Here is a 230,686-nt window from a genome sequence, read left to right on the forward strand (position 1 = left end):
ACCCAGACAGTATAACCACTGACAGCATTAGCAAAAAAATAAGAAAAATCGGTTATAGAAACACTATTATAAACAAAGACTAGAATGGCGACTACAATAATACTCGATTCAACTATTACCTGCCCAAAATGTGGCTTTGCAAAGAATGAAGAAATGCCTACCGAATCCTGTCAGTATTTTTACGAATGTGAAAGCTGCAAAACAGTGCTAAAACCACTCGAAGGAGACTGTTGTGTGTTCTGTAGTTATGGAACGGCCAAATGTCCACCGATACAGGCAGGGAATTCCTGCTGTGGCTAGCTTACTACTTCGTAAAAGGTAATAAGGTTTCCATAAAGGTCTAAGGTTGCTAGATCGCGGTGTCCCCAATGTTGTTCTTCTACAATAGAATGCTCACTATGAAGCACTCTCTGTGCCTTATATTCTGTGTAAAGCTCATCAATGCCCTCTACTTCGACCCTACAGCTTGCAGTGCCTGCAATGAAGGTTTCTGCCCCCGACCAGATCGGTCTAAGGAAAAGAGCCAAGCTCCTATATTTCCAGCTCTTGTCGCATGCCTGCCAAAGATGGATCTCGACACTTCCACGCACCAATATGGCAAAGCTTTCTTCCTGGTGGCGGGCAACAAAGCCCATTTTTGACTGGTAGAAGTCCACAGCCTTTTTAACGCTGACAGCAGGGAGCGCTGGAATACTGTTCTTGAAATTAACCATTGTTTTTTATCCTATAACTTAAAGTTAGTGAATTTAGTAGAACTTTTTCCTGAACCAGAAAGCCAGGTTGACAAGTGCAATGAGTGCGGGCACCTCTACCAAAGGCCCGATTACCCCTGCAAACGCCTGTCCAGAATTGATCCCGAATACACCGATAGCAACGGCAATCGCCAGCTCAAAGTTATTCCCAGTCGCCGTAAAGGCAATCGAAGTGCTCCTTGAATAATCCGCACCAAAGTATTTGCCCGCAAAAAAGCTGGCTACGAACATGATCGAAAAGTAGATCACCAGGGGTATGGCAATTCGAACCACATCCATTGGAATCTGAACGATCAGGTTACCCTTTAGACTGAACATGATCACGATGGTAAAAAGCAAGGCAATCAAGGTAATGGGCGATATCATCGGTACGAACTTATCCTGGAACCATTCTTCACCTTTCATTTTGATCAAAACGAACCTTGAGATAATGCCCAATGCAAAAGGCAGTCCCAGATATATGGCGACACTTTTGGCTATCTCACCAATCGTAATATTCACTTCCAGACATTTCAATCCAAAGTAAGGAGGCAATACGGTAATGAAAACATAGGCAAAAACACTGTAGAGCAATACCTGAAAGATGCTGTTCAATGCAATCAGCCCTGCCGCATACTCGCGGTTCCCTTCCGCCAGTTCATTCCACACGACGACCATGGCAATACAACGGGCAAGTCCAATTAAGATAAGACCAACCATGTATTCGGGATCATCCCTTAAAAAAGTTATGGCCAAAACGAACATCAGAAGTGGGCCGATGACCCAGTTGAGCACCAATGAAACGGTCAGCACTTTTGTGTCCTTGAACACTTCGCCCATCTTTTCATATCTTACCTTTGCAAGGGGTGGATACATCATCAGAATCAGTCCAATGGCCATTGGTATGTTCGTTGTTCCACTGGAGAATGAATTGATCAAGCTCGATGAAGAAGGAATAAAATAGCCTATTCCTACTCCAATGGCCATCGCCATGAATATCCAAAGGGTAAGGTAGCGATCAAGAAAACCCAGTTTTTCCCGTTCTACAACAGGTGCACAATTGTTTGCAGACATCTTAGCGCTTTAGGTTTTCGTTAACAAAGTTCTGTGCGTATTTGCGGATCATCTCCCTCACCTCACGGAACTGTTCCATCACTTCTTCTTCGGTGCCAGTTGCTTTTGCGGGATCTGGAAAGTTATAATGGAACTTTACTGCATTGGTCGGGAAATAAGGGCAGCTCTCTTTTGCGTTATCGCAAACGGTGATCACGTAGTCGAAATCGATACCCGTGTATTCATCAATGTTGTTTGAGGTATGTCCGGAAATGTCTGTTCCATCCCTTTTCATGATCTCAATGGCCTTTGGGTTTACGCCATGGGTTTCTATTCCCGCACTGTATATTTCTGCCTTATCTCCTGCAAAATGTCTTAAATAGCCTTCTGCAATCTGGCTCCTGCAACTGTTTCCCGTGCACAGTACTAATATCTTCTTCATAAATTTTAGTATCAAATGATTGTTTTACTTCTTCTTTCCAGCAGTACCGTATCCCGCCAGACACCGTTCTGCTTTCCAATTTTCTCTCTAGTTCCAAGTGTCCTGAAGCCCGCCTTTTCATGGATACGAAGGCTACCGATGTTCTCTGGAAATATACCTGCCTGTAATGTCCATATTCCTTCTATCTCACTCAAGGCAACAAGTTCTTCTAAAAGTGCAAGCCCAGTTCCCTTTCCAGATTGTTCGGGGTAAACATATACGCTGACTTCAGCTACCCCGGCATATACGCAACGTGAAGAAACAGGAGTCAATGCTGCCCATCCGACCAAACTTCCATTTTCTTCGGCAACAATCCTGCAAGTGCCAAGATGCGAACTGTCCCATTCTTCCCAAGCAGGTGCGCTGGTTTGAAAAGTGGCGTTGCCCGTGGCAATGCCTTTCTCATAAATTGATTTTACAGCCTCCCAGTCCGAGGGCAATAGGTTCCTGATTTCCATAACAAAATGATTAACAGCAACCGCCCCCAGGGGTACAACTGTTCGCCGCACCTGCCAGATTAACCAATCCATTTTTTGGAGCGTCTTCAACCCCGCAAGCCTCCCTTGCAAGACAGGCAGTCTGTTTGGCAAGCAGCAAAAAGTTTGTTCCATCAAAGCCAAGGTCATATTTTCCAATGGTTCCAGATTGGTATTCCACTTCGATTTCCAGGTCTTCCATGCCCAATACCTTTTCTGATAGGGAAATGATGTTCAGCAATTTTCCAGCTTTCAAGCGATGCTCGTAGTCATCGGCATCCCATAACTGGAAGTTTGCCACTTTCTCATGGCGCACCTTCCCTCCACAGTCGATGAAGTCCCTTGTGATGACACCTACTTCTGTTACGTGGAAATGTTCTGGTACGGTTTCTCCGTTTTCTACTTGGAAATTAACTGCTTCAGCTGTTGCCAAGATCGTTTTGATTTCTGATAGTTTCATATATTCTCTATTTATGTATCGTAATTTTGCGATGGATTTACTCAAAAAAAGGGTTAGCAACAATCCTTGGGATCTGAATAGGAGCCCATAAAGTCTCCAAACAGCTTTTGTAAAAGGGCCCATGTTTTCGGTTCTATGCAATAGCACACCTTCACCCCGTCGATCGTTCCCTGTATGATACCCGCATTTTTCAGCTCTTTTAAATGCTGTGAGATCGTTGCCTGCGCAAGTCCAAGTTCTTCCACAAGGTCGCCACAGATACAGGCATTGGCTGAAATGATCTGCTGCAATATCGCAATGCGTGCAGGATGTGCAATCGCCTTCAAAAGTGTCGAAAGTTCGTTCTGCTCCTGGGTGAATATTTCTGTCTTTGTAAGTCCCATAATTTTTATATCGCAATATTACGATGTATAGATTTAAAAAGCAAATCAAATGAGAAATAATTGAAAGGCTGAATGCCTCGCTTCTAGTATTGAAGGGTATGAAGTCATTTTTTGACGATACATGAGCTTCGCTATAAAACAACGGTGCATGCCAAAAAGAAAGCGGGAACCGCCAAAGGCTATTCCCGCTTATCTAAATTAACGCTCTCGATGTAAATAAACGTAAAAAAAATGAAATAGTATTCGCCTGTCAAAATATTTAACTGATATAAACAAAATAGTCCGTTACTTTTTTTCTAGTTCTTTCAACTTTGCCTTCATTATTTTTATCTCTTGTTTTTGGCTTGAAATAATTTCTTCCTGTAATTTTTTTATCTCAGGGTCTTGGGAATTCGATTGCTCGCTCATTAGGATTGCAGCTGCATGGTGAGGTATCATGCCCTTTAAAAACTGTTTGTCTGAAACGGCCGTTTGATATTGAATTAATAAGAAGAATGCGATTAGACCAATTGAACATAATGAAATTAAGCTAATATTAAGTTTCTTATTACCATACATTTTGCCCATTAACGTTAGTTCAATGATAACCATAGGCATAGTCATCAAGGCTGCCATATAGAATTGGTTAATGTTTGGATAAACGTTACTTATACTGTTAACCATTGAATACATCAAAATGTACATCGCAATAAAAGAAAGCACTACCATAGCCAATAGTTTTTTGTAGGAATTTTTATGCGATGTTTCCATTTGCATATCTTTATGTTCCATCTTTTTCATGATCAATCAAGTTAAATTTCTTTTCAGTTTGCTGTTACCCACATTGTTTAATCGATTTTTGCACTTCTCAGTCGTAAAGAATTCAGAATTACAGATACTGAGCTGAAACTCATAGCTAGTGCCGCGATCATTGGAGATAATAGAATTCCAAAAACTGGATATAAAAGACCTGCTGCAACCGGTATCCCCAATACATTATACCCAAGAGCGAAAAACAGATTACCCTTTATATTGCCCATTACTTTATGGCTCAACAACCTTGCTTTTGCAATTCCGTTCAAATCACCTTTTACTAAAGTAATTGCTGCACTTTCAATAGCGACATCGGTTCCTGTCCCCATGGCGATACCAATATCTGCCTGCGATAATGCAGGGGCATCATTAATACCATCGCCTGCCATAGCTACCTTTTTACCTTCGGACTGAAGTTTTTTGATCTCATTCAACTTATCCTCTGGGAGCATCCCGGCTTTGAAGCCATCTAAATTCAAGGTTCCGCTAACTGCTCTTGCTGTGTCCTCATTGTCGCCAGTAAACATAATTACCTTTAAACCTTCCTGTTGAAGTTTATGAATAGCTGCTGCACTGGAAGCTTTTATTTTATCAGAAATAACTACAAAGCCAACGGCCTTATTTCCGACAGCTAAATAAGAAACCGTTTTCCCTTGCTTTTGGGCAGCCTTAACTTGTTCTTCTAATTTGGTGTCAATTTTGGCTTTGACGTGTTCCATTAATTTTTGATTTCCCAAAGCAAGTTCCTCTTTGCCAAGCTCACCTATAACTCCTTTGCCGGTTACCGCTTCAAAATTTGAAATAGGGTGGACGCTTATCTTCTTTTCTTCCCCATAATTTAACGTTGCCTGAGCCAAAGGATGTTCGCTACTACTATTTAGTGCAACTATCCTTTCTAGAACATCTTTTTCAGTGTATTCTGAATTTACACTAATTACTTTTTCAACCGAAGGTTTCCCTTCTGTAACCGTTCCAGTTTTGTCAATAATAACTACATCAATTGCATTCATTTTTTCTAATGATTCCGCATTCTTGATGAGTATACCAGACTGTGCGCCTTTTCCTACACCTACCATTACCGACATAGGTGTAGCCAAACCAAGCGCACATGGGCAGGCAATGATTAATACTGCAATGGCATTTACAAATGCATAAACATAAGATGGCTCAGGCCCATAGATTGCCCATACAATAAAGGTAACAATGGCAATCAATACCACTACAGGCACAAAATATCCTGAAATCTTATCGGCCATTTTTTGAATAGGTGCTTTGGAACGACTGGCAGAATTTACCATTTCAATGATCTGGGAAAGTAGCGTTTCTGAGCCCACTTTTTCTGCAAGCATTACGAAAGTTTTATTTCCGTTGATCGTACCTGAGCTTACCTTGTCTCCCGTCTTTTTCTCCACCGGGACAGGTTCACCCGAGATCATAGATTCATCAATAATTGCTTCCCCTGTTTTAATGCTTCCATCTACGGGTATTTTTTCGCCCGGCTTCACTCTTAACAAATCTCCCTTTTGAATGTCATCAATAGAAACTGTCGATTCTTTATTTCCCACAACCTTTGTAGCCGTATTAGGCGCTAATTTCAATAGTTCTTTAATGGCACTATTGGTTTTACCATGCGCCCTAGCTTCTAAAAGCTGACCAAGCAAGACTAAAGTCAAGATCACGGTTGCCGCTTCAAAATAAACATAGACCGTACCATGGTGGGTTTTAAACTGGTCTGGAAAAATATCGGGAAAAAGCAGGGCGACAAGACTAAAAAGCCAAGCCACCCCCGCACCAATACCAATTAGGGTAAACATATTCAGTTTCCATGTAATTATAGATTGCCAGGCACGTTGAAAGAACATCCATGTTGCATAAAAAACCACCGGGATAGAAAATGCAAACTGAACCCAGTTCCAATATTTTAGCTCCATTAACTTAAAGATCGGATTATCGGGTATCATTTCTGACATGGCAATCAAAAAGATAGGCACAGTAAAAATGGTAGCAATCTTAAACTTGTGCAACAGGGTTTCATAGGTTTTATCTTCCTCTTCCAAATTAACCCCCAACGGCACCAAGTCCATCCCACAAATTGGACAGGAACCGGGCTGATCGCTAATGATTTCGGGATGCATGGGACAGGTAAATTGTGTTGCTTGCTTTAAGGTAGGCTGTTTTAGCAAATCCATTCCACAAACTGGGCAATGACCTGGTTTATCATACGTTTTATCTCCTTCACAATGCATCGGACAATAGTACAGCCCTCCAGTTTCTTCCTTATTCACTTTAATAGGAGTTGTGCCATGATGGTGATGAACTTTCTCTTTTGGATCCTTCTCATGGGCTTTCTTTTCAATACTGTAATTTCCCACCGCTGATAATGCTTCCTGCAACTTTTCAGTCTGGATATGTTTATCCATAGTAATTACTGCTTCGGCAGGTTCCAGCGTAACCTTAGCGGAAATGCCATCAATTCCACTCAATGCTTTTTCAACCTTGGTTCGGCAGCCCTGGCAGCTCATTCCGGTTATTTTATAGGTATGCGTCATGATTAATAAGTTAATAATTTAATGTAAGTCCGGCACCATAGCCCATGTCACTATCATAGTGGGTAGATAGGCCAAAGTACTTAGTGACGATGTATCTAAATCCTGCCATATACTCCTTGTCTGTATTTACCATAAATTGAAAACGTAGTCTTTTAGAAATAGGAACATCTTCCCGCATCAACTGAAACCTGACATTTCCTTTGTGATCGACAGAAGCATCAGCGATAATCAGCATCGGCAGGGTATACTGTACCCCTAAATGAAATACCTGCCTAAAGTTTTTGGTATTGCTCTGTCCAAAAACGTTGTTTCCAGGGGCTAAAGATTGTCCAAAAATATTTTTGTCCAATGGATCAATAGTCCTTTTTCTAAAGTCCCAGCCCACGTAAGGTAATAGCCATTGGTTTCGTCCGATATACCTTCCAAAGTGACTTTCGCTTTCATAGCCCATTTCTTTATCAAAACCAATTCTCCATTCTGTTGTGAAACGATAGCGAGTATTGGCCAGCATAATTTCACCGTCACTACCATTGGTTTCTATTCCAACTCTTGCCATTGGATGAAATTCCCTATCATCACTAAACAATTTGCGCTGTGCCAATTTAGGATCAGGAATTTCAGGATTAAGTGGAGAGTTTTCATAGCTGAAGACACGTCCCATACCGCTCATCATGTGGTAGAGGATATGGCAATGGAAAAACCAATCACCTCCTGGTTCTGTAGCAGCAAATTCAATAGTATCCCTCTCCATTGGCATGATGTCAATGATATTTTTCATTGGTGCATTTTCGCCCTGCTCGTTAACTACCCTAAAATCATGTCCATGCAGGTGCATAGGATGGCGCATCATGCTGTTGTTGAACAGGATGATCCTTACATTTTCTCCTTTTTTGATGAGTATTTTATCGCTTTCAGAAACGGTTTTATTATCCAAAGTCCATACATAGCGGTTCATGTTCCCGGTAAGGTCAAACTTCAACTCCTTCCATGGCCCTTTCGGTAAGGTTGTTTTCTTAGGATCACGGAGCATTCCATAGTTTAACGTAACGATATCCGGCTTATCAGCAGCCATATTCATTCCTGCCATGCTTTTATCATTTGGCATCTGCATACCTGGCATTCCTGCTTTTTTGTTTTCTTTTTTTGGATTTTCTTCACCTGTTACTTCCGGGTACATCACTGTGTTCATATCCATGGCCTGGTTCTGCATTTTCATACCTTCCATTTCGATCATGTTACCACTCATATCCATCATATCATTCATCATCTTCATCCCGGCAAAATATTTCAGTTTTGGCAGTTTCTGGGCAGGGACTTTTTCTCCCTTACCAAGCCATAAAGAGGCTGATTTTGTACGATCTTCGGGTGTTACCAAAAATTCGTAGCTCTTATTTTCTGGGATAGTTACTACCACATCATACGTTTCGGACACGGCAATGATTAACCTGTCCACCTCTACGGGCTCTACATCATTTCCATCGGTAGCTACAACAGTTATTTTCCCTCCGGAATAAGTCAACCAAAAATAATCAGATGCCCCGCCATTGGCAATGCGTAGCCTTACCTTATCGCCAGCTTTAAACTGCGACTGAACATTCTGGTTCTTGCCATTGATCAGAAAGGCATCATAATATACATCGCTCACATCCATAGCATTCATGCGCTTCCACTCGTTGTTGATCTTGGTTTTGAAATGCCCTGTTCTGATTGCCTCGGCATAACTTTGGGTCGTTCCTTTTTTAATGGCAAACCAATCGTTGGCATTTTTCAGGCTTCGATGTACCTCTTCAGGTTTCATGTCCGTCCATTCACTCAGTACTACCGGAATGGTTGGAATGTCCCATTCTTTCTTTTTGTTCATAATGAATGCACCGTACATACCGATTTGCTCCTGAAGCCCACTATGGCTATGGTACCAATGTGTACCATGCTGGACGATTGGAAATTTATATATATAAGTAGAGTGGGGTTTAATGGGCATTTGCGTCAGGAAAGGAACCCCATCCATCTTGTTTGGTAAAAACAGCCCATGCCAGTGCAGGGCCGTTTCCTCATCGAGATTATTATGTACATATATCAATGCTGTATCACCTTCGGTAAAAGTTAAGGTGGGCATAGGAATTTGACCGTTTACTGCAATTGCTCTTTTTGTTTTCTTTCCGAATGTTACTACTGTATCGGCAATGTAAAGATCATAGCGAACGGTGCGAGGGGCTTGGTTATTTGTAATGGTTTTAATCGGTCCCAAATTTGCCTTTGCTTTTTTGATGTTTTTCATTGTGGTACTGTTATCTCCCATATCCATCCCGCCCATGCCTTCCATTCCATCATTCTTTTTAGGCATCTCCTTCATAGGCATTTTCATATCTCCCATATCTGAATTCTTTGTAGGCTGCGGTTTTTTATTGGGAGCGGAAGCTTTCGGTTTAACCGCTTTTGCTTTTTGAACAACGAGCTTCATACCACATTTCGGGCAATTACCAGGTTTGCTAGATTGTATTTCCGGGTGCATGGGACAGGTATAGATAACCTCGGTCGGCTTTTCACTTTCCTTTTTTGGCATTTTCATTCCCTTCATATCCTGAGCAGAAGCTACAACATAAAAGATCAGTAAAAACGCTGTTAATATATTTTTCATTTCATTGGTGATTAATGTTGTTTAAAAATTCTTTTTGTTTAAGCTATCCTTTGATTTTTGAACCCAATTTGTAATTAGCGATTTTTCCGCTTCGCTCAAAATGGCATTTCTGTGAATCAATGTATAGGAGGATAAAGGCATAGTACCATCTTTTAATCTATTCTCAATAGAGCGTAATTTGCTCTGTTGTCTTCTGGAGGTATAAGTGCCAAATTCGTTAAAATTCAGTTCTGCTTTACCAGATTGTACATGATTGTCCAAGAACCAGTTCAAAGGCTGCACATTAGCATACCATGGGTACTGGGTGTTGTTGCTATGGCAATCGTAACAGGCTTTTTGTAAAATGCCTTGTACATCAGCTGGTATGGCAACTATTTTAGAAATATCATTTGGCATAGCCTGCCCACTTTTGTTGCGGGCAGGTTGTACAAACTGGATAATTACAAGGATTACCAATAATCCAAGAAGTATTTTTTTTATGCCTTTCATGGCTACTATTTTAATTCCTCTTGAACCGTACCGCAAGTTGGCATCGCTTTTCCAAGATAAGGATTTTTAATTTCCTTCACTTCGCTCAACCAGATTGCTCCCTTATTTTTATTGTACATTGGGCAGTGGTCAACATATAAAGATTGATTGGTTCCAAGCAATTTAACAAGGTCGTACATATCCTTGCTCAACATATCAAAATGTTCACGTTGATGGGCTATATTTCCAACATTGGCTCCAATATGTTCGGCATGTTCTTTGCCATCATCATATATGTCGGTATAAGCCTTATCCTGCTCAGGTGTTAAAGATTTTTTATCAAAAGAAGCGAAACCAGCGACCATTTCATTTCCGGCGGCTGCTGCATCTTTATCATTGTCAGCTGTAAGGGCATTCTTTAATTTGATATATGAACTTAACAATGCAGCAGTGGAAGCACCTTTTTCTGAAGACCCTGTTACAACAGTATTAGTTCCTGTAGAGTCTGAGGTAGCTGCTGTTTGAGTTTTATTACCGCCGTTGGAACAGGCTGTTATAAATAGTAGAGAAATAGCTGAGCTATAAATTAATGTTTTCATCGTATTTTAATTAAAATATTTTTAAATGGTTGATTACCCACCTAAGGGAGCAATTGTATTTATATTATCCTAGGCAGAATTATTTGATAAAATCAGAAGTTAATTGTACAGCTACTTACACCAAAATAAGGCGAAACCGTACAATTAACAAACAGAATTACTTTAAAGTTTCTTTTACCGCTCCGCAGGTTAACATTTTTTTACCGAAATAGGGATTTTTAATCGCTACATTATCAGAAAGCCAATAGCTTTTTTTCATTGGGCAATAGTCATAATAGACTGGCTCTTTGGTCAACTTTACAGCTTTAGCCAATTTGAAAAGGTTGGCAGAGAAGTTGGCGAAATGCTCTCTTTGATGTACGATTTCCTTTGTCTCTGAGATATGTTTAGCATCAAATTCAAGTTTATCCTGAAGCCCCATAAAAGATGTCATTTCTTCCTTTGGCATTGATTTCATATCCATACTGCCGAGTACTTTAGAAAATTCGCTTGCTTTTGATGCTGCTAAGGTTGCGTCGGAATTTACCAACGCATTTTTGATGTCGTAGTAAGCCGTTAATAAAGATTGTGTTTGGCTGTTTTGGGCAAAAACAGGTTTGATCCATACAGTTGCAACTAAGACAACTACTAAAAATGTATTTTTCATGATAATAATTTAATGTTTATACTAATTTTTGGACATAGCAATAGCTATGTGAAATGTATTTGTCTGCTAACAGTAGTAAATTAGCTGGTTAGCAAACCCATTAAATCTTATATCTGAAAACTTTGAATGCTTATTCGAATATCTTCGTTTGGGGGTCGATACCTATGGTCTACGTAACCACTTTGATCTGGCTCGATACTTACTGGAACTAGTAAAGTATAAGCGTAATTAGTAAGCCATACTACTGGTAAAACGACTATTGATTTAGCAGTTCCTGGTATTATTTTGCTTTGTATAGTCAGCTCATTTACTACCTTCTTACAGCAAGGATCTTCTTTCGAAAAATTAAGACCCGATAGAGGAGGAGATTTGTGTTCATCTCCATGTTCATGAGAATGATCTTTATCTACGTGAGCCGCAGATTCTGCATGGGAATGGTTTTCATCATCATGATTGCTCTCCATGGCTAAAGCACAGCCAAAACCTACTACGGTATTGAGCAAAAATATCACCAACAAAAAGACAGCTTTACCTTTCATGATTATGCAAATCTATATAAAGATGCAAAAATAAACTTATATAGTTCTATATATTTGTTATATAATTACTGCTACTCATTAGAGCAGCAGTAATTATATAATCTATTCTTATTTCAATGTTTCTTTTACTTCACCACAAGTCATCATACTTTCTCCAAAATAAGGGTTTCTAATTTCTTTTTGGTTACTTAACCATGCTGCTCCTTTATCATTTAACGCCATTGGGCAATATTCAACATAGATCTCGCCAGCGCTTAAGCCGGAGCCTTTTACTCTTTCAATAAAATCATTACTCAAATCAGCATACAAAGTTCTTTGGGCATCAATATCTTTAGCTGCACCTATTTTAGCTGCTAATGTAGCTAATGTACCGCCATTGCTTAGCTCTTTTGAGCCTAGTTCAATAGTATTAACAGCTACTTTTGCCTCGGTCATATCGCCACTAACAAGTGCATTGGTTAGATGTACATAGTGTTGGTAAACGGCATTTAATTTATCGTCTTTTAAACTAACCCCTACAGCTGTTTTTTCTGTGGGAGCAGCATCATGGCCTTCGCCTGCGGCATGGTTATGACCTGCATGTGTATCTTCAGCTGCTGACTTATCACTGTTTCCACAAGCTGCAAATAGCGTTACCGCAACTAAACTCATTACAAAATTGGTTATTGTTTTCATTTTTTTGTTTTTATAATTAATATTTATGATTTACTTATTTTATTCCTTCAACAGGATTTTTTCCTTTTTTAAGGATATACTCACTATACAACAGATATGCCCCGGTTACCACTACCTGATCACCTTTTTTCAGGCCTTTAACAATCTCAACCTGATTGTCGTTTTCCTGCCCAACGTTTACAAGCTTGGCTTCAAAATTGTCTTTTCCACTTTTAACCCAAACGTGCATTCCTTTTCCATCTCTTATTACTGCATCTACTGGCAAACTCAATACATTAGTTTGGGGTGCAGAAGGTAAAAAGACATTGGCTTGTAAACCTGGCTGCCATTGATTTGCTGGATTGGGAATACTTCCTCTAATTTGTGTAAGCTGTGTACCTGATTGTAAAGCGGGTGTAATAAAACTAATGGTCATTTCTAGTGGCTGATCTTCCCAACCGGCTACCACCACTTTAACCTTTTGACCTTGTTTTATACTTTTAGCCTCATTTGGATAAACATCCGCTTCGACCCATAACTGACCATAACCTTCTAGTCTTAATATCGAGCCTCCTTCTGGTACATACTGCCCCTGCGTTACAGATAGCTCTGCCACAACACCACTTTGCGGTGCATAAAATACAATAAATGGATCTTTTTTCTGTGTTTTTAACAATTGCTGAACCTGACTTTCAGATTGACCATATAGTAGCAGTTTCTGTTTAGCCGCAGCAACTAGCTGACTCTCTATTTTATCGCCCTGAAATTGTTTCTGTTGTGCTACAGCCATTAAATACTCTTGTTGTAGCGTAGCCAATTGCTCAGAATACAATTGATACAAAGGCTGCCCTTTACTTACCTTAACTCCAGTTTCTCTTACATATAATCGCTCTATTCTACCTGCAATCCTACTAGAGATATAGCTACTTTGTTCAGGATCAACAGTTAACCTTCCATTTAGCTGTTTACCACCAGAAAAGCTATTTTCACCTATGATTAGGGTAGTTATATTGGCTAATGCCTGGCGTTTCTCATCTACTTTCAGTGCTTTATCATTACTGTTTTTTTCAAAAGGCACTAAATCCATCCCACAAATGGGACAGGCACCCATCTCATTTTTAATTACCTGTGGGTGCATAGGACAAGTAAAAGTCTGCACCTTTTCTTTTGCAGCCCCCTCTACAGGTTTTTTCTCATTGCTACAAGCTGCAACAAATACCGATGGAAGCACCGCAATTAAGGCAATTTTCTTTATAAATAATTTACGTTCCATAATTCTATTTTTTAATGAAGCTTTCACTATCAACTAGGTATGCTGCATTTTTACTGATCTCCCAATTGCTAATATCTTCTGTAATTTGTACCATCCCAGCTATGGTAACACCTGTTTTTACCGTTTTTGGAACAACTACATTACCTTCTTTTTTAAAGATTACCTTTTGGCCTCCTAATGATACCACCGCAGATTCTGGTAGCCACCATGAAGCAGTTAGCAATACAGGGATTTTAGCCGTAAGGAGCTCGCCAATTCTAAAGTTTGATTTATTGAGATAAACTCTGGCTATAGTAAAATTCTCCCCATTTTTAAAAACTGGCTGTATCATTCCAATACTTGCTTGCTGAGCAGTGCTTTTATCAGCAGTCTTATAGAACATCAACTTATCTCCTTTTTTAATAAACGATGCTAAAGCTGGTTTAAATGAAAATTCTGCAAGCATACTACTGGCATTATAAATAGTAAAAAGCGATTGTCCGGCACTTACATACTGTCCTTCTCGTAACATCACCGGAGAATTTACTGGAGTACTTGCCACTGGTGCAGCAGGTGTCGTAGATCCACCAGCCATGTTACTCATTCCATCTCCACCAGAAGATGGGGCAGCAGCAGATGGGGTCACAACCTGGGCCGTAGCAGATTTTTCAAGAATATATCCATCTGCATTGCTATAAACAGGAATACGATAATTAACTTTTCTTGTTTTTAACAACTGATTAACTGTCGAATTATTCATCCCCAATAATATCAACCGTTGTTTAGCTCGTTCTAGCATAGACTGATCTGTTTCAGAACGTTGCAAAAAAAGCAATTCCTGCTGTGCAGCAGCCAAATCTGGAGAATAAACTTCCATAATCAACTGCCCTTTGCGAACGGGTTGGTAATTGTATTTAATCAATAAACGCTCTATTCGTCCACTTACCGTGCTTGCTACACTATTCTCATTGCGTGTATCGTAATTAATTATGCCTTGTGCTTCTTCCGTAAATATTTTGGTACCATACTCAGCTTTAATTACTGGCAGTGTTGATACAACCTGTGCATTTGTAGGCTTAAGCAGGTGAGAAAGATTACTATCTATTTTTACTGCACCAAGATCATCATGGACGTCGTTTTTAACAGCTTTATTCTTATTACAAGAACTGATCACCATCATGCCAGCCATCATCAACAAAGCAAAGCTAAAGGGGTTAACGATATATTTCTTTCTCATAATCTACAATCATTAAGTAAAGTTTCAGTTTTTCATCTAGCACATTCGTCTGCATCATGGTTAATGCTTCCCACGAATCGATTACTTCTGGTAATTCCATTTTGTTCTCACGGTAGCTTAAAAAGTTAACATCCAGCGTTTTTTGTAAGCTTGGAACAATTTTATCCTCCATTACTTTAATCCGCTTTTGCATAGACTGGATTTCGAATTGCATACCGTATAACATCCCTTGCGTTTCTTGAAGCATTGCCGCTTTCTCTTTTGCCATAGCCTGCACTTCATATTGCATTCCTTTTACTTCAGATTTATACATTTTTGATGACCATGGCGCAATTGGGATACTTACCATTCCCATAATGCTAAAAGCTTTAGGCATTGCTTTTGTTAAAGGAGACATATGATCAAATCTTAGCTTAAAATCAGGTCTGCTTTGTTTTTTCATCACTTCGATATTCAATTGCATAGATTGTATGCTATAATCCATTTTCTTAATATCGTTTCTAGCTAAGGCCAGACTACCCGTATCAATTGCTTTTGCAGGCACAAAAACTGGTTGATAAGTGGTATCAATAGCAAAGTCAGCATTTCCCTGTTGGTTCATTAAACTATTTAACCAAGCCCGGCTTTTAGCAATATCACCTTCTTGCATGATGATCATGTTTCGGTTCTCTTCCAGTTTGGCAGTAGTTTTATATATACTACCTAATTTTGACTGGTTAAAAGGATACCTGATCTCTTCAATCTTTTTCATGGTCTGCATAATCTTTTCATTCTGCGCCAGCACCTTAATCTTTTGTTGAGCAACCAACCAACCAAAATACAGTCGCTTGGCTTGCGCTTTGTATTCATTTAAGGTAACTCCCCGAGTTTCATTTTCTACTTTACCTTTCGATTCGATATATCGCTTATTAGCATTTTGCTTCACTGGATTGGGAATATCCTGCTCTAACTGCAACATTAAAGAACCTTTATCGCCCTCATCCATAATCATTTGACCGGGATAGGGAGTCATAAAAGTACCTACACCAACCATTGGAGCCATCCAAGCTGTTGACGCTTTAGCCGTATGTTTATAGCTTTCTGCTTTTAAGCCATAAGATTGCAACAAAAGGTTATTCTTATCTATTCTTTGTAAAACCGTATCTAATGAGAGTACCGGTCTTTGCTGTGCGAATGCATGAAATGGCAATAGCAGCAGTATCAACGTTATTTTTTTAATGTTGTACATCGTGAACCTCCAATTTTCCGTATTTCCTCAATTCGTATTCTTTAGACATTAAAAAGATGAGTGGAGTAACCAGTAAAATATGGGTAGATGAGGTCAATACTCCACCTATCATGGGTAACACAATGGGTTGCATTACATCTACTCCAACTCCCGTAGCCCATAATACTGGCACTAAGCCAAACAGCGACACACACACCGTCATTAGTTTCGGCCTTAGCCTTTTGGCAGCACCATGAATTACATATTCTCTCAAGTCTTCTTTTGTGATGGTCTCACTTGAGTTTCCTTTTAATTTAATCAGTTGCTGCATGGCATCGTTCAGGTAAATAACCATTACAATCCCCGTTTCTACGGCAATTCCAAACAAAGCAATAAAACCTACGGCAACGCCAACCGATAGGTTTACATCCCAAAAATAGATAATATAGGCACCCCCAATTAGTGCAAATGGAACGGTAATCAGACTTAAAAAAGCTTCTCTTATCGAATGAAAGGCGAAATACAAGGAGAAGAAAATAATGACCAAAACGATCGGAGCAATCCACATTAAGGTTTGCTTACCGCGGATAAGGTTTTCATATTGCCCACTCCATTCCAAGAAATAACCTTCTGGAAGTACCCCTTTTTCTTTGTTTAGCTTTTCCATTGCCTCCTTAACTGTGCTACCTAAATCTCGATCACGCACGTTAAACATTACGGCACCACGCAAAATGGCATTATCAGAATTGATCATCGGTGGGCCATCTTCAAATTTCACATCAGCAACGGCTGATAAGGGAACTTCGCCAAAGGTTGCCGACTGAATGGGAATACGCTGAATTCGCTCTACACTGTTTCTAAATTCCTGTGCTAAACGTACGCTAATAGAAAAACGTTGTCTACCTTCAATGGTATTGCCAATAGTTGCACCACCCAACGCACTTTCCACCACTTGGTTTACATCATCAACAGTTAATCCGTAACGTGCCAGTTCTTCTCTTTTAATATCGATAGACATGTATTTCCCGCCCGTAATTGGCTCTACGAACAAATCGCTAACCCCAGGCGTGCCTTCTAATGCGGCTTTTACCTTTTCTGATACAGCAGCAATGGTGTCTAAATTTTGTCCAAAAACCTTAATCCCCACATCAGTACGAATACCCGTTGCCAGCATGTTTATCCTGTTAATAATAGGCTGGGTCCAACCATTTACCACACCCGGAATTTGCAGTTTAGCGTCTAGCTCTGTTACGATATCCTTTTTAGTAATGCCTTTACGCCATTCACTTTTAGGTTTTAAAGTAATAATAGTTTCAATCATGCTAATTGGCGAATTATCTGTAGCCGTATTAGCCCTACCTGCCTTTCCTAAAACCTTATCAACCTCTGGTACCGATTTAATAATCTTGTCTTGTATCTGCAATATTCGCTTTGCTTCCGCATTAGATACATCAGGCAACGTAATCGGCATAAAAAGAATGCTTTGCTCATCCAATGGGGGAATAAACTCTGTTCCCAGATTTTTAAGCAATGGAATGGTAATCAACAAGGCAATAATGTTAATTGCAATTGTTGTTTTTCTCCATTTTAAAACTGTTCTGATAATTGGCTCATAAACCTTTTCCAGTATTCTGTTTACAGGATTTGTACGGTCTGGTTTAAATTTTCCCTTCATAAAAAAGGAAATCAGCACAGGTGCCAGCGTAATTACCAATAAAGCATCTACAATCATGATAAATGTTTTGGTATACGCTAACGGATGAAACAGTTTACCTTCCTGTCCGGTTAACATAAATACTGGCAAAAAAGAGGTAATGATAATGACTGTTGCAAAGAACACCCCTCTTGAAACCTGCTTACTGGATTTGGTAATCACCGCAAGGCGATCTTCTTCACTGATCCAATCAGGAGATTTTTTAAATATATTTTTAAACCACTTGATCATGATGTTGTTGTTTTATTTTGGTCCTTTTCCCATAGCTCGTAGCGTTCTGCCAAATGCTTATAGGCATTCTCGCTCATAATAATACCATTGTCTACAATTACACCTATGGCCAGTGCAATACCGGTAAGCGACATAATGTTGGATGAAATATTAAAAGCATTGAGTAGGATAAAGCTTGCCGCAATGGTAATTGGAATTTGTATAATAATACTTAGTGCACTGCGCCAATGGAATAGAAATACAAACACGATGAGCGATACCACAATCATCTCTTCTATTAATGTATTTTTAATCGAATCGATAGATTCTTTAATGAGTTCGCCCCGATCATATACAATATCAAATTTGACGCCCTTAGGCAATCCTTTTGATACTTCTTTCATCTTTGCTTTTACTTTATCTATTACCTCTGCCGCATTTTCGCCATAACGCATCACCACAATCCCGCCAGCCCGTTCTCCCTCGCCATTTTGATCAAATATGCCCAGTCTGGTTTCTCCAGTCATTTGCACAGTGGCCAAATCTGAGACCTTTATAGGTGTGCCATTTTGGTTCTTTATAGGAATATTTGATATTTCTTCGAGTGATTTGAGGTAGCCCGAAGTTTTAATAATATAGCCCATATCGCTCATTTCGAACTTTCGACCCCCAGATTCATTATTATTGCTTCTTACAGCTGCAATTACCTGTGGTACACTGAGCTTGTAGTACAGCAATTTATTAGGGTCTATTGAAATTTGATATTGTTTCTGAAAACCACCGAATGAAGCAATTTCGCTTACACCTTGAACATTTTGCAGTGCAAATTTCACGTACCAATCTTGTATGGCCCGTTGTTCACCTAAATCCATATCTGGCGCATCTAAGGTGTACCACAACACATGCCCCACACCTGTTCCATCAGGCCCTAGCTGCGGAGCAACACCTTCTGGTAAGGTTTTAGTTATTGTACTGATTCGCTCCATCACACGCTCTCTGGCCCAGTAAACGTCTACATCATCCTCAAAGATTACGTAAATGAAACTCATTCCGAACATAGAAGAACCTCTTACATATTTGATTTTTGGAATACCTTGCAAATTGGTAACCAAGGGATAGGTAACCTGATCTTCTATCAATTGTGGCGATCTGCCCATCCATTCGGTAAATACAATTACCTGATTTTCTGAAAGGTCGGGAATAGCATCTATTGGATTTTTTTGTATAGAGAATACTCCCCATATAAACAATCCCGCAGAAAGTACCAGCACAATAAACCGATTACGCATAGACCATTCTATAATTTTATGTACCATCTTTAATTTATTCAAATCGGTGCCCAATTGCTCAGGCACCAAATGTTAATGTTTGTGATTTGATTCTGGTTGTTTTGCAGGCTGACTTGCTCTATCATATTTACAGCAGCCCGGAAGTTTATCATAAACCGCCTCAGTAGCTTTAAACTTTGGTGTATCATGTCCAACATCAGCAATTTTGCGTTGTACATCATCTAACTTGATTTTACCAGAATCGTAACTTAAGGTTAGCATTTTAGTTTTTGCACTCCACTCTGCAGTAGTTACTCCCTCAACTTTTACAGCTTCTTCTATGCGTTTTTTACACATACCACAATTGCCAGATACTTTAACACTGTCTGTTTTAGACTGTGCAAAAGCTGCACTGCCAAGGAAAGCCAACATGGCCACCAAAGAGAATCTTAATGATTTCATAATGAATTGATTTGAAATAAAAATTTGGATATAAAGATTTTGGGCATAGCAAAACTAGGCCCGGTACACGAATGTGCAGGAAATGGGTAAGGAAAAAGGCTTATATTCTATAGGTGCAATTTCTGATAAAGACGGGAACACTCAGCCTTTCTGGTGGCGCATTACTGAATACAGTATTTGTTTTTAGAGCTGATAAAGCAATCTGATATGCGTCACTTTTAAAGGTGTGCTGGAAAACTGCTGGAAACTGTTTGAACTCATAAACAAGCTGAGTTGCCTTTTTAGATTGGTCTACTTTGGCCTGCTTGTAATCGTCTTTGCAACATGAATTTTTCTTGGTTGCATTTTTAGTCATTCCGCAAAACTCACAACTAGCCTCATCTGGTGCAGTCAAGCCCCATTTAACTAGCTTTCCCATGCAATAATGAAAATGCACAGTTGCCCCACTGGAAGTTCCCAGATAGAAAAAAGCAACAATAGTCAGCAGTATTCTTTTCATTAGCGAGACAAATATAAGTTACTTTAGTAATTTTTTGTTATACAATTCCACTAATTTATTACATCATTTGTACATAGCTCTGTATTTTATCATGCTATGAGTTAGTCGTTGCGACTGAAGAAGAGTTGTCGGATGCCCTTCACTGAAAATCATATCTGTTATATACTATCAAGTGGCTTTCGGTTATTTACTTCTAGTGATCTGAACTCCCTTGGGGATATACCAGCTACAGACTTGAACTGGTTGGACAGGTGTGCGCTACTGCTATAACCCATTTGCCAGGCAATCTCATTTAAGTTCAGCTCCCCATATTGAAGGAGTTCCTTAACTTTTTCAATTTTCTGCTGGATAATGAATTTTTCGATCGTGATATCTTCAATTTCCGAAAACAACCTACTTAAGTAAACATAATCCCTGTGCAATCGGTCGCTGAGCACCTCACTGAATAAGACGTGAAATTCAGTTTGCGTAGAGTGGTGTATTAGTTCAACAATGGTGTTTTTGATCCGTTCAACCAGCTTATCCTTGTCCCTATTGATAAGTTCAAATCCCAAAATTTTAAGGGAAGCGGAAATTTTACTCAACATTTCCTCCGAAGGTTCGGGAGACACAATGGCCTGTCCAAGTGAAATATTCTCAACCTGAAGATCGTGGTGCTGAAGCTGTTGTGTTACTACCGAAATACAACGGTCACACACCATGTTTTTTATTGATAACAACATACTAATAGGTTAGATTAAATGCTAATATACGCTTTGTTTCAACGGCATAATTATCAACGGCAAGACCATCAAATTGATAGCCAATTGATGTTCTTGCCAAAATGAAAACTGGATTAAATTTTTTCTGCCTTGTAACCAGCCTCTTCAAGCGTGTCGATGATCTGATCGGTATCGATTCCCTGCTTTCCCTCCACCGTTAATATCTTGTCGGGGTTCTGCGTGTCAACTTCCCATTTTTTAATAGCTGAAAGATTGTTCAGGTGGGGAGTAACAGCAGCTATACAGCCACCACATTTGATATTTGTTTTGAATTTTAATGTTTCCATGATTGTGATTGTTTATATAAGTTTAGAAAATTTTAACCGAAGGCTGTTGCTTACCACCGATACCGAGCTTAATGCCATTGCAGCACCTGCAATCATAGGATTTAAAAGGAAGCCGTTAAGCGGATACAAAATCCCTGCAGCAATCGGGATACCGATAAGGTTGTAGATAAATGCCCAAAATAGATTTTGGCGAACAGTCCGAACAGTAAGTTTAGATAACCTAAGTGCCTTTGGTACCTGTAAAAGGTCCGATGAAACCAAGGTAATCTTGGCAACATCGATTGCAATATCTGATCCTTTGCCCATTGCGATCGAGACATCTGCCTGTGCCAGGGCGTGGCTATCGTTGATGCCGTCACCGATCATGGCAACTATTTTCCCCTGTGATTGAAGTTCCTTAACGAAATCGGCCTTATCAGATGGCAATACTTCAGCCCTAAAATCTTTAATTCCAACTTGTTTCGCAACGGCAGCGGCAGTTTCCTCGTTATCTCCAGTAAGCATGTAGACCGCAATATTCCGCTTTAAAAGTTCAGACACAGCACGGGCAGAACCCTCTTTGATCTGATCGGCAATGGCAATAGTAGCTAGTACGTTATTTTCATCAGTGAAATAGATTACCGTCTTCGCTTGTTCTTGAAGCCTGGTCACGGATTTCTGTAAATTTTCTTCAATTTCGATACCAGCGTCTTTTAAAATTTTATGGCTGCCTGCCCAGTATTTTTGCCTTTCAAAAGTGGCTTGTACGCCTTTTCCAGTAAGGCTTTCAAAGTCCTTAACTCTTATCGGTTTAACATCCCCTGTTTGCAGATGGCGAACTATAGCTTCCGCAAGCGGATGTTCAGATTGTTGTTCAAGTGCAAATAGGATACCGATAAGTTTTTGCTTGTCGATATCTGTTTCGTTTCGCCAATTAAGTTCTGTTACTTCAGGCTTGCCTTTTGTAAGGGTTCCGGTCTTATCCAGAACAACTGCGTTGACCTTATGTCCAAGTTCCAGCGCTTCGGCATCCTTGATCAATATTCCATTTTCAGCTCCCTTGCCAACGCCAACCATAATCGCTGTAGGAGTTGCAAGGCCAAGGGCACATGGACAGGCAATTACCAAAACGGTGACCATAGCCAGCATTCCTTGGGTGAGGGCATTTTCACCACCCACAAATATCCATATTGAAAGTGTAAGAAGTGCGATGCCAATCACTATTGGAACAAATATCCCAGCAATTTTATCTACGAGCTTTTGCACTGGAGCTTTTGAGCCTTGGGCATCCTGCACCATTTTTATGATCTGTGCAAGCATGGTTTCACCACCCACCTTTCGGGCTACAAACCGAAAACTTCCCTTTTGATTTATGGTTCCTGCAAAGACCTGATCTCCCATATTCTTAGAAACAGCAACAGGTTCTCCAGAGATCATGCTTTCATCTACATAGGACGTGCCCTCATATATTTCACCATCAACAGGAATCTTTTCCCCTGAACGCACCAGTATTTTATCGTCGATTGCAATATCAGAGAGCGGGATTTCCTTCTCTCCATTTTCTGTAATAACTAGTACCGTTTTTGGCTGTAACCCGACCAGTTTTTTGATGGTGGACGAAGTGTTGGATTTAGCACGTTCCTCAAGCAGTTTCCCCAGCATGATAAATACAATAACCACGGCGGCTGCTTCATAATAAACGTGTGGATGAAGCCCCCTTTGGTGCCAAAATTCTGGATATAGTGTATTGAAGAGACTGAAAAGGTATGCAATGCCAGTACTTAAGGCAACAAGGGTATCCATGTTTGCTCTACCATGACTTGCCTGTTTAAAGGCGTTAACGAAGAAGCTTTTCCCAAAAATAAAAAGTATAGGAGTCGTCAGTGCCAGCATATAGTAATTTGCATACGGTATATCCATAAAGAACATACCGATCAAAACCACTGGAAGTGCTAGTATTCCAGAGGCAATCATTCGCCTCTTCAGAGAACTATAGTTTTTTTGCTGTACCTCTTCCTGTTTTTCTTTTCCATTTTCGGAATCCATAATCAGATCGTAACCTATTGACTGCACTGCTTTTTGGAATGCCGGCGGCTGCACCTGATCTGGGTGATAGGAGACCTTAACGGTTTGGGTGGCATAATTGACCTCTGCTTTCTCAACTCCCTGCTGGGAGCCGATCATGCTTTCTACGCTGTTTGCGCAGGCGGCACAGGTCATTCCAAGAACTGGGAGCAAAAGGGTTTGTATATCGTCTTGAGTTTTCATTACCTTATTATTGATAAACAAAGTTAAGGCGACTTAGGGCTTCCAATTTTACAGGATTTTGTGAAAAAGTTGTATAATTCCACAACAAATGGTGGATTCAAACAACAGGAAAAATATCCAGTTACAGGTTTAAATTGACCGCATGCTCCATAGAACCTTCAGTACATCATTATCACATGTTTTTGTCATAATTCACTTCCAGCCAAAGTATTTTAACTGAAATGACATCTTATTGGACTACAATTACGTTATTTGTTTTGTGAAGCCGATCGCCTTACTTCTGGTTGCCTGCATTTTGATGCTTTCATCTCTTCAGGGGAATGGCGCAAATATGCGTTCAAGTTCGGTCTCGGATTGCTGTAAGCTGGGATCTTGCAAGCACGGAAAACAAACCAATCAGAACAATGGATGTGATAGTAAGGCGTGCAGCAGAATGGTTTCTTGCAGCCAATGTGGTTTCATCATTTCTGAACAGCTACTGTTTCAAGATATTTTTACCTTGAGCAACGGTAAGTCTGTACCACTTGCAACAATTGGTGTTGTTACTGGATACACACAGATTGGCTGGCACCCTCCAAAAGTTTAATAATAATTCCGTACATCTATCTAGTACCGTAAGTATTATTATTCATTTAAATCAAAAATCATGAAAAAGTTTCTTTTCGCCACAATGGTGATGTCATTATCTATATTCTCAATTTCTTATGCCAACACTCCGTGCTGTAACAGCAAGATGAAGAGTTGCACGAAATGTTCGAAAACCTGTGGCAAGCCAAATTGCATGGATACCTGTAGCAAGGCCTGTAAGGCATCAGGCGAATGTAAAAAGACCTGTAAATAGGAACGGAAAGCTGGGAGTTAAAACTCCCGGTTTTTCTTAATTTCCTCTTTAACTTCATACTTAAGGATTGGGAAAAGATATTTTCTGTTCTTTATCCACTAATATCAATTTGATAATTGGTTGACAATTGCAACAGATCAGTATAAATAGTGCCCAACTATGGGAACTCGCCTGCCTACTCCAAATGCCTTTCTGCTCACCCTTATAATAGGACAGAACTGATTGCGTTTGTATTCAGCGGTATTAACCAATTTTAATATTCTTGTAATGAGTTCTGGATCAAACCCCTGTTCTATAATTTCCCTGGGTCCTTTTCTCATCTCTATGTATTGATACAGCACCTGGTCCAAAACCGAATAATCCGGAAGGCTGTCAATATCTTTTTGGTCAGGCCTTAGTTCGGCGGATGGTGCTTTATTTAGAATATTTACTGGAATAATCTCTTCATTCCTATTTATGAACCTTGCTAGTGCGTAAATCTGTACCTTATATAAATCGCCAAGGACCGACAGCCCTCCTACCATATCTCCATACAAGGTGCCATAACCAACAGCTAATTCACTTTTATTGGAGGTGTTGAGCAAAATATATCCAAATTTATTAGCTAAACCCATTAATAAGTTTCCTCTGATCCTACTTTGGATATTTTCTTCGGCAATACCAAAGGGCAAGCCTATGAATACCGGATTTAATGATGCTAGGTAGGTTTGGTATATGTTTTTTATGGGGATAAGATCGAAGCTGTTTCCCAATTTTTTTGACAATTGCTCAGCATCTGTAAGGGAATGGGAAGTTGAAAATTCTGAAGGCATCAATAATACGTGCACATTTTCTTTGCCTAGCGCCTTAACTGCCAATGCCTGCACTATAGCACTGTCTATTCCACCGCTGGCACCCAAAATAGCTTTTTTAAAGCCCATTTTTCCAAAATAGTCCTGAATGCCCAATATCAGAGCGTGATAAATCTGAGCTATATTATTCTCGCTTGTTAGGTATTCAACTAATTTCTCCCGGCTCTTCGCCTTTGAAACTCGTGTGTCTACAAACTGATAGTCAGCTAGGGTTTGATCATCGGACAATAGATCCTTTGAATCGAAAAGATAGAAATCCTCTTCAAAATATTTTAATTCTTTATGCAGACTACCGTTATTTTTTAATATCAGGCTTCCACCATCAAATACCAGTTCAGTTTGGGCGCCAACAGTATTGCAATAGATTACCGGAAGATGATAACGCTTAATATTTTCCAGTATAATCTCTTTTCTGTCATCATCATGGTCATAATCAAAAGGAGAAGCTGTAACATTAATCAACATAGTTGGATGTTGCTGAACCAATAAATCCATAGGAGAGGTTGGATATAAGGGATTTTCAGTAAGATTCCAGATATCCTCACAAATGGTAAGGGCAATTCGTTCGCCTTTAAAATCTATTACGCTCCATGTATCGGCCGGCTCAAAGTATCTGTACTCGTCAAAAATATCATAGGTAGGCAACAATGATTTATGAGCAGTTCCTATGATCTTACCATCAAAAAGTAACAGAGCGGAATTGTATAGATCTTTCCCCTCTATCTTGGGATTTCGCTGTGGCGCACCAATAATTACACCGATTCCAAACGTATGTTGTGATATCAGTTCTACGCTCTGATAACATTTATCAATAAAATCAGAAAACTCTAAAAAATCCCTTGGTGGATAACCGCAAACCGAAAGTTCAGAAAATACAACAAGATCAACATTTTGCTCCTTTGCCTGTTCAATTGCAGCTATGATTTTTTTCCTGTTCGATTCAAAATTTCCAATATGGTAATTTTGTTGTGCTACTGCTACTTTCATATCTTAAATCCTTTACTGAATAATAAAATCCTATCATTTCTTTTTTGCCCCACTTAAAATTTCTATACCCATTTTTACACTAGTTCCAACAACTATAGGTCCTTTTATAAGATCCGGTAAAGGGCTCGATACTACCGATCTCGGAACACCGTCGTAAATCATTTGAGAAGGTGGTAAACGCCAAAACTCAGCAGATATGCCAATCCCGTCATGTATAAAAATTGAATTATCGGCCATTTTAAAGCATTGGTTTCCTTGTAGACAACTACCATTGTACTCATGCACTGCATGGCAAATGCGTAAAATATCAACAATGAAAAACCAACTGCTGTAGTAAAAACAGGTAGACCGGTATTCGGGTTTTTGGCTTCTTTAATTTTTTGCAAGATCGCCTGCTGATGATCGGAATCACCGTCAGCACTGTAAATCGTTGCCATCGTACCGACAAAAACCTCCCTAGCTGCGAAAGAGGTAATCAGCGCAATACCGATTTTCCAGTCATAGCCCAAGGGCCTGATGGCCGGTTCAATGGCCTTACCGAGTATACCTGCGTAGGAAGCTTCCAATTTAGCGGAAGCGACAAGGCGATCAATGTCATCCACTGGAATTTTTTTTGCGTTCCGCTGATTTTGATAATAGTTTTCTATTGCTGCAAACCGGCCGGGCGGAGCATAATTGGCCAGCACCCAGAGTATAATGGAAACTGCAACGATCACCTTTCCCGCCTGGAAGGCAAAGGCCTTTACTTTCTGTAGCATCGTGAGTCCGACATTTTTCCATCTTGGCCACTGGTAGACGGGCAGTTCCATGATAAAATAGCTCCGCTGGCCAGATCTGATGATTTTTTTCATCACCCAGGCAACTATAAATGCCGAAAAGAAGCCCAGTAGGTACATCATCATCAGTGCAATGCCCTGTAAACTGATAAAGCCCCAGATCATACGCTGGGGCACGATCAATGAAATCAATAAAGTATACACCGGTAGCCTCGCCGAGCAGGTGATCAATGGTGTTACCAGTATGGTAATGATACGATCCTTCCAATTCTCAATGCTACGGGTACTCATGATCGATGGAATAGCACAGGCAAGGCCACCGATGATCGGAATAACAGATTTACCGTTCAGTCCCGCCTTGCGCATGATCTTGTCCATCATAAAAGTTACCCTGGCCATGTAACCAGTATCTTCCAAGATCGAAATGAAAACGAAAAGGATGGCAATCTGGGGGATGAACACCAGAACACCGCTCAACCCTGGCAATACGCCGTTCGTAACCAGCTTCGTTAATGGCCCAGGGGGTAAATGATGATCTAAAAGATCCGTCAGATAAATAAAAAAATTTGAGATCAGCTCCATTGGGATCTTGGCCCATGTAAAAATAGCCTGAAAAATCAGAAATAAGATCAATATAAAAATCAAAAAGCCAGCTATTTTATGGGTAAGCACTTTATCGATCCGATTGCTATAGTTTTCGCCCGAAGGGCTGCTGTTCCGTTGAACCGTATCATATAAAACATCATTGATGAATTCATATCTGGCGATCGTTTCCTTCGCCTGTGCCTTCGGGGGATTTATGCCATATTCGTTTTCTAATTGTCCAAGTGCTGATTTTTCTTCAGCCGTCAGGTAGGTGATATAGGGATATTGGTAAACCAGTTGCAGGGCCAGATAAGAGTTGTCTACCTTAAAATCACGTTTGACCCTTGAAATCAGGCCCGGATATAACTCTTCCAGATCGATCGTATCGGCTTGCAAAGGTATATGTGATGCTTCTGCAATTGCCTGCTTTAGCTCGACCAATCCTGTACCATTTCTGGCCGATATGGGCACAACCCTCACACCGAGCTTTTTGGCAAACGAATCCACATCGATCTTGATACCTGCACGATCGGCCATGTCCATCATGTTGAGCGCAATGATCAAGGGTATCTTCAGGTCTGCGATCTGGGTATATAATAACAGGTTCCGTTTTAGATTTGAGGCATCGGCAATAAAAACCAACAGATCGGGATGGCCGTTGCTCTGCTTATCGGCCAATATTTCCAGGACTATCGCCTCGTCCTTGCTCTTAGGGTAAAGGCTATAGGTTCCGGGAAGGTCAATAACCTGCACGGAACGGCCATCGGGCAACCTTACGGTACCTGATTTTTTTTCGACGGTAACGCCCGCAAAATTTCCCACTTTCTGGTTCATGCCGGTCAGGGCATTAAACAGGGAGGATTTACCGGTATTTGGATTGCCTATCAGGGCAACTTTATAATCAATTTTCACTTGTTCTGATGTTTATTGTAATAATATATTGGTTAGGTTCTTGGCAGTCCACCAAGCCTAGATGAACCCAGCGCTCCATCGATTGAATTTTATAAGGGACATATAATCTGGCCCGTTCCCAAGAGCGATAATTATCACCTGCCCGCTGATATTGAGAAAACAACATTCTCGATCAAGGTGGCAATATTCGCGCCACCTATGGCAGGACTGATCAACCAACTGGAGCTCTCACCATCGCATAGCCGGGCGATTGTTGAACTTCCTATGTCCGGTCTTGGTGATAAGGTACGGTGAGGTAAAACCAATGTTGACCAATCGCGTTTCGCAGACGGACATTACTCCCTGGCGTGTTGAATAATGAGCTGTGCAGGCAATTTCAATCGATCCCTGTACACATTCCAGGTACCAGTTATTTCTGAGGAGGTTGCCAGATTGATACGGACATGGCAAAAATAACTTTGGGAAAATAAGAACTATGAATTCTCTGCCTGCAAGTGAACATTATGCTGAAGGAATGTGATAAACTTTGTGCAATCGAAAAACCCAGGCACCCAGAGCAGGTACAGAATGGCGAACAAATATCCGAACTTATAGGCAAATTTTGAACACCAGTGTTTTTGATGGGATATGCCTTTCTTTCATTTCTGCCAGCATGTACTTCCGCTTCCGCACAAGGAATGCAGCTGAGCACAAAAACAACAATAGCCATTATGAAAGTCGAAATTCTCATTTAAGCTACAAATATAGTATAAGATACCTTGAAACAGTGTTCCAATTTCATTTAACCTGCAGATTTCGCCCATGAACTTCCAAATTGATTGCTCGGATACCAGCTTTTGAGCGAGCCTGACAGCAGGTACGTGCTCAGGGAGGCAATAAGTCCTTTTTTACACCACGTAATGAAAATTTACATGGAGATCTTACGAATGGTATGCAAGAAATTTAGGTCGATGCGGACCGGATATCCCGAACCAAAGGTGGACCACCATTGCAGCAGTCAGCTCTGGTCAAGGCATATAGCCGTATTAGAAGTATTTCAAATCTTAAACAAAGATGCCCTTTACGATTGTCCTAGCGGAACAGTTGTCCCTGCAATGTAATACGCTTATTTGGAAATAATCAGCCCTATAGCGCTTCTCAACATCCAGCTTTTGGAAAGGAATAGTGGCCGACAAAAATTCTGATTAAAATTAATTCAAAACAATGCCCCGAATTACAGGGCATTGCCTATATCAGGATTCCTTGGTAGGCTCCGAATTCTCGTGATGTTCCTCTTCCTGATGGTGTTCCGGTTCTTGATGGTGTTCCGGTTCGTTTTCATGGCCCGGTCCCTCATGGTGTTCTGGATGTACATGGTGCTCCAAGTGCTCGCGATGCTCTGGATGCTGGTCTTTTTCTGGCTGTTCTTGATTTCCTGGTATCATAATCTATATTTTTGGTATCATTACAACATCAGTGCGACCAAAAAGTTTCAACTTTAGCCAACAAATGTGAAACCGTCCGGATCATACCAGACGTTTGGATTTAGCAGGGTATTCCTAAGGTAGCTTACCAGTTGTCGTTTTAGTCCGAACCGGCCTAGGCACAATTCGCTATATGCGCCCTCCCTCCATTTCTGGGAAGAGCTACCTGTCCCGCTTGAATGTTCTGATTGACCAAGTGCAGTACCAGCAACCGAAGCTATTGGCAGAGCTTGGACAGATCAAACATGTTTCCTCTGGATCCTGATCGCATTCAAGATGGCAAGGAATGCAACACCCACATCAGCGATCACCGCTTCCCAAAGATTGGCCACTCCAAATGCACCCAAAGATAAAACGGCAACCTTTACTGCCATGGCCAGGGCAATGTTCTGCCAAACAATGTTACGGGTAAGCTTTCCAATCTTAAGTGCAGCAACAATCTTCAAAATCTGGTCATTCTGGATAACGATATCCGCTGTTTCGATAGCTGCGTCACTACCAAGTCCGCCCATTGCAATCCCAGCTTCCGCCAGGGCAATGACTGGCGCATCATTAACCCCATCGCCAACAAAAGCGATATGATGTCCTTCCTTGATTAGTTTTTCTACGTTTTCAACTTTCCCCTCGGGCAAAAGGTCGCCATAAGCATTATCTATGCCCAGTTTTTTGGCTACGTTATCCACTACCGCCTGTTTGTCTCCCGAAAGCATAACCGTTCTAATATTGAGATCATGCATCTGTTTGATAGCTTCAGCAGAATCGTCCTTGATTTCATCTGCAATGGTAATATAGCCTGCATATTTCCCATCAACTGCGATGACCACGATGGTATCCACGATTTCCTCAACATCTTTTGGATAATCTACCTTGTATTTTTTAAGAAGTTTGAGATTTCCTGCCATTATCGCCTTTCCATCTATCTTGCCCCGTAGGCCGTGCCCTGAGATTTCTTCCACGGCAGTTGCTTTTTCTCCATCGGCTGCTTTGTCTGCATATTCAACAATGGCCTGTCCAACAGGATGTGTCGAGTTTTTTTCAAGTACCGCTGCTAGCTTGACCAGTTGCTTTTCAGTCAATCCAACAGGCACTACTTTTTGCACCTTAAATACACCTTTGGTAAGCGTACCTGTTTTGTCCATAACAATGGTATCGATCTTTGTCATCACGTCCAAAAAATTACCGCCCTTGAACAGGATCCCATTTTTTGAAGCAAGACCTATCCCGCCAAAATATCCCAATGGAATTGAGACCATCAGCGCACAAGGGCAGCTTATAACCAGGAAAACCAGGGCACGATAGAGCCATTGGTTGAAAACATAATCAGCTACAAAAAAATAGGGAACCAAAGCCAATGCCAGCGCCAAGAAAAAAACAATAGGCGTGTAAATTTTTGCAAATCTGGAGATAAATAATTGGGTCTGTGATTTGCGCGAGGACGCATCCTGGACCATTTCAAGTATCTTGCTCAGCTTACTGTCTTTGAATAGCGCCGTTACCCTGATCTCTGAAACGGTGTTCAGATTGATCATTCCTGCAAGCACCTTTTCGCCCTTATACTTGCTATCGGGACGACTTTCACCAGTTAAAGCTGCTGTATTGAATGAACCCTTGTCGGAAACCAGTTCTCCATCCAGACCAACTTTTTCTCCAGCTTTGACCTGTAGGATGTCGCCAAGTTTTACATCCGCCGAACCGATCACTTTTGCATCGCCAGCCTTTAAAACGGTTACCTCATCTGGCCGTATATCGAGCAGTGCCTTTATGCTGGCCTTTGCCCTATCCACCGCTGAATCCTGGAACCATTCGCCGATTGAATAGAATACCATAACGGCAACACCTTCGGCATATTCCCCAATGTAGAAAGCCCCCAAAGTAGCGATGCTCATCAGCACAAACTCATTGAATATGTCGCCGCGTATCGCCTTACGAAAGGCTAGTATAAGTACATTCCATCCAGCCAGGAGATAGGCAATCCCATTAACTGCCAAAGAAACCCAGTTTGAAAGTTTGATACCAAAGCCATAATCAAGGACCAATACGCAAACGAGTATGAAAAGACCTAATAGGAGACCCAGATGCGCTCGCCACCCGGACTGCTCCGATCCTACGACATCATGTTCATGGCCATAACCATCTTTGTGCTCTTCTTCGGCATCAATATGCAAAATTGTTTCCTTTTGGGGCTTGGATTTGGCATCTTTTATTGGATGCTTTGCTTTCGTCCTGCCATTCTCGTTGTTATCGCAACATTCTTTCATAATCGTATCTATATAATTCCAACACTGATATACTCCTCGGTTTTAATCTCTAATGCCGACCAAACACTGATGTCTTTGATCTGGTATCTGCCAATGGGCCCCTTTGCTAAGGTCTGTCCGCAATTTAACCAATTTATATCTCCTTCCACAATATCCAAACATAATCTGGTTTTGGCCAGCTTTGCAAAAGACATGCCAACCTCCCAACATCCCTCCGCAAACTGGACTACCAAAAACAGCATAGCGCCGTTGATCTTCCTGCCGCAGACACACGCTGCCCAGGGCCGATAGACTAAAACCCCCTTGATAGTGTGATCCCATAGGAACCGTGGCTGTAGGATGGATACACCATTGACCTGTTATTGCCGGCCAGACCGTTATCGGGGAACAGCCTTCTAATCTTTGGGTATAAAAAATATGCAGCCTCTGTCGAGAGCACGCCAAGCCCGGCCCCGGCGACCACATCGCTCAGCCAATGTTTGTTGTTGTACATCCTGAGATAGCCAACGGCAAATGCGGAGCTGTAGCCTGCAAGACCATAAAACACAGAGCGCCCGCCATATTCGCGCCTCAGAAATTCGGCCGAGGCAAAGGCTTCGGCGGTATGCCCCGAGGGGAACGAATTAGAGGTTCCGTCCGGCCTTGGCACAGCGGTAATGTTCTTTAGCCCCTGGCAGAAAACGTTCAGTAAAAGATTGGAAACAAGATATATCCCAGCCTGGTCTACAATCCTGTTCTTCCCCTTTACCCCAATGCCACTGAGCACCAGAACGGCAGTCCCTGGAGCAAACTGCAGGTAGTCGTCCACGATGAACCTGGGATGGGGATGCTCGATAGAGAACTCATATCTTGCCTTCAGGTCAATATCGGTAAGCCCATGGTTGCCCAGTTTGATAAAGCCATAGGCCATACCGGCAGTGGGCAGGATGATGGTGAAAAATTTTTCATTCCTTCCTCTCGGTTCAGGTCTGGGATGATATTTGGCAGTGTCGCTAACCTTACCTTCCAAATCCAGGTCCTGGGCCGGACTGCTTCCAAAACCGCCGAGTAAAAAAACGATGGCATATAAAATTTTTCGTTCCATGAATTCAATATTTACTCAGTCATCCAAATTATCGGCTCTATGCTTCTGTTGCACCTTCTTTTTCCAATTGACATACCACTGCTGATGGTGCAGCACGAGCAGGAAATAGATGCCCGCTGCCGCCACAACGGCAATGATCAGCATCTTTAATCCGACCGCAACGCCAATGCCGGCAGTGCACCAGATCGTGGCCGCCGTGGTCAGCCCCTGCGAGGAGCCCGTCTTATCGTTCTTGTAGATAATTCCCGCACCAAGGAAACCTATCCCCACAAGGATATTGGCGATGATCCTCGAGGCGGCGGCGGTGTCGCCCATATGCTCACCGATCGCCGTAAACAGCGCTGCGCCCAGACATACCGCGGCATAGGTCCGGATCCCGGCACTGCTGCCATGCTTCTCCCGGTCAAAACCGATCCAGGCACCCAGCAAAAAAGCGATCAACAGCCTCAGCACCACGCTGAACTCACTGTCAAGGTCCATCGAATTGATCAGATCCATTGCTTAACCCTCCATTTCCTGGAACCACTCCATGGCCTGTTTGATGGCCTCGTCCACGATGGACAGCTCCCTTACCTTGCCCTCGTGTTTCAGCTGGTTGGCAATCTCGATCGCCTTTTCCCTGACCCTTGGTTCAAGCCCCTCCATCTCGAGGGGAAAATTTTTTGATGTCCATTTCATGATTATAGGTTTAATTGCTTAAATGATCCAAGGCTAACTTTTCTTGATGCGCCTGGTGATGATATCGATGTTCCTTAGTTTTCCAGCATGCAGGTGTTCCCTGCAGTACGAGGTAAAGAACCGGTGGTTCCTGAGAAACCCCAGCGTGCTCTGGTCCCATCCTTCGCCCGTGGCAAAACCACGTAACGAAAGTTCCTCCCTGAGCTGGTCATCGGTACTGATAAATTCATCCGTTCCCAAGTTATAGGTATCTGCATCGCAGATGATCTCCTGTAAAAGGGTCTCTGGCCTATGCGGGATCCTGGTGGCCAAAATACAACCGGCGACAAGAACTGTCACCTCACTGTTCACGCCTTGGTCGGCCATAAATTCTTCCATGATAGCTACGCTCTTGTGCTCATGCTCCTGGGGAACGGTGAACAGCTGCCCGGTATCGTGGAACCATGCAGCGGCAAAAAGGACAAAGCCGTCCGCGTCCCCCAACTGGTATGCCCCTGCAATTTCCATCGCCCTAAGGACTACCCGCCGGGTATGTTCCAGGTTATGGTAAACAAGGGCAGGGCTGCCATGGCGTTCAAAAAGAAGTGCGACGTACCCGGAAATGGCCTGATATAATATGTGATAGGGTGTGGTCATTGATAAATAGGCTACCAGTGTTTGACAAAATAATGGCGCAGCTTAAAGGCAATGGTCAAAGCCATCAGCGCAGTCAGCAGCACAAAGAAGATGATCCTCAGAATTTTCTTTCCCAACGGCCGGGCAGGCCTGGCTTCTTCCCTGGTAACCGTAAATTCTTTTTTTATGTATTTTTTGTTGCGTTTGACAGGCATCTTATTTTTCATCTCTCAGCAGGTTTTATTTTGAGATCAGCCCCGAAACAACGTTGATCGCGAAGGCCACGATAAAGGTATTAAAGGCGAAGGAAAGCAGTCCGTGCATCCAGACCAGGCGCCTGATCCTCCGAGAAGTGATCTGTACATCGGAAACCTGGAAGGTCATTCCCACCACAAAGGAGAAATAGGCAAAATCAAGATAGTCGGGCTCCTTTTCTGCGGGGAATTCAAGCCCGCCAGGTTTTTGGCTACCACCCTTGACATCATTGTCGATGTCGCAATAATAGAAATGTGCATACCTCAGTGTGAAGACTGTATGCACGAGCCACCAAGACCCGATAACAGCGGCAAGGGGCAGCAGTACAGATATGGCAAGACCATTCTCACCGGCAAATCCCTTCAAAAGCAACAGAATGGCGAAAAGGCTGGCAAATGCAGCAACAACAACAAAAAGAAAGACGAGCGACCGACTGGAATCCTGCGCATGGGCCTCATGCCTGACCTCACTGGGATGGGAGCTAAGTATAGTGATCCAACCAAGGACCAGGCTCGAAAGCAGGTACGCCAGCCAGGTTATCATCAAGTGCGTCTCCAGCTCCATTCTACCGTAGCAAACAGCAAATGCCGTTATCGAGATTCCCAGAGACACATACAGTTTGTGATGGGCATCCATCAGGTTGATCTTATCGGTCAATCTATTTTTTTTTGATTTCATTTCCAGTATTATATAAACATTCCCATTACAATAAACAGCAGAAAGCCCGTGAAGAAGGCAGAAGTATAGACTGGGGTATCTTTCTGGTGGTGCGCCTCAACCAGCAGTTCCTCGGTAACCAGGAATAGCAGCGCAGCAGACCCAAAGGACAACAGTACCTCCAAGGTGCGCTCGCCGGTATACTGCAGTACAAAAAACCCTGTTGCTGCGCCAAAGAGCAACAGCGCTCCAAGCAGGCACATAACTACTACCAGCTTTGGCATTTTGGTGCCAACTCCCACCAGCGTTCCACCGAGCGCAAGGCCAAGGGACAGGCATTCTGTAGAGAGGGCAAGTGCCAGAAGTACCCCTTCCTTTTTGCCAGCGGCGAACCCTGTGCCAAGCAACAGGCCATCCAGTAACAGGTCGATGCCTACGGCCACAAGTATTCCCCAGGGGAGCCCCATTTTCCCTACTTCCTGCTTAAGTCCAGAAGTATATTTTTTGGCCAGGAGCATCGTAGCAATTCCAAGTACAAAGCCTATGATAATCGCATAGGGGTCGTGGATCCGGATCATGTCGGGCAACAGTTCAACTGCGACCACTGAAAAGACCACGCCCGCCGCAAAGTGGAGGATTATGCTCTGCAGACCTGGACCCATTCTTTTCACACGAACGGCAATGCCGCCAAGTATCAAAAGGGCAACCGGCAATAATGCAAAAAGCACCTGTCCAAGTGAGATTGTTGGACTACCCTGCATAGTACCTCCCCAGCTGGAATCTGTAAAGCCTAAAAAAAAGATAAGAGATCCCAAGCGCAATCGCTGCACTGGCAAATACCTCCTCTGGGTAGTTCCATCCATTGTACATACGGTTGTACAGAAGTAGCGCACACCATACCACAAGCACAGCCTTCAGCGGCCGGTAGCTCCTTGGCAGGTACATCATCAAGAATGCCGAAGCACCTACTGCAATGCTAGGCAAAGGCAAACACCCATAGGCACTTCCCCTGCCAGCCCTTCCGACTTCGAGCAACATGGCAATTGGACGCTGGTAAAGCGGACGAAGGTGTTCCAATTGGCTGTTCAGTAATAGGATCACCATGATCTGCAACAGCAGCAGTACGATCAGAAATATTCCTGCACGGGCAAACCTTACCCTGTCACTGGCAAGCACAAAGAGAACCACCGCACAGTAGAACGGTATCCAGAAATAAAAACTGCCCACCTTTTCCATTAGCCCATCTAGCCAGGCGCTGCGATGGGTATTGGCCATTACCAGCAACTGCCTATCAGCTCGTTCAAGGCCTGCTTCCCAGCTGTAGAAGGAAGAAAGGTACAGGACTGCAATCCCGGCGAATACCACCAGCACTACCGAAACCGGCAACGGCACCTTTAAAATCACCCTGTCTCTTTTTTTTGTAGATATTTCCCGCTTATGCATAGCCTTTCGAGATCAACTGGTGAACTGTAGATAGATCAGAAAAACTGCTGATACCGCCATTACAAGAAATGTTGCAGCCCCCAGGATATTGGACATCTTTCCATTGGTATAGTTGCCCATGATCTTTTTGTTATTGGCAATGTGCAGCAATATCGCAATGATCACAGGTGAGGTCAGCCCATAGAGGATCGCCGTATACAGCAATGCATCTACCGGACTGATTCCTATATAGTTCATCAACAGCCCGATGATGACCGAAACGATGATGATACCGTAAAATGGTTTTGCCTGATTAAATTTTTTGTCCAGACTGCCCTTCCAGCCGAATGTTTCCGAAACGATATAGGAAAGGCTACCGCTCAGCACCGGGATCGCTAAGAAGCCCGTACCGATTACCCCCATGGCAAACAGCAGATAGGATGCTTTTCCAGCAACTGGTTCCAGGGCCTTGGCCGCCTGTTCAACCGTGTCGATCTGCCTGATTCCCTGACTGTATAGCGCAGTGCCAGTGGCAAGGATGGTAAAGAACATTATCAGGTTGGAAAGCAGCATGCCAAGGTTAACGTCCAGTCCCATCTTTTTTATCAATAGGCCCATCATCCTGTTTTCGCGCTTCTTCTTTTCCTCACTGCTCTTTTTTTCGCCGTTAAGCATAACCAAACGCTTATTGACCATGATCTGCCGCTTGGCATCCTTGACGTCCTCAGCCTCCATGGCAGTTTGCCAGAAGAAAAGATAAGGGGATATCGTGGTGCCAAGAATGGCCACCAGCATGCCGATAAAGTCCTTGTCCCATTTTATGGTTGGGATGAAGGTCGCCTTCATCACCTCTCCCCAGTCGGGCTTGGTAAAAAAGGGCACAATAATATACAACAACAAGGTCAGGCAGAGGTACTTGAGTACCGACACGAACTTTGAATAGGGCAGATAGATGATAAAAAACAACAGGATCACAGTGAATATGACACTGAAGACCATCGCATGAATTGCGGGGAATATCAGGTGTGCCACCGCGCCCATTCCGGCGATGTCCGCCCCGATATTCAGCGTTATTGCAGGAACACTGAATAGGATCATCAGGTACAGCACTGGCTTTGAATAATGCTGCCTGAGCGTGGTGGTTAGCCCCACTGAGGTGACAAGGCCGATCCTTGCGCAGATCTCCTGGATCGCAGCCATCAATGGAAATGTGATCAGCACCGTCCAGAGTGTGGCAAGGCCATACTTTGCACCCGCCTGGGAGTAGGTCGCTATTCCAGAGGGATCGTCATCACTGGCGCCGGTCACAATTCCGGGACCCAGGGCAGAAAATATCTTTTTGAACCTTTTAAGCATTTTTTTTCTTTTTGGTCTTTATAGCTGATTTTTTGAGTCCTCCATCATAGGCAAGCAGGCGGAGCGCATTGAAAACCACGATCAGGGTCGATCCCTCATGGGCGATTACTGCTGGACCAATGGTCGCAATCCCAAGTATGGTCAACGGGATAAGCGCTGCCACTACCCCAAGGCTGATCCAAAGGTTCTGCTTGATAATCCCCCTTGCCTTACGGCTCAGTCCGATGGCAAAGGGCAGGCTTTCCAGCCTGTCTCCCATCAGGGCAATGTCTGCTGTTTCCAGTGCCACATCGCTTCCAGCTGCGCCCATGGCAATTCCGACCGTACTCTTGGCCATTGCCGGCGCATCGTTCACGCCATCTCCGACCATTGCGACCATCTTTTCCGACCTGTCGAGTTTCTGTACCGCCTTCACCTTGTCCTCTGGCATCAGGTCGCCCCATGCCTCGGTGATCCCGATCTGTTTTGCAACCGCATCGGCCACCTTCTGGTTGTCACCGGTGAGCATGATCATTTTCTTGATTCCAAGGGCGGCAAGCTCCTTCAGTACATTCTTCGCCTCTTTCCTTGGCACGTCCATCAGGGTCAATATCCCGATGAACTCAGCCTCGCGTTTGACAAGCATGGAGGTATGCCCGCCCTTCTCGAATTCCTCGACCTGGGAGATAATTTCTGCCGGCACTTTTTCCTTTTCAAATAGCGCCCTGTTTCCGATCAGCACTTTTTTGCCGCCAACTTCCGCCTGCACGCCACGTCCGGTAATCCCCTTAACGTTTTTGGCATCTGGAACGGATTGTTTCTTCAAGCGCTCTATCGCTCCCTTTACGATCGCCTCTGCAAGCGGATGGTCGCTGAGCTTTTCCACCGCAACGGCCGTTGCCAGAAGATCTTCCTCGGTGGTATCGCCCAGCGGCACAACATTGGTCAGTTCCGGCCTGCCCTCGGTCAGCGTTCCCGTCTTATCAAATGCAATTGCGTTTAACGAACCCAGGTCTTCCAGTGGCCTTCCGCCCTTTATCAGTACGCCCGCACGTGCTGCCCTTGCCACTCCGCTGAGCACCGCACTTGGCGTAGAGATCGCCAGTGCACACGGGCTTGCGGCAACAAGCACCGACATTGCACGGTAAAAGCTTCTGGCGAACGGTTCATCAATGACCAGAAAGGCAAAGCAAAGCACTGTAACGAGCACCAACACCGCCGGTACAAAGTATTTCTCGAACCTGTCGGTAAAGAGCTGTGTCGGTGATTTCTGCTTTTCGGCCTCGTTGACCATCTTGATCAGCCTTGAGATGGTCGAATCCTTCGCCTCGCGGATCACCTTGACCTCTAGGGCCGAAGCGCCGTTGATCGTTCCGGCAAATACGCGGTGCTCTGGCTTGATCGTCTTTTCGCCGGCGTAGTCCTTTGACGCATCGGGTACCGGCGACTTGTCCACCGGAACACTTTCCCCGGTGATCGGTGCCTGGTTAACGCTGCCCTCGCCCTTTACGACGACCCCATCGGCGGGGATCTTGCTGTTTGGCTTGATCACAATGACATCTCCCAGAACGAGTTCCGAAATACCGATCTCCGATTGCTTTCCGTCCCTTACCACCAGTGCAGTGGGTGGTGCAAGGCTGGTCAGCGCCGCTATGGATTTCCTGGCCTTGCCCATCGCATAATGTTCAAGTGCATGGCCCAGGCTGAAAAGGAACAATAACAGCGTACCTTCCATCCACGAGCCCAGGATAGCTGCGCCTATAGCGGCCACGAGCATCAGGAAATCGATCTCAAAACCACCTTTGGCAATGGTCTGTACCGCTTCCTTTGCGGTGAAAAACCCGCCAAAGAAGTAGCCCGCAACATATATCGCAATGCTTACCCAAGATGGAGTGGCGTCAAGGAAAGAAAGTCCGAAGCCGGTGCCGAGCAGCGCCCCGCAGATCAGCGAAAAGATCAGTTCGGTATTGGCACCGAAGATCCCGCCATGCTCATGCTCGTGCCCATCGCCTTCAGCATGTGCATCAACCTTTGGGCCATCATGTTCATGTCCATCATTTTTAGCATGCACCTCCGGTTTGGATTTCTTGCCAGCCGCTAATGTCTTTCCCTCTGTACCTTTAGCGGTAGGTTTTTCGACCACCTTATTTTTGCCGGTATCCGATAGTTTATCGTCCGCTTTTTTCACCGGTTGTTTTTTTTCGTCTTTTTTCATAGCTGATGTATTATGGGTTCGGAATTTCTTTGTTTGATCTGCCCTCTATTGGCTTTGGTTTTTGGGGACTAGATTTCAGACCGCCATTTTTGAAAAGGTAATAGGCCGTCTGATAGTAGGCAATTGCCTCATCTGATAGTGATGTGGAGAGGTTTGCATCCCGCTGACCATTGATAGCTTTGTCATAGATAAAGGTTTCTGTCTTTCTCTTTGGGCTCAGGACTATCAGGCTGTCGTTTTTCAGGTAGCCTAGCTTCTGGTAGGTTGCCAGCAGCGCCCTTGGGACATAGTCCTTGCGGCGGATATCCTGGCCGTAGTTATTGCTTTCATAACCCCAGCCCAAAAGTCCGAACAAAGTAGGGTAAAGGTCTATCTGTGAGCACATCTGGTCGAACTGCGGTGCAGGATTGCCCTGAAGATTAAAGATGATCGCCGGAACGTGGTACCTGGCGACATCAATTTCATTTTTGCCCGCACTGCTCGCGCAGTGGTCGCCGACAAAGACAAAGACCGTATTTTTGAACCATGGTCTTGTGGCCGCACTGGCCAAGAATTCGCCGATGGCATAATCCGAATATTTCACGGCTCCCTCACGTCCGCTGCCAGATGGGATATCGATCTTGCCAGCTGGATAGGTAAAGGGCCGGTGGTTGGAAGTGGTCATCACAAAATCATAGAAACGTTCTCCGTTGCCGGTCTTGCTGTCGGCGTCCCTGATCACACTTCTGAAAAGGTCTTCATCGCTCACTCCCCAGGCATTCTCGAAGCTGACCTCACTGTCCTTCAGCACCGTTCTTTTGCCGGTATAGCTATCGCCAGTTGCAATTCTTCCGCCACGGTCGACGATATCGAATCCATTGCTGCCAAAATATTGGTTCATGTTGTCAAAATAGCCATCGCCTCCATAGAAGAAGGTCGATCGGTAGCCCTTTTGCCGAAAGATATGCCCAATGGTAGTCAATCCATCGTTGTTCTTCCGCCTGACGATACTGTTGCCCGGTGTGGGCGGAACCGCAAGGCTGAGCGCCTCCATGCCCCGGACCGTACGCGTCCCGGTGGCATACATCCTTGAGAACACGATGCCATTGCTGGCCAGCGAATCCAATACCGGGGTAATTCCCTGATTGCTGCCGAACCTTTCCATAAAATCCGCGCTCAAGCTTTCCACGACTACCATTACCACATTGGGCCGTTGCGGGTTTCCCGAATTGGCAACCCTTCTGCTGATCGAAAGGCCATTTCCCGTAAACTCGGTACCTTCCCCGCCAAGTTCGTTCCTGATAATCGAGAAGGCCTCTTGGGCATCGACCATCGGATAGAAGTGGTCATAGGCAAGCTCGTTGTTCCTGAAGGCGGAGAAAAAGGAATAGATTCCTGCCTTGGAAAGTTCGCCCTGGTACCTGTTAGCCGTTTTTTCCGCCCAAGAATTGTCCACAGCAAAGCTATAGAGAAAGATGAGCAGCACCATCGGCACAAAATGCAGCAGGCGATGTTTGAACCGGGTCCTGGAAACAAAGCTCTCATAAAAATATCCCCTTCGCTTAAAAACATAGACGACGATCAGTGTGATGAGCAGTACCCCCGAGACCAGATAGGGCAAGGGATAGGACTGGTTGATATTGTTGACCACCTCAAAGGTATAAACCAAGTAGTCTACGGCAATAAAGTTGAACCTGCTCTCGAATTCCTGCCAAAAGGTAAATTCGGCAAAGAAAGAGAATATGGAAACCATGACCATCACCGACACGATGAAATAGCTGCCGATGTAATTGAAATAGGTCTTCACCAGCCGCTGTGGCAACAGAAAAAGGTAGGCAGAATAGAGAACTACCAGGAACAGCGCAACCCCAAGATCATAGACAAGGCCCTTTGCAAATATACCGGCCAATGCCAGTGGCGAAAGCTCAGGTTGGTGCACCGAAAGGTACAGTACCAGGCGCATGATAAGGGATGCCACCAGAAAAAAGAGCACAAACGCATGCAGCACGGCATACCTGCCCCTTAAATGGAATATGTCCATAAGTGTTCAGTTAATAAAACAATATAAAGGTATGCGCCCCCTAACCGGGCGCATACCAGACATAGATCTACGGTCTATGCCGCCCGCATTCTTCCATCGGTGTTAATGGCCTTCAGATTCTTCGCTGTTCTTCAGTTTGGACAACAGGTCGTAGGTGCCCTTCAGCACTACTTTCCCTTTGATGTCAAGGTTCTTTGGCAGGACCACCTCTATGTAGCCCCCATCGCTGATGCCAGTGGTTACAGCTACCATTTCGAAATGGTGCGACTCGCCAGCTTTTTCCGATTCTGCCTCTGTTTCCTCTTCGCTGTGCTTATGGGCAGGGTCCTTTTTGGTCTCCTTTGCAAGGAAGATATATTTTTTTCCCTCGAAATCAACCACTGCTCCCACCGGGAGCGCCATCACCTGGCTGCTACCGGCCTCGATAAATGCCTTGAGGTAGGTTCCGGGAATAAAGTTCCTGCTGCCCTTGGCAATGGCATGTACGGTAACCGTTTTATCGGCATTGATCTCTCCGCCTACAAGCTGGACTACAGCATTCTGCTCTGTGGTATCATTGGTCAAGGTAAAGCGTACCCGCTGTCCGGGCTTAACCCTGGCGGCATCCTTCTCGAACACGTTCAGTTCCACATGCAGGTTCGAACTGTTGACGATCTCGAACATCACATCATTGGGATTAACGAACTTTCCGGTATTCACGTTCACCTTGGTCACATAGCCACTGATCGGTGCATAGATATTGATCTGGCTGCGTATGTTGGTCGCCGTAAGGCCCGATGGGCTGATATTGATCAGCTGCAGGCGCTGCTTGAGCGCATTCTCCCTTGCAAGGGCGCCCTGGTAGTTCGCCCTTGCCTGTTGCACGGTCTTCTGCGCATTGACGTTCTGGCTTGCAAGGGTCTGTTGGCGCTTATATTCGCTGTCGGTGAGCTCAAGCTGGCTCTTGCTCTCCAGGTAGTCCTGCTGCAGCTGCACGAACTCCTGGTTCTGCAGCACTGCGATCACCTGGCCCTTGCTTACCGTACTTCCCTGCAGCAGCGGGGTGGACTTGATGATACCGCCCATCTGGGTGGTCACGCTCATCAGGTTCTGGGGCGGGACATCGATGTACCCGTTGACCTTCAGCAGGGCGCTCAGCCCCTTAAGCTCGGGGGAGCCCAGCTCCACACCGATCGACTGGTACTGTGCCTGGGTGATCTCCACCGAATTTTCGTTTTCCTCATGAGCGCTTTCCGCTGCTGGGGTTGTCTCTTCGCCAGCGGTTTCCTTGCTCCCGCATGATGCAAGCGAAGCTGCAAGCATGGCGGTAAAAAGAACGCGGCCCGTGTATTTTAATATTGTTCTCATCTCTGTTTTATAAACCCATTAGGTATTGTAGTGTGTAAACTGATTGGTTGTACTGGTTGATCGCCTGCAGGTAACTGAAGCGGATCTCTGAATAGGTGCGCAGTGCCTGGAGGTATTCGACATAGCCTATCTCACCGTTCTGAAAGGCGATCTGCGACTGTTTCAGGATCAGGTTGGCATTGGGCAGCGCACTGCTGTTGTAGTACTGGATGCTTCTTGCATTTTTCAGCATTTCCTGCCTGGCCTGGTTGTACTGGCCCTGCAGGTTTGTCTGGAAAAGCCCGAACTGGCTCTCTGCAACCTGCTTTTCTATATTGGCAGCCTTGATCCTCGAAGAAAAAGGCCTGAAGAAGATGGGGATGGAAATTCCCGCCTGTATTCCCTGGAAACGCTTTCCCGGACCGAAATACTGGTCGGCCCCGTTAACGGCCTGGTTGCCGATGATAGACTGGTTGAAATAGCCGACCGTAAAATCCGGCCCCGACCTCGCTTTTTCCACACCGAGCTTGCGCTGGGCAATCTCGATCTGCTGTTTTTGCAGTGCAAGCGCAGGATTTGCCGCGATCGCACTATCGATCGCCGCATCGTTCCAAACTACCTGGGAAAATGGTGCCTTGACAAGCTGGACTTCGGCAGAGGTATTCAATAGACGCCGTAGCTCCGACCGGTAGGCCAAAATATCCGACTGGTTCTTGCTCAACTGGTTGCGCAGTTCGTTGTACTGGGTCTCGGCAGTGGTCTTTTCCAATAGGTTGGTCTCTCCTGCCTGATAGCGCAGTGAAGCAGCCTTTAGAAAATTGCTGTAAACGCTGTCCTGGCTTAGATAAAGATCATGGAGCGCGGTGAAGTAGGCCAGTTGGGTGTAGGCGTTCTTGACCATATAGCGAAGTTCGCTCTGGGTCACCGCAAGGCCTAGCTCAGCGCCCCTGATCTGCGCATCGTAAAGATTTCGTTGGTTCTTGAAAAGGCCCGGATAGGGAATGCTCTGGGAAATGGCAATGCTGTTGTCCTTTCTTAGGCTGTTGAACTGGCCGTACTGGAAATCGACATTGGTCTTGCCAAGGTCGGTGGAACTTCCCCTGAGCGCCTGTTGCTGGCCGATCTGCAGGGCAGATGAGCGTACGCCCTGGTTTGCACCAAGGGCGGCATCCACGGCCTGTTGCATGGTCATTGGGCCAAAATTGGAAATAGTCTGTGCCTTGGCCTGTGGAGCCAAAAACAACAGGCATACAACGATCCCTGCAACGACCGTTGCGGGAACCTTGGTTACACGTTTTTTCATTCCTTCGAAATAGGTATATAGTACAGGTAGTACGATAAGGGTCAAAATGGTGGAAGTTATCAGTCCACCGATCACCACAGTGGCCAGTGGCTTTTGCACCTCAGCTCCAGCGGCCGATGAGATCGCCATCGGCAAAAAGCCAAGGGATGCCACAGTCGCGGTCATCAGTACAGGCCTAAGCCTGATGGCGGTACCCTTGAGCACGATATCGTTCAGGGTATACTTGCCCAACGCCTTTAGCCTGTTGAATTCGGTGATCAGTACGATGCCGTTCAGCACCGCAACACCGAACAGTGCGATAAAACCAACCCCGGCAGAAATACTGAACGGCATTCCGCGCAGCAATAGTGCAAAGATCCCGCCAATGGCGGCCATCGGAATTGCCGAAAAGATAAGGATAGACTGTTTCACCGAACCAAAAGAGAAGTATAACAGTAAAAGGATGAGCAGCAGCGCTACCGGAACGGCAATGGAAAGACGCTTACTTGCTTCTTTCAGGTTCTCGAACTGACCGCCGTAGGTAATATAATAGCCTGCGGGAAGCTTGATCTGCTGGTTGATCTTGGCCTCGATCTCCGTTACCACGCTCTGGATATCCCTTCCCCTAACGTTAAGCCCAACGATGATACGGCGCTTGGTATCCTCGCGCTGGATCTGGTTGGGGCCTACCCTGAATTCCACATCGGCCAACTGGTCCAGGGGAACCTGGTTGCCATTTGGTGCGGTCACGTAGACATTCTTCACGTCCTCGATGCCCTGGCGGTTCTGCTGGGAAAGTCGTACGACCATGTCATAGCGCTGTTCGCCCTCATAGACCAGTCCTGCCGATTGGCCCGCAAATGCGGTGTTCAACGCCTGGTTTACCGTTCCAATGCTCAGTCCATACTGGGCGATGCGGTCACGGTTGACCTTTACAACGATCTGTGGTAGTCCGGTTGCCTGTTCAAGGTAAAGATCCTTGGCTCCCTCTACTCCAGCAACGATCTTACCGATCTTTTGTGAAATGGAAGTCAAGGAGGCAAGGTCATCGCCGAACACCTTGATACCGATATCCTGCCTAACCCCGGAGATCAGCTCGTTGGAACGCAGCTGGATGGGCTGCGAGAAACCGAAGCTTACCCCTGGGACCGCTTCCAGGGCCTCGCTCATCATTTCGGCGAGTTCTTCACGGTCGTGGGTAGTGGTCCAGTCCTTTTTGTCCTTTAATATAATGGTCAGGTCACAGGCCTCCATGGGCATCGGATCCGTTGGGATCTCTGCTGCACCGACCTTGCCGATCACCTCCTTGACCTCTGGAAATTTGTCGACCAGGATTTTGGAGGCCTGGTTGACCTTATCGACTGTCTGGGAAAGCGAACTCCCTGTCAATAGTCTTGTTTCCACTGCAAAATCACCTTCTTCAAGGGTGGGGATGAACTCACCGCCCATACGGGTGAACAAAAATATGCTGACGGCCAGTAGGACAATCGAAGAAATGAGTACCGCTTTCCTTCTGCGAAGTGCGCCATGGATCATTGGGCTGTACTTGCGCTGGAAAAAATCCATCATACGGTCTGAAAAATTCTTTTTATGCGCCACCTTTTTGCTCAGTACCAAAGAGGATACCATCGGCACATAGGTCAGTGAAAGGATAAATGCGCCCATAATGGCGAAGGACACTGTCTGTGCCATGGGACCGAACATTTTTCCCTCGATGCCTACAAGGGCAAGGATGGGCAGGTAAACGATCAGGATAATGATCTGCCCAAATGCGGCAGCGCTCATCATCCTTACAGAAGATTTTTCTACCTGCTCGTCCATCTCTGGCTGCGTATAGGCCCTGCCCAGCTTGTTGCCACCGAGCACGTGCATGGTGGCCTCGACAATGATCACCGCCCCGTCCACGATCAGCCCGAAGTCGATCGCACCGAGGCTCATCAAGTTGCCCGATACCCCAAAAAGGTTCATCAGTGAGATGGCAAATAGCATTGCCAGTGGAATGACCGAGGCTACCACAAGACCCGCCCTGAAGTTTCCAAGGAACAGTACCAGTACAAAGATCACGATGAGCGCACCCTCGATCAGGTTCTTGGCTACTGTACCCATTGCCCTGTCTACCAAAGCACTGCGGTCAAGGAATGGCTCGATGGTCACCCCCTCTGGCAATGTTTTTCCGATACGGGCGATCTTTTCCTTTACCTGTTTAACGACATTGTTGGCATTGGCGCCCTTGAGCATCATCACGATGCCCCCGACAGCTTCCCCTTGCGCATCCTTGGTTGCGCGTGTCAATGCGCCGTAACGGATGGAACTTCCGATCTGTACGCTGGCAATGTCCCTGATCAAAACGGGAATGCCGTTCTTGTTATTGGTGACCACGATCTTATTGATATCCTCGATATTGCCCACCAAGCCCTCACTTCGGATAAAATAGGCATTTGGCTTTTTATCAATGTAGGCACCGCCTGTATTCTGGTTGTTCTGCTCGAGCGCCTCGAACACATCGCTGATGCTCAGGTTGAAACTGCGCAATTTGTCAGGGTCTAGTGCGATCTCGAACTGCTTGAGCAGGCCGCCAAAGCTGTTCACCTCGGCAATGCCTGGGGTACCCAATAGTTGCCTACGCACGATCCAGTCCTGGATGCTGCGCAGTTCGCGGGCATTGAATTTCTTTTCAAATCCAGGCTTGGCATGGATGACATATTGATAGATCTCACCAAGTCCGGTGGAAATGGGAGAAATCTCTGGATTTCCAAGCCCAGCTGGGATATTGTTCTTGGCCTCGGCCAGTTTTTCGTTAACCTGTTGTCGGGCCCAGTAAATGTCCACGTCGTCATGGAATACAATAGTCACAACAGAAAGGCCAAATCTTGAAATAGAACGGACCTGCTCTATTTCTGGAATTGTAGACATAGTCTGTTCCACTGGATAGGAGATCAGTCGTTCAACTTCTTGTGTAGCCAGCGACGGGCTAAGGGTTATAACCTGTACCTGATTATTGGTGATATCAGGAACGGCATCTATGGGAAGTTGTCTAAGGGAATATACTCCCCAGGCGATCAGTGCCAAGGTGAACAGACCAATTACAAGCTTGTTCGCAATGGAGAACTGAATTATTTTTTTCAGCATTGAATTCTGGAATTAGGTTATGGAATAAAAAAGATCAAAGTGCAGCGAACATATCAATCCATATGGATCAATAGTGGCACTTCAACGAATATTATCTTAACCTAAACGGGGCGGTTGCCAAACGGAAAGCTCGGCGGCAATCGCTTTTCCGAAAGCTTTCTGGGTATATTCGGCAAGCATCAGTTCTGGAACTTCAACCGATAGGGAGGTATTCTGGACAAAGGCTGATAAACTGCAACACGCGCAGGTACAGAAAGGCGAACAGCAATCCTTAACGGAGGCGTAGTCCTGGGCAGGGGTAGAAGCCTGAAAGCTGGCAGATTGCATGGGAATGGCAGAAACCGAATCCGTGCACGGGGCACACATCGCCACTACTATCAATACCGAAACAAACCAGGTCAAAAACTTCACGTCCTATTATTTTCTGTAAATATAAAACAAACTATTTTATATATCCAAATATATTAAGATTGAATAGGTACATAAAAAAATTCATTTTGTGCCATTATGCAACTGTGGTTTTGTGAATGCTTCAAAAATTATCCTCTTCGTTCATAAATTAATTCTGGCAACCTATTTTGAATGTGCAAAGACTTACCTGCTCCATTAGGCCCCGATATAATAAGCAAAATAGACTTCTCTTACTGAACAGGTGATAAATGCTATGCATTTTAGCATAAAATACCCCATCCGTTTAACAGACAGACGCTATCCATTTCTAATAATTTGTTTATCAATTAGTTACGACCTTTCAAAGGAATCCTGTAATGTATTTGTAACGGTTTTTTTTATAAACTCAAATTTAATTTTTTTTTCTAATACATCGTTCTAGCCTTTAATTTTTTTTAAAAACCAACATAAATACTACACAAAATTGGGAGCAAGAAAATAACTTGAATATATATTCAAAGAAAAGAATAACAAAAGTTCAGATTGACTCATGGTGTTAAAATGGAGTCACTAAAGCATTAGAGCAATACTTTGTTGCTTGCACACATATCTAACTAAAGAAACTTAAAAGAAAATCTTATGATCCATTAAAAATCCTTTACCAAACAATTTAGGTGGAGAATATCGGAGTGGATATTACTTCATTCAAATGATATTTTTATGCTCCAAAAAGGGTTTTCACTTGTCATTTAGAGTGATTTGGCTAAATTTTAATCATTTTAAAAGACCAAAGCTATCATATTTAAAATTAAACTGATCTTTTTAAACGTATTTTTATTCTTATTTAGACTGATTACAATTAATATTTGTACTTTTGCCAAAACTTTAAATATCAAGCTTATAAACAGTAAACCCGGTGGCTAGTCGCCAAACCAATACACCGGGTAATATTGTCAACCAATTTTAGATCAATTAACAATCACAAAAGTAATGTACAAACTTCGTACCCTAAAGAAAACACGCTCATTAATTATCATTACTTCCTGCATGTTACTTGGCCACTTTACTGGCTTTGCCCAACAGATAGCTGGAAGCGCTATGATCAAAGGAACCGTAAAGACTAAGGATGGAAAGCCTGCAGAATTTGTAACTGTAGCCATTAAAGGCGGAAAATCGGCCCAGGTAGATGCCAAAGGAAATTACATCATCAAAGATATTAAGGGTGGAAGCTATACCATTATAGCCAGTTATGTTGGCTTAGAAGCTCAGCAGCGCCAAGTAACCATTGATGAGGGGCAAACATCTACTCAAGATTTTATACTTTCAGAAAGCAATCAACAGTTAAATGAAGTTGTTGTAAACGGTGGGAGTACCAATAAATTTTCTGTAAAAAAAACTACAACCTCTGCCAAAATGCCATTGGGCAACCTCGAAAACCCACAGATATATACAACAATTCCAAAAACGCTGCTAACAGAGCAGATGGTAACTGAGTTCAGCCTATCATTAAAGAATTCTCCTGGTGTGTACAAGATCCAGAATAACAGGGGCATCAATAGTGATGGAGCATCTTCTTATACCATGAGGGGGTTTCGCACTGAAGCAGCTTTTGTGGATGGTGTGCCGGCGCAAACCAATGGAGAAATAGAACCTGCCAACATAGAACGGGTTGAGCTTATCAAAGGGCCATCAGGAACACTTTTTGGTGGTGCCGTAGTATCCTTTGGTGGATTGATTAACATTGTAACCAAAAAGCCATTGGACACTTTGGGCGGTGAGGTAAACTACACAACAGGTAGTTATGGTCTCAATCGGTTAAGTGCAGATATCTATGGCCCAGTAAAGGCAGATAAAAAATTACTTTTCCGCTTAAATGCGGCCTATCAGAACCAGGGTAGTTTCCAGGATGCAGGTTTTAAACGCTCTATCTTTGTTGCCCCTACCTTAGAATATCGTGCAAGTGATAGGTTGAACATCAGCTTAACCGCAGGTTTCTATTCGCTAGAGGGTACCAGTCCTTCAACAATTTTCCTAAACAGGGTAAGACCTTATATTGCAAAGACGCCAGAAGAATTAAACTTCGACTGGAAACGCTCTTTTACCAGCAATGATTTGGTGATGAAGAACCCTACGATGAACATCAAAGGACAGATCAACTATAAACTATCCGATAATTGGACATCACAGACTATTTATTCTGCCAATTCACGTCGTTCTGATGGATTTTACATCTATTCATTCTTAAGGGGTGCCACCAGTGATGAGATGCTTGAACGTAACGTTTCACTTCAGAATACAGTAAATACGACTACAGATATCCAACAAAATTTCATAGGTGATTTTAAGGTTGTTGGCTTGCGTAACAGGATGGTTGTTGGACTTGATTACCTGAACCAGACTATCAACAATGACAACTCCCCGTACATCGTATTTGATAATGTGAGCGGCCGCAATCCTGCTGATGTAAATTATATAAAAATTTCTCGCTCCGCAGTAGAAGCAAGATTGGCTGCTAGCACAGCTGCGCCTACAAAAAATGAGACTAAGGCTAATATCTATAGTGCTTATGCTTCTGATGTACTGAGTCTAACGGATAGGTTAACAGCTATGTTAAGTTTGCGTATTGACCGTTTTCAGAACCGTGGCACACTTAACCAGGCCACTAACGAAATTATAGTTAATTCTAAATATCAACAAACAGCGGTATCTCCAAAATTAGGGCTTGTATATCAAATCCTGCCAGATCGCATCTCGGTATTTGGAAATTACATGAACGGTTTTGCCAATGTGCCACCGGTTACCCAACCTGCAGGCTCCAACGTTTCTGGCACCTTGAAGCCACAGCAAGCCAATCAATTGGAAGGAGGTGTTAAAACAGATCTTTTTCAGGGAAGACTTAGTTTTACTGCAAGCTATTACAACATCGAGGTTGATAACATGACGCGTACCGAAGAAGTAAATGTAAGCGGTACCAATTATATTGTTACCGTGCAAAATGGCACGCAGAAGAGCAAGGGAGTAGAGTTTGAGTTAATTGCAAACCCTATAGATGGCCTTAATATTATTGCAGGTTATAGTTATAACGATAGTAAACTCACAAAATCTACCGTTGCCCTTGAAGGAAGACGCCCAGCTTCTGCAGGTCCGGCTACATTGATCAATTCATGGATCAGTTATGCCATCCCATCTGGCAACCTAAAAGGATTAGGCTTAGGAACAGGAATAAACTACATTGGAAAACACCTATCGGGAAATGCTTTGGCAACAGGGGTATTTACCCTACCCAGCTATACATTGGTAACTACTACGCTATTTTATGACAGACCAAAATATCGCATCGGCATAAAAGTAGATAACCTAACCGATGAACTTTATTTTACTGGTCAAGGCACCTTAAGTGCCCAACCACCAAGAACTGTAGCAGCAGGCATTACCTTTAAATTCTAAGGATTGACACTAAAAAAACTCATAGCTCAAATTCACCTCTGGCTCGGACTTATCTCTGGGCTAGTGGTGTTTATATTAGGTATAAGTGGTGCCATCTATGTCTTTTCTGATGAGATTAAGGATATCGTTTACAAAGATAGACGCTACGTTAGCGTTATGCCAAAAAACGAAAAATTATCGCTTGATACACTTCTTTCCATCGCCAGAGCATCGCTCGGGCAATCTCAAAAGATAACAAGGGCCGAATTATCGCAGGATCCTGGGCGAACCTATATGTTTCGTGCCTTCAAAATAAACAAAAGCAGTACTGGATACTGGAATTATTACGACTATTACCTAAAGGTTTATCTTGACCCCTACACAGGAAAAGTTGTTTTTAAAGAAGATGCGAGCAAAGAATTCTTTACCATCGTACTCGCCCTTCACATGAATTTATTGTTGGGAGACGTGTTGGGGCATTTTATTGTCAAATGGTCAACGGTTTGTTTCGGTATATTACTACTATCTGGATTAGTACTCTGGTGGCCAAAAAGATGGAAACAAAAGCAGTTGAAGAAAAACTTTACCATTAAGTGGAATGGAAAATTTAAGAGGCTGAACTACGATCTTCATAATGTACTAGGTTTTTATATGCTTATTCCATTACTTATTATTTCACTTACCGGTCTTGCCTGGTCATTTGAGCTCACAAGTGATAAAAAATCAAAAGTACTATCTGATACAACCCAAACTACCAAGGCATCTGCTAACCAGATCTTAAAGCAGTCGTTAGAAAAATCACCAAATACTGCCTACTTCCTATATAACTTTCCAGCAGCAAAAAGCGGAACCGTAAACATTTCTGCCTATCAGTCTAAAGAACACCTATATGATCGCAAACAATATCGATTTGATCAATATACAGGCAAACTATTAATGGAAGCAGATCCGATGGCTTCTGCTGGTATTAGTTCAAAACTCATAGCACTCAATTACGATCTCCATACAGGAAGCTCATTGGGAATGATCGGAAAAATATTGGCTTTTCTGGCTAGTCTTATTGCTGCAGGCCTGCCCCTAACGGGTTTTATCATCTGGCTGAAAAAGGGGAAGAAAACGGCGAAACAAAATAAAACGATAACTAAAAGCATTACTTCTGACAATTAAAATCAATTCATTAAATTCTCAGGAGCACAGGGTGAAATCAGCTTCAATTGTATTAAGTTTTAATATTAGACTGAAAAATTATCTGCTTTTTAGTCCTAAAACCCCCATCCGATTAACAGACGGACGCTACCCATTTCTAACAATATGTTTATCAATTAGTTACAACCTTTCAAAGAAATCCTGTAATGTATTTGTAACGGTTTTTTTTATCAACTCAAATTTAAAATTTTTTAGTGATTACACAGCTTTTGGATTCAATTTTTTCAAAAACCTGCAAGAATACTACACAAAATCGAAAAGCAATAACAGTATTTGTAATTTACCCTGGAGATAGATTTTACTTTTTTAACTCGGGTGATGAAGAAATTATAATAGCATCAGCACGAACATTTGTGTTCCGGGCATTATCATAGTCGTATATTTGCCAGATAAAAAACATCTTGATTGCAATAACTGGGGGCTACCTTTTCAGAAAGAACAGGGTATAACCAAAAGTAAGTTCCTCGTAAACTTCAAAACCAAACTTTCTGTACCAAGGAAGGTTTTCGATAGTTGAGGTCTCCAAGAAAATCTTTCGATCATCTGACGCAGTTTTAATAATCACTTCTTCAATCAACCTTTTCCCCAAACCAAAATGCTGATATTCCGGCATTACACCTATAAACCAGATGTAGGCCATTCGTTGATCAGGCCGCACAGCATTTATCCTACTTTCTCTTTTAATGGCCTTAAACATATTTCTAAAGCCAATTCCTTTGAAAATCAGTTTCAGATCAAGCCAAACCGACCTGAATGTAGTCCGCTTTAATTCTGGGTATAGTAGCAAAACGCATCCCTTGCGGTCATCACATAGAAACACCTCCCCAAAAAGAAGGCAAATTTCAAATGAATATTGCATCAGTTCATGAATGCGAAACATCTTCAGCCCATCCTGAGGTATCAGGTAGTTCACACTTTTATTATGTAAAAAGGCAGAGGTTAAAATATCAGCTACCAAAGATTTATCATTTTCATTTGCATTTATCATAGGGATATGATTAAGTAAAAGGCCTAAACAAAAAGGGGACTTTCCAATCCTGGCAGTTTCCCCTTCAACTATTAACTATTATTGGCCTAAATTTTAAACTATAAAAAACAATTTAATACAGGTCTTGACATATTAATGCTTCGAAAATCTTGCAATTTCCACCTCCCTGAACCCTTGTGTAGCAATTAATCCCATAGGCTTAAGCTTTTTGTTCAAAAATTCAAGATTCAAATAATCTTCTTCTTTTAGATCAAACTTCAATTTTGATTTTAGTGATTCAGGTAGGTCAATCTCGTCAATGACAGGGATTTGAGAGGGTCTTTTATTTGCTTCGTAGAGAAAATCCTTCAAATTTTTTCCATTATTGAAATTATTTGAAATTCCTTCTTCAGAAACTCCGACAACCCAACAGGCAACTTTTTCGTTTTTTAGTGTCATTTCAAGATCAAGAAACCAGGCGAGTTGTTGCTTTATACGCAGATTTCTTTCAATTTTTGTAATTTTCATAGGAAACGTAAGCTCAAAGCTGACCGTATTGTCTTGCTCCCAGACTGCGCGATTGCCATAACTTTCATCATAAAAAATTTTCTTAATGATACCTTCATCACTAAAAATATGGCTTTTTTGAAAAGAGGTATGATAGTAACGTTGAGAAAGTAGCAAAAAGATTTCTGCAATCTCTAGGTTTAGTGCAAGTACTCTTGTAGTTCCACTTAATGTGTCCTTATCCTCTATAAACTTCCTAGTTAAGCCAGGAATATTTTTAGAAAAAAATGAATAACTGGAAACTTCAGGTTTGTGATTAGCTTTGATATTAGCTGGATTTAATGTTATAAGAGGAATTTTGTAATTATAAGGGAAATCCCATTTAATTGGTAACTCAAGTGGCCTTCCGTCAATAAGCTTTTCGACATTCTCTTCAGTCACACTGTGATGATCTGTAAATCCCTGCACTGTTCCATATTTATCTATCCATACCTCGTGAGGTATAGATAAATAAGGAAAATATTTCCTTAACAATGTATCTTGAATAACCATAGGGATATTAAGGCTTTTGACATCGGGTCGCCTTTTAAAAAAGGCTTCTGCATTTGTCCTTTTTTCCGAACTGATCATGATAACCTCCAATTGGCCGGCAAATTTATTCTTAAGCACTGAAAGCTTTGGAAGGGCCTCTAGGCAAGGAATACACGAGGTATTCCCAAAATCTAATATTACAGCTTTGCCTTTCAACTTTAGAAAATCTAACACTTTATCCTGACTGTTAATAAGGCCAAAAATCTGTAATGGCGGAAGTGATTCACCAATAGATAATTGCTTAACTTGTTGAGCCATTGTAGATAGTGGCCCCACAACAACTAATATTATAATTAATTTGATTATGTTTCTCATATTACTGATTTACCAATTATTATTCTCGTGGGTTTTGTTGCATTCCTGATATCCTAATGACTTCTGATGGGATTAACATTATGTAATTTAAGCCTCTAGGTTTCAATATGTAGGTTGTTTTTTCTTTTCCTGTGTCGATGATTCTAAATAAGTTCTTTTCAAACCGTGGGTCTCTGTTTAACCGCCGCAAATCTGACCAGCGCAATCCACGCATTAGAAGTTCCTTTCTTCTTTCGACAAGAATCTTTGAAAGCGCTTCGTCTGCATTACTCGCTGATAAGTTTTGATAAGGAGTCCCTTTATTACTCCATCTGGTCATCAGTAGATTATTCAGCCAAGCCATAGCCTCTGTGCTTTTTCCTTCCCTGGCTAAACATTCCGCTTTAATTAGGTACTGTTCGTCTGTTGCAAGTCCATTAAAAAATGTGCCGGACAATGAACCTGAATAAGATCCTTTGAAGCCAACATTTCCGCTCGTGGAATTCTGGAAAAAAATTGTTTTTCGAAGGTCATTGTTTACGTAACTTCTATACAATAACGTATCAATGTTTGCGCGAGTAGGATTGAGTATACTTGCACCATTACTGTAGGAAAAAAAAATAGTTTCAGGATGAAATACGGCGAATGGCCTTGCCGCGCTTGGAGTTAATGTATTGTAATCAATTAAAGTGCGATCGATCTGGAGGCATGAATCCGCATAGATGTTTGCTAAAGAATATTCCTCCATTGATAGGTAAGTTCGAGATAAGGCAGCAAAGGCAGCCCATTTACTTGGCCTTGTAGGATAGAGTTGCTTAGCTGGTAATAACCTACATGCCTTTTTAAGATCATCTATAATCTTTGTGTATGTTTCTACCACTGTAGATCTCACCGATGGTACATTGAAATCGGGAGTCGTCCTTAAGGGGAGCCCGGGCAAGTTATTGCTATTGCCTTTTTCATATGCAGGGCAGAATATTTGTGCAAGGTTCCAGAAGCTAAAGGCCCTTAAGAAAAGTGCGCTTCCTTCAACGCGCTCGGAAAATTCCCGATCGCTTTCGTCAATACCTGGAAGTTCGTCCAGTACGGCATTAGATATAAAGACCGGGCGGAAGGAGTTCAACCAGTTTTGATTTGTTGCACTCTGATCATAATTAATTTGTTTAGACCAAATATAAGTTTCCTGTTCGAAAGGTGTCAATGAAGACAATTGCGTATAACTGAGAAAAAAATCGTCTGTTTGCATTTCCAGAAGACCAGGGTACTGACCGAGATTTATCTGTGATGAATTGTCCAAAAGTGCTTGAAGATCTTCTAAGCTTTGTGGTGTCACGAATGCCTGATTGGATTTAGCATCAAGATATTTTTTACAAGACGACAGTGTGACTACAATAGTTATTATCGCTATTAGTGTTGAAAGATGTTTCTTTGTCATTTTTTAAAGTTTAAAATCCATATTTGAAGCCTATTGAATAAGCTGATCCAGCTGGTAAACCATAAACATAATCCGGATCGATGCCGACTTTGTTTGCACGCCATATCAGGCCAATATTGTTTGCATAGAGATATAATTGCGCATTTTTCTTTTCTTTTCTTCTGTCAAACGAAAAGTCATAGTTGAAACGGATGTCCCTTAACCTAATATGGTCGCCCTTAAGTACATTAACCTCTGAGCCCGCATAGAAAGAGTCGCGTGAGGCATTTGCAGGATATGCCATAGAGGGAATATTAGTCAAAAGTTCATCCCCTGGTTTTTGCCAGCGGGCTGCGAAATCTGAATGTCCTGCCCAATTGTTAAACAATGCAGCATAGTTAATTGTCTCTTTTCTAAAGTAATAATCAAACTTGAAAGTTATATTAAAGGAAATCGTAAATTGCTTCCACTTAAATGTATTGAGCAAAAACCCAGAATAAAGTGGTATGGCTGAACCCGAATAGACAAGGTTCTGCAAAGAGTCTGCAAGCATTGAAGAATAGTTCTTGCTTAGTGCACCTTTAAAATAGCCCTGTGGATCTCCATTCTGACCGTCAAGGCCAGCAAAGCGATAACTAAATACTGGGTAAAGTACGTAGTCTTTTATAGGAGAGATAGATGTTACCGTACTCGTCGCATAACTAACTGTACTGGAGATATTCCCAAAATACTTAGCTACAACATCTTTAACATAGGAAAGTGATGCACTGGTTTCCCATCTGAATGCACTTCTTTTTAAGTTCACCGAATTGAGAATCAGGTCAAATCCCTTACTTTTAATCTCCCCTATATTCATCTGGACAGATGCAAAACCTGTGGTAGGATCAATAGGGTTTGCGGAAATCAGGTCGCTTGATTTTTTATCAAACCATTCGATCGAACCGCTTAATGTCCGGTTTTTTGATTGGAAGTCGACACCAAAGTTAGCCATTCTTACATCTTCCCATCGAGCCTCTGGATTTGGTGGAGTCGTAACCTGTGCATAACGCTGATTTGTAAAGGATGCTGGCACAGAAACATAAGTCAGAATCAAACGGTTACCTGCAGCATCACTTATATTTCCGCTATGCCCATATGTCGCCCTAAACTTTAAATAGGGTAGCAGATCGGAGGTGTAGAATTTTTCTCTTGAAATATTCCAACTTATTCCCGAAGACCACAAAGGACGCCATTTATTGTTTGTATTTATACCAAAGACATTTGATGCATCTCTTCTACCACTTGCTGAAAATGTATACTTACCTTTATAAGTATATGCACCATTTGCATAAAGGGAAACCAATCGACTCAATGTTGAGGAAAAATTATTCTGTGCGGGGATAAAGCTATTTCCTGCAAGACCATCATAAATAGCATAGCTATTTGTATAGTCGACATTTGCATAACCTAGTGTCTGTTCATTATATCCATAAGTTCTGTATCCATTGGACGATGCCGGTCGGTGAGTTCCTTCAGCCCCTGCAATAATGTTCACATCGTGTTTTCCATTCCAAGATTCAGAATAATCCATCATAGCCCTTAGGTTATGACTACTAAGTTGATCTTCACTTAAATCCATAATTGCTCCAGTTGGTACAATTCTTTTAATATTTGTACCACTAATCTGTGTAAAGCGATTTATTAGGTTACGTGAAAAATACGAATCTGCTGAATTAATTTTTCTATTTGAGGAATGCTGGTTTTCGTAATTATACAACAATTGCGCAGTCAGTCCTTTTAAAATATTTATTTTTCCGCTAAGTCCAATATTTAAATGTCTAATTTGTACATCAGAGCCTGATAAAAATAGTTCCTGATATGGTCGATACTTCCAATCAAGCAAATTTCCCCTGCCGGCAGTATCAGTATAGTTTGTATTATACCCCTGGGTTATGCTAAGTGCTTCATTATTTTCGCCAACAAGTTGCGCATAAGGGTAGAGTTGCCCTTTACCTCCTCCGCCCGTACTAAAAGGATAACTTGACTGACCATTGTTACCAGCTCTATCTGACTGATCGTATTGAATTTTCCCCTGCAACTCGAGTGATTTTGTAGCCCGAATGGTATTTACCGACCGAAAAGTATAACGATTATTCTGTACACCTTTAGTATCTCCAGATGAGTGATCGTAGCCGGCGGAAATAAAGTAGTTTATGAACTGGTTACCACCATTCAGATTGATTGAGTATTGCTGGCTTAGAGGAATGCTATAAAAATATTTTTTGAGATCTTTGCGATAATCCATTTCTCTATATGAGTTTATCCTTTTCTCTGCTTCATTTTTGGAAATCAATCCACGGGTTACCATATCTAAAAGATTAACAACGGGAGAAATAACAGGTCGATTTTTATTAGTTAATGCGAGATCGTTTTTGTAAAAACCTTTTTCATATAGCATAACTTCAGCATCAATGAAATCGCTCGAAGCAATAGGTTTATAGTAATTAATATCTGGTTTTTCGCCTATTGTCAGATTGGAATTGAATGCAAAATCAGGTTGATGGTTAAACTCCCCCTTTTTTAAATTGATAACAATAACGCCATTTCCAGCACGTGCTCCCCATATCGAAGTTGCAGCAGCATCTTTCAGTACAGTAATGTTCTCTACATCATTAGGATTGATATTATTCAAGTCGCCAGCATAAGGAAAATTGTCAACAATAATCAGTGGTCCTGTCAGAGAAGATGAAAAAGTATTTATACCACGTATATTTATTTTATTACTTCCGGTTCTTTTATCAACCTGTAGCCCATTGGTGATCCCGTCAAGTCGACTTAAAATCCCATTACCTACTTCACGATTTATTATAGTATTATCGAGTTTTATAAAACTTCCAGTTATCCTTTCTTTTGGCAAGGTTTGATAACCGGTAGAAACAACATTAACCTCATCTAATTTCCCTGTGTTGACGATCATTTTTATTAATTTCAAATCAGCTGTTACAGCTACCTCCTTAATCTCATATCCGATAAAAGAAATTACAAGGACTGCATTCTCATCCACATTAGAAAAAAAAAATTCGCCATTTTCATTTGTAACTGTCTTTCGGTCACTGGCTTTAATACTAATGGAAGCTCCAGCCAAAGCATTGCCATTCTCATCTATAATTCGGCCTTTTACATCAATATTCACAAAGTAATCGATCACGCGATCAAGAATTGATTTTTCCTTTTTCCGTTTCACCATAACCGTCCGCTCAGAAATCTCATAAGTAAGTGGTTGACCGGAAAAACAGATTTCTAAAGCCTTTTCAATGGAAACATTATTAAGGTTAATATTAAGTTTCTCGGCATCTTTAAAATCCTGCTTAGAATAGATAAAATCGTAACCACTTTGTTTGCCGATCTTTTCCAGCACCTTCTCTAAAGTGGCCTTGTTCTCCTTCAAGGTAATCTGGGCCTTGGTTAAGGCACTTACCTGTAGAAAACAAATAGTTATTATGAGTGTGGTAAGTTTCATAATACGCATTATTTGTGTAGGGATAGGCCATAAATGGACATACCCATAAATTCCATTAATTTTCATTAATTTTGGTTGTTTGGTTTACGTTGATTGTTTTGTCAAAAGAATTAATAGACAGTGCCAAGCGAATAAGCGGGGGTAGTTCCAAGTACCTTCGCTTTCTTTTTTGCTGTCATTTGTTGTATAGGTTATTTCATAACGGTGATCCTCCTTCCCTCAACTTTAAAGTGAACAGCTTCTATATAAGTTATCTTATCCAGTATTTTTGAAATCTTGTCATAACGACTGATTGAACCAGTAAATGTTCTATCGGCTACATTATCCTGATATACTACTTCCACATTATACCATCTGGAAAGCTTTCGCATCACACTCTCTATATTTTCATCATCAAACACAAACTTTGAGTTTTTCCAAGCCACCGCCTTATCAACGTCAACTTCACCGATGGTAAGCTTTTCATTACTGTTCACAGCTTGTTCACCAGGCTTCAGAACTTTATTGTTCTGATCAGTAGAAATTTTGATACTTCCCTCTAATAGGGTAGTCTTAACAGATGGCTCATCGTTATAAGCATTGACGTTAAAATGGGTTCCAATTACCTCTACCTGTTGTTTTTTATTTCTTACAATGAAGGGATGTGCCTTATCTTTTACAATCTCAAAATAGCCTTCGCCCGAAATTTCCACGCTACGGTCTTTAAGTTTTGCAAAAGAAGTTGGGAATTTTAAAGATGAAGCCGCATTTAAAAACACGAGGGAACCATCAGGCAAACGCACCTGTGTTTGTTCTCCCCGTGTAGTTGTTAATGTATTATATTCTATTTTGCCAGAATTGTTGCTAGTAATCTCATAGATAATTTGCCCATCAGCAGTTTTTGAAATTCGTACGCCAGATTGTAACGCAATATTTCCTGCACTGACCTCATTAATCAAAATCTTTTTTCCATCGGCAAGCGTGAGGGTAGCCCCGTTCTTTCCCGGATCAACATCATTAGCATATACTGATTGTTGTTCAGTTTTTCTACTTGTGTTGTAGAAGTAAAAACCGATACTTGCTACTACTACTATTGAAGCCGCAGCAATCAGACGAGGCCAAAGTCTGTTTGGATATGTTGTAGCTTTTCTTTTTTGTCCATAATTAAAAATGTAGGACAGCACATTTTCCTTCTGCCTTTCATTCAGATCTTGATCTGTTAATTCAATACTTAGCAAGTCCGGTAGTTGGGCTAAAAGTTCTTGTGCATACATAGGATCAAGAATATATTCACTTAGTTCATCCTTTTCAGCTTGCGATATTGATCTTTCAAACTGACGTTTAAGCAACGCCTGAAGTCTTTCTTTTGATCGTGTCATTAATTTTAGCTTAGATTTAAAGTTAACTTAACCTTATAATGCTATTGACACTTGGCGCTAATGACAGGGGCAGTCAGTTTTTTATTTTTAGGGAAATTAAATACAACTAACTGATAATCAGTTATGTTTATTTAAACAACACTGTAATTAATAAAGGATAGGCAACGGCATGCTTTCTAAAATGTTCCCGAATATTTTTAAGCGCCCTTTTCATGTGGGAATGCACTGTCTCTGGAGAAATATTCATCCTTAATGCCGCATCGTCATACTTCAGCCCCTCCAGATGGCAAAGATCATATGCTAGACGTTGCTGTGGGGGCAGATTATCCAAAGCCTCGTTCAGGATTTTAACGGTCTCATTGTAATCAAGCTGGCGTGTGGTTGAATTATCCTCTTCCACAAAATTCCTTTTAATTTCAAGATTGGACTGCGCATCCAAGGCCATCTTACGAAGTACATTGAAAGAGTGGTTCCTGACCAAGCGGTTAAGATAGCCACCGAAATTTTGAACTTCTAGTAGCTTATCCCTATCGAGCCATATCTTAAGAAAGATGTCCTGAACAATTTCCAGAGCAAGCGTTTCGGAATGGGTCAATTTGCTCCCATATTGGTAAACATACCGCTCATAATTCCTGAACAGAATGGTAAAGGCATTTTGTTCCCCCTTTGCTATTCTAGCAAGAATTTCTGCTTCATTAGAAAGTGGTTTAACGGCCATTTTATACTTATCTACTGCTATTAAATATACGAAATTCAACGCCAATGATAGTTATAATTATTCAGAATCGAGATAGAATCATCGTGATATGAAGCCTAAATTTTGTATATTTTTCCTAAATTTACTCGATAGAAGTCAGAGGAAAAGGTGTTAAAAGAAAAAGGCCTGATTGTTCTGAACAAGAACAAGTTGGAACGAAAAACAGTTGATACTTTCACTAAAACACACAAGCTGGAACCTTTCGAACTGATTGGCTATAGAGACCCATTTTAAGTAATTTCTCACAGCTCTGCCTAACAGGTAAATTATCCGACTTTCACTTGGATGGATGCCAACTATATAGTCGTAGATTACTTTAATGATGATGAAAATCCATAAGTTTTCTGTCTAAAACAACCCGTCCGATTAACAGACGGACGCTACCCATTTCTAACAATATGTTTATCAATTATTTACAAGCCTTCAAAGAAATCCCGTAATGTATTTGTAACGGTTTTTTTAATTAACTCAAATTTAATGTATCCTTTTGAAAGTTTGAATTATAATTTTAATTTTTTCGAAAAAAATAAGAATTCCATAAAAAAGCCTGTCTCCTATAAACATTTAGTTCATATACGTACGGCGTTGTCGAATTAAGAGAAAATAAGCTAAACAAAAAAAAGCTCAGCTTAACCCATAATAGACCATTTATAGGTTCTAACTATGGGAGAAGATAGACTTCAAGATAGAGATAATGGTAATAATGTTAAAGAAGTGGATAGAAAAAGGAAATATCTGTAGAACATTATTGGATATTAATATAATACATATAGTTATCGTCATTTCCCCGGGGAAAAGAACCTGGTTGGCCCCATTATCTTAATTGTGGCATTTTTTTACTTCTTATTTTGATACTATCTTTCCCTTTCTTCAAAGTATTCCTTAATCCGTTAATGTCAATAAGGAAACAAATGACAATGATGTAGTTTGGTGTTATGCGCTGCATAATAACTAAAACCTTCTTCTTTATACCAGTTGACTAATTCGCAGCCAGATGATAATTCATAACCGCTGCCTTGTCAAGTTTGTCCACAATGTTCGTAAGGTATTCGAGTTTATCGCAGCTTTCAGCAATACTCATCGAATGATTTTCATTGATGTTATACAACCCAGGATAATATAGCAAGAACTTGTCATCAATGACCCCATTTCGATGTGCATAAAGATGTCGGATCTGTAGGATCCTCTCAATTTCAGAAACCTCGTTCTGCTTGACGATGCCCAGCTGGCTGATTTCTTTGTTATCATTGACGAAGCCCTTTACGCTTCCTTTACCCAGCTTTAACACTTTTTGCCTACTACAGTATTTGACGAACTCCTGCATATCGGCACAGTTCAGCACCTCCTCTACCGTGACTGTCTGTTTAGATTTTAGCAGATTGGAATTTGACAGATAAATCTCATATAGCAAATCCGACATATAGGTTTCAAAATTATCGACGAAGGACGAAAAAAGTATCCTAGCTAAAACCAAACCTTCCGGGTGATCAGTGACCTGATCAGTACCGGCTGGGTAAAGGAACAGGCCCATATCATCAAATATTTTTAAAATGCGCTGGTAGTGCTCTGCGAATTTGATTTTAGCCCCGGTGGCATTTGCTTTCCCAAGTTCCAGCGACTGACTTAGAGTAGATAGTCTACCATAACCGCTGGAATTAAACCGGTGTGCAGGTGGATCAATCTGAATGATATTTACTCCCACCCGCATATAGCCAACGCCTTGAAGCAACATTTTGTCGGCTGACTTGGCCACCTTGATTACGTATAGCCGTTTTCCATGATACGTGAAATATTGGTAGGTGACAACAGGATGTGGTGATAACAAATCAATTGCCTTATGGGTGATTTCATTGGCGTGCAAGTCATCGCTCAATCCGTTAACCTGTAGATCATCCGTGACGCCCAAAACCAAAAAACCACCCTCTGTGTTGGCGAAAGCGCATATGATCTTTGCCACCACTCTTGATGGCGGCAATACGGCCTTGTATTCCAGCGTTTCGTTCTCAGGTCTGCCAATAAGGCTTGTCAGTTCGCTTGTTAAATCCATGTCCTAAACTGGTATTTTTCTAATGCCTGTTGTCTTTAATATTCTTCCGAGCGTAAGATGCCTGGGAACGGATATGCCATTATCAATCCATAATTCTGCATTTTCATAATCAAGGTAGTCGTTTTCAGAGGGATAATAGACAATTACCTGTCCGTTATCGGATGGCCGGATTACCACGGTAATGTCCACCCCGTTCTTCTGGATTCCCCCGATAACAGTCGTTGCCAGTTCATCCAGCTCATCAAACACATACTCATCCAAAGTCTTGAGATGGTCGATTACATTCGACTTAGCCCTGGCAATTAACGTCTGTACATAAAAATATAAGTCTGCATCAGGTGTCGAGGAATGGCTGAAAAGTGCGGCTAGGTCTTTGTCTTTCAAAGCTTCGTCCAGCTCTTCTTTGGTTGACACGCCAAGACTCAACAAAACGTCAGCATCAATTTCAATCCTGAGCTGTCCTGAGCCTCCTTTATGCGATAGCAATAATTCTTTTAGTTCGGCGACAGTGCCAACACTGAATTCAGCAAGCAGGTCAGAAAGTTTGGTGAGCTCCGTGAGGTCACTACCAAAATCTGGATGTTCGTCCATTTTTTCAGTGATTTGAGACAACTGAGCCAGTGTTACCTTACTACGCATTATCTTGTACAAACTTTCCTTATCCTCAATAACGTTCATAAACGTTTCAGCACGGCGCCTGTATAGATCTGGAAACAACTCCTTCCCTTTTTCAGCATCGGATTCAAACAGTTCTGCCAGGGCAGTTATCCCTTGTCTGATTTGTTCGGTGTACTCGAATGGGGGCTTTAGTTTCTTAGCGATTTCAGTAGCAATATCTTGTGGAAGCTTCTCAGAATATTCACCAAACTGCACATCTTTACTCAATAAGATGTGTTTCCAGTCTTCCCCTAACAATCGAAGGATGTCAATGAGCGTCTCGTCATTGATGCTATCTAGGAAAAGTTGATTTTTCTTTTTGAAAACACCATATTGATTTGGAATAAAAGCATGGTTCGCATACAGGGAAAGATTCCCTTCATCTTTAAAAATGAATTCACAAATTGAGTTATACCAAACAAAAGTTTCTGATTCAGTTTTTTTAATTGCTTTGGATAGATCGGCGATATCAACTCTCGCAGCAATTGTGCTCAGTAGCACAGCGTAACTGATCGACTTCCAATCTCCCCATGACTGTTCTACCCATTCTTCCATGTCTTCACCTTTACACACGCTGCTGGGAACCAAGTCGTAACAAGCCTGCCAAACAGCCTTGTGTTCTGTTTTAAGATAGCTTTTCAATGGAAAATAGACCTCAGCAGGCTTTTTCTTGCCGATGCCGGCAGCTTCCATATCCACTATGGCTGTACCAGAAATCACTTCACGAATAGGCGTTTGGACATGTTTTTTATACCAGGCCTCATCGAAGTACTTGTCAGAAACTTCCGGAACTCTGGTGGTAGCAATGTTGTACAACTTGTAAAAGTTTTTGTTCTCAATTTTAACCATCATCTTGTTGTACAATTCCACGGCTTCCTTGAGCAAGTCCTGATTTGTCAACACTTCCTGATCGGATTCTTCTTTGTTATTTTTCAGCCAAATCCCATCCCTTTCGGTAAGTGGATTGAAATGAAAACTATTGATTAATACCGGAAAGTGAAAATCTTCGGTTCCGATCATCGGAAACTCACAAAAAAGCTTGGGCAGCTTTTTCAAAGACTGCGCCTGGTAACCTGATCCTATCTGAATAAACTCTCCAGCAATAGCGACTTTCGACCCGGATTCAAGCATGATCCAAACCGTGGACACTACTTCGTCAACCATTTTTTCAATGGGCACAAGTAAATCCTCGACGAGAACCGCGCTATTTTTAAAAACCACAACACTGTCAGCCGTATGGTCTTTAATTTCAACTTTAGCAATTTCAGGGATAAATGCTAACACGTATGGGATCAGGCTAATAAATTCATCCACACCAATTTTTGCGATATCCTTTTGCGAGTCGCTGGCAAGCTCGTAGGTAAACGAAGTATTATACGCATTCTGATCATATCCATTGTCCAAGAGTTCAACGGAGGTTTGAAATTTCTCCCAGGCCTCTTCAATTTTCGGCACAAGATCCAATATTGTTGTGCCAGTACGGTTCAAGGGGAAATCGAAGGTGTAAAACTCACCATTTACGGTCTCCACAATCCCCTCAATTTCTACGACCTTTGACAACAGGTGTGTAGTTAGAAACCCGGTACCAAAGCGACCGACCTTTTTTGTTGGTTGGTCCTCAAGCGCTTCTTTGGATGAGATCTGGTTGATGATTCCCCTTACATCCGACTCGGTAAAATGCATTCCATTGTGCCTAAACTGCACTTTATCTTCCCATAATTCCAGTTGCACGGACACTATTCGATCTGGATATTCAGCAATGCTGTCTTTTGCATTTTGTAATAATTCCCAAGCCCATCTGCCGTGGTTGTTTTCAACGGTCTTTTGCAGGTCATGCAAACGTTTTAATATTTTATCGGCAATGGAACGGTTACCGTCCTCCTTCCGTCCTTCTTCGAGAGATTGTATCATTAGATATGTAATTTTAATATGAAAGACACTAGGTATAACCTGGTACATCAATCTGAAATATACAAATTAATTTTAAAATATGAGATTTAAGTCAGTCGATAATGCCCCAATGTAAACGATAATATTAGGATAAAAAGCAGCTTATTCAATACAATATTTTAACTGTGATGGCGGGATCCCCATTAAAGCTAGACGGATGTTAAAGAAAGGTTAGGAGAATAGACTGCGATTAATTTTCGATAATATTTTTTCATATATAGAATCTTGAGCCTTTGTAAAGGATTGATTAATTATGGATTTATGATATATTTGGTAAAATCAATATAGATTCTGAATTAATGACCTCAAATGACCAGTAATAAATCGGTTCAAGAACAACATACAGCGGGACCTAATGCAATAGGATTTGATTACCAATTTTATTATTTTATGTATTTAGCTCTCGATATGTCCTTTGGCGACACTATCGGTTTCGAGGTCCGAGATGATGTTCATATTGAAAAAAGTAACGGTGAGGTTATCCTGTTTCAAGGCAAACATTCTGTCCAAACTAATGCTAGCGGTCAAGTTCAAAATCTCACCGCATTAGATGGTGACCTTTGGAAAACACTAAATAACTGGGTTTTGATGATAAAAGCTGAAACCAACCCTCATATATTTCTAAAATCACATTCTTTTTCACTATTTACTAATAAGAACGAGCATTTTAATGAGTTCGTTTCTGCGTTGAATAGCTTTAAACTTGACGATAATATTAGCCAATTATCAACTAAACTAAAAGAGCTCAAGCAAAGAACAAATGATGAAACCATTAAGGGATATTTGAAAAACATAATTAGTCTTAAAACCAGTGAGATGAAAGTTTTTATGGTAAAACTGTCAATTGAAACAGGGCTGGATGATATAATCAATAGAATAAAACATAAAATTTTGAAATTCAGCAGAGTTCGAGCTGTAGTTGATGATATTTATGACAAGCTGTCCAGTGCGATGCAGACTGCAAAGTATCTTGAAATCAAAGAACGGGGAAAATTTGAAATTTCATTCGATGATTTTGAGAATAAATTTCAAAGATGTTTCTTAATCGCTTATAAAGAAAGGCCATTGCCGCGCAGGAATCTTCCGATTTTGCCACCAGAAGATCTGGAGGCACAAATTTTCATTAAACAATTGATCGATATTGGTGAGCTTCTGCCAGGTTCTAAAGAGGTGATGGATTATACTGAACAAAAGTTGAGGGTAACGAATCATTTTACTTATTGGATTGATGAAAATCTATTATTTCCATTTGAAAGTGAAAGTTGTGAGGACAACGCATTATTCCTTTGGCAAACCAAATTTGCTTCAAAATATCGGGATATAAAGAAGCAATTGATTTCGGGAAAGCCAGTTGCGGAGTTAGAGGAAGATATCCGTTCGATAGGCATAGAAATTCTAGATTATTTGCGGGAACAAAACTTGGATCTGCTTGAAAGTAAGTTGGGTGTCGAATATAGTAATGGACTTTACTATTCTCTTGCAGACAAACTGAGGTTGGGATTACATTTGGACTGGGAAAATAAATATCAGAAGAAATGAAAGAGATTTATTATACCTACAATAATGAGGCTATCGCTAGCTGTGTTTTCCTTGCTGTGTTACGCAAAATTGGAACAATGGATATGGCAAGAGCCTGTCTTATTTTACCCTTCCTCTTGGATGATAAAACAGTTAGCTATTTGAAAAATAACATTCTTACAGAACAAAATCTTCAAGAGTTGACAACAGAACAACGCAGACTGTTTACTTCATTTAACAAGAGATATTTGGCACTACTTCCCGTTGCAATCAATGCTTTACTCATGCTCCATAAGGGAGGTCAAATTTCAATTGGTAAAGAAATTGCAGATCAATCTACCATAGATTTCGATAGTGCTGATTTTGGTGAAAGATTCTACGCTATCCGATATGCTATTCCGAACTTTCTGGCTCTTACGACCAATCTTAGTACTGTTCAACTTTATAAAATTCTAAAAATTCAGTTATGAAATTTATTTTACACGAGATAAAGCTATGGTTCAAAGAGGAAGGAGCCAGTCCAAAAAGTTATCATTTCTTGCCTGACAAAGTGAATATTATTACTGGTGGTGCTACTACAGGTAAAACCAGTTTTTGGAGTATTATTGATTACTGCCTCTTATCTGGAAAAACAAAAATTGCAAATCCAATTATAGAAACTGTAGACTGGTTCGGGATTTATTTTACTATTGGAGAGAAGCAAATTTCTATCTGCAGAAAATCTCCTGTATTGGGGACTGCTTCCGCAGACGTTTACTTTAATGAGGGATATTTTCCTAAACAGCCTATTTCAAATAGAGAGATTGCATCCGTTAAAGCAATGTTAGACGAAGAATTTGGTATTACGGACGAACTTAGATTTCCTTATGGGAAGTCTCAAGGAAAGACAAATTTCAATCTATCATATCGCTATTTTTTGCTATTCAACGCACTTACCGAAGATATTATAGGTACCTCTGAAACATATTTTGACACAACGTTTTTTGGAAAGGAAGAGTTTGATAGGGCTTTATCCCATATTTTTGACTTAGTCATAGGAGTTAACGATATGGCCAATATTAAAGCAAAAGAAAAAATAAAACTAATTGGTAGCGAAATTTCAAAAATTGAAAAAGCAGCTAAGAATAACCTAAAACTCCAGCTGGATTTTGAAAACAGTACACGCAGGTTATTGGAAAAATCTAAGGAATTTGGATTTATTCCTTACGATCAGGAACTCGATTCTGTGCAGGAAATTTTAGATATACTAAATTCAGTTGTGGCTGAAAGTAAAAGAGTAGTGGATAATTCCGCCGCTTTTGCTGAAATTGATTCCCTAAATAAGCAAAGAGCTTTTGCAAAGGCTCAACTGAATGCACTTAATAGTTATAAAAGAGAGTATGATAATTACAAACGGACATTAGTTAAATGTGCAGACAGTTTACAGCCAATCGTACATCTTAATGAGAATTTATCTGAGCAGTTGGTTGAGTCATACGAGACCAGAATATTCGTTGACGCACTTGAAGCCTCTCTACGGAGTATACGTGATGATCTGTCAAAACGGGTTAATGAGCCTGTTAAAGTTTCAGGAGATGTCAACACGTTAGAGGCTGAACTAAAGAATATTGATACGAGAATCAAACAATTAAGTGTTGTTCGTACAGAAGTGCCACCAGAGGCTCAAAGGTTCATGCATTTAGGCGAATTAAAGAATGGTTATGAACAATTATTGAATAGAGCAGAACTTAAACCAATTGACTCAGTTAGATTAAATCAACTTGTTATTGAGAAATCAGAACTTGAAAAGGTGCCTGAAGATACCCGTGAAATAAAGGCCCATCTTAAAGAGCAGCTTAATGCCAGTATACAACGAAACTATAATTTACTTAGCTCGTTACCTGCCTATAGCACCGCAAGAACAACATTTAATAGTTCACAAATGATCTTACAACTTCAGCCGCTGGGACAAATGTTCCCGCTTGATAATGTAGGTAGTAAATCAAACTATATGATGATGCACCTGTGTTTTTACCTTGGTCTCCACGAACACATGATCTCGGTAGAACAACCTCATGTACCACAGTTTTTGTTTATCGATCAGCCAAGTATCCCATATTACGCAGATAGCGACAATATTAAAAACGCCGATAAAACTAAGCTTCTAGACGCTTTCTCATTGATTAACTCATTTGTTAAACACATTGTAGAGGAAAAAAACAATAGTTTTCAGGTTTTTATGGTAGAACACGCCCCTGAAACTTACTGGACTGGTGAAAATCAGCTGAGCTACTTCCATACAGTAGATGAATTTATTGATGGAAATGGATTAATACCTTCAAACATATTTAAAGAACAATAATGCAAAATATAGAAATAGGAACAATTGATAAATTGATTGTTCATCAAGTCGGAAACAAAACCAACGACGAAGGTACACGATTCGCTGACTTTGTCACTGACTTTTCAGCAATAGAACAGGAATTAAAACATTTAATTGTAGGTAATTTTAAATTTGACGAACTGTTTAACTTTTATTTTAGCACTACTCTTGACTTAAATCCAATCTATCAGTTTGTTAGTTCAATATTTGAAACCAAAGGTAGTTTTGTAGAACAGTCTCAATTTTGTGCTAGATATTTATATGATAAAAGTACTCACCCAAAGGTCAAAGGTGGAGAATTGTGTGTGCTATATATTCGTGATTGTAAAGTCGATGGAATAACAACAGATGCGATTGCATTTATAAAATCTGAAAATAAAGAAACGGTACTAAAAGTGTCTCCTTCAGAAAGTTCTTTCAGTATTCATCCTGAAAAAGGAATTAATATTAACAAATTAGACAAAGGATGTCTTGTTTTCAATCTTAATAAAGAAAAAGGCTTTGTAGCAGCAATTGTCGATCAAACTAATCGCAGTACGGAAGCACAATATTGGAGAGAGGATTTTTTTGGCATCCAACCAATAAAAAACGAGTTTCATCAAACCAACGAATTTTTATCTATTGCTAAGAAGTTTGTTACTAATCAACTACCTGAAGATTTTGAAGTATCTAAAACCGATCAAATAGGTTTTTTGAATCGATCAGTTGAGTATTTTAAATCGCATGACTCTTTTGATAAACAGGAATTTGAAGAAGAAGTCTTTGCAGAAACAAGTGTTATTGAATCATTTCGAAAATTTGACACCAATTACCGAGTCGACAATGAAGTTGAATTAATGGATCGTTTTGAAATTTCAGATCAGGCTGTAAAAAAGCAGGCAAAGGTTTTCAAAAACGTTCTTAAGCTGGATCGGAATTTCGACATTTATATTAAAGGTAATAGGAAGCTAATTGAGCAAGGAATTGAACCTGATGGTCGTAAATTTTATAAAATTTACTATGATATAGAAAGTTAGGGTCTTAAAACCAAGCTGGTATACTCGCAAATCCTGCTAATTATTTAAAATTATTATGGCAATGTTTGAAGATCCGATTTTATTCTGGAAAACTTTCGTCTTGGAACTGAATTACACGTTTCTGGTACCATGATTTATAATGCGCTTTATTCGTTCGATCAAATTGAATATTTCCAATATTAACATGAGGTTTTTGAATTTCTATACAATCTTTCCATCGATCTTGAACGTTTGGAGAAAATCGCCGTCATACTGATTGAGCATGACGAGCAACTTGATTAAGAGGAATTTGAGAAGACTTTGATCACCCATAATCACTTGGATTTATTCCATAATTGGAGTTTCTAGTGCCAATTACATTTTTTAAAAATATTAGTTAAGATGGCATTACATATTATTAATAAAAAGTACAAAGTTTATAAAGGAGAGAAATGGGCTGAGTCTTCATTTCGAAAGGAACTTTCCAAACAACTTTTGGATGGATTTGGTCGAGGCCCATTCACTCAGGAACAGATTACGGATATCGTAAGACTATCACTGGAGTATTACAGTAACCAGTTCATCGCGTTGTGCCAAAAGCAAACAGAATTCTATTTTTATCAAAGCGTGTTGATGTTCCATGAGGATGCAGTTGAATTAGTTCTTGATGATCATGAAATAAATTCCAATGTAGTCACTATGAAATACCTGGCTATGTACCGCCGAATATTAAAATGGATTATGGAAGCTGGTTGTGAGGTGGAAATGAAAATTATAGATATAAAACCGGGCGCGAGACAAGAAGTGGAACGTTGGTTAGATCAGTTGTTATTTTTAGGGGATATGATTATGACCTGCGTAACATTGTATGCTGAACAAGGAATGATTGAAGATGTTGGAGAGCTTTATTTTGATGACAACGATCTTTACGTGTTTTCACGTCGCCATCATTACAACATGATATTCAATCATATCATCCATGAATCTGGCAATCAATATGAAAAGCAGGTTTATGATGAGGAGGGGATTGAGGATTTGCAAAATGCGATTGAAAAACACCTTGGAATTAATTATGAAAGCCAGGGACATGTTATTGCATCGATAAAAGAACAACTTGGCGATTTCCCGCAGGGCTTTAATTGGGATGCTCTACCTGAAAATTTGGAAAGACTCTTTGGTATTCCATATTCTGATGGCGAGCGCTTTTTCAGAGGCTTGACACTCGATAAACACAATAAGTTAAACCTTATAGATGTTGCCTGCAAACCAAGCAATTTGAACCGAATGCTGTATAAACCAATAGTTATTTGGAATGTGAATGGAAAGGATTGGGCAATGTTAGGGCCGAATACTTACTCTGAGGCTATAATTCAATATGCGACGAATGCCATTCCTTGGGGAAAGGCGCCCGCTGAGTGGATGGCGGTTATCGGGTTTAAAGAATATGTCCATAGTAAAGAAGATTTACACGACAAATGGTTAGATGATGCTGTCGAGGAAATATTAAGATCATCGAATGTTTTATATACCAGAAATTTAAAAAAGCTTTCAAGCAAAGGCGGCCCGATAAACATAGATGTCAAAGGACTTGGAGAAATTGACTTTCTTATTGTCGCCAATGAGGTTAAAAAGATATACATTTCAGATTGTAAACATCTAGTAACCAGGTACGACGCAGCCAGCCAAAAAAACGATTTCAATGCGTTCACAAAAAGCTCTAAAAAAACAAAATCTTACAATGAAACGATGACTAACAAAGTCGCTTGGTTTAAACAAAATATAAATATTGTAACCGAGCATTTTGGGTTGAAGCAAAAGTCATTGTCAGATTATTCAGTTGAGGGGATTTTCATACTTAATACTCCGACAATATATATGTACAATTCACAGTTTAGAATTTTCGTTGTAGATCAAATATCTTCGGTTTTGAATGGGACATTTGAAGATCAGACTTTTATTCACTATGAACGTGCAGATGATCATACAGAACTTTTGAAAGTTAACTATCCGTATTTCAGAAAACCTGGTTACCTAAAAATTGACCCGTTTGAAAATACAGACGATTTTTAACAATCAGAAAATTAATTACCTATTTATTTTACTGGATTTCTATAAGATGCCCTTGAAGTCAGTGTATGTCGGCTTTTCTCCAAATATACATTGATAATTGTGCCATCCTCTCGGATATGTACGTGATGCCAACGAAGCTGTTCCAATTGCTTTATATAAGACTGGCACGTGCCACCAGAATTCAGCATATCAAAAGTATACATGGAAGAATCAATATTGTTAATTGGGAATTCTGAGTTCTTACTGGCGATGATATATGAGTAAAGAAAATCATAGTTGACAACCACGTCCTCGTGAAATTCATCAGTAACGTCGTCAAAATCACAGCTTTCAAAACTAAAGAGAAGAAATACTAGTTCCTCAATATTGAGCTTAGCAGGATTGATATTTTTTTCTAGTTTTACCAACATACCCTTTTCAGGTATATAATCATGATAAATCCACTGTTTCAACAAATCCCTAACTAGTTTAGTGGTGTCATCAGCGAAATATTTCACGATTAGGTCGGGGAAAGGCAACAACCTTTGCTTCAAATTTTTACCATCTATCAGATGAATACCAAAGGAAAGATTCTCTCGCTTTTTTTCCAAATATTCTGAAGCACTAGCGGTAAGGTAACTACTGGTCAATATCAATAAATGATCCGCTTTTTCAGCTTCTGCCCATTCAACCTTTGAGGATATTTCACTCTGTGGCACACCCTTTTTATAGTGCTTACATTCAACAAACCAACGTTCCTGATAAGCACCGATCATGCCATTGGCTACGGTAAATATAGCCTGTATATCCCTACCTTTGTCGGCTCCACCTTGTCTCCAATTAAGGGAATGAAAATGATATTTTAACAAGAGGTCAAAACAAAGTTCCTCGAAATCTTTCCATTCCAATTTCTCAAATTGAATATCTCTATCTTCAAAAGTCATATCTGTTTAGTCGGTTATCTTTCCATCGCCACTATCGGCACTTCTATGTCTACTTGATTTGAGATGCTGATTTGATCATAAATTTCCATTTCCTTCCCTATGATTTCAAACGAGATTGCAATCGCAAAAGGTACGCCTTGACTAATATCTTTCTCCCATCCTTTATGTCCGATCACAGCGAAGGAAAGTTCAGGTGGAAGTTGGTTAGACGCAACCATTGCCCAATCTTTCTGCGTTGCACTATCTTGGCGTTTCATGTCCTTAACCACACCATAGTTACCTTGATGAGATAAAACCCATGGAATATTCCCCGTTGTTTCGGATGTGCTTTCCTCTTCTGGCTTTCCCATTCCTTTTAATACTCTTTTGCTAAACTGATCAAATGAGTCAGCCTTTTTTGAAGACTCCCAACTTAACCAGGAAGAAAGGTATGATTTGAGTTTTTTCCTTGTTCTTCGGGGATTGGCATGATATGTCAATGTAATTTCGATCATCACTTCAAAATTGTTACCCGGCCTCCTTAATTCTTCAGGAATCGTCAGCGAATATAAATTTGCCTGATAGGGTGACACTTCTCCTGTTGCCAAGAACGTTATCCTGTGCTTTGAATTTTGAGTAGCTCTGTTCAAGTTCGGGATACCATAACCGAAACGCTGCAGAACTTCTGTCGTAGGATTATACAAAAGGGGGTCTGGCAACCGCGCCGATTGTACAACCAACGCCTTATATTCCAGACTACTTAATCCTGGGTTTGTTTTTGCTGCCATGGCTGCAATATGTGTCACCTTCGGAGTTGCAAAAGAAGTTCCAATTCCAAAACCTGTTCTGTTAGGCCCTGCTTTTACAACTCTTATAGAAACCTGGTCATGAATAGTCAGTAAGGAGCTACTTTTCTCCCTTAGAAAATCTCCGCCCAATTCAACTACATCAGGCTTAACTGAATTCCAAATTCCAGGTCCTGATCTAGAAAAAGAGGATATGTCATTTTTTCGGCCAAAAGAAACCCTGTCATCATCTTCAAAATCCGCGGCGCAAACTGAACCTACAGTTAGGGAAAGTAAACTTTGACCTGGATTGGCAATTCTTGATGAAGCTTCATTCAAATATTCAGGGTAAACCCTTCCCATGTTCAGGTGATTGGAAATCCCAGGAATTGTTGGCACGACACTGTCAGAGGGTATATTTCCCGCTGAAACAATAAATAATAGGTTTCTCTCGAAAATCAACCTATCTAAAGTTGCGGCCCAGCTAGACATATGAGTGGTTCGAGCGGACACCTGTGAGTTGATGGAGAGATTGAAAATTTTCACCCCATCAAAATCATCCACGATAAACTCCATCAATTCTGCTGGGTACAGTTCTTTTGGCAGGAGATTGTCCTTGTTCAATACGCGAGCATTTGCCAGAAAAATTGATGTAGCATGGGATCCTGAATCGGGAATTTCCTCTCCATAAAGTACTGCCCCTGCAACCTTCGTTCCATGCCCTCCTTTTGCAACTAAGTCGCTGGTTGTCTGTTCAGTTTCTACGTAGTTAATCGACAAGCCATCCAAGATTGCGGGTTCAAGAAGGATATGCTTTTCCTGCAAACCACTATCAATGATGCACACTACAGGCGAATCTGGACCTGGCGCTGAAATCTCAATATGATCGAACTCGATATTTTCCTCGTCATGCCCTTTTTCCATTTGGACAACTTCGCTTTCACTTATCTCAAATACATAGGGATAGGCCCTTAAAAAATCTTTAAACCCTTGTCCAGTCATACTCGCTCGAAAGCCAAAACTATCATTAAGCTCAACAAAGCTGCTTAAAATTTCGCCCTGATAGGCATTTTCGATAAAGTCGTACAGCTGGTCCTGCCGCTCCATCATTAGTTTATCCTTTAGCTCGTGATTTATTCTTGTTTTTTCTTCCCAGTCCTCAAGTCGCTTGGTATATTTCTCGTCAGGCTCTCTACGAGTCTGTTTACGCATTTTTTTATCTGTAGGCTCTGGATTTTTGAGTTTCCATTCCTTCACATAATTTTCATAGTGTCCATCTTCTTCTTCAGCTACTTGGATAGGATGTTCATCAAACTTGACATAGCAAGCTACTGAAACATCAAGCGTTAGTATTTCCTGGTCAGCAATCCCTGCTATATACTTTGCTTTAAGGCCGTCTGACAATATATGCTCCACACGCCATTGCTCTCCTCCAACAATCTGCCATAATTTTGCCGCCTGATTTTTGGAAACGGTTTCCTGGGCAATAAATACAGCTATTTTTTCACTTAAAGCTTTAAAATTATCGCTATTGGAACCGATAATAAACCCGTCTTCTTCTTCAGAAATAATCTCAATACCAAAGCTTTTTAGCGATTCTACATCAAAATCAAGGGGATCTATTTGTAATAGTAATGGGAAAATCTCTTTAGAATATATATCGGGTAGCCCAGCTTTTTCTCTTTCCCGTAAGTAAGTCTCGTGTTCTTCTTTTACACTTGATGCGGATCCTGATAGTTGGTTTCCATGCGAATCACGATTACTTAGGTTAGCCTGGGTTTGATCCTGAACAACCTTGTCGATTGGAACGCCTTTAAACTGATAGGAACCTTGGAGTTTTTGTTTGAGTGTGAGATGCGGAAATTCAGACATTTTTATTCTTTATTATAGCGCTGGTTTTCTTGAAGTGAACGTTCAAAAAAACTATTTGTAATGGTTCCATCCCCTTGAATTACGGCAAGTTTAGCAGCATCCATAGCAACCTTGACACATAATGCTGCAGAGAACCCTTTCAATTTATCTGAAAGTTGACTTAAGTTCACCTCCTTATCCACTTTCATACTGGCCAATGTAGACTTTAAAATTTTCGATATTTCGGTCTTACTAGGCTTGTTCAACTCGATGATATCATCGAACCTTCTAAATAATGCTTTATCGATTGCTCCTTCCAAATTTGTTGTAGCGATAATAAGTCCAGGGCCATCAAAATCTTCAAGTACATTCAACAAAATGTTTACCACTCTATGCATCTCTCCAACGTCTTGCTTATTTTCACGGGATTGCGCTATAAAATCAAACTCGTCCAGTAGAAGTACGCATGGAAAGTTTTTGATTGACTCAAAAAGTTTAGTCAAATTAGACGCAGATTCGCCAAGATAAGAGGATACTACCGCATCAAATTTCACCTTAAGAAATGGAAGGCCAATATTCCACGCAATTCTTTCGGCACTCATACTTTTGCCACAACCAGGATAACCATGCAGTAAAATACGTCGTTTTGGTTTTAGACCAAAATGAGAGAGTCTTTCGCGGGAAAGAAACTCTTTCTCAATGCGTTCTATTTTTTCCTCTGTGTCTTTAGAAAGAATCATTTCGTGACGCAATTGATCCCTAGGAACCTCAATTGCCAATGGAATATTACTGCGTTTATCTGTGGGAATCAGCGGAGATGCCCCAAAAATATTCCTTAATTCCCCTTTAAGCGAATGAGCCCTCTTCACGTTTTTGGACAATATACCACTCAAACGATCTGCGAGCTTATTGTGGCCTTTTTTCCTTTCATCTTCAATAATCCCTTCTGCCACCATAACAATGTCATCAGTTTGTTCACCGTCAATCGACCGAAACAGCCTTAATAGAAGATCTTGATTCATGAGTTTGTATAATGTAATTTACAAATATATCAACAATATAGCCAAAGAATTGATTTATTGGAAGCAACACTTGCAATTTTATCATTTTGATTTGAAACTTGCATGAAAAGCTTGCTTAATTTCGGCTTATGGTAGATCTCTTATTTGAATTTTCTTCCTCCATGGAAAACTTTCTTCGGCGCTTCTTCCCGAACCTGTGCCTGCTTATTTTGCGATGGATAAGGTGCAGTTTTTTCATCTTCCCGAGCTAACGTCAATACTGGCAATTCATCAACTTCGCGCTGCACCAACTTTCCGAGCATCTTTGTCCTTCCAGTTCCAGCTCGAATGGTGGTTCAAGTTCCCTCATCATTAAAATTAAAGAAAAAATCTAAGATTCAAAAAGGGTCAAACACCTAAAGATTAGGCAAAAAGAAAAACGGGGAACAATCATAATGACCATTCCCCGTTCTAAATTAACGCTCTCATATATAAAGACGCTGGCAGGGCAGATTTATTGCGAACGCTACTTAATTTTTTTCTCGATTTCTTTCCGCTGGTTCGAGCCGTCCTTTTTGGCATCCTTGACCGCGGCAGATTTCACGTTCAATTTATCTGCGTCGTATTTGATCTCATGTTGCTGATTGGAAACCGAATTCCTTTCCACTTTGCTTCCTCTTGGCATAATCTTAATTTTTAGGTGAATGATACCATCAAAAGCAACATTAAATCAAGATGGTTTAAAAAATCTGCTTTCTAAATGCAAGTTGGAAATACGGTCTTTTAATAATTTAACGCTTCATAAAACTTCTATCTTGACCTACCATTGGCGATGTTTTGCAGATTATTATCTTCTGCGGCTTTAATATTGGACTGCCCAACATCCTGGACTGATGGCTTTACGTACTGGTCTTGTTTTAGCCCAGCCTCTTTTAGAATATTTTCGGGAATATTGGTGCTTAGAATAATGTTACCATCCTTAAGGTCCGGTAAAATCTTGTTGACAATCGCGTCTCTAATTATGGTTGTAACATTTGAATGGGCGAGCACTTTTGCAAAAGGAACCGAAAAGGAAAGTGTAGTAAATGAATCCCCAGCTATGCCATAAACTATACCTCGTTCCATCGCCTTGTTCATTTTCGCATTAAACTTGGCATGTTCCTTTTTCTCAACATGTTTGTTCAATAGGTCATCTATAAAGTGTTCAAGATTCATATCTATTGAAAATGCTTCCATGTATTTATCAGCAGGATATTGCAGTGGCGGTAGTGCCTTGCAATAGACCTCGGCTTCTTTGATCAGTTCTCTTCCTTTTTCATCTTTGTGATGATAATCTGTTGGGCCGCCATGTCCTGCATTTTCGGCATAGCCGGCATGGATATTTTTTATATAAAGATCCGCGGTGAACGCTTCTGTTTCCCTGCTCAGTTGCACACTGTGATGGATTTTTTTCAGTTCAATATTCATAATGTTTATTTATTAGCTCATTGTTTTGTTATATATCTTGATTTACAAAGCCATCATTTTGATGCACGGCAAAGCACCCTGGTCCGTAGGAACCAGGGGACATTTGCTGTTATCTTCTATTTTGGTTGTTCACAAAAAATTCGTGATAAGAACCCAGGCAGCCTTTCGGTTTATGGGTACGGATTTTACTGCGGACAGATACGGTAGTTTCAAATCGGTTGAGTGAAAAATCGTTTAGAGGAATTTTATATTGACGGTTTTTGTAGCTGATTTGGATTAGGTCGCCCGAAACCCTGAAACTGGCATCTTTACTTTTTTGCCATAAAGCGATTTTGCAATCCGTCACCTTGCCCGTAATTCCGCTTTCAAAAAGAGTATGAACTTTGGCATCGGGGAATCGTTCTTTTAAAAAAACTATCTGGGCGGCGTTTGGCAATAGTCCCAGTGCAGCAAAGGCTACAGTACAATCACCCTTTAGCCATTCAGGATTGAAATGGCAGAAACAAAGGATGTCGGCAGCGGACCCGCCAATGAACAAATGCCTCACCTGTACTGCAAATCCTTCGTGGACCAGCCAGATGCCAGATGATACGGGAACCAGGTGCAGGGCCGGCGCCCAGTATTCTGTTGCGAGGTTCCCGTGTTGGCCTTGATAAAAAAACAACAGAAAACCGTCTTTTATAGTCACCCAGCTAAAAAAATACGCCTGCACGGCGGGATTAAGTCCGGCCGGAACAAGATCGCACAAAGGAAACATCAACGAGAGGCAGTGCGCCCATAACCTCGGCTATGTTGGGATGATCGGGAGTAATCGATATGTTCTCCAACTGTCATTTCAACTTCTCTTTTAGGCTTACCTACCATGCTGTCGGCAAGTGCCTGGTTGTACCCTTTAGTATATCCTTCTTTCTGTTCATCATTGTTTCCTGCCAGATTGCGGATACCGCGGAGCAGCAGATAAGAAATTCCACCGTCCAGTAGTACTGATAATATCAGTGCCTTTCGGTCAGACCTGATTCCTTTACTGTCCGTTGCGCTGTGCTGGATACGTGTGCCGTCTTCCAGTTCGACAATACTTCCACTTTGGAATGCCTTTTTTTGCTTTTCCGAAAGGTTTTCCCCGTTGATCTTAACAGGAACTTCTACCTGATCTGGATCATAGCCGACAAATTCCCTGGTCTGCTGATCGTACTCGATGATAAGCTGCGAAAGTTTTTTATCCGCCTGCTCATAGGTTTTCTGTACGGACTGTAATGTGCCGTCCAGTAGCACCTTAGTTTCTGAATCGCTGAGCAGGGGATGTGGCTTAACCTCTTTGTAGATCGGATGTAGGTTTACCTCAATGCTACCGTCTTCATTTCTATTGAGCGATAGTTTGGCATCTAGTTGACGGATTGCAAATCCGTCCATCTTTAAATGTACCAAACTGCGCATATCTGTTCTTCTTCCAGCAAGCAATGCGTCGAGGTCTTCACTGCTCAGGTTCATTTGTCCGTCCTGGTAAAGTCCGAGCTTTTCGAGTTCTTTAAGTGGCAACTCGTTTTCCTTGATCAATGTTTCCATAATTTAACTGATTGTAATTCTTAATGGTTTAGCGTCGCACTCCGTAGGCGGCGGCTGGTTCAGTATCCTGGGTTACCGATATTTCTTTTTCAGCCGTGGTGGTGGCCTGTCTTGCATGATTTTGTTTGGCATCTAGCAGGGAGCCGTATAGCGCATCGTTTTTGGAAAGGATAAAGTTTTTTCCGGAGCCTTGGTCTTCCATCTGAAGACGTCCCTGTTTTAAATGGCCCTTGACCTTGTATGTGGTATCGTTATAGGCGATCTCATCCCCAGCAATCAGGTATTTGGAATCCGTCCTATTCTTGGGAAGATGCTCTGCTTCAACGTGTTGCACTGTTGCGGTGATTTCCCTTTTTTGTTCCAGTGCGATGAGATAGTTAAATATCTTTTCCGCATCGGCCGCCGCGGCATGGATTTCAAATGGCGTATCCCGCAAGATCTGGATCCAACTGTCTACGTATGCGGTATGCTGGCCGGGATCGTAGCCAATCCTTAATTCCTGTCCAATCAATAGGGAGGCAATTTCCGCCCGTAATTCTTCGCGGGCGTAGGCTTCGCTGCCGAATTTGTTCATCATACTGCGGTCAAGCCGTTCTTTATGTCCGGTCCAGTGTCCCAGTTCATGGAGCAATGTTGCGTAGTATTTATCCGGAGCATCAAACTGCTCCCTAATGGGCATAGTGATCTTATCACGAATAGGACTGTAATAGGCATTATCACCCGGCTTATGGATGATATTTGCACCCGATGTGGTTATCAGTTTTTCGGCCCGCTCAATCGGGTCCCAGCCAAGTTTGCCGATTTCCTGCCTTTGCAGGGCAGGTATCCCGTTTACCTGTGCGGCATTGAACACCCATGCACTGGTAACGATTGGACGGTCAAGTTTTACCGAAATCTTGACGGGTTGCCCTTCTGCGTTCAGCACAGGTTTTCCGGTTTCGTCCCTTTTGACCACCAGATCGGTGGTTTTCACGAATTGGATCAGCGAAGCTTTTTCACCCTTTTTGACGTTCCAATCGTTGGCCGATGCCTGGTTAAAGGTCATCCAGCGCGGGTCCTCATAGCCGGCAAGTATTAAGGAAAAAGTATTGATGCCCTTATATCGGTTTCCGGTAATGGCATTGTAGGGCAGCTCAAAAGCAGGAACATTGTCGCTAGTCCATGGCTTTTGCCAGGGAGCGGTTCCTGCCTGAAGTTGCTCGATAAGTTTTTCCGCAACCTGGACGTGCAGCGCCTTTGCTTTATCACTGCTCATCTTCAACCTCCTGTTCGTTATCGTCATCCTCGAGCAGTTCATCTGCATAATCCACTCCGTAAACGGCGGCTTCAGCGGCGGTGAGACCTATGGCCTGGCCAGCTGCAAGTGTATCTAACTTATCTTCCAGTGATCTTGAATGTTTTTTCATAAAATTATTTGATGTTTGGGGGCGGCTGTTCGGGCAATAACAGCGACCCTAAAATTTGAAGCGGATTGAGGTACCTGTTCCCGAAACGGATGCTGAAATGCAGGTGCTCCCCAGTTACCCTGCCAGTTGAGCCGGTTACACCGATGAGCTGACCGGCTTTTACGTGTTCATTTGGGCTTACCAGGATTTGTGAAAGGTGCCCATATATACTCTGGAATTCGCCGTGTGCAATTCGTATATAACTTCCCAGAAAGCGGTTAAATCCGGTTTCGTTCACGATGCCGTCCATAATGCTGAGAACTGGCTCGCAGCGGGCGGCCAGATCAACTCCCTTGTGTAGGTCGACCTGCCCCGTGACGGGATGGATACGCATACCAAACGGGGAATTGACCCTTAATTGCATCAGGGGAAGACTGACGTTTGCGGGTTGCTGTGCATGGGCACCCAAAAAAAATTGCGCCAGAAAAAGCAGAGTCCCCATAAAATAGTTTTTCAATTGTCGGTGCTTATCGGCCAACGCCGGCGGTGATCTGTTGCTGGTGACTTTCTTCCCTGACAAGACCAAGCTTATCCTGAAGTGAAACCGTACTGTAGGCCAGTGTCCTTTCATTGGTCGCCGCCAGTTCCATGGCATCGCGAAGGGAGTTTACCGAGCCTTTTTCCTGAAGAATGGTAATTTCCATCAGTGTTTTAAAGTCTGGTGTATCCATGTTTTTGATATTTGTCAATATATCCTGATAGAGATCATTGTGGGGTTTAAGCACCAGTAGGGCGTTTGTTGAATAAAGGCCGACCGGGCTGTTGCCAAAACCGACGTACACCTCATCTTTGGCGAGGTCTGCGCTGGTGACGATCCCGACCTGCGCCTGACGGTTTACGGGATCGTTTTCTAATTTAGGGTGTACCATGACCAGGTTCCCCGTTAAATCGTCCATAATATTAGATGTTAAGTGAAAAATTGTCTTTCAAACTAGGCTGCGCTTACTTTTTAAAGGTCTGTTTCATCACTCCTTTAGGCTGTGGTATGGTGGCATTTGGCGAAGAGGGCCTGAAGAGGCTTACAAGCTCCTGGACCTCCCGGTTGATACGGTGAAAATTCTGCCGAAGGACTTCGTCTTTCCTTCCGCTGAAATCAAAATAGACCGGTAGGTCGCGATATCCCTTCTCTTCTTTTTTGATGGCCTGCACATCTAAATTGATGCGGCAGTTGACCGCTGATGGCTGGTATTTCCCAGTATAGGTTTCTACGGCATCCGAAGCGATCAGTCCTACCATTTCACCTGCCCGCAGCGTTGCTATCTTACCTGCGGGAATTAATGGTTCGAGCTTTTCGCTCAGGGAAACTGATACCTTGCTACGGTCAATGCTCAAGCTTTCACCTTCCTGTTTTACCTTGCCGAAAAGCCTTTCCAGCCATTCCAAGGTATCCTTGTTTTGTACAGATCCGGAAAGCACATTGCCGACCACCGATGTGATCGTGGCAGCCGTTTCCTTGCCATACTGCTGCTGGAACTGTTGTAGGCTCTGAATACCCAGGACCGACGCCACCAGATTACTTCTTGCCTGGCTCAAGACCTGTTCGATGCGATAGATGTAAAGGCTTGGTGCCTCGTCAATGACCAGTCCGACGGGGAGGTTGCCCTTTGTATTTACAAGCTTGGTTACCCTATTCAGTACCACCGAATAACATGCCGAGTTGATGCTCTGCGTCGATGGATCGTTGGCAAGAACGAGAATCGATGGGTTTTTAGGATCGCTGATCTTTAGCTCAAAATCATCCCCACTAAATACCCAAAAAGTTTCCTTAGTAGCGAGGCGGCTGATAAAGATTTTAAGGGTGCCGACCTGTCCTTCGAGCTGATCGAAAGCTTTGGCATCGTAAGCAGTCCTGAATGGGGACAATAGCGATACCAGTTCAGGCTCCGAAAAAAGGGTACTGAAAATCTCATCGTATTTTAGGTTCAAAAAAGAAAGCACATGTGGCAGGCTGGAATACCGCCCATCCTCGTACCTACTAAAAAAATAGATGCAGGCAGCCAGAAAATTAATTGCTGATTGGGTAAAAAACTGGTCACTGCCACCTGAGCGGTCGCCTTTCTTCATGGCTTCGACCAAAGCTTCGGCAGTTTCGGATGCATCGGCAAGCGTCTTTAGGTACTGCCTTTTCCACGGGTTTATCCGCCTGCTTTTCTCAGGCTCGTTAAGGTTGATGACGTGGAATTTATAATCCAGGCATCTGCCATTCTGTTTGGCTAATAGATAATGGTGATAGGCAACCTTGGCAAGGTCCGGGTATTTGATATCGTATACACATAAGGTGAAAGATTTGGCAATGAACTGCTTGATGATGGGTATGATCACCGAAAAAGTTTTTCCTCCTCCTGGCACCGAAACCAAAAGCAGGCTCCTGAACAGATTTGCCAGGGGTATGAACCCTTTTCGCACCTTCTTTTTATAATAGAACAGCATCGGTATGTTCACCGAGTACGGCGTGTCTATTGGTTTTATGGGCTGCATAAATGATTCGCCCTCTATGTTCCACTTATCCTTACCCAGTTTTGAGCTGATGATCTTGGAAACATTATCCATGGCGACATGGATCAGCAGGGTTCCGGCTATCGCACTTGCGATATAGGCAAAATCGGACCAGCCGGCGCCCATCCAAATGGCGGGCGGTCGCCTTCCCTGGAACCATATCCCCGAGAAGAAGATGAGAAGTCCCGCAGCCAATGGATAAACGATATGGTTTTTGGGGTTGAGGTCCTTGTTTTTTCTGCTGAGCGTTCCTACCGAAACCAGGCAGATCAGCAGCAGGGTAAACAGCTTGCTGTAAAGTAGCTGATGGTAGAATGGTATCTTGGCAAGCCTGACAGCGAAAAAGCGCAGGCTGTATTTGTCCGCATGATCCTGAGCAATTAATCTATCGGCATAAAAAAACAGGAAGATTTCGATTAGGACAGACAAATAGATGCCAAATTGCAGGAAGCGGTGTAGGCTCTGCTGTTCTTTGGTTTCTTCCATATGTAATTTTTCTATTGGACGGAAAAAGCCGCTGGCTTGCTTCCCTGGAAATTTATAGACTGTCTGCTTTCAGTATATCGCTGTATCTGATCTGAAGGGTGAGCACCCTGCCTGAAATCTGTTTTTCGGTCAGTTCAATATTCAGAATCTTGTTACCTGGAAAGGTTGCCTTTTTCAGCACATATACGTTCCTGTACCGTTTTTTAAATGAGGTATTCGGATACAACTGCCAGACCGGACTGATTTCAACGGACTGGACATTGGTCGCTTTGGTGATTTTTTTGTCCTCTATCTTAAAGCGCTGTTCATCGATCTGATAAGACAGGTTGCTCTTGTTGAAATAGCTGATGTCCAAAAAAATGTGGTCCCCAACTGTATATATATGATTTAGCTTGGACTGTAGTCCATATGCCCTGGATTTACGAAGGCTGCCTCCTGTCGGCTCAGTCAGGATTTTTAAGGCAAAATCCTGCATTTCTTTGGAGGTCAGGGTAATTCCCGGCACTTCCAGCGGCCGGGTATGTTCCGGTAGGATATTGATCTGCGCGGGAACTGTGGGCGCAAGGCTCTCGGTGTAGCGCAGATTGTACTGTGCGATAAAGCTTTCCCCAACGATCGTAACGATCCCCGCCAAATTACCTCGTAGCTCAAAGTGCTTGGCGGAGTCAGGTACGATCTTTAACCGCAGCACATTCTTTAACGGCAGGTCTCCCGCAATGGCATTCGTGGATATATCCACATACTGAATGGGCTCAGGGGAAATAAAGTGAAGTGAAATATTTGGTCCGATAGCTATTTCGGGCAGGTCTTTGCGGCACATAACTGCCTGTTGCTGGGCATAGAGTCCTTGGGCCATCAAAAAGATGGCCATCAAAAAAACAATAGATTTCTTCATAATGAGGTGGGTTAATATTTGCTTTGGGTGTTTTTCAGTGCTTCGGGGTCGATGAGATAGACCTCTGTATTGTATTTGAGTTTTGCCTTATTGCTTCGTACCAACTTGCTGACCGCAGTGGTTGTGGACTGGAACATCTTTTGGACCATGCTCATCACCAGCTGGTTGTTGTTTTCGGCCTGTTGCTGAATGGTCAAGCCCTGGCTGGCATCGCTTCCAAGTGCTTTTGAAAATTCCCTGAAGGCAGATGCAGGCACATAAAGCCCTGGCAAGCCGTCATTGTCGTAAATATCCAGCCTGACCGGCAGGATATTGTTTTCCTGAAAAACAGAACTGATCGACAGGTTGACCCGCTGGCCTGTAAAACCTGTGATCTGGGCGTACAGATAAGTTCCTTTTTTTATTAGGAACCTTCCAGCGCTCATGTCATCCAGTAGGCGGATGCGAAGCCTTGACCCTGCATACCCTGTTATATTTTGATCTACAATGGCGCGGATAAAGCTTCCTTCTGTGACAGGTGAAATGGTATTGAAAAGCGATGCAGATGCCGAGGTTTTGGATACGCTCAGCTTTTTCGCACTTCTCATCTCTTTTTCTGCAAGTGCCATGGCTTTCTCCCTGGCCTGCTCGGACCTGTAGCCAGGATCATTCGCCTTGCCCATGCTGTCGATCAGCGACATCTGTTCCCGAAAAATCTTCATCGGGTCTGTTTGCGCTGAACTTGTGGGCTGCAGTGGAGCTGGAGGTTGCTGTTTCAGTTTGGAAAGTGCGGTTGCAAGGTCGCGGTCCGGATCATAATTCCTTACTTGCCGTGGTCTGGGGTTGGGGTCGGTAAATGAAGCATGCGTCTTGCGAGGTTCAGAAATGGCGCTGCCGTACTTGCGTTTCATTTCCCTTTCGATTGAATCTAGCATGCGCTTTTCCGTCAGGTTATAGAGATCGGGGACATTTTGCCTCCCGGTCTGTTCTTCGCCTATTTCTCCAACGGCGGTATAACCGTCCGCATCTTTATACTGCTTTCGGTAGGCATCCAGTTTATCTTCAATTCCCTTGTTCTTTACATCTTGGGAAACGTCTGCAACATTGTCCTGTAGTGTATTTCCTTTTTGCTGTACTGGTGCCTCTTTGCCGAAACTGCTTTTCCAAGCGTAAAAGAACAGGCACAAAAAAGGCAGCAGGATCAGCGGCAGCATGTACCGAGGTTGCTTAAAATTGATTTTCATAATTAATGGTTTGATTTTGTATTGAGCTCGTGATGGATGTTTTCCAGCTGCCGGATTGCATTTTTGACAAGCAGGCTGTCCTTTGCCGTGAGGCTGTCCTTATGCAGCACGGTATTGATCTGGTTTTGCAGGTCAAGTACTTTTTTAAGTGCCTGCCCAGCGCCGACGATCTTGCCTAGTCCCTGTGACATATCCGAACCGGAACCATTGATCGACGGTAGGGGCCTTGCAACCTTAACCCTCATAACGGTAAAGGCAAGTATGCCCGAAAGCAGGATACTGGTTACCATGACCGCAAATATCTGCGCGGGATACCTGGCACTGATACCCTTCCAAAAAGCTCCAATCTGACGAAAATAGCTTCCGAACTCTTTGCCGAGTTCCTTGTATAGATCAGGGCGGGTTTTAAAATGAGTTTTTCTGTACATTTTCGAGGTCTTTATTTTCCAATGTTTTCCAGCGGGTAATGAGCACCGCATGGGGGTTGTTGTCCGAGCGGATTTCAAGGTCTTTCAGATATCCCTCTGTTACCAGCGAGCGGATGATGGTAGAGCTACGGCGGTCTATTTTCTGCCGGCCATAATAGCGGAAATATTTTCGCACATCATCGATAAAGATGGAATCGGTCTGAAGGGTCAGCACCGCGCTGGAAGAAAGGATAGAATTGAAAAAGCCTTTCTCTTTGAGGTTATTATACTGTAATGCTCCGCTCTCGTCAACCAGGTACATCGCCTTTTTCATCTGGTATTCGATGTACTTATCGTCAGGGGTCAGCGAAAAAAACAGGCTGTGGAAAAGATTGACATGCGAGCGGTATTCAGCGGCACGGTTCATCTGCAGGTTGGTCTGCCTTGCCAGTAACGGTACGCTGTTCGCGTCCAGTACATATACGCTTCTGCGGGCATCGGAAACTTGGCGATAGGCAAAAAAGGAAACGATCAATACGATGGTCCCGGCCATAACAAAACTCCCGGCAGATAAAAAAGTGGCGAGGCGCACTTTGGCCTCTATGTTTTTGATAATCATTATTTTATCATTTTGGTGAGCAACCTGGACATATTGGAAGCACCGCGCCCCATCGTGGATGCAGCGGAACTGATACCTGAGGTAGATACTATCCAGGTGCTGATGCTGGGAACGGTCAGCATGGTCAGCCCGCCGATCAAAAAGGTCACGATTACGATACCGAAAGAAAGCAGGCCGTTACCTGCGAACCAGCCCAGCTTTTCTAGGCTTTCACCGGATGTGCCGACCAGTTCTTTATATCGGCTGATCTCTGCTTCCATTGCATAATGCTGGAAAAGACTGGCGACATAAAGTACCAAAAAACCGATGCCTGTGTAAAGGTTGACCGAAATAAAACGGGCAACCCAGGTACTAAAGCTGTCCCTGAACGCGGGAAGGATGCTGATGGCAACGGAAAACGGTCCGAGTATGATTAGTATGGTAGAAAAAATAATCTGTATGATAAAGATGATATACACGCAGATACGAAGTATCCAAAGCGCCAGTGTTTCAAGGATCGAGCTGGCCAGTAGTTGAAGTCCGACCTGCATGCGGTTGCGCAGTTCCACGATCGGATTCCATACCTCGGCAAAGCCTTCTTTGACCGTAGACTTGACAGATTCCCAGGCATTTTCATACCAGGTATCAGCTTCCTGTTTTGCGGTTTCGGTCTGCGCCTGAACGGTCAGCAGTTGATCGGCTACCTGCACCATAAGCTGGGCACGTTCCATGCGCAGGTTATTGACCTCTGTCTGGCTATCGTTGAACATGAGCTCGGTCTTATTTGCGACAAGATCGGTCGGATAGGCGACCACCCTAGTAAAAGTAGACCACCAGAGAATGACCATCACCAGCCCGAAAGGTCGGAGCAAGGGCATGATCTCCATTTTTTTATCTCCGGACATCATTTCGTAGGATTTGACGGCGAAAAAAATGAGCATAAAAATTGCGGATAATGCCTGTGCATCGGCAATAAAGGCATCGTAATGTGTCCATATGGTATTTTTCATCGCTTTGAGAAAATGCATCATACCCTCCTCGTACACACCGTTGCCCTGCAAAAAATTAAAGGTCTTTTTAAAGGAATCCGGCACATCACCGGGACCTGATTGCACAAAGAGAACGTTCTTAAAACCGGCGGTGCCGGTCAGTGAATTGATTATGTTCATCATGTTGATCTAAAGTTTTGATTTGCGAAGGATATCATCTGCGATCTGTTGATCGGTACGGTAGCCTTGGCTTTGGACAATGGGCTGTTGCCTGGACTTCATCTTGCTGGCCGATTCGCTCAGCGAGAGGAATTTTCTGGCATACTGTTTTTTGGCTTCCCAAGAGGTATTCAATTTTCGGTATTCCAAAAACAGGCGGTGATAGGCCAAAATCCTGGAGCCGCGGTCCACCGTGGTGTTCATGGCTCCGTCGAGGCGTTCCCTGATGCCAGCGGATTCTTCGAGGAACCAGTTGTATACTCCCGTTCGGACGAGATAGTCTCTTTCCTTTGTTGGAACATTTGATAACAGCTCTTCATCCTGCTGGTCTAGCAACGGTTCAAATTCGTGCCTGTAATACAGCATCCATAAGGGATCGGCAGTGGAAAAGATGGCAGAATAGTTAACGGCTTCGGTTACAGCGGTATTTTTTAGGGTATCGGCATGGAGCTTATAGGCATTTTCGGTATTCTGCATTGCGGCCGCAAAAGCCAGCCTTTGGGTCTGAGGCCCGACAGGCCCCAAAGGGCGCAGGTCATTTTTGGGGTAATCAGGATGCCATGCCCAGGTTAGCAGATAGTTTGGGTTCAGACCCAAAAACCCGCTTGTCGGGGTAAACTTGCTCTTGCTCCATTGCTTGAACACCATGCGTTCCTGCTGATTGACGATATGCTTGTCACGAATGATACGCTGGGCGGATACTGCCAAGGTTAGCAGGCTGAGCAAAGCGATTAAAAGGTATTTCTTCATCTTTTTATTCTTTTAAAAGTTGATAATTGCGGATTATATCATCTGCCATCCGGGCATCTTGATTGACAAAATTCCGATAGGGGTTGGCTGTTTTAAGTACGCCGTTTACTTTGGCCCAGTACATAGACTTGCCCATGCTGTAGCATAGTGCACGCATAACTTTCAGCTCCAGAATAATCTTGCGCAACAGCGCATCCCTCTTCTCATAATCCATCAGTACGTTGCTCCCTTCCTTAAGAACAAAGGCCGATACTTCACTGACCAGGTTTATCCCTCTGGATTTCATCTGGCGGGCCACATCCTCGGCGAAAAGGAGCAGGTAAGGCTCAGAGCTTGCAATTGCAATCATTGTGTTGCTTTCTTGGACGATCTCGGAACTTATCTGGATTATCTGGGCAGCGGCGATCCCACTCTTAAGGGCCTGATTGACCTGGGTAAGGGAATTATGAATGAGGGTCTGGACCAATACCACCGAACTGACATTCAGGTTGATATCGTCCAGCCCATTGCGAATGGTATTCAGATAGTTGTTATGGGTATTTTCGGCAGCCAGACGGACGGCACCATTTTCATTGACAATTGCAAAATGTCCGGGATCAAAGACCACGGACTGCGCTCTTAAGCCTCTTACGGTAAAAAGCAAGAGAATGGCGGTTATTAATATCTTATACCTCATGTATTATGGATTTTTAAGGATGGCTGCGTTGCGGATTATATCATCGACAAGCTGTCTATCCTGGTTCACGAAATCAGCGAATGGATCAATGGATCGTTTGTAGCTTGCCTGTAACATAACTACCGCCAGTCCTTTGCTCGCGCCCTCGATCAGCCTGAGTTCGGTCAATGCGTGCGAAAAAAGAATTTTGCGGTCGCTCGCCTTCATCTGGTTGATATCGCCAATGCTTAACGCTAGGCCAGCTATGTAATTTGCCAGCATCCTAGCGCGGTCCGCCAGGTCTTTTTCGGTCTGAAAAGCAAGCGCGATCAGGATAGGATTATCATTTGCCAATTGGTAAATTATATTTTGCTGCCGGATGATCTCCGAGACGACCGGGCTAGCTTCAAGTCCGATCTGCGCCGCATCGATAGCCAGCCCCACGGTATGAAAACGTTGTTGCAGTTCTCGGTACTTTATCTTCAGCTTGCCCATCTGTGCCCTATTGACCTCTTCATTGGCGGAGGCAATCGCCTGCTTATTCTTTGCCTCATTCTGTCTGCTGTGTTCGCTTTTGCTCTCTGAAACCAGTTGATGGATCAGTTCCACGTTGAGCTGGCCAAATGACTTTTGGTGCAGGACCAAAAGCAAACAGCATATAAAAATTATTGCTCTCATTTTTTTAAGTATTTAGCGTTTCTGATAATGTCATCTGCGATCTTCACATCGATATTGATATAACCGGCATATGGGTTCAGGGAATTCAGTATTCCGCGCTGTTTTGCCCAGAACATCGTGCGTTGCATACCGTAGGCGACACCTCTTAGTATCATCAGCTCGGTCCTGATCCTATTGAGCAATTTGGCCCGTTCGCCCGAATCCATCAGGTTATTTACGCCTCCCTGCAATACAAATGAGCTTACCTCCGTGGCAAGCGCAGTTCCCCTTCGCTTGAACTCTCGTGCGCCACCCTCTGCAAACAAAAGCAGTGCGGGGTTGCTTTGGGCAAGTGAAACGGCCCTGTTTACATCTTCAACGATATCCATACTGATCTCTGCAATATCTTGGATGGCAAGTAGCGAACGCACTGCTCCGGATACTTCGCTAAGTCCGCGATAGATCTGCTGCTGCAGATCGTTGACAATGACCAACTGGCCTGTTACAGCCAACTGCCCTCGCTGTATAAGTGTAAGGTTATCATTTGTCCTATTTAGCTGCCCGTTGATCACCCCAGAGTGGGCGGCCATGGCACCGGCTGTTGTAGGATCAATATAAATCTGGGCAAAAACTGGGCTTAAGGAAAACCAAAGCGCAGCTGTAAAAAGTATTCTTCTCATTTAAAATCGGGTTTAAAATATTCTATTGAACTATTATAGGGCGAGCCGTTGCAATTGACCTTGCGGACAAAAGCTTCCAGTGGCAGTCCGCTTTTTTCAAGGTCGGACACAAAGACTTCTAGGCCCTTCTGGTAGGTCCCATATGTGTTTGCATATATTTCCACGGCGGCCTTTTCTGGTTTTTCGGTAGTGTAGGTGAGATACTGATAGATTGAATTTTCTACGCCGTAGACTTCCCCAACCGTGCCCCGGCGTATATACACCTCTTTGAAGCGTCCGCGTCCTTCTTTGTTATCAAGCTTATTGATGGTAAATATCTTTTTCTGCTCGGTTTCGGTAATGGACAATAGTTGTGCAATCTCCTTATAGTTCTCCTTGAACTTGCTCTGGTCAAGCAGAAATATGGTATCGGAATTGCTCAGGATGCTATCTTTTACAACGGCATTCCCAATGATATCGGCCAGTTCCTGGGTCACTACGATGGCCTCGCCCCAAAATTTGCGAACGGTTTTATAGAGGTACAGAATGTACCCTGCCATTAACGGTGATGCAATCGCCTTCCATGCTTCCTCGATGATCAGGGCTTTGCGCTGGGATGCCCTGTGGCGCATCTTTTGGATAAAAACATCCATGATGATCAGGGTGACAATCGGAAACAGGGTCTTATTTTCTTTCACGTTGTCTATTTCAAAGACAATAAAACGCTCGGAAAACAGCGACTGGTCGGCAGGTTCATTAAGGATGCTGCCGAATTCACCATCCAAATAAAATTTTTTTAGGACATAACGGAATTCGTCCAGGTCAAAGGGTATCTGTTCCTCGCTTTTGATCTGTGGGATTTTCTTTAGGGCAAACTCATAAAATGAATTGAAATTCAGTTGTGGCATCTCTTCCCTTTGCCTATCGGCATTAAAATATCGGCCGTAGTATGATGAGATAAGGCTAGAGATAACGTCCCTTTCCACTGTGCTCACCGTCCCTTCCGCACCTTTCCACAGCAGGCTGATGAGTGTACATAAAAAGTCCTTTTTCTCAATATTGTATTCACTTTCATCAATGGCAAAGGGGTTCATGGTGATTGGTCTATCATCTGACCAGGTAATGTACTTTCCCTGATAGTAGGCACATAGGCCGGAGTAGGAATGCCCAGTGTCCACGATAACCACATCCATATTGTACTGCATGTACTGCTCAACCAGAGAATTTATCAGGAACGATTTTCCAGATCCAGATGGACCTAAACAAAACCGATTCCGAGCGTTAATGCGCCCAGAACGCATGGGCAGATCCGAGAGATCGATCCCTACGGGGATGCCCTGGCGGTCGGTGAACCGTACCAGAAAATCTGAGGCTTCGTCCGTTAAAAGGGATTCCTTAAAGAAGAAACATAGCGCGGCATCTGCTGTGGTGAGAAACCAGTCGTATTTTTTCAGTTCTACGCCATTGCCGGGCAGTGCACAGCGGAACAGTTCCAATTGGTTGTAGGCATTTCGTGATGGAATAATTCCCTGCTGGAAAAGTGCCGCCTCTATGTAATTGGTTGCCTTTCTGATCTGTTCTTCTTCGGCGCAGATGACCATGGAATAATGCGCGTTGACAAGAAGCTGGTTTTCTCGGGCCACATCGACCAGCAGCAGGTCAATATCTTCCACGCAGATCAAGTTGGCCGGATCGGGAACACCAGAATGGCGCTTGCGTTTCAGTTCCAGTTTGTTGAGCGTCATCTGCTGGGCGGGTATTTCCAGCAGTTGGTTATAGATGATAACCCGGTACCCTGGAACCTGATGCAAAAAGGAAAGGTTGTCAACGGGAAAATCCCGCATTCCCTTATTATCCTGCTTTTCGATATAGGGGCCGACCTTTTCTGGTAGGTCAATGGAATCGGTATTGACCAGGCTAAGGCAGCGGATAGCCAGATTCCCCAGGTTCATCTGTTCGTCCCCGCACCGCATATTGTTAAGTACAATATTGGGAGCGGCAAATTCCATGCTGAGCACCTTGATTACGTAGCGGTTAATCTCGGCCTCGTTCAGGTAGCGCGGATTAAATCCCGCATTGCCAAGCAGGTCTGAAAGCTTCGCCGTATTCTGGTAGAAGTCGGCGAGCACCTTTTTATCAAAGGTGTAAAAGGTACCACGGCCAGTCTGTCGGGTGATGACCAGGTAGGTTTTTATTTCGGTGTATTCCCGACCTTCAAAATGTGCATGATACTTTTGCTCGAGAAATTCCCCTGAAGCTGCACCTTTATATTTTTTGCGGATGAATACATCCTGCTTTTGGATGATATGCCCTTCTCCCAAAATCTTGATGATGTTCAGCAAAAGGCTTTGGTAGGCTGAATAGGCGTCGGGGTCGGCACCATATTGGAGCACGGGATTGGTGATGTGCAGGATCACGGAGAAATCGCCCTTGTCACCATACAGGAGGTTCAGCCCGTTATAGGTATCGATCCCAGCATAAGGCATTCTAAATGCCGTTTTTCTTTCTCGTTGCATGATTTATCTTTAAATGGACTGGATGGATAATGATCCCCGAGTTGCGGGTTTTGGCGTGCAGGCCGTCCTTTTGGCGGAAATAGGTGTAACCAAGGCCCGAGCAGATCAGGGCAATGGTCAGAAAACCTCCAAGGTACATACTGGTGAGTGCTCCGATCAGGCCACCCAAAATGAGGCCACCGGCCAGGGAGCCGATTCCCCAGTAAATGAACTTTCCCTTGAAACCGCGGTAGATAAGGGGCTTTTGAAGCCCCTTATAGATTGAATACTTCGTGGTCATTAAACGCCGAAAAATGCCTTGATGACCACAGATACGAGAACCAGAAAAAGGCAGGAACCGCCCCAGCTCATTAGTTCCTTGTTGATGTCCTGATCTCCCGCATTCCATTTGATGTACACTCGGACCCCGCCGATCAGTCCGACCACCGCACCGATGGCAAGGATCAACGTTGACACAGGATCTACATAACTTGTCAGTGAAGAGGTAGCGGCATTGATCCCGGTTGAACCGCCGCCCTGGGCGAATGAAGATTGAGCTGCCAGAATGGAAAATGCAGCGATTGCGAACAGTTTTTTGTTTTTTACTGTCATGGATTAAGAAATTAAAAAGTGAATAAAAATTGATAGGCTGTTTTAATGCACCCCGAAGAGGGCTTTGAGCGCCGCCCCGATGACTGACAGGAACAGGCAGGAAAAAAACCAGCCCATGACCTGGGCATCTATGTGATGTTTCCCGGATTGCCAGTTGGCATAGACCCGAAGGCCGCCCAAAATGCCACTGATGGCACCTAGCACAAGCACCATATCAGAAAGGCTGAAATACCAGCGGTGCATTTCCCCGCTAACCTGGTAAAATTCACCGATCCCGGGCGGCGTCTGGGCGAAGCCCAGAAATGGCAGGGCAAAAAAAAAGACAACCGGAGTTGTCTTTAGAAGAGGGGGCATGAGTTTCATCGGCGTCTAGTAAGGGATGGCTTTGGTGTACTCGATCAGATCGGACTGCGCAAGTGAGAAAAGCTGTTTTAGGCTGACCCCGCCAGTGCTTTGCAGCTGACCTGAAGAAATAGACTGCCTGCTTTCAACTTCAGGAGCAGCTGCTTTAGCTAAGCTTGTAGCTGTTCCATCGGAGCTAATTCGCGTGGGCTGGTGTTCTTCGGAAAATATAAGCTCTTCCTGGCCTGCCTCGGAGGCAGGCTGCTCCCTTGACCTTAGGAGGTCGAAAAGTACATTTAGCAAATAATACAGACAGTAAACAGCAGCGAGGCTGAGCAGAAATTGTGTCCAGTTCATAATTCTATAGTTTTGATGTTTTCTTTAACGTATTGGATAAGTTCGGGATGCCGATGGAGAAAATCCTGCAGGCAATAGGCGATCAGCTTGTTCATATCAATGGACTTCGCGATTTTAAGCTGCTTCAACAGGAATATCGTGCGGTCATCAAGGCGTATCAAAAGTTTCTCCCTGCCTTTAAGTTCAAAGGCAAGTATACTTTCAAACAGGTTTTCGAGCGATGGATCCGCTGGTTTTTTAGAAGATTTTGTAATGGCATTTTTTTTGCCCGCCTTTGTTTTGGCCAGATCGTTCTGCCCTGGGTTGCCGTCTTTTTTTATGGTTTCCCTCAGTTCGTCGGCCAGTGATCTGATGTCCGTCATCTTTGTTCCTCCCAATCAAGGTACTGACCATAGATCAGGTCGAGCAGTGGCAGAACAACGGGATAAAGTATCAATGGGGTTTGAAAGGTACTGATGCGCTGAAAATCCACCCGGTCAGCAAGGCCTGGGGCGATCACCCCGAATCGCTGCATTACATTTTCTATTTCGGCCCGAGTCTCATATTTTACGGTGTTCTTGATGCGGTTTGGAATGAAGATGAATGGAGCATTATTGTTGATCTTCCGCAATACCATTGCAAAAAGCACGGTTGAATCCACCGAAAACTCGTCGTAGGAAAAAGGGCAGAGCACCAAGTCAGCTGCTGCGAACAGCGGCAACAGTCCGTCGTCATCCATTTTGCCGGGAAGGTCTATCAAGATAAGCTCTCCAGACCTGTTGCTGAGCGCACTATGAAGGGAGGGAAAATGTTTCAGGTCGGCAGGCACTACTTCGTACAAAGGTTCGTTTTCCAGGATCTTTGCCTTTTCAGCTTTTGAGGCAAGGGATTGCTGGTAGTCCATGTCCAAAACAGTTACTTTCCGCTGTTTGATCTGGGTCAGATAGTTTGCGAATAGCAGGGTAAGCGTGCTTTTTCCAGCGCCGCCTTTTTGGTTTCCAATGAGTATGACCATAATAGTAGATTTTTTTAGCGTGTGTTCGTTCTGGCCTTGCGCTTGCGCTGCCGGTTGCGACCAAGTATGGCCTCATCGTCAATGTCATCGGCTATTTCCAAATTGATCTCTGGCAGCCATGTAGCAGAAACCGGACTTTCGGAGGATAGGGAAACTTCGGTAGGCTGGTCCCTTCCGGGAGGAAGATCGGGGTAAACCTTGTCGCCAGCTTCACTTCGGCCCGGTGGGCTTATCGTAGTTTCAGGCTCAACAATTTCGGTAATGGGATGCACCGGACCGCTGGTGCTGCTTTTTTGTGTACCGATAAATTCCGCTATCGGCATCAGTTCACTGCCTTTATAGACGGCCTTTTTTGCATGGTCTATCAGGGTATAGCCGTACGGCGGCTTTCCCGGTTTCCCGTGAAAAAGCACCTGCAATCCGAACTTCGAAGCTAGTAGATCGGCGAGTTCCGAGGTATAGCTAGGAGATTTAGCTGATTTTCCTCCGACCGGCAGCTGCGTTACGGGAATTGCGCTCGGGTTATGGCTGATCCTGTACTTTTCGGTAATAGCCCGCAATTGCAACAGCCGATCAATGTTTTTTTGATACTGAGCGGTTTGGACATCTATTTTGGCGGTTTCAATTTCTCCCTGCAGTTTGCCAAATTTGAAAACCTGGTATTGATTACCGTCAAGTTTTAGGGAGTAGCCCTGGCATTCCAGTAGCATCATAAACTGGGCGCGGGTAGAAATATCGTAGCCGAGGGCATTGTCTATATCGTTGCTGAGCTGCTGTTTTTCATCAGCGCCCATCACCTGGTTCAAAACTTGGTAGGCGCGTATCTTCTCATAGCTGTCATTGATCTTTTTGCCATTCTCATCGATGCGGGTAGATACCATATGGATGTGGTTATTGGCTGTATCCTTGTGAAAAACCAATAGATACGGCTGGTTGCCATACCCCATTCCCCTAAGCCATTCGGTTGCCAAATCTGTAAGCTGCTCTTTGCTGTGCGACTTTCCCTTGCAGGAGATTACCGCATGGAATTGCGGAAACTTGATACGGGCACTTGTTTTTGACCGTGCCTCTAAATAATTGATATAGTCTTGTGGCCTCAAGTGTTCAAAAGCCTGTAATACGCCAAAATTTTCAACTTTCATCAGTTCGCCCTTGTCGTTCTCTATTTTGTTCGTGTTGTAATTCACACCCTTAAAGGTGGCAGAAGGAGGCAGAATTTTGACTATCATAATTGACCTTTCATTAGGCGGATGATCTGCCGGATGTTCTTTTCGAGTTCCTGTTGAACTGTAATATAACCTCCCAGCAAACTGGTGAATTCCGTGGCCACGCTCTGGCTAAGCAAGCCTTGTTTCTGAAGTATGTTTGCATGCTTGGCGAGCTGGTTGATGTTATTACCGGAACGGCCGAGCTCGGATCCGATGCCATCCAGCTTTTTCATCAGCTCTTTTGTATTGGTAAGCATATTGTCGGCATTTTTTAATACCCTGATGCGTACGATATCAGATCGGCTGATACCCAGTGATTTTTCCATCTCAAGGAACTGCATCAGCTCCTGCTCACTCAGCCTTAATTCGAAGCGGCGTATCTTAGGTGCGAGAGTCCTTTCTCTTGCCGGATGGCTGTTTCCCATAAGAGATGAATTTATGTCCCTTGGCTCACGGACTGAATGGCACGGAATATTTCTAGGGCAACCTGTGGGACTATGGCGTTGCCATAGGCTTTTACGCTTTCTGCACGCCAGGCAGGAAAGGCAATTCCGTCCAGTTCGGAGGGAAGCCCATCATCTCCGCCACAAAACGGGGGTTCAGCTGGCCACTCTTCCCAGCCGGGAACTTGGTTTTGCCAATCTGTTCCGCTTTGGGCAACCGGATTTTCAGGCGTTCCAATATGGAGACTGGCGTAAATTCCTGTCTCGGAATGTAAGCATTCGACTGGTCCAGAAGCGTGTAGTAGACCAGAAAATCCGTTAGGGAAACCTGCCCTCCGTTGCCCTTGTCGTTCTTGCGGTCGCCGAGCTGCCGCTGTTCCATTACCTCGGAAAGTGTTGCCGAGTTGTTGCTCATCTCTGTCGCTGTTGGCGTGGGCAACAAACCAGACCCGGTCCCTTTGGTGCGGGGCGTTGAGGGCAGCAGCCGGAATACACAGAACGACTGGTGTGCCGTCTTCAAGTTGCGGTAGTACATATCCTGCGGCACTGATCTCTGAAATGATGCTTCCGATAACCCTTCGCTGGAGTCGGACGATTGTGCTGTCCGCCTGCTGATGGTCGTCCTGACAAAAAAGCTCAACCGCTTTGATTTCCATTTCAGATAGACTGTCTGGTTCGAGAATACTGAACAGTCCAGCAACGTTTTCAAGAACGATCCACTCGGGCCGTGCTTCTGTAATAATTCGGCAAGCCTCTGGGAAGAGGTAACGGTCATCCGCTTTGCCCTTCCGCTTTCCGGCCTGGCTGAATGGCTGGCAGGGAAATCCTCCGCTGATGATGTCAACGCCTCCTCTAAACTGAGCTGCACTGAATTGAAAGATGTCGTCATAATGGTGGGAGTTTGGCCAGTAATGTTTCAATATAGTTTGGCAGAACGGGTTCCTTTCACAGGAGAAAACATTCTGCCATCCCATCCAGGTAGCGGCGATATCAAAACCGCCGATACCGCTGAATAAGCTGCCGTGTCTAAGCATAGGCGATGCGTTTTAATAAACAGGGGTCTCGAAAAAAATGGCATGGAGAATCCCTGATGACATTGGTCATCAAATGATTGCATAAAGGCATAATATAAAGTTTAAGTTTAAAAATTGACCGGGCGATTGCCCAATTGCGGTGATATGAGCGCTTTGCCGGAAAAAAGGGAGTTGCGAGCTTTTTTATTTCCTCACCCAAGCTTTCCCCATCGGGGTTAGCAGGGCGAGGCAAGTTCGTTTTTGTACGTCAGCCCAGCCAAAGGCGGGCTGTACGGACAAAAACACAACTTGCAGAAAACAAAACAAAAAACTGCAGTATTGCTTTTGGCAAGAGAATAGGGGTTCCGCCGATATGTGGTTGAGCAAATGATACGACCTTCTGCATAAACAGATAGTGTATATATTATATGCATTTATCTGATTAGATAGTTATAGAGCCAGCTGTCCATATAAACATTTGAAAAGGTATCTATCCCAATATATTATATACAGTCTAAATTTAACTGAACATACAGCTAGAAGTATAAGTAAATAACTGCATATTGTGATATCCATACATTGGGATATATCTATATACGACTATACATATAGAGAGTTAGCTGACTATCCAAAGTGTTGATTAACTGTATATATGGATATAGGTATGAACAGATAATTGAATAACTGTATTACCTGCTACGGCCAGTTTTATGGTTTGACATTTCTTCGGGTGTTTCTAATTTTTGGACGCGTTCATTTTTCATTTCGTGCATCAGCTTTTCGTTGTAATCTTTGTGGCCGAGGTATTCCCCGGAACGGTCTGTAGCATTCGGTACTTTCCCGATCAGCTCTCCTGTACATTTTCGGCCGGGTGCATCGTTATCGAAATATACATCGACAACAGGAAATTCCTTGACAAGCTTGATGGCACTGGATAACTGCGTAATTGAATTGAGTACGACTACAGTTGGCATAACTGCAGGCTGGTGCATTTTCAGCCAGCTCAGAAAATCCATATAGCCCTCGAATAGGGCAACATGGCTTGTGCTACCCTGAACTAATGAAATATCTTTTCCTCCAATGCTGCTTTTAAACCCGTTGGCCGTAGTGAACTCCCATCCCTGGTTTTTGTTTTCCCAACCAACCGCATAAAAGGTGCGGTGGTCCTCAGGGTCATTTTTGTGGCGATAATAGATATCATGGAGATAACCATTTGCTACATCTAAAATGCCCCTTGAAAGAAGGTAGTTCCTAAGGATAAAATTAGAGCCTGCAGGACTTGTTCTCACAAGTTCATACTTAGAATCAAATTGGTTGGATTCTACAGGATACTTAACGGGCGGAAGATAATTGGGGATCAGTAAAGGATCAAGATTGCAGACCTCGCTTATCTTATTTAGAAGCTCAACATAGGGCGTTCCCGGCCAATAGGCCATACCAAGTTGGATGATCCCACCACCAAAAATATTGCTCTGGTTTGCACCGCCCCAGTCTTTCCATTTTCCAGCCTCGTCCCAAACGGTGAGCGAGGGCGTGTTTTGTGCAGTTTCCCTGAGCATGCTATGGTAAAAATGATCGCGTCCGGTTTTGCGGACCGGATGGTGACCAAGCCTTGCCAGAAATTCAACGATGGAAAATTCCTGCAATGCGGATATATCAATAAATTTTGACATAAAGTGAACTGATTTAGGAGATGATTAAAGATTGATTACAGCATTGAGCTGATCTGCCAGTTGCCGGTCTTCTGCCCTAACTTTTACATCTTTGAATTTCGATAGGCGCTTGCAGGCGGCAGCTAAAAACTCGGGATCGTTCAATACAAGCACACTGGCATCAGAAGTCTTAAACTCATACCTCCAATTAAGATATTCAGTGTAATTGCCGAAAACGACCAGCTTGTTTTCATGACCAGGTATAAAAGACATTCCCTTAGGACCAAGACAACTGGAGTAATTCCGTCCCCTGACTTCCCATCCACCGTTTTCGTTTTCCCATCCGGCAGCAAAAAAATCCTTACGCCTTTTTTTTTCGTCAATAACATAATAATAGACCTCTTTAAGTTGACCGATGGCTATTTCCCAAATGCCCTTGTTTTTTAGAAATCCTAAGATTTCTGCATTGCCAGCAAGTGGTTTGATTTCTTCAATATGATAATGAGGTATTTTGATGGCCTTTCGTTTTCTAGTTCGCCGGCTATCGACCCTCGGGCGTGAATCCTTAAATGGCCCACAGAGCTGATTGATTTTTTCTGACACTTCCAGCGGAGAAAGTCCGGCCCACAGGGCTAGACCAAAATCAAGTATGTCTCCGCTTTTTTTGGTCAATCGGTCGAACCACAGCCCAAGTCGGCTGTTTACGACAAGTGTCGGTACCTTTTCGAACTTATGTAGAACGTTCTTGTATAGTAGTTCTTCACCCGAGCTTTTTGCTGGATGGTATCCCAATCTGGACAAAAGTCCATGCAGGGTTGCCTGTTCGCCACTGGAACCGTTTTCTGTAATTTTAGTTACCATATTCGTAATTATTAAATGAAGATTTCAGAGGTGGCGCAAGGCATCTAATGATTTACTGACGGCCGCTACTTCCAGTCTGTCTATCCGCCAGGTCGCAGAATGATTGCCGTCCTTGCGGGGAGTGATAAGCCCGATACTGATCCAGTTTTCTACGTTCCTTCGGCCATAAAGACGAAAGGCTTCGGATTTTTTCAGGTAGGGTTTGATCTTGCCTGTTTTGGCCAGCGCCATTTGTGCGCCCATTTCGGCTGCATCCTGCAAAAGCATTTGCAGCTGATAGCCGGATAGTTGGATATTGCTCATGAAAGTATATTGTAAGAAAGTAATAGTGTAGTGGGTGCAAGTGTCCTGGAACCGGCAATGGGCAACGAACCCATAGCAATCCGCTTTTGCCGGTTTATAAATTCGGGACTACCCACGTCGGTTCCTACGAACCGGGCTTTCGCCTGCCAATGCGCTTTCAGTTTCGGTGCTTGATCTTTTTGTCCACGCGGGCAAAATGCCAGTGTAACAATGGATACCTAACCTCACTTTCGCAGAATTTCCTGTTTACACAGAATAATGCTTCATCCCCATACGTCAAAGACCTAATGGAAATGATGGTTTACCGCTCTGCCACTGGCAGGTAGGTGTTCCGGTTGCTGGATGCTGCGACAGCTTCCACTTTTTCCCGGTCTAGACATTTTGAGGGATTTTTACTGGTAGTTGCAGACGGTTTTATCAAACCTTCGCTGATCCAGCGGTCAACACTGCCCCGCCCATATAAGCGGTAGGCTTCGGCCTTTGTGATCTGGCCTGCTAATTGACCGCATTCTGCAAGTGCTTTTGTAGTGCCCGTAGCAGCGGCGTTTTTTAGTAGGATTACCAGTTCTTTCAGCTTCATTTTGCGTTCCTTAAAATGTTGGTTCTTTCATCATTTCTGGGACAAAGCAAAAAAAATGGGGTAGGCCAAAACAGGGACAGGGGGCGACAAAAGGTTGTCACCTAAGCAGGTGGAAATAGAAATAATTCTGAAGATTTGGCAATCAAATCTGCGCCAGAATGGGCAATGGGGATTATTTGTAGTTTGATAGGTTATGGTTCTCGTTGAGCCAATTCAACATTGCGATAAGTTGGGATTTTAATTTTTGAGCGGTGCTAAACTCCACTTCGGTCGATTTTTTTCTCAGGCTATCTCCTGATATAAATTTCGTTTTGGAGGTGTAGAAATGTTCTGCGAAGAAATTAAATAGTCCACTGATATTTTCTTTATCAAAAAATCCCTTTTCTAATTGAAGTCTTATAAATAAAGCTAGTTGGGCTACCGGTAGATTAATCTTAAGACGTTTTGATGATTTCACCAATGGATCATCTTCTAATGCCGACCGTTTTAATTCCAAGATTTTTGTGGTGTGCTTTTCCTTTTCTTCAAGATAAGTATAAAGCTGTTCTTTTATCGATGTTGTTCCTTTCAACATTCGAAGGTTTTCAATATCAGGTATTTCGTTCAGTTTGTCCTTCTCTATAATTAGCATTTCGAGCTGTTCATGGAGACCACCGAGATTATCAAATGATTGTTTGAGGTGAGAAATGTAGTAGAGGTAAAATTCTGGTATATTAAATCCATTTTTAATTAGCAAAAACAACATTGAATTTGTATCAAGTTCCTTAAGACAAATTGTTTCGCTCATTATTCGATGGCAATAAGTCACGTTGGATGGTGTAATTTCTTTTTTGTGAATCATCAGTTGTGTTGCTTTTTTCACTAAAATACTCAGGTCTTTATCCAATGCTTCGTTATCAAGGTATTTTGAAAATTCAATAAATTTCGTTTGAAGTTCCACCTTAACATTAGGAAGCGAATAATTGGTTATTGGCATTTCCATATATAATGGTGGTGATATTTTTTTTACCTCTTCAAGAATTTTTTCCAAGCAACAAAGAAGACAATTATAGAATGATTTTATTTTGGTTCTTGACACTATTGTTTTCCAAGCCGGTTTACTGCGATAGAGATAGCTTTGGATTGTATTACTGATGTTCACAAGTTGCCTAACACCGTGCGCCGCATCCTTTTTTGAAAGCACCATTTGCTCAAATATTAGTTCTCTGAAGTTTATTAATCCAGATACGAATGTCTGATGAAGAAACGGGATATAATTATCCAGTTCTGGTAGATTATTCAGTAGTTCTGGCCGAATATTCTCTTCAACCCAGAGTATTAAACGAAAAGGCTTTACAATCATAACATGCGGTTAAGTAAGCCCTGCTTTAGTCAGTTTTATGGAATACTTTCATTCGGCAGGTAAAGGTCAAAGAACCTTATTTCCCACCTAGGGAAAAAGTGGATGTATGAAACATCTACCCTTATTTAAAAACCTTATGCTTATATTTGCCACAATTAAAATATTGTATAGCGATAGCTATTTGACTTGTTCTAGAAACCCGCTAAATTTCAAAAGACAAACAAGGAAGAATAGACTGATCGTCTGCGCTAGAGCGCGGGCGCAGTTTGTCTTGTTTGTCGGGTTCTTAGCGGGACCTCTAGAGCGGATATGACTTGTGTCCCGCGCTATATCGTTTTAGAAAACCTGCATTTCGGGATGGCAGGCCCAATCCAATCTTATGAAGCAAGAGAATGTTGATATTCTGTATAAGCCAATTGCACAAAGCCAATTAAGTAAAGAGTTCAAAACTGTAACAGAAATACTTGGCTTCCATAATTTTTCAGACCTTTTACAACACCGGACGGTTCAACTGCAAAGCCTTCCAGGTTTTGACCAGCACCTGATCTACGAATATGTAGAATTCTTGGAAGCCAATCAAATGGGACACCTAATTGACCCATAAAAAAAGGCCGGACAGATTAATCCGCCCGACCCCAACTATACTAAACTAATAACTTTTATTATACTAAAAAACTGCGGAGGTCTTCCAGCACCGCAGCCACCATTGGTTCCAGTGGTTTGATTGCCATAATATCCTTAGTATACATTTTTGATTTCACGCTGGGTGCTGAAAGTACATCCTGCCCCTTGGTCGAAAAATTACAGGCAATTTTCTCTGAAAAAACATCAAGGTTGGGCTCATCATAAAAGCCGTGAGCATATAGTGTCTTTTCAAACAATGCCAATTGCATCGCAGTTAACCTTGTTTTCAGTTTCAATGGATTTAGCTGGATATCCTGCGGGCGTTCGGTGAGTCCCTTGATAGTTGCATCGATCCATTTGGCCAGAGCCTCGTCCACTGGTTTTCTATCCTGATCGAATACCATTTTGGTAAGCAGGTTGACCTGGAACACCTTTGTTCTTTCACTTTTCAGGAGCGATTTTGCTTCCGCTCCGCCAAGACCTTCCATTTTAACAGAAAACAACTTGGTGCAATAGTTCTCAAACCTGACATGATTAAAACCCAGGCCTATCAGTAGATGCATCAGCTCGTAATTGTCCCTTGGAAGTTCCTCACCAATCTCATTGAACACCTTTTCATATTTCTTTAGGTACTTATAGTTGTGCCAGCGCATCTTTCCATCAAAGGTAAACTGATCAAAGGGTATTCCCATTATCAGTAAAAGCTGTTCGTCTATTCCAATTTTCTGGAGCCAATTCTTAAGGAACTGCCATTTTTCGCTATAGATCAACGACTGTTGTTTGCAGAAAAGTTTGGGAAGGCTTAGGGTTTCGGGTAATAACGGCTCAACCTGTGAGGTCAGATGATCCATCAAATCTAGGATTGCTTGCGCCACTGTGTTCTCCTCGCTCTTAGGATCGAAATGGCTATCACAGATTTCGCCCATCCGATACAAGTTGATCTGAAGAAAATTACTGATCTGCGTTTCATTTGATAGCTCCATCAATTGTTTTAACAGTACCCGCTCCAAACGTTTGAGTTCTGATTTCAATTTGATAAACGCTGTAGGGTCGGCTTGATCTTTAAGCAGGGTTTCCGATAATTCTTCGAGGTGTTCAAATTCGTAATTCATCTTTTGGGTAGATTGTTTTTTATCATTATCGTTCTCCTGTGCATATCGCCATGACCATTCCACTATTTTTTCTATCGCCATCAGTATATCGGCCCTGTCTTTTTCGCTATTGAGATCAATTCCACAGACCACGCCATTGATGGCTTTATGTTGCATGACCATGTAATAGCTTCCTCCCAATAGTAGGGCAATGATAGCCTTAAAGTTTACTCCGCTTTCCCTGAAGTAGGGCGTTGCTATTTTCAGTAGCTTTTCGCCTTCAACTTCCCTTTCATCGGATATGCTCCTCATCAGTGCACTTGCTTCCGAGATCTGCCAATGGATGATCTTCTGCATTTCCTCACTGGCGGAAAACACCTTGAAGTTCTCCTGCATTAACCCGACAAATAGCGCTTCAATTTCCTTGGCATCCGGATTATCCGAAAATCGAAAACGCTCAAAAAAAGGCTTCCAGTAATCCTTGTCCTGTATATAGGTTTTCAAGAGTCCATTCAAACTGCCAAAATGATATCGGATCAGGTTCTTATCCTTTCCAAGCAACCTCGCTATATTGTTTGTCCTGATTGCATTAAACCCCTGTTCGGTCAAGATCGTTCCTATAGCATCCAAAAATTTCCTTTTAGTTGCATCCGCATCCCTGACCTTATTGAGCCTTTTTTTTGTCAAACCGCTATTTCTCCAAGTGTGTTTTTTTGATTACCCATTCCCAGGCATTCAGTACCTTATCAAGTTGAGTATGGGTGTGCGTTGCCATTACGCTCATTCGAACTCTCGCATCTTTTCTAGAAACTGCGGGATAATTGATCTGGTTGGCATAAATTCCCGCTTCTAAAAGCAATCCGCAAATCTTTGCGTTCAAACTTATGTCCCCGATCTTTACAGGTATGATTGCCGACTGTGATATCCCCGTATCCAGTCCTAACGACTCAAGTCCGGTTTTCAAATATTCAATGTTGTCCCAGAGTTTATGCATCCATATCGGCTCTTCATCTACCAGATCGATAGCCTTTGAGATACATGCCGAAGCTGGTGAAAGCGTAGCGGAAAAAATATGCTGTCTTGCCTGAAATTTTAGAAAACCGACCAGTTCTGGACTTGCTACCAAATAGCCGCCAACATGGGCAAAGGTCTTGCTGAACGTTCCGGTAATGATGTCAACTTCCTTATACAGATTGTGCAGTTCAATAACACCCCTGCCTGTATCACCGATTACACCCGTACCATGTGCATCATCTACTACCAAATAGGCTCCGTAGTGTTTCGTCAACTGGATAATCTTATCGAGTGGTGCCAAATCGCCATCCTGAGAATATACGCCATCAATAATCACCATTCGAGTACGGTAATTATCCTTTGAAGTTTTTAATATCCTTTCCAAAGCCTCCAGATCATTGTGCAGAAAAGTCTTTACATTCGTATTTAGGCAACCTTCATAGACGCTTGCATGTACAGCCATGTCTAATATTGCAAGGTCTTCCTTTTTTAGCAATGCCTGAAGCGATGAACTGTTTGCCGTATAGCCTGTACTGAAAACAATTGCACTATCCCTTTTAAAGAATTTGGCAATTTTGTTCTCTATTTCCTGATGGAAAAGATAATGGCCGCCAATTGCGGGGGATGCACCAGCGCCAGAGCCATATTTTTCAATAGCAGCAATAGCCGTTGCCTTAACCTTTGGATGCTGGGTAAAACCGAGATAGTCGTTCGACACCAAACTCACAAAATTGCGATGGGGATTACTTGGCAGGTTAAGTTCGATCTCTGGGCCACACCCTGAAAGATTTTCCTGCCGATAATTAAACTGTCCATTTTTGCTTCGGTCAGTTACATACTCACCCCAAAGTTTTGCCCATCCATAGGGATCTAACCCCTCGATGTTCTCAAAGTCCTTAAAACTTGCTTTTTCAAAATCAATATTTTTCATGCTTATCCGTTTTTTAAGCAAGTTCGTTATGGTTTATACCCTTAGTGGGGAATTAAGGGTTTATTTGTAAATTTTATCGGTATTGTTGATTACTTAAAAGAAACATTGCCGGACATCCGTCCGACCAATGTTCATCATTAACTATTACCTAAACCTTTATATTATCTTGAAGGAGAAAGCTGACTTAATATCGGCAAGTGAGCTTGCTTACGAAATGTCAATTACATACAGGCAAATCTCTTACTCTTTTCGTTTCTAATTGCCAAGGATAATTTGAAGTTATTTGCGCAAGTACTTATCGATACATTATTTGATTACTCAGTCAAATCTTTAAAAACCAAATATTTAATCTTTCTTTTCTTAATCGACAAATCTATCCCTTTTGAAGCCAATAACTGTTTCAGCTCTTTATAACTGCGCATATTGCCTCTTATTTCCAAATCAAAATTACCTAGGATCCTTTCGGTATCGAAAACCAATGGCAAAGAGGGCAAACCTGTCAGATTGACAGTATCAGAAGGTAAGTGAAAGGTGCCTTTCACATCATTCATCGTCATTTTTTCAATTTGAAAAGCCTTTCGATTTTCCAATAGCTGACCCAAGTTCCAATAGATATTTTCAAAAGGCAGATTTATGACCTTTAGAATGGTGTCGCTAGCTAACTCCACTTCATTACTTCCTTCTGCATGTTTAGTTTTAAGCCTTGAGATATCGTTAAATTTCACCACATAACAATCGGTTTCGATTTCTTGTTCCGCTATACTAATATTGTATTTCATTAGCGAATAGTTACTTACGTCTCTTTTTGCAATATCTGGTACCATAGGCATAGCACTTAATGGAAGTGTTATCTCATAAATAAACATATTATTCCTATTCCACTGATCAAAAACATATTTATCTCGTGGAGAAAGCAGCTTATTCATCACTTTGCCTTCATAGATAATGCGATTATTGTTTAATGGCGAAAGATTATATCCTAGAAACCTTGGTACGGCCACGCCATAAATTGGACTAGGAAAATAAAATAACTCCGCCATTTGAGAAAGGGTGCGCGCAGCAATTCGCCGCGAAAAAACTCCATTAGCACTGTCAATTAAAAACAGATCCTTCTTGATATTCGCCACATAAGGGTAAAAAGCAGACGAAAAAGCTGGTTTGAACTTACTGGTTTTTAATATAAGATCAGGAAACTTATCTATCAGAAAATCATCCTTTAATTGCATCTGGACGGATTTACCCTTTAAATGATCAGCGATGTTCTTCTGGTTCGTGTTGTATCCGTTGGTGATTGCCACGACTTTACCATCGGCGATCCATACATGATGCGGAACAGAGCGATGTTTAAAAAACTCTCCCCACCGGCTGTCACCGCAGATCATCGGAAGATTTGCTATTGCAGCCTTAATCTCGTCGTTTTTAAAGTTTTTCAAAAACGCTTCAACCTTAGCCATCGATTCCTGTTCAGAAATGAGAATAATCTGTATCTCGTTCTTAAACGCCCTTTGGAGACTATCCATTTTTGGCATCGAGCCAAGACAGCTTCCACACCCAGTATTCCAAAAATCTAGGATTAATAATTTCCCTTTGAAATCGGAAATGCTTTGCTGCTGGGATGGAAGGTTCTTTACGTTTTTGAACAGAAAATCTGGTGCTTCATCACCAATATTTAGACCTGTAGTAGCAGTCGGCATCTGTGCGTTTACAATACTGTTTGTTATAAACAATACAAGCAATCCAATTTTAGATATTACTTTAATCATTTCGTTTTAATTTTGTGGCATCCCACTTGTTTCTATTATATCTGTTGGTAGCGGAAGCGCATAATATTTTGATTCTGGCAATAGCGTGTAAGTTTTTCCATCTATTATGCGTTTAAGAATTATCCCCATCCCTTCTTTATTATATCTCTTGATATCCCCAAAACGCACTCCACGTAGTAAAAGTTCCTTTCTGCGTTCATCTCTGATTTTCATAAGTGCATCCTGTTTGTCAATGGCCGAAAATGGAACGTATGCTACCGTATTTTTCCACCTAGTTTTCATCAATGTGTTGAGATCGTTCATTGCGCCGGATAAGTCACCCAGGGCAGCCTTGCTTTCGGCACTTGTAAGATATAGTTCGTCTGTAGCGAAACCGCCGAAACAAAAACTTGCACTTGCTGCATAACTCCCTTTGAACTGTTGGTAGGGTGCTGCAACCTTAAAAAATGCTATTTTTCTAAGGTCGTTGGCGTTGTAGCTTGAATAAAGTGTCGAATCAACCCGTGCCCTGGAAAGGTTTGTAATTCCAAAGCTCATAAAGAGTTCTGCATACCATATCGTTTCCTTATTAAATTTTTTTATTGGCACAGCACTGGTCAATGCGAGAAGATCGGTATCACCGTTAAAGTTCATTAGCTTGTTATTAAACTTTAATGCCTCTGCCGCATACTTTAATGCCATATCATATTTTCGCATATAGAGATAACATCTTGAAAGGAGCGCTGCAACTGCTCCCTTGGATGGCCTCATAAGATGTTGAGGGTAATCAGGTAATAAATTATAGGCTAATAGAGCATCATCAATAACCTGTTGATAACATTCTTTAACAGTGGCCCTTCGTGATTGCACATTGAAATCCGAAACGGTTCTAAGCGCAATGCCGAGTTCATTTCCAGAGGTCGCATCATCGTATGCAAGCCCATATTGACTTGTCAGCATAAGGAAATAATAGGCTCTAAAAAACAATGCTGTTCCCTTTGCATTATCCCAAAGCTGCGCATTGGAGCCGGTTCTTTCAATTTTACCCATTAGTTCCAAGGATAAATTGCAATTGTACACTGCGAGGTATCCGGTTTGCCAGTCGTTTCCAAACCGGTACTGGGTAGGCCTCCATGTATACGCTTCCTGTCCTGTTACACCAATCGCATTATATCCAGCTAAAGGTAAAAAGATGTCATCACTCGATGCATCTCCAAAGGATGGACATGTGCGAAGATTCATCGTAGTGGCATCATCAAGCAAGCCTTGAACATCGCTTAATGAAGATGGAACGACCAGTCTTGCATCCGACTTAACTTCAAGATATTTTTTGCAGCCAGCGAATATGCTGATTAGACAAATTGTTAATATCAATGTCTTATAATTTATTATTTTCCTTTTCATCTTGTTAAATGTATTTTATTTTAAAATGTACCCCTGATCCCAAAATTTACCTGCCTAGTTGGAGGAATGACACCTGCGTAATCTGGATCATAACCATATTTATTTGCCCTCCACAATACTCCAACATTTTGGACTCCGGAAAAAACCTCGAAATTCCGGAACGGAAATTTCCATTGAGCAGTATTTAGGGTATAGCCGAGCCTGACGTAATCCAGTCGCAAATGATTTCCGGAAATTATATTTATTTCTGATGCAGAATAGAAAGCATCACGAAGGGTTGAAACAGGATAAGTAAATGATGGAACATTTGTGAAGTTCTCATCTCCGGTTTTCTGCCATCTCTGTGAAAACTCTGAATTGCCCATTCCGTAGGCAATTAGGTTGGAATATATAATTGAAGGTTTCCTCACCTTATAGCCAAGTTTAAAATTCATGTTTATTGACAGGCTTACTCCCTTAAAAACAAACGTATTTATAAATGATCCAAAATATAACGGGCTTGACGACCCCATGTAAGTCATATTGTTGCCACTGTTAGTTGCCTCAGTTATCATTGCGCTGTAATTCGTACTTAACTGTCCGTTAAGATAACCCTGAGGATTGCCATTCGCATCAAGCCCGCCCCATTTGTAAGCAGCAAGAGAATACAGGGGAAAGCCTTCAAGCGGGCTTATCACATTATTTCCCGATAATAGAGCAATTATGCTTGGTGCGGCATTTCTGTAATACTTTTTGGTCTTGCTTAAATTATAACTAAAATACAAATCCGTGCCCCAGCTGAAATTGGGACCATTGAAGTTTTTGCTGTGTAAATCAAGGTCAATGCCCTTGCCAATCATATCCGCCACATTTCGAACAATTACATCCCTACCTCCCCATGCTGTATAGTCAAATCGAGCTGCTCCATATAGGTCAGTACCGTTTTTTATATACCAAGAAAAAGAGCCATTTAAAATTTGCCTTTTCAATTCAAAATCTAGCCGTAAACTCAGCTGGGATAATTGCTCCCATTTTAGATCAGGGTTATTAATGGCATTAATCCTTGTAATTGGAAAACCTGTAATGGTATTACTTGCGTAACCCCCAATTGGTGAGGCTGTTCTGGTCAAGTCGACATTACCACTATAGCCAAAAGTTCCTGTCAGTCTCAATACAGGCAACCAATTCAGATTGTAAAAGGACTCTTGGGAAATTTTCCAGCCCAAGCCAGTGGACCATAATGGTTTCCATTTATCATTAGTATTTGCACCAAAAATATTTGACCCATCTCTTCTGATGCTTCCAGAAAGAATATATCTCCCTTTATAACTATATGCAACGTTTCCGTATACACTAATAAAGCGGTATTCAGTTTTTGTTAATGTATTCGCTCCTCCTATCTGACTGGTATTGCCCGTTAGGTACTCTGGGTAGTAGCCTATCGGATCTACAAGGCTGGAATATAATGGATCATCCTGATACCCTAATTGCCTTGTTGCATTTCCAGACGTACTGGAGCTGCGTAGTTCCGTACCAGCAATCGCAGTTATACTGTGTGCCCCGAAAATTCCGTTATAGTTAAGTTGGGTTCGACCAGTTTGGGAACCTACATTGGATTCGTTCGAAGATAAAATCCCACCAATAGGAACTGGACGTGTTAAGACTCCACTTACTGTATTGTACTGAGTAAAAGTATTTATCAAATCCCGCGCGGCAAAACTGCTCCCATCGGACACATGGTCTTGATTAAACCTCTGACGTTGATTTTGGTAGCTCACAATAATGTTTAAACCCTCTAAAATCTGATATTTCAGGCTTATGTTCGCGAAGATCTCCTGAGAACTCTCTTTGAAATAGTCGTGTTTGTAATCTTCGGCTGGATAGTATTTCCAATCTAGAAGCCTACCTTTCGCTAGGGTATCAGTATAGTCCGAACGATACATTGTTGCTAAGCTGCCCTGGGAACTAAAATCCAGATAGGTCGGGTAACGCCCGCCAATTGTTAGTGAATTATAGGTAGGTCTTCCTGTTTTGCTTTCAGTATTTGTGAAGTAAATATTTGTAATTAGATCAAGATTTTTTAACAATTTAAAATCATTCGAAAAGTGGACATTTATCTTATCTCTATTGCTATAGGTTTCACCTTTAACATGGTCATAAGACCCTGAAAACAGATATGCATTTCGTTTTTCACCACCTCTTAGACTAAGGTTATACTGTTGGGTAATTGCATGGGTATAAAAATTATCCAAATAAGATTGCTGGGTATTGTTTTTTTGCAAACCCTGAATCTGTGCGGCTGCATCCGCGGTAGTAATTTTTCCATTGCGCTGAGCCAAGAATATTTCTACAGCAGGTGTAAGTGCGGCCCACGGAGTTGTAGTTATCCTATCGTTAAAATAACCAGCATCGAACAACTGTTTTTCCACGGTAATATAGTCGCTGCTTTCCATTTGCCCTATGGCATTGAGCTTTGGCATGGCTTGTATAATAACAGTAGGATTAAAGGATACCTGTATAGCCTGATTTGGCTTTCCTTTTTTGGTGGTCAACACAATCACACCGTTGCCCGCCCGTGACCCCCATATTGAAGCAGCGGCAGCATCTTTTAAAATTGAGACACCTTCAATATCATTAGGGTTTATATTGTTAATGTCTCCCTCATAAACAAACCCATCCAGGACAATCAGGGGGTCCAGTGGGCCGTCGATTGTTCCAAGTCCGCGTATTGTGATGTTTGTAGTATTCTGTGGATTGCCGTTATTTTTTCCTGTTTGTAATAATAGTCCACTACTCTGTCCAATTATACGGTCAAGGATATTAGTGCCAGAACGTGCGTTTAGAGATTTTTCGTTAATAAGGGAAACCGTTCCGTTTATTTCATTGACCTTGGCGGTTTGATAGCCTGTTGAGATCACGTTAACTTCATCTAAATCTTCAACGAATACTTCTAACGTAATAGTAATTAGCTGTTTTGCAGCTTTCATTTCTTTTATTTTATAACCCAGGGAAGTGACTTCTAATATGGAATCTTCAGGCACATTTTTAAGGACAAAAGCACCATTCTTATTAGTTGTAGTGAAGTTTGTGGTTCCTTTGACCTTAACTGAAGCTCCAAAAATAGGTTCGCCTTTTTCATCCAAAATTGTTCCCGACACATCGATATTTATGGAAGAATTATTAATAATTATCGGTTCGGACTTCTTACTAACCACTATAATCATTTTATCCTCCATAGAATAAGTGAATGGCTGACCTTCAAAACATTTATTCAGCACGTTTATCAAATCATCACTATTCACTAGAATAGTAACTGGCTTTGCAATTTTGATCTGGTCTTTGTTGATTACAAAGTCATAGCCACTTTGTTTCCTCAGTTCTTTAAAAATTTCGGTTAGTGGTGCGTTCTTTTTGGACAAAGAGATTTTTTGAGCATTTGCAGCTAAGGAAACCTGCAAAAATGCAATCAATAACATCAAACATGTCAGATTTATCCTCATAAGCCATTTTCTGATATTGGGATTCCATGCAATCTGCCACAAACTAGCTGTGGACTTTCGGATATAGCTGGTTACACCATACCCATTTGTATAGTAAAATTTATACATTTGTTTGTTTAGTTTAGTTGTTGAAATTGTGTTAGTAGCATTATTTATCCGATTAGCTAGACTTTTTGATCGGGGGCGCTTCCAACGCCTCCGTTCTTGTTCTGGCCAACCTCGAAAGTTTCTAAGGCATAACCAAAACCCTCCTTCCCTCAACTTTAAAATGAATCCCCTGGTTGATCTGTAGCGCTTTCAAAACCTGCGACAATTTCTTGGTTCGGGAAATTGTACTTACTACACCAGATGAATTTATATTCCCTTGATACTCGATCTCTACATCATACCATCTGGCAACTTGGCGCATCACCGCTTTAAGGTCTTCGCCAACAAAAACGAAATCGCCATTTTTCCAGCTCAACGCCTGATCAATGTCTGCATCGCCAACTCTTATGTTACCGCCCTTTAATGTTGCCTGTTGACCTGGTTTTAATATTTCCGAATTCTTATTGTTTAGATCAGAGACATTTACCGAACCTTCGAGCAGGGTTGTTTTTGTCTCTTGCTCATCAGCATAACTGTTTAAGTTAAAATGTGTACCCAATACCTTCAATTCCTGCTGTGCGGTCTTAACGATAAAAGGATGCTGTTTATCCTTTGCGACCTGAAAATAGGCTTCTCCCTGAAGTTCAACTCTTCTTTCTTTAAGCAAAACAAAAGAAACTGGGTATTTTAGCGATGATGCAGCGTTCATCCAAACATGCGTCCCATCGGGAAGTGCAATTTCATATCTACCGCCATTTGGTGTCTCGATCGTATTGTACTCTAATGGAGATGAAGAACCTGATTTATTTTCCGCTATGGTGTAGACCAATTGCCCATCAGCTGTTTTTGTAATCTGCACGCCAGTCTGTTCTGCAATAGTACCGTTGCCCGCATCGGTAAGTGCGATGCGTTTTCCATTGCCAAGAGTCAAGTAAGCTTTATTGCCAGCAGGGTTAATGTCTGCCACCTTAGCATTTGCCAGTTCAACCTTATCACGAGATTTCGAACTATAAAAATATAGGCTTAATCCAAAAACGGCAAAAAAGGAAGCAGCCACCGCAACCCTCGGCCAAAGCCTAGATACCTTCTTTTCTTCTGCACCAATAATGTGCATAAAGTTCTGATCAAGTTTTGCCAGATTTTCTTCCAACCCCTGATAGTTCTTATTCGACCTGACTTCGCTGATATACCAACTTTCCAGCATTGCCCTTTCCTCATTGGACAGGGTTCCGTTGTTGTAACGTTCGATCAGTGATTTAACATCTAGGTTTTCCATACGCGATAAAGGAAATTAATCCCCCTTTAAATCGTCAGACAGGTGAAGGTTCGAAATGGAGTAGAAAAATTTTAAAAAAAATAAAATAGCAGGATAGATAGGTTAATCTTCAGCCTCAAGATGCGAACGGCATTGCCGACCTGCTTCTTGACAGTGGTGTCGGAAATCCCCAATACCTTACCGATTTCCTTGTGGGAAAGGTCGGTATTACGACTGAGCAGAAACACTTCACGCATTTTCTTCGGCAGCGCTTCGATCTCTTTTTGGATAATCTGGTTCAGTTCCTTTTCCCTGATCAGGTTGTCGGTAAAAAACTCGCCCTTTTCAAAAAAGGTCTGGATGGATTTGGCATAACGGTCTGTGATGTTCTGGTGGGCGATGGCATTGAACACCCTATTCCGCACCGCTCCATAAAGATAATTATCAATAGATGAGGTCAGAGCAAATTGTGACCGCTTTTCCCATAGGTTGGTAAAAACCTCTTGGACAATATCAGTTGCCTGGTCTGCATCCTTGATTGTTCTCAGTGCATGAAGGTAAAGTGATGCTTTGAATTTGTTGTAAATGAAAGCAAACGTACCTTGATCTCCATCCCTTAAAAGGGATGCCAATTCCTGGTCGGTATGTTTGTTATACTCTGGCATTTTACTAACTGTCCCCTCTAATTTACTAAAAATCAGGGTCAATATTAAAAAATATTTTGCTATTAATTCCCCACTACTAAAATCTTCAGCAAAAAAGAAAGCGGAAATAGTTTCTATGGACTATTCCCGCTTATCTAAATTAACGCTCTCGTATATAAATACGCTATATAATTACATTTATTGCTCAGGCTCAAATTTATTGTAAAAAATCTGCCACTTTTGGTTTTGCTTTAAAAAAGGTAAATAGTTCCACAAATAAAAGTCCATTTCAAAAAAATATTAATTTGGAACGGCCACACTATAAAACTTTTTTATAAGAGCTATTTTCTCGCAATTCTATATAAAAAAAGCATCCAAATAACGAAAGCAACAATAAAAGCCGGAAGTGGATTTTTCATAGTTGTACCAGCTAGAAATGCTCCCGTTCCAATAATGCAAGTCAGAAAAAATAGAATAAGATTTTTCATGATGTTTAAAATTAAGATTTTCAATTATTAACTAAACCTATGTGGCTAAGAAATAATGCCAGGCAAGTGCTATTTAAATAGATTGTTATTCATTCATCTAAAAGTGCAATAACTTTCATCTGCAGCTCATCGACGATGCTCCAATCTTTATCTACATAGATGTCTGTCGTTTTTCGTCCATGATCCACGTGGTTCAATGCAAGCGCCACATCATCTTTACTCATTCGGCATTTATTTCTAGCCAAGTTACCGACTGTATGTCTCGCCCAATAGTAAGTGATGCCGTCAACTGAAATGAGTTTGCAGACTTCTTTCATTCCGCTACTTAATGCTTTATTTAACCCACCGATAGTAGAATACCTTTGAGAAAGATTATTCATATATTTCTTTAGCAATGGCTTGGCCTCTTTAACGATTTTTATGCTTATAAAGGCATTATCTTTTCGTTTGTCCTTGGTTTTTGATCGGTTGTATTCCAGCCTACTTTGAACAATATTTGTTTCATTTATTTGAAATAGGTCTACAGCATTTATCCCACACATATAAAATGACAGCATAAAAAGATCTCTAGCAAGTTCTGCTCTACTATTGCATTTGGGAATGCAATCCCTAATACTCTTAACCGTACTCACCTGAGTGTTTCTCTTCTTCGTTTCAGGCGCATCTACAATTTTAAACTCTTCAAAAGGATAATGCTCTATTCTTACTATCCCTAGACTTTTTTTATTGTATCTTTTGCGGGCATGATTAAAAAGTCCACGTAGATCACGCATATAATTGTGAATACTCGCATCTTTCAGAGGCTGTTGAATATTCGTAATTGGCTCATTATATTGATTTGGTCTTGTGATTATCCTCTCAGTTCGGAGAAACCTTTCCCAGTCGTACAGCATATCTAAATTTATCTCGTCAACAAGTACCTTTTCCCTTTTGAAAAAATCAATTATGCTGTTCTTAACTGTATTAAAATTGGCTGCGCTCTTATTTTTTTTTCCGTCTTTAAGCTCTTTTATATATTCATTACAGAATTTAATGAAGTCAATATCTTCATCATGTTTGGTTAAATAATTTTTGAGTTCATCAGAGTTGAATAATTTCAATCGATTGCCCAAACTGCTTATCGCTATCCTATAATCATCAAGTTGTGCATTTATCAACTTGTTTATGAAAGGATCCTTAATAATGAGTTCTGTTTTGTTTTCTGGATGTTTCTTTACCTGATTTTTCGAGACACAATGTTCTGTGTCGATGAATCTGAATTTGTCTTTGTGGAATACTCTAATCTTTACATTATAAGTTCCATCATTTTTGTAATGGTGTGCAAAAACTTTTGCTTCTACTGTTGCCATTCTTTTGTAGGTTTAAATGGGTTAACGGATACCGGAAGGCCTACACAGCAAGATTTTTTTGTAAAGGTTTTTGTAAAGGTTTTTCGAGAAGTTTGACATTTTTTAGTGTAAAACTTGACGAAGAACAGCAATTGAGAAACTGTTCGAGTGGGTAGGAGAATTCCTATATGCAAACAAAAACCCCATTCTATTGCTAGAAATGGGGTTTTTTGCGATTTTCGGACTTGAAAATCTGAGCTCCCTCTGCTGGGCTCGAACCAGCGACCCTCTGATTAACAGTCAGATGCTCTAACCAGCTGAGCTAAGAAGGAGTACTGTTTATTCCTAAAACGCCTTTTGGATAATATTGAGAACATTATCCCTCGTTCGTTTTGGGAATGCAATATTAGGGCTTTTAAATTATTTATGCAATATTTGCAGTGAAAAAAAATAAAATAATTTTAATTAGATAGATATGAGCCTGATAATCATAGGTACTGTGGCGTTCGATGCCATTGAAACACCTTTTGGAAAAACAGATAAAATTGTTGGTGGTGCCGCAACGTACGCAAGTTTAGCCGCTTCTTACTTTTATAATAAAACTAAAATTGTGGCCGTAGTAGGCGACGATTTCGGAAAAGACAACATCGAAATCTTAAATCAACACCGAGTTGATACCGAAGGTTTACAGATTAAAGCCGGCGAAAAATCTTTCTTCTGGAGTGGAAAATACCATAACGACATGAATAGTCGCGACACCTTAATTACTGAATTAAATGTACTAGAGCATTTCGACCCAATTATCCCAGAAAGCTACCAAGATTGCGAATATTTAATGTTAGGCAATTTAACCCCTCAAATTCAACGCACCGTTATCGAACGTTTAAAAAGTAGACCAAAACTAATTGTTCTCGATACCATGAATTTCTGGATGGATATTATGATGGACGATTTACTTGAAACCATTAAATTGGTAGATGTATTAACCATTAATGATTCTGAAGCTCGACAATTATCTGGAGAGTACTCATTGGTTAAAGCAGCAAACAAAATATTAACTATGGGGCCTAAATACCTAATCATTAAGAAAGGTGAACACGGCGCTTTATTGTTCCACGAAGATAAAATCTTTTCAGCACCCGCTTTGCCGTTAGCCGATGTATTTGACCCAACTGGTGCAGGCGATACGTTCGCAGGTGGCTTTATCGGTTATTTAGCACAAGTAGGTACCGTGAATTTTAACAATATGAAAAATGCATTAATCTACGGCTCCGCATTGGCATCTTTCTGTGTAGAGAAATTTGGAATAGAACGATTGTTGGAATTAGATAAAGCAACAATTGCCAATCGTTTACAACAATTCGTTAACTTAAGTAGTTTCGAGATTACGCAAGATTAAATACCTAAGGCCCTGATAAAAATCAGGGCCTTACTGTTATCCCTTATTTTTGGCCTTCCTTTTAAAATAATCAAAAGCACCGGTGCACCACAATGCACCAAAAATAAGCACAGGTTGAAAAAATAACCTAATTAAACGAGCGCTATCCGAATTCAAGCCAAACGCATCAGTACCATTGAGATATTGAGCAACATTACCTGGAAAAATCAGCATATAAAAAAGGGCAAGTGCCATACCAATCCGTACCTTTTGTGTGGCCCAAAATAGCATAGCTAATCCAAGCGTTATTTCAACTATCCCTGAAAGTAGTACAACACTATCTTTGCTCATAGGTACCCAGTTTGGCACTTGAGCCTGAAATGCCTCCCGCTGAAAGGTAAAATGCCCAATTGCTGCCGAGATCATAAAAATGCCTAAGAGAATTCTTACCACATTTTGAATTAAATTCGTCTTAATATTATCCATTTATAAATATAAGCATTAAATATGTGCTAGAAATCTCATTTTTCATAGATATTTTAGATAAGTAATAAGGTAATTTTTTAAATAATAAGACAAAATAGGATTGATTTTGTTATTTTCGCCGCCCCCACAACATTTTATGAAGCGTTTTTTATACGGAATTGACTTTGGAACTACCAATTCGGCACTAGCCATATACGATGAGGATGCACAAAAAATCCACAGCACTATCATCATTCCTTCTCTCATTTATTTTTATCATCAACTACGTGGATCTAATGAAAAAAATCATGTAGTGGGCGAAGACGCGATTGCCGCATATCTTAAGGATGGCATGAAAGGGCGTTTTATTAAATCGATTAAACAAATTCTATCGAGAAGTAGCTTCACCGAAACGAGAATCCATAATAAGCGCTACAATGCTTCCGACTTGGTAGCCATCATTTTGAAAGAATTAAAAAGTAGGGCCGATGAAATAATAGGACAAGATTGCACAAAAGCAGTAATTGGCAGGCCCGTATTTTTTGATGATGATAATGTAAAAAAAGATACACTAGCACAGCTTAGGTTAAATAAAGCAGCCGAATTAGCCGGTTTCACGGAAGTTCGCTTTCAGTTTGAGCCAATTGGTGCTGCTTTTGCTTACGAAAAAACATTATCAAAAAAAGAAAACGTATTGGTAGCCGATCTTGGTGGAGGCACAACCGACTTTACGTATTTAGTGCTCGATCCGGCAAAAGTGGGAAGTTTAAACCGCAAAAATGATATGATGGCCACTGGCGGAATTTATGTTGGCGGCGATAGTTTCGATTCTGCATTTATGTGGGAAAAAGGCACTCCCTATTTTGGAAAACATACCACTTATGAAGCCACACCGGGCAAAGTTTTAACCGTTCCAAAATCACTTTTTGTAAACATCTGCTCATGGGAGCAAATGAATTTCTTTAATGGGCAACGCATTAAAAAAGACATTGAAGAATACTATTACTTCTCGGGGAACGATCCAAAATTTAAAAACCTGATCACCTTAATCGAAAACAATTTAGGATATTCCGTATTTCAGTCGATCGAAAAAACTAAGATCACCCTGTCGAAAGCCAATTATTCGAAATTTAGCTACAGAAAAGCGGACATCCGAATTGAAGAAGAAATTTCATTGTCAGATTATGAACAAATCATCAAAAAAGATGTAGATCGCATTTCGGCTTACTTAAACGAATTTATGTTGCAAAATAAAATTGAGGCGAAAAACATCGATAGCCTATTCCTAACCGGAGGAACATCGATGGTGGCGAGCATTCAAAAATTATTTAGGAACAAATTCCCTCATATTACCTTGAATTCTGGAGATAATTTTAAAAGTGTAGCTAAAGGTTTGGCATATAGCGGGTATTTATTTGAAGGATAACTAATCAGCTAATTTTTACAAGCGAACCAATCACTTTAAATTTTTCAAATACAGCATCGGTGTGGGGCGCATCCACTAATTCGTCAGTTAAATCTTGCCCTGCCCAATGTTCGTAGTGTTTACCATTTCTCCATAATCTACTACTCCCAACATCATAGATTAAACCTTTATACGCAATCCAAATTTGAGGCTTATCTTGCCCATTGCGCAAGGCAAGCTGTTGCTTCGTATAACTAGGTAAATCCATTACTTGGCTCGCCTGCTTTTAAATACCTCCATAAAATAAACACCTAGCAATAGCATCCCCATCATATAGAAGTAGTTTTCGAATGGAATATTTAAAAAGTTTACATCTATGGTTTCGGCTGCATTATAACTAATGATAGGCACATTACACAATATGCCATAACTAATGTAAAAAGGAATTAAACACACGATAAAAGCACGATAAAAACGATACATAAACCGAAGCTGGTTTTTATACTCAATATATAACATCAATAAAAACAGAAGTACAAATGTTGTAGCTGTATACCATTTAGTATAGGCAAAAAACAAAATTGCTACCATAATGCCTAAAAGTAAGTGGCTTAACGATAAGCTGTATTTCTGTAAATCGTTTTTAGGAAATTTAGCATTTAAATAATTATAGATCCCTAAGCCTGCAAAGCTAGATGTGAAGTAAAACAAATACATTTCTAGTGGAAGCTGTCTATAGGTAATGCCTAATAAATAAACTGGATTAAACGTCCAGACCTTGAGGCCTGCAAAAAACACACCTGTTTCAGAGAAAATAACGGTTACGATTAGTGAAGGGATAATCACCGAGCGAATGTTATCTTTTACGAACACTTTTTTATCTGTTGCTAATGCAATTGGAATCAGGACAAGGAATACGTTTAGATAAAGAAAAATGTGAGTCATCCCCAAAAGTAAGAAAGACTTACGAAGTTTTTATGTACAATACTATAAACTTCGTAAGTCTTAAATAGAAAAAGGCTTCCTCATCTTAATATCGGGAAGCCTTTTATAACAAGTATGCACCAAGGTCTTAGCGTGAGGCTAAATTCTTGGTGACCTGTGAAATTTTTAGTCGGTAGCAGTCATATCTTTAGCGTATGTTTTTAAGTATTTTTTTAGGATGCCCCTAGCCACATGAATACGCGTTTTTACCGTTCCAATTGGAATATCTAATTCTTCCGCAATCTCGTGGTATTTAAAGCCTTCGAAATATTTAATAAATGGCACATAATATTCAGGCTGTAAAGTAGCCAATGCTTTATGGATATCGCCCATAACAAACTTACTTTCAACTGCATTTCTGCTTGCACTATAGTGTAAATTAGCTGAAGAAATGTCGTCTGATTGGGTAATCAAGGTGTTGGTTTTAACCATACGTCTATAATTATTAATGAACGTATTTCTCATTATCGTAAATAACCACCCTTTAAGATTAGTTCCTTCTTTAAATTTGCTGTAATACGTAACCGCTTTTAACATCGTATCTTGTACCAAGTCGTTGGCATCTTCGACATCTTTTGTAAAATTTAAAGCGAATGACTGTAAAGAACCAGAATAATCATGCAATTGGTGGTTAAATTGTAACTGTGTCATAGTTTTTTGTTTAAGTTTTAAAAAGAAATAGAATTACTAAACACTATACAACTTTAATACCAAAAAAATTATTGATTTAATTTTGAGTTAAAAACTAGCTTTAAACTACAATAGAGTGCGTTGTTAAAAAATGTTAACCTCTCTACTTAGGGCCACATCAAATTTGGCATACACCGAATTAATAATTTGTTCTGAAAAATCATACACCTCCTGTCCGCTTGCGTAGCCATGATTAACTAAAACTAATGCTTGATTCTTCCATGTTCCCGTTTGCCCCACCACTTTCCCTTTAAAACCACATTGTTCAATTAACCAACCTGCTGCCAACTTAATTTTTCCATCAGGAGTTGGATAATGAACCACATCGGGGAATTTTGCGACTAAAGCTTCGAATTGTTCCTTTTCAATTACTGGATTTTTGAAAAAACTTCCCGCATTTCCTATTGTGCTTGGATCAGGCAACTTGCTCACCCTTATTGCAGCTACTACATCAGAAACATCAGCTATGCTAGGGTGTTCTATATTTCGTTTTTCGAGTTCATTAGCAATGGCCCCGTATTGGGTACGAATAACTGCTTTTTTATTCAGATTGAAAGTTACTGAGGTGATAACATATTTGCCCTTTAGTTCATTTTTAAATACACTTTCTCTGTATCCAAAGTTACAATCTGCATAAGTAAATGTTTTAATCTCGCCTGTGGCGATTTCAAAAGCCTCGCACGATTTAAATACATCCTTAAGTTCTACGCCATACGCACCAATGTTTTGAATAGGCGATGCACCCACCGTTCCTGGAATTAAGGTTAGATTTTCCAAGCCTGCAAATCCATTTTTAACGCAGAACATCACTAAATGGTTCCAAACTACACCAGCACCAGCAGTTACGCATACTTCATCACCAACTTCAACATAATGTATTCCAGGAATACTTATTTTAATAACAAGACCGTTAAAATCCTTCGTAAAAAGCACATTACTTCCGCCACCAAGCACTAAAATATCTTGATCTTTAGGATTAATTTTCCCAAATACTTCTTTTAAATCAGATTCTTTTTTAATCTCAACGAAACCATCTGCTTTAGCATCGATGCTAAATGTATTGTAAGGTTTTAGGGATATGTTTTCTTGAAAAAGTGACATTTTAGAAAATCTTTGAACAAAGGTACTACTTACATCCCACTCTCTTCATGTAAAATCTTCTCAATTCTTTTATCCGGCACCAACCAAACTAAAGCCACTAGAACATATAGACCTCCGGCAATCCAAACTTGAAAAAAAGATAGCCCAATAGCTAATGCATAACAAGCCACAGATAACTTGCCTTTAAACCCACTCCCAACCGCTTTCGCTAAAATAGATTCATTTCCATGATGCTTAATTAATAATCTGGTTAAAATACTGTAGGCAATCCCATTCATCAATAAAACAAAACCATACCATGCAACTGGCGCAGCAGCAAAATGATTTTCACCCATCCAGGCTGTGGCAAAAGGTACCATAGACAACCAAAAAAGTAAATGCATATTGGCCCAAAGCACGGCACCATTTACTTTATTAACTACGGTAAACATGTGGTGATGATTATTCCAATAAATACCAACATACACAAAACTAAGGATATAGCTTAAAAACACATACTTTAATTCGAACAAGTCTTTAAACTCACTCGAGTGCGGCACTTTAAGTTCTAAAACCATAATAGTGATGATAATGGCAATTACACCATCACTAAATGCTTCAATTCTTCCTTTTTTCATTGTCGGGTTGTGGGTTGTGAGTTGTGGGTTATGGGTTTAGGCGCTTTAACCTCTCCATAGCCGAAGATAAAATAAATCTTTCATTTATTAAATGATTGGCCAACGATGTTATGAATCTACCTCCGCAACTCACAACTCCTTTCGCCTGCTAAAATCCTCATTTCACCGATAAAGTCTATAGCCTAATCAAGTATTTATCTTCTTTTGTAACACGATTTAATCATAAAGACGCCTAAATGGATTAACATAGTAAAATTTATTCCAATGAAGACACACAAAGAACAATCCAGAACAATTAAACCAACTATTGGTGATGATTCACAATTAGATGTCGAATTTAAAGACGGTAAGCTAATTCATATGAGCATCATAAATAGTAATGACGAATGCCAACTCAACGCTTCAAATACAGAATACAGAGATGAATTAGGTAGAAGTGATTTAAATAATGAATTCGACATTAACTTCCTTAATGGTGAGCTACAGCTTACGGCTAAAAAACTAAGTTTAGCCGATGAAATTAAAATATTAATCAGGAAACTTTGGAATTGAAAAAAGTTTCCATAGTTTTGCGTCCGAATTCGATAGAAGTAAAAGAAGGGTGTAAAATAGTGGAAGTAAAAGAATACATAGTTGAAGAGGCGGATAAACTTTTTTGCCAGTTTGGTTTTAAAAGTGTAACCATGGATGATATTGCCAAACATTTAGGCATGTCGAAGAAAACTATTTATCAGCATTTTAGTGATAAAGATGAATTAGTTAATATTTTAATTCAAGAAAAACTGAGTGCACAAGATTGTGCGATGGACTTTTGTGCTTCAAAAGCTCAAGATGCCGTAGAGGAACTTTTTTTTGCAATAACGAATATTCACGAGCTATTATCGAGCATGAACCCAAAGCTTTTTTACGATTTACAAAAGTACCATCCAAAAGCATGGCTTACCTTTAAAGCTTTCAAAGAAGAAAATTTAGGAAAATGCATTCAATTAAATCTCGAACGTGGAATTAAAGAAGGGCTTTACCGAAACGAGATTAAAACGGATATTTTGGCGCAAATGCGATTAGAACAAGTAGATTTACTCTTTAGTCAAACTAACCACTACACGATGGATAAATATAACCTCGTACAAGTAATGGTAGAAATAACCGAACATTTCCTTTATGGGGTATGCAATCTAAAAGGATTAGAAAAAATTAATCAATACAAAAAACAAGCAACACAAGCATAATATATGAAACATTACGTCTACATTCTACTCTTTTGCTTAAGCTGGGCAATTCCCACTAAAGCACAACAAAAAGATACCGTCGCCACTTTTACCTTAAACCAAGCCATCAGCTATGCACAAAAACATCAAAATAGCATTTTAAATGCACAGATCGATGAGCAGATTGCCAAAAATACGGTAAAACAAACCATCGGTATTGGGCTACCTCAACTTAGCGGTAATGCTAGCTTCCAGGACTATATTAAAATACCTACAAGTTTATTACCTGGGGAGGTTTTTGGCGCTCCTGGCACACAAATCCCTGTGCAATTCGGCGTTAAATATAACTCTTCATTTGGTTTAGAGCTTAATCAATTGGTATTCGATGGAACTTACCTCGTTGGATTAAAAGCTTCTCGAACGTATAAAGAATTATCTACTAAAAACACCAAACGTTCGCGTATCGAAACTGCAGTAGCGGTTACTAAAGCCTATTATTCGGTATTGGTTAGCAACGAGCAACTTAGCTTATTAGATGCCAATTTAGATCGTTTAAAAAAATCGCTTAACGATACTGAGCAACTCTTTAAAAACGGCTTTGTAGAAAAAATCGATGTAGATCGTTTAACGGTTCTAAACAACAATTTAATCACAGAACGTGAAAATGTAATCCGACTACTCGCTTTAAACAAAGATTTATTAAAGTTTCAAATGGGGATGACCATTGGAAGCGAATTATCGTTAACTGATCAAATTAGCACCGTTTCAGTTTATGACAATGTAGTTTTGGCAAATGATACCAATGCATATCGTAAAAGAATTGAGTTTTCTTTGTTAGAAACTCAAAAAGCATTGAATGATTTGGATGTGAAGCGTTATAAAAGTGCTTTTTTACCTTCATTATCGGCATTTGGAAGTACTTCTAACAACTTTCAAAGCAATAGTTTTGGCGACCTTTACGATAAACGTTTCCCAACAACAGTAATTGGCTTACGATTAGCCGTCCCAATTATCTCAGGTGGAATAAAAAAATACCAGTTAGCAAATGCGAAGTTAGCCGTTTTAAAAACGGAAAATGACTTGTTTAATTTGCAGAATACCATAAACTTAGACATTAAACAAGCACAAACTACCTATAAAAACGGACAGCAATCGTTAGAAAATCAACGTAGAAATATGGACTTGGCAAAAGAAGTTTTACGTGTTACCAAAATAAAATACGAACAAGGTGTAGGATCTAGCCTGGAAGTTACAACGGCAGAAACCTCCCTTAAAGAAGCTCAAAACAATTACATCAGTGCATTATACGACATGCTTATTAACAAAGTAAATCTCGATAAAGCATTAGGAAACATCAATTATTAAACCTTACAAAAAATTATACAATGAGAAGAATATTACTTTTAGCCACCATCGCATTTTTAGCTGCTTGTTCAAAGCCGAAAGATAAAAAAACCGAATTGGCAGACCTTAAAAAACAGCGTACTGAGTTAGATAGTAAAATTGCCAAACTAGAAGCTGAAGTGGGCACTAAAGATTCAGTCGCAGTAAAAGAAGTAAGTGTATTAGACATCACGCCTTCTGTATTTACAAATTACGTAGAAATTCAGGGGAAAGTGGATGCTGATCAAAATGTATTCATTAATCCAGAGACCCAAGGTATCGTAACTGCAGTATATGTATCTATTGGTCAACAGGTAACCAAAGGCCAAGTGGTTGCTCAAATAGACGATAATGTATTACGTCAGAGCATAGCACAATTGCAAACACAAATAGACTTGGCCACAAATTTATACAATCGCCAAAAAAATCTTTGGGATCAAAAAATCGGCACAGAAGTACAGTTTTTAAATGCTAAAACACAAAAAGAAGGTTTAGAACGTCAAATGAATGTTTTACGTAGCCAACAATCGATGTATAAAATTAAATCTCCAATTTCAGGAGGCATTGAGCAAATGGATTTAAAAGTTGGTCAGGCCGTAATGCCAGGAATAAATGCCATTAGAGTAGTAAATTCAAATAGCTTAAAAGCAAAAGCACTTGTTGCTGAATCGTATTTGGGTAAAGTTGGTCAAGGCGACGATGTTAAGGTTGTTTTCCCAGACTTGGCAGATAGTTTAACCACAAAAGTTTCTTTTGCCTCTAGAGTAATCGATCCCGCTTCACGTAGTTTTAATGTAGAAGTTAAACTTCCTTCGAACAGTAAATACCGTGCAAACATGATTGCCATTTTAAAAGTGGTAGATTATAAAAATAGCAAAGCCATTGTTATACCGGTAAACACCATTCAAAAATCGGAAAGCGGATCTTATGTACTAATTGCCGAGAACGGAAAAGCAAAACGTGCGGTAGTTACCATCGGAAGAACAATTGACGGAAAAAGTGAGGTGTTATCTGGCTTAAAAGCAGGCGATAAACTCATCGTAACTGGAATAGAAAATATGAACGAAGGCGACACAGTTAAGTTTTAAGCCCAGTCGCAATACGCTATACTCAATACGCTATACCCTTATAACGCAAAAAAATGAAAGACGTTAACAAAGAATTCGGCCCCTCAAGTTGGGCGATAGATAATAAGACAGCCATTTATGTGCTGACAATTATGATTACCATTGCCGGAATTTTTGCCTATAATTCTACTCCAAAAGAGAATTTTCCAGAGGTAATTATCCCCAAAATATTTGTCCAAACCGTATATCCAGGTACTTCTCCAGAAAATATGGAGAACTTGGTAACCAAGCAATTAGAGAAACAAATTAAATCTACACAAGGATTGAAGAAGATTACCTCTAATTCGTACCAAGATTTCTCTATTATTACGGCAGAGTTCGGTACAAATGTGGATATCAAAGATGCCAAACAACGGATTAAAGATGCGGTAGATAAAGCAAAAACAGATTTACCAAACGATTTACCAGATGATCCGGTAGTGATGGATATTAATTTATCCGATCTACCTATTATGTATTTGAACATCTCTGGCGATTTTGATTTGAAAAAATTGAAACAATACGCCGATGATATTCAAGACCGCGTAGAAGCATTACCAGAAATTTCGGGTGTAGATATTGTGGGCGCCTTAGATCCAGAAGTTCAAATCAACGTAGACATGAATAAAATGTCGGCCGCACAAATTTCCTTTACCGACATTCAAAATGCTGTTGGTTACGAAAATTTAACTGCATCTGGTGGTACTGTAAAAATGGATGGCTTGCGCCGTACCTTAAACATAAAGAAAGAGTTTAAAACTGCCGAAGAAATTGCAAATCTTATCATTAAAACGCCAACTGGCGCTGCAGTTTATCTAAGAGATATTGCCGAAGTAAAAGATTCGTTCAAAGAACAAACCAGTTACTCCCGTTTATATGGTAAAAATGTAATCACTCTTAACGTTAAAAAACGCTCTGGACAAAACTTAATCGAAGCTTCTGATAAGATTAATGAAATTCTTAAAGACATGAAGGCAACAGTCTTGCCTAAAGGTTTAGAGATTAAAGTTACAGGTGATCAATCAGACCAAACGCGCGTTACACTACACGATTTGATTAACACCATTATTATCGGTTTCGTATTGGTAACCATTATCTTAATGTTCTTTATGGGCGTTACAAATGCAATATTTGTGGCTTCATCGGTACCGTTATCGATGTTTATTGCGTTTTTAGCAATGCCCATTTTAGGCGGTATATTTGGCTTTAACTTCTCGATGAACATGATTGTACTCTTCTCATTCTTATTGGGATTGGGTATTGTGGTAGATGATGCGATCGTAGTTATTGAAAACACACACAGGATTTTCGACAATGGAAAAGTGCCAATCGTTAAGGCTGCTAAAATGGCTGCTGGAGAAGTATTTTTACCTGTATTCTCAGGTACCTTGACTACCCTAGCTCCCTTCGCACCTTTATTGTTTTGGCCAGGCATTATCGGTAAATTTATGTTTTTCTTACCAGTAACGTTAATTGTTACCTTATTAGCCTCGTTAATTGTAGCGTATATCATCAACCCTGTATTTGCGGTCGATTTTATGGCACATGATGATCACGAAGCTGCTAAAAAGCCGAGGTTTGACAAGAAATTACGTAAAAACGTGCTGATTTTAGGTGGAATAGCGCTCGTTGGGTATTTAATTAATATGGGATTGGGTAATTTTATGATATTTATTATCTTACTATACCTTTTAAATCACTTTGTATTAACGAATGCAGTAAAAAAATTCCAACAAAAATTATGGCCAGCTTTCCAAAACAAATATGTGAAAGTATTGCACTGGGCAGTTGAACATCCAAAAAAATTAATCTGGGGTACATTCGGATTATTCTTTGGTACCATTTTCATATTTATGGCTTTGGTAATGAGTGGCCGACAAAAAATCATCTTCTTCCCTTCAGCAGATCCTAATTTTGTGTATGTATATGTTGGATTACCTGTTGGAACCGACCAGGCCTATACCAATGAAGTGGTTAAAAAAGTAGAAAAAAGGGTAACAGAGGTATTATCGACCAATGGAAAAGTAGATCCAGTGGTTACGTCTATCATTTCTAATGTAACTAAAGGGGTAACCGATCCGCAGGATGAAGATCAAGGCGAATATCCTAACCGTGGTAAAGTAACCGTTTCTTTCGTCGAATTTGGAAAAAGAAATGGCGTAAATACTTCTGAATATTTAGGCAAAATCAGAGCTTCGTTGCAGAACATTCCTGGTGCCGAAATCTCGGTTGCGCAGGAACAAGGTGGCCCACCAACAGCCAAGCCAATAAGCATCGAAATTACAGGCGATAATTTAGATTCGATTGTAAATACATCTGAGCGCTTACAGAAATATTTGGTGAGCAAACAAATTGCTGGTGTTGAAGAATTAAAATCAGATTTTCAAAACAATAAGCCAGAGGTGATCTTTAACATCGATAGAGAAAGAGCTAACCGCGAAGGCATCTCGTCTGGACAGATTGCGATGGATCTACGCGCTGCTTTATATGGTCGCGAAATTTCGAAATTCAGAGATGATAACGAAGATTACGAAATTAACGTACGTGCTAAGGATGATCAAAAAAACAACCTCGAAGCCCTAAGAAACATGAAAATGACCTATCGTGATATGGCAATGGGTGGTCAAATCAGACAGGTACCCATTTCATCTTTCGCCGATATCCAGTATGTAAATACGTATGGTGGCATTAAACGTAAGCAACAAAAGAGAATCATCATTCTATCATCGAATGTATTAGGCGAATTTAACCCTAACCAAGTGGTGCAAAATGTTACTCAAGAAGTTGCGCAGTTTAAAGCCCCAGCTGGAGTAGAGATTAAAATGGCAGGCGATCAAGAAGAACAAGCAGAAACCATGGGCTTCTTAGGCACTGCATTCTTAACAGCTATCGGATTAATCCTCATTATTCTAGTAACGCAATTTAACTCGATCAGTAAGCCAATTATCATTTTGGTTGAGGTATTATTCAGTTTAATCGGAGTACTAGGTGGGTGTATATTGTTTAACATGCCCTTCTCGGTAATGATGTCGATGCTGGGTATTGTAGCTTTAGTAGGTATTGTGGTAAGAAATGGTATCCTTTTAGTAGAGTTTACTGATTTGATGGTAGAACAAGGCATGAGTGTTAAAGAAGCGGTAATTGAAGCTGGTCGTACACGTATGACCCCGGTATTACTAACCGCAACGGCAACCATGTTAGGCTTAATACCATTGGCAGTTGGCTTAAACATCGACTTCGTAACCCTATTCTCAGATTTCAATCCACATCTATACTTTGGTGGTGATAACGTTGCCTTCTGGGGGCCGTTATCTTGGACAATGATTTTTGGGTTAAGCTTCGCAACCTTCCTAACCTTGATTCTGGTTCCGTGTATGTATATCGTAATGGATAAAAACTCGAGAGCAATTAAGGGGTGGTTTAAGAAAAAACCTGTAGTGGTTGCTGAAGAAAAAGCTGAGGAGAAAGAATAGGCTAATGGTAGATGGTCAATAGCTAATAGCAATAAAAGTCGTCAAGAAATTGGCGACTTTTATTGTTTAAACGGGTTTATGCATCCAACTACTGGCCTCATCGGATTCGCGTTAAGAAAATTAATGGGCCTGGCCGAAAGAAATAAAAGCTGTTTGAGCGAAGCGAGTTCTTTTATTTCCGGCCAAAACCTTTAATTTTTAGCGAAGGGGATGAAGCCTTGATTTTTTTGTTTCTTTTTGTATCAAGACAAAAAGAAAAGAGATCTAACGAATCGCACTAATCTTCGCCACCAACACTGTAATTACCAGCCCAAAGCAGCCAATTACCGCATACGAATATTGCAAGCTAGACAAGGCCGAGATATACCCAATTAAAGGCGGCCCCATTAAGAAGCCAAAATAACTTACTCCAGATACCATCGCCAATGCAATTCCAGGCGCCACTTTGGTATTGCTTCCAGCGATGCTGTATACCATGGGTACAATACCCGAAACACCAATACCTACTAGCATAAAACCAAGAGTTGCAGGTACGATGAAAGGAAAGAGTACTGAAATAAACATTCCGGTCGAGATTATTATTCCACTTACCTGAAGCGAGCGTTTTCTGCCAAAGCGTGCAATTACTTTATCGCCCAAAAACCTTCCGCACGCCATCATAATCATAAACGAAGCGTAACCTAAAATAACAAGCGAATGGGGAGCATTTACAATGTCTTTGAAATACACACCGCTCCAATCGAACATCGCTCCTTCGGTAGCCATGCTGCAAAAACCAATAACGCCTAACTGCAGTAATACACCTTGTGGCTTAGTAAATAGCCTTGCCTTTTCACTTGTCTTCGGCTTCTGTTTAGCAATTAAATAGCGGTAATTGATGAAAATATGAAACCATGCCAGCAGCGCAACGATCCAAAAATGGATTAATGGCGAAAAGTGAAGATTAACCATCAATAAGCCAACCAATGCCCCTGAGAAGCCCCCCACGCTCCAAGCGCCATGAAACGACGTCATAATCGGCTTTCCATAATAAGTTTCGCCTGCAACACCCTGTGTGTTTAAAGCGATATTACAAAGGTTGCCAGATACACCTAACCAAAACAAGAATAGGCCCAACTGCCATCCTGTGGTGGACAATGCCAAAATTGTTAAGGCAAAGGCATATAGTGGTGTAGCCAGGGTTAGCATTCTCCGGCTCCCAAAAGCAGTGGTAAGACGGCCAGAAATGGGCATGGTAACAAGCTGTCCTAATGGTAAAGCCAATAAGATGCTTCCCAACTCGGCATCTGAAAGCTGTAAAGCAGATTTTAAATCAGGGATTCGGCTTGCCCAGGAAGCAAAAACAACTCCTTGACCGAAATAAAATAACGATATGGCTAAACGGACACGCTTTTTGGTATAGGGACTATGTAAGTTCAATTCTTGTCCATTTTCCCCTGCCCGTCTTACATCTTCCATTAGCTAGCGCTATATATGTATCGCTCTATTCTCAGTAGCGGCCATGGCAGCTTCTTTAAGTGCTTCTGTATAAGTTGGGTGTGCATGGCAAATTCTAGCAATATCTTCGGCCGAAGCACGGAATTCCATAGCCACTACGGCTTCAGCAATCATATCTGCGGCACGTGGACCAATCATATGTACACCTAAAACTTCATCAGTAGCTTCATCCGCTAGCACTTTTACAAACCCATCGGTATCCATACTTGCTTTAGCTCTTCCGCTTGCTTTAAAAGGGAAAGATCCCGTTTTATATTTCACTCCAGCCGCTTTTAATTGTTCTTCGGTTTGCCCTACTGAAGCAACCTCTGGCCAAGTATACACAACTCCTGGAATTAAGTTATAATTAATATGTGGCTTTTGACCCGCAATGGTTTCAGCTACGTAAATTCCTTCATCTTCTGCCTTATGCGCTAACATGGCTCCTGTAATTACATCGCCTATGGCGTAAACCCCTTTAACCGAAGTTTCTAAATGTGCATTAACCGGAATTTTCTTTCCACGCTCTTCTACCGTAATTCCAATTTTATCGAGGCCTAAACCTTCGCTATAAGCTGTTCTGCCTACGGCAACAATACAATAGTCGGCTTCAAACTTGATCGATTCGCCCTTTGCATTATCTGCTGTTACGGTAACGGTTTTACCTTTTGTAGTTGCGCCAGTTACTTTGTGGCCCATAAAGAACTCCATACCTAACGATTTCTTTAAAACCCGTTGTAATTCTTTTCCTAAGCCAGCATCCATGGTCCCAATTATGGAAGGCATAAATTCTATTACAGAAACTTTTGTACCTAAACGGGCGTAAACAGAGCCTAATTCTAACCCAATTACACCGCCCCCAATTACCACCATAGTTTTAGGAACTTCAGTAATGTTTAACGCTTCGGTAGACGTAATAATTCGTTTTTTATCAATAGGCAAAAATGGTAGCGCAGTAGGTTTAGAGCCCGTTGCGATGATTACGTTTTTTGTCGTTAGGGTTTCTGTTGTACCATCCGCCTTGGCAATCGAAATGGTATTTTTATCCACAAAAGAACCTACACCTTCAAAAGCATCAATTTTATTTTTCTTAAACAAATAGGTAATACCTGCGGTATTTTGTAAAACTACATCGTTTTTACGTGCAATCATTTGCTTCATATCAACCTTTAAATCTTTAAGGTTAATACCATGAGTCGTAAAAGTATGTGCTGCATTATGAAAATGCTCTGACGAATCTAACAAGGCTTTTGATGGAATGCAACCTACATTTAAGCAAGTACCACCATAGGTTTTATATTTTTCTACTACTGCCGTTTTTAAGCCTAATTGTGCACAGCGAATGGCACCTACATAACCGCCCGGACCCGAGCCAATAACAACTACATCGTATTGCATATTTTAAAGAATTTTATAATACAAAGGTACGCAATCTGTTGAGAAATTTGAAGTATAATTGGTTGGAAAGTTGAAAGGTTGAAAAATGCTATGCCCCTAAGAATGACTACGGAAGAAAGCTTAAACAATTAAAACATTTCAACTTTACACCATTTTAACACCCCTCCTGTAACTTATTTATCGCCTTGCAACAATTAACACCGTATTTTCTATATTTATACTTTAATTCAGCTTAAATCACCAAATCCAGTATCATGAAGAAGTTAAGTTTTTGCCTGCTATTTGTTTTATGTCTATTTTCAACAGCCTATGCACAAGAAACCGATTCGGCTTATGTAAGAAGTCATTACACCAAAATAGAGCGCCAAATTACCATGCGCGACGGTGTTAAACTATTTACATCGATTTACCTGCCGAAAGATCAAAGTAAAAAATATCCCTTTTTAATGTCGCGTACCCCTTATACAGTTGCCCCTTATGGCCAAGACAACTACAAACTCAGCTTGGGAACTTTTCCCGCTTTGATGAAAGAAGGTTTTATTTTTGTGTACCAAGATGTGCGTGGGCGATGGATGAGTGAAGGAAATTTTGAAGATATTAGACCGCAAACGCTAAAAAAAGGTCCGAAAGACATTGATGAAAGTACCGACACCTACGACACGATTGATTGGTTAATTAAAAATATTCCAAACAACAATGGCAAAGTAGGCATTTCTGGTATTTCATATCCTGGATTTTATTCAACTACCTCCTTACCTAACGCCCATCCTGCACTAAAAGCAGTTTCGCCTCAGGCACCTGTAACCGATTGGTTTATTGGTGATGATTTTCATCATGGAGGTGCGCTATTTTTAATGGATGCCTTTAGATTTATGACCAGTTTTGGTGTACCCAGACCGAAGCCAATTACACCAGATAAAGGACCAAAACCTTTTAAATTTGCCATTCAAGATAATTATCGTTTTTATTTAGAAGCGGGTTCGGTTAAAAACCTTAAAGAAAAATACTTTGCCGATAGTATCAAGTTTTGGAACAACTTATTTAAACATCCTAATCTCGATACCTTTTGGAAAGCGCGCTTAATTACTCCCCATTTAACGAATGTAAAACCTGCAGTTATGGTGGTGGGTGGATTTTTTGATGCCGAAGATGCGTATGGTACTTTTGCGACCTATAAAGCCATCGAAAAACAAAACCCAGGTGCCAATAACATTTTGGTGGCTGGTCCGTGGTTTCATGGAGGCTGGGTACGTAGTGCCGGAAGTAGCTTTGGCGACATTCAATTCGGTCAACCTACTAGCACTTATTACCAACAAAATTTAGAGTTGCCTTTTTTCAAATATTACCTTAAAGGCGAAGGCGATTTTAAACCTGCCGAAGCTAATATATTTGTATCGGGGAGTAATGAGTGGAAAAAATTTAGTGCTTGGCCACCCTTAGCTACCGAGAATAAAAACCTATATCTTCACCCTAATGGCAAATTAGCCTTCGAAAAAGTAGGTCGCACCGATAGTTGGGACGAGTATGTGAGTGATCCCGCAAGTCCAGTTCCTTATCAGAATGGTGTTCAAGCCAGTCGCACAAGAGAATATATGGTAGACGATCAACGTTTTGCAGCCCGACGCCCCGATGTTAAAACCTATCAAACCGATGTTTTAAAAGAAGATGTTACATTAACTGGCCCGGTTTTAGCCAATTTAGTTGTTTCTACTACCGGAACGGATGCCGATTATGTGGTGAAGTTAATTGATGTATATCCAGAAGATGCCCCAAATCCCTCACCAAATCCTACTGGCGTAATGATGGGGGGCTACGAAATGCTGGTCAGAGGTGAGATTTTACGCGGCAAATACCGCAATAGTTTCGAAAAACCAGAACCATTTGTTCCAGGAGCTATCACCAAAGTAAGCTATGCCCTACCCGATGTGGCGCATACCTTTAAAAAAGGACATCGAATTATGATTCAAATTCAAAATTCATGGTTCCCATTGGCGGATAGAAACCCTCAAAAATTTATGAACATTTATTTGGCCGAGCCTAAGGATTTTCAGAAAGCAACACATAAAATTTACCACGACACTAATAACAGTTCGTTTATAACTGTTAAAGTTTTAAAACCATAATTAATGAAAAAAATACTAGTATCACTATTTATACTTTTCGTATTTTATATTAACGCAAACGCACAGCTTTTAAATAGAAAGCAGACCTACACCAAGGCCGATACCTTACGTGGCATGCTTACCCCTTTACGCACCTGTTACGATATTAACTATTACCACTTAGATGTGAAAATTGATTTGGAAAACAAATCGGTAAGTGGAAGCAACGAATTTGCGTTTACAGCAACACAGGATTTTACGAAGCTGCAATTCGATTTATTTGCCAACTTAAAAATCGACAAAATAGTATATAGAGGCGTAGAATTACCCTACACACGCGAATTCGGGGCGGTATTTATAACTTTCCCTAAAATGATTAAAAAAGGTAGTAAAGACCGATTCACGGTTTGGTACAATGGCAATCCGCCAATAGCGCGTAACCCACCATGGGACGGCGGCTTTATTTTCAAAAAGGATAAAAGTGGAAACCCATTTGTGTCGGTAGCCTGTCAAGGTTTAGGGGCCAGTGTGTGGTGGCCAACTAAAGACCACCAAAGTGATGAGGTAGACAGTATGTTAATTAGCATCGCTGTACCTAAAGATTTGGATGAAGTATCAAATGGCCGTTTACGTAGCATTGTAGACAAAGGTGACGGTTATCGCCAGCACAATTGGTTTGTAGCTAATCCGATTAATAATTATACCGTTTCGTTCTATATTGGTAAATATGCACATTGGACCGATACATTTAATGGGGAGAATGGACCGCTATCGATAGATTTCTGGTCGCTTAAAGAAGATAGTGCCATAGCTCGTCCGCATTGGGATGCGGATGTAAAACCAATGCTTGCCGCTTTCGAACATTGGTTTGGCCCTTACCCCTGGTATAAAGATGGCTATAAATTAGTGCAAGCCCCTCATTTAGGGATGGAACATCAAAGTGCGGTAGCCTATGGAAATCAGTTTAAGAAAGGATATTTAGGCCGGGATTTGTCGGGTACAGGCTATGGCTTAAAATGGGATTATATTACGGTTCACGAGAGTGGGCACGAATGGTTCGCCAATAATATAACCACAAAAGATATTGCCGATATGTGGGTTCACGAAGGCTTTACCAGTTATTCGGAAGCTTTATTTACAGAATATACCCAAGGTAAAAAAGAGGGAGAAGCATATTTAATTGGCTTAAGAAGAGGAATTGGTAATCGCGGACCGATTATTGGTCCTTATAATGTAAATAAAGAAGGTGATGGCGATATGTATCCGAAAGGCGCTAATTTACTGCATACTATTCGTCAGCTTATAAATAATGATGAGAAATTTAGGGGTATTTTGAGGGGGCTTAATAAGAAATTTTATCATACCACCACTACTTCTGCTGAAGTAGAAGCTTACATTGCAAAGCGAAGCGGATTAAAACTGGATAAAGTTTTCGATCAATACCTGCGTAATGCGAAAATACCAGTATTAGAATATAAAGTGGAGAATGGCATTGTTCAATATCGGTGGATTACCGATGTAAAAGGTTTCGATATGCCAGTGAAAATTTCGCTAAAGGCAAATTCCTATACCCTGGTCTATCCAACAAACGAATGGAAAATTAGTAAAGTGGATAATTCGGTAACCATGGATACTTTTAAAGTAGATCCTGGTTTTTATGTGAGGATTCGAAAAGTAGCGAATTAGCTAATTTTTTAATGCAGATGCAACGTTTTAAACCTTACTATCGTCTTATAATAAAATCTAAAACAAAAACATAAAAAAATGAACCGTAATTTTATATCCTTTAGCCTTATTTTGGCATTTTTATCCTTAACAGTAGCACCTGTTTTGGCAGATCAACCTATTGTGGTTAAGTTAGCTAAACAAGACGAACGCGTAGTAAAAAACTTTAATGGGGTGGCCGCTGGCGGTCCGATACACGTTGTTGTTACGTTAGGCAGTACCGAAAGTTTACGTTTTGAGGGCGACACTGATGCGATTGCAACACTAATAACTGAGGTTAAAGGAAATATATTAGTTATCAGACCCCAAAACAGCTGGACCAGCTGGGAAAGAAAATATCAGAATAAGAAAATTACCGCTTACGTAACAGCTAAAACCATTAAAAGTTTAACCATGAGCGGAAATGGATCAATGTCTGTAAAAGGAAAAATAAAAACCACAGAACTAGCAACTACGTTAAGTGGCTCAGGGAGTATTTCGGCAAGCGCGGATGTAACTAGCTACACGGGTGTAATTAGTGGATCAGGAAATTTAAATATTTCGGGCAGCGCCAAAGATGCTAGTATTGTAGTTAGCGGATCTGGTTCGTTTACCAATAAAGGATTTTCTGTGGGTAGCCTATCATCGGTAGTGAGCGGTTCAGGTACAGTAAATGTGAATGCCGAAGACAATATCGAAGCCGTAATTAGCGGTTCAGGCTCAATCAACTATAGCGGAAACGCAAAAGTAGAGAAAAGAGTAACGGGCTCTGGTAGAGTTAGAAAAATATAATATGCGTTACACTTTTTTCGCCCTACTATTTGTAATAAACCTCAGTTCAGCATCAGCTCAAAACACCACCTCCCTTCCCTCGAACGAAGCGAGTGCGATTAGCCCTTTCATCAATCAATACCAATCTGATGAGACCATGCTGAATAGAAAGTATACGCTAAAACGTTCTGAAGAATATTTTTTGCGCATGCAAAGTTTTTACACCGGCTGGATAACTAAATTAAAAGCCTTGCCGTTTGAGAAGTTAAGCGTTAACGAACGAGTAGACTATACGTTGATTAAGCGTGATATTAATGTTGACGCAAGGGCGTTACAAGCCAACTATACCGAATTTAAAAGCAACAATTTTACCATCCCTTTTGTAAAAACAATACTAGATTTCGAGAAAAAACGTAGAATTGGAACCCAACAAGATGGCGCTAATACAGCATTGCTATTTGCAAAACTTAAAGACGATATTAATGCCACTGCTGAAGCTGTGAAGTCTAAACAGCTAGTTATAAGCCCACTTCAAGCTAATTGGGCACAGCAAACGGTTAATCAATATACAAATGTATTTACAGAAGCCTATCGATTTTATGATGGGTACGACCCACAATTTACCAAAGCAACTAAAAGCATCTATCAAGATGTGGTACGAGCATTGGGAGATTACGCTAGCGAACTTGGTAAAACTGCAAAACTGTCGGTTACCAAAGACGATGGAAGTGGCATTTTAGGGAATCCGATTGGTCGGACAGCTTTTTTAAGCTTGTTAAACGACGAAATGATTGCGTATACACCTGAGCAAATTGAAGCGATCGCTAGGAGAGAGTTTGCTTGGTGCGATGCAGAGATGATTAAAGCAAGTACAGAAATGGGCTTTGGCAGCGACTGGAAAAAGGCGCTCGAAAAGGTAAAAAACGATTATCCTGCATTGGGAAAACAACCTGAACTCGTATTTGAATTGGCCAACGAAGCGATAGATTTTGTAGAAAAGAATAAGTTGGTAACTGTTCCTGAAATGGCTAAAGAAGGTTGGAGGATGCGCATGTTAAGTCCACAAGAGCAATTAACCGCCCCATTCTTTTTGGGTGGTGAGTCTGTGCTTATCGCTTACCCCACTGAGGATATGAGTGAAGAGAGCAAAATGATGACCTTGAAAGGAAATAATAGACACTTTTCTCGGGCAGTTGTTTTTCATGAATTAATACCTGGACATAACTTGCAATATTATATGCAAAGCAGATATAAACCCTATCGCAGAGGCTTTAGCACTCCATTTTGGACTGAAGGTTGGTCGCTCTACTGGGAAATGCTCCTTTGGGATAAAAATTTCCCTAAATCGCCTGAAGACAAAATCGGGATGTTGTTTTGGCGCATGCACCGCTGTGCGCGGATTATCTTCTCCATGAATTATCATTTAAACAAATGGACGCCTAAACAATGTATCGACTTTTTAGTAGAGCGAGTTGGGTTTGAGCGTGCAAATGCCGAGGCCGAAGTGCGCCGATCGTTTACTGGAGGCTATGGCCCACTTTATCAAATCGGCTATATGTTAGGGGGACTAGAATTTAGAGCTTTACATAAAGAATTGGTAGCCAGTGGCAAAATGACCAATATCCAATTTCACGATCGCATTTTAAAAGAAAATAATATGCCAGTAGAAATGGTCCGTGCACTTTTAACAAATCAGCTGCTGCCCGAAAATTTTACTACAAAATGGAAGTTTGCTGGTGACATAAAATAATACTCCAAATGGCGCTAACACTCAAACAAAGGGGATATTTTGTTGTTTCCATCCCCTCCTACACTTGTGTATGGCATAATGCACAATTTATTTAACAATTTTTAAGACTGCAATTAATCGTAAAACGTTACAAATAAGACGACTAAAAGTTCAACTCTGTTTTGGTATAGCTATTGAATAGTATGAGTAATATACACTTATATATCTTCAAATCTTATGAAAACACAATTATTAAAAACGTTACCACTTGCAGTTGTTGCATTATTTATTGGAACAAATGTTAACGCCCAACAGGTCGCTACTCCTTTAAAACCCATGTTTAAAACATGGTCTATTGGCGTAAACGCAGGTGCACTTTCTCCTGTTTCACCCTTTAGTGGAAAGGAAGATTTCTCTAACTCTTCAAAACCAGAATTTGGATATGGATTGTACATCAAAAAGCAAATTACGCCGTATTTTTCGCTACGTGCAGATGGTTTAAGGGGCTCCTTGAAAGCAGACAATGCCGAGCCTTACAATGATGGTACATTCAATACGAGTCCTTACTCTTCTTTTAACACGGATATTAACTATTCAGCAACTTTAAGCGCTGTAATTAATATGTTTAATTGGAGTATGTTTAAACAACAAAATGGTGCACAATTTTACGCTTCAGCCGGAGCAGGCTTTGTACATTTCACTACAACTACTACCACTAAGACGAATGTAACCGCAACCAACAAAGAAGTTAACAACACTGTTATTCCTGTTGGTGCAGGGATAAAATTTAGGTTATCTAATAGCATTAACTTAGACCTAGGAGCTACCACAAATTTTGTAAATGGCTCAAAACTAGATGGCTATACTACTGCAACGAATGATAAGTATACTTACGCCTATGGGGGATTGGAATTTGTATTTGGAAAAGGAGATCAGCAGTTAGCCTTTTTTAGTCCAACAGCTGCAACCTACGATGAAGCTTTAGCAGCTAAAAATGCTGCAAACGCCTTAAAATCTGATTTAGATGCGCAAAAAGCAGAAAATGCAAAACTACGCACCGAGATGAATACTTTAGTTTCAGATCTATTAAAAGATAGCGATGGTGATGGTGTAGCCGATAAATTGGATAAATGTGCAGGTACACCTACAGGTACTGTGGTAGATGGTGCCGGTTGTCCACTTAAAGTTCCTGCTCCACAAATTACTGAAAGAGTGATCATAACAGAAGCTGATCGTAAAGTAGTTGCTGATGCCATTGCGAACCTAGAATTTGATTTAGGAAAAGCAACCATTAGACCGAAATCGTATGCAACACTAAATAAAGTTGCTAGTTTGTTAGTGGATAAAAACTTTAGCTTAAAATTAGCGGGACATACCGACAATACAGGTTCAGATCAGTTAAATATGCGTTTATCTAAAGATAGAGCTGAGTCTGTAAAAGCATATTTAGTTGCTAAAGGTGCAAATGCAAGCAGAATCGAAGCTATAGGCTTTGGCGAAGGACAACCTATCGCTACAAATGCTACCTTAGAGGGGCGCCAACAAAACAGGAGAGTAGAATTTACACTTTATTAAACGAATTAACACACAAATAGAAAGCGCCCCGAATTTTGGGGCGTTTTTTTGTTTTATACCTTTTTTACAAAAATTATTTTCACTTTGCTCTTGCATCCTAATATTAATTCATTTAAATTTGTTATGCAAGCATAGCAATTAACAGGTCGAACCCTACAAATATAAGCAAACGAATGAAGCAACAAGATACTGTAGATTACTTTTTAAAAGTTGTATGGCAAAACGTGTCTAACACTTATAATCAAATTGCTTCGGGTTTTGGTATCACACAGGCAATAGGCTATGTACTTATTAATATCGAAGCAGAAGGCACCGCTGTTTCGGCGTTAGCTGCATTATTAGGTGTAAAAGCAACCAGTTTATCGCGTATGCTTAATAACATGGAAGAACTTGGACTCATTTATAGAGAAACAGCCAGTGGCGATAAGCGCTCGGTAAAAGTTTTTTTAACTCCTTTTGGTATCGAAAAAAGAAAACTTGCTAGAAACGTAGTAATTTCTTTTAACGAATATTTGAACTTACATCTCAATGCGAAAGAGAAAGCACAACTGATTGAATCCTTAACTAAAGTGAACCAATTAACGTTGGCTTATGCTCAAAACGATAACAATGAACAACAACAATGATTTAAGTATAGAAAAATAATGTTGAAATCATTATAGCTTTTTAACCGCTGGAAAAATGAATTTACTAAAAAAACCAATAAATAAAGTTGCTGTATTAGGCTCGGGTATTATGGGCTCGCGCATTGCCTGTCACTTCGCAAATATTGGCGTTGAGGTTTTACTTTTAGATATTGCGCCAAAAGAGGGCGATAAAAACCAGATTGTAAATACAGCTTTACAAACCACGCTAAAAACCAATCCCTCTCCTATTTACAGCAAATCGTACGTGAATCGAATTACCACTGGTAATTTTGAAGACGACATGCCAAAAATTGCCAATTACGATTGGATTATCGAAGTTGTTATAGAAAATTTAGGCATCAAGCAAAAGGTTTTCGAGCAGGTAGAACAATTTCGCAAGCCAGGCACTTTAATCACTTCCAATACGTCGGGAATTCCAATTCACATGATGGGCGAAGGAAGAAGCGAAGATTTTAAAGCGCATTTTTGTGGAACTCACTTCTTTAATCCACCACGTTATTTACGCTTATTAGAAATAATTCCAACACCAGATACTAAGCCAGAATTGGTCGATTTCCTCATGCATTATGGCGATAAATTTTTAGGTAAAACGACCGTTTTATGTAAGGATACTCCTGCCTTTATTGCAAACCGAGTTGGGGTGTATTCGATTATGGCTTTACTCCATTTGGTAGAAAAAATGGATTTAACCGTAGAAGAAATTGATAAGTTTACTGGGCCAGCACTGGGCAGGCCAAAATCGGCCACTTTCCGTACTACAGACGTAGTAGGTCTAGACACCATGATCAAGGTTTCTAAAGGATTATTCGACAATTGTCCAGATGATAAAGCACACGATTTATTTCAACTTCCGGCATATGTGCAAAAAATGGAGGCCAATAATTGGCTGGGCGATAAAACGAAGCAGGGCTTTTACAAGAAAACGAAGTCTGCCGATGGCAAAACCGAAATCTTAGCACTCGATTTAAAAACACTAGAATATAAACCGCAGCAAAAAGTAAAATCGGCTACATTAGAGATCACTAAAACGATCGAAAATGTAAAAGATCGGATGAAAATTTTTGCAGCCGGAAAAGATAAAGCCGGTGAATTATTTAGAGCGTCGTTCTTTGGTTTGTTCGAATATGTTTCAGATCGCATACCAGAAATAGCTGATGAATTATATCGTATAGACGATGCGATGCGGGCAGGTTTTGGATGGGACCTCGGTCCGTTCGAAGTATGGGATGCTGTAGGTTTAAGCGAAGCCATAGAAGGCATGAATAAATACGGTAACACACCAGCAGCTTGGGTAACCGAAATGCTAGCCGCCGGAAATACAAGTTTTTACAAAGTAGAAGATGGGGTTAAAAAGTATTATGATATTCCTTCAAAAAGCTATAAAGTAATTCCTGGTACCGACAATTTTATCATACTCGATAACTTAAGAGCAAATAAAGTGCTTTGGAAGAATTCGGGAGCTTCTATTATCGACCTTGGCGATGGCATTCTAAATGTAGAGTTTCATTCGAAAATGAATACCATTGGGGGCGATACGCTTAGCGCCATAAACAAGGCTATCGATATGGCCGAAAAAGATTATCGTGGTGTTGTAATTGGAAATGATGGAGCAAACTTCTCGGCAGGCGCTAATGTGGGCATGATTTTTATGATGGCTGTTGAGCAAGAATGGGAAGAATTAAATATGGCCGTAAGGATGTTTCAGAATACCTCCATGCGCATCCGTTACTCATCTATTCCTGTTGTGGTAGCGCCACATAATTTAACATTGGGTGGTGGGTGTGAATTTAGTTTACATGCCGATTTTGTACAGCTAAATGCCGAAACCTATATGGGCTTGGTCGAATTTGGTGTGGGTGTAATCCCAGGTGGTGGAGGTTCTAAAGAGTTTGCCTTACGCGCATCAGACGAGTACAAGGCCGATCAAATTGTGCAAAATACGATGAAAGACCGTTTTTTAACGATAGGCATGGCAAAAGTATCGACATCTGCGGTTGAAGCCTTTGAGTTGGGTTATCTCCAAAAAGATAAGTATGCCATCTCGATGAATAGAAATCGTCTAATTGCGGATGCCAAAGCAAAAGCAATTGAATTGGCTGATGCCGGATATACTAAACCCATTCAACGAAAAGACATTAAAGTGTTGGGCAAGCAAGGTTTAGGCATTGTATATGCAGGTGCTAACACCATGTATTCGGGTCAATACATTTCAGAACACGATAAAAAAATCTCCGAAAAATTAGGATGGGTGATGTGCGGAGGTGATTTATCGTCCCCAACAGAAGTAACCGAGCAATATTTATTGGATTTGGAGCGAGAAGCATTTTTATCGCTCTGCGGGGAAAGGAAAACTCTTGAAAGAATACAATCAATAGTTACAAAGGGAAAACCGTTAAGGAATTAGGAGAAGGTATTGAGATGTGAGGTGTGAGATTGGTGCAGATAGCATGATTCAGCGCTTAAAAGGCAATAACCACTAAATTAAATAGAGAAGATGAATAAACTTACGGAGATAAAAATTTGGAACGAGGCTATCGATTTAACAGTGGATGTTTACAAAGCAACTGCAAGATTTCCAGTCAATGCGCGTTTTGGATTAACTAGCCAATCACGAAGGGCAGCAGTATCAATATCCTTAATGTCTTACCTCACAAATCTATTAAAAGTTAACACGATTTGTTTTGTGTGAGCGAGCTTGTCTCAAATCTCATATCTCAAATCTCAAATCTAATAAAATGGAAGCATACATAATAGCAGGGTTAAGAACAGCAGTTGGCAAAGCCCCTCGTGGCGTATTTCGTTTTACTCGTGCAGACGAACTCGCTGCCAATGTTATACGCGAATTGGTTGCCTCAGTACCTAATCTCGATAAAGAACAGATCGATGATGTGATTGTTGGTAATGCTACGCCAGAAGCCGAGCAAGGCTTAAATATTGCACGTATGATAAGCCTAATGGGTCTCGATACCGACAAGGTACCGGGTGTAACCATTAATCGCTATTGTGCATCGGGTTTAGACACTATCGCTACTGCTGTCGCTAAAATTAAAGCAGGCATGGCCGAGTGCATCGTAGCTGGAGGGGTAGAAATTATGTCGGGTATGCCATTTGGCGGATGGAAACTTGTACCAAACCCCGAAGTTGCCAAAACAAATCCCGATTGGTATTGGGGCATGGGTTTAACCGCCGAAGCGGTGGCTAAAGAATATAACGTAAACCGCGAAGATCAGGATGAATTCTCGTATCGTTCGCATCTAAAAGCAGTTGAAGCCATAAAAAACGGTCATTTAAAAGCTGGTGTATTACCCATTACGGTAACCGAAACCTATTTAGATGCGAATATGAAAAAACAAACGCGTTCGTATGTAGTAGACACTGATGAAGGACCAAGAGCCGATACCACATTAGAGAAATTAGCGAAGCTTAAACCCGTATTTGCATTGAATGGAAGCGTTACTGCAGGGAATGCATCGCAAACTTCAGACGGAGCGGCTTTTGTGTTAGTCGTATCTGAAAAGAAAATGAAAGAATTAGGTGCTGAACCTATTGCCCGTTTAGTAAGCTACGGTGTTGCCGGTGTTCCGCCTCGTATAATGGGTATTGGCCCGATAGAAGCCATTCCAAAAGCCTTAAATCAAGCAGGATTAAAACAAGAAGATATGGATTTAATCGAGCTAAATGAAGCTTTTGCTTCACAGTCGCTCGCCATCATTAGAACTTTAGGCCTAGACCAAAGCAAAATTAACGTAAATGGAGGGGCGATTGCACTCGGTCATCCACTCGGATGTACTGGCGCAAAATTATCAGTTCAACTTTTTAATGAGTTAAAACGACAAAATAAAAAATACGGAATGGTAACGATGTGCGTGGGAACAGGACAAGGAGCCGCAGGGGTTTTTGAGGTGTATTAGCGCCTAGCGAAAAATTAAATTAAAAAAATTAACACGATTTGAGTTAGGTTCTTTAGCAGGTCTCACATCTCATATCTAAAATCTAAAAAATGGAAACTACAGACAAAAAATCAATCAAAGGAGGAGAATTCCTAATTACAGAAACATCCTATCAAGACGTTTTTATCCCTGAAGAATTTGATGAAGAGCAGCAGATGATTGCGCAAACTTGTCGCGATTTTTTAGCTGCAGAAATTCATCCCATATTGGATAGAATAGATAGTCAGGAAGAGGGCTTAATGCCTGCTTTAATGGATAAGGCCGGAGAACTGGGTATTTTAGGTGTTTCCATTCCCGAAGCTTACGGCGGTTTTGGGAAGAACTTTAATACATCGATGTTAGTAGCCGATGTATGCGGGGCGGGTCACTCTTTTGCGGTTGCCTTATCGGCACATACAGGTATTGGCACACTTCCCATCCTTTATTATGGAAATGAAGAGCAAAAAGCTAAATATATCCCTAAACTCGGAACGGGCGAATGGAAGGCTTCGTATTGCTTAACAGAGCCAAATTCGGGCTCAGATGCGAATTCTGGCAAAACAAAAGCTAAGCTCAGTGCAGATGGCAAGTATTATGTAATCAACGGACAAAAAATGTGGATTACCAATGGGGGATTTGCCGATATTTTTATTGTTTTTGCGAAGATAGACGACGATAAAAACTTAACTGCTTTTATTGTTGAGAAAAATTTTGGGGGCATCACCATGAATCCTGAAGAACATAAAATGGGAATTAAAGGCTCATCTACTCGTCAGGTTTTCTTTAACGATTGTAATGTACCCATAGAAAATATGCTTTCTGATAGAGAAAATGGATTTAAGATTGCCGTAAACATTCTAAATATTGGTAGAATTAAATTAGCAGCAGCAGCTGTTGGCGGATCGAAAGAAGTATTGAGTCTCGCGGTTAACTACTCGAACGAGCGTATTCAATTCGACCGTCAGATTTCTAAATATGGCGCTATACGGTTTAAAATCGCCGAAATGGCCGCTAAAATCTATGCGGTTGAGGCTGCGAATTATAGAGCGGGACAAAACATCGACGATGCATACGATTCGTTAGTTGCCGGCGGAATGGATGCGAGTAAGGCAAAGTTAAAATCGACAGAACAGTTTGCGGTAGAATGTGCGATTTTAAAAGTTTGGGGGTCTGAAGTTTTAGATTATACGGTAGATGAAGGTGTTCAGATTTATGGCGGCATGGGCTTTAGTGCCGATGCACCTATGGACAGATCGTATCGCGATGCGCGTATTAACCGAATTTTCGAAGGCACGAACGAAATTAACCGCCTATTAACAGTTGATATGATGTTAAAGCGCGCGATGAAAGGAGAGCTAGATTTGATGACACCAGCAACGGCAGTGGCTGCCGAATTAATGTCGATTCCCGATTTCGGTGAAGAAGATACTACCTTGTTTGCGGCAGAAAAGAAAATCATCGCCAACTTAAAAAAAGCAACGCTAATGGTAGCTGGTGCCGCTGTACAAAAACTGATGATGAGCCTTTCAAAAGAGCAAGAAATTTTAATGAACATTGCCGACATGGCAAGCTATGTATATGTAGCCGAATCGGCTATGCTTAGAACCGAGAAATTGGTGAGTTTGCGAGGCGAAGATGCATGTAAAGGTCAGCTCGACCTGATGCGTATCTATTTTGTTGAGGCAGTAGACGGTTTGCAAAAAGCAGGAAAAGAAGCATTATGGGCATTTGCCGAGGGCGATGAACAACGCATGATGTTAGTGGGCTTGCGAAGATTTACCAAAATGGAACCTTTTAATGTGAAACAAGCACGCCAAAATGTAGCCCAGGAGATTATTGCAGCGAATAGGTATTGTTTTTAGAGAAGATTTAGTACTCACTACTCCCTTCCCAACTGTTAAAATTGGTTAAATATTGTGCTATCCACAATAAAAGCTTATTTTTGTGCAATTATGTTAAAAACGAAGATTTTATTAGTGCTTTTTTTAGCCTTGGGAGCTTTCTCATCGTGTAAAAAAGAAGAATACGACCAAGAGAAACAATTAGCGGTAGACGATGCTTTAATTAAAGATTTTATTGCCAAAAACAGTATTGTTGCGGTTAAACATAGCTCAGGAGTATATTATCAAATCATTGCTCCGGGTAGTGGCAATATAAGTTATTCAGGTGCCACCCAAGTTACCGTTAACTACGAAGGAAAATTATTAAATGGATCGGTATTCGACAAATCTACGTCGGCAGTAACGTTTTCGTTAGGTGCTTTAATACCAGGATGGCAAATCGGTATCCCCCTCATTCAAAAAGGTGGAAAAATCCGATTACTTATTCCTTCTACTTTAGCTTACATGAATCAGTCGCGCGTAGGTATTCCAGAAAACTCCGTTTTAGACTTCACTATCGAACTAATTAATGCACAATAGTATGCAGATCCATAAAAAAAGCAAAAAATATATCGTTGCATTAGTCGCTATACTCTTTACCTTAAGTTCTTGCGAGAAAACCTACGAAAGTATCGAAAGTATCGATGATGCGAAAATTAAAGATTATATCCAGAAAAACAACATTCCTGCCGTTAAAGACCCAAGTGGTTTTTATTATCAAGTATTAGATCAGGGTACAGGCGGCGCATTATTAAATAAAGATTCCGTTTTTTATACTTCAACGGTTAAGTCTTTAACTGGCACGTCTTACTATAGCCCCTCAGCTTATACTAACGATGCGAATTATTTAGGCTATGTTAATCCTGCAGCCTACAGAACCGCCATGTTATCCATTAATAGAGGAGGGAAAGTGCGGGTAATTGTACCTTCTTATTTAGCGTTTGGTAAAAACGGGCAAGACAACATTCCGCCCAATGAAGTAGTGGTTGCCGAGATTTCTGTTTACCCACAAACCGCACAATGGCAGGTAGACGATAAACACATTACTGATTTTATCGCTGCTAAGGGATTAACTGGCTTCACAAAACACCCTTCGAGAGTTTATCAAAGTGTAAGTGTTGCAGGAACAGGACCTTCAATTAAATCTTTCTCGACCATCACGGTTAAGTACACTGGTAGATTATTAAATGGCACTATTTTCGACCAATCGGGCACTACCGACTTAGTAAGTTCACTAAGTGATTTAGTTCCTGGATGGATAAAATCATTACCGGGCATTACCAAAGGCTCTAAACTTAGACTTTTGATCCCATCAGATTTAGGTTATGGAAAAGCAGGAAATGGAATAATTCCAGGAAATGCTATTCTTGATTTTGATATCGAAATTGTAGATGTTGTAGATTAAGGCACCAAAGCCTTTTTATACACTTTTAATACCCTGTCTCGTGCAAATGCATGATCAACAATGGGCATTGGCAATATAGGTAAGCTATATTCTGGTGCCCATTTTAGTACATATTGCATTTTAGGATCAAACTTTTTTAACTGTAATTCTGGGTTAAACACTCTAAAATAGGGTGCAGCATCATTGCCCGAACCGCATGCCCATTGCCAGCCTCCTACATTGCTTGCTTGGTCGTAATCTAATAGCTTCTCTGCAAAATAAGCTTCGCCCCAACGCCAGTCGATCAGTAAGTGCTTACACAAAAAGCTAGCCACCACCATGCGTACTCTATTGTGCATAAAACCGGTTTCATTTAACTGTCGCATGCCTGCATCAACAATTGGGTAGCCTGTTTTTCCTGCGCACCATGCGGCAAATTCCTTTTCATTATTTCTCCAAATAATGTTATCATAAGCAGGCTTAAAGGAGTTCGTAGCACTATGCGGGAAATGCCATAAAATCATCATGTAAAATTCGCGCCAGGCTAATTCAGAGAGCCATTTATTGGCTTTTTGTTTTTGCGCTTCTCGTACCACTTTTCTAATACTTACCGTTCCAAACCGAAGGTGCACTCCAATGCGTGTGGTGGCATCAATTGCGGGGTAATCTCGTTCTTTATCGTAATTTTTCAGTTTTGATTCAAAATTGAGGCTTGGTATCTTCTGTGGTGATTGTTCAAAGCCTATTTCTTTTAAGCTTGGGAAAGGAAGCTTTTTGGTTTGCAGCAAATTGGTGAAATATTTTTCTGTGGGGTAGGATTTGGTGTAAAAATCTGTCAGCTTTTTTAACCAAATGTTATAATACGGTGTAAACACCGTATAGGGTTTTCCGTCGGCTTTAATTACTTCGTTTTTTTCGAAAATTACTTGATCTTTAAAGGTGTTGAAGTTGATGGATTCGCTGCGTAAGAATTCTTGTAGCCCATCGTCTCGCTTTCTTGCATAAGGTTCGTAGTCGTGGTTAGCATAAACTGCTTTTATATTGTATTCTTTTAGAATAACAGGCCAAATTTCTTCGGGTGTTCCGTATTTTATTAATAGTGAGGAGCCTTTTTTTTGAAGGTCTGAGTTTATCTTGGCTAGCTGTTGATGGATGAAAGTTACCCGTACATCTGTTTTATTAGCCAGTTTATGGAGAATGTTTTCGTCGAAAATGAAGAGAATGAGTACGGGGTATTGGCTCTTTAGGGCGTGGTATAAAGCGGCGTTATCTTCGAGGCGGAGATCGCGGCGCAGCCAGCAAATGGAGATTGGGTTCATGGTATAAATTTACGAAAATTTAAAGGCTGTGGGTTTGAAAATTTATAATCTGATTTTAATCCATAATGAATAATTACCATATTTTCTGTACACCGCGATTCTCATCAATCAAAATGAGAAATGGATAACTGTTGTCGTATGATAAACGTATATTTCTAGATAAAAACGGATAATGTCTGTTTTAGAAAAAGCCTAAAATAACTATTAATTTACTGTTATAATTCTGAGTTCTGGGCAGAAAGTAAAAAATTATAGTGCATACATTTTTCGCATATAAAGTTGTAGAGATTTCTTAGTGAGAAAGAAAGCAATCCGAAAATTAAAATTAAACACTTATACGAGTAATCTTGAAACTTATAGATTATAATAGTAGTTCTTAATCCGTTGACTCATTAATTTTCTACGGGCCAATAGAAAAGGAGTGTAATCGTTATGTTCTTTTGTCATCACATCTATAGGAATGTCATTTTGTTTTAAATTTTCAGCTAAGTCAACTTGATCATCTATAGTACCCAGTAAAACTGAACCATTTTCAATTTGCTCTTTAATTTTAGAAAAGTACGATATAGGCGAGAAATCCTGTATTTTAATATTTGTACTCTGCTCAGTAAATACATAATTAGCCACTTGGTTATAATCCTTTTGAACGTATCCATTTTTCTCTAAATATTTTTTCGGAAAAATGTGATGCTCATCACCTCTATTCTCTATTAATGTTTTTATAGTCATTGATTTCGACAGAAATGCCCTTGTTGCTTGCAAACATTGTGCTGCCAAATATAAATTGTAACCATTATTTCCTTTTGATGAGGATTCTAACTCATTTACCAATCCAAACTCAAAGTAACTCTCACTTAGAATTGATGTCTCAATATTATCTAAAACACCTTCAATTCCTTTTTCATTAATTTGCTTAATGTCGTTATCTATCCAAGATTCTGCAGAACCTGAATACCGTCCAACCAGTAACGAAAATGCCAACCATCGTTTAACATATTTATGAATTAAAGCATCACTATAACCCTTTTCCTTAAGTTTTAAGAATAGTGCATAAGAAAAGTTTAAACTATTTTTAGAAACGATTAACTTGCTTTTTATAAACCCAGCAGATTCCACAATCATTAAAAATCGCTGATAATTGGTTTTATTAAAGAAGGCTAATAAACCCTTTTCAAGTTTCTCATAACTTTCTATAACGATACTTTCTTCATTTGTTCTCAGCTCGAAATTTCTACCAGATAGCAATGCAACCAAATCAGAAAACTTACCTCTATTAAATTGATAAATTAGCGAAACTCTCAACACGTCTAAATAATCAGGAATATAAAGACTATCATGGCTGTCTTTCATCCATTGCACAGTCTGGTAATATACGTGCTGTGAAAATTCCTTATCATTGTCAATTACATGTTTGTGAAAAGACTTATCAACTACCAAACGACAAAAATAATCGATCATACGCCGCATCATATTCCCTTTGTGGTTTTCGTCTGAGGCAATTTTAGACATTACAAAATCTGCATTGCTTAGCTTAACGCCTTTTTGATTAATACGTATAAAAATCTCTGTAACTAAATCAATATCAAGTAAAGCATCTAATTCGATAATACCAATCTGCTGATTACTTATTTTCTTTAAGGATTCTAGTTTCCCTTCTACTTCATCTTCGTTAGCTTCAGTATTTATTTCCATATATGCTCTACGGGCCGATGAAATACTTTGTGTACCTGATAATATTGGACTAATATCATTAATCCATTCACTATTGTTTTCAATAGCTTTATTTAACACCTCAAACTTATTTTCGAAAGGATGGTAGGCAATCCGTATACTTACTTCCTTATACTCATCATTTAAAACCCTTTGCCCTATTACAGCAGCAGTTAAAGCAGTAATCCGTTGTTGTCCATCTATTAAAATCTTCTTTCCTGCAGATAAAGTCCCATCTTTTAATCTAACGTCGGTATTCTTCCAAGTGATAATATAACCAACAGGAAATCCTTTATATAATGAATCAATAAGATCTCTAACTTTTGCTGCTTTCCAAACAAAAGGCCGTTGAATTTCGGGGATAGCAATTTCTCCAGCTCTAATCCAACTTAATATTGTTTCTACTGGCTGTTGTAATACTGTATATTTTGATGACATATTAATTAAAAAATTAGATTTGAGGAATTAACTATTGCTTCATATTGAGATTTTCTATTAATGAGTAATTTTATTACTGAAAATCTGGTTGTTCTAAAATAGCAATAATTTAATTCTAAAAATTTTGTTAAAATTTATTTCATTTGTTAGGCTTTCTCCAATTCCATGGTGCAATAGGATTAGATCCTTGCCAAAGTCCTACTTTATTCTTTCTAGCTTCTATTTCCAATTTCGCATAGATGGGGTCCTTTGAATACCTTTTAAAATGCCATGCCATGCCTCGCTTTATCATTTCCTGATTTACAACTTGCTTTTTAGCATTTATAATAACAGCTATCAATCTGCCATAGCGATCAGCATTCTGTGGGTAAATAGTTATCTGCTGACCAAAGCACAAATCTGATAGTGCATTTTTAGCATTGCTGTTATAAGGTTGTGAACTTCCTTTTTCTGGACAGTCTATGTGAGCTAAACGAATTTTAATAGATTTATTTTTATACAAGATCTCCATTGTATCGCCATCAATAATTCGGATTACTTTGGCAGTAAAAATTTGATTTTTTAAGGCTTGTTGAATTTTGGTTGCTGATTGGCCAAAAAGTGGATAGAGTAATAAAAACAGAATTAATTTTCCCATTTGCAGAGAGTTTTACCAGATTTTTTGGCTTTATCTAGCGTCGTTTTAACGGTTTTATAGCTACAGTTGCTTAATCCACGGCAGTCAGATTTAAGATGGTACTTTTTGGCACCAGGACTATCGCAGAGGTAAACGGTAGTTGGAGTGCAAAAAAAGTGATTAAGAAAGATGAGGAGAAAGATGGATTTCATGGCGAATGAAGCTGCGCATTTTAAATTCAAACGAACTAAAGGTAATATCTAATATCTAAATAGCTCTTGTGTTTTCCTACACTTATCACACTCCCAATACCACACATAACTATTACTGCTAAAATACGATAATCCTTTCCTACAAAAGGTATGCTCGGTTGGTTTTCTACAGTTCGGGCATTCTCTTATTTCTTGACGCCCAATTTTTTTATTGAACTCATCAACTTTTTCTCTAGACATAATCAACAATTTATTTAGGTTAAACATTAGTTTATTAATTCTTCTTGTTTTTCTGGAAATAGTATGGACACAATTAAAGAGAGTACTAAAACCCCACCAACAATACCCAACGATATTGGAGAGGAAATATGAATCCATGGAGCAATTATCATTTTTAATCCAATAAATGCCAAAATAATGGATAGTCCATAAGGTAATTTGCTGAACATGTGAATGAAATTCGACAATAAGAAGTACATTGAACGTAAGCCAAGAATTGCAAAAATATTAGACGTGTATAGTACAAATGGATCTTTTGAAATCGCAAAAATTGCAGGAATAGAGTCAACCGCAAATAGCACATCAGTGAATTCGATAACAGCTACTACAATTAATAATGGGGTTGCTATTCTTTTTCCATTTTGTATGGCAAAGAACTTACTCCCATCGTAGTTATCGCTTACCTTGTATAGTCTTTTTACTAGTTTTGAGCCTGCAGAATTACTAAAATCTTGATCTCCTTCATCATCACCTCCTCCCCAAGATTTGATGCCAGCATAAATAAGAAATAAGCCGAATAAAGTTAGTACGATATTGATCTCAACAGCTTTCCCAAATAAGTTAAATATTGGCAAATAAGTAAGGTTTATTATTCCTAAACCAGCAAAAATAAATATTGCTCTAAAGAGTAGTGCACCCAAAATTCCCCAGAATAATACCTTGTGGTGTAGTTCTCTCGAAACCTTGAAAAATGAAAACACCAATATAAATACGAAGAGATTATCAATAGATAAAGCCTTTTCAATCCAATAGGCAGCTTGAAACTGGGTAAATTTTTCAATAGCTAAATCGTGGCTGCTAGCATCTTGATTAAACACCGAGTATACCACGCCTGAAAACATCATCGCTAGAGAAATCCAAACAATTGTCCAAACAGTAGCCTCTTTTGACGATACTACATGACTTTTTTTGTTAAATACACCAAGGTCTAACATTAACATGAAGATTACTATTATTGCAAACCCGATCACTAAGCCAGGATGTAACTGCAGCATACTTTGTTCCATTTTCTTTTAAATTATTGATTAGTAATAGTGATATATAAAAGTCTTCCCCCTTCTTCATTTGAAAGCAAAATTTTCTTTTCATTAGTTAGTTCGACCATTGAATTAGGGGGAATGTCTTTTTGATCTGTGAGGTCTTTCATTCCATTTAAAGTTTGATTAACCAAAACCCATTTGTTTTTGTAATAGGTAAAATAACCTACGGGCTTTTTGTCTTCTGCAGTTAAACTTTCATTCCTAATAACTTTTCTGGAAACATGCCATTTGAAAAGATATTGATTGTGATAAACCATTAAGCGATGATTTTCGGGCTTCCAAATATCATCCTTGAATTTGAAATACAAGTCGATAACAGGTAAGCTCCCCTTATGAGGAGTTCCGCAAAAAGGACATTTAGGTTTAGCCGTATTATCGAAGACATACCACTTTTCGTCACAATTAGAATTACTGCAGGGTTGAATTAAATCGACTGTCTTTAATAATGCTGTCTCCCATTCGTTAGCGATAGGCCTTAATATAGGGTTATGTAGCCCATCGATAAAAGCTCTTTTGAATAAATCGGATAAATATGGGCCTGTAATGGCATAGGGAATTTTTTCCGGATTCCCCCAAAATGTATCCCATTTTCGTAATTGATCTATTTTTACCCGATTGGTTTTATCTGTGGGATGTTCTACAAAAATTGCTTTCTCACCCATTGACAACAGGTCGTCCTTTTCTGTGTCTAAATCCCATATTTTTCCACCACCTAATGGATGTCTGCGTAACAGATACATATAGATGAGTACCGCAAGCGCATGTAAATCAGTTTTTTGATTTGGTAAAATACGATTAGTGTCGGTGATTTTGAGATGTTTAGTTTTTAAAACTTCTGGGGCGATAAAATTAGGCGTTCCAATCACTTCTGGCGGGAATAAACCTGGTACAACCAAACCGTCTAGATCAATAATATTGGCTGATTTTGTAACAGGATCTACTAAAACATTATTATATGACAAATCGGAATGCGCCAGACCCATCTGGTGCATTTTTTTTACACCTCTACAAATATTAATGGCGATTTGAAAATAACTTAACCAATCGCCCAGTTCAGACTGATCTAGAGAGAGTGGATATTGCTTGTTTCTGAAAGAAGGTGTAGTAAACCATTTTCCAACCTTTTCACCACCCTTTATGTTATTAGCCCCGCTATAACCTTTGGCAAAGAAAAACTTAGAATTGTAGATGGGCACAATAACTGCAGATTTGCCATTTTTTTCAATTGCATCATATGGCCATCTATAAATATCATCTAAAAAATAATCGGAAGCATTTCCTTTCTTGATATTATCAAGGTATAGCGTAACTATTCTTTTAATTCTTTCCTTCTGGTTAAAATCTAACTTTTCTCTAAAAAAAGCAACAACATATTTTCTATTTGGAGCAAAATAAACATCCTTTACACCTCCTTGTTTTGGATTGCCATCATCTACGTATTCATAAGACCTTGAAGGGTCGATAACAGAATAAACTTTAATTATATTCATTGATTTAATAAATTATAGCTAAAGTTCTGTCATCGTGGTTGCCTTTGCTCCAGAAATTCATCCATTTCAACAGCTGCTCTTGAATATCTTCATCATTTTCAAAGTCTACTTTTATCTTGTCTTCATTTTTGCCATTTAAATCCTGAATAAATGCTTTCCAAGTCTCTAAATCTTCCAATTTATTCTCCGTTTCAAATTTTGGGTCGTAAATACCGTCGGTCATTAAAAAAAGTTTGGAAAAATCCGAAAGTTTATGGATGCCAAAACGAGTGCCCATATTAGGACTGCTAAAAACTTCTGGCATGGTGATAAATCGTGTTCCTCCGCCAAATTCACCAATGTCTAATGTATTTAGTAGTTTAACCTCGTCAAAGTCTTTAGTAATGATATTAATTGGACAATCGCCCACACCGAAAGTTAGCATAACATAGCCAAAATCAAACTTTTTAACCAACGCGAAAATTAAAGTCGTATTGAGATCCTTTAAATTGATTGCTTCTTGCTTCGCAAAATCAATCAATTGGGTATGAAGAATGCGAACATTCTTGTAAAGGATATTCACAATGGATGATTTGGTTTTTATGCTTTGTTCTTCTATTGCAAGTTTTTCTATTTCCGTTGGGTTATCATCTGCATTTGGAACTTCTTGAACATTTTTCTTTTCTGCATAAAAATTGGTTGCTAAATTAGATAGACTTTGTAAAATTTCTTCGTTATTGAAACTTTCGACAATAAATTCGGTTGCAATTCTTGAACCTTGTCTCGCGTATTTTGCAGAACCTGCACCGTCTGCCACGGCTACAATTGTCCAATCATCCCATAATTTTTGCACTTTAAAATCGTCATCTCTAAATAATCCATCGTGTGCATGCGAACGACCTCTTTGCGAAGCCACAACAATTTTTTTATCCAAGAAATGACCATGATAAGTTTCATGATCTTCTTTAGCATATTTTAAATTTTTATCGCTTGCTTTGTCTTTCCACAAATCTTTAGGATCGGCATTAACGATAAAAGGCACAGTTTTTATATCTGTACTTTGTTTTTCATCAGTTTTACTATAAAAAACAAGATCCAAATTAACTGTATTGGCAACAGTAGGAGTTCCAAAAATTTGATTGGTTTCGGGATCAAATTGCAGTCCTACAATGTCAAGATTTTTGATTTCCTTAATGGCAATATTGGGAAACTCTTGTAAGTCGAAAGTAAAATCGTATTCTTTTTTTGCATTTGCATTTGCAATTACGATATGCTTTTCTTTAAATTCTTCTTTATTTTTGTAAATCATGAAAATTTCAATTATTTGATTTTTAATACTCACAATTGACTTTGCTAATTCGGCTATTTTTGCATTATCGACCAGTTTGGTAATTGTTTGATTAACCAACTTATTTGGTTCAATGTTATTTTCTGATAATATTTGTTTTAAAAATGCTTCCATATTAGCCTAAAGTCCTATTGATATCGAAATTACCTTCACCGCTTCCATAAAATCCTGTTTTTCCACACCAAGGGCATGTATTTTCTCCATCTCCCGAGATGCAATGAATACCCCCACAAATACAAGTTGCAATTGCGAAAGGATTTCCGCAGCAGGGACAGTTCGGATTTCCATAAAGTTCTTCGGAAGATATTTTTAAAGTAAAAACTCTTTCATTGGAAAGCGCCTGGTATGCATTTTCGTCTATTTTATAAGCTCCACGTGATCTGTACACACGGGTTTGCAATTCCAATATTTCTGAATTTTCTACTGATTTATTGAATTTGGCTAAATAGAGTTTATTTGTCTGAGCACATTTCCCATTTAAGACAACAAAATTATCGTCGGGGATTTGATATGATTTTGATAAATCAATTTTCTCAAGAAGATCCGAATTTGCCTTGTTTAAATTGATGCCATCAAAATTGGTATGATTGATGTTTTCACTTGTAGCTTTGACCGAAGCGGTTATCCATTTAAAAAATTCTTTGTACGAGTTAGCATTGGTATTGTTAAATAGTAAAACTTGGTCTGATAATTTTCCTAAAAGGTTATAATTTGTATTATTCCCAATGGAAATAATCACAAGATTAGATTTACCTCTGTAGGTTGCATTCCATCGGTCAATTTCTTGATCAGCATTATCTGTTGGAATACCATCGGTAAATAAAAATATAATTGGTTTCCAATCACCTTTTCTTTCATAAGTGGTTTTGACAATATCATTATCAATCGACTTCATCAATTGGATCAATCCGCTGGACAGGGAAGTACCACTTCCTATAGGGAATTTTGGAGGATAAAAAGCAATAATATCTTCTAGTGGTGTAATTACTTTGCTTTTCCCAGCAAACCCAATGATCGAAACCCATACTGTTTCTAAGGCATAAGGATCGGTTTTTAATTCTTTTACAATGGATGCAATTCCATTTTCAACTTGCTCTATAGGCTCTCCTATCATTGATTCTGATATATCAATTAGGAAATAGATTGGTAGTCTTCTCATAGTTCAACTTTATACGATTATATTTAACTCAGCGGGTGGTGGGGGCAACGTTATGGTTTCTCCAGTTCCTTGAGATTTGCTCCCCATTTCAATTGAAGTACTAACCCATCTAAAAAAAGTGGTTAATGTATTTGCATCGGTTGCATCAAGTTTAACCACATGATCGGTTAGTTCTTGTAAAAAAGTAATTTCTGCTTTAGGCCCTGCTGCACAACCAACTATAATTCCAAAATCTAAAGATTTAATTTTTGGAATATATGCTCTATATTTCTGTATATCTGATGGCTTCCCGTCTGTAAAAATGAAAAGCAAGGGCTTCCAGTCCCCCTTTTTTTCTGCAGAGCCTTTTATCAATTCGTTGTTCACAAGCAGGTAAACCATTTCTAATGCTGCTCCAGTATGAGTAGGACCACTTTCAGGACATTCGATTTCTACCGGTTGAAAATCTGCCAAGTCAGTTAATGGACCAATGTTTTTTACATCTTTATCGAAAGTAATCACACTAATGTGTAAAGAATCCATTGCTTGTGGGTCGGTTCTCAGCATGTTAAGCAATCCATTAAAGCCATTGTTTAAGGCTTGAATTGGTTCGCCATGCATCGACCCCGAAGTATCCAAAAGAAAATAAGCTAATAGTCTTCTATTCATGCCTAAAAAATGATTAAGGGTAGTTTTATCATAATTTAATAGTTGTTGTGGTTTATGCCTTCTCACTAGACAAAGGAAAGTCATCAGGAAATAAATTCATCATCTTTAGCAACTCGCTTGACTTAACTTCCCTCATATCAAATGTCTCTTTTGTAAGATCTTTTTGTTTAATTAAAAAATATTTATTCAGACCGATTAGTATTACCTTTCGTGGTTTTGGATTTCCCTTTTTGAGTTCACTAATTTGTATTTGATAATCACCTTCAGACTCACCGAACAAAAAGATTAAGAGGAAATATTGCTGATCGCCTCTTTGATCTTTTGTTGACGGTATTAAGTTTTTTTTTATTTTCCCGGATAGTAACTCTATTGCCCTTCCTAAATATCTTTTTTCTGTAGTTGGAAATATTCGGTGCAGTTTTACTTTATCTAATTCTTGTAAGCCAAGAATACATTTAGGAACTTTACTGCCAAATTCAATTAATGAGATCTGCAGAGCTTCAAGAAAAAAAGGATCGGATTTAGCTTCTTTGATTAATAAGTTTATAAAATCATTTACCTGTTGGATAGGCTGACCAATCGTAGATGAAGAATTATCTACTAAAATAAACAATGGCTGCCGTCTCATTACTGTATATGATTCATTAGTTTATTCCAACGTAAAGCCTCTGAAACACTATTGTTATTTGTTCTTAGACGCCACAAACGTTTAAAATTTATCCTATATGCATTGTTGCTTGTAACTACATAAAGAAATATTTGCTTGATGATTGCTTCTTGAGCTCCAAATAAATTATCTGAAGTAGCCGCACCAATTGCTGCACCACCTAAAGTTAGATTGGTATTTTTTCCACTAATTAATCTTCCTGTTAATGCTCCAACTAAGATTTTAGGTACTGAAATTGTTCGTTTTGTTTTTCCTTCAAATATTTCTACTTCACACTTTCTGATATGGGTGATGTAGTATAGATCTACAGTGCTTTTAAATATCCGGAAAAACGCAATTTTCTTTTGTGAGGAGTCAAAACATATTGCCCAAGCAAGATCTCCGCTTATATAAGTGTCGGTAACATTAAAATTTACTTTTAACAATTTATTACAAACCAATCTAGCAATCATCTTTTTCCCGAAGAAATAGAAGATAATTAAACTAACAATGAGCCCCCATATGAAGAATGATCCGTTCAATTTGAGTTTTTTTAGTTTAGCAGCGAAGCAAGATTTGCTGGGAATTCTTTTACTTTACTTTTCAACCTTAGCAGGAGATTTTTTTCTATGGAATCGATCTGACCATCACCTTTAATTTTGTTGTAAAGCCATTCTGCTTCGGATGCGTCAATTTCACCTGCCGAATTTCCATCTTCCAACAAATAACTTGAAATGGCTTTGATGAACAATGTTTCCCAGCTTGCATGATTACCCTTACCTGAAACTGCATTGTTCAATTCAAAAAGAAGCTCTGCTTCTTCACTATCAATTTTGCCATCAGCAAATAATACTGATTCTAGTTCTTTTACTTCTGTGGCATCAATTATTCCGTCGGCAAGTAATTCTGTTTTTAATTGTTGTAAACTTTTCATTTTTTTGCTGAATTTATTGTGAGATTTTATTTTTTACTGGATAGCCCTTTTAAGATTAAACTTAAAATTGAAGCACCGATTTTCCTTTCCATTCCTTGTTTGGTAGTGGGGATTCCTAGTCGGTGTGCAAAACGTTGCTTTAAACCTGTAATCCCTAATGCTCTTTTCCAAGAAAATGAAAAGCCGAAATTTCTCATATTACTTTTTGTTGAGGCTATTTCTTTTGTAAACCATTATAACCTTCATGAATTTGGCAGAGATATCCAGTGCCTTTACACTTAAGACATGATGCCCCATTCTGCTTGCCAGAACTACAACACTCTGGGCACTTGATTAAAGGGGTTTGACATTTAGTACAGTATTTATTGTCCATAATTAGTTATCTCTTATTTTACCCTCGCCATTACAGCGTTTACACTTTTCACCTTTTGAATCTGTTCCCTTGCCTCCGCAAGATTGACAGGTAATGATTTTTGGTTTTTCCGGCTGTGCCGGTGGTCTTTCAAATGGATTGCTCATGATCTTATTTTTTTATGTTTATACAATTATGTTTATCTCTGGTGGAGGAGGGGGTAGTTGATCAAGCCCAATAACTTCCTTCCCCCCGCTTTCAATTTTTTGGCTTCCTGTGCTAATGGATGCAGAGACCCATTTAAAAAAAGCTTTAATGGTTGCTGAATCAGCTGAATCAAGTTGCACAACTACCTCCGTAATTTGTTTTAGCACACTGGTATCGGCTGCTGAACCAGCCGCACATGCGACAGTGATACCAACTTTTCTTTTTTGAAATTCAGCAAGCCCACTTTGCCACTGATCAGTTGGAATGCCATCTGTCATAATAAATACAAGCGGTTTCCAATCTCCTTTTATTTGGGGAGTTGACTTTGTAACTTCTCTGTCAATACACTCTGCCATCAGTTTTAAACCTGCGCCTAATGACGTCCCCCCGTTTGCCGAAATAGTTTGCGCCTGAAACGAAGCCAAATCGGTGAGTGGTACGAGTTGTTGCGCACTGTCGTTAAAAGTGATGACACTTAAGTAAGCCGTTTCCAATGCGAAAGGGTCTTGTCGTAGGGTGGATACTAAAACCTGCATCCCATTTTTAACAGCTTCAATAGGTTCCCCACTCATAGAACCAGACGTATCTAACAATAGATATACGGGTAGTCTTTTCATATTTATAAATAGTTTTGTTGCACGGTTCTAATTGTATCTTCTAATTTTCTATCTTTAGTGGGCTCGCCTATGGCATTAAATTTCCATTCGTTATTTCTTTTGTAGAAAACCCCCATTACCATCGAAACATGCCCAGCAAAGCCGGCGCCTTTTGAAATATTGTAGGTTGCGAAAATTTCATTGACTATTGTTGGAGTACCTTCGTAAATTCTAATAGAAGCAAATGGTATAGTTCCGAAATCATGACCTCTAAAGCTGTTCAAAACAAAGGCGATATATTCAACAGTGGGATTCAGTTTTGAAAAATCCAACGTTATAATCTCGTTGTCTAAACCATCATCTCCATCCATATCTCCTGTTAAATCATCTCCGCTATGCTCAATGGAGCCATCATGTGATTCTAAGTTTCCGAAATAGACTACCTCGATAGTGTTTTTTGAACCGTCAAACAATGCGCAGCTCGCGTCTAAATCAACGGCTTCTTTAGAAGTGCCGCTAAACCATCCAGATTTCTCAATAGCTCCCCAGTTTACACCAACACAGATATTTTTGAGCTTAGAACCATCTTCTTTTTGCAGATTTATTCTCTGACCTTTTTGTAAGTTAATTGCCATGATATCTTAACTATATTTGTTTACATAATCTTGCAATCCACCCTTCATTCCAGCTCCTACAGCTTCAAACTTCCACTCGCCATCTCGTTTATAAATCCTGCCAAATTCCACAGCTGTTTCAATAGAAAAATCTTCATCCAATTCATATTTTAATAATTCTTCATTAGAAGTAGTATTAAATATTCTGATAAAAGAGTTGCGCAATTGCCCGAAATTTTGATTTCTTAAACTGGCATCATGAATGGTTACTACAATACAAATTTCACTTGCGTTACTTTCCATTTTTGATAAATCCACAATTATTTGTTCGTCGTCTCCATCTCCATCCCCTGTTAAATTGTCTCCAGTATGCTCTACTGCACCATTCGGGCTTTTTAAATTATTGTAGAAGATAAAGTGCTGATCAGATAGTATTTTTTTGTTTTCACCTAAGATGAATACTGAAGCATCTAAATCGAAATCAGTTCCCGTAGAAGAACTATTGGTATCCCAGCCTAAACCAATAGTAAATTTGGGAGCATTGATGTTTTCTCTTTGCCCTTTTTGTAAGTTGATTGACATGATTTTGTATGATTTAATTTTATATTATTTTAAAACCTATTTAGCACCACTAGTCCACTTCATCCCCCAATTGTACATTTTGTCACATTCCTCATGAGAATCATGAAATGTAATCAGCTTTTTTACTCCAATTGAATTGGCTGTAATGAGTATTTCCGCAATTGCACAAAATTTATAATGGCTAGCTTGATTTCCCATTTCTACTTCTATATCAGGATTGCCAGACACCTTTACCGTAACAACAGCATTTGTCTCTTGCCATTTCGCAACACCTTCATATATGAAGCAATAAATAATCATTCGTTTTAAAGAGGATAAGCCTTTTGGATTGACCAAAATATTTTCTCCAGATCCAACTCTGGAGCCTTTATCGTCTCCACTGTGCCAAATCCAAGGTGTGTTAGTATATCTACCTTGTTTTGTTAGCCTATCTTTTGACCCTCCTTGTCCGTGAGAAAACTGTAAACCATCAATTACTGTTTTTTCGCCATTTTCTAACTCATAAAAACAGCCTAGATCGAGATCAATGTCTTTGTTAAATAAGCCAGAAAACAACCTCTTCTTATTGCCCTTTGACCAATTAAGATTGATGATAATTTCGTTGGTAATCGGAGTTTCCCTTTTTGAAAGATCAATGAAATGCGTGTCTCCAACTTTCTCGAGAGTGACTTTTTGTAAATTAATTGCCATAACGTTTTATTTTATGATTTGACCATTGTAATATTTTGACAAGAAGAAAGCTAAGTCTTCTTTATATCCTATACCTGACGCTTCAAACTTCCACTGCTCATTTCGTTTGTAAAGACGCCCAAATTCTACAGCAGTTTCTATTGAAAAATCTTCTCCCAATTCATATTTTGCTACTTCTTGACTTGAATAATCATCTACAATTCTGATATAGGAATTACGCACTTGCCCATAGTTTTGCCTTCGGATAATTGCATCATGAATGGTTACAACGAAAAGAATTTCATTGACGCGAGCATCTACTTGTGATAGGTCTATCTTAATACTCTCATCATCTCCGCCAACACTATTACCCCCTGTTGGGTCGTCTCCTGTATGAATCAGTCCATACTTTCCATCCTTACAATTTAAACAAGGGTTATCTCTACCATGCCCATTTCCACAATAATTATTATAAAAAATGAAATGGTTCTCGGAAACAAGTTTTCTATTTGAATCAAGCATTATTGCTGAGGCATCTAAATCGAAATCATGCCCTGTACCTTCATTAGGATCCCAACCAAGCCCTACCGTAATATGGGATAAACCGATTTCAATTTTCTGACCTTTTTGTAGATTGATTGGCATATGCTGGATTATCTTATTATTCGTGAATAAATTTTCCTTACATTCTTCATAATGTAACTGCTTAAGCCACCTCCTGCACTTGTATTGGTACATTCATATATATGACTACCAATCTCATAACCAAACACTCCTGAATCTCCCCCTCTGTTAGCATATCTTTCCATATCTTAATTGATTTGTTATTTCAAAAATATACAGATACTAAATCCTTTATTTACGGGAAACCGTAAAGCAACAAAGTATTCTTAAAAAAATAAATGGAATTTATTCTTGGGGCTAGTTATTGATAAACAGACCGTTAATATGGATCAGTTACTACAGTTCAGATCAGTTTAATATCTTTACAATAAGCAATCAGCTGCTCGTTTTTGGTAAACTCTAGCATTTGTTTAATTGCCTTAAGTCGTTTTTCGACACTGCTTAAGCTATAGGTAATATCTTTCAGTAGCAGACATGCAGGAATTTCTTTTTGTGATTTGCCTTCAGCAAGTAGGGTAATGATCGCTACATCTATTGTTGTAAAATCATAATCTTTCTCTTCATTTGTTCGTTTTAAATTCGGAGACAAGTATTTCTTATCTTTAGCAATGGCTTCGATGGCTAATTTCAAATCTTGAGTATCTCTACGTGCCTTAGGCACATAAGCATCTATAGCTAGAGCCTTCATTAGAGCATTAGCCACACTTATCCGTCTTTCGATAGAGAATACCAAGATCTTTAGCTCAGGCTGAATTTCCTTAGCGGCTTTGATCAATCCCTGACCCGTAGTTATTTGTTGTCCAGGTACATCTTCTTCAAATGATAGGTCGGTAATAAGCAGATCATAGGGTTGCTGATCTCGAAGGGCTTTTTTAATTCGAGTTAATGCATCATCACAATAAAACACATAATTTTTATTATCGTGAGCTATTCCAAGATCCTCTAATGTTTTTCTGACTGAAATATTTATGCTCTCATGGTCTTCAGCAATTAGTACTTTTTGAAACATATAGTCTTAATTAAGAAACTGGAAAAGAAATATGAATTTCTAATCCTTTTTCGTTTTGTTGATCAAAAGTAATTGTGCCAAATATATTTTTTATACGGTTTCCCGTACTACTCAATCCATTTTTAAATATGGTCTGTTTAGGTATGCCAATACCATTATCAGCATAATAAATATGGATTTGTTTAGCTTTTTTTTCAAATTTTACGACTACATGGTTGGCTTTACTGTGCTTGTCCATGTTAATCATTAGCTCTTGTAAAATATATTCTATTTCATGTTTTGTTGTTTCATTGGTATTTCGCCATAATGTTTTTGTATTACCTGTAAGTTCAATTTCTATATTGGCAGATGCAAAAGAATTGATCATACCTGCTATTTTTTCGGAAAAGCTGGGCTGGGTGAGCTTAGGTATTTCATAAGAAATATCTCGAGATTTTTCATACATTTCTTCTAATTTGTCCAAAACATGTTCTCGATCTAAATTTTCAGCATTTTCAATTTGTGCCATTACTCTATACAACCCATTTGCTACAACATCATGCACTTTTTTCGATGTTCTTAATTGACTCTCACGAATGGTATTTCTGGAAGCTAATTCTAACCTTTGCTTTCTTCTTTTATACAAAACTATGCTAACTATTATTACAAAACATGCCAAGGATAAACCACTAATTAACAATGTTTTTTGCTTGATGATTTGGTATTTTTTTTCAGTATTGTCTTTTTGGAGAACAAGGTTATCCGCTTTGCTTTTCTCGGAGTCATAACGGATTAGAGCGAATTGATTCTTAGCAGAGGTGCGAGCAGTTTGTAAGCTATCATTTAGCTTTTCATAGATTACAAAATAGTTTTTAGATTCTTTCGAAGGGCTGAGTTTAACTAATTTGTATAACGCTTCTAATTGATCGTCTGCACTATAATTTCCCTTTGCAACTTGATACATTTTAAGAGCATAAACTTTAGCTAAACTTTGGTTTTTCTTTGAATAAAAATCTGCAAGTCGTGCGTAACAATAATTGAGACCTTCTTGATCGTTTTCTCGCTCACGAATCCTCATGGATTTTAGCAACTCCGATACGGGATTATAATTAGGGTTTTGAAGCCATTTAGCAAAAGAAACATTTGCTAATGCTCTAGCATATAATTGCGGGTTATTAACTGTACCATTTAAAATATCATTATAAATTTTTATTGCTTTGGTATATTGACCTAATTCTTCATAAACCTTGGCCACATTGTTTAAACATATAAATTTGCTTAAAGGGTTATCAACAAATTTAATCACTTCATCATAAAATTTTAATGCATTTTCATAATCCTTAAGATGATAGCTTGCAAGCCCAAGATTATTAAAATTAGAACAGATGTAGGCAATTTGATTCTTTTCAGCTTCTTTAAAACAAGAAATAGCACTTAATGAAATTTCTTGTCCACCAAAATAATCTCCGTTATTTGTTGCAAAAATACCCATGTTAACTAAGCATTTCCCTGCGCTTAGGCTATCTTTCCGTAATAAAAAAATGTCTTTTGCCTTATTAAAATAGGCAAATGAACTATCAATATTGCCACTATCCCTATAAGCAAGTGCTTTTTCATAAAATGGATTTTTTTCTATTACATTATTTTGGGACGATTTATTTATACAAGTACTTAAAAGTAAAATGGAAAATAATAAAGATGAGAGGCGTTTCAAAATTTTCAGTTTTCCTCTAATATAAAGAATATTTATTATCTCTTATGTTAAAAATTATCTGAAGATTTAATTATAAAAATAAGGGGGCTGTTAATCGCCCCTTTATTTTATAAACTATGGAGTTGGGGGTGGAGGTATTTGGCCAGTGCCACCTCCAGTGCCCGTGCCGGTACCTGGGCCATTAATACCATCATCTCCGGGCGGAATGCTATCGGTTTCTGATGTATTATCCTGAACAATAGGCACATTAAACTTTACATAAACAGTTCCATTGCCTCTTTTAGCTGTTTGATTAATGGGAGCTAATAAACCCATCAGGATTGCAATAAAAATTGGAATATACATGATGCAAAAATTTAGAATTAAGAAATACTTGTGTAGGTTCCCTCGCGCCATGCGAAGGATTGCTACGGTGTAAATCAGAAGGCCTTCTGAATTTTTGGGAAGTGAGAGTTTCAATCGCGGAAGCTTATAACTGCTTCCCAAACCGGTTACTTACTACCGCGATATTCACTCGTTATGAACTCAACTTATGCAATTGTCTCGACAGCTAATCGATTGTACTCGTTGATCTCGAAAGCAAATATGGCGAGACATATCAGACTTACTATCAAGGAATTCCTATGATTCTTTAGGAATTCCTTAGAAATCAGGAAAAGGGTTTTAGATTTTAGAAAATTCCTTATAGCTTTACTTAGTTAATTCTCTTAATATGTTCGATGATTTCAAAAAGGCAGTATTAAATTCCTACGCTGAGAAGAAAGTAAAAAATATACTTTCTGACAATTTGATAAATCCAACGCGAGTAAAGCTGAAAAATGAGTGTTTAGATATATTAAGAAATCGACATCTCAAAAAGGATGATCAAACAATCAAAGCTTTTTTTGACCCTCATAATAAATTTATTACGCACCAAGAAAGCATTGATAAATTTGACCTAGATGGGTTTCAGGCACTAATTACATTCTTTAAAAGGAATATTAATATCCGAAAAGAGGAAAATATAAAATTATTAGCGTGGCTAATCGACTTTGAACCAAGACCTTATGAATTTAACAAAAAGTACAATATTCCAGAAAAAAAAGAAAGTGTTTCGAAAAACGAAAAGCCGATTGATGAGCCTATTCTTAATCTTCTAATTGCATCTGCTGTTTCTTGGAAAAAAATCGGCCTAACATCATTACTTTTAATATTAGCGGTCGTATTAGGTTTAACAAAATATAGTTCGGTAGATGACGAAACAGGAACTCCATCAACAAAAGATACTTTTCAAACTACAAATCCGTCCCCAACGTTATCAGCACCAAACGGTAAAAACAAAAGCAACAAAACTAATTCATTATCAACTGAGAAGAAACAGTGTATGTACTGGGCAGACGATCATTATGAACCTATTTCTTGTGATAAGTTACTTGGAGATACAGCTAAAGTTGCAATAGACCTACAAAAAGTTGCTCATTTTAAAAAAATCACCCAACCGGATACACTTACACGAAATTCGTTGGGAAAGGTTTGGTATGTGAAAATTGGAGGCACAATAGAATACTATACCTCAGATGGCTTTCATCCGATACATACGGATAGAAAACTGAAAAAACTAACAGACCATATGTTGAATAAATATATACCAAGTAAAAGGCCTTAGTTAAAATCTTTAAAAAGCACTTTATACCGTTGGCTCAGTAACTCAAGATACTTCTCTTTAAATTCTACAGACAAAAATGAGCTGAGAAGCCAGTCTTCGGCCAATGCTCTAAAACCATAGTATCTTTCGAATACCTTATTAATCTGCTTTGCATTAAGACCAAGATTTGCACCAAAACGCCTAAAATGTTCTGCCCCTAGCTTTCTTTTCTTCCCTTCTAAGGTTAACGCAAATTCTTCGTTATCTTCTGGATTTACGATAGCAACGTTTAAAAGATCGTAAGCTGGCGAAAATAACCACTTGCCCTCACTACTTATCATCGAGAAATTTTTGAGGTGCATATCACTGTTTCCCGTTAAATAACAAAATATGGCGAGTTCGAAAAAGTAAAGCTTATCGAAAATTATACGACTAGAATATAAGTCAATTGCCTTACCTACCCTTTCCATGGAGCCTTTATACTTATCGAATGCCTCCAAAATTTGAAACATATCGATCATGTGTATTTTCTCTCCTTCTTCACTCCTATCGAAACGTTTGGTGATGTACGAAAGCTCACCAGATTTTAGTCGGATAAGGCTCGACTTCGCAGTCTTCATCCCGAATGCCTCAGCCATTCTCATGGTTACATGCTCGTTTTCAGGCATTTCTGCGAAAATTGGCGACGGCGGTTTTAAGATATAGTTGCCACCAAGCGCACCAACAACGGTTAACCTCCCTGCTTTACCATCTCCCAAAGTATTATTTACCATGGTTAACGACAGTTTTGGTTGTACTCCAGGTACGGCTATACTTCGTTCGATTACTTTTTTTGCAAGCTCGTCCATTTGTCCAAGCGAGTAATCGAATTCTGGCTGTTGCTTAGTACCAAAGAACGCTAAACTGCAATGCTCATGAAAGTCGCCATTGTGCTCCTTATAACAATATAAACACCTCCTAATCATCCTTATCAGTTATTGGCTTTACACTTACCGCACCGATGCAATTCTGACAACATGCTAAAAGCAATCCCATCCTGTCATTAGGGTTAATCTTCCAGTTCTTAGTGGCTATATCCAAAAGCCAACCCTCTGGTATTAACCCCTCAAAAAAAGGAAACAGTCTGTTTTCTCTATACATCCCTTCGGTAACCGGCATGGTAAAAGTAATGAACTGACTGGGATACACCTTTACATAGGCAGTGTCGTATTGAAAGGTATATATCCCATCGTCTGTTTCTACAAGTATTCCAGCGAATACATCACCATAAAATATCTCAGCCTTTCTCATTAATCAAAATCACTTTAAGAAACGTCACTACTTTCTATAGGCACAAGTACATGGCCAAACATAGCTAACACTTGATTTACACTTGAAAGATTTAAATTCTCTTTGCCCTGCTCAATTTTGCGGATCACAGTAAGTGCCACTCCTGCACGGTCGGCGAATTCTTCCTGAGTTAATTTTTCCTCTTTACGTTTATCTTTAATGAAGTTAGCGAGTGTTTTCATTATATGCATTTGCTCGTATTTTATTCAAATATAGCTTTTTATATGCAATTGGATATAAAAAATATAATTTAATAGAAACTATATGCAATTGCATATAATCAATCCTAGATCTCTCCTATTGTTGAGATGACGGTGAATCACCCATAAATCTCCTTCAACGCAGCATCCACATCAGTAAACTTAAACACATACCCCGCCTTAACAATTTTATCGGCAGCAGTATTCGTGCTCATCAATACCAAAATGCACCGTTCGCCTAAAATAGTTTTCAAAAGAAATTTCGGCACATTAATGGGCCATACTGGGCGCCCTAAATGCCAGGCTATGCGCTTCACCACTAACTTATTACTAGATGGATACGGTGCAGCCCCATTATAAGCACCAACCATAGCCTCATCTTCTACTGCTTTCGTAAAAATACCCACAATATCATCGATATGAATCCATGGCATCCATTGTTTACCACTCCCTAATGGAGCACCTACAAAAAACTTAATCGGCTTTGCCATAGCCACTAAGGCGCCATTCTCTTTACTTAAAATTATGCCGATCCTAACCTTAACTACTCGAATGCCCATCGCCATTCCTTCATCTGCAGCTGCTTCCCACAGCAGGCAACAGTTAGACAAAAACCCCTTTCCTGGGTCGCTATCTTCCCACAAAAATTCATCACGTCTATCGCCATAATAACCAACTGCCGAGGCCGAAATAAACGTGGTAACGGCAGCTCTGCATTCTCGAATAGTTTTATATAGAAGTTCAGCAGATTTTACTCTACTATTAATAATTTGTGCTTTCCGCTTATCGGTCCATTTCTTATCTGCTATCCCTTCTCCAGCTAAATGAATTATGGTATCCACCCCCTCAAAAGCTGCAGTATCAATAATCTGTTTACGAACATCCCATGAGTAAACATTAACTCCGGCAATATCATTTTTCTTCCTAGATAAAACCGAAATACGATGACCCTGATTTAGCAAATTCGGTATGAGCGCTTTACCTACCAAACCCGTTGCGCCGGTAATAAGAATATTTTTTGACATGATTATAAGATTTATTCAGCGTTTAAAGATAAGCATCCAAACTGGCAACTCATAACCCTCAACAGGCAATCCCATTGTTGGCACATTGTAAAAAATAAGATGTCCTAGCCCTAAATCCCCACATTTTGTGCAAATTGCAAGCTATTATAAAATGGCTACGGATATGAGCAAAAGAATACTGGTTTGGTTTAGGAATGATCTTCGCTTGCACGATAATGAAATGCTAGTCGAAGCGATTGCCAAATCTGACTGTATTTTACCTGTTTATTTCTTCGATCCTCGCCAGTTTGAAACTACTGTTTACGGCACCTTAAAAACTGGGGTAATTAGAACAAGATTTCTTTTAGAAAACGTAGAATCATTGCGCCAATCGTTCAAGAAATTAGGTGGCGATTTGCTAATTTTAAGCGGTAAACCCGAAGATTTTCTTCCAGATTTGGTGAGCAAATACGAAATTAACGAAGTTTATCACCATCGCGAGGTAGCAAGCGAAGAAACAGCTATTTCTACTCAAGTAGAAGATTTGCTTTGGAAACAAAAAGTAAATTTAAAGCACTTTATTGGCCATACACTTTACAATAAAGAAGATCTTCCCTTCCCAATTCGGGATATTCCTGATGTTTTTACGCAATTTAAGAAAAAAACCGAGCGTGATGCTGTGGTAAAACCTTGTTTTTTAACACCTACCGAAATAAATTTTGTAGATGTTAACGATTGGGGAAGCCTGCCCGCATTAGCCGAACTTCTACCCTTTGAAATTGTTGATGCTTTTACCACCAATCCTATTTTTAAAGGGGGCGAAGCCGAAGCTATTATCCACCTACACGAATTTTTGCATGCTGGCGAAGATATTGCGAATGCCAATGCAATGGTAAAAAAAAATAAAGTGGTGGCCAATCTTTCCGCATGGTTGGCAGTTGGAAGCTTATCGCCCCGCAAAGTCTATTGGAAATTAAAGGAAGCCGAAGCTAATTATGGACTGAAACCTTATTTCGGACAAATTATATTGGGTCTTTTATGGAGAGATTATTTCCGCTTTATGTTTAAAAAATATAGAAATACGTTTTTTAAACAAGAGGGTTTTAAACAAGAAGTACAACTCAAACCGATAGAAGATAACGCTGCTTTAAAGCGTTGGCAAACGGCATGTACAGGGCATACGTTAATTGATTCGATAATGAACGAATTAAACACAACCGGTTATATCAATAACATTTCGAGATTGCTAGTAGCATCTTACTTAGTTGATGAACTTAAGGTAAACTGGGTAATGGGCGCCTCTTATTTTGAAGAGAAATTAATCGATTATTGCCCAGCAAGTAATTGGGGCAATTGGGCCAACGTGGCAGGTGTAGGCAACGACCAGCGCTTAAGCAGTAGTTTTAGTTTTGAAAAACAACTTAAAGCAATTGATCCAAAGGGGATATATACTCAGGTTTTATAGGCAACGATTTCATTTGCTAATAAGCAAATTTACGAATTAGTTAATTAGCTAATTAATTATAAACTTTATTGCCGTTTCTTGTGGTAAAATCCTAATTTTGCATTACTTATCGTAAAAATACACAAATGGATAACTTATCTTATCTCAACGGCGCCAATGCCGAATATATAGAATCATTATACCAAAGCTATAGAGAAGACCGAAATTCAGTAGAATTTGGATGGCAGAAATTTTTTGAAGGCTTCGATTTTGGAAGAGGATCTGATGCTGCAAACGTAATTAACGAAACTCCAGAGCACTTTTTAAAAGAAATAAACGTACTTAACTTAATAAACGGCTATCGCCAAAGAGGGCACTTGTTTACCAAAACAAATCCCGTTAGAGAAAGACGTAAACATTTACCCACGCTAGTAATCGAAAATTTTGGCTTAGCACAGGCCGACTTAAACACCGTATTTAATTCGAGTATAGAATTAGGAATTGGCCCGGCCAAGTTGGCCGACATTGTTGCTTTCTTAGAGCAAACCTATTGCGGCCCAATCGGCGTGGAATATAAATATGTTCGTACCCCAGAGATTTTAAAGTGGTTAGAATCTAAAATGGAAAGTGAGCGCAATACGCCAAAACTTTCTATCGACGAGAAAAAGCGCATACTTAGTAAATTAAATGAAGCCGTTAGTTTCGAAAGTTTCTTAGGCACTAAATTTTTAGGCCAAAAACGATTTTCGCTAGAAGGTGCCGAAACGGTAATTCCAGCTTTAGATTCTGTAATCGAAAAAGGCGCTGAATTGGGTATCGAAGAGTTTGTAATTGGTATGGCGCATCGTGGTCGTTTAAATGTACTCGCCAACATTATGCAAAAAACCTATAAAGATATTTTTGCGGAGTTCGAAGGCAAAGGTTATAGTGTCGATTCTCCTTTTGGTGGTGATGTTAAATATCACTTAGGCTATTCTACCGATGTAACGACCAATGCAGGCAAAAGCGTTCACTTAAGCTTGTGCCCTAATCCATCGCACCTTGAAACGGTAAACGGTGTAGTAGAAGGCATGTCGCGTTCTAAAATCGATTTTAAATATGGCGGCGATAATAGTCGCCTAGCACCAATACTAATACACGGTGATGCTTCTGTAGCTGGCCAAGGTATTGTTTACGAAGTTATTCAGATGGCAAGCCTCGAAGGCTATAAAACAGGGGGTACTATTCACCTTGTAATTAACAATCAGATTGGTTTTACTACAAATTATAAAGATGCGCGTTCGAGTACCTACTGTACTGATATTGCTAAAGTAACCCTATCGCCTGTTTTCCATGTAAATGGCGATGACGTAGAGGCCCTAGTTTACGCAATTAATTTAGCGATGGAATACCGTCAGAAATACAAAAACGATGTATTTATAGATATTTTATGCTACCGTAGGTTTGGCCATAACGAAGCCGATGAACCTAAGTTTACCCAACCGTTATTGTACAAAGCAATAGAGAAACATGCCAATCCACGTGATATTTATATCGAAAAACTAACCAAAACTGGTGAATTAGAAGCTGGCTTAGCGAAAGAAATGGAAAAAGAGTTTAAAGGCTTGTTACAACAGCGTTTAAACGAGGCAAAAGAAATTACATCAACGTATAGTGATGTTAAATTTGGAGGGGCATGGGCCGATATGCGCCTAGCAACAGCTAAGGATTTCGATGAATCGCCAGATACATCGGTTAAAAAAACAACTTTATTAGAAGTTGCAAAACGAATTTCTACGTTACCTGCAGATAAAAAGTTCTTCAAAAAAATTGAGAAATTATTTGATGAGCGTAATAAAATGGCAACTACAACCCATGTATTCGATTGGGCCATGGGCGAACAATTAGCCTACGGTACTTTATTGGCCGAAGGGAAGCGTGTTCGTTTAAGCGGGCAAGATGTGAAACGTGGAACGTTCTCTCATCGTCATGCAGTATTAACCTTAGAAGATTCGGAAGAAGAATACACCCCACTAGCTAATATTTCGGAACAGCAAGCGCAATTTGATATTTACAATTCGCACTTATCTGAATATGGCGTTTTAGGTTTCGAATACGGCTATGCAATGGCCAATCCGAATGCCTTAACCATTTGGGAAGCACAATTTGGCGATTTCTTTAACGGGGCTCAAATAGTGGTAGACCAGTATGTGGCAAGTGCCGAAACAAAATGGCAAAGAGAAAATGGTTTGGTAATGTTATTGCCCCATGGTTATGAAGGTCAAGGCCCAGAACATTCATCAGCACGTATTGAGCGCTTTATGGAGCTTTGCGCCGACTATAACATGCAAATAACCAATTGCACCACGCCGGCAAACTTCTTCCATGCCTTACGCCGTCAGTTTAAACGCGATTTCCGCAAGCCATTAGTGGTATTTAGCCCGAAGAGCTTATTACGTCATCCACTTTGTGTTAGTCCGCTCCTCGATTTTACTGATGGTAAATTTAAGGAAGTAATAGACGATGCGAACGTAAAACCAACTCATGTAAAACGCGTGGTTTTCTGTAGCGGAAAAATATATTACGATTTATTAGAAACACAGAAAACAAACGAAAAAGGAGATGTAGCTTTGGTGCGTGTAGAACAGTTGTATCCAACCCCTGTAGCGCAAATGGAAGCCGTTTATGGCCGTTACAAAAACGCAAAAGATGCAGTGTGGGTGCAAGAAGAACCTGAGAATATGGGTGCTTGGCCGTACTTATTACGCAAATTAAGAAAAACATCATTTAGCCAAATGGATGTCATTTCGAGAGACGAAAGCAGCAGTACAGCAACTGGCTACGCAAAACTACATGCAAACCAACAGGCAAGTATTATTGCAAAAACCTTTGACGTTCCGGTAACGGAGAAAGTGAAGGCCATAGTCGCAAAAGCGAGTAAAAAATTAGTAAATATAGATTAGCAAGCCTAAAAAAATATAACAGTTACAATCATGAGTTTAGAAATAAAAGTTCCGCCAGTTGGCGAATCGATTACAGAGGTAGTTTTATCTCGTTGGGTTAAAAACGATGGCGATTTTGTTGAAATGGATGAAATCATTGCTGAACTAGAATCAGACAAAGCAACCTTCGAACTTACCGCAGAAAAAGCTGGAACTTTAAAAACTGTTGCTGGCGAAGGGGATACTTTAGCTATTGGTGCCGTAGTGTGTACCATTGAAGAAGGAGCAGGAAGTAGTCCGAAGACGGAAGCCTCAAGTGCAAAATCTGATTCATCCGCACCTGCTGCAGTTGCCGAGACTTCTAAGACTCCAGACTCAGCAGAACTGTCTACTAAAGAATCTTATGCAACTGGAACTCCATCGCCTTCGGCGGCTAAAATTTTAGCCGAAAAAGGTGTCGATTCAGGTGCTGTAAAAGGTACAGGTGTTGATGGAAGAATTACGAAAGAGGATGCGTTAAAGTCGGAAAGTCCGAAGGCGGGAAGTCCGAAATTCGAGGCATCTAAAACATCGCCTGCACCGGTCGCTACTCAAGGCTCTAGAAATGAGCGCCGAGAAAAAATGTCGCCATTGCGTAAAACTGTTGCTAAACGTTTAGTAACGGTTAAAAATGAAACGGCTATGTTAACTACGTTTAACGAAGTAAACATGAAGCCAATTATGGATTTAAGGGCCAAATATAAAGACCAATTTAAAGAGAAACATGGTGTAGGCTTAGGCTTTATGAGTTTCTTTACTAAAGCGGTTTGTGAAGCAGCCAAAGATTTCCCTGCAGTAAATGCACGTATAGACGGCGAAGAAATTGTATACAACGATTTTGTAGACGTTTCTATTGCCGTTTCGGCACCAAAAGGATTGGTTGTACCAATTATCAGAAATGCAGATAGCATGAGCTTGGCACAAATCGAAAAAACGGTAATCGAATTGGCTACTAAAGCTAGAGATAGCAAATTAACCATCGAAGAAATGACGGGCGGCACCTTTACCATCACCAATGGTGGGGTATTTGGTTCAATGATGTCTACTCCTATCATTAATGCACCTCAATCGGCTATTTTAGGGATGCACAATATCATTGAGCGCCCAATTGCCGAAAACAAAGAAGTAGTTATTCGTCCGATGATGTACATTGCTTTATCGTACGACCATCGTATCATCGACGGGCGCGAATCGGTAGGCTTCTTAGTTCGTGTAAAACAACTGTTAGAAGATCCGGCTAGATTGTTATTAGGCGTTTAAGCTAATTACAACGATGCAAAAAACACCTCGCAGGTTCGGAACCTGCGAGGTGTTTTTTTAAAGAAAATTGGCAATCTGTTCGTATAGCTTTCGCTTATCACTAGGCCTAAGCGCATCGGCTACCGCAAGCTTGCCATCTTTTAGAATTAAGTACCGAGGAATAGCATATCCCTTTCCTTCCCAAAGCCTGTTTATCAAATCTTTTTGCAATAATTCATTGGTTCTAATATGATTTCCTGCTAGCTTGTAGTATTTAATCATGTCTTTCCATTGTTGTTCCACTTCGGGTTTATCCATCGAAATATATAGCATTTCGGCATTTTTGCTTTTCAAGAATTTATCCAGTTCTTCTCCGTATTCAAACTCAGCTTTACATGGCCCACACCAGGTTGCCCATATATCAACAAAAACAGTTTTACCTTTAAACAATGCGGCTAGTTCATCTAATGAATTGATATGGCTATAATCGGTCATTAGCTTTTGTTCTGGTGTAAAATCCTTTTTAACCACTTCATGATATTTTATAATCTTATCGTACATGGGAAACAAATAAGACGCATATCCACTTTGGGGATACGTTTTTATAAACTGTTGATAAAGCTCCGTTAATACTAATTGATATTTATTCTGAAACATTTCGTTATAAAGAAAATTTGCAAGCATATACTCTTTCATTTTACCATTAAACTGTTGTGTAAAATTGGTATAAGACTCTTTCAAATATGCTGTCTCATTAGCTATTTTAACCTCTATATACGTGCCCTTTAACCTTGCCTCATAATACTTCTTATAGGTGCTTGCGTAGTATTGTGCGTAGTCATAAAACTCAGCAGTACTGGCTAAATTCATGTTTTCAATGGGGTGTTCTTGATATACTTTTGTCCAAAGTGCTGCAAATTCATCCTTTATTCTGAATGTTTTAGCACGAATTGCATCGAGATAAAGCTCGGTAGGGATGTGCGCCAACATAGCCGTGTAATACTGATCAATGTCGTTTTTAACATATTGATAAAATGTAGGCGTAATTTTCTGTGCAGATAAAAGAGCTTGATAAGGCTTAAGTGCTTTTACATGATTCGAATCCATTTTTGCAGTTATTCCAGCTACGGTGCTATCGGCCCTATAATAAGCCATGGCATTCGATTGGTAGAAAGCTCTAGATTTTGCATTAATGAGCACTAAACCTTCGCTGTTTTTGCCACTAACGACAACTTGCTCTGGTGCTTTTTTTGTTAGATTGATTGTTATATCGCTTATACCTGGCTCAATATAAAATTTAAAATAATTCCCATCATTAGCAATCTGAACAAATCCAATTTTATTAACATTAAAGTTCAAAGTGAGCTTATCTGTTTCGTCTAGCGTTTTCTCTACTTTATTGCCCCAAAATTTCTCTCCATTTTTTATGGGAAGCACTACCATCACTTTCTTTTCGGTAGCACCAATTAGGTTAAGATTAACAATTGCATTTTGAGCATACACAAATGTAGAACAGACAGCTATTAAGGCCGTTAAGAAATAGAATTTCATAGGTATAGAGTTTTAGCTATCCTAATGACGCAAAATAATTTTAATGTTGCATTACCAACCAATGGCCTTATCATCGCCTCTTGGGTCGGCACCACCTTGATAATAGCCCCATTTTGTTCGTAAGATGGCATCTACCCTACCAATAGCACCACGAGGAACAATTTTGTAGCCTTTGGCTTTTAATTTCTCAATTGTTAAACTGTCTAAGGCCTTCGGTTCTATGTCTACTTGATCTGGCAGCCATTGGTGATGGAATTTCTTTGAGTTCACTGCCGTTTGCATAGATTGATTAAAATCTACAACATTTACAATCGTTTGAAATACCGAGGTTATAATAGTAGATCCGCCTGGTGTACCTACAACCATAAACAAGTCGCCATCTTTTGCTAAAATTGCAGGAGTCATCGAACTTAACATGCGTTTTTGCGGAGCAATGGAATTCGCTTCGCCACCAACCAAACCATACATATTAGGTGCGCCAGGTTTTACTGAAAAATCGTCCATTTCATTGTTCAATAAGAAGCCAGCCCCTTTTACCACTACACCGGCCCCATAAGAGCCATTTAACGTTGTTGTGATAGCCACTGCATTTCCATCTCTATCTACAATCGAAAAGTGAGTGGTTTCTTCGTGCTCAGCAGGGGCAATTTCTCCGGCCTTAATCTCCGCACTCGTACTTGCCTTTTGCCAATTAAAAGTCGACATACGTTCTTTTATATAACCACTTTCTACTAGTTTTTGCTTTGGTACAGGATAAAAGTCTGGATCGCCCAAATGCGCCGCACGATCGGCATATACTCTTCGTTCGGCTTCAATCATCACTTGAACCGTAGAATCAGTATTGAAGCCCCATTTTGATAATGGATAAGCTTCTACCGATTTAAGCAATTGCACCAAGGCAATACCCCCACTAGAAGGAGGTGGCATGGTAATAATATCGTAACCTCTATAGGTTCCAACTATTGGTTCACGCCAAACTGCCTTATAATCTCTTAAATCTTGCTTAGTGATGATGCCATTGCCACGGTTCATTTCAGCTACAATCGAATCGGCAACTGCCCCCTCGTAAAATCCATTTCTGCCCTTTTCTTTTATTAGCTTTAAGGTGTTTGCTAGTTCTTTTTGTACCAATATGTCGCCTTCAGACCAAACGGTCTCTTTTAATAAAGCCGTACCTAGCGGATTTAATTTCTTTAACCTAGCTTTCATACCGTTTAATTCTCGGGCCTGCCTGGCTGTAATCTTAAATCCATCTGCTGCTAGAACTTGCGCAGGAGCAACTAAATCTTCCCATTTTAATCGTCCATATTTTTGATGAGCTTCTGCCATCCCCGCAACCGAACCTGGAACACCTGAGGCCAGCTGGCCATATAAACTTTTATCAACAATTGGGTTTCCTGCTGCATCTAAATACATATCACGGCTTGCACTACCCGCTGCTTTTTCTCTAAAATCGAGCGTATTGGTTTCGCCTTTGGCTGAACGATAAACCATAAAGCCTCCGCCTCCAATATTTCCCGCGTTTGGATAAACCACGGCTAATGCAAATTGTACAGCTACAGCGGCGTCTACCGCATTACCACCCTTTTTTAAAATATCTACCCCAACTTGTGATGCGATTTCGCTAGCCGATACCACCATTCCCTTTTTAAATTCGCCACTGTTATTTTTACCTAGCTGACCACTTACACAGCCTAAAATTACGCTGGCAGCTACCAATGCCAGGATGAAGTAAGCAAGATTAACCCTTATAGTTTTCTGCATCTTTATATATTTTTTCGATAACGTTACTGTTCTTTTCTAAAATTACTTTGCGTTTAAAACTTAATTTGGGAGTTAATTCTCCCCCATCAATACTAAACTCCTTCGGTAATAAGGCAAAACGTTTTACTTGTTCCCATTTGCCAAATTCAGCACCTAATATAGCAATAATGCGATTATATTTATCGAGTACTTGAGCATTACTAATCATTTCTTCATTAGTGGTGTAAGGTATTCCTTTTTTAGCACACCATATTTTTAATGCTGCGAAAGTGGGAACAATCAGAGCTGCTGGGAACTTCCTATTTTCTCCAAGCACCATAATTTGTTCAATTAAAGGGGACTCCTTGTATCGATTTTCTAACATTTGAGGAGCGATGTATTTACCGCCTGCCGTTTTAAAGATTTCCTTTTTTCGATCGGTAATTTTTAGGAACCTCCCTTTTAAAATCTCCCCAATATCTCCCGTATGAAACCATCCGTCTTTATCGATACTTTCGGCGGTTAAATCATCTCTTAAATAATATCCTTTCATGATGTGATGACCTCGGGTTAAGATCTCTCCATCTTCTGCAATTTTAATTTCCACTCCTTCTATAACCGTACCTACCGTACCAAACATGGTATCACCAAAATGGTTAACGGTAATTACTGGAGAGGTTTCTGTGAGGCCATAGCCTTCGAAAACTGGCATTCCCGCAGCCCAAAAAATACGGGCTAAACGTGGATTTAAGGCTGCACCTCCAGAAGCCAATACTACAATATTTCCCCCAAGGGCTTCTTGCCATTTTTTAAATACCAATTTACGTGCTATGGCAAGTTTAAAAGTATACCACCAGCTGTTTTTAAAATCATAATTTTCGGCCAAAGCGAGCGACCAAAAGAAAATACCTCTTTTAATGCCTTTTAGGTCTTTGCCTTTTTCCATGATCTTATCATAAACCTTTTCCAATAATCGAGGTACGGTAGAGAATGAATTGGGTTTTACTTCCTGTATATCGGCCACAATAGTATCCATGCTTTCTGCATAATAAACACCTACACCAGCATAGGCATAGAGATACGAAATCATCCGCTCAAAAATATGTGAGAGCGGTAAAAAGCTGAGCGCGGTTTTCACCTCAGCAGGGAAAATAATAGCCGATTTCTCGAAATTTAAAATAAGATTAGTGTGGGTAAGCATCACCCCCTTTGGTGTGCCTGTTGTACCAGATGTATAAATCAAGGTTAAAATGTCTTCTCCGGTTACCTGGCTTCTGTATTCTTCCAAATCTACATTTGTTTCCTTTCCTTTGGCAACCAATTCTTCCCAATGCTTTGCTCCATCAACCTTGTTAAGGGTGTAAATAAGTACAGGATGCGCCAAAGTTTTATTTACGGCAGTTAGTTTTTGAAATAAGGCGTCGTCATTTACAAAAACAAGGGTGATTTCCGCATTTTCGATAATGAATTTAATATCATGCTCGGCTAAAGTAGGATACAAAGGAATTTGATAGGCTCCCAATTGCATAATTGCGTAGTCGCAAATATTCCACTCTGGTCGGTTAGGCGACATAACCGCTACCCTCGAGCCCTTTTTAACGCCCAAAGTGGTTAAGCCTTTACTTAACTGATTGGTGATATCGCAAAACGATTGCGTACTGTACTTCTTCCATGTTCCATTTATTTTGCCACTTATAAATTCTTCTTTAGGGAAATTCTCCAAATTATGTTGCAGCAGATCGAATACTCGGGTAATGGGTTTCATACAGACCTTGGTTGTTTCTCAAATCTAATAAATAATCTTTTCTGCAACAACCGTTTTTAAAATTATTTATGCATGCATAGTATTATTCAAATTCTTTATCTCCCACTTTCACCATCTTTAAAGTTTTACAAAGTTGAGATACTTAGATTTACCATTGGTTTTTAGGAAAAGTTACTTTCATTTCATTCATTTTTTGAATAATAAATTGGCATAGATGTTGATAAGCTGATATAAAAAATAATATTATGAAGAAATTAATTTTTACTCTACTCACAGGAATTTCCCTTTTAACGCTGAGCACTACAAATGCGAATGCTCAAGATTACAAAAATGCTATTGGTGGTCGTTTTGGCTCGGCCAATGGAATTAGTTTCAAAACAGGCTTAAGCAAAGGCGCCATGCTCGAATTAATTTTAAACTTCAGAAATGATAAAGACAACGTAGATTATTTCAATCTAACAGGCTTATATGAAGTGTATAAACCAATAAATGGCGCTCAAGGATTAAACTTTTACTATGGTGCTGGCGCTACCATTGGTTCGTACAAAGCTAAAAATTTTGACGGTGAGGCTTACTTATCTGCAAATGGTGTTTTAGGGCTAGACTACAAATTTAATGACGTACCCTTTAATCTTTCAGTAGATTGGATACCTGCATTACGACTTACACAAAACACAGGATTTTACAGTGGCGATGTAGGCTTAGGTATACGCTATACCTTTTAAAAAAAATGGCATCCCCCGACGTTGTCAGGGGATTCCATTTTTTAATTTACCCCCATCCACTTTTTACGCACTGCCAATTGCAAAGGCGTAGCATCTTCTTTAATGGTAGTTTTATACCTAACTGCATTATTATTTCCTAAAGTAACGGCTAAGTTTTGCTTTAAGCCATCGCGGATAATGCTTACCTTCACCACATCACCAACATTTTTATTGGCAATTTGAGGCATCCGGTCCAAGTTGGCTTCTGCTGGTACATCATCTATTGATACGATCTCATCATTAACATTAATTCCACCATTCCATGCTCCTGAACCTCTAACTATACTTGTAATAATTACTCTACCTCCAGTAGCTGCGGCCGAGAACCTACCACCAGCACTCGCTCCAAAAAATGGAATTTTCTTACCTTCATTTTCATTTACAACATCAATACCTGCGTAACCAAAGTACTTCGCAATTTCTATATCGTCTGTACCGGTAACGTATTTAGCCCAGAAGTTAGTAAAGCTAATCCCGCTTATTTTCTCAACCATCGCTTTAAACTCTGCATCGGTATACCCTCTTTTTAGCGTTTTACATTGCAAATACATGGCTCTCATAACATCATCTAAGCTCTTAGCGCCTTTGGTCGCATTAATGATTTCTAAATCCATCAAATTACCAATTACTTGTCCTTTGCTGTAATAAGAGATAAAGGTATTGTTTGCATTTTCTGATGGGCGATACGCTGGATTAATCCAAGCATCAAAGCTTGATGCTGCTGCTGAATTTATTTTCGAACCTGGCGTATTCATTACCGAAGCGATGGCACCTGCATAACTATTTACAAATGCTGTTGCATCGATAAATCCTGCCCTAATCATAAATTTATTAGGATAATAAGAAGTAAAACCTTCTGCTATCCACAAATTGGTGGTATAGTTTTCATTATCGTAATCAAACGGTCCTAAGGCAATTGGGCGTAATCTTTTTACGTTCCATAGGTGATGATACTCATGGGCAACAAGACCTAAGAAGCCACTGTAACCTCGCGGTGTACTGTAAGCATTACGTGAAGCACCTAGAACAGTAGAATTTAAATGCTCTAAACCGCCTCCACCTTGTGCATAATTATGCACAATAAACGTATAATGCTTGTTCGGATTTTCGCCATAAATTGCGGTAGCCTGCTCAACAACCTTAGCCATATCTACCTTTAGCCTTTCCTTATCGTAATTGCCACCACCATACATCGCCACTTCGTGTTTAACACCAGCCGCCATAAATTCGAATACATCTTGTGTACCTACCTCTAGCGGACTATCATATAAAATATCGAAATCTGGAGCAGTATATGTAAATTCTTTTCCTGCAACTGGCTCTAATCCAGTACTTACTTTAGACCAATTGGTAAACGGAATAATTTTAACCGTACTTGGGGTTTTAATCATACCAGCGGGATACATGAATATATTGGCGGGCGACAAAAATGCATGACTTGCATCAATAAAGGCAGTACGCACAGAAATTTCGAATGCATATACACGGTAGTTAATTTTAACTGAACCTGCTTTTTTGTTGTACACACGCCAAGTGTTTTTAGTTACTTTTTCTGATTTAATCGCCTTTCCTCCGGCGGTAGCTGTAAAACCTTCAACACTTTTTGCAAATTCGCGTATCAAATATGAACCCGGGGTCCACACTGGCATTTTAACATCGATATAATTTTTTGTAGCAGTACCTGAAACATTCATTTCTACCTCTGCATAATGCGCTTGAGGCTCTTTAAAGCTTACTTCGAAGCCTATCTTTACTTGTGCTTGTGCCGACATGGTAAGGGTAAATAAAATGCCCAAGGCAAAAATTGATTTGATCATATTCATTTTTTTAACAATATATTACAAAAATATAATTTCTGTTTTTCTTTGATAATTAAATCCACTATAATGCTGTAACATACTTAGTACATCAATCGATAACAGAAACAATTAAATATTTTTGTGCGTTACCTAACTGTAATACACATTATGAAGAAAAGATATATCTTTTATATTATCCTAGCGCTCGGACTTGCCTATTTAGTTTATTATAGAATTTCTGAGAATAAAAAAATTGGTGGTGATGGCCCAAAAGGCGGTGGTAAAAATGCAAAGGGTGGTCTCTCAGCTCCTCCATTAGCTGTTGATGGCATTGTGGTTGCTGGAACTTCATTTTCTAATAATTTAGAGATTACAGGAAGCATAGAGGCTAACGAATCGGTAGTGCTTCGCAGCGAAGTTTCGGGCTTAGTAACGGCCATTAATTTTAAAGAGGGAAGCAACGTTACCAAAGGGGCTGTTCTAGTGAAAATTAACGACAACGATATACGGGCGCAACTACAAGATGCCTTAACTAAAGAAAATTTATCCGCCACGAGCGAAAACCGTGCAAAACAGTTATTAGCCAAAGGAGCAATTAGTGAAGAAGAATATGAAATTGCCCTAGCTAATTTAAAATCGTTAAAAGCCCAAGCACAAATTGTACGCGCTCAGCTAGCAAGAACAACATTAAGAGCTCCTTTTAGCGGAAAAATTGGTCTGCGTTCTATTTCAGTAGGTGAATACCTTACGCCTGCTATGGCAATTGCTAATTTAATGAGTACAAACCCTGTGAAAGTGAATTTTTCTATTCCTGAAAAATATGTCGGGCAAATTAAATTGAATTCATCGATCAACTTTGAAACCGACGCTTCGGGAAAAGTATATACAGGAAAAGTATTTGCTATAGAGCCGGGCATTAATCAGCAAACCCGAACCTTACAGATAAAAGCTTTGGCACCAAATCCAAATAACGAATTATTACCGGGCTCGTTTGCGAAGATCAAATTAGCGTTGAGTGAGCAAAAGAACGCAATATTAGTCCCTTCTGAAGCCGTAATTCCGGTATTAAAAGGTAAAATGGTTTACATTAGCAAAAATGGAAAAGCACAACAAGTACCTGTTGAAGCCGGCACACGAACCGCCGAAAGCGTGGTCATAACTTCGGGTTTAAGTATTGGCGATACCGTTCTAACAACTGGTGCTATGGCCTTAAAGCCCGATGCCCCCGTTAAGGTTAAGATTGCAGGAAGTAAAGAAAAAGGACCTAAGAAATGAGCATTTCCACCACAAGCATAAAGCGTCCAGTTCTTGCAATTGTAATGAACTTAATGATTCTTCTTTTCGGATTTATTGGATATAGTTTTTTAGGTATTCGCGAATATCCTTCTATTGATCCCACTGTAGTTTCGGTACGTACCTCTTACCCAGGCGCGAATTCAGATATTATAGAATCACAAATTACAGAACCACTCGAAAAATCGATTAACGCTATTGATGGGATTAGAAATATATCTTCATCAAGTAATCAAGGCACAAGTAACATCACTATAGAATTTGATCTGGGTAAGAATATTGAAGAAGCGGCAAATGATGTACGCGACAAAGTATCTCAAGCAGCTCGTAGCCTCCCAAAAGATATTGATGGTTTACCAGTAGTTAGCAAGGCGGATGCGAATTCAGACAATATCTTATCGATGACCATCCAAAGCGATAGAAGAAATGTTACCGAATTGAGTGATTTCGCTGAAAATGTAATTGCCGATCGTATCCAAACCATACCAGGGGTAAGTAGTGTTCAAATTCAAGGTCAACGAAAGTATGCCATGCGCCTCCGTATCGACCCTAATAGCTTAGCTTCTTACGGGCTAACCTCACAAGATATTGTAACTGCACTTAACAACGAAAATGTTGAACTTCCTTCTGGAAAATTATCGGGTGCAGCCACTGAACTTACGGTAAAAACACTCGGTAAATTAACTACGGTTGAGGAATTTAACAACCTTATTTTAAAGACCGACAGCAATAACGTAATTAAACTACAAGATGTAGCCTTAGTAGAATTGAGTTCTGAAAATGAGGAAACGGTGCTTCGTGAATCGGGCAAACCCATGGTCGCCGTGGCAATTATCCCTCAGCCAGGAGCGAATTACTTAGAAATCAGTAAAGAGTTTTATAACCGTTACGATAAATTGCAAAAAGATATGCCCGCTGATATTAAGCTGAACATATCTTATGATTCTACGATTTTTATTAAAAAATCAGTAACCGAAGTGGCAGAAACCATTTTGATCTCTCTAGTACTTGTAATCTTAATTATCTACTTATTTTTTAGGGATTGGGCCATTGCATTTAGGCCCTTGATCGATATTCCAGTTTCGTTAGTTGCTACTTTCTTTATCATGTACATTTTTGGTTATTCGATAAATGTACTGAGCTTGCTTGCTGTTGTTTTAGCGACGGGTTTAGTGGTTGATGACGGCATTGTGGTAACCGAAAATATCTTTAAAAAAGTAGAAGAGGGATATTCGCCAATTGAAGCGGCTATTAAAGGATCTAATGAAATCTTCTTTGCGGTAATCTCCATTTCAATTACGTTAGCAGCTGTGTTTTTACCCGTAATCTTTTTGCAGGGATTTGTAGGCAGGCTATTTCGAGAGTTTGGGGTAGTTATTGGTGCGGCCGTATTAATCTCAGCATTTGTATCGCTAACCTTAACTCCCATGTTAAATGCCTATTTAATGAAAAAAGGCGGCCACAAACCTTCTCGTTTCTACAATTTTACGGAACCCTATTTTGTGAAACTTAATGAGGCCTATAAAGATAATCTGCACGCCTTTTTAAAACGCAGGTGGTTAGCCGTTCCCATTATTCTTGTTTGTACTGGATTAATTGTGCTTTTTTGGAACTTGCTGCCTAAAGAAACCGCACCATACGACGATAGAAGCGCCATAAACATGAGCATTTCTACTCCAGAAGGTTCATCATTTGCCTATACCGATAGGTTTGTTTCGAAGATTAACCAAATGGTAATGGATTCCGTTCCCGAAAAAAAGGTTAACATTACCATTACCTCACCAGGTTTTGGTGGTGCAGGCTCTACCAATTCGGGATATTTAAGAATGGGTTTAACAGATCCAAGCGAACGCGAGAGAAGTCAAAAAGAAATTGCTGAAAAGCTTACCAAGATTACTAAAAAATATACCGAAGGAAAAGTAACCGTTAATCAACAACCTACAATTTCGGTGGGAAGAAGAGGTGGCTTACCCATCAGCTACATCATCCAAGCGCAAAATTTTGAAAAATTGAGAGAAAAAGTGCCTTTGTTTATGGATGAAGTTTCGAAAAATCCGATTTTCTCTACTTCCGATGTTAACCTCAAGTTTAATAAGCCAGAAATTAACTTAACTATTGATAGAGCCAAAGCAAAAAATTTAGGCGTTTCTATAGTAGATATTGCACAGACGCTGCAATTAGGCTTAAGTGGGCAACGTTTCTCCTATTTCTTTATGAATGGCAAGCAGTATCAAGTTATTGGGCAGTTTGATGTGAGCGACCGTAAAGACCCGTTAGATTTAAGCTCGGTGTATGTAAGAAACGATAAAGGTCAACTCATCCAGCTAGATAATTTGGTTACCGCTAAAGAACAAAGCAGTCCGCCACAACTCTACCGAAACAACCGTTCTATCTCTGCCACCGTTTCGGCAGGTTTAGCTCCAGGAAAAAGTATTGGCGATGGTATTGAAGCGATGGACGAGATCGCAGCAAAAGTATTGGACGATACGTTTACAACAGATTTGAGCGGAGAATCAAGAGATTTTCAAGAGAGTTCTTCAAATACCATGTTTGCCTTTGGCTTAGCACTTTTGCTGGTATATTTAATTTTATCAGCGCAATTCGAAAGTTTTAAAGATCCAGTAATTATTATTTTAACCGTACCAATGGCTGTAGCTGGAGCATTTTTATCGCTTTGGTTATGCGGTCAAAGTTGGAATATTTTCAGTCAAATCGGCACTATTATGCTTATCGGACTGGTAACTAAAAACGGTATTTTGATTGTAGAATTTGCCAATCAATTAAAAGAGAAAGGCATGCCTGTACAAGAAGCAATTAGGGAAGCGGCAGTATCGAGGTTAAGACCTATCTTAATGACGAGTATGGCAATTGCTTTTGGTGCATTACCCATTGCCCTGGCCTTAGGTGCTGCTGCAAAAAGTAGAATGAGCATGGGAACAGTAATTGTTGGTGGAACGTTATTTTCGTTGGTATTAACCTTATTTGTAATTCCTGCCATTTATTCGTACTGGTCTAAAGAACACAAAGAGAATAAAGAATTAACTGATTCGATAAATGCAGCAGCGGCTGAAGAGGGTTTAAGTAAAAATATAACCACATAAAATGAAGATGAAGACAAAACACTTTATATATGGTATAGTACTTGCACTGTTGCACTGCACAACTCCACTCTTTGCGCAAGAAAAGCTCACGCTCCAAGAAGCAATAACCCTTGCGTTAAAAAATAACTACGACATTAAATTGGTAAGCAACGATTTAGAAATTGCTAAAAATAATGTAAATCCGGGCAATGCTGGTCTTTTACCAAGTATAGCGGGCACATTTAGTACTGGTGGAAGTCGACAAAACACGGTACAAACACAGGCATCTGGAACCGAAAAAGTAACAGATGGCGCAAGAAGTACTAATATGGCGTATGGGGTTGGCTTAGATTGGACAATATTCGATGGGTTTAAAATGTTTGCTACCTATGATAAATTAAGGGCTTTCGAGAAACAAGGGGAAGTAATCGCAAAGGGTACAGTTTTAACTACCATCTCACAAGTGATAAATGCCTATTACGATTTGGTTAAACAACAGCAATTGGTGAATGCGGCCGATAGCGCTATTGATGTTTCTACCTTGCGTGTAAAAATAGCAGATAACAAATTGCAATTGGGAAAAGGCTCAAAATTAGATGTATTAGCGGCTCAGGTAGATTATAATACAGATACATCGAATTATCTACAGCAGCAAAATTTAGCCGTTACCTACATGGTGCGTTTAAACCAACTCATGGTAAGGCCTCTTGATATTCGTTTTACCGTAACCAGCAACATGAGCATCGACCAGCGCCTGAATTATGGTACGTTGGCTGGACAATTAGAACAATTAAATCCAAATTTACAAGCAGCCTTTATCGATAAAAAAATAGCCGAGCTTACTTTAAAAGAAGTAAAAGCTAATCGATATCCAGTAATAGGTTTAAATAGTGGATACGAATTTAATCGAAGTACTAGTCCGACAGGTTTTAACACTCAATTTAAAGCAAACGGGTTAACCTACGGGTTAACAGCTCGCATTCCCATTTTTAATGGGTTTTTACAGCGACAAAATGAGCGCAATGCAAAAATAGCGATTAGCTCTACTGAATTAACTTTCGATAAAACGAAACAAGAACTCTTAACCCAACTTTCTACTGCGTATCAAAACTATGGCACCTATTTAGCATTGGTAAAGTTGGAGCAAAAAAATGTAGATATCGCTAATCAGAATTTATCGATTACATTAGATAAATATAAACTCGGAAGCATTCCCCCTCTAGAATTACGAGAAGCGCAGCGAAATGCTATAGCTGCTAATTCTCGGTATGTGGAAACACAGTACCAAGCTAAATTGGCAGAAATTACGTTAAAAGAGTTAAGCGGCACGTTAAATATTCAATAAGATTGTTATTTTAGTGCATGATTATAGTTGCAGATAGTGGGTCGTCTAAAACAGATTGGATGGTATATAGTCCAACCGAAATCCAATCTTTCAGTACCCAAGGCATCAATCCTTACTTTTTAAATGCACATGATATTTTAAAAATATTATCTAAAAACAAAGGGCTGGGCATTATCGCCGATATGGTAAAAGAAGTGTACTTTTTTGGTTCTGGCTGTTCCTCGCCAGATAAGCACGAAATTGTATCTAACGGACTATCGTCTTTTTTTACCAAAGCGTTTGTGAGTGTAGACCACGATTTAATTGGCTCTGCTTACGCTACTTGTGGTAATGAAGAAGGCTTAACTTGCATTTTGGGCACCGGTTCTAACATTTCGTATTACGATGGGAGTACCGTACACAATGGAAATCATGGTTTAGGTTATGTATTGGGCGATGAGGGTTCTGGCACTTTCTTTGGCAGAAAAGTGCTTGTTTCGTATTTATATGATACAATGCCCGACGATCTACGTCAGAATTTTGCAAAAACCTTTGAAGTTACTAAAGACATCGTGATTAACAACATTTATCAAAAACCACTACCCAATTCTTATTTGGCTAGTTTTAGCCGATTTATGATTGCACATAAAAGTCACCCATTTATTCAGCAAATGTTAAAAGATGGCTTTCAGGAGTTTGTAGATACTAACATTAAAGATTACAAGATGTACAAAACCATTCCTTGTAATTTTGTTGGTTCAATTGCTTTTTACTATCAGGATGAATTAAGGGAAGTTTGTACAAAGAACCAAATTAGCATTGGCAAAATCTTACAGAAACCAATTGAAGGAATCTTTGATTATATTCTCAAAAGGGAGGGGATATAGACTAAAAAGCCGCCTTGTAATTCACACGTATATCGTATCGTGTTACCTCCCCTATATTTACCTCAAAAGGAGCAACATTTCCAGCCCCATCAGAAAGGCTAGCGAAGAACTTTCCACCTTCTTCTAGGGTAAAAATAGAATATTTTCCAGGTAATAATTTACATTGAAAATAGCCATCATTATTTGTTTTAACTCTGGCTACCAAGCTTGTATTTACCTTCGAGAACAATGGCGATTCTCCAGTGGTTTCACTGAATTTAGTGAGTTGATAAATATATAAAGTTCGTACTGCTGGTGTACCTCCCTTTTGTTGAGACCGATCGGGCGATGGCATAAAATTTCCCTGTAGCCAAAGTACACGGCCAAATATGCCCTGCTTAATCGAAGCTTCCCTGTCTTTTACACTCGAGCAAAAGCTAAATGAGCAACTAAGCATCGCAAATAAAAATAATCTCGTATATTTCTCCATGCTAAAAAAAGGCTACGTAAACATTGGTTTCTATTTAACGCTATTTTCGTTAGTGTCGTTTACTTCTTATGCCCAAATTTCGAATAAAGAAACCAATGTAGTTTTTTTACATGAAAATGCTGCCACCCTACAAGAAAAAATTGATATAAATAGGCAAAGTGCTTTTCGGATGGCCAAGGAAAAAGGATGGGAAACGCTAAGGGTAACCAAAACAGGAACTATTATTGCTTTACAGGGGGTGGATGATTTAGGCTTGCCTATTTACTACATTACAGATAACAACACTACCGCGGCAGCTACTACAGGCACGCCAAAATTATACACTGGGGGTGGATTAGGTTTAGCCTTAAGTGGCAGTACCCTGCCGAATGATAAAGTGGCTATCTGGGATGGTGGGGCACTATTAACTACCCATACCGAGTTTGCACCTGCACGCATAAAGACGAAAGATAACGGTTCAACAATTTCTAGTCACGCTACACACGTTGCCGGAACCATGATGGCGAGCGGAATTTATGCTGCTGCAAAGGGAATGGCATATGGCTTACCTCAGCTTTCTGCATTCGATTTTAACAGTGATGTCGCCGAAATGTCGGCCAATGCCGCAACTCTCCTCATTTCTAATCATTCTTATGGTTCATTAGCCGGGTGGCAATACAACAGCGATGTAACGCCTGCACGCTGGGAATTTTATGGAAATGTTGGCGCAACAGAAGATTTCAAATTTGGTTACTATAATTCAGCTGCCAGAGATTGGGACCAGATATGCTACAATGCGCCTTATTATCTACCCGTAAAATCGGCCGGCAATGCTAGAAACGAAAATGGACCTGCTGTAGGCGAACCTTATTACCGTTATAATACATCGGGTGTGATGGCAAGTGCCGGAAACCGACCTGAAGGTTTAAGCAGTAATAATGGATACGATATTATTTCTACCTATGGAAATGCCAAGAATATTTTAACCGTTGGTGCGATTAATCCCCTTCCCTTTGGCCCTACCTCAACATCGAGCATCCAGATTTCGAGTTTTAGCAGTTGGGGTCCTACAGATGATGGGCGCATTAAGCCTGATTTGGTGGGCGACGGTGTTAATTTAACATCAACAACAAGCAGCGGCACTACGGCTTATGCTACGCTTTCTGGCACATCAATGTCGTCGCCAAATGTTAGTGGTTCGCTGGTTTTATTGCAAGAACTCTATAGCCAGAAAAACGCAGGGGCCTACATGCGTTCTGCAACAGTTAAAGCATTAGTATTAGGTACAGCTACGGAGGCTGGCGCTAATCCGGGCCCAGATTATATTTACGGATGGGGCCTTTTAAACATGGAAGAAGCGGCGAAAACCATTTTATCAAAAAACACAAAAAGTATCATCCACGAAAATACCCTTGCACAAGCCGCTACACAAACTATTAACGTTATAGCTTCTGGCTCTGGCCCATTAATCGCTACCATTTGCTGGACAGACCCAGAAGCCAGCCCTGTTTCTACAGCTAACGCCCTCAATAATACTACACTTCGTTTGGTGAACGATTTAGACATCAGCATTAAAGACGACCAAAACCACGCATATCGAGCGTGGGTCCTAGATCCAGCAAATCCATCGGCCGCTGCTACTACCGGCGATAATTTTAGAGATAATGTAGAACAGGTTTATATTGCAAATGCTATACCAGGGAAAAATTATACAATCACCATTAGTCACAAAGGCACTTTAGTTAAAGGCCCACAAGCCTTTTCGATGGTGGTAACCGGAATAGGTGGCGCAACGTACTGCTCTTCGGCACCAACCAGCAATGCAGATTCGAAAATAATGAATTTTAACTTATCGAATATTGATAATAGTGCTAGCGCTGGCTGTACTAGCTATTCAGATTTCACTTCGAAGACCCTTAATTTAGAAAAAGGAAAAACGTATCCACTAAGTTTAACTTTAGGCACCTGTGGCGCAAACTTTGATAAAATAGCAAAAGTATTTGTGGACTGGAATGGAGATGGCGATTTTAACGATACCGAAGAACTCATAGCAACAAGCACTATAATTAATACTACAGGCACTTTTATCACGAACATTACGGTTCCAGATATAGTTAGTATTAATAATTTTTCGCTATTAAGAGTAGTTTTAACCGAAACTAATAATGCCGCAACTGTTTCTGCGTGTGGCAACTATGCGAAGGGCGAAACTCAAGATTACAGAGTTATTTTTTTAAACCCTACCTTAGATGTTTCTTTAAAAGCGCTGGTTAATCCAATCGCAACTATTTGCGCCAACACCGATCAAAAAGTAACCCTTACCTTAAAAAACAACGGCGCGCAAACGCTAACTTCCATTCCCGTTACAGTTAGCATTAGCGAAAATTCGGCTGTAATTGCTATACTAAATGCCACTTATACAGGCTCATTACCCTATTTAAACGAGATCGATTTTACTTTACCAACAGGTTTTAACGCACAAGCTGGAAAAACGTATAGTTTAACGGCAAGCACCAATTTACCCGGCGATGTAGTAAACACCAATAACATCTACAATGGAAGTTTTACCGTAAACACAGCGCCCAATGCTACTACAGGTACTGCTTTTTTCTGCACCAACCTAAATTCGTATGTATTAAGCGCCGATGTTGCTACAGCTTCAACCATTTTTTGGTATAAAAACGTAAGCGATACGAATCCGATTGCTTTTGGGAAAGCAACGACAACGGCAACCCAACCGAATACAAATACGGGGTATTTTGTTGGCATTAATGATTTCAAAGCAGATATTGGACCTAAAACCAAAGCCGAAATTGGCGATGGAGGCTACAACCAATTTACGCCAGGCATTTCGGTAAGCACTTTAGTTCCCATTACCTTAGAAAGTGCTCGACTATACATTGGAAATTCTGGGCAAATTAGATTTACCGCTGTAAATAGTTCTGGAATTGCGGTTTCGTCGGTATTGTTAAATGTTAACGCCACCAAAACCGTACCTGTAGCGGGAGTAGCGATAAACGACCTTGCCGATCAGGGCCAAGTATATATGCTTAATTTAGTCTTGCCCAGTGCGGGCAATTTTACCATTAATATCGAATATTTGGGAGGTGCAACCATTTTTAGAAATAACAATGCAAGTGCTGTTACCACTTATCCCTATCAAACTGCGTTAAATTTATTTAGCATTATAGGAAATACTGCAGAATTAGAAGGCAGTCCAAATTACTTCAAAGGGTTCTTTTATTACTTTTACGATTTAAAGATAAGGGCTGGAGGCTGCTTAGGAGGGCCTAGGCTGGCTGTAAAGGTAAACACCCCTATAATTACCCAAACGGGTGATATACTTAGCTCAAGTGCACAAACGGGCAACCAATGGTATTTAGATGGCAAAATAATTATTGGCGCCACCAGTAACACCTTTACACCACTTAAAAACGGAAAATATAGTGTTGAGGTCCTTAACGCCAGCAGTTGCTTGATGCAATCTTCAGAATTTGATGTTACTAGTGTTAAAACGAAGGATGCTATTGGTATCGATTTAAAAGCATATCCTGTTCCCACTAGAAGCGATGTCACTGTTTCATTTGCTGTTGCACAAAAAGCAAACGTAAAGATTCAGATTAGTAACCTCTTAGGGCAAGTGGTTTTTACCGAAGAGAAAGCGAACTTTTCGGGTACATACACCAATAAAATTAATTTAAACGCATTTTCTGGGGGAATTTACGTGCTAAATGTGAGCGTAGGTTCGAAAGTTTACACTCGAAAAATAAGCGTAGTTAAGTAAGTTTTAACACAGAGAAACCGAGAATGCACGGAGAACACGGAGTTTGCCGGTATTACTCACACTTAAACCGCAGAGAACGCCAAGAGCGCAAGGGCTACTTTACCTATTTGTTGCCGAAAAGCGACTATAAATCTTGTTTTACGATCTTTGTGCCGTTAGCGGTTAAAAAACCTTCCTATTTAACTATCTTCAGCAACCTCATACCCCACTATAACCCAAACTTGTTTTTCATTTTTCTCGTAACTCACCTTATAATTTGACGAAGGCGGGATGGTAAAATGGAAACTAAATTGCTTTTCAGTCTCTTTTTTTGGAATAAAATGCTGCATGATGGCATTTGCAGTACCTTCAATTTGTTCTTTTGTATGCTTTTTCATGGTTAAATTTTAGCTCAAGTAACGGCTGCATTTATTCTACCTTAATAGTATGTTCTTCAAATTCGCTTTCATTACCTGTTCTATCAATCGCTGTTACGCCGTAGGCTTGCAATACATTTAAATCCTTTCCATTTGCGGCGGTTATTCCAGCTAAAACATCAAGATTCGTGTCTTTACGGGTCATTACCTTGTATAACCACTTGTTATTATATTTAAAATAAACCACCCATTTAAATACATCTGCCTTTTCGGGATGATTCCAATAAATTCGCAACTTGCCCTCAACCGGTGCCACAGTTACAATTGGTCTTTCAGGTCTTTTATCATCCAGCCAAGAACTCGCAGGTACAATCGCATCATTTTTATAAGGCCCTACAACTAATCCTTTTCGCATTAGCTCGTGTTTTACCAATGCCGCAATGCTCCAATGCACCGCACCTTTACTTTGGGGAGTAATGGCTCTGGTAATCATAATCTGGTTGATGATTTCGTCAACATTTTTATCATCGCCCCCTAGACCTGCATTCATACCCGGCCATAAGTGCCTGTTCTTTGTATTTTCAGACTGCCACCAGGCTAGTAACACGGGGAAGCTTTGGGGATATTGATTTACCTTCCAATACAATTGCGGAGTAAAGTAATCTATCCAACCTTTGTTTAACCATAGTTTGGCATCGGCATATAATTTATCGTATTGATCGTAGCCTTCTATCGATTCGGGATAACCTGGGCGCCAGATACCAAACGGACTTAAGCCAAACTTTACATATTTCTTCTCTGCCTTTATTTCTTTGTAAACCCTTTCGATAAAGGTGTTTACGCTTTCTCTGCGCCAGTCGCCACGACTTAATTTCCCGCCCTTTTGTTGATATGCCGCCCAACTTTCATCATCCGGAAAATCGGCTCCCCCATTGTATGAATCGTAGGGGTAGAAATAATCATCGAAATGAACTCCATCTATATCATAGCGTTTCACAATGTCTTTAACTACGGCAGATGACAAGTCTTGCACGCCCTTTAAAGATGGGTCCATCCAATATTGTCCGTCTTTTAACTTTAGCACCAATTCGGGATGCGCCTTTACAACAGAATTTTCACTTTCTTCGCCACCCGATAAATGATGTGCACGATAGGGGTTTAACCATACATGTAATTCCAGTCCACGATCGTGTGCAGCTTCTACCCAAAACTCGAGCGGATCGTAATAGGGCTCTGGTGCTTTGCCTTGTACACCCGTTAAAAAATACGACCATGGTTCGATCTCACTTTTATATAGTGCATCAGCTTGAGGTCTAATTTGTAAAATCGCTGCATTAAAGTTAAGCGACTTCAATAAATCCAACAATACAATAGCTTCATTTTGTTGGTCTTCAGCGCTTAATCCGGGTTTACTTGGCCAATTGATGTTGGCTACCGAAGCAATCCATGCCGCCCTAAACTCCTGCATCACCTTTGGTGGTTGGGAGATATTATCGGTTTTTTGCGCAAAAGAAAATTGAGTTAGAAGCGCAAATACGGTAAACAAAAAAGATTTTTTAACCATTTTTTTTAGAAATTTAGACCATGGCTAATAGCTAATAGCCCATAGCTTGGATGAATAGTGTCGTCTTAGAAAGCTCAATTTTTGTCCATAGCCAACAGCAAATGGCTAATGATTTGGGCGCTTAACTATGCAGCCAGACCATTAGCCCGCTCTTAACTGTAAACTCTAGACTAAAAAATCTAATTAACCCCTCCTTTTCGATTTGCTTTCACAGGAGTTGGCCATACACCCGGAGCACCCGTACGTGGATTATTAGGCAATGGAGCTTTTTCGTGTGTAAACCTTTCCGGATCTTCGCAAGCCATGTACACCAAAATAGCTGCCAAAATAGCATTGCTTCTAATCTCGTCGAACACCATTTTATCATAAGTATCGCGATTGGTATGCCAAGTATAAGCTCCATAATCCCAACTGGTAGAACCTAATGATAAACCCGGAGCTCCGGCTGTTGCAAAAGAGGCATTATCAGAACCCCCACTACTTGGAAAACCAGGAAAACTTGTTCTGATTTGATTTTTAATAGTATCTGGTACTGCAGCTAACCAACGAGTAATAAAATCTTTTGATTTTGCAAAGCCTTGTCCCGATAAATTAACAACTCTACCTGTTCCGTTATCTTGATTAAATAACACCTGTAAATTCTGAACAATTTCTGGATGATCTTCTACGAAAGCTCTAGAACCATTTAATCCTTGCTCTTCGCTACTCCAATGCCCAACTAATATCGTACGTTTAGGATTTGGATAGAACTTCTTTAAAATGCGCATGGTCTCCATCATCAAAATGGTACCAGAACCGTTATCGGTTGCACCACTTGCAGCATCCCACGAATCGAAGTGAGCTGAAAGCATTACGTATTCGTTTGGTTTTTCGGTACCTTTTATCTCGGCAATGGTGTTTTGAGTAGGCACAAGTCCTAATTCTTTAGATTCCGCTACGATTTTTAATTTAGGCTTGTTGCCTGACTCTGCTAGGCGGAAAACTAATCCGTAATCTTCTACCGATAAATCTACCGTAGGAATTTTAGTGGTATTGGCACCAAATACTTTATCTACTCCCCAACCGGCCGACCAGTTATTGATGATGATACCTGCCGCACCTGCATTTTCTATGGCCAAAGCCAAATTTTTAGCATTCAAACCTGTTTTTGATAAACGCTCTCTCCAAGCTGCCGCATCTTTAGCTTTATCAGTTTTGAATTTTGAAAACCCATCTTTGGTGGCAAATTCTTCCCAATTTTTATCAGGGCGACCAGAAGTTGGATTCAAAGAAATTAACACCAACTTACCTTTAACGCTTGGCAACCATGCTTTAAAGGCGTTCGAATCAGCAACCAAAGGCAAAACAATTGCTTCGGCATTAATTGGTTTTTTTGTTGATGGGCTCCAGGCTAACTGGGTGCCTTCTAATGTTCTTAAACGTGGGCTTACTAAATCGATATGCGTAACACCTCTTTCCCAACCGCGCCATTGGCCCCATGTTTCACTTTTAGCAGAAATGCCCCAACTTGTATACTTTGCAACAGCCCACTCATGTGCCTTTTTCATTTGAGGCGTACCGATTAAACGTGGGCCAATTCCATCTAGCAATTCATGTGCTAACTTTTCGAGTTGTGAATTTTCGGTTGCTTCCTTTACAATTTTATCAACAATAGCGGGCTTGCTTTGTGCATAAGCCACACTGCTACAAAATAGCGTTGCAACAGCGACTAACGTAGCGCAATTTTTTATAATTTTCATAATAATTAGTTTAGTGACGAGGAAAGGTAAGACTTTGAAGCAATTTTAACAAGTTAAAGCGTTTTTCTAGAGAATTTGTTACGTATTCGAGTGGCTATTGGACAGACGCTAACACAAAAATATAAAGTAAACCTTACATAAAAGTCAAATAAACTTTACATTAAGATGCTTTATATCTTAAATTTTATACGTTTCATCGACTTCTACTAATGAATTAATAATTAATTTCTTTCAACAATACTGAAATTCAAAATTTTAACTATTTTTGTGAAACAAACAACTATTAAACAAACATTTATGAAGAAAATTATCTACTTTTTCCTCTTTTCACTTGCCCTTCAGCCAATTGCATACGGGCAAATGGATAGCACCATGAAAAGTGCCAAAAAACCGATGTCGTTACAGGTACTAACCGGCACACAAGGCATTGGTGCAAACTTTAGGTACGTGCTTAACAAAACCGTTGGTATTAGAGCAGGTGGCAGTTATGCAGCGGCTGGAATTAACGACAAGATTAACATGGACGGTTTTAATTCAAAGAACCGTGCATCAGGCAAGTTCAATACCGCTCATTTATTGGTAGAGCTAATGCCACAGAAGTTCTTCCGTGTGGTGGCAGGTGCTGCCTATTTGGCCAATGCGGAAGCCACCATTCATTTCGAGCCGAAAGACTCGCAGAGCTTTAACGACATTACTTTAACGCCGGCAGAAATTGGGACACTTGACTTCCAAATGGATTGGGGCACCTTTGCGCCTTACTTCGGTTTTGGTTTTGGAAAAGGGATTCCTAAGAATAGGTTCAACGTGAACATCGACTTGGGTGCATATTACTTGCAATCGCCAACTGTTACCGCTATCGGAACTAAATTGCTCACCAACAACGATTCGAACGCGCAGATTATCCAGAACAACATGAAAGACTACCGCTTTATGCCGGTTGCCCAGTTAAACTTTAACTTTAAATTCTAATATCGCTCCTATAATGAAACCCGCTTGAGTTTACCGCTTCAATGAAAAACAAATAAACTCATGCTAGCTTCATTGCGATTAAAAACATATATAAACAGATGAAAACATTTAAAAATATTACCGCAGCTTTTGCGTTAATTATAACTTTATTCGCAGGTTGTAAGAATCCTGCCGAAGATGTACAGATTGTGGTAAACACCGACATCTTTAAATCGCCAACACTTATCCAGTTTGTTAATGGAAATCCATTATTAGATGGTCCAAAAGTTTTTACGGTACAAATTACTGGCCCTGGCGCATCGCTAGTGCGTACACCTACCGGTAGCAGAGAGTTTAAAACTGCCGAAGGCTCTTTAAATCTTGTATTAGATCGTAGCGCAAACCCAACACCTGCTAACCCTGTAAAATTTACGATTATTGCGAATGCCACCGGTTTTGCGCCAACGTATCAGGATATAGAAATTACATCTGAAACCGATCCAAAAATTTACCAAGTAAGGATGACAGAATACGCTAATCCAATGGCAGGTAGTACAAGCGTTGTAGCTACAAGTCCAATTTCAAACGGTACCACAAGTGCCGATATAAAGTTTAGCACAATCCCAAATGCTGGTATGCCACAAAAATCTGATATTACTATTCCTACAGGTACAGGCCTGTTAGATGCAACAGGACAGTCGGTAGGTGGAGCTCAGCTTGAAGCAAGAATTATACATTCTGCAAAAGCAGCGGATGGAACATTTGCCAATTTACCAGGCGGAGGCTATGCAAGCAATGTAATTGGTACCAACGGACAACCCGTTCCTGGTGGTGTTTATTTTGACCCAGTAGGTGTGGTATCGATTAATATGTTCGCCAATAACAAAGAAATAAAATCATTTACCAAACCAGTTATCATAGATATGGAGGTGAATAACGATATTATTAATCCCACTACTAACCAGCCCATCAAAGAAAATGAAACCGTAGCCATGTACAGTCTAAATACTGCAACAGGCCAATGGAAAGCAGAAGGCGATGCAACCTTCGTAAAAAACACCGCCGGTGTACTGGTAGCAAGGATGCCAATTACCCACCTTTCTGACTGGGCATATATTTTTCCGGCTTCAGCAGGATGTCCTACCACCATCACCATTAACAGACCGAATGCAGACGAAGATGAGCTTTTCTATTTTAAAGATGTTTTAGATTGGGGTAAGGGAACGCTTATCATGAAAAAAGGGGAGAAAACAAAATCATTTACAGGATCAACGATCAGATCAGCGAATAGATTAACTGTAAAGGCAGAGTCTGATAAGTATGTGAACAGAGAACTCGTAAGCGGAACAAATTCATATTGTAATAAAACTACCACATTTACCTTCGTAGAAAAACCAGATCTTGTAGGAGTAGATTTAGACATTAAATTTAAATGCTCTACAAAAGATTTATTAACGGGCATTAATGCCTTCATCACCATTACCCCTGTTGGAGGTAATGCAAGCCAAGCTTCTTCTGGTTCTTTAGTAAAAGGTATTGGAAGTGGTACTATTGTAAATGGTACTACCTATAAAATCGTAGCCTCGGTAGATGGAGTTGCTTACACCAGTCAGTTTACAGCAAACAAAAATAATTTTGAATTACCTTCAGGTTTCGATCTTACCGGAACTGTGGTTTACAATTCAGCAACAAATAGATTAACTATTAATGGTCAAGTAACTAAGAATTGTAATTAAGAAATAACAGACTTTCCTAGTGGTCGCTGATACATCTACCACTAGGCAGCGCCAAAAGCTGTCGAAATCTGCAGTGCCCCAAAAGAGTTAGACATTTCTTGGGGCATTGCTATTTGAAGACCTTTTTTTTGCGCTATATTTCGTTAGCTATGGTGTATAAGTCGGTTTCAAGATTGAATTTTTTACGCAAGCGGCTGCTTACTGACCGAATGGTTTATGTAGAAACACCTGTGACGTCAGCCATTTCTTTTGTATTAAGCCGCAATTTAACGAGGGGTATAACTATCGAGGTAACTTGGATTTATAATCTCAAAATTTGTTTTAAATTTTTGCCAATCCCGCTCCGTAAGAATATTGAAGTTACTAAGGGTATCGTTAATTTCAGCGTTGCCTAGTGCAACAAACACCCTAAAAGTTACAGGACTAGTTTTTCCGAATCCATCCTTAACGCGATTCCATAGAAAAGCTAATCACAATAAAAGTCAAGTAAACTTTACAAAAATGTAAAGTTTACTTGACTTTTTGTCGCTTACTTATTAAAAGGTTAAGGAACGTTTATACTCCTCTCATCACGCCGATCTGCTTGCCGCTCCAATCTGGGAAGAGCACCTTATCGTTATGAATACCTAAATGTTTATCGGCTACTTCACTAAATACCGCTCTAAAATCGGTAGTTACCGCTAAATCTCTGCCATCTTCTAGGTTTTCCTTTGCTAATGGATTTACTAAACCATGTACCATGCCACCACTTACCCCATTTCCTAAAATGAAATTACATGAGCCACGGCCGTGATCGGTACCACCAGTACCATTCTGCGCTACGGTACGTCCAAATTCAGTCATCGTCATTACCGTTACATCATCTTGATACTTCGCCATATCGGTCCAAAAGGCCATGATGCAGTTACTTAAATCGTTCACATTACGCGCAAAAATTCCATTCTCAGTGCCTTGGTTAAAATGCGTATCCCAACCACCTGATTCGGCAAAGGCAACTTCCATACCTACATCCATTTTTATCAACTGGGCGATCTGTTTTAAGGCATTACCCAATGCAGTATTTGGATAGACTACGCCAATTTCTGGCTTATAGTTTTTCGTATTTGTTTTTTGAAGCATTTTTATGGCATCAAAGCTCTCTTTTCCAGTTTCTTTTAATAAACTCGATGACGTTTGATCATATAAATCTTCAAATGTCTTCGAAGCGTTGTTGGCACTAGTTTGGTTACCTCTCATTTGGATGTTAAAATCGGCTAAATCTTTAATTGCAACCGCAGCATTATCACCATAAAACGAGCGTGGTAAGGATGATGTTAAACTTACCGCTTGGAAAGGTGTTGCGCCATCGTGACCCAATAAACCTACTGCGCGATTTAACCATCCACTTTCAGTACCTTTACTAAAGGGCGTCCCCGATTCCATAAAATCTTGCGCATCGAAATGCGAGCGTGTGGTATTTGGTGAGCCTATTCCATGCACAATACCCAATCTTTTTTCGCGGAACATGGGCTCAAAGGAAGCCATTGAAGGGTGCAGACCAAAGCGACCATCTAAATCAATGAGCGGTTTCGTTTTTTGCCCTGCAGCGGCACTCATAAATAATCCTGGTCGAGCTGCTTTTAAATAATTATCTGTAAATGGCGTAACGGCCATTAAGCCATCCATGGCACCTCTTTGAAAGATGCAAACCATAATTTTTCTTCTTTTAAATAATCCTAGTGGATTTGTGCTCGCAACTGCTTCTGCTAAAAACCCAGGGATACCGCCTAAACCAATCCCAAATAAGGCTAGTCCGCCAGCTTTAATAAAACCTCTTCTTGATGTCATGATAACTCTTATTTACGTTGAAATTCTGGTGATCCGATAATTACGCCTACAACTTGTGCCAACATGGTGTTGTTACCTGCTTTTAGGGGCGTAACCGTACTATTTAATGCTTTTTTACCTTTTAATTTGGCATTCATTTCAGGTTCCATGATATTAGCATCTTCGTTCATCATGGTGCCTACTTGCTTGGTGGCCGAATTCTTTTCGGCTGCTGCTGCCACGTTTGTTTCTAAATTAGGATTAGTTACCATAGGCTTTAACCGTTCGATGGCTCCGTCTAACTTTCGCTCTGGCATCATTAATTTACTGTAGGTAACCAAGGCTGCCTCGGCACTTTCGGGTTCACGGTGATTATTTAAGGCCACTAAATCGAATGTAATGCCTGGAATGCGTTGTGCAGCTAAGGCAAGTCCGAAATTCATTCTATTTAATAACGAACCAGTATTGATCCAATATTGACCGCGATCTGGAAAACCAGTTGGTGCTTGATAATAATACATCTGCTGACCCATTTTGTTAATCCAGGTATACAATTGATACGGCTGTTTAACTTTGGCATCTAAACCTCTAACTGCGCTAATTGCTAGTTCGAAAGGCGATTTTGTCTTTTCTCTGAGGGCGTCGGGCGACCAGAACTCTGGTGCATTAACCATAGTTATAATTACACTTTTAATATCCCCATCAGACGATAAAAAGGTTTTCGCCATTTTGTCGATCAAGCTTTGCGGAGGCGTGTCGCTTACAAAGCGAATGGCTATTTTCTTAGCGATAAATTTAGCCGCCGATTGATGGTGCGCTAACATTTTTAAAAGTTCTACACCTTCTTCATAGCCGCCCCCAGCAGGAAATTTTCTACCTAATACTACTTTCTCTCCGTTATCGTGGCGGTTCATAGCAAAAATAAAATCGCCTTCGTGCACAAAACCGCGTTTCTTTAAATTATCTTCACCAATCTTGTTAATTACATTTTTCATGGCCGAGCCGTAACCATTATCGCCCATTGGTGCAATTGTCCATCCCGTTAAAATACGGGCAGCTTGCGTTACATCGCTTTGTGTATAACCACCATCCACTCCTAATGTATGTAATTCCATTACCTCGCGAGCATAATTTTCGTTTAAGCCTGATTTCTTATTAGCAAGCTTATTCTTCGCTCTCAACTTCTCCAAATTGGCTTTCATCCTTTTTCCGCGTGCTTTTTGCATTGGCGTCATAGCCATATCCATGGTGGCATTTTCCATGGGCACGTTTGTTCCTGCACTGCTAAAATTATCCAAATACATGAGCATAGCTGGAGATTTAGCCGTAGCTAAAACCAAATTTTCGAACTTGCCAAATACTTGAGGTCTAATTACATCTCTTTCAAAAGCCGGCACATAAGAAGCGCACTGGTTTTTGCTTAGCGAAACATTAAAATGGTTGAACCAAAAATCGGTCATGATTTCTCTAAACTGATTATTGGTATAGATGGCCCTTGTTATTTTTTGATTGATAAATTGACGATACAATTCTTGCTGAGGTTTATAACCTTTATCTTTCATGTACGACAATAGCTTTGCACGGTACTCTTTACCGTTGGCTTTATTTACCGAATCCTTATGAATGTATCCATCTTTCACGGCAAATCGAACAACCTGTGCATTTCGCGGATAGAGGTTCTCTACCTCGGTATTGGTTAGATTCATGTCCTCAAACTTACTAAGTGCTTCATTAAGTTCCTTATCTTCGAGGTTTCCTTCTAATTGATGGGCGAGCCATTTTTCTAAGCCCATTTTAACCACTTCTTCTACATCGCCTGCTTTGGCGCCATAGGTAAAACGGCCTAATAAATGTGCTGCTGCTTGTTGTTCGGTTAATCCTGCCTTTTTATAAGGCATGCTAAGGTTAGCATGGTTAACAAACGAAGATAGCACGACAAGAAAGCAAAAGCTTAACAGGCATGCGTAGAAATTGTGAATCCGTTTCATGAATTTAGGTTTATGGTTCAGTTTATCCTGGCGTAATATTCCTATGACAATCTAAAAGCAAGAAGGATTAATCGGTTTTGAAATTTTATTAAAACTATTTTTTGGCTCATCGTGTTCGATTAATTCTTTCTTTTTTCCGCAAAAAGAAACAACACCAAGCAGAGCGAGCTCAATACTACCATTAAAAAAAACGATAAGCAATGGCACTAAACTCCCGGCTGCTTATTTTTCTGTGAACGTAAGTGAAAGGGTTCATAGTGCAAGCTAACCACCCAACCAGCCAGAAACCTAACCGACAAAATTACATTTTTACTTCCATCACTTTACCTTGCTTGCAGCTAATTTCGGCCATAAAGCCCATTACGTGGCTCTCTATCGAATAGTCTATAGTAGACGTTAATAGCGCTGGATTTTTTTGAGATACTTTAGGTATAAATTTCGTGCAAAGGGTTGGTTGGAATTTTATAGCTATAGGTATTCTCGGCTATCTTGGCCAATACTTCGGTACTGATAAGGGTTGAACCAAGGCTTAAGCTTTGGGTTTTTAGAAGATTTCTGCTATTCATTGTATTTAAGGCTATTCGTTATAATACCTTTATTCGTATTTCAGTAAATAATGTGATTTAGAAAAGCATAAAACACATTAAATTAGTTAAAATATCATAACTACTTTGCCTTTTTAATAATCAATCTAGCCACTTGTTTATAATGGTCGCTATCCCATCCGTAATGGTATTTAATATACATTTTAGCAAGGGTAGCCAATGTTACCAGTCCATTATGCTCTCTGTAAAGTACTTCGTTAAGAATTAATTGAGCATTCTTTAGCAAGGCATAATTTTGCTTCACTTCGTTAGTTTTTTGGTAAAGACTGGTATAAAAATCTTCCAGTTTAGGAATTTTAAGCTCGGATTTTTGAGGGAGGTAAAATGGGTTTTCTTTTAAGAGTTTGATGACTTTACTAAAATTTTTCAGCATGCTATCGTAGTGCTCTTGAAGCGCAAATGGCTTACCCATTACTTTTTGGGTTTCCAGTAACATATATAGCTCAGTTTCGTTAATATTGATGGCAGATTGAAGGACTTTGTGTATTTTGAGGTTGAGGAATTGTAACGTTTCGAAAATTACATCGCAACTGTTGGTAGAATGAATATATTGATGCGTTAGTTGGTTTACATAGGCAATAGCGACTTTTGTGTTTTGAGAAACAATGGATAAGGAACCGAGTTGAATACTGCTTTTTGCAGGGTTGTAGCCCTTACTAAATTCCGAAATTTTTGCAATTAACGTATCGAAATTAGCGAGGTTGCGAACATGGTTATTTTCACAAGTAAAACGCATTAATTTTATTAGTTTAATGATTTATAATGTATTAATTATCATTAAGTTATAAAAATTAAAACAACAAATTCTACTTATAAAAAAAGTATAATTTAGATTAAAAAAGTATTAAAATGGTTAACGGGAATTATGAAAATTGAGTTGAGATTTTTTGATGAATTAAAAAATTATTGATAAGGCAAAATGAAACTTAGTTTGTATAAATCCCCTCATCTAACAACAAACCTTTACACCCAGTTGCAGTTTCTACGGTATGAATATATTTATAGCAATGGCCAAACTGATCATAAACCTGGTCGATTAATTTAATAGAAATATCGGGCGAATGAAAGCATACGCTATCTTGTAAACAAACAAATTTATGTTTATCTAAGCTCATAAAATCATATAAATATCCTTCGTTTTGCAGCTCGATAATTCGGCTGGTAATTACGCCATTAATTTTTCTGATTTTAGACAAGGTTGCTTTCATAATAAAATTTTTAATCGATTAATGACATTTGATTGTAGTAACTACAATAACAGCAACCACTTACAATAGTTTTAACTTTGTTTTAAAATTCTAATATTATAAAACAATGGATACACTATTTAACTACGTTGGCGAGGTACGTTAATCGAAGTAAGAAAAATAAAGTTACAATTGATGTAACGGTTTGTGTAGAATAATCGTCTTACTTTGAAAGTAATTTTATGAATACCCGTTATATTTTTCTAATTGCCTTCTTCATTTTTAGCGCAACCGCTTGTAAAAAAGAAAATAATTCAGCCATTGATCCCCCTAAAATAGAAATTCCTGACGTAGAAGACTCACCGACAATTTCTTATAAATTAATTAACCAAAAATTAAAAGCAGCTGACATTAAACCCATGAATTTGGATGTTAATGATGATGGTATTGTAGATTGCTCGTACTTTATGCAATATGTATTCTTATCAGGCAAGGTTCACTTATATGCTGGTGTAAATCCTGTGTATGGGGCTGCAACCAGTTCAAACGAACCAAATGATAACGAGTATCTAAATATGGGATTAGCGCATACTTTCGCTCCAAAAAAACCAATTAAGAACGATCTAACCTGGTCTAATGAGTTCTCCCTTCTAAGCGATCGAATTGATGAAACGAATGGCAGTAAAACGTATGCCGGCAATTGGGGCAATGGAGAAGCACAAATGATGTCGGTACGTTTGCCAATTAAAGGCAAAATGCACTATGCTTGGGCGCAGTTAAAATTTGATAAAGCTACAGAAGAACTCGTTCTTATTGATGTGGCATGGAATACTCTTCCAGAGCAAGAGATTAATGCCGGAGCCAAGTAAATTAATCAGCCGCTTCATCACCATCCCAAACGTCTTCAAACTCTTTCGGATGTCGCCTAAATTGGGCATGCACATACGGGCATAAAGGAACAACTTTGATATGCTTTGCTCTTGCATGCGCTACCATTGTGTTGAGTAATAGTTTGGCCAAACCTTTACCCTCCGCTTTTGGATCTACCTCGGTATGGTAAACAAAAAGATACTCCTCATCTATTGCAACAACCATTTCGGCGAGTTTTTCTCCATTTTCCTTCAGCAGAAATGCCCCTCTGCCGAGTTCGTTCACTACTAATTCGGGTTCATTCATGTTATTTTTGAGTTAATATATGTATCGCCACCTCATCCTTATTTAAGGTAGCAAAATCAATGAGTTGTTTCTTCAATGTCGTGGTAATAGCTTCCTGTCCTTTTTTCGCAAATAGGTTGGTGTTCTCGTTAGGGTCGGTTTTCAAATCATACAATTCCCAAAAATTTTCTTCTCCATAAAAGCGAATCAATTTATACCGATGGGTACGAATGCCAAAATGTTTCATTACACTATGTTCGCCTGGATATTCGTAATAGTGATAGTATACCGCATCTCTAAATTTTTCTGTTGGCTTTTTTAAGATTCCCATAAACGATTTTCCTTGCATAGCGGCGGGTATCGGTATGCCTGAAGCTTGTAAAAGCGTGGGCGCAAAATCTACATTCGACACCAATTGTTGCATCACCGTGTTAGGTTTAACTACCCCTGGATAACGAACAATAAACGGTGCGTGCATCGATTCTTCGTACATAAAACGTTTATCAAACCACCCATGCTCTCCCATATAAAAGCCTTGGTCGGAAGTATAAATTACTATGGTATTGTTGGTAAGATTATTTTGATCCAAATAGTCTAAAACTCTTCCAACATTTCGATCTAATGATAGTGTGGTACTCAAATAATCGCTCATGTAGCGTTGGTATTTCCATTCAGTTAAGGCATCACCAGTTGGCTTTAACGTTAAGAATTCTTCTTCAATTTTATCATAATAGGCATTCCACAACTTTCGTTGCACAGGGTTCATTCGAGCAGTAAAAGAGGTTGCCGTATTTACCTTATCGGTATCGCTTTTCATTTTAAGATCGTAGCCCAGTTTCATAGTACGCCTGATGTTTAAATCCTGTACTTTAGCCGCATTACGCCCTTCATATGTATCGTAAAAATTAGCAGGAAGCTTAAATTTTATGTGGTCGAATTTACCAAGATCTTGTATGTCGGGCATCCAAGTACGATGGGGTGCTTTCTCACCAATTATGATGCAAAAAGGCCTATCCGTATCACGTTTGGCTAACCAATCTAATGCAATATCCGTAGTTAAATCGGTACAATAACCGGTTAACTTGCTCGTATCGCCTTTCATGCTAATAAAGGAGGGGTTATAATATTGACCCTGTCCAGGTACAATATTCCAATAATCGAAGCCTTGGGGATACGATTTCAAATGCCATTTCCCTATCCAAGCCGTTTGAAAACCGGCGTCCATCAACCGCCTAGGAAAAACATCTTGTGCCGCATCGAACTCGTCGCGATTGTCTTTTAAACCGTTCATGTTGCTATACTTGCCCGTTAATAAACTTGCTCTACTGGGCGCACAAATAGAGTTGTTTACAAAAGCGTTCTTAAAAACCGCCCCCTCCTTGGCTATTCGATCGATATTGGGTGTTGCACCATAAGTGGCCCCATAGGCACCAATTGTAGAAAGTGCATGATCGTCTGATAGGATAATAACGATGTTTGGCCTAACGGAGGTTTGAGAAAACGCCCCGAAAGCTAATATATGAAAGAGAAAAAATAAACCGACTTTATTCATTTAAAAGCACTATTATACCCTAAATATAGAGAAATAACTTTTAAAGAACCTTAATTATCCTCCCAATTCTTAATAAAATAATAGTACTGTATCTTCTGCATTTTTACATCAGATCTTTATTTATTCTTTGCTCCGTTAAACGATTTCAGTTGAATGTATTTCTGCACGTCTTTCGAATCAAAGCCCTTTTGTTTCATATCGGCTACATATTCTGGCGTAATGCCTTGCGATTTCAAGGAGTAATATTGGTTATAGGGGATATTTTTATAGCCCAAAGCCATAAATCCTTTGATAAATTCGGGTGTTATACCTTGACTTTTGAATGTATAAAGGGTATTAAAAGGAACGTCCTTTAAACCAATTTCCTGAAAGCTTTTGATGTAGGCAGGGGTAATACCTTGGCTTTTTAGGGTGTACAACGTGCTAAACGGAATGTCTTTTAAACCTATATCTTGAAAACTTTTGATGTATGCAGGTGTTAGGCCTTGTACCTTTAAAGTATAAAAAGTAGTATAGGGTAAATCTTTTAAGCCAATTTCTTGAAAACTTTTAATGTATTCGGGCGTAATACCTTGGTTCTTAAAGGCATAAATTGTTGATGTAGTTAGATTAGCTAAGCCAATATCTTGATAGCTCTTCACCAAGTCGGCCGTAATATTTTGAGATTTTAAGGTATAGAGTTGACTGGTGGTTAAGTTTTTCATCCCTATATCCTGAAAACTCTTAATAAACTCAGGAGAAATATTTTGTGATTTGAGCGTATAAATTGTTCTTGGATTCAAATCCTGAAAGCCTGCATCCCGTATAGCAGCCATGTAATTCGTATCAACTTTCATTGCCTTTGCGCTAATAATTTCGCTTGGGGTTGGCTTTTCTTGCTTAGTTTCAACACTGCCCGGAACAGGTCTCTTTAGGGTAGCTTTTTGTAAACTGTTAATGTAACTTCCCGTAATTTTTTGTGCTTTAAAACTTATTAACTGCTGAACGGTAAGATCAGTATAGCCCGCTTTACGAATATCATTTACATAAATACTATCAATTTTCATCGATTTTAATGAAATCAAATTACTTGCAGTAATATCGATATATCCTAATTTCCTCCAATACTTAATGTATTCGGCATCAATTTTAAAGGCCGACATGGAGATAATTTGACTTTTACTTAAATTTTTAAATCCATTGTCGTTTAGAAACTGAACATATTGTCTCTTTACATCCATCATAAAGAAAGATACATATTCTTCATCTTCCATATCATCGATTCCTTTAAAAGCGAGAAACGCCTTAAAATCTTTATTAGGTACAAATTTAAAGCGCCCAAACCCCTGATCGTTGTCAAATTTTCCTGTAAAAGTTACCGTACCTGCTTCTCTTGTTACCGTAAAATCTGTTTTTGTAGCGCTAGGTAAGGCCGAAAATTCGCTCACATTAAATGTAGCACTATTTGACCATCGGTAGTTACGATCGATATACTCATCACTTTTAAATTCTACTTGCACCTTATCGTCTTTAATGGTCGCAAACCAAAGGCCTTTTGCAGCACTTATTAACATCAAATCTTTCACATTTAGTGTCGATTCAGTTGCAGGGACACTACTCATGGCAACTGGTTTATTTAAACCACAAAGTAGCAAAGCCATTAATGGCACTAACACAAAGTATTTCCACATCGTGTGAACATTAGATTTTTTAGCATTCATCATTACAATTCGTTTTTTTAAGAGCGATTGGTTATAGTTGGTGGTAATATTCATCGATTGGTTCGGCACTGCTACTTTTAGCAAGCTTAATTGATACCCTTCCATTTCTACCTTGTACTCGTGCAAAACTGAATCATCGGCCAAAAATTCGAGATTACTTTCTAATGCTTTACGGTATAGCCATGCAAACGGGTTAAACCATTGCACCACAAGCACAAGTTCTGCCAAAATGAGATCGAAGCTATGCCCTTGCTGAACATGGACCTTTTCGTGTATCAAAATTTGATTGTAAGTTTCCCAATCGTATTTTGTGGGGTTGATAAAAATGGTGTTTCCAAAAGAACAAGGCGCTTTATTGCCATCCAATTCTACAATGCGGTAAATTCCATCCTTAATTACAGGTTTTCTATACGCCTGATATAAAAGCACGAGAACTTGGATTAATAAATTGATGCTGAGTACGACAAAACCACACCAATACACCCAAAATGCCCATTTTATGATACGATCTGTAAGTGGAACCTCGGGCACTATTATTTTGTGTACGGGCACTAAATCGGTTTGTCTTTGTGATATTGCAGATTCTGAAACGCCTAAAGCAGTTGTTTGTTCTGCAATAGGCAATGTATTTACATTTGCCATTTCTTCTTGAGGCCTTAGCGAATAGTGTTGTGGAACAGGAATAAGCGGCAAAAGAAATGCAAGCAACAAGCAGGTTAACAGCACTACTCTATTTAGTTGATAATAGGTTTCTTTATGCAGAAATAATTGATAAAAAACCAGACAAACGGCCAAAATAAGGGCTACATGTAAGCTATAAGGTATCATCTTTTTTTGCTTTAATAATACGCATGATGTCGTTTAATTCTTGGTCTGATAATTTTTGCTCCTTCGCGAAAAAAGCAAGCATATTGGGATAAGAATTATCAAAATACTGGCTTACAATGTCTTTCATTGCGTGTTTCTGATAATCTTCTTTCGAAATAACTGGAAAGTACTGAAAAATATTACCAATCGTCTCGTGATCTAAGAAACCCTTTTCTTCAAGGATTTTTACCATAGTAGCTACCGAATTATAATGGGGCTTGGGATCAGGAAGTTCAGGAATAACTTTTTTGATAAAGGCTTTTCCGATGGCCCAAAAAACCTGCATAATTTGTTCTTCTCTTTTAGCTAGCTTTTGCATGGTATAAAGTTGTTTCTAATGGGATGCAAGCCCTCACAAGCATTTTCAATTAGCAAGTAACGCTTAACATGGTTTGCATACGTCTTCATTTATAAATCTAATTTAATACTAATCAATTAGTATTGCAACTAATCGATTAGTATTTTTTATAAATTATTGATTTACAGATGAATAATTTTAAACTAACTTGTCTTTTTATAATTTAAAATAGCCCAAACATTTAAAAATAAAGCGAATGCACCGATGCGCAAAAGTTTTGGTACAACATCATTAAAACCGCTTCCTTTTAGCACAATCATTCGCATTACTTCTATGAGGTAGCTAACAGGGTTAAATTTGGCTACAACGATTGCCCAGTTTGGCATACTTTCTATGGGTGTAAATAATCCCCCCATGAGAATAAAAATCATCATAAAAAAGAACATGATAAACATGGCTTGTTGCTGCGTATCACAGAAGGTAGAAACCAATAAGCCAAAGCCCAATACGGCTAGCAAATACACCGCAATAAAACCATACATCAAGAACAAGCTCCCTTGAGGAACAATGCCATAAAAAAGATAAGAAACCACCAAGCCTAACGTAAAAACTACATTCCCCAATATCCAAAATGGGATGAGCTTGCCTAAAATAAAATGATGCTTTTTAATGGGGGTAACATTAATTTGCTCAATGGTGCCCACTTCCTTTTCTTTTACGATATTTAAGGCCGACAAAAAGCCTCCAATCATGGTTACCAAAATAGCCAAAATACCCGGCACCATATACATTCTATAATTAAGATGCGGATTAAACCAATTTTCCGGAACAATATCAACGGTTGGCTGCTCTAAAAATTTTCCTTGTTGTAAAAGCTCTACTCTTAATTCGCTATTGTAACTTTTAATAATCTGCATAAGATAGGCGCCGCCCAAGTTGGCTTTTGTACCATTAATCGCATTTACTGCAATGAGCAACTTTTGCTCATTTTCTCTGATTAAATTGCGCTCAAAGCCTCGAGGGATTTCTAATATAAGATCTACTTTATCCTCCTCAATTAATTTAAATGCATCCTTATACGAAAAATTATAATCGACCAGTTTAAAATAGCCCGATGCAGTTATTTTAGAGATTAATTTTTGTGAGTAGGAAGAATGATCGTTATCAATAACAGAAATATTAATGTTTTTTACTTCATAATTTGCTGCTAAAGGCAAAATAATCAATTGCATTACTGGCATCACCATTACCATGGCCAAAATAGATCGGTTTCTAAAAATCTGCTTAAATTCCTTTTGCAGTAAAAATTTTATCGTTCTCATGCCAAGCGTATTTTAAAACTTTTTAAACTTATCGTAAGCAACACTATCCATATGCCAAATAAAATCAAGGTTTCTTTCCAGATCGAGCTAAATCCCAATCCCTTAATCATGATCGATTTCACGATAATATAATACCACTTTGAAGGAATGATGTTCGAAATAAATTGCAAGGGTAAGGGCATATTTTCTATCGGAAACATAAAGCCACTAAATAAAATTGTGGGCAACATCATCCCCATTAACGAAATTAACATGGCTACTTGCTGAGAACTTGTTTTAATGGAAATAAAAATGCCTAAGGTTAAACAGGTGAGGATAAACAAGGTGCTTTCGGCAAAAAGCAATACCACACTTCCGTTAACAGGTACATCTAAAACAAAGATGCTTACCAATAAGATACTCGTTACATTAATGAGCGAAAGCAATAGATAAGGCACAGCTTTAGCCATAATTACCATAAGTGGACTAAAGGGCGACACCAATAATATCTCCATCGTACCTGTTTCCTTTTCCTTTACAATCGAAACCGCGGTCATCATTACACAAACTAACATCAAAACCAAAGCCATTACCCCCGGCACAAAATTTGGCGCACCTTTAAGCTGTGGGTTGTACAACATTCTGATTTCAGGAAGAATTTGATAGGGTATTTTTGCAGTCGGAGTTAGTTGGCTCATTTGATCTTGAATAATTGAGCTTATGTAATTGGTTAATGTGGTGGCATAATTTGGATCCGTAGCATCTACAATAATTTGCAGTTGTGCATGATGTTGATGCAGCAAATCATGTTTAAAGTTCGGCGGAACAATTAAGGCTAACTTAATTTCACCTGCGCTAAAAGCTTTGGTAATTTGTTGATGATTTAAACTATTTTGCTCTACTTCAAAATACGTACTGGCTTCAATTTTTGAAACCAATTGACTTGAAAAATTATCTCTTGCTTGATCCAGAATGATGATTTTCGCATTTTTCACTTCATTTGTTAACGCAAAGCCAAAAATCAGGATTTGCACAATGGGCATTCCAAAAAGAATTAATAAGGTCTTCTTATCGCGCAATACGTGATAAAATTCTTTTCTAATGAAGCTGAAAAATTGTTTCATCTATGTATAATTTTGTTTTAATGGTTAGATGGAGCCTTTGATGATTGTCGGGTTCATAATTAATTATCTAATCACTTCGTTTTGCTCCTCTTGCCAATTCATAAAACACCTCGTCCATCGAATTCGCATGATACTGCTTTTTCAAATTAGCTGGTGTATCCATAGCTTTTATACTTCCATCAACCATTAACGAAATTCGATTGCAGTACTCGGCTTCGTCCATATAATGTGTAGTTACGAAAATGGTGATGCCGCTATCGGCCGCATCGTAAATCATATCCCAAAATTGGCGACGAGTAACTGGGTCTACTCCACCAGTTGGCTCATCTAAAAAAACAATTTTTGGCTCATGCAAAATGGCAACAGAAAACGATAGCTTTTGCTTCCAGCCTAACGGAAGCGCAGCTACTAGTTTTTTCGCTTCAGATTGCAGGCCTAGTTGAGTGATAAGCTCGTCTGATTTTAGTTTAAGCTGCTGATTGTTAAGACCATATATACCACCAAAAAAACGAATATTCTCTAAAACAGTAAGATCTTCGTACAACGAAAATTTCTGGCTCATGTAGCCAATATTCTTTTTAATCTGCTCTGTTTGCTCATAAACATCGAAGCCGGCAATAGTGGCATCGCCAGAAGTTGGTGTAGATAAACCACAAAGCATGCGCATCGCTGTAGTTTTACCAGCCCCATTAGCGCCTAAAAAACCAAATATTTCTCCTTTGCTTACTTCAAATGTAATTTCGTTGGCCGCAATAAAATTGCCAAAACGTTTGGTAAGTTTATCGGTTTTAATTACAGGCTCACTCATGTTTAGCTTTTAATAATTTGATAAAACAATCTTCAACGGTAACTGCAGTTTTTTTCAGTTCGATATTTTGCAATCCTTTTTGTTTTAAGTGATTTATGATTTGCTGTTCACTCGTCCAATTATCCTTAAATGAAACATGCACATATTCACCGAAAGCATAGCTATTGAGAACCTCATCACTGTGTTGCAGTGTTTTTAAAAGTTGATGCATATTCTCGTGTTTAATGGCGTAAAGTTGTTCTGGATACGCCTTTATAATTTCATTCGGTGTATCTACCGAGAGTAATTTTCCCGATTGGATTAAAGCAATTCGATCACATAAATTCGCTTCATCCATATAAGGAGTAGATACGATTATGGTAATATTTTGTGCTTTCAGTTTTTTAAGCATTTCCCAAAATCCCTTCCTCGAAACCGGATCTACGCCGGTGGTAGGCTCGTCTAAAAACAGGACCGTTGGCTTGTGAATTAATGCACAGCATAGCGCCAATTTTTGCTTCATTCCGCCCGATAATTGTCCGGCTCTACGCTTTTTAAAAGGTTCGATCTGAACATAAATTTCTTGGATTAGATGATAATTTTCTGTTACGGTAGTATTAAAAACCGTGGCAAAAAAATCGAGATTTTCTTCGACACTTAAATCTGGATAGAGCGAAAACTTACCAGGCATATATCCCACGGTGTTTCGTATCATTTTATAATCCTTCACCACATCAAAACCGTTTACTGTAGCCCATCCACCATCTGGCAATAATAAGGTGGTTAGCATTCTAAAAATGCTTGTTTTTCCGGCACCATCTGGGCCTATGAGACCAAATATCTCTCCTTTCTTTACCGAAAAAGAGACTGAATCAACCGCAATAACGGTTTTATCGTATATTTTTTTCAGGTTTTGAACTTGTACGGCATCCATCATTTAAAGTTTTACATCACCATACATCCCAATTTTAAGATAGCCATCATTTTTAACTTTAATCTTTATTGCATACACTAAATTGGCACGTTCATCGCTGGTTTGAATGGTTTTTGGTGTAAATTCTGCTTTCGTGCTGATCCATTCAATCGTGCCTGGAAGGGTTTTATAACTGTCTTTGGTTTGGTCTACCAAAACCTTAACATGTTGGCCGATTTTAACTTTGCTCAATTGATCAGCTGTAAGATAAGCTCGGAGAATCATACTCGTTAAGGCTGCTACTTTATAAATAGGTTTTCCTATCGTTGTAACCTCATTAACTTCAGCGTATTTTGTTAATACCGTGCCATTAATTTCGTTAACTAATTTACATTTTGCTAATTGATCGTTAAGCTGCTGCACTTGAATAGATAAAGGGCTTGTTTCTTCAGTTAAGCTTTCTGAATTAACGCTCAATGTAGATTTCTGAGCGGCGATTTGCTTTTTTAGCACGGCAATAAGTGAAGTGGCATCGTCTAATTGTTTTCTTGTAGCCGCATCAGCTTTATATAAATTTTCGGTACGTTTTTGCTCGCGGTCTGCTTGGTTTAGCTGTTCGTAAAGTGCAGCAGTTTGGGCGTCGATATTTGGCTTCTTACTTAATACTGCCTTTACTTGGGCTAACACTTGCTGCTTTCTTAAATGAAGCTGTACACTATCAATATACCCCACAATTTGTCCAGCTTTTAACACGTCGCCCTCTTCAATGTTCAATGCTTTAATGGTACCAGTTGCTTCGGCCGAAACGATGGTTTCTACGGCCTCAAATGTGCCTGAAGCATCGTAAGGCTTGGTTTCATTTTTACATGCTGCCAGTGTTATAACAGCAAATAGCAAAATGGCTAATGGCCGATAGCTAACCGTCCATTGCTTGGATTCAAATCTGATAGTGCTCATCTGTTTAGTTTTATATTTTTATTTAATTTCCAATTGTTGTTTGTTGATTATATTGGGCCAAAAGCAATTGTATTTCATGGATAATTTTATTTTCTCGAGCTTGATTTTCGGCATTTGCTTCTCTTAAATAATCGTTGCTATTAATTACCCCATTTTCTAATTGGGCAATTGCTGTACGCTTAACTTTTGCGCGCAGGGCTATGATTTCAGAATCGGAATTTAATAATGTTTGAAATTTATTGATTTCTACATTTTGTTGGCTAATGGTCAGATTTGTATTAAAAAGAAACGTCTCCCTTTGAACCTCAATCGTTTTTCGATTAATATTAATTAAAGCTCTATCTTTCTTTAACGTGTAAAAAGTAGAGGGCGACCATGCCAATCGAATGCCGCTTATGTAATACAGGTCGAAGCTATTGCTCAGAAAATTTAAAGCTGGCTTTCCATATCCACCTTGAAAGAATATCGAAAATCTAGGCAAGCTTTTCGATATAAGCAAGGCATCTTGAACATCCAGATTTTTATGTTGAGTAGCATAGATTAGTAATTCAGGCCGTTTTACTTCATTTTGTACCACAATAGGTTGCGGTTTAGCCAAAGTTTCGTTGGTCATGTCTTTTCCTATGAATAACCCTAACATCTGGATATAGGCGGTTTGAGCAGCCTGTAATTCGATTATGCGTTGCTTGTTTTTAAGTAAGTCTGCTTTAAGCACATCACCATTGCTTTTTAATGCTGTTCCATTATCGATTGCTGCCTCCACTTTTTTAAGCCCCAGTTCGATATCATTAATGAGGAGCCCATTTTGCTTAATTTGAGCTTCAATTAACAAGCTACCAAAAAACAATTGGTTTATCTTCTCCTTGAGTTGATAAAGCGATAGATCGAGTTTCTGTTGCTCGAGTATTGCATTAGTTTTTTGCAATTCCCTTTGTTGCTTAATTAGACCACCATCGTAAATTGATTGACTTATTTCACCTGCAACCTTATACTGATCTTTGCTTGGTGTGGGTACTGTAACATTTGGCAATCGAATAGGCAATTGCGTTACATCAGATTGATAACTAGCTTGTGCGCTTAACGTTATTTGCGGCAGGTATCCCTTCTCGAGATTGCTCAACGTATAGGCCGATGTAGTTTCGATGAGATTGCGCTGCTTTGCTAAGGGATAATTTTGCATAGCGAGTTGATAACAATCATCCAAAGATAATTTTTGCTGTGCATGCGTACTTAAGCTCACACCTATTAATGCGAGTACTATTAACGTAATTATCTGCTTCATATTAATCAATTTATTTGATATTTAGATTTAGTCATTTGATTAAACCCGTACTAAAAAATTTTGATGCTTATTCGAGCATCATTTTCATCCATTTAGCAGCTAGTGCCTTTCGATCTTCCATTAGTTGAGCAAACAGTTGCTCGTTTAAAATACCTGTGGCTTTAAAAACAGGCTTTACGATAAATGGGAAAATAATCATTCCTAAAAAAGTAATAAAAAATTGGAAAGGATTTACTTCTTTCTTAACCGCAGCAATCTGCTCTATAAAATGAGATTTTAGGATATAATTACCTAACTGAATATTTTTGGCAAAACGTTCTGGATTTCGGCTAATTTCACTTAATACAAAAAGAGGTAATTCTGGATTTGTTAAAAAAAAGTCCATGTAATTTTCGGCAATCCAGTGAATTTTTTCTTCTAGTGAGGTTGTTCGATTGTTAAGTGCCGGAGCTATAAAATTGAATAGCTGATGCACCTTCTCTAACATAATAATTTCGAAAAGCTTCTCCTTACTGCGAAAATAATAATTAAGCAATGCTAAATTTAATCCTGCGTGCTCGGCAATATCCCGGGTTTTAGTAGCCGCATAACCCTTTTTCATAAACACAATCCTTGCCGATTCTTTAAATTTTTCTTCGGTACTGAGATTGATATCCTTTTGGGGTTTTGCTGCCATGTCTACTATTCTGCTTGCCAAAGGTAACTGTTGTTTTTGAATTAATCAAATTATTTAATCAATTGATTAAAACAATTTTACGTATCAGCATTTATAAATAACTTTCGGCTGTTCGACGTTAATTTAATTCGGCTCAACGTATTTCTATCCTAACAATGCGGGTTGTGCGAATAGTGCGATCACGATTAAATTTTTTCATTTTTAACATTACCTTAGGGCAACTGTTCTCAGATGAAAAAAATTCTACCCATTATCGTAATTGCTCAATTTTTATGCACCTCATTGTGGTTTGCTGGGAATGCGGTTATGGGCGACATTATACTGCAGTTTCAGGTATCTTCAAGTTATTTAACCTACCTAACAAGCACAGTACAAGCTGGATTTATTATAGGCACCTTGCTGTTCGCCACTTTAGGCATTGCGGACAGATTTTCCCCTTCAAAAATTTTCTTTATCTGCGCAGTTATTGCGGCTACTTTTAATTTAATAATTTGCGTAAACGGAATACATTTAACACTCTTATTTGCTTGCCGATTTTTAACGGGGTTTTTCTTAGCAGGGATTTATCCTATTGGAATGAAAATCGCTGCTGATCATTATGAACATGGCTTAGGAAAATCATTAGGTTTTTTAGTAGGTGCATTGGTGCTAGGCACGGCCTTTCCTCATTTTCTTAAAAGTGGCTTAGCACACCTGCCTTGGAAGTACGTGATTTTTTCTACGTCTATGCTTTCATTTATTGGCGGTCTAGCTTTATTTATAGGGGTACCCGATGGGCCTTTTCGCAAGCGTGGACAGCAGTTAAAATTAGGTGCATTTATGCAGAGTTTTAGGAATAGTGAATTTAGGGCTGCTGCTTTTGGGTATTTCGGACATATGTGGGAATTATACACTTTTTGGGTATTTATTCCTGTTATTTTGGGCAATTATAGTCGGCATTTTAAAATCGAACTTAATATTTCTTTACTATCTTTTTCAATCATCTTTGCTGGAAGCCTTGCATGTGTAATTAGCGGATTAATGGCTCAGCGATTTGGCACTAAAAAGATAGCTACGCTTGCCTTGGCTATTTCTTGCAGCTGCTGTATCCTTTCTCCTCTATTCCTATTCAATAAGTCGCTCGTTTTACTGCTTACCTTTCTGCTCATTTGGGGAATGGTTATCGTAGCCGATTCCCCTCTTTTTTCTACGCTAATTGCTCAAAACGCAGCACTAACGCTAAGGGGTTCATCATTAACCATTGTAAATTGTATTGGCTTTGCAATTACCATTGTTAGCATTCAATTCATAAATGTTGTATTAACCGAAAAAAATGCACAATATATCTTTATGCTTTTGGCATTAGGCCCCATCTCTGGATTACTTTTGATGAACAATAAGGAACGAAAAAATTAAAATTAGTTAATATCTTTCGTTACAAAAACAATTTTTTGATATTCTTCCTTTTCAAATAGTATTCCAATTTTTTTCTCATTAAGCTTAACAATATCCGAATAAGCAGCAAAATTACTTCCTTTATAACCTTCAGGACTTTTTGCTATGGTTACATTTTTTGCCCAAGTCTTACCATCATCATTACTCACTCTTAGCGTTAAATTATCTCGTTTCTTGATGTCGGCTGCATTGCAAAAAATCAAGATCCTATTTCCTTTCTGATTTAAAAAAGACAACGTGCTTCCTTGGCAAACAGGATCTGGAAGATTAGGGTCAAAATAAGTGGTACTCCAAGTTTCTCCACCATTGTTACTGATGGCAATGATACGTTGTCTCACATTCCCTTGCTGGTTTCGAATATTCATTAACATGTCGTCTCCAGAAAGCTGTGCAGCCATAGCTTCGTTACTTCCTGCAAAACTGACATTTTCTGAAAGTTTAAAGGTTAAACCATGATCATCCGTAAAAAAGCCATGTGCTACATAATCCATACCTGCTTCTTGAGGCGGTCCGGCAGAATGATTTGCAGCAATGAAGATCCTTCCTTTGTATTTTCCGCTGTCAAACTGCAGGGCATGCCCGGGTGTATTAGCATAGCTGCGCCAATCTTCGCTAGCCCTATAAGCGGGGTTTACCTGCGGCATTTTAGGTCTGTGAACCTGACTAGTGATGTTTACTGGAGCAGACCACGATAAACCACCATCAACAGATGTTTTGTACCAAACTTCTCTTAAACCATTCCCCTTTCTTACTTCAGCCTCCTCGTTATTTCCTGTATTATAAAATAAAAATATTCGCCCTTTTGGATAGATCGGGTCTGTGAGGTCAAGAACCGGAGCAGGATTTCCAGCTTGAAGTTTATTATAATCGACTACTGTTTGCAATGGCGACCAAGTTTTACCTCTATCTGTACTCCTTTTTTGTACGATATCAATGTCGCCAAAATCACCTCCCCCATGTACTCTTCCTTCGGCAAATGCAAGCAAGTCGCCATTTTTTAGAACAATTATGGCGGGTATTCTATAGCTCTGGTGTCCTTCTTGGCCAGCCTTAAAAACAGGGACTTCATTATCTTGTGTAAAACCCCGAAGTACAGAGAGTAATGCGATCATTGTAATTAACGTTGTTTTCATTTCGTCTTTTTTTAAGGGATTTAGATTGATTTTTTAGCGATAAATAATCCCAACAATACCAACGCAACTCCAGAAAGGGTGTAGCGGCTAATTGCTTCGTTTGTTAAAAATGCCGCAATTATAAATCCGAACAACGGGCATAAAAACAACCACAATCCAGCGCTAACCGCATTGGTTTTTAGTAACCAAAGCCACAGTTGAACAGCTCCAATAGAAACTGGAATAGCCAACCAAAAAACCGAACTCCAGAAGGTTAAATCATACTGATTAAGTTGAGGTTTATAATATAAAATAACAAAGGGAATAAGCAAGACCCCACCAATAGCAGTTTGCCACCCATTAATGGTAAGTAAGCTTAAGTCGCTCCATTTCTTTGCCGAAAAATAAATCGCGGCAGCCGTGTAAGAAAGCATGCTCACAAATAAAATAGACAAACCCCAAGGGGTTACTTTAGCATGGCTAAATAAGGGCCAAGCGGCGCAAACTACGCCTAAAGTGCATACTAGCAAGGCAACAATTACCTTAATTGTTAGCTTCTTATTTAAGAAAAAAACCGAAAAAAAGCTGATGAGTACAGGATTAATAGCTACAGAAAGCGCGCCGATTCCTGCTGTAACTTCTTGCATCGCTACAATATAAAGACCAAGATAAATACTAATGTTTAAGGCTCCATAAATACCTACCTGCATCCATTCTTTTCCTTTCGGCAATCTGTTTTTTTGTACAATATGGGTGATGAATAACATCAACATCGCAGCTAAAGCAAACCGTGTGGTAGCAATAACCATGGGTTGTCCTACTGTTAAGCCAATTTTCGTTGCAGTTGATGCCGATGCCCAAAAGATGGCAAAGGTTAAGCCTGCTAAAAACCAGCGATATTGTTTATTAAACATTGTGCGAAAATAAGGTATTTGTTCTAAACTTTTTCTTGATAAAAAGTTTAACAAATCTTGAAGCGCAGCGGAAAGCATGAATACCAATAAAAATATTAACAGCAAATGAATAATCAAGGCTGTAAAGGCCGTCCTGTTGGGCGTTTAAGCATGACGGTTTTCCCGTTACAGTTTCATTCTTTGAATCCTCACTGCATTTAAAATTGCCAGAAAGGCAACACCAACATCGGCAATTACAGCTTCCCATAAATTTGCCACTCCGAATGCACCAAAGGTAAGCACCAACACTTTTACAAGCATAGCCAATACAATATTCTGCCATACAATGTTCCGTGTTAGCTTACCAATCTTTAGCGCTTGAACAATTTTAGAAATCTGGTCGTTTTGAATAACAATATCTGCCGTTTCTATCGCAGCATCACTACCTAAGCCTCCCATGGCAATGCCAGCATCGGCAAGGGCAAGTACAGGTGCATCATTTACTCCATCTCCAACAAAAGCAATTCTCCCCCCTGCGTTTTTTAGCCCTTCTACCTTTTCCACTTTTCCTTCGGGGAGCAAATCACCATAGGCACTATCAATTCCTAATTGCTTAGCTACTGCATTAACTACAGCTTGTTTATCTCCCGAAAGCATAACCGTTTTAATAGACAGTGCATGAAGCCCTTTTATGGTTTCTACTGCCTCTTCCTTTAACTCATCCGCAATGGTGATATAACCCACAAACTTCTTATCAACCGCTACCGCAACCAGCGTATCGGTTACTTCTTCTAGTTTTGCTGGATATTCGATTTTAAACTTCTTAAGCAGTTTTAAATTGCCTGCTAATACTTCATTCCCCTCAATAATTCCCTTTAGGCCATGACCAGAAATTTCTTCCACCATTGTGGCCCTTTCATTCCCACTACCTGCATATGCTATAATAGCCTGTCCGATAGGATGTGTAGAATTCTTTTCTAGAGCTGCAGCTATTTTTATCAATTCTTGCTCATCAAAATCGTTGACCACTACCTTTTGCACTTTAAAAACACCTTTGGTTAACGTTCCTGTTTTGTCCATTACCACGGTGTTAATTTTAGTCATCACATCTAAAAAATTACCCCCCTTAAAGAGAATGCCATTTCGAGATGCTAAACCTATACCTCCAAAATAACCCAGAGGTATAGAAACTACCAAAGCACACGGACAACTAATTACCAAAAAAACCAGCGCTCTATACAACCATTCATTAAATACATAGTGTTCTATAATTAAATAAGGAAGCAAGGTAAGTGCCAAGGCCATAAAAAACACAATTGGCGTATATATTTTGGCAAATTTCGAAATAAAGAGCTGCGTTTGCGATTTTCGGGATGACGCATCTTGTACCAACTCTAGAATCTTGCTCAACTTGCTATCTTTAAATAATGCGGTTACTTTTACTTCAGAAACGGTGTTAAGGTTAATCATTCCCGCTAATACAACCTCGCCCTTACACTTGCTATCGGGCCTGCTTTCGCCAGTTAATGCTGCCGTGTTAAACGAGCCCTTTTCTGATAACAATTCGCTATCTAAACCTACTTTTTCTCCGGGTTTTACCTGAATCGTTTCTCCTAATTTTACATCGGTTGAATGAACTAGCAATGTTTTTCCACCCCTCAGTACGGTTACCTTATCTGGCCGGGTATCGAGTAAAGCCTTTATGCTTGCTTTAGCACGATCTACTGCCGAATCTTGGAACCATTCGCCAATAGAATAGAACACCATAACAGCAACACCTTCTGCATATTCACCGATGTAAAAGGCGCCCAAAGTAGCTATGCTCATTAGTACAAACTCGTTAAAAATATCGCCTCGAGATGCCTTTTTAAAGGCCAAAACGAGCACGCTCCACCCTGCCAACAGATAAGCAACGCTATTTATTGCTAACGAAAACCATTCATTTAATTGGACGTGAAACCCATAATCGAGTGTTAATAGCACGATTAAAATGGCAAGGCCAATTAGCAGACCTATGTGCTGCTGTGAATCTCCATGATCGTGATCGTGGTCATCTGTATCATCATGAGTGTGTTTGTGTACTTGATTTTCTTCAGGTGGGCAACAATCCTTCATCATTTTTTAATTTATATATACAAATATACGGCCAGGTGGGATGCAATCGTATTGCATTGTTTTAGATTTCAACAGCAAGAACGCAAGGCTAATGCCCTAATGGTTCGTTTCAATCGCAAAGAATGCAAAACCAACTCAATCTTCTCTGTGTAAACTCCTTTTATCTGTGGTTAAAGACCCAAATTACACTCCGCACAAATCCCCTTTACGATTAACTGCGTTTCTACAACAGTATAAGAACCTGGAATTTGAACTTCTGGGATATGTGTTTTAGGTAAACAATGCGTTTCTTTACATTGTGTACAATAAAAATGAATATGCAAATCGTGATGGCCATCTACATCACATTCGTGCGCACAAAGTGCAAATTTGGTAACACCACTTCCATCATCAATACGATGAACCAGGCCATGCTCTTCGAACGTTCTAATGGTACGGTATAAAGTAACCCGGTCTGTTCGATCAAGGCCTAATTCTAAATCGGTAAGGCTTAGCGCTGAAGATTGCTTCAATAAAAAATCGAGCACGATTAAACGCATTGAAGTAGGGGCAATATTTTTTTCTTTTAGTTTAGCTTCTAACCCATTCATTGCATAAATATATTAATAGTTTTCCGTGATCGGATGACGATATTTTCCATGATCGGGTCACTGAACTGATAGAAACAAAAAAAAATGAGTAGTTTTGAGGCGTGAAAAAATTTGCGTTTGTCTTATCATTTATTGTATTTGTGCTTTCCATCGCACCTTGTTGTGCTTTGGCTGATCACGTAACACAAAGCGATTCGAAAGCCGTACTTAAACAACAAAAAAGCAGTCAAGACGAAGATTGTTGTCAAGATTGCTCTCCTTTTTACACCTGTGGTACCTGTGGAGGATTTATGGCCACTCCATTAATTAGTTTTACAGCACCGCAGCCCACATTACTCCCTATATTTTTCAACCTTCGCTATTTGCAATCTTTTGTTGATGGGATTGCGCAAAATATCTGGCAACCGCCAAAATTAAGTTAGAATTGAATCATCAAATTAACGTTCAATAGCCACAAATTGCAAAATTGATTTATAATTTGTGTGTTTGCGAATATCAACACCAAGCAATTCTCGAATATTACTTAATTTTAAAATACCATGAAGAAAACATTATGGTTATGGGCATTTTTGCTATGCCCTGTTTTAACCTATGCTCAACATACTTTTAAAGCCATCGTAAAAGATGCAAACACAAATACACCACTAGTAGGAGCTACCATAAAAATCCCCCAACTTTCTAGAAGTACTACCTCAGATAGTAGCGGAAACAGCCTATTCACTAATGTGCCTATGGGCAAATATATTGTCCATTTTACCTATATCGGCTACGAAAAAAGAATGGATACGTTAACCATTCCGGGAGATGAAACTAAACCCATAATTATTTTTATGCATCATGCAGCAGCGGAAGAAGAGTTGGATGAAGTTGTCGTATCGGCCACACGTAGTAGTAGAACTATCGCCAACATCCCTACCCGAATAGAAGTTTTGGTAGGTGAAGAAATAGATGAAAAAGCGAACATGAAACCAGGCGACATTAGAATGATGCTTGCCGAAACTACAGGAATACAAACCCAGCAAACCTCGGCAACAAGTGGCAATTCGAGCATTAGAATACAGGGTTTGGATGGAAAATATACCCAAATTATTCGTGATGGTTTTCCATTATACAGTGGGTTTTCTGGCGGATTGGGTCTATTGCAAATTGCGCCCTTAGACCTTAAACAAGTGGAAGTAATTAAAGGCTCTTCTTCTACACTTTATGGCGGTGGAGCGATTGCTGGACTGGTAAACTTAGTTTCAAAAACGCCTACCGATGAGAAACAGCTTAGCTTTTTGCTAAATGCAACTTCGGCTTTAGGGCTCGATGCGAGCGGCTTCTATTCACAGAAATTTAAGAAAACAGGAACCACTATATACGCAGCCTATAATCATGGTACCGCTTACGACCCTGTAAATATCGGGTTAACGGCCATTCCTAAATACGATCGTTTTACATTAAATCCGAAATTATTTTTCTATCCTTCAGAGAAAACTACACTTTCGGCGGGCATAAATGCAACCATTGAAAACCGTATCGGCGGAGATTTACAGTACATCAAAG

General features: G+C 40.1%; 202 protein-coding genes, 1 tRNA gene and 1 pseudogene (2 of these 204 only partly in view). 45 read left to right on the forward strand and 159 right to left on the reverse strand.

Annotated elements, in window-relative coordinates; genetic code table 11:
* A protein-coding gene (gene merTP, locus WG904_RS01935; protein WP_339577590.1) for a mercuric transport protein MerTP crosses the window boundary here: on the forward strand, positions 1–83 show its 3' portion. Its footprint begins 526 nt before the window's first position; 83 of the gene's 609 nt are visible here — the last part of the coding sequence; its start codon lies off the left edge, out of view; the stop codon is at positions 81–83.
* Position 84: 1 nt separating this feature from the next.
* Positions 85–300, forward strand: a complete 216-nt coding sequence (locus WG904_RS01940) for a GDCCVxC domain-containing (seleno)protein (RefSeq protein WP_339577591.1) — start codon at positions 85–87, stop codon at positions 298–300.
* On the opposite strand, the gene WG904_RS01945 is transcribed toward WG904_RS01940, so the two are convergent.
* The 43 genes from WG904_RS01945 to WG904_RS02155 form a co-directional block, all read right to left on the reverse strand.
* Positions 297–713 carry a VOC family protein gene (locus WG904_RS01945; protein WP_339577592.1) on the reverse strand — a complete coding sequence of 139 codons (417 nt, stop codon included), beginning with the start codon at positions 711–713 and terminating at the stop codon, positions 297–299. The two genes, WG904_RS01940 and WG904_RS01945, sit on opposite strands and share 4 nt — an antisense overlap.
* A gap of 33 nt (positions 714–746) precedes the next feature.
* The gene (gene arsB, locus WG904_RS01950) at positions 747–1,805 is read right to left on the reverse strand and encodes an ACR3 family arsenite efflux transporter (RefSeq protein ID WP_339577593.1); all 1,059 of its coding nucleotides are present in this window, start codon (positions 1,803–1,805) and stop codon (positions 747–749) included.
* 1 nt (position 1,806) lies between these two features.
* Positions 1,807–2,226: an arsenate reductase ArsC gene (locus tag WG904_RS01955; protein ID WP_339577594.1), complete on the reverse strand. Its 420-nt coding sequence runs from the start codon at positions 2,224–2,226 to the stop codon at positions 1,807–1,809.
* 11 nt (positions 2,227–2,237) lie between these two features.
* Entirely contained in the window at positions 2,238–2,705 is a 468-nt protein-coding gene (locus WG904_RS01960) for a GNAT family N-acetyltransferase (RefSeq protein ID WP_339577595.1), read from the reverse strand.
* A 28-nt stretch (positions 2,706–2,733) separates the two neighbouring features.
* Positions 2,734–3,201, reverse strand: coding sequence for a DUF6428 family protein (locus tag WG904_RS01965; RefSeq protein WP_339577596.1), 468 nt, complete (start codon positions 3,199–3,201; stop codon positions 2,734–2,736).
* Positions 3,202–3,254: 53 nt separating this feature from the next.
* Entirely contained in the window at positions 3,255–3,584 is a 330-nt protein-coding gene (locus WG904_RS01970) for an ArsR/SmtB family transcription factor (RefSeq protein WP_090993218.1), read from the reverse strand.
* Between the two features lie 285 nt (positions 3,585–3,869).
* Positions 3,870–4,364 carry a DUF305 domain-containing protein gene (locus tag WG904_RS01975; protein WP_339577597.1) on the reverse strand — a complete coding sequence of 165 codons (495 nt, stop codon included), beginning with the start codon at positions 4,362–4,364 and terminating at the stop codon, positions 3,870–3,872.
* A 47-nt stretch (positions 4,365–4,411) separates the two neighbouring features.
* Positions 4,412–6,925, reverse strand: a complete 2,514-nt coding sequence (locus tag WG904_RS01980; protein WP_339577598.1) for a heavy metal translocating P-type ATPase — start codon at positions 6,923–6,925, stop codon at positions 4,412–4,414.
* A gap of 10 nt (positions 6,926–6,935) precedes the next feature.
* Positions 6,936–9,563, reverse strand: a complete 2,628-nt coding sequence (locus WG904_RS01985; protein ID WP_431844404.1) for a multicopper oxidase domain-containing protein — start codon at positions 9,561–9,563, stop codon at positions 6,936–6,938.
* A gap of 21 nt (positions 9,564–9,584) precedes the next feature.
* Positions 9,585–10,052, reverse strand: coding sequence for a heme-binding domain-containing protein (locus WG904_RS01990; RefSeq protein WP_339577600.1), 468 nt, complete (start codon positions 10,050–10,052; stop codon positions 9,585–9,587).
* 5 nt (positions 10,053–10,057) lie between these two features.
* Positions 10,058–10,630: a DUF3347 domain-containing protein gene (locus tag WG904_RS01995; protein WP_339577601.1), complete on the reverse strand. Its 573-nt coding sequence runs from the start codon at positions 10,628–10,630 to the stop codon at positions 10,058–10,060.
* A 157-nt stretch (positions 10,631–10,787) separates the two neighbouring features.
* Positions 10,788–11,276, reverse strand: a complete 489-nt coding sequence (locus WG904_RS02000) for a DUF3347 domain-containing protein (protein WP_339577602.1) — start codon at positions 11,274–11,276, stop codon at positions 10,788–10,790.
* 107 nt (positions 11,277–11,383) lie between these two features.
* Positions 11,384–11,815, reverse strand: coding sequence for a hypothetical protein (locus WG904_RS02005; RefSeq protein WP_339577603.1), 432 nt, complete (start codon positions 11,813–11,815; stop codon positions 11,384–11,386).
* A gap of 108 nt (positions 11,816–11,923) precedes the next feature.
* Complete coding sequence (locus WG904_RS02010; protein ID WP_339577604.1) at positions 11,924–12,490, reverse strand: DUF3347 domain-containing protein; 567 nt, start codon at positions 12,488–12,490, stop codon at positions 11,924–11,926.
* Between the two features lie 34 nt (positions 12,491–12,524).
* Positions 12,525–13,742, reverse strand: a complete 1,218-nt coding sequence (locus tag WG904_RS02015) for an efflux RND transporter periplasmic adaptor subunit (protein WP_339577605.1) — start codon at positions 13,740–13,742, stop codon at positions 12,525–12,527.
* 4 nt (positions 13,743–13,746) lie between these two features.
* A complete protein-coding gene (locus WG904_RS02020) occupies positions 13,747–14,958 on the reverse strand; it encodes an efflux RND transporter periplasmic adaptor subunit (protein ID WP_339577606.1) in 1,212 nt (403 codons plus the stop codon).
* Positions 14,936–16,186 (reverse strand): TolC family protein, encoded by a 1,251-nt coding sequence (locus WG904_RS02025; protein ID WP_339577607.1) that lies wholly within the window; start codon positions 16,184–16,186, stop codon positions 14,936–14,938. The genes WG904_RS02020 and WG904_RS02025 overlap by 23 nt, the downstream gene beginning before the upstream one ends.
* Positions 16,173–18,110, reverse strand: a complete 1,938-nt coding sequence (locus WG904_RS02030; RefSeq protein WP_339577608.1) for an efflux RND transporter permease subunit — start codon at positions 18,108–18,110, stop codon at positions 16,173–16,175. The genes WG904_RS02025 and WG904_RS02030 overlap by 14 nt, the downstream gene beginning before the upstream one ends.
* Positions 18,107–19,405: an efflux RND transporter permease subunit gene (locus WG904_RS02035; RefSeq protein WP_339577609.1), complete on the reverse strand. Its 1,299-nt coding sequence runs from the start codon at positions 19,403–19,405 to the stop codon at positions 18,107–18,109. The genes WG904_RS02030 and WG904_RS02035 overlap by 4 nt, the downstream gene beginning before the upstream one ends.
* Positions 19,406–19,450: 45 nt before the next feature.
* On the reverse strand, positions 19,451–19,819 hold the full coding sequence (locus tag WG904_RS02040; protein WP_339577610.1) for a heavy-metal-associated domain-containing protein: 369 nt from the start codon (positions 19,817–19,819) through the stop codon (positions 19,451–19,453).
* Between the two features lie 100 nt (positions 19,820–19,919).
* Positions 19,920–20,318 carry an HYC_CC_PP family protein gene (locus WG904_RS02045; RefSeq protein WP_339577611.1) on the reverse strand — a complete coding sequence of 133 codons (399 nt, stop codon included), beginning with the start codon at positions 20,316–20,318 and terminating at the stop codon, positions 19,920–19,922.
* A gap of 158 nt (positions 20,319–20,476) precedes the next feature.
* The gene (locus WG904_RS02050; RefSeq protein WP_339577612.1) at positions 20,477–21,040 is read right to left on the reverse strand and encodes a helix-turn-helix domain-containing protein; all 564 of its coding nucleotides are present in this window, start codon (positions 21,038–21,040) and stop codon (positions 20,477–20,479) included.
* A gap of 113 nt (positions 21,041–21,153) precedes the next feature.
* A complete protein-coding gene (locus WG904_RS02055) occupies positions 21,154–21,366 on the reverse strand; it encodes a heavy-metal-associated domain-containing protein (protein WP_339577613.1) in 213 nt (70 codons plus the stop codon).
* A 12-nt stretch (positions 21,367–21,378) separates the two neighbouring features.
* Entirely contained in the window at positions 21,379–23,613 is a 2,235-nt protein-coding gene (locus WG904_RS02060; RefSeq protein ID WP_339577614.1) for a heavy metal translocating P-type ATPase, read from the reverse strand.
* Positions 23,614–24,591: 978 nt separating this feature from the next.
* On the reverse strand, positions 24,592–26,292 hold the full coding sequence (locus tag WG904_RS02065; protein WP_339577615.1) for an NAD+ synthase: 1,701 nt from the start codon (positions 26,290–26,292) through the stop codon (positions 24,592–24,594).
* Positions 26,293–26,450: 158 nt separating this feature from the next.
* On the reverse strand, positions 26,451–28,565 hold the full coding sequence (gene feoB, locus WG904_RS02070) for a ferrous iron transport protein B (RefSeq protein WP_339577616.1): 2,115 nt from the start codon (positions 28,563–28,565) through the stop codon (positions 26,451–26,453).
* A 1,232-nt stretch (positions 28,566–29,797) separates the two neighbouring features.
* Positions 29,798–29,989, reverse strand: a complete 192-nt coding sequence (locus tag WG904_RS02075) for a hypothetical protein (RefSeq protein WP_339577617.1) — start codon at positions 29,987–29,989, stop codon at positions 29,798–29,800.
* Between the two features lie 278 nt (positions 29,990–30,267).
* Positions 30,268–32,286, reverse strand: a complete 2,019-nt coding sequence (locus WG904_RS02080) for a heavy metal translocating P-type ATPase (protein WP_339577618.1) — start codon at positions 32,284–32,286, stop codon at positions 30,268–30,270.
* Positions 32,287–32,294: 8 nt separating this feature from the next.
* Entirely contained in the window at positions 32,295–32,528 is a 234-nt protein-coding gene (locus WG904_RS02085) for a hypothetical protein (RefSeq protein WP_339577619.1), read from the reverse strand.
* Between the two features lie 50 nt (positions 32,529–32,578).
* The gene (locus WG904_RS02090; RefSeq protein ID WP_339577620.1) at positions 32,579–33,370 is read right to left on the reverse strand and encodes a phosphatase PAP2 family protein; all 792 of its coding nucleotides are present in this window, start codon (positions 33,368–33,370) and stop codon (positions 32,579–32,581) included.
* 15 nt (positions 33,371–33,385) lie between these two features.
* Positions 33,386–33,868 (reverse strand): MgtC/SapB family protein, encoded by a 483-nt coding sequence (locus WG904_RS02095; RefSeq protein WP_339577621.1) that lies wholly within the window; start codon positions 33,866–33,868, stop codon positions 33,386–33,388.
* A 3-nt stretch (positions 33,869–33,871) separates the two neighbouring features.
* The gene (locus WG904_RS02100; RefSeq protein WP_339577622.1) at positions 33,872–34,048 is read right to left on the reverse strand and encodes a DUF2188 domain-containing protein; all 177 of its coding nucleotides are present in this window, start codon (positions 34,046–34,048) and stop codon (positions 33,872–33,874) included.
* A gap of 33 nt (positions 34,049–34,081) precedes the next feature.
* Positions 34,082–34,684, reverse strand: coding sequence for an HD domain-containing protein (locus WG904_RS02105; RefSeq protein ID WP_339577623.1), 603 nt, complete (start codon positions 34,682–34,684; stop codon positions 34,082–34,084).
* An 11-nt stretch (positions 34,685–34,695) separates the two neighbouring features.
* Positions 34,696–34,890: a hypothetical protein gene (locus WG904_RS02110; RefSeq protein ID WP_339577624.1), complete on the reverse strand. Its 195-nt coding sequence runs from the start codon at positions 34,888–34,890 to the stop codon at positions 34,696–34,698.
* Between the two features lie 13 nt (positions 34,891–34,903).
* Positions 34,904–35,596: a DUF1345 domain-containing protein gene (locus tag WG904_RS02115; protein WP_339577625.1), complete on the reverse strand. Its 693-nt coding sequence runs from the start codon at positions 35,594–35,596 to the stop codon at positions 34,904–34,906.
* Positions 35,597–35,604: 8 nt separating this feature from the next.
* A complete protein-coding gene (locus WG904_RS02120) occupies positions 35,605–36,336 on the reverse strand; it encodes a ZIP family metal transporter (RefSeq protein WP_339577626.1) in 732 nt (243 codons plus the stop codon).
* A complete protein-coding gene (locus WG904_RS02125; RefSeq protein WP_339577627.1) occupies positions 36,326–37,018 on the reverse strand; it encodes a phosphatase PAP2 family protein in 693 nt (230 codons plus the stop codon). Before WG904_RS02125 ends, WG904_RS02120 begins: the two co-directional genes overlap by 11 nt.
* Positions 37,019–37,030: 12 nt before the next feature.
* Positions 37,031–38,353, reverse strand: a complete 1,323-nt coding sequence (locus WG904_RS02130; protein WP_339577628.1) for an Nramp family divalent metal transporter — start codon at positions 38,351–38,353, stop codon at positions 37,031–37,033.
* On the reverse strand, positions 38,346–40,547 hold the full coding sequence (locus WG904_RS02135; RefSeq protein WP_339577629.1) for a heavy metal translocating P-type ATPase: 2,202 nt from the start codon (positions 40,545–40,547) through the stop codon (positions 38,346–38,348). The genes WG904_RS02130 and WG904_RS02135 overlap by 8 nt, the downstream gene beginning before the upstream one ends.
* 10 nt (positions 40,548–40,557) lie before the next feature.
* Positions 40,558–42,567, reverse strand: a complete 2,010-nt coding sequence (locus WG904_RS02140) for an LTA synthase family protein (protein WP_339577630.1) — start codon at positions 42,565–42,567, stop codon at positions 40,558–40,560.
* 102 nt (positions 42,568–42,669) lie between these two features.
* Positions 42,670–43,914 carry an efflux RND transporter periplasmic adaptor subunit gene (locus tag WG904_RS02145; protein ID WP_339577631.1) on the reverse strand — a complete coding sequence of 415 codons (1,245 nt, stop codon included), beginning with the start codon at positions 43,912–43,914 and terminating at the stop codon, positions 42,670–42,672.
* 7 nt (positions 43,915–43,921) lie between these two features.
* A complete protein-coding gene (locus WG904_RS02150; protein WP_339577632.1) occupies positions 43,922–48,304 on the reverse strand; it encodes a CusA/CzcA family heavy metal efflux RND transporter in 4,383 nt (1,460 codons plus the stop codon).
* Between the two features lie 96 nt (positions 48,305–48,400).
* On the reverse strand, positions 48,401–48,670 hold the full coding sequence (locus WG904_RS02155; protein ID WP_339577633.1) for a hypothetical protein: 270 nt from the start codon (positions 48,668–48,670) through the stop codon (positions 48,401–48,403).
* A 1,014-nt stretch (positions 48,671–49,684) separates the two neighbouring features.
* Here WG904_RS02155 and WG904_RS02160 point away from each other — a divergent pair.
* Positions 49,685–52,141, forward strand: coding sequence for a TonB-dependent siderophore receptor (locus tag WG904_RS02160; RefSeq protein WP_339577634.1), 2,457 nt, complete (start codon positions 49,685–49,687; stop codon positions 52,139–52,141).
* A 3-nt stretch (positions 52,142–52,144) separates the two neighbouring features.
* On the forward strand, positions 52,145–53,287 hold the full coding sequence (locus WG904_RS02165) for a PepSY-associated TM helix domain-containing protein (protein ID WP_339577635.1): 1,143 nt from the start codon (positions 52,145–52,147) through the stop codon (positions 53,285–53,287).
* Between the two features lie 460 nt (positions 53,288–53,747).
* On the opposite strand, the gene WG904_RS02170 is transcribed toward WG904_RS02165, so the two are convergent.
* The 8 genes from WG904_RS02170 to WG904_RS02205 form a co-directional block, all read right to left on the reverse strand.
* Complete coding sequence (locus WG904_RS02170) at positions 53,748–54,314, reverse strand: GNAT family N-acetyltransferase (RefSeq protein ID WP_339577636.1); 567 nt, start codon at positions 54,312–54,314, stop codon at positions 53,748–53,750.
* Between the two features lie 132 nt (positions 54,315–54,446).
* Entirely contained in the window at positions 54,447–55,706 is a 1,260-nt protein-coding gene (locus WG904_RS02175) for a TlpA family protein disulfide reductase (protein WP_339577637.1), read from the reverse strand.
* 19 nt (positions 55,707–55,725) lie between these two features.
* Complete coding sequence (locus WG904_RS02180) at positions 55,726–57,120, reverse strand: RagB/SusD family nutrient uptake outer membrane protein (protein ID WP_339577638.1); 1,395 nt, start codon at positions 57,118–57,120, stop codon at positions 55,726–55,728.
* Between the two features lie 10 nt (positions 57,121–57,130).
* On the reverse strand, positions 57,131–60,598 hold the full coding sequence (locus WG904_RS02185; RefSeq protein WP_339577639.1) for a SusC/RagA family TonB-linked outer membrane protein: 3,468 nt from the start codon (positions 60,596–60,598) through the stop codon (positions 57,131–57,133).
* A gap of 191 nt (positions 60,599–60,789) precedes the next feature.
* Positions 60,790–61,956 carry a FecR family protein gene (locus WG904_RS02190; RefSeq protein ID WP_339577640.1) on the reverse strand — a complete coding sequence of 389 codons (1,167 nt, stop codon included), beginning with the start codon at positions 61,954–61,956 and terminating at the stop codon, positions 60,790–60,792.
* Between the two features lie 127 nt (positions 61,957–62,083).
* Entirely contained in the window at positions 62,084–62,713 is a 630-nt protein-coding gene (locus tag WG904_RS02195; protein ID WP_339577641.1) for an RNA polymerase sigma factor, read from the reverse strand.
* Positions 62,714–63,692: 979 nt separating this feature from the next.
* Positions 63,693–64,760, reverse strand: a complete 1,068-nt coding sequence (locus tag WG904_RS02200; protein WP_339577642.1) for an AlbA family DNA-binding domain-containing protein — start codon at positions 64,758–64,760, stop codon at positions 63,693–63,695.
* A 3-nt stretch (positions 64,761–64,763) separates the two neighbouring features.
* Positions 64,764–67,328, reverse strand: coding sequence for a sacsin N-terminal ATP-binding-like domain-containing protein (locus tag WG904_RS02205; protein ID WP_339577643.1), 2,565 nt, complete (start codon positions 67,326–67,328; stop codon positions 64,764–64,766).
* 348 nt (positions 67,329–67,676) lie between these two features.
* On the opposite strand from WG904_RS02205, the gene WG904_RS02210 reads away from it, so the two are divergent.
* The 5 genes from WG904_RS02210 to WG904_RS02230 all read left to right on the forward strand — a co-directional run bounded on the left by WG904_RS02210 (position 67,677) and on the right by WG904_RS02230 (position 74,312).
* Positions 67,677–68,906: a hypothetical protein gene (locus WG904_RS02210; RefSeq protein WP_339577644.1), complete on the forward strand. Its 1,230-nt coding sequence runs from the start codon at positions 67,677–67,679 to the stop codon at positions 68,904–68,906.
* Entirely contained in the window at positions 68,903–69,355 is a 453-nt protein-coding gene (locus WG904_RS02215; RefSeq protein ID WP_339577645.1) for a three component ABC system middle component, read from the forward strand. The genes WG904_RS02210 and WG904_RS02215 overlap by 4 nt, the downstream gene beginning before the upstream one ends.
* The gene (locus WG904_RS02220) at positions 69,352–71,226 is read left to right on the forward strand and encodes a DUF3732 domain-containing protein (RefSeq protein WP_339577646.1); all 1,875 of its coding nucleotides are present in this window, start codon (positions 69,352–69,354) and stop codon (positions 71,224–71,226) included. Before WG904_RS02215 ends, WG904_RS02220 begins: the two co-directional genes overlap by 4 nt.
* A complete protein-coding gene (locus WG904_RS02225) occupies positions 71,226–72,263 on the forward strand; it encodes a nucleoid-associated protein (RefSeq protein ID WP_339577647.1) in 1,038 nt (345 codons plus the stop codon). The genes WG904_RS02220 and WG904_RS02225 overlap by 1 nt, the downstream gene beginning before the upstream one ends.
* Before the next feature lie 381 nt (positions 72,264–72,644).
* On the forward strand, positions 72,645–74,312 hold the full coding sequence (locus tag WG904_RS02230) for a hypothetical protein (protein ID WP_339577648.1): 1,668 nt from the start codon (positions 72,645–72,647) through the stop codon (positions 74,310–74,312).
* 23 nt (positions 74,313–74,335) lie between these two features.
* On the opposite strand, the gene WG904_RS02235 is transcribed toward WG904_RS02230, so the two are convergent.
* The 38 genes and pseudogenes from WG904_RS02235 to WG904_RS02415 all read right to left on the reverse strand — a co-directional run bounded on the left by WG904_RS02235 (position 74,336) and on the right by WG904_RS02415 (position 105,562).
* Positions 74,336–75,235 carry a restriction endonuclease gene (locus WG904_RS02235; protein WP_339577649.1) on the reverse strand — a complete coding sequence of 300 codons (900 nt, stop codon included), beginning with the start codon at positions 75,233–75,235 and terminating at the stop codon, positions 74,336–74,338.
* A 14-nt stretch (positions 75,236–75,249) separates the two neighbouring features.
* Positions 75,250–77,871 carry a S8 family peptidase gene (locus WG904_RS02240; protein ID WP_339577650.1) on the reverse strand — a complete coding sequence of 874 codons (2,622 nt, stop codon included), beginning with the start codon at positions 77,869–77,871 and terminating at the stop codon, positions 75,250–75,252.
* 2 nt (positions 77,872–77,873) lie between these two features.
* Entirely contained in the window at positions 77,874–78,872 is a 999-nt protein-coding gene (locus WG904_RS02245) for an AAA family ATPase (RefSeq protein WP_339577651.1), read from the reverse strand.
* Between the two features lie 140 nt (positions 78,873–79,012).
* On the reverse strand, positions 79,013–79,174 hold the full coding sequence (locus WG904_RS02250; protein WP_339577652.1) for a hypothetical protein: 162 nt from the start codon (positions 79,172–79,174) through the stop codon (positions 79,013–79,015).
* A 203-nt stretch (positions 79,175–79,377) separates the two neighbouring features.
* Positions 79,378–79,536 carry a hypothetical protein gene (locus tag WG904_RS02255; protein ID WP_339577653.1) on the reverse strand — a complete coding sequence of 53 codons (159 nt, stop codon included), beginning with the start codon at positions 79,534–79,536 and terminating at the stop codon, positions 79,378–79,380.
* A 125-nt stretch (positions 79,537–79,661) separates the two neighbouring features.
* Positions 79,662–80,318 carry a hypothetical protein gene (locus WG904_RS02260; protein WP_339577654.1) on the reverse strand — a complete coding sequence of 219 codons (657 nt, stop codon included), beginning with the start codon at positions 80,316–80,318 and terminating at the stop codon, positions 79,662–79,664.
* 109 nt (positions 80,319–80,427) lie between these two features.
* The gene (locus WG904_RS02265) at positions 80,428–81,075 is read right to left on the reverse strand and encodes a hypothetical protein (RefSeq protein WP_339577655.1); all 648 of its coding nucleotides are present in this window, start codon (positions 81,073–81,075) and stop codon (positions 80,428–80,430) included.
* On the reverse strand, positions 81,075–81,881 hold the full coding sequence (locus WG904_RS02270) for a DUF4099 domain-containing protein (RefSeq protein ID WP_339577656.1): 807 nt from the start codon (positions 81,879–81,881) through the stop codon (positions 81,075–81,077). The genes WG904_RS02265 and WG904_RS02270 overlap by 1 nt, the downstream gene beginning before the upstream one ends.
* Positions 81,882–81,909: 28 nt before the next feature.
* Entirely contained in the window at positions 81,910–83,136 is a 1,227-nt protein-coding gene (locus WG904_RS02275; protein ID WP_339577657.1) for an ArdC family protein, read from the reverse strand.
* Complete coding sequence (locus WG904_RS02280; RefSeq protein WP_339577658.1) at positions 83,126–83,287, reverse strand: hypothetical protein; 162 nt, start codon at positions 83,285–83,287, stop codon at positions 83,126–83,128. The genes WG904_RS02275 and WG904_RS02280 overlap by 11 nt, the downstream gene beginning before the upstream one ends.
* A 4-nt stretch (positions 83,288–83,291) precedes the next feature.
* A complete protein-coding gene (locus WG904_RS02285) occupies positions 83,292–83,783 on the reverse strand; it encodes a M23 family metallopeptidase (RefSeq protein ID WP_339577659.1) in 492 nt (163 codons plus the stop codon).
* 10 nt (positions 83,784–83,793) lie between these two features.
* A complete protein-coding gene (locus WG904_RS02290) occupies positions 83,794–84,222 on the reverse strand; it encodes a hypothetical protein (protein WP_339577660.1) in 429 nt (142 codons plus the stop codon).
* 46 nt (positions 84,223–84,268) lie between these two features.
* Positions 84,269–86,308, reverse strand: coding sequence for a TraM recognition domain-containing protein (locus WG904_RS02295; RefSeq protein ID WP_339577661.1), 2,040 nt, complete (start codon positions 86,306–86,308; stop codon positions 84,269–84,271).
* A 52-nt stretch (positions 86,309–86,360) separates the two neighbouring features.
* Positions 86,361–87,203 carry a conjugative transposon protein TraN gene (gene traN / locus WG904_RS02300; RefSeq protein ID WP_339577662.1) on the reverse strand — a complete coding sequence of 281 codons (843 nt, stop codon included), beginning with the start codon at positions 87,201–87,203 and terminating at the stop codon, positions 86,361–86,363.
* 11 nt (positions 87,204–87,214) lie between these two features.
* Positions 87,215–88,426 carry a conjugative transposon protein TraM gene (gene traM, locus WG904_RS02305; RefSeq protein ID WP_339577663.1) on the reverse strand — a complete coding sequence of 404 codons (1,212 nt, stop codon included), beginning with the start codon at positions 88,424–88,426 and terminating at the stop codon, positions 87,215–87,217.
* 2 nt (positions 88,427–88,428) lie between these two features.
* Entirely contained in the window at positions 88,429–88,854 is a 426-nt protein-coding gene (locus tag WG904_RS02310) for a hypothetical protein (protein ID WP_339577664.1), read from the reverse strand.
* Positions 88,832–89,452, reverse strand: a complete 621-nt coding sequence (traK, locus tag WG904_RS02315) for a conjugative transposon protein TraK (protein WP_339577665.1) — start codon at positions 89,450–89,452, stop codon at positions 88,832–88,834. Before traK ends, WG904_RS02310 begins: the two co-directional genes overlap by 23 nt.
* Positions 89,452–90,603 (reverse strand): TraJ family protein, encoded by a 1,152-nt coding sequence (locus WG904_RS02320; RefSeq protein ID WP_339577666.1) that lies wholly within the window; start codon positions 90,601–90,603, stop codon positions 89,452–89,454. The genes traK and WG904_RS02320 overlap by 1 nt, the downstream gene beginning before the upstream one ends.
* 6 nt (positions 90,604–90,609) lie before the next feature.
* Positions 90,610–91,389: a hypothetical protein gene (locus WG904_RS02325; RefSeq protein ID WP_339577667.1), complete on the reverse strand. Its 780-nt coding sequence runs from the start codon at positions 91,387–91,389 to the stop codon at positions 90,610–90,612.
* A gap of 4 nt (positions 91,390–91,393) precedes the next feature.
* A complete protein-coding gene (locus tag WG904_RS02330; RefSeq protein WP_339577668.1) occupies positions 91,394–92,065 on the reverse strand; it encodes a hypothetical protein in 672 nt (223 codons plus the stop codon).
* A 3-nt stretch (positions 92,066–92,068) separates the two neighbouring features.
* Entirely contained in the window at positions 92,069–92,722 is a 654-nt protein-coding gene (locus tag WG904_RS02335; RefSeq protein WP_339577669.1) for a hypothetical protein, read from the reverse strand.
* Positions 92,719–93,381 (reverse strand): hypothetical protein, encoded by a 663-nt coding sequence (locus WG904_RS02340; RefSeq protein ID WP_339577670.1) that lies wholly within the window; start codon positions 93,379–93,381, stop codon positions 92,719–92,721. Before WG904_RS02340 ends, WG904_RS02335 begins: the two co-directional genes overlap by 4 nt.
* Positions 93,378–95,876 carry a TraG family conjugative transposon ATPase gene (locus tag WG904_RS02345; RefSeq protein ID WP_339577671.1) on the reverse strand — a complete coding sequence of 833 codons (2,499 nt, stop codon included), beginning with the start codon at positions 95,874–95,876 and terminating at the stop codon, positions 93,378–93,380. The genes WG904_RS02340 and WG904_RS02345 overlap by 4 nt, the downstream gene beginning before the upstream one ends.
* Positions 95,848–96,156 (reverse strand): hypothetical protein, encoded by a 309-nt coding sequence (locus tag WG904_RS02350; RefSeq protein WP_339577672.1) that lies wholly within the window; start codon positions 96,154–96,156, stop codon positions 95,848–95,850. The genes WG904_RS02345 and WG904_RS02350 overlap by 29 nt, the downstream gene beginning before the upstream one ends.
* The gene (locus WG904_RS02355; RefSeq protein ID WP_339577673.1) at positions 96,156–96,467 is read right to left on the reverse strand and encodes a DUF4134 domain-containing protein; all 312 of its coding nucleotides are present in this window, start codon (positions 96,465–96,467) and stop codon (positions 96,156–96,158) included. The genes WG904_RS02350 and WG904_RS02355 overlap by 1 nt, the downstream gene beginning before the upstream one ends.
* 42 nt (positions 96,468–96,509) lie before the next feature.
* Positions 96,510–96,830 (reverse strand): DUF4134 family protein, encoded by a 321-nt coding sequence (locus WG904_RS02360; protein WP_339577674.1) that lies wholly within the window; start codon positions 96,828–96,830, stop codon positions 96,510–96,512.
* A gap of 6 nt (positions 96,831–96,836) precedes the next feature.
* Positions 96,837–97,166 (reverse strand): hypothetical protein, encoded by a 330-nt coding sequence (locus tag WG904_RS02365; protein ID WP_339577675.1) that lies wholly within the window; start codon positions 97,164–97,166, stop codon positions 96,837–96,839.
* Positions 97,163–97,528, reverse strand: coding sequence for a hypothetical protein (locus WG904_RS02370; RefSeq protein ID WP_339577676.1), 366 nt, complete (start codon positions 97,526–97,528; stop codon positions 97,163–97,165). The genes WG904_RS02365 and WG904_RS02370 overlap by 4 nt, the downstream gene beginning before the upstream one ends.
* On the reverse strand, positions 97,525–98,160 hold the full coding sequence (locus tag WG904_RS02375) for a ParA family protein (RefSeq protein ID WP_339577677.1): 636 nt from the start codon (positions 98,158–98,160) through the stop codon (positions 97,525–97,527). Before WG904_RS02375 ends, WG904_RS02370 begins: the two co-directional genes overlap by 4 nt.
* Positions 98,161–98,174: 14 nt before the next feature.
* The gene (locus WG904_RS02380; protein WP_339577678.1) at positions 98,175–99,389 is read right to left on the reverse strand and encodes a relaxase/mobilization nuclease domain-containing protein; all 1,215 of its coding nucleotides are present in this window, start codon (positions 99,387–99,389) and stop codon (positions 98,175–98,177) included.
* On the reverse strand, positions 99,386–99,793 hold the full coding sequence (gene mobC, locus WG904_RS02385; RefSeq protein WP_339577679.1) for a plasmid mobilization relaxosome protein MobC: 408 nt from the start codon (positions 99,791–99,793) through the stop codon (positions 99,386–99,388). Before mobC ends, WG904_RS02380 begins: the two co-directional genes overlap by 4 nt.
* Positions 99,794–99,884: 91 nt before the next feature.
* Positions 99,885–100,586 (reverse strand): hypothetical protein, encoded by a 702-nt coding sequence (locus WG904_RS02390; protein ID WP_431844416.1) that lies wholly within the window; start codon positions 100,584–100,586, stop codon positions 99,885–99,887.
* A pseudogene (locus WG904_RS19605) lies at positions 100,555–100,845 on the reverse strand (DNA cytosine methyltransferase); the annotation flags it as partial. The gene WG904_RS02390 and the pseudogene WG904_RS19605, both read right to left, overlap by 32 nt.
* A 668-nt stretch (positions 100,846–101,513) precedes the next feature.
* Positions 101,514–102,497, reverse strand: a complete 984-nt coding sequence (locus tag WG904_RS02395) for a DUF8464 domain-containing protein (RefSeq protein ID WP_339577681.1) — start codon at positions 102,495–102,497, stop codon at positions 101,514–101,516.
* Between the two features lie 24 nt (positions 102,498–102,521).
* Entirely contained in the window at positions 102,522–103,337 is an 816-nt protein-coding gene (locus tag WG904_RS02400; RefSeq protein ID WP_339577682.1) for a DUF8464 domain-containing protein, read from the reverse strand.
* 24 nt (positions 103,338–103,361) lie between these two features.
* Entirely contained in the window at positions 103,362–103,640 is a 279-nt protein-coding gene (locus WG904_RS02405) for a hypothetical protein (RefSeq protein WP_339577683.1), read from the reverse strand.
* Positions 103,641–103,941: 301 nt separating this feature from the next.
* Complete coding sequence (locus tag WG904_RS02410; RefSeq protein WP_339577684.1) at positions 103,942–104,220, reverse strand: hypothetical protein; 279 nt, start codon at positions 104,218–104,220, stop codon at positions 103,942–103,944.
* Between the two features lie 172 nt (positions 104,221–104,392).
* Positions 104,393–105,562 (reverse strand): hypothetical protein, encoded by a 1,170-nt coding sequence (locus tag WG904_RS02415; RefSeq protein WP_339577685.1) that lies wholly within the window; start codon positions 105,560–105,562, stop codon positions 104,393–104,395.
* 379 nt (positions 105,563–105,941) lie between these two features.
* Between WG904_RS02415 and WG904_RS02420 the strand changes: the two genes are divergently transcribed.
* Positions 105,942–106,166: a hypothetical protein gene (locus WG904_RS02420; protein WP_339577686.1), complete on the forward strand. Its 225-nt coding sequence runs from the start codon at positions 105,942–105,944 to the stop codon at positions 106,164–106,166.
* A gap of 58 nt (positions 106,167–106,224) precedes the next feature.
* Here the strand turns inward: WG904_RS02420 and WG904_RS02425 are convergent, their stop codons facing one another.
* The 9 genes from WG904_RS02425 to WG904_RS02465 form a co-directional block, all read right to left on the reverse strand.
* Entirely contained in the window at positions 106,225–107,964 is a 1,740-nt protein-coding gene (locus tag WG904_RS02425) for a TetR/AcrR family transcriptional regulator (RefSeq protein ID WP_339577687.1), read from the reverse strand.
* 4 nt (positions 107,965–107,968) lie between these two features.
* Positions 107,969–109,222: an aminotransferase class I/II-fold pyridoxal phosphate-dependent enzyme gene (locus WG904_RS02430; protein ID WP_339577688.1), complete on the reverse strand. Its 1,254-nt coding sequence runs from the start codon at positions 109,220–109,222 to the stop codon at positions 107,969–107,971.
* Between the two features lie 314 nt (positions 109,223–109,536).
* Entirely contained in the window at positions 109,537–110,985 is a 1,449-nt protein-coding gene (locus WG904_RS02435) for a TlpA family protein disulfide reductase (protein WP_339577689.1), read from the reverse strand.
* A gap of 6 nt (positions 110,986–110,991) precedes the next feature.
* Entirely contained in the window at positions 110,992–112,368 is a 1,377-nt protein-coding gene (locus tag WG904_RS02440) for a RagB/SusD family nutrient uptake outer membrane protein (protein ID WP_339577690.1), read from the reverse strand.
* Positions 112,369–112,388: 20 nt separating this feature from the next.
* Complete coding sequence (locus WG904_RS02445; RefSeq protein ID WP_339578608.1) at positions 112,389–115,823, reverse strand: SusC/RagA family TonB-linked outer membrane protein; 3,435 nt, start codon at positions 115,821–115,823, stop codon at positions 112,389–112,391.
* Between the two features lie 253 nt (positions 115,824–116,076).
* Positions 116,077–117,210: a FecR family protein gene (locus WG904_RS02450; RefSeq protein WP_339577691.1), complete on the reverse strand. Its 1,134-nt coding sequence runs from the start codon at positions 117,208–117,210 to the stop codon at positions 116,077–116,079.
* A gap of 71 nt (positions 117,211–117,281) precedes the next feature.
* Entirely contained in the window at positions 117,282–117,854 is a 573-nt protein-coding gene (locus tag WG904_RS02455) for an RNA polymerase sigma factor (protein WP_339577692.1), read from the reverse strand.
* A 556-nt stretch (positions 117,855–118,410) separates the two neighbouring features.
* Positions 118,411–119,670 (reverse strand): site-specific integrase, encoded by a 1,260-nt coding sequence (locus tag WG904_RS02460; RefSeq protein WP_339577693.1) that lies wholly within the window; start codon positions 119,668–119,670, stop codon positions 118,411–118,413.
* A 237-nt stretch (positions 119,671–119,907) separates the two neighbouring features.
* Positions 119,908–119,981: transfer RNA gene (locus tag WG904_RS02465), tRNA-Asn, on the reverse strand.
* Between the two features lie 143 nt (positions 119,982–120,124).
* On the opposite strand from WG904_RS02465, the gene WG904_RS02470 reads away from it, so the two are divergent.
* The gene (locus tag WG904_RS02470; RefSeq protein WP_339577694.1) at positions 120,125–121,048 is read left to right on the forward strand and encodes a PfkB family carbohydrate kinase; all 924 of its coding nucleotides are present in this window, start codon (positions 120,125–120,127) and stop codon (positions 121,046–121,048) included.
* Positions 121,049–121,084: 36 nt separating this feature from the next.
* Here the strand turns inward: WG904_RS02470 and WG904_RS02475 are convergent, their stop codons facing one another.
* Positions 121,085–121,513, reverse strand: coding sequence for a DoxX family protein (locus tag WG904_RS02475; RefSeq protein WP_339577695.1), 429 nt, complete (start codon positions 121,511–121,513; stop codon positions 121,085–121,087).
* 136 nt (positions 121,514–121,649) lie between these two features.
* On the opposite strand from WG904_RS02475, the gene WG904_RS02480 reads away from it, so the two are divergent.
* Positions 121,650–122,918, forward strand: a complete 1,269-nt coding sequence (locus WG904_RS02480) for an Hsp70 family protein (RefSeq protein WP_339577696.1) — start codon at positions 121,650–121,652, stop codon at positions 122,916–122,918.
* A gap of 4 nt (positions 122,919–122,922) precedes the next feature.
* Here WG904_RS02480 and WG904_RS02485 read toward each other — a convergent pair whose 3' ends face one another.
* The 5 genes from WG904_RS02485 to WG904_RS02505 all read right to left on the reverse strand — a co-directional run bounded on the left by WG904_RS02485 (position 122,923) and on the right by WG904_RS02505 (position 126,289).
* Positions 122,923–123,165, reverse strand: coding sequence for a cytochrome b5 domain-containing protein (locus tag WG904_RS02485; RefSeq protein WP_339577697.1), 243 nt, complete (start codon positions 123,163–123,165; stop codon positions 122,923–122,925).
* Positions 123,165–123,842 carry a lycopene cyclase domain-containing protein gene (locus tag WG904_RS02490; protein ID WP_339577698.1) on the reverse strand — a complete coding sequence of 226 codons (678 nt, stop codon included), beginning with the start codon at positions 123,840–123,842 and terminating at the stop codon, positions 123,165–123,167. Before WG904_RS02490 ends, WG904_RS02485 begins: the two co-directional genes overlap by 1 nt.
* Positions 123,843–124,007: 165 nt before the next feature.
* Positions 124,008–124,532, reverse strand: a complete 525-nt coding sequence (locus WG904_RS02495) for an RNA polymerase sigma factor (protein WP_339577699.1) — start codon at positions 124,530–124,532, stop codon at positions 124,008–124,010.
* A 123-nt stretch (positions 124,533–124,655) separates the two neighbouring features.
* Entirely contained in the window at positions 124,656–125,672 is a 1,017-nt protein-coding gene (murB, locus tag WG904_RS02500; RefSeq protein WP_339577700.1) for a UDP-N-acetylmuramate dehydrogenase, read from the reverse strand.
* A 29-nt stretch (positions 125,673–125,701) separates the two neighbouring features.
* A complete protein-coding gene (locus WG904_RS02505) occupies positions 125,702–126,289 on the reverse strand; it encodes a TMEM175 family protein (RefSeq protein WP_339577701.1) in 588 nt (195 codons plus the stop codon).
* A gap of 264 nt (positions 126,290–126,553) precedes the next feature.
* Here WG904_RS02505 and WG904_RS02510 point away from each other — a divergent pair, with 264 nt between their 5' ends.
* From WG904_RS02510 to WG904_RS02530, 5 genes are read left to right on the forward strand one after another with little or no spacing between them, the layout of a single operon-like run.
* Positions 126,554–126,841 (forward strand): hypothetical protein, encoded by a 288-nt coding sequence (locus WG904_RS02510; protein WP_339577702.1) that lies wholly within the window; start codon positions 126,554–126,556, stop codon positions 126,839–126,841.
* A complete protein-coding gene (locus WG904_RS02515; RefSeq protein WP_339577703.1) occupies positions 126,832–127,518 on the forward strand; it encodes a TetR/AcrR family transcriptional regulator in 687 nt (228 codons plus the stop codon). The genes WG904_RS02510 and WG904_RS02515 overlap by 10 nt, the downstream gene beginning before the upstream one ends.
* Positions 127,519–127,521: 3 nt before the next feature.
* Positions 127,522–128,862 carry a TolC family protein gene (locus tag WG904_RS02520; RefSeq protein ID WP_339577704.1) on the forward strand — a complete coding sequence of 447 codons (1,341 nt, stop codon included), beginning with the start codon at positions 127,522–127,524 and terminating at the stop codon, positions 128,860–128,862.
* A gap of 20 nt (positions 128,863–128,882) precedes the next feature.
* Positions 128,883–129,968, forward strand: a complete 1,086-nt coding sequence (locus WG904_RS02525) for an efflux RND transporter periplasmic adaptor subunit (RefSeq protein WP_339577705.1) — start codon at positions 128,883–128,885, stop codon at positions 129,966–129,968.
* Between the two features lie 53 nt (positions 129,969–130,021).
* Complete coding sequence (locus WG904_RS02530; RefSeq protein WP_339577706.1) at positions 130,022–133,459, forward strand: efflux RND transporter permease subunit; 3,438 nt, start codon at positions 130,022–130,024, stop codon at positions 133,457–133,459.
* 264 nt (positions 133,460–133,723) lie between these two features.
* On the opposite strand, the gene WG904_RS02535 is transcribed toward WG904_RS02530, so the two are convergent.
* Both WG904_RS02535 and lpdA read right to left on the reverse strand, forming a co-directional pair.
* Positions 133,724–134,917 (reverse strand): MFS transporter, encoded by a 1,194-nt coding sequence (locus WG904_RS02535; protein ID WP_339577707.1) that lies wholly within the window; start codon positions 134,915–134,917, stop codon positions 133,724–133,726.
* A gap of 9 nt (positions 134,918–134,926) precedes the next feature.
* Positions 134,927–136,333 (reverse strand): dihydrolipoyl dehydrogenase, encoded by a 1,407-nt coding sequence (lpdA, locus tag WG904_RS02540; protein ID WP_339577708.1) that lies wholly within the window; start codon positions 136,331–136,333, stop codon positions 134,927–134,929.
* 254 nt (positions 136,334–136,587) lie between these two features.
* Here lpdA and WG904_RS02545 point away from each other — a divergent pair, with 254 nt between their 5' ends.
* The 12 genes from WG904_RS02545 to WG904_RS02600 all read left to right on the forward strand — a co-directional run bounded on the left by WG904_RS02545 (position 136,588) and on the right by WG904_RS02600 (position 152,075).
* Complete coding sequence (locus WG904_RS02545; RefSeq protein WP_339577709.1) at positions 136,588–138,456, forward strand: CocE/NonD family hydrolase; 1,869 nt, start codon at positions 136,588–136,590, stop codon at positions 138,454–138,456.
* 3 nt (positions 138,457–138,459) lie between these two features.
* Entirely contained in the window at positions 138,460–140,121 is a 1,662-nt protein-coding gene (locus WG904_RS02550) for a M1 family metallopeptidase (RefSeq protein ID WP_339577710.1), read from the forward strand.
* A 78-nt stretch (positions 140,122–140,199) separates the two neighbouring features.
* Complete coding sequence (locus WG904_RS02555; protein WP_339577711.1) at positions 140,200–140,931, forward strand: head GIN domain-containing protein; 732 nt, start codon at positions 140,200–140,202, stop codon at positions 140,929–140,931.
* 1 nt (position 140,932) lies between these two features.
* A complete protein-coding gene (locus tag WG904_RS02560; protein ID WP_339577712.1) occupies positions 140,933–142,660 on the forward strand; it encodes a DUF885 family protein in 1,728 nt (575 codons plus the stop codon).
* Between the two features lie 216 nt (positions 142,661–142,876).
* Positions 142,877–144,214: an OmpA family protein gene (locus WG904_RS02565; RefSeq protein ID WP_339577713.1), complete on the forward strand. Its 1,338-nt coding sequence runs from the start codon at positions 142,877–142,879 to the stop codon at positions 144,212–144,214.
* Positions 144,215–144,387: 173 nt separating this feature from the next.
* A complete protein-coding gene (locus WG904_RS02570) occupies positions 144,388–144,840 on the forward strand; it encodes a MarR family winged helix-turn-helix transcriptional regulator (RefSeq protein WP_339577714.1) in 453 nt (150 codons plus the stop codon).
* Positions 144,841–144,895: 55 nt separating this feature from the next.
* Positions 144,896–147,265 carry a 3-hydroxyacyl-CoA dehydrogenase/enoyl-CoA hydratase family protein gene (locus WG904_RS02575; protein WP_339577715.1) on the forward strand — a complete coding sequence of 790 codons (2,370 nt, stop codon included), beginning with the start codon at positions 144,896–144,898 and terminating at the stop codon, positions 147,263–147,265.
* Positions 147,266–147,355: 90 nt separating this feature from the next.
* The gene (locus tag WG904_RS02580) at positions 147,356–147,550 is read left to right on the forward strand and encodes a four helix bundle protein (protein ID WP_339577716.1); all 195 of its coding nucleotides are present in this window, start codon (positions 147,356–147,358) and stop codon (positions 147,548–147,550) included.
* Between the two features lie 46 nt (positions 147,551–147,596).
* A complete protein-coding gene (locus WG904_RS02585) occupies positions 147,597–148,772 on the forward strand; it encodes an acetyl-CoA C-acyltransferase (RefSeq protein ID WP_339577717.1) in 1,176 nt (391 codons plus the stop codon).
* Between the two features lie 89 nt (positions 148,773–148,861).
* A complete protein-coding gene (locus tag WG904_RS02590; protein ID WP_339577718.1) occupies positions 148,862–150,652 on the forward strand; it encodes an acyl-CoA dehydrogenase FadE in 1,791 nt (596 codons plus the stop codon).
* Between the two features lie 90 nt (positions 150,653–150,742).
* Complete coding sequence (locus tag WG904_RS02595) at positions 150,743–151,210, forward strand: FKBP-type peptidyl-prolyl cis-trans isomerase (protein WP_339577719.1); 468 nt, start codon at positions 150,743–150,745, stop codon at positions 151,208–151,210.
* 1 nt (position 151,211) lies between these two features.
* Complete coding sequence (locus WG904_RS02600; RefSeq protein WP_339577720.1) at positions 151,212–152,075, forward strand: FKBP-type peptidyl-prolyl cis-trans isomerase; 864 nt, start codon at positions 151,212–151,214, stop codon at positions 152,073–152,075.
* On the opposite strand, the gene WG904_RS02605 is transcribed toward WG904_RS02600, so the two are convergent.
* The 21 genes from WG904_RS02605 to WG904_RS02705 form a co-directional block, all read right to left on the reverse strand.
* Positions 152,072–153,373, reverse strand: a complete 1,302-nt coding sequence (locus WG904_RS02605) for a cryptochrome/photolyase family protein (protein WP_339577721.1) — start codon at positions 153,371–153,373, stop codon at positions 152,072–152,074. The two genes, WG904_RS02600 and WG904_RS02605, sit on opposite strands and share 4 nt — an antisense overlap.
* A gap of 354 nt (positions 153,374–153,727) precedes the next feature.
* Entirely contained in the window at positions 153,728–155,521 is a 1,794-nt protein-coding gene (locus WG904_RS02610) for a GmrSD restriction endonuclease domain-containing protein (RefSeq protein ID WP_339577722.1), read from the reverse strand.
* Between the two features lie 139 nt (positions 155,522–155,660).
* On the reverse strand, positions 155,661–156,158 hold the full coding sequence (locus WG904_RS02615; RefSeq protein ID WP_339577723.1) for a thermonuclease family protein: 498 nt from the start codon (positions 156,156–156,158) through the stop codon (positions 155,661–155,663).
* Positions 156,159–156,615: 457 nt separating this feature from the next.
* The gene (locus WG904_RS02620) at positions 156,616–157,635 is read right to left on the reverse strand and encodes a TerC/Alx family metal homeostasis membrane protein (protein WP_339577724.1); all 1,020 of its coding nucleotides are present in this window, start codon (positions 157,633–157,635) and stop codon (positions 156,616–156,618) included.
* A gap of 11 nt (positions 157,636–157,646) precedes the next feature.
* Positions 157,647–159,158, reverse strand: a complete 1,512-nt coding sequence (locus WG904_RS02625; protein ID WP_339577725.1) for a helix-hairpin-helix domain-containing protein — start codon at positions 159,156–159,158, stop codon at positions 157,647–157,649.
* A gap of 4 nt (positions 159,159–159,162) precedes the next feature.
* A complete protein-coding gene (locus tag WG904_RS02630) occupies positions 159,163–160,599 on the reverse strand; it encodes a PP2C family serine/threonine-protein phosphatase (RefSeq protein WP_339577726.1) in 1,437 nt (478 codons plus the stop codon).
* A gap of 1 nt (position 160,600) precedes the next feature.
* The gene (locus WG904_RS02635; RefSeq protein WP_339577727.1) at positions 160,601–161,644 is read right to left on the reverse strand and encodes a TerY-C metal binding domain-containing protein; all 1,044 of its coding nucleotides are present in this window, start codon (positions 161,642–161,644) and stop codon (positions 160,601–160,603) included.
* Between the two features lie 9 nt (positions 161,645–161,653).
* A complete protein-coding gene (locus WG904_RS02640) occupies positions 161,654–162,292 on the reverse strand; it encodes a vWA domain-containing protein (protein WP_339577728.1) in 639 nt (212 codons plus the stop codon).
* 52 nt (positions 162,293–162,344) lie between these two features.
* Positions 162,345–162,920 (reverse strand): VWA domain-containing protein, encoded by a 576-nt coding sequence (locus WG904_RS02645; protein ID WP_339577729.1) that lies wholly within the window; start codon positions 162,918–162,920, stop codon positions 162,345–162,347.
* Entirely contained in the window at positions 162,920–163,411 is a 492-nt protein-coding gene (locus WG904_RS02650; RefSeq protein ID WP_339577730.1) for a hypothetical protein, read from the reverse strand. Before WG904_RS02650 ends, WG904_RS02645 begins: the two co-directional genes overlap by 1 nt.
* A gap of 80 nt (positions 163,412–163,491) precedes the next feature.
* Positions 163,492–163,872, reverse strand: coding sequence for a hypothetical protein (locus WG904_RS02655; RefSeq protein ID WP_339577731.1), 381 nt, complete (start codon positions 163,870–163,872; stop codon positions 163,492–163,494).
* Between the two features lie 26 nt (positions 163,873–163,898).
* Positions 163,899–164,069 (reverse strand): hypothetical protein, encoded by a 171-nt coding sequence (locus WG904_RS02660; RefSeq protein ID WP_339577732.1) that lies wholly within the window; start codon positions 164,067–164,069, stop codon positions 163,899–163,901.
* A gap of 178 nt (positions 164,070–164,247) precedes the next feature.
* Positions 164,248–164,391 (reverse strand): hypothetical protein, encoded by a 144-nt coding sequence (locus WG904_RS02665; protein ID WP_339577733.1) that lies wholly within the window; start codon positions 164,389–164,391, stop codon positions 164,248–164,250.
* An 18-nt stretch (positions 164,392–164,409) separates the two neighbouring features.
* Positions 164,410–165,048, reverse strand: coding sequence for a vWA domain-containing protein (locus WG904_RS02670; RefSeq protein WP_339577734.1), 639 nt, complete (start codon positions 165,046–165,048; stop codon positions 164,410–164,412).
* A gap of 2 nt (positions 165,049–165,050) precedes the next feature.
* Positions 165,051–165,662: a TerD family protein gene (locus WG904_RS02675; protein ID WP_339577735.1), complete on the reverse strand. Its 612-nt coding sequence runs from the start codon at positions 165,660–165,662 to the stop codon at positions 165,051–165,053.
* A 6-nt stretch (positions 165,663–165,668) separates the two neighbouring features.
* Positions 165,669–166,223, reverse strand: a complete 555-nt coding sequence (locus tag WG904_RS02680) for a TerD family protein (protein WP_339577736.1) — start codon at positions 166,221–166,223, stop codon at positions 165,669–165,671.
* Between the two features lie 36 nt (positions 166,224–166,259).
* On the reverse strand, positions 166,260–166,913 hold the full coding sequence (locus WG904_RS02685; protein ID WP_339577737.1) for a stress protein: 654 nt from the start codon (positions 166,911–166,913) through the stop codon (positions 166,260–166,262).
* Positions 166,914–166,919: 6 nt separating this feature from the next.
* Positions 166,920–167,537, reverse strand: coding sequence for a TerD family protein (locus WG904_RS02690; RefSeq protein ID WP_339577738.1), 618 nt, complete (start codon positions 167,535–167,537; stop codon positions 166,920–166,922).
* Positions 167,538–167,859: 322 nt separating this feature from the next.
* The gene (locus WG904_RS02695) at positions 167,860–168,525 is read right to left on the reverse strand and encodes a response regulator (protein ID WP_339577739.1); all 666 of its coding nucleotides are present in this window, start codon (positions 168,523–168,525) and stop codon (positions 167,860–167,862) included.
* Positions 168,526–168,535: 10 nt separating this feature from the next.
* A complete protein-coding gene (locus tag WG904_RS02700) occupies positions 168,536–170,218 on the reverse strand; it encodes a tetratricopeptide repeat-containing sensor histidine kinase (protein ID WP_339577740.1) in 1,683 nt (560 codons plus the stop codon).
* A 114-nt stretch (positions 170,219–170,332) separates the two neighbouring features.
* A complete protein-coding gene (locus WG904_RS02705; RefSeq protein WP_339577741.1) occupies positions 170,333–170,563 on the reverse strand; it encodes a hypothetical protein in 231 nt (76 codons plus the stop codon).
* Between the two features lie 367 nt (positions 170,564–170,930).
* On the opposite strand from WG904_RS02705, the gene WG904_RS02710 reads away from it, so the two are divergent.
* Positions 170,931–171,863 (forward strand): hypothetical protein, encoded by a 933-nt coding sequence (locus WG904_RS02710; protein WP_339577742.1) that lies wholly within the window; start codon positions 170,931–170,933, stop codon positions 171,861–171,863.
* On the opposite strand, the gene WG904_RS02715 is transcribed toward WG904_RS02710, so the two are convergent.
* The 4 genes from WG904_RS02715 to WG904_RS02730 form a co-directional block, all read right to left on the reverse strand.
* Positions 171,860–172,807, reverse strand: a complete 948-nt coding sequence (locus WG904_RS02715) for a HipA domain-containing protein (RefSeq protein WP_339577743.1) — start codon at positions 172,805–172,807, stop codon at positions 171,860–171,862. The two genes, WG904_RS02710 and WG904_RS02715, sit on opposite strands and share 4 nt — an antisense overlap.
* The gene (locus tag WG904_RS02720; RefSeq protein ID WP_339577744.1) at positions 172,800–173,132 is read right to left on the reverse strand and encodes a HipA N-terminal domain-containing protein; all 333 of its coding nucleotides are present in this window, start codon (positions 173,130–173,132) and stop codon (positions 172,800–172,802) included. Before WG904_RS02720 ends, WG904_RS02715 begins: the two co-directional genes overlap by 8 nt.
* A 14-nt stretch (positions 173,133–173,146) precedes the next feature.
* A complete protein-coding gene (locus WG904_RS02725; RefSeq protein WP_339577745.1) occupies positions 173,147–173,353 on the reverse strand; it encodes a type II toxin-antitoxin system Y4mF family antitoxin in 207 nt (68 codons plus the stop codon).
* 137 nt (positions 173,354–173,490) lie between these two features.
* Entirely contained in the window at positions 173,491–174,396 is a 906-nt protein-coding gene (locus tag WG904_RS02730) for a TIGR01777 family oxidoreductase (RefSeq protein WP_339577746.1), read from the reverse strand.
* A 163-nt stretch (positions 174,397–174,559) separates the two neighbouring features.
* Between WG904_RS02730 and WG904_RS02735 the strand changes: the two genes are divergently transcribed.
* The 3 genes from WG904_RS02735 (at position 174,560) to odhB (ending at position 180,039) form a co-directional block, all read left to right on the forward strand.
* Positions 174,560–175,840, forward strand: a complete 1,281-nt coding sequence (locus WG904_RS02735) for a DASH family cryptochrome (RefSeq protein WP_339577747.1) — start codon at positions 174,560–174,562, stop codon at positions 175,838–175,840.
* 125 nt (positions 175,841–175,965) lie between these two features.
* A complete protein-coding gene (locus tag WG904_RS02740; RefSeq protein WP_339577748.1) occupies positions 175,966–178,761 on the forward strand; it encodes a 2-oxoglutarate dehydrogenase E1 component in 2,796 nt (931 codons plus the stop codon).
* A 30-nt stretch (positions 178,762–178,791) separates the two neighbouring features.
* Positions 178,792–180,039 (forward strand): 2-oxoglutarate dehydrogenase complex dihydrolipoyllysine-residue succinyltransferase, encoded by a 1,248-nt coding sequence (gene odhB / locus WG904_RS02745; RefSeq protein WP_339577749.1) that lies wholly within the window; start codon positions 178,792–178,794, stop codon positions 180,037–180,039.
* Between the two features lie 57 nt (positions 180,040–180,096).
* Here the strand turns inward: odhB and WG904_RS02750 are convergent, their stop codons facing one another.
* The 3 genes from WG904_RS02750 to WG904_RS02760 are packed head-to-tail and all read right to left on the reverse strand — an operon-like array spanning position 180,097 to position 185,077.
* Entirely contained in the window at positions 180,097–181,569 is a 1,473-nt protein-coding gene (locus tag WG904_RS02750; RefSeq protein WP_339577750.1) for a TlpA family protein disulfide reductase, read from the reverse strand.
* A 51-nt stretch (positions 181,570–181,620) separates the two neighbouring features.
* Positions 181,621–183,333 (reverse strand): gamma-glutamyltransferase, encoded by a 1,713-nt coding sequence (gene ggt / locus WG904_RS02755; protein ID WP_339577751.1) that lies wholly within the window; start codon positions 183,331–183,333, stop codon positions 181,621–181,623.
* Complete coding sequence (locus tag WG904_RS02760; protein WP_339577752.1) at positions 183,311–185,077, reverse strand: AMP-dependent synthetase/ligase; 1,767 nt, start codon at positions 185,075–185,077, stop codon at positions 183,311–183,313. The genes ggt and WG904_RS02760 overlap by 23 nt, the downstream gene beginning before the upstream one ends.
* 245 nt (positions 185,078–185,322) lie before the next feature.
* Between WG904_RS02760 and WG904_RS02765 the strand changes: the two genes are divergently transcribed.
* Positions 185,323–185,802: a hypothetical protein gene (locus WG904_RS02765; protein WP_339577753.1), complete on the forward strand. Its 480-nt coding sequence runs from the start codon at positions 185,323–185,325 to the stop codon at positions 185,800–185,802.
* A 41-nt stretch (positions 185,803–185,843) separates the two neighbouring features.
* Here the strand turns inward: WG904_RS02765 and WG904_RS02770 are convergent, their stop codons facing one another.
* Positions 185,844–187,658 (reverse strand): M61 family metallopeptidase, encoded by a 1,815-nt coding sequence (locus tag WG904_RS02770; protein ID WP_339577754.1) that lies wholly within the window; start codon positions 187,656–187,658, stop codon positions 185,844–185,846.
* Between the two features lie 150 nt (positions 187,659–187,808).
* Here WG904_RS02770 and WG904_RS02775 point away from each other — a divergent pair, with 150 nt between their 5' ends.
* From WG904_RS02775 to WG904_RS02790, 4 genes are read left to right on the forward strand one after another with little or no spacing between them, the layout of a single operon-like run.
* A complete protein-coding gene (locus WG904_RS02775; protein ID WP_339577755.1) occupies positions 187,809–188,915 on the forward strand; it encodes an efflux RND transporter periplasmic adaptor subunit in 1,107 nt (368 codons plus the stop codon).
* Positions 188,912–192,034, forward strand: coding sequence for an efflux RND transporter permease subunit (locus WG904_RS02780; RefSeq protein WP_339577756.1), 3,123 nt, complete (start codon positions 188,912–188,914; stop codon positions 192,032–192,034). Before WG904_RS02775 ends, WG904_RS02780 begins: the two co-directional genes overlap by 4 nt.
* Before the next feature lies 1 nt (position 192,035).
* Complete coding sequence (locus WG904_RS02785) at positions 192,036–193,358, forward strand: TolC family protein (protein WP_339577757.1); 1,323 nt, start codon at positions 192,036–192,038, stop codon at positions 193,356–193,358.
* Positions 193,359–193,375: 17 nt separating this feature from the next.
* Entirely contained in the window at positions 193,376–194,224 is an 849-nt protein-coding gene (locus tag WG904_RS02790; RefSeq protein WP_339577758.1) for an N-acetylglucosamine kinase, read from the forward strand.
* 1 nt (position 194,225) lies between these two features.
* On the opposite strand, the gene WG904_RS02795 is transcribed toward WG904_RS02790, so the two are convergent.
* Positions 194,226–194,693: a hypothetical protein gene (locus tag WG904_RS02795; protein WP_339577759.1), complete on the reverse strand. Its 468-nt coding sequence runs from the start codon at positions 194,691–194,693 to the stop codon at positions 194,226–194,228.
* On the opposite strand from WG904_RS02795, the gene WG904_RS02800 reads away from it, so the two are divergent.
* The gene (locus WG904_RS02800) at positions 194,692–198,456 is read left to right on the forward strand and encodes a S8 family peptidase (RefSeq protein ID WP_339577760.1); all 3,765 of its coding nucleotides are present in this window, start codon (positions 194,692–194,694) and stop codon (positions 198,454–198,456) included. The genes WG904_RS02795 and WG904_RS02800 overlap by 2 nt on opposite strands.
* 179 nt (positions 198,457–198,635) lie before the next feature.
* Here WG904_RS02800 and WG904_RS02805 read toward each other — a convergent pair whose 3' ends face one another.
* From WG904_RS02805 to WG904_RS02815, 3 genes are all read right to left on the reverse strand, one after another.
* Entirely contained in the window at positions 198,636–198,833 is a 198-nt protein-coding gene (locus tag WG904_RS02805; protein ID WP_339577761.1) for a hypothetical protein, read from the reverse strand.
* A 31-nt stretch (positions 198,834–198,864) separates the two neighbouring features.
* Positions 198,865–200,376 carry a glycoside hydrolase family 10-like protein gene (locus WG904_RS02810; protein WP_339577762.1) on the reverse strand — a complete coding sequence of 504 codons (1,512 nt, stop codon included), beginning with the start codon at positions 200,374–200,376 and terminating at the stop codon, positions 198,865–198,867.
* Positions 200,377–200,555: 179 nt separating this feature from the next.
* Positions 200,556–202,115: a M20/M25/M40 family metallo-hydrolase gene (locus tag WG904_RS02815; RefSeq protein WP_339577763.1), complete on the reverse strand. Its 1,560-nt coding sequence runs from the start codon at positions 202,113–202,115 to the stop codon at positions 200,556–200,558.
* Positions 202,116–202,412: 297 nt separating this feature from the next.
* Here WG904_RS02815 and WG904_RS02820 point away from each other — a divergent pair, with 297 nt between their 5' ends.
* Positions 202,413–203,084, forward strand: coding sequence for a hypothetical protein (locus WG904_RS02820; RefSeq protein WP_339577764.1), 672 nt, complete (start codon positions 202,413–202,415; stop codon positions 203,082–203,084).
* Between the two features lie 98 nt (positions 203,085–203,182).
* The gene (locus tag WG904_RS02825) at positions 203,183–204,799 is read left to right on the forward strand and encodes a hypothetical protein (RefSeq protein ID WP_339577765.1); all 1,617 of its coding nucleotides are present in this window, start codon (positions 203,183–203,185) and stop codon (positions 204,797–204,799) included.
* 555 nt (positions 204,800–205,354) lie between these two features.
* On the opposite strand, the gene WG904_RS02830 is transcribed toward WG904_RS02825, so the two are convergent.
* The 5 genes from WG904_RS02830 to WG904_RS02850 form a co-directional block, all read right to left on the reverse strand.
* Entirely contained in the window at positions 205,355–206,626 is a 1,272-nt protein-coding gene (locus WG904_RS02830) for a DUF1501 domain-containing protein (protein WP_339577766.1), read from the reverse strand.
* Positions 206,627–206,634: 8 nt separating this feature from the next.
* Positions 206,635–208,593, reverse strand: a complete 1,959-nt coding sequence (locus WG904_RS02835; protein ID WP_339577767.1) for a DUF1800 domain-containing protein — start codon at positions 208,591–208,593, stop codon at positions 206,635–206,637.
* Positions 208,594–209,018: 425 nt separating this feature from the next.
* On the reverse strand, positions 209,019–209,159 hold the full coding sequence (locus tag WG904_RS02840; protein ID WP_339577768.1) for a hypothetical protein: 141 nt from the start codon (positions 209,157–209,159) through the stop codon (positions 209,019–209,021).
* A 100-nt stretch (positions 209,160–209,259) separates the two neighbouring features.
* Positions 209,260–209,934, reverse strand: a complete 675-nt coding sequence (locus WG904_RS02845) for a hypothetical protein (protein WP_339577769.1) — start codon at positions 209,932–209,934, stop codon at positions 209,260–209,262.
* Positions 209,935–210,124: 190 nt separating this feature from the next.
* Positions 210,125–210,406 (reverse strand): hypothetical protein, encoded by a 282-nt coding sequence (locus WG904_RS02850; RefSeq protein ID WP_339577770.1) that lies wholly within the window; start codon positions 210,404–210,406, stop codon positions 210,125–210,127.
* 221 nt (positions 210,407–210,627) lie between these two features.
* Here WG904_RS02850 and WG904_RS02855 point away from each other — a divergent pair, with 221 nt between their 5' ends.
* On the forward strand, positions 210,628–211,254 hold the full coding sequence (locus tag WG904_RS02855; protein ID WP_339577771.1) for a hypothetical protein: 627 nt from the start codon (positions 210,628–210,630) through the stop codon (positions 211,252–211,254).
* Between the two features lies 1 nt (position 211,255).
* On the opposite strand, the gene WG904_RS02860 is transcribed toward WG904_RS02855, so the two are convergent.
* From WG904_RS02860 to WG904_RS02910, 11 genes are all read right to left on the reverse strand, one after another.
* Positions 211,256–211,561, reverse strand: a complete 306-nt coding sequence (locus WG904_RS02860) for a GNAT family N-acetyltransferase (protein ID WP_339577772.1) — start codon at positions 211,559–211,561, stop codon at positions 211,256–211,258.
* A gap of 1 nt (position 211,562) precedes the next feature.
* A complete protein-coding gene (locus WG904_RS02865) occupies positions 211,563–213,092 on the reverse strand; it encodes a sulfatase family protein (RefSeq protein ID WP_339577773.1) in 1,530 nt (509 codons plus the stop codon).
* 116 nt (positions 213,093–213,208) lie between these two features.
* Positions 213,209–215,620 carry a M56 family metallopeptidase gene (locus tag WG904_RS02870; protein ID WP_339577774.1) on the reverse strand — a complete coding sequence of 804 codons (2,412 nt, stop codon included), beginning with the start codon at positions 215,618–215,620 and terminating at the stop codon, positions 213,209–213,211.
* The gene (locus tag WG904_RS02875) at positions 215,607–215,978 is read right to left on the reverse strand and encodes a BlaI/MecI/CopY family transcriptional regulator (RefSeq protein WP_339577775.1); all 372 of its coding nucleotides are present in this window, start codon (positions 215,976–215,978) and stop codon (positions 215,607–215,609) included. Before WG904_RS02875 ends, WG904_RS02870 begins: the two co-directional genes overlap by 14 nt.
* A gap of 182 nt (positions 215,979–216,160) precedes the next feature.
* Positions 216,161–217,279: an ABC transporter permease gene (locus tag WG904_RS02880; protein ID WP_339577776.1), complete on the reverse strand. Its 1,119-nt coding sequence runs from the start codon at positions 217,277–217,279 to the stop codon at positions 216,161–216,163.
* Positions 217,276–218,382, reverse strand: a complete 1,107-nt coding sequence (locus tag WG904_RS02885; RefSeq protein ID WP_339577777.1) for an ABC transporter permease — start codon at positions 218,380–218,382, stop codon at positions 217,276–217,278. Before WG904_RS02885 ends, WG904_RS02880 begins: the two co-directional genes overlap by 4 nt.
* A 67-nt stretch (positions 218,383–218,449) precedes the next feature.
* The gene (locus WG904_RS02890) at positions 218,450–219,190 is read right to left on the reverse strand and encodes an ABC transporter ATP-binding protein (RefSeq protein ID WP_339577778.1); all 741 of its coding nucleotides are present in this window, start codon (positions 219,188–219,190) and stop codon (positions 218,450–218,452) included.
* Entirely contained in the window at positions 219,183–220,103 is a 921-nt protein-coding gene (locus tag WG904_RS02895; RefSeq protein ID WP_339577779.1) for an ABC transporter ATP-binding protein, read from the reverse strand. The genes WG904_RS02890 and WG904_RS02895 overlap by 8 nt, the downstream gene beginning before the upstream one ends.
* 3 nt (positions 220,104–220,106) lie before the next feature.
* Positions 220,107–221,039 carry an HlyD family secretion protein gene (locus tag WG904_RS02900; RefSeq protein ID WP_339577780.1) on the reverse strand — a complete coding sequence of 311 codons (933 nt, stop codon included), beginning with the start codon at positions 221,037–221,039 and terminating at the stop codon, positions 220,107–220,109.
* 22 nt (positions 221,040–221,061) lie between these two features.
* Positions 221,062–222,321, reverse strand: a complete 1,260-nt coding sequence (locus WG904_RS02905; protein WP_339577781.1) for a TolC family protein — start codon at positions 222,319–222,321, stop codon at positions 221,062–221,064.
* A gap of 67 nt (positions 222,322–222,388) precedes the next feature.
* Complete coding sequence (locus tag WG904_RS02910; protein WP_339577782.1) at positions 222,389–222,997, reverse strand: TetR/AcrR family transcriptional regulator; 609 nt, start codon at positions 222,995–222,997, stop codon at positions 222,389–222,391.
* A 231-nt stretch (positions 222,998–223,228) separates the two neighbouring features.
* Here WG904_RS02910 and WG904_RS02915 point away from each other — a divergent pair, with 231 nt between their 5' ends.
* A complete protein-coding gene (locus WG904_RS02915) occupies positions 223,229–224,392 on the forward strand; it encodes an MFS transporter (RefSeq protein ID WP_339577783.1) in 1,164 nt (387 codons plus the stop codon).
* A 2-nt stretch (positions 224,393–224,394) separates the two neighbouring features.
* Here the strand turns inward: WG904_RS02915 and WG904_RS02920 are convergent, their stop codons facing one another.
* The 4 genes from WG904_RS02920 to WG904_RS02935 form a co-directional block, all read right to left on the reverse strand.
* The gene (locus WG904_RS02920; RefSeq protein ID WP_339577784.1) at positions 224,395–225,564 is read right to left on the reverse strand and encodes a sialidase family protein; all 1,170 of its coding nucleotides are present in this window, start codon (positions 225,562–225,564) and stop codon (positions 224,395–224,397) included.
* Positions 225,565–225,584: 20 nt separating this feature from the next.
* Complete coding sequence (locus tag WG904_RS02925; protein WP_339577785.1) at positions 225,585–226,457, reverse strand: DMT family transporter; 873 nt, start codon at positions 226,455–226,457, stop codon at positions 225,585–225,587.
* A 165-nt stretch (positions 226,458–226,622) separates the two neighbouring features.
* Positions 226,623–228,554 carry a heavy metal translocating P-type ATPase gene (locus WG904_RS02930; protein ID WP_339577786.1) on the reverse strand — a complete coding sequence of 644 codons (1,932 nt, stop codon included), beginning with the start codon at positions 228,552–228,554 and terminating at the stop codon, positions 226,623–226,625.
* A 167-nt stretch (positions 228,555–228,721) separates the two neighbouring features.
* Positions 228,722–229,141: a Fur family transcriptional regulator gene (locus tag WG904_RS02935; protein ID WP_339577787.1), complete on the reverse strand. Its 420-nt coding sequence runs from the start codon at positions 229,139–229,141 to the stop codon at positions 228,722–228,724.
* 101 nt (positions 229,142–229,242) lie between these two features.
* Here WG904_RS02935 and WG904_RS02940 point away from each other — a divergent pair, with 101 nt between their 5' ends.
* Together WG904_RS02940 and WG904_RS02945 are read left to right on the forward strand one after the other, a co-directional pair.
* The gene (locus WG904_RS02940; protein ID WP_339577788.1) at positions 229,243–229,563 is read left to right on the forward strand and encodes a DUF6660 family protein; all 321 of its coding nucleotides are present in this window, start codon (positions 229,243–229,245) and stop codon (positions 229,561–229,563) included.
* Between the two features lie 117 nt (positions 229,564–229,680).
* Positions 229,681–230,686, forward strand: partial view of a TonB-dependent receptor gene (locus tag WG904_RS02945; protein ID WP_339577789.1) — the 5' end (the start) only. It continues 1,205 nt past the right edge of the window; only the first 1,006 of its 2,211 coding nucleotides appear in the window; its start codon is at positions 229,681–229,683; its stop codon lies off the right edge, out of view.

Origin of the sequence: Pedobacter anseongensis (genome assembly GCF_037482965.1) — a bacterium.
Classification (GTDB): Bacteria; Bacteroidota; Bacteroidia; order Sphingobacteriales; family Sphingobacteriaceae; genus Pedobacter; species Pedobacter anseongensis.

Bases quoted from the DNA above. Each gene is read 5' to 3' on its own strand.
- WG904_RS01940 (WP_339577591.1), top strand. From the start codon at position 85: ATGGCGACTACAATAATACTCGATTCAACTATTACCTGCCCAAAATGT.
- WG904_RS01945 (WP_339577592.1), bottom strand. From the start codon at position 713: ATGGTTAATTTCAAGAACAGTATTCCAGCGCTCCCTGCTGTCAGCGTT.
- arsB (WP_339577593.1), bottom strand. From the start codon at position 1,805: ATGTCTGCAAACAATTGTGCACCTGTTGTAGAACGGGAAAAACTGGGT.
- WG904_RS01955 (WP_339577594.1), bottom strand. From the start codon at position 2,226: ATGAAGAAGATATTAGTACTGTGCACGGGAAACAGTTGCAGGAGCCAG.
- WG904_RS01965 (WP_339577596.1), bottom strand. From the start codon at position 3,201: ATGAAACTATCAGAAATCAAAACGATCTTGGCAACAGCTGAAGCAGTT.
- WG904_RS01970 (WP_090993218.1), bottom strand. From the start codon at position 3,584: ATGGGACTTACAAAGACAGAAATATTCACCCAGGAGCAGAACGAACTT.
- WG904_RS01975 (WP_339577597.1), bottom strand. From the start codon at position 4,364: ATGAAAAAGATGGAACATAAAGATATGCAAATGGAAACATCGCATAAA.
- WG904_RS01980 (WP_339577598.1), bottom strand. From the start codon at position 6,925: ATGACGCATACCTATAAAATAACCGGAATGAGCTGCCAGGGCTGCCGA.
- WG904_RS01985 (WP_431844404.1), bottom strand. From the start codon at position 9,563: ATGAAAAATATATTAACAGCGTTTTTACTGATCTTTTATGTTGTAGCT.
- WG904_RS01990 (WP_339577600.1), bottom strand. From the start codon at position 10,052: ATGAAAGGCATAAAAAAAATACTTCTTGGATTATTGGTAATCCTTGTA.
- WG904_RS01995 (WP_339577601.1), bottom strand. From the start codon at position 10,630: ATGAAAACATTAATTTATAGCTCAGCTATTTCTCTACTATTTATAACA.
- WG904_RS02000 (WP_339577602.1), bottom strand. From the start codon at position 11,276: ATGAAAAATACATTTTTAGTAGTTGTCTTAGTTGCAACTGTATGGATC.
- WG904_RS02005 (WP_339577603.1), bottom strand. From the start codon at position 11,815: ATGAAAGGTAAAGCTGTCTTTTTGTTGGTGATATTTTTGCTCAATACC.
- WG904_RS02010 (WP_339577604.1), bottom strand. From the start codon at position 12,490: ATGAAAACAATAACCAATTTTGTAATGAGTTTAGTTGCGGTAACGCTA.
- WG904_RS02015 (WP_339577605.1), bottom strand. From the start codon at position 13,742: ATGGAACGTAAATTATTTATAAAGAAAATTGCCTTAATTGCGGTGCTT.
- WG904_RS02020 (WP_339577606.1), bottom strand. From the start codon at position 14,958: ATGAGAAAGAAATATATCGTTAACCCCTTTAGCTTTGCTTTGTTGATG.
- WG904_RS02025 (WP_339577607.1), bottom strand. From the start codon at position 16,186: ATGTACAACATTAAAAAAATAACGTTGATACTGCTGCTATTGCCATTT.
- WG904_RS02030 (WP_339577608.1), bottom strand. From the start codon at position 18,110: ATGATCAAGTGGTTTAAAAATATATTTAAAAAATCTCCTGATTGGATC.
- WG904_RS02035 (WP_339577609.1), bottom strand. From the start codon at position 19,405: ATGGTACATAAAATTATAGAATGGTCTATGCGTAATCGGTTTATTGTG.
- WG904_RS02040 (WP_339577610.1), bottom strand. From the start codon at position 19,819: ATGAAATCATTAAGATTCTCTTTGGTGGCCATGTTGGCTTTCCTTGGC.
- WG904_RS02045 (WP_339577611.1), bottom strand. From the start codon at position 20,318: ATGAAAAGAATACTGCTGACTATTGTTGCTTTTTTCTATCTGGGAACT.
- WG904_RS02050 (WP_339577612.1), bottom strand. From the start codon at position 21,040: ATGTTGTTATCAATAAAAAACATGGTGTGTGACCGTTGTATTTCGGTA.
- WG904_RS02055 (WP_339577613.1), bottom strand. From the start codon at position 21,366: ATGGAAACATTAAAATTCAAAACAAATATCAAATGTGGTGGCTGTATA.
- WG904_RS02060 (WP_339577614.1), bottom strand. From the start codon at position 23,613: ATGAAAACTCAAGACGATATACAAACCCTTTTGCTCCCAGTTCTTGGA.
- WG904_RS02065 (WP_339577615.1), bottom strand. From the start codon at position 26,292: ATGAAAGTAGCAGTAGCACAACAAAATTACCATATTGGAAATTTTGAA.
- WG904_RS02075 (WP_339577617.1), bottom strand. From the start codon at position 29,989: ATGATACCAGGAAATCAAGAACAGCCAGAAAAAGACCAGCATCCAGAG.
- WG904_RS02080 (WP_339577618.1), bottom strand. From the start codon at position 32,286: ATGAAAGAATGTTGCGATAACAACGAGAATGGCAGGACGAAAGCAAAG.
- WG904_RS02085 (WP_339577619.1), bottom strand. From the start codon at position 32,528: ATGCTGTTTTTGGTAGTCCAGTTTGCGGAGGGATGTTGGGAGGTTGGC.
- WG904_RS02090 (WP_339577620.1), bottom strand. From the start codon at position 33,370: ATGGAACGAAAAATTTTATATGCCATCGTTTTTTTACTCGGCGGTTTT.
- WG904_RS02095 (WP_339577621.1), bottom strand. From the start codon at position 33,868: ATGGATCTGATCAATTCGATGGACCTTGACAGTGAGTTCAGCGTGGTG.
- WG904_RS02100 (WP_339577622.1), bottom strand. From the start codon at position 34,048: ATGAAATGGACATCAAAAAATTTTCCCCTCGAGATGGAGGGGCTTGAA.
- WG904_RS02105 (WP_339577623.1), bottom strand. From the start codon at position 34,684: ATGACCACACCCTATCACATATTATATCAGGCCATTTCCGGGTACGTC.
- WG904_RS02110 (WP_339577624.1), bottom strand. From the start codon at position 34,890: ATGAAAAATAAGATGCCTGTCAAACGCAACAAAAAATACATAAAAAAA.
- WG904_RS02115 (WP_339577625.1), bottom strand. From the start codon at position 35,596: ATGAAATCAAAAAAAAATAGATTGACCGATAAGATCAACCTGATGGAT.
- WG904_RS02120 (WP_339577626.1), bottom strand. From the start codon at position 36,336: ATGCAGGGTAGTCCAACAATCTCACTTGGACAGGTGCTTTTTGCATTA.
- WG904_RS02125 (WP_339577627.1), bottom strand. From the start codon at position 37,018: ATGCATAAGCGGGAAATATCTACAAAAAAAAGAGACAGGGTGATTTTA.
- WG904_RS02130 (WP_339577628.1), bottom strand. From the start codon at position 38,353: ATGCTTAAAAGGTTCAAAAAGATATTTTCTGCCCTGGGTCCCGGAATT.
- WG904_RS02135 (WP_339577629.1), bottom strand. From the start codon at position 40,547: ATGAAAAAAGACGAAAAAAAACAACCGGTGAAAAAAGCGGACGATAAA.
- WG904_RS02140 (WP_339577630.1), bottom strand. From the start codon at position 42,567: ATGGACATATTCCATTTAAGGGGCAGGTATGCCGTGCTGCATGCGTTT.
- WG904_RS02145 (WP_339577631.1), bottom strand. From the start codon at position 43,914: ATGAGAACAATATTAAAATACACGGGCCGCGTTCTTTTTACCGCCATG.
- WG904_RS02150 (WP_339577632.1), bottom strand. From the start codon at position 48,304: ATGCTGAAAAAAATAATTCAGTTCTCCATTGCGAACAAGCTTGTAATT.
- WG904_RS02155 (WP_339577633.1), bottom strand. From the start codon at position 48,670: ATGTGTGCCCCGTGCACGGATTCGGTTTCTGCCATTCCCATGCAATCT.
- WG904_RS02160 (WP_339577634.1), top strand. From the start codon at position 49,685: ATGTACAAACTTCGTACCCTAAAGAAAACACGCTCATTAATTATCATT.
- WG904_RS02170 (WP_339577636.1), bottom strand. From the start codon at position 54,314: ATGATAAATGCAAATGAAAATGATAAATCTTTGGTAGCTGATATTTTA.
- WG904_RS02175 (WP_339577637.1), bottom strand. From the start codon at position 55,706: ATGAGAAACATAATCAAATTAATTATAATATTAGTTGTTGTGGGGCCA.
- WG904_RS02180 (WP_339577638.1), bottom strand. From the start codon at position 57,120: ATGACAAAGAAACATCTTTCAACACTAATAGCGATAATAACTATTGTA.
- WG904_RS02185 (WP_339577639.1), bottom strand. From the start codon at position 60,598: ATGAAACTTACCACACTCATAATAACTATTTGTTTTCTACAGGTAAGT.
- WG904_RS02190 (WP_339577640.1), bottom strand. From the start codon at position 61,956: ATGACACGATCAAAAGAAAGACTTCAGGCGTTGCTTAAACGTCAGTTT.
- WG904_RS02200 (WP_339577642.1), bottom strand. From the start codon at position 64,760: ATGGATTTAACAAGCGAACTGACAAGCCTTATTGGCAGACCTGAGAAC.
- WG904_RS02205 (WP_339577643.1), bottom strand. From the start codon at position 67,328: ATGATACAATCTCTCGAAGAAGGACGGAAGGAGGACGGTAACCGTTCC.
- WG904_RS02210 (WP_339577644.1), top strand. From the start codon at position 67,677: ATGACCAGTAATAAATCGGTTCAAGAACAACATACAGCGGGACCTAAT.
- WG904_RS02215 (WP_339577645.1), top strand. From the start codon at position 68,903: ATGAAAGAGATTTATTATACCTACAATAATGAGGCTATCGCTAGCTGT.
- WG904_RS02220 (WP_339577646.1), top strand. From the start codon at position 69,352: ATGAAATTTATTTTACACGAGATAAAGCTATGGTTCAAAGAGGAAGGA.
- WG904_RS02225 (WP_339577647.1), top strand. From the start codon at position 71,226: ATGCAAAATATAGAAATAGGAACAATTGATAAATTGATTGTTCATCAA.
- WG904_RS02230 (WP_339577648.1), top strand. From the start codon at position 72,645: ATGGCATTACATATTATTAATAAAAAGTACAAAGTTTATAAAGGAGAG.
- WG904_RS02235 (WP_339577649.1), bottom strand. From the start codon at position 75,235: ATGACTTTTGAAGATAGAGATATTCAATTTGAGAAATTGGAATGGAAA.
- WG904_RS02240 (WP_339577650.1), bottom strand. From the start codon at position 77,871: ATGTCTGAATTTCCGCATCTCACACTCAAACAAAAACTCCAAGGTTCC.
- WG904_RS02245 (WP_339577651.1), bottom strand. From the start codon at position 78,872: ATGAATCAAGATCTTCTATTAAGGCTGTTTCGGTCGATTGACGGTGAA.
- WG904_RS02250 (WP_339577652.1), bottom strand. From the start codon at position 79,174: ATGCTCGGAAAGTTGGTGCAGCGCGAAGTTGATGAATTGCCAGTATTG.
- WG904_RS02255 (WP_339577653.1), bottom strand. From the start codon at position 79,536: ATGCCAAGAGGAAGCAAAGTGGAAAGGAATTCGGTTTCCAATCAGCAA.
- WG904_RS02260 (WP_339577654.1), bottom strand. From the start codon at position 80,318: ATGAATATTGAACTGAAAAAAATCCATCACAGTGTGCAACTGAGCAGG.
- WG904_RS02265 (WP_339577655.1), bottom strand. From the start codon at position 81,075: ATGTTTCCTTTGTGCGATCTTGTTCCGGCCGGACTTAATCCCGCCGTG.
- WG904_RS02270 (WP_339577656.1), bottom strand. From the start codon at position 81,881: ATGGAAACATTGATCAAGGAAAACGAGTTGCCACTTAAAGAACTCGAA.
- WG904_RS02275 (WP_339577657.1), bottom strand. From the start codon at position 83,136: ATGAGCAGTGATAAAGCAAAGGCGCTGCACGTCCAGGTTGCGGAAAAA.
- WG904_RS02280 (WP_339577658.1), bottom strand. From the start codon at position 83,287: ATGAAAAAACATTCAAGATCACTGGAAGATAAGTTAGATACACTTGCA.
- WG904_RS02290 (WP_339577660.1), bottom strand. From the start codon at position 84,222: ATGGACGATTTAACGGGGAACCTGGTCATGGTACACCCTAAATTAGAA.
- WG904_RS02295 (WP_339577661.1), bottom strand. From the start codon at position 86,308: ATGGAAGAAACCAAAGAACAGCAGAGCCTACACCGCTTCCTGCAATTT.
- traN (WP_339577662.1), bottom strand. From the start codon at position 87,203: ATGAAGAAATCTATTGTTTTTTTGATGGCCATCTTTTTGATGGCCCAA.
- traM (WP_339577663.1), bottom strand. From the start codon at position 88,426: ATGAAAATCAATTTTAAGCAACCTCGGTACATGCTGCCGCTGATCCTG.
- WG904_RS02310 (WP_339577664.1), bottom strand. From the start codon at position 88,854: ATGTACAGAAAAACTCATTTTAAAACCCGCCCTGATCTATACAAGGAA.
- traK (WP_339577665.1), bottom strand. From the start codon at position 89,452: ATGATTATCAAAAACATAGAGGCCAAAGTGCGCCTCGCCACTTTTTTA.
- WG904_RS02320 (WP_339577666.1), bottom strand. From the start codon at position 90,603: ATGATGAACATAATCAATTCACTGACCGGCACCGCCGGTTTTAAGAAC.
- WG904_RS02325 (WP_339577667.1), bottom strand. From the start codon at position 91,389: ATGAAGAAATACCTTTTAATCGCTTTGCTCAGCCTGCTAACCTTGGCA.
- WG904_RS02330 (WP_339577668.1), bottom strand. From the start codon at position 92,065: ATGAGGTATAAGATATTAATAACCGCCATTCTCTTGCTTTTTACCGTA.
- WG904_RS02335 (WP_339577669.1), bottom strand. From the start codon at position 92,722: ATGAGAGCAATAATTTTTATATGCTGTTTGCTTTTGGTCCTGCACCAA.
- WG904_RS02340 (WP_339577670.1), bottom strand. From the start codon at position 93,381: ATGAGAAGAATACTTTTTACAGCTGCGCTTTGGTTTTCCTTAAGCCCA.
- WG904_RS02345 (WP_339577671.1), bottom strand. From the start codon at position 95,876: ATGCAACGAGAAAGAAAAACGGCATTTAGAATGCCTTATGCTGGGATC.
- WG904_RS02350 (WP_339577672.1), bottom strand. From the start codon at position 96,156: ATGACCACGAAGTATTCAATCTATAAGGGGCTTCAAAAGCCCCTTATC.
- WG904_RS02355 (WP_339577673.1), bottom strand. From the start codon at position 96,467: ATGACAGTAAAAAACAAAAAACTGTTCGCAATCGCTGCATTTTCCATT.
- WG904_RS02360 (WP_339577674.1), bottom strand. From the start codon at position 96,830: ATGAAACTCATGCCCCCTCTTCTAAAGACAACTCCGGTTGTCTTTTTT.
- WG904_RS02365 (WP_339577675.1), bottom strand. From the start codon at position 97,166: ATGAACTGGACACAATTTCTGCTCAGCCTCGCTGCTGTTTACTGTCTG.
- WG904_RS02370 (WP_339577676.1), bottom strand. From the start codon at position 97,528: ATGACGGACATCAGATCACTGGCCGACGAACTGAGGGAAACCATAAAA.
- WG904_RS02375 (WP_339577677.1), bottom strand. From the start codon at position 98,160: ATGGTCATACTCATTGGAAACCAAAAAGGCGGCGCTGGAAAAAGCACG.
- WG904_RS02380 (WP_339577678.1), bottom strand. From the start codon at position 99,389: ATGATAGTCAAAATTCTGCCTCCTTCTGCCACCTTTAAGGGTGTGAAT.
- mobC (WP_339577679.1), bottom strand. From the start codon at position 99,793: ATGGGAAACAGCCATCCGGCAAGAGAAAGGACTCTCGCACCTAAGATA.
- WG904_RS02390 (WP_431844416.1), bottom strand. From the start codon at position 100,586: ATGACCGTTACCTCTTCCCAGAGGCTTGCCGAATTATTACAGAAGCAC.
- WG904_RS02395 (WP_339577681.1), bottom strand. From the start codon at position 102,497: ATGTCAAAATTTATTGATATATCCGCATTGCAGGAATTTTCCATCGTT.
- WG904_RS02400 (WP_339577682.1), bottom strand. From the start codon at position 103,337: ATGGTAACTAAAATTACAGAAAACGGTTCCAGTGGCGAACAGGCAACC.
- WG904_RS02405 (WP_339577683.1), bottom strand. From the start codon at position 103,640: ATGAGCAATATCCAACTATCCGGCTATCAGCTGCAAATGCTTTTGCAG.
- WG904_RS02410 (WP_339577684.1), bottom strand. From the start codon at position 104,220: ATGAAGCTGAAAGAACTGGTAATCCTACTAAAAAACGCCGCTGCTACG.
- WG904_RS02415 (WP_339577685.1), bottom strand. From the start codon at position 105,562: ATGATTGTAAAGCCTTTTCGTTTAATACTCTGGGTTGAAGAGAATATT.
- WG904_RS02420 (WP_339577686.1), top strand. From the start codon at position 105,942: ATGAAGCAAGAGAATGTTGATATTCTGTATAAGCCAATTGCACAAAGC.
- WG904_RS02430 (WP_339577688.1), bottom strand. From the start codon at position 109,222: ATGAAAAATATTGATTTTGAAAAAGCAAGTTTTAAGGACTTTGAGAAC.
- WG904_RS02435 (WP_339577689.1), bottom strand. From the start codon at position 110,985: ATGATTAAAGTAATATCTAAAATTGGATTGCTTGTATTGTTTATAACA.
- WG904_RS02440 (WP_339577690.1), bottom strand. From the start codon at position 112,368: ATGAAAAGGAAAATAATAAATTATAAGACATTGATATTAACAATTTGT.
- WG904_RS02445 (WP_339578608.1), bottom strand. From the start codon at position 115,823: ATGTTATTGATTGCATTTTTGCAGGTTTCCTTAGCTGCAAATGCTCAA.
- WG904_RS02450 (WP_339577691.1), bottom strand. From the start codon at position 117,210: ATGGAAAACCTAGATGTTAAATCACTGATCGAACGTTACAACAACGGA.
- WG904_RS02455 (WP_339577692.1), bottom strand. From the start codon at position 117,854: ATGCCAGAGTATAACAAACATACCGACCAGGAATTGGCATCCCTTTTA.
- WG904_RS02460 (WP_339577693.1), bottom strand. From the start codon at position 119,670: ATGGCAACAGTAGAAGCAAAAGTTTTTGCACACCATTACAAAAATGAT.
- WG904_RS02470 (WP_339577694.1), top strand. From the start codon at position 120,125: ATGAGCCTGATAATCATAGGTACTGTGGCGTTCGATGCCATTGAAACA.
- WG904_RS02475 (WP_339577695.1), bottom strand. From the start codon at position 121,513: ATGGATAATATTAAGACGAATTTAATTCAAAATGTGGTAAGAATTCTC.
- WG904_RS02480 (WP_339577696.1), top strand. From the start codon at position 121,650: ATGAAGCGTTTTTTATACGGAATTGACTTTGGAACTACCAATTCGGCA.
- WG904_RS02485 (WP_339577697.1), bottom strand. From the start codon at position 123,165: ATGGATTTACCTAGTTATACGAAGCAACAGCTTGCCTTGCGCAATGGG.
- WG904_RS02490 (WP_339577698.1), bottom strand. From the start codon at position 123,842: ATGACTCACATTTTTCTTTATCTAAACGTATTCCTTGTCCTGATTCCA.
- WG904_RS02495 (WP_339577699.1), bottom strand. From the start codon at position 124,532: ATGACACAGTTACAATTTAACCACCAATTGCATGATTATTCTGGTTCT.
- murB (WP_339577700.1), bottom strand. From the start codon at position 125,672: ATGTCACTTTTTCAAGAAAACATATCCCTAAAACCTTACAATACATTT.
- WG904_RS02505 (WP_339577701.1), bottom strand. From the start codon at position 126,289: ATGAAAAAAGGAAGAATTGAAGCATTTAGTGATGGTGTAATTGCCATT.
- WG904_RS02510 (WP_339577702.1), top strand. From the start codon at position 126,554: ATGAAGACACACAAAGAACAATCCAGAACAATTAAACCAACTATTGGT.
- WG904_RS02520 (WP_339577704.1), top strand. From the start codon at position 127,522: ATGAAACATTACGTCTACATTCTACTCTTTTGCTTAAGCTGGGCAATT.
- WG904_RS02525 (WP_339577705.1), top strand. From the start codon at position 128,883: ATGAGAAGAATATTACTTTTAGCCACCATCGCATTTTTAGCTGCTTGT.
- WG904_RS02530 (WP_339577706.1), top strand. From the start codon at position 130,022: ATGAAAGACGTTAACAAAGAATTCGGCCCCTCAAGTTGGGCGATAGAT.
- WG904_RS02535 (WP_339577707.1), bottom strand. From the start codon at position 134,917: ATGGAAGATGTAAGACGGGCAGGGGAAAATGGACAAGAATTGAACTTA.
- lpdA (WP_339577708.1), bottom strand. From the start codon at position 136,333: ATGCAATACGATGTAGTTGTTATTGGCTCGGGTCCGGGCGGTTATGTA.
- WG904_RS02545 (WP_339577709.1), top strand. From the start codon at position 136,588: ATGAAGAAGTTAAGTTTTTGCCTGCTATTTGTTTTATGTCTATTTTCA.
- WG904_RS02550 (WP_339577710.1), top strand. From the start codon at position 138,460: ATGAAAAAAATACTAGTATCACTATTTATACTTTTCGTATTTTATATT.
- WG904_RS02555 (WP_339577711.1), top strand. From the start codon at position 140,200: ATGAACCGTAATTTTATATCCTTTAGCCTTATTTTGGCATTTTTATCC.
- WG904_RS02560 (WP_339577712.1), top strand. From the start codon at position 140,933: ATGCGTTACACTTTTTTCGCCCTACTATTTGTAATAAACCTCAGTTCA.
- WG904_RS02565 (WP_339577713.1), top strand. From the start codon at position 142,877: ATGAAAACACAATTATTAAAAACGTTACCACTTGCAGTTGTTGCATTA.
- WG904_RS02570 (WP_339577714.1), top strand. From the start codon at position 144,388: ATGAAGCAACAAGATACTGTAGATTACTTTTTAAAAGTTGTATGGCAA.
- WG904_RS02575 (WP_339577715.1), top strand. From the start codon at position 144,896: ATGAATTTACTAAAAAAACCAATAAATAAAGTTGCTGTATTAGGCTCG.
- WG904_RS02580 (WP_339577716.1), top strand. From the start codon at position 147,356: ATGAATAAACTTACGGAGATAAAAATTTGGAACGAGGCTATCGATTTA.
- WG904_RS02585 (WP_339577717.1), top strand. From the start codon at position 147,597: ATGGAAGCATACATAATAGCAGGGTTAAGAACAGCAGTTGGCAAAGCC.
- WG904_RS02590 (WP_339577718.1), top strand. From the start codon at position 148,862: ATGGAAACTACAGACAAAAAATCAATCAAAGGAGGAGAATTCCTAATT.
- WG904_RS02595 (WP_339577719.1), top strand. From the start codon at position 150,743: ATGTTAAAAACGAAGATTTTATTAGTGCTTTTTTTAGCCTTGGGAGCT.
- WG904_RS02600 (WP_339577720.1), top strand. From the start codon at position 151,212: ATGCAGATCCATAAAAAAAGCAAAAAATATATCGTTGCATTAGTCGCT.
- WG904_RS02605 (WP_339577721.1), bottom strand. From the start codon at position 153,373: ATGAACCCAATCTCCATTTGCTGGCTGCGCCGCGATCTCCGCCTCGAA.
- WG904_RS02610 (WP_339577722.1), bottom strand. From the start codon at position 155,521: ATGTCATCAAAATATACAGTATTACAACAGCCAGTAGAAACAATATTA.
- WG904_RS02615 (WP_339577723.1), bottom strand. From the start codon at position 156,158: ATGGGAAAATTAATTCTGTTTTTATTACTCTATCCACTTTTTGGCCAA.
- WG904_RS02620 (WP_339577724.1), bottom strand. From the start codon at position 157,635: ATGGAACAAAGTATGCTGCAGTTACATCCTGGCTTAGTGATCGGGTTT.
- WG904_RS02625 (WP_339577725.1), bottom strand. From the start codon at position 159,158: ATGAATATAATTAAAGTTTATTCTGTTATCGACCCTTCAAGGTCTTAT.
- WG904_RS02630 (WP_339577726.1), bottom strand. From the start codon at position 160,599: ATGGAAGCATTTTTAAAACAAATATTATCAGAAAATAACATTGAACCA.
- WG904_RS02635 (WP_339577727.1), bottom strand. From the start codon at position 161,644: ATGAGAAGACTACCAATCTATTTCCTAATTGATATATCAGAATCAATG.
- WG904_RS02640 (WP_339577728.1), bottom strand. From the start codon at position 162,292: ATGAATAGAAGACTATTAGCTTATTTTCTTTTGGATACTTCGGGGTCG.
- WG904_RS02645 (WP_339577729.1), bottom strand. From the start codon at position 162,920: ATGAGACGGCAGCCATTGTTTATTTTAGTAGATAATTCTTCATCTACG.
- WG904_RS02650 (WP_339577730.1), bottom strand. From the start codon at position 163,411: ATGATTGCTAGATTGGTTTGTAATAAATTGTTAAAAGTAAATTTTAAT.
- WG904_RS02655 (WP_339577731.1), bottom strand. From the start codon at position 163,872: ATGAAAAGTTTACAACAATTAAAAACAGAATTACTTGCCGACGGAATA.
- WG904_RS02660 (WP_339577732.1), bottom strand. From the start codon at position 164,069: ATGAGAAATTTCGGCTTTTCATTTTCTTGGAAAAGAGCATTAGGGATT.
- WG904_RS02665 (WP_339577733.1), bottom strand. From the start codon at position 164,391: ATGAGCAATCCATTTGAAAGACCACCGGCACAGCCGGAAAAACCAAAA.
- WG904_RS02670 (WP_339577734.1), bottom strand. From the start codon at position 165,048: ATGAAAAGACTACCCGTATATCTATTGTTAGATACGTCTGGTTCTATG.
- WG904_RS02675 (WP_339577735.1), bottom strand. From the start codon at position 165,662: ATGGCAATTAACTTACAAAAAGGTCAGAGAATAAATCTGCAAAAAGAA.
- WG904_RS02680 (WP_339577736.1), bottom strand. From the start codon at position 166,223: ATGTCAATCAACTTACAAAAAGGGCAAAGAGAAAACATCAATGCTCCC.
- WG904_RS02685 (WP_339577737.1), bottom strand. From the start codon at position 166,913: ATGGCAATTAATTTACAAAAAGTCACTCTCGAGAAAGTTGGAGACACG.
- WG904_RS02690 (WP_339577738.1), bottom strand. From the start codon at position 167,537: ATGCCAATCAATCTACAAAAAGGTCAGAAAATTGAAATCGGTTTATCC.
- WG904_RS02695 (WP_339577739.1), bottom strand. From the start codon at position 168,525: ATGTTTCAAAAAGTACTAATTGCTGAAGACCATGAGAGCATAAATATT.
- WG904_RS02705 (WP_339577741.1), bottom strand. From the start codon at position 170,563: ATGTATATTCCAATTTTTATTGCAATCCTGATGGGTTTATTAGCTCCC.
- WG904_RS02710 (WP_339577742.1), top strand. From the start codon at position 170,931: ATGTTCGATGATTTCAAAAAGGCAGTATTAAATTCCTACGCTGAGAAG.
- WG904_RS02715 (WP_339577743.1), bottom strand. From the start codon at position 172,807: ATGATTAGGAGGTGTTTATATTGTTATAAGGAGCACAATGGCGACTTT.
- WG904_RS02720 (WP_339577744.1), bottom strand. From the start codon at position 173,132: ATGAGAAAGGCTGAGATATTTTATGGTGATGTATTCGCTGGAATACTT.
- WG904_RS02725 (WP_339577745.1), bottom strand. From the start codon at position 173,353: ATGAAAACACTCGCTAACTTCATTAAAGATAAACGTAAAGAGGAAAAA.
- WG904_RS02730 (WP_339577746.1), bottom strand. From the start codon at position 174,396: ATGTCAAAAAATATTCTTATTACCGGCGCAACGGGTTTGGTAGGTAAA.
- WG904_RS02735 (WP_339577747.1), top strand. From the start codon at position 174,560: ATGAGCAAAAGAATACTGGTTTGGTTTAGGAATGATCTTCGCTTGCAC.
- WG904_RS02740 (WP_339577748.1), top strand. From the start codon at position 175,966: ATGGATAACTTATCTTATCTCAACGGCGCCAATGCCGAATATATAGAA.
- odhB (WP_339577749.1), top strand. From the start codon at position 178,792: ATGAGTTTAGAAATAAAAGTTCCGCCAGTTGGCGAATCGATTACAGAG.
- WG904_RS02750 (WP_339577750.1), bottom strand. From the start codon at position 181,569: ATGAAATTCTATTTCTTAACGGCCTTAATAGCTGTCTGTTCTACATTT.
- ggt (WP_339577751.1), bottom strand. From the start codon at position 183,333: ATGCAGAAAACTATAAGGGTTAATCTTGCTTACTTCATCCTGGCATTG.
- WG904_RS02760 (WP_339577752.1), bottom strand. From the start codon at position 185,077: ATGAAACCCATTACCCGAGTATTCGATCTGCTGCAACATAATTTGGAG.
- WG904_RS02765 (WP_339577753.1), top strand. From the start codon at position 185,323: ATGAAGAAATTAATTTTTACTCTACTCACAGGAATTTCCCTTTTAACG.
- WG904_RS02770 (WP_339577754.1), bottom strand. From the start codon at position 187,658: ATGATCAAATCAATTTTTGCCTTGGGCATTTTATTTACCCTTACCATG.
- WG904_RS02775 (WP_339577755.1), top strand. From the start codon at position 187,809: ATGAAGAAAAGATATATCTTTTATATTATCCTAGCGCTCGGACTTGCC.
- WG904_RS02780 (WP_339577756.1), top strand. From the start codon at position 188,912: ATGAGCATTTCCACCACAAGCATAAAGCGTCCAGTTCTTGCAATTGTA.
- WG904_RS02785 (WP_339577757.1), top strand. From the start codon at position 192,036: ATGAAGATGAAGACAAAACACTTTATATATGGTATAGTACTTGCACTG.
- WG904_RS02790 (WP_339577758.1), top strand. From the start codon at position 193,376: ATGATTATAGTTGCAGATAGTGGGTCGTCTAAAACAGATTGGATGGTA.
- WG904_RS02800 (WP_339577760.1), top strand. From the start codon at position 194,692: ATGCTAAAAAAAGGCTACGTAAACATTGGTTTCTATTTAACGCTATTT.
- WG904_RS02795 (WP_339577759.1), bottom strand. From the start codon at position 194,693: ATGGAGAAATATACGAGATTATTTTTATTTGCGATGCTTAGTTGCTCA.
- WG904_RS02805 (WP_339577761.1), bottom strand. From the start codon at position 198,833: ATGAAAAAGCATACAAAAGAACAAATTGAAGGTACTGCAAATGCCATC.
- WG904_RS02810 (WP_339577762.1), bottom strand. From the start codon at position 200,376: ATGGTTAAAAAATCTTTTTTGTTTACCGTATTTGCGCTTCTAACTCAA.
- WG904_RS02815 (WP_339577763.1), bottom strand. From the start codon at position 202,115: ATGAAAATTATAAAAAATTGCGCTACGTTAGTCGCTGTTGCAACGCTA.
- WG904_RS02820 (WP_339577764.1), top strand. From the start codon at position 202,413: ATGAAGAAAATTATCTACTTTTTCCTCTTTTCACTTGCCCTTCAGCCA.
- WG904_RS02825 (WP_339577765.1), top strand. From the start codon at position 203,183: ATGAAAACATTTAAAAATATTACCGCAGCTTTTGCGTTAATTATAACT.
- WG904_RS02830 (WP_339577766.1), bottom strand. From the start codon at position 206,626: ATGACATCAAGAAGAGGTTTTATTAAAGCTGGCGGACTAGCCTTATTT.
- WG904_RS02835 (WP_339577767.1), bottom strand. From the start codon at position 208,593: ATGAAACGGATTCACAATTTCTACGCATGCCTGTTAAGCTTTTGCTTT.
- WG904_RS02840 (WP_339577768.1), bottom strand. From the start codon at position 209,159: ATGAATAGCAGAAATCTTCTAAAAACCCAAAGCTTAAGCCTTGGTTCA.
- WG904_RS02845 (WP_339577769.1), bottom strand. From the start codon at position 209,934: ATGCGTTTTACTTGTGAAAATAACCATGTTCGCAACCTCGCTAATTTC.
- WG904_RS02850 (WP_339577770.1), bottom strand. From the start codon at position 210,406: ATGAAAGCAACCTTGTCTAAAATCAGAAAAATTAATGGCGTAATTACC.
- WG904_RS02855 (WP_339577771.1), top strand. From the start codon at position 210,628: ATGAATACCCGTTATATTTTTCTAATTGCCTTCTTCATTTTTAGCGCA.
- WG904_RS02860 (WP_339577772.1), bottom strand. From the start codon at position 211,561: ATGAATGAACCCGAATTAGTAGTGAACGAACTCGGCAGAGGGGCATTT.
- WG904_RS02865 (WP_339577773.1), bottom strand. From the start codon at position 213,092: ATGAATAAAGTCGGTTTATTTTTTCTCTTTCATATATTAGCTTTCGGG.
- WG904_RS02870 (WP_339577774.1), bottom strand. From the start codon at position 215,620: ATGATACCTTATAGCTTACATGTAGCCCTTATTTTGGCCGTTTGTCTG.
- WG904_RS02875 (WP_339577775.1), bottom strand. From the start codon at position 215,978: ATGCAAAAGCTAGCTAAAAGAGAAGAACAAATTATGCAGGTTTTTTGG.
- WG904_RS02880 (WP_339577776.1), bottom strand. From the start codon at position 217,279: ATGAGAACGATAAAATTTTTACTGCAAAAGGAATTTAAGCAGATTTTT.
- WG904_RS02885 (WP_339577777.1), bottom strand. From the start codon at position 218,382: ATGAAACAATTTTTCAGCTTCATTAGAAAAGAATTTTATCACGTATTG.
- WG904_RS02890 (WP_339577778.1), bottom strand. From the start codon at position 219,190: ATGAGTGAGCCTGTAATTAAAACCGATAAACTTACCAAACGTTTTGGC.
- WG904_RS02895 (WP_339577779.1), bottom strand. From the start codon at position 220,103: ATGGATGCCGTACAAGTTCAAAACCTGAAAAAAATATACGATAAAACC.
- WG904_RS02900 (WP_339577780.1), bottom strand. From the start codon at position 221,039: ATGAGCACTATCAGATTTGAATCCAAGCAATGGACGGTTAGCTATCGG.
- WG904_RS02905 (WP_339577781.1), bottom strand. From the start codon at position 222,321: ATGAAGCAGATAATTACGTTAATAGTACTCGCATTAATAGGTGTGAGC.
- WG904_RS02910 (WP_339577782.1), bottom strand. From the start codon at position 222,997: ATGGCAGCAAAACCCCAAAAGGATATCAATCTCAGTACCGAAGAAAAA.
- WG904_RS02915 (WP_339577783.1), top strand. From the start codon at position 223,229: ATGAAAAAAATTCTACCCATTATCGTAATTGCTCAATTTTTATGCACC.
- WG904_RS02920 (WP_339577784.1), bottom strand. From the start codon at position 225,564: ATGAAAACAACGTTAATTACAATGATCGCATTACTCTCTGTACTTCGG.
- WG904_RS02925 (WP_339577785.1), bottom strand. From the start codon at position 226,457: ATGTTTAATAAACAATATCGCTGGTTTTTAGCAGGCTTAACCTTTGCC.
- WG904_RS02930 (WP_339577786.1), bottom strand. From the start codon at position 228,554: ATGATGAAGGATTGTTGCCCACCTGAAGAAAATCAAGTACACAAACAC.
- WG904_RS02935 (WP_339577787.1), bottom strand. From the start codon at position 229,141: ATGAATGGGTTAGAAGCTAAACTAAAAGAAAAAAATATTGCCCCTACT.